The sequence below is a fragment of the Enterococcus sp. AZ109 genome (assembly GCF_051714625.1).
GTDB lineage: Bacteria > Bacillota > Bacilli > Lactobacillales > Enterococcaceae > Enterococcus_A.
Map to the genome: position 1 here is coordinate 692,059 of NZ_JBIOSF010000002.1, position 230,686 is coordinate 922,744.

Consider the following 230,686-nt stretch of genomic DNA (forward strand, 5'->3'; position numbering starts at 1 on the left):
AAAATGATCTATTAATGCAATTCCAGGCAGACATTCTGCAAACACCAGTAGAACGGGCACCATTTTTAGAAACAACTGCCTTAGGTGTGGCTTACTTGGCTGGTTTAGCAGTGGGCTACTGGAAAGACATTGATGAAATCAAGAAATTCAAAGAAGACGGCAAACGTTTCGAACCAGATATGCCGCAAGAACGGACAGATGATTTGTATAAAGGCTGGCAGGAAGCTGTTCAGGCAACTATGCAATATAAACATCAGCCGAAAAGGTAACAAAGTAGCTAGTTAAGTGATTTTCACTTAACTAGCTTTTTTAGGTATTTTTTCTCGATAAACCTCGCAGCATTCTTCCCGCCATCTCCGTGGAAGTCTTCCGCTAATTTAGCCGCCTTTTCTTGATAGCCTGCCGTTTGAATCGCTGTGATCGTCTGCATCAAAGCTTTGGCAGAAAAAGGCTTCGCTCTCAATCGAATGGCATTACCATAGGCTTCGCAGTATTTGAGATTCATGGTTTGTTCTTGCTGGAGGCCATAGCCGATAAAAGGTTTACCGGAAATACAGGCCGTTTGTACTGTCCCTTCGCCGCCGTGAATAATCGAAAAACTCAAGTAAGGCGCCAGCAAAGGAGCAGGCAGTAAATCGGTTATACGGATCAAGGAACCTTGGTAATCGGCGATTTCTTCATCTGACAAGTATTGTTTAATCGGTGCCAGCACCAGGAAATCTGTGTCCTGCAAGACCGCCAAAATGTTGCGGGCCAGTTGCGGATTACCGGAACTGCCTAAAGCAAAATAAACGATGGGCTGTTGGTTTTGCTGAGCCACTTTTAAAGTTGCCTCTAAATCAGGCGGCAACGAATCTGCCAACTGAGCGAAAACCGGTCCGATATTGTGATAATTGGCGGGATAACTCTGCCAGTTAGTGAAGTCGCGAAAGGTGGTGATCAGATTTTCGTCACCATCTAACAGTTCAATGCTGTATTTAGGCAAGGTCAGCTGATAGTTTTTTGCTACTTTACGAAAGGCTTTCGGTTTCCAGGTGATTTTGCTCATCAATGCATCGATAAGTGTTTGGGCATCGTTTTCCAGCTGCGGTCGTGACAGGGCATAAGGCTTCACGTAGACTAGCGGGATTTTGGCGATGCGGGCACTGAGAAAAATCGTGACGTTGGTTCCGGTAATCACAACTTTGGGTCTTTGCTTCTGTAAAAAGTCCAGCTCGCTTTTTACTCTTGCGGCAACTAACTCAGTAGTAAAAGGATTCGTGATACCTTTCATCTGGTCCAACGCAATGATTTGTCTTTCCTGTTCCTTAGTCAAAACCGGCGCCAGCAAAGTAAAAGGAAAGCCGTTCTTGGTAATCAAAGCTGCATGAGTAGTGGAAAAACCGAAAAACTGGCAATTGCAGGAGGTTCGCAGCTCTTTGGCCACTTCGATCATGCGAGTAGTTTCGGCTAGATTAAAGGTAGCCGGGGTAAAGACGATGGTTTGGTTGAACATGGTAGGCTCCTTTTTGACAGTATGGGAAGTATAAATTTTTCACAATTGAAAATGTTATTACGATCCTGTCGATAATGTCCGGCTTCACAAACTAACTTGCCAGTTCCACTTTTGACAGTTCAAAAAAGCTGGTTTATCAGATAATTAAAGCTTAACGAGTATCAGATTTAAACCACTTAGTGGAATGGTATGATTCACGCCCCAAAAGTCGGTTTTTGTAACCTTATCAGTTTGGGGATATATCCGACAAACGTGATAAAGAGCTGGGAAAAATTCTTCATTCTATAAGATGATTCTAAAAGAGCTGGTTTTTCCTTATCCGTTATTCCTTTTATCAAATTTTTTATGTTAATGGCACCTATCTTAAATGAAAACCAGATTTTTGTGCGCAAGAATCCCCTGACGGGTATCTGGTCTACATGATAACGACGACGCAAAATCGACGGAACACCTTCAATACCATTTCTAAAGTGAGCGAGTTTTTGAAACTCTTCGCTTTCCATAAATTTTAGATGTTGCGCTCGTGAAATCTTTTCTTTTGTTAGTCTTACTGTAGCTGCTTGTTTTTGCAATTTTGGTTTACAGGTTTCCAAGAGCGGGCAAGCTTCACAGGTCGCTTTATCAAACCAACCGCAATAAACTTTATGGTCTTTATGGAAACTTCTTTTGTAGGATAGGTGCCCAGCTGGACAACACATTGTCCCGTCTTCATTGATTTGGAATTCTCCTTTTATCGTGTCTGGGAGAAGGCCCGAGAGATTTGTTGGGACAAACCAGATGTTTTGTTTTGAAGCTTGTTGTTGATTGTGAACACTACCAAATGCTCCGTCAGAAATAAGCGTTGTGCGCTGTTGAACCTCTCCGAGTTTCTCTAGAACTTCTTTACAAAAGATCTGATCACCTTTGATATTACGCGCATAGTCATATTGGGAAATGATAGAGCCGTTATCACCAACAGTTTCCACGACATTTCCTACGTAGCCAAAATGATGCTTGCCAGCTTTTTTTCGATAGGTGGCCTCTGGATCATAAGGATTTTGGATACTTGATGCCGTAATTTCTTGACCTGGTTTTTGTTGTGTTTGACCAGCATCATCTGTGAAAGTTTGTTCTTCAAGAACCTGACACAACAGTTGGTAATCGGGTAACTGGTGATAGTTTTCGTTTAATTCTTCTTTTAACGAGACCGCGTCTTGAATCAACTGGTCTAGTTTTTCCGGGGTGTCTCGATCAGTATCATGGTAAAAGACTTGATTGGCATCGGTAGGATCAAGATAGTGCATTTGGTCTTTTGGACAATCCCTATCGCTCATAGATTCGATGGCTTTGACAAGGTTTTGTACGCATCGATACATTAATTCTAGACGAGACATTCTGCGACAATTGGCGGAAACCATCAGACTGTCCATTCGTTTCATTGTTGGTTCAATCTCAAGAAATTGAAGAAAGACTTCGGCGAGTGCTTCCATTTCTTGTTGGAGTAAATCTTCGCCGGTTTCTAATAGGTGAAGATACAGGCGATTTCGGAAACGATTGAAACTATTTTTACTAACTGGCTGTTCGTCAAAACTAGTAGTGTGCAGCGCGTATTGAAAGCGCAGGTCGCCACAAACAATGGCTTCCAGCAATTCTTCATCCGTCATTTGTAGTAATTCTTTTAACAACAATGAGCCAACTAAAATATTGACGGGTGTGTTAGGACAAGAAGCAGGATCTGAACTATACAAAACGGCAAAACGTTCTTCGCAAATGGCAGGAAAAACAATATCTCCGAATCCCTTGGCCCAAGATTTAAGGACGAACTTCTGTGTCCGCTCGGGTGCTTGTTGGAATCGATCATTTAACGAGAGTTGTTGTGAAGAATTTAGTCTAAAAGCCATGATGAAGCCCCCTGTCTACATTTCTTAGCTCTATTATACTACGTTAGGAAGCGTCGCATCTTTACTTTTGGGGTGTGAATCATGGTATGCGTACGAGAATAAAGTGAATTTTTGCAGAAAATTCACTACCGCATTAAGGAGCTATGTCAGCACTAAGCGAAACTTGAGGAGCATCAAGTAGGTACCAATCAGCATCAGCTCCTACGATCGCTTTGTTTCTTGGCAGTTTCTCCAAATTTTAGTCTTATTGCTGTGAGACACAACGATTGCGTAAGCCGCATTGAAGTGGAACACAGTACCTTCACGGTGCTCTAAAGCTGAACGAGTTTGCGAAGCCTTTCTTAGAAAAAATGCGCATCCTCTAAGAAGATGCGCACGTGGTATTTATTTGCGAAGGTCGTCTAAAAATTCGGTTTTCCCGGCCGTTTTTTCGTCCTTCATTTTGATAACACGGGCTGGTGAACCGGCCACAACTGCACCGGCAGGCACGTCTTCCGTGACGATAGCACCGGCAGCAACAACGGCATCTTTTCCGACACGAACGCCTTCTAACACGACGGCGTTGGCACCAACTAGTACGTTGTCTTCGATGATCACAGGTGTAGCACTAGGCGGCTCTAAAACGCCGGCTAACACTGCACCAGCACCAATGTGGGCATGTTTTCCAACGGTCGCCCGGGCGCCTAAAATCGCCCCCATGTCGATCATGGTACCTTCACCAACTGAAGCACCGATGTTAATGATGGCACCCATCATGATGACGGAGCTGTCGCCGATTTCTACCCGATCACGAATTAATGCGCCAGGTTCAATGCGGGCATTAACCGTCGTGATATCCAGCATCGGCACCGCTGAATTGCGGCGGTCGTTTTCAATGTAGCTTTCGGTGATTCTATCTTGCTGTTCTTCCAATAAAGCAGTTACTTCAGGGGCATTACCAATCCAGATCCAAGCGTGACCTTGACCGAAAATTTTTACTTTATCGCTTTTGACGCCGGCCAAATCACCTTGTACATAGGCTTTAATCGGGGTCATTTTTTCTGCGTTTTTAATAAATTTCGCAATTTCATATGGGTCGGTTAAGTTCTCGTGGGTCATTGTCTTCCTCTTTCTATTTTTCGTCAATTAATTGTTCCATGTCATATAAACCAGCAGATTTCTGGCTGACATATTTTGCTGCCTTCACCGCACCGTTAGCGAATATATTACGGGAAAGAGCCAAATGATTTAGTTCGATGATTTCGTCTGGTCCAGCATACAACACAGTGTGCTCGCCAGGGATAGTTCCGCCGCGAACCGCATGAATGCCTAGTTCAGACAAGGGATTGCTTAAATCGTTGCCGTGACGGCCGTAGATATAGGTTTTCTTTTCTTTTACCGCATCATTAACAGCATCTGCCAGCAATAAGGCTGTTCCGCTAGGGGAATCCTTTTTCTGGTTGTGGTGTTTTTCAATGATTTCCACATTAAAGTCGTCTTCCAATAACGGCGTGATTTCACGAATCGCTTTGGCTAGTAAATTAATGCCAATTGACATGTTAGCCGAAAAGAAGACGGCCGTTTTTTCGCTGGCTGCTAAAAGCCGTTTTTTGGTATCTTCCTCTAAACCAGTTGTGGCAACCACCACTGGCAGTTGTTTTTCGACACAATAGTCTAAAACAGCGGGTGTCGCAGTGTAATGGGAGAAGTCGATGACGACATCCGCTGCTACATCACAATCTGCCATGCTTTGAAACGTTGGAAAATCGGCGGAAAATTCCTCTCGGTCAATTCCAGCAGCAACCACCATTTCAGCGTCATTAGCGATCATCTCCTGCAACACGCGTCCCATGCGGCCATTGGCACCGTTCAAAATAACTTTTAGCATTTTAAACCTCCAACCCGTAAGCGGCCATTTCTTTTTTCAGGCGCTCAACCGTTTCTGGCTGTGCGGCACTTAATGGTAGACGGAAGTTTGGATCGATTTTGCCTAAAAGTCCCACAGCAGTTTTAACCGGAATCGGGTTAACTTCACAGAATAAGGCGTGAATCAGCGGCAATTGCGCCAACTGCATTTCGCGAGCCAAATCATAATTACCATCTAAAACCGCTTGTGTCAACTCGTGGGTTTGTTTTGGTGCGATGTTAGCAATGGTAGAAATAACACCTTTGCCGCCTAAAGCCATTAATGGTAAGACTTGGTCATCGTTGCCTGAATAAACAGTAAAGTCATCAGATGCCAAACGACAAATGTCTGCAACCTGTGAAATATCACTGCTAGCTTCTTTGATTCCCACAATATTTGGAATAGTAATCAATTTTTCCACTAATGCAGCTGTTAGATTCATATTTGTCCGTGATTGCACGGAGTACAAGATGATTGGTAATTTCACACTTTGAGCGATTTTCTCATAATGCAAGAATAATCCAGTATCTGAAGCTTTGTTGTAATAAGGAGTCACGATTAATAAAGCATCGGCTCCGACACTTTCAGCGCCTGTGGATAATTCGATCGCATGGTTGGTGTCATTAACACCAGTCCCGGCAATAATCGGCACGCGGCCGGCTGCCTTCTTGACTACTGCTTCGATGACGCTAATATGTTCATGATTGGCCAAAGTAGAAGCTTCACCAGTGGTTCCGCACGCTACGATAGCATCTGTACCTTGTTCAATTTGCCATTCAACGAGTTCGTCTAATCGCTTATAATCAACCGCCCCGTCTTCTTTCATGGGTGTAACTAACGCGACTGCTGTACCTTCAAAGATGCTCAAATAAAACACTCCTTTGTGTGTGATTTAAAAGGATTAGTAAAGCTTAAAAATTGAAAGCTAATCCTTTAATTATTCGAATTATATACCAAATCATTAGAACATGTCTATTTGTTTTCTAATCCTTTTTTCTTATTTGAATAAAAAAACAGAAATTCCCAATGAAAAGCTTTATTTATGCAGACTTTTAGGACGTCCTCCGAGAAGTCGTTGGAAGTTACTGCAGAGGTCAAATGATCTAAAGGCCGACACTGAATTCACAGCTTCAGCCTTCTTCAATGAAAAATATTTGGAAATTTCTAGAAAATTCTTTCAAATTGTAAAATTTTGCTGTATTTCCTGCACCAAAGGACAATCATTTACCTTTATCGTTGATAAATCCACCAGTTTTTGTACTTTTTTGCGGTATTGTACTGGCGATAAATGATACTTCTCTTTAAAGCATTTGCTAAAATAAGCAGAGTTATTAAAGCCGCACTGAAAAGCAATCGAAGTGGCCGGTTGATTGGTTTGAAAAAGTTTCACAGCAGCTAACGCTAACCGAGCATCTTTTACATAGTGGCTAAAGGATAAATCAGCCAAGTAAAAGGCTTTTTGCAGCGTACGGACGGAGGTTTGGCAGAAACGAGCAGTTCGTTCAATTGATAAAGTAGTGTCCCACAAATAGGACCGAATGTAGTCAGCCGCCTGATTTAACAATTGGTTATCATCTGAAGGTGGTGTTGTTTGTAAGACCCATTCGGTTAACAAGCTGATCAAATGGTGCAAGATCAATTTGTTTTCATCTTGGGAAGCAGCGTGAAACTGCTCTTCAAAGGTAAAAAAACTCTCCAGCAAAAAGCGCCCTAAACCTTGTGAAGCATCGAGCACATTACTAGCATCGGCTGGGCCAAGCAGGTTACGATTGTGGCCGTTTTTTTCAATAAACAAATTAAGGCTTTCTGTAGGTCGCAGGCGGTCATAGGTACTGATGGTATTTAGATCAAAAATGCCAATTGTGTAGTCCGACAGTACGGTGCGGTTATTTTGACTAGCATGGATTTCGTGTCCATAGCGAATAAAGCGTAAGCCCAAGTAATCATGGGAAGTATTTGGAACCCGGGTGAAAATACCTTGCGAACGATTGACGACACTGTAAGTTAAAACCGTATTGTCCAGCTGATGAATATGAGAAATGGTTAGGCTGTCGGTTTGATGACTTTGTATGGTATAGCGAAAATTTAAATGAGCCAGTCCGTCTGAGTAATCCTGCGCCCTAGAAAAGCGCTGATAATGATGGGTCATGGATCTTTGCTCCTCTCGCGTGATTCTTATATTGCCGCGGCGTGAAAGTGATAGTTTTTTCTAGCTGACTACGTATACTTTAAGTATAACGATTGATAGGGTTTTCACAAGCGTTTTTACCATGCTGGAATGAATTGTCTTAAGAACATTTTTAAGAGGAGGAAGCTGTATGGAAACAAAGTATCAAGCATTATTTTCACCGTTGAAGATCGGACCAGTAGAAGTGCCCAACCGGATTGCCATGATGCCAATGGGGGTGTTCTCACCGCGATTGCTAAGTATGGAGACGATTGCTTACACTAAAGATGGCGCAGATTATTATATTGAACGGGTCAAAGGCGGCACCGGTTTGATCATTACTGGCTTGATGCCGGTAGTAGACAATATGGGCTTTTGTATTTTGAGCAACCCGGAAGGCTATGTAAGAGACATGAAGTATTTGATGGACGGCGTACATGAAGCAGGCGGAAAAGTGTTCGTTCAGTTGACGGCGTTAACCGGACGGGCAAATCATGGACTGACTGGGATTACACCAGCACCAGCACCAATTCAAAATGTCTGGGACCCAACTAAGATCGACATTGGTATGACCAAAGAGGAAATCCACCAGTATGTGAAGAACTTTGCCGAAGGTGCCAAACTAGTACAGGATGCTGGTGGTGATGGGGTGGAGATTCACGCCGTCCACGAAGGTTATTTGCTGGATCAATTTGTCATTTCTTTCTTCAACCGTCGAACCGATGAATACGGCGGTTCTTTGGAAAATCGCCTGCGGATTATCAAAGAAATTGTGGAAGCCATCAAGGAAAAATGCGGTGCCGATTTCCCAGTTTCTATGCGCTACAGTGTGAAAAGCTATGTGAAGGACTTCAACCGCGGCGCACTTCCCGGAGAAACGTTTGAAGAAAAAGGCCGGGATTATGAAGAATCTTGGGTGGTAGCTAAGAAATTGGAAGAGTTCGGCTATGACATGCTGAATTGTGACAACGGCAGCTACGATTCTTGGTTCTGGGCACACCCGCCAATGTACATGCCAAAAGCCTGCAACTTGGACGATGTAATGAAGCTAAAAGAGGTGGTAAATATTCCGATTGTCTGTGCCGGCCGTTTTGATGATCCTGAGTTGGCAGACAAAGTGATTGCTGAAGGCAAACTGGATATGATGGGAATGGGGCGCCCCTTGTTGGCTGATCCTGAGATTGCTAATAAATTTGCGGAGGGCCGTTTGGCAGATGTTCGACCTTGTATTTATTGTCATCAAGGCTGTCTAGGCCGGATTTTCCAAGGTAAAGATATTTCCTGTGCAGTGAATCCAGCCTGCGGACGGGAAAAGAGCTACGCCTTGACACCAGCTGAAACGGCGAAAAAAGTATTGGTAGTTGGTGGTGGCATCGGCGGTATGGAAGCTGCTCGTGTGGCAGCGCTCCGTGGTCACAAGGTCGACCTGATGGAGAAAACCGACGAATTAGGTGGCGTGTTTGTGGCAGCTGCTACGCCAGATTTCAAAGAAGATGACCGAGCACTGCTAGAATGGTACAAGAAACAAATGATTGATTTAGGCATCAATATACAAATGAACACCGAAGTAACCGAAGCTATGACAAAAGGCTACGATGAAATTTTCGTAGCGACTGGTGCTAGCGAAAGAAAACTGGAAACACCAGGATTCGACAGTGAACACGTAACCTATGCTATTGATGCCTTGAAGAACAAAGAAATTACCGGCGAAAATGTCGTAGTGGTTGGTGGAGGGCTGACTGGCTGTGAAATTGCCTATGATCTAGCTCGTAAAGGTAAAAAAGTGACCATCGTGGAAGCAAGCGAAACCATCATCAACGCTTTCGGCTTGTCAGCAGCCAACTACAACATGCTGATGGAGTTATTGGATTACTACAATGTAACCGTGATTAAGAATGCAGTGGTAGATAAATTCGAAGACAGCAAGGCCTATATAACAGAAACGATTAAGAACTATCCGAACGTGGCGAATCGGGCACAACACATGTTTGCTCTAGGTGTACAGGGTATGCCGAAGGTTCATGAAATTCCTGCCGATGACATAGTGGTTTCAGTAGGCTATCTGCCAGATGACAATTTGTATCAAGCCATCAAAGGAGACAACGTGTATTTGATTGGTGATGCTAAGAAACCGACCAACGTGATGGATGCAATTTGGGCGGCTTATGAAGTGGCGATGAAGGTGTAGTAATATTATAGAAGAAAATCAGATAAATTAGCGAGTGAAGAAGGGAATACTCCGTCTTTTCACTCGCTTTTTTTATTCTCTAGATAAAGTAAAATTTTTCACAATGGAAATGGTTGTTACTGTAAAATCAGGTGAGTTTGCAGAGCCTTTCTTCGCCTTTTTCAAAAATTGTCCGCCGATGCTAGACAATCTCCTCATTTGTACTATAATATTAGAAACTATCAATATGTTTCTAATCGAAAAAACATTTCTCCATAATTTGAAAATAAAGGATGATACGATGATTGATCTTGAAATTCAGGAGCTAGAGGAACAGGTTACCAAAATTCGACGGGAGCTGCATCAGATTCCTGAGTTAGGTTTGGAAGAGTTTGAAACCGCTAAGTATATTCGCGAGAAACTGGCAACATTTGGCATCACAGAAATTATCGAAGTGATAAATACGGGAACAATCGCCGTGATTCGCAGCGACCGCCCCGGCAAAACGATTGCTTACCGCTCGGATATCGATGCTTTACCGGTGGAAGAACAAACCGGCTATGCGTTCGCTTCAAAAACACCTGGGAAAATGCACGCTTGCGGACACGATGGACATATGTCCACCTTGTTGGGCTTTGCGGCTTATTTAATGAAGCATCCAGAAAAAGTGCGGGGCACGATTGTATTAGTTTTCCAACCAGCTGAAGAAGGTCCTGGTGGCGCACAACTAATCGTGGACACCGGCATTTTACAGGATTTAGGAGTAGATGAAATTGTCGGCTTGCATGTCTTCCCTGATTTGCCGGCGGGAAAAATTTCTTGTCGCCCAGGTCCCATGATGGCCCGCAATGCGGAAGTGACGATCAAGGTGAAAGGTCTAAGCTCACACGGTGCACAACCGCAGCAAGGAGAAGATGCGATCGTAGCAACTGGCGGAATTATCTCGGGACTATCTAGTATTTTGGCGCGTAATATCAGCCCGCTAGACAATGTGGTGCTAACCTTTGGCACAATTCACGGTGGCGAAGCTATGAACATCATCGCCCAAGAAGTTGTCTTGCATGGCACGATGCGAGCGTTTGATGACGCCGTGTACGATGAAGTAGTCCGCCGGGTAGATCTGATTGCAACCGAAATTGCCCGTGGCTACGGCTGTGAAGCCGAAGTGATTTTTAATCATATGTATCGAGTAGTGGATAACGATGCCCGCATGGTGGCTGCACTGGAAAAAACAGCCGCCGATTATTATGTCGAAACCCCGCCATATTTAATTGCTGAGGATTTTTCCATGTATCAAACCGTGATGCCAGGGATGTTTTTCTTTTTAGGTATTCGCGATGAAGAAAAAGGGTACACTTATCCTTTACACAGCGGCAAAATGAAATTTGATGAAAAACATTTATTACTAGGTATTCAAACATTTGTGAACTTAATTGAAGCCCTAAATGAAGGAGAATAAAATGGACATGACAGTAGAAAACGGCCACCTTTTATGGGATGGCTGTGACACAGTAGAATTAGCGAAAACTTACGGCACTCCGTTATATGTTTTTTCTCAAAGCATTATTGAAGAACGCTGCCAGGAGCTGCGTCAAGATTTTGTCGATAAATACGAGAATGTGCGAGTGGCTTATGCTAGTAAAGCCTTCTCAACAATGGCGATGATGAAAATCATCGAAAAACAAGGCTTCTCTTTAGAAGTCCTTTCCGACGGAGAACTGTATACGGCGTTGAAGGCGGGTTTCCCTGTAGAAAAAATCGAAATTAACGGCAATAACAAATCCATGGCGGAATTAGAAATGTCGATTGAACATGGTGTGGGCCGTATTATTGTGGACAGCTTGCAGGAAGTCGACCGGATTTCGGCTATTGCCAAAGAAAAACAAAAAATGGTCAACGTCCTATTCCGCATTACCCCAGAGGTGAATGTAAATACCCATTCCTTCATCTCAACAGGGCAAAAGGATTCAAAATTTGGGATTCCAATTAACGAAGACATCTTGTTCCCAGAGGTAGAAAAAGCCATTAAGGCAGAAGGCATCAATTTCTTGGGCTTCCATTTTCATGTGGGCAGTCAGCTAGATGATAACAGCGCTCATCTTGGAGCAGTGGATATTGCCTTGGATTTAGTAAAAGTTGTGAAGGATCGTCTGGATTATGAAATCAGCGAGTTGAACTTCGGCGGTGGCTTCGGGGTGCGTTATACCGATGAAGATATTCGTCAGCCCTTTGCTTATTTCCTTGATCCGATGATGGAAAAAGTTTTAGCCTTTTGCGAAAAGGAACATTATCCGCAGCCAGCTGTCGTGATCGAACCAGGTCGCAGTATCGTAGCAGAAGCAGGAATCACTTTGCATACGATTGGCGCAATTAAAGAGTTGCCAGGCATCCGCAAATACGTCAGCATCGACGGCGGTATGACCGACAACATTCGTCCAGGTTTATATGCAGCAAAATACACCGGTGTTTTGGCGAACAAAGCCGATCAGCCAGCTGCCGAAAAAGTAACCATTTCCGGAAAAATCTGTGAAAGTACTGATATTTTGGTGAAGGACATTGAACTGCCAACCGTGGAAATCGACGACGTTTTTGCGACGTTTTCAACTGGCGCATACGGCTACTCAATGGCTAGCAACTACAACAAGCTAGCAATTCCAGCAGTGGTCTTGGCAAATAAGGGACAAGCGGACCTGATCGTCAAACGCCAAACCTTGGAGCAATTAATCGAAAATGAAGTCATTCCTGACTCACTAAAATAAAAAGGAGCAACCGATGAAGATACCTTTTAACAAAATGCAAGGCGCCGGCAATGATTTTATTGTCGTGAACAACATAGAGTTGGGCTTATCTGGCGAACAACTGAGCCAATTGGCTAAACAAACCTGTGCCCGCCGCGTGTCAGTAGGGGCAGATACGTTAATTGCCATCGAAACGGCCAAAGGTAACGGCGATTTCTACGCTCGTTATTATAATTCGGACGGTTCAGAAGCGGAAATGTGTGGCAACGGTGCTCGCTGTGTGGCCCGCTTTGCTTATGAAACGGGCTTGGCACAAGAAGAAATGGTGATCGAATCGATTGCTGGCTATGTACCTGCACAACGTTTGGATGAACGGATTTATCGCGTACAGCTGAATTCGCCTGCTGTATTTAAAGAAGATGTGGTATTGCAGGTAGAAGGCCGTGATATCACGGTAGATTATGTGGAGCTGGGCAATCCTGGCATTCCGCATTTGGTGGTACATTATCCGGATCTAGCCATGACCCAATTGGAAACAATTCTCGACTTAGGGCGGGAATTACGGAACTATCCTGCTTTTGAAAAAGGGGCCAACGTTAACTTTTATGACCTGTTGCGAGACGGTCATGTGGTGGAACGGACCTACGAACGGGGCGTGGAAGACTTTACTTTAGCCTGCGGAACTGGTACCGGCTCGACTGCTTATGTGCTGAATAAAAAAGGGTTAACCCCAAATAATCCAGTCAAAGTAGAGGTATTAGGCGGTCAACTGCAGGTCAACGTGGAAGGGGAAAACCTCTTCTTGATCGGCGACACTAACCGAATAGTTGAAGGCGCCATTATCGACGAAGATTTACATTTATAATAGAAGCAAACCGCTGTGTGGAGAGACACGGCGGTTTTTTTTGCTTAATCTCGCGTGAAAAGCAAGCGCTTAGGCATTAAATACGGGAAATGACTTCAAATGATACAAAAGACAAACAATCGCTGTTAAAAATAATGTTTTCCTAATGATTGAAACTCACGATGTCGAGAAAATACCAGAAGGTTTTCCTGAACAGCACTTTTGTTATAATAATATACTGTAAGTTTCATCCCTATGCTTAGTATATTCATTGTAAAATAACGAAAATACTAAACACTTTCTCCTAGCATGTGGGAGGAGGTGTTTATTCAAGGCTCAAAACTAGCGACTGCCTTCTGCAGTTCAATCCGGGTACGCACTTCTACCTTGGAATAAATATTGTGAATATGCGTTTTAAGGGTGCCTTGAGAAATGTACAATTTTTCGGAGATGACCGTCGTCGGTTCATTTTGGACTATTAAGTAGAGCACCTCACGCTCTCGCGGAGTCAATTTATATTTCTCGGAGAACGCGCTTAAATAAAGTGTAGTATCATTTGTCTCGGCGGATTCTTGCTGAAAAAAGTTACGAAAAGACGGCAAAGACCAGTGAAAGACAGAAAAAGCAAAGGCGAGCCACAAAACATTTTCTGACAAACTACGCCCTTTAATGGCGATGTCACTGCTGTAAAAAGCCGAAATTTGAGAAATAGTCAATGAATCTTCGATAAAAATAGTGAAAATCAATACAAGAAAAACAATTAAATAATTAAAGTAACGGCTAAGTTCTTTCTTCTCATCGACATCTTTGGTCCGGTGGTAAAATAGAAAAAAGCCACTGAGAAAAAATAAGCGATAAAATTGACGAATCGAATAGAAGATCCATAGAAACATTTGGGTTTCAGAGCGTGGCAAAGAAACCAATTCTATCAGCACAAAGGGAATCAAATAACCGAAATAAACGTAAGGCCTTTTGACATGGAAAATCTCCAGTAGCAATAACAAATCCAAGCCCAAAGTAATGGTAGAAATGACTATTCGTAAAGCTCCTTGCTGAACAAAGCCCATGAGCAATTCACTCGACTGGCTTAAGTTAATATAGTCAATAAATGAGACTTCGAAAATATTGGCGCAAATAATTAAAAAAGCATACAAGGCTTTTTTATCACGAAATTTTAAATAAAGGGCTGAGGCCGGGAATAAAACGAATGCTTGCAAGACAATTAGGACGGTAGTTAAGATATAAATGACCAAATTCAAGAGAACTCACCTCCAATTTAAGTTTAGTGCACACAATTTTTGTGGAAAAGTACGCTCAAAAGAAACCCGCAGAAACCGCATAAAACCGGGGGATTAGACGATCTATATCAAAAGGTATAGAGAAAATAATCCCTTTTTTGTAGTTTAAACCCTTTTGGAAACGATTACATTTAGAGGGAAGTAATATCTCTGTCACTTTGAAAAAGATGCTTTCTATATATTATAAAGGAAAGAGGTGGAAAATAGAATATCGCTGTGAAAGATCATTATAAGTTTAAAAAATGAAGGGAAGTGAAGCATGTGGATGCAACGGAAGAAAAGATGGAAAATCAAGAGGATCGCGAGTTAGGTACTAAAAAAATCCTGCCATTGTTTGCCAAGTATTCAATCTTAACGTTGATCGGAATGTTAGCCCAGGCGATCATGGTTATCTTAGAAGGACTGGTGATCGGTCGTGGGCTAGGAGAAGCTGGATTAGCCAGTGTGGGAATTATTATGCCGCTGGAATATTTAATGCTGGCATTAGGTGGCTTTTTCGCAATTGGGATTTCGACAATTTGTGCCATGCGATTAGGAGATGGTGATGAGGAAGGGGCTAGGAAAGCCTACGGTCAAGGTCTGTGGTTCAGCTTGATTTCTAGTGTCGTGATTGCGGTGGTGATTTTCCTATTTGCCGGAAATGTAGCTACTCTGCTAGGAGCAACACCAGAGCTGCATGGTGACATTGTCCTATTTATTCGTTTATTTATGTTCGGCTATCCGTTTTGTATTGTGGGGCATGTGGTGGTGTACATTGCGCGGGTGGATGAAAAACCGTCGATTGCTACTTGGGCTATGACGATTTCAGCGATTTGTGCCATTATCTGGCTCTATATCAGTGTGTTTATATTAAAATTAGGTATTGCAGGAGCTGCTGTATACTATGCATCTTCTATCGGAATTTGGGGACTATTTTTAGTTTACTTTGTGGTTAGTCCCAAAACAATCTTTAAATTTCATCTATCGGATCTAAAATTCGACACCAAGCTGTTGGTAGATATTTCAAAAATAGGGTTTCCTTTTATGCTAGTACAAGCCTCGAGTACGATTTTTACGATTGTATTAAATAACTTCTTGGGCAGCTACGGTGGGGAATTGGACATTGCTGCTTTCGCTGTAATTAACAGTTATATTATTTACATTTTGATGTTAATCACGCAAGCCGCTACTGGTGGCCAACAGCCGATTGCCAGCTACAATTATGGAGCAAAAAAATTAAAACGAGTGATCGAGCTGATCAAGGTCAGCTTTGCGGCCAACGTGATCGGCATTTATCTCTTGGCGGCCATCGCCTTCTTATTCTCAGAACAGTTAGTTAGTTTCTTTGTCGGTTCCGGTTCGGAATTGATTCCTTTAGCGGGAAAATATACCAAAGTGGTCGTTTCATTTGCGGCATTAGGCTTGTCAGCGAATTTAATGTCCGCATACTTCCAAGCAGTCGAGCGTATTCCCGAATCGACTATTCTGGGAATTTGCCGCTACATTGTTTTCGGCGTACCAGCGATCTTCATCATGGCTAATGTACTAGGTGTTACTGGGGTATGGTATTCACAGCCAGTCTCAGATATTTTAACCTTTGCTTTGACGCTATTTTTAACCTATCGAGAAATTAACCGATTGAAAAAAATGGATAGCGAACTTATATAATAGTAGAAAGAAGGAGAAAAGATGCGGAAAGCAGACAAAATTATTATCAGTAAGGCAATTTTTAATGGCGTTTCTGAACAACTAATTGATGGGATGGTAGCGATTAAAGGCAACGAAATTGAATATGTTGGCAATCGAGATATGCTGGAGGAATTGAAAGGACCAGACACAGAAGTAATCGATGCTGGTGAAAAATTAGTCATGCCAGCATTCCACGATGCTCATATCCATATGTACATGTCAGGTATTTATGCTTCACCGTTGGTTCACGTGAATTTCACTGATACCAGTGCCAAGGAATGTGTCGAAGGCTTGAAAGAATTAGCCGAACGTACCGACAAGGAAAAATGGCTGATCGGTGCCGGATGGTACCATACTTTATGGGATGAACCCGTGCTGCCTACCAAGGATATTTTGGATGACTATTATCCTGATCGCCCAGTGTGTATGGTTTCGGCTGATGCCCATACTTTGTGGGTGAACTCAAAAGGCTTGGAAAAACTAGGGATCACGAAAGAGTCTGTTGCTCCTCGTGGTGGAACCTATGCTAAGGATGAAAACGGCGAACTTGTCGGCTTGATTCAAGAAAGTGCAGCAATGTCATTGGTACCGAAAATTTACGATTTTGAGTTAGAGGAAGCCAAAGGTATTTACCTGAACTTCATGAAGATTTTGAATTCCTATGGGATCACTTCAACTTCAGATGTGTCTATGATGTCCGTTCCTGGCGCAGATTTTGTACGAGACGACATTTACGAAGAGTTGCTAAAAGACGATGCCATGACGGTTCGGGTGAACATGTTCCCAACCTTAATCAAAGACTTGTCACGGGCGTATGACCTGCGTGATAAATTCGATGGCGAAATCGTTCGCTGCCAAGGGGTTAAGCAATTCTTTGATGGTGTGTCCTCTACCCATACGGCTTACTTGAAGGACGATTACTCTAATGCGCAATTCGAAGGGGATCACGGGTATCCGACCATGAAGGTAGAAGAGATGGAAGAGCTGATTTTGTGGGCCCACAAAAATGATTTCAGTGCTAGAGTCCATACCATCGGTGATCAGGCGATTCATTGCTTAATCGATTGCATCGAAAAAGCCAACAAAACCTATGGTAAAAAACCATATCTGCATCATACCTTGGAACATTTAGAAAACATTCAAGAACCGGATATTCAACGTTTGGCAGACAATGACATTATTCCATCTTGTCAGCCAGCTCATTTGATGATTGACCCTGACGGCATTGAAAAAGATTTGGGTCAAGAACGGATGCAATTCATGTGGGCGTTCCGCTCCATGCTGGATGCCGGGTGCAATTTAGCCTTTGGTACCGATTCACCAGTTGTTGGTGTGAACCCATTTGAAGGACTATACAATGCGGTCACTCGTAGTTCTGCATTTACGCAAGAACCAAAAGGCGGTTGGGTACCAAAAGAAAAAATCTCCTTGTTTGAATCTGCCCGAGCTTATACCTACGGCGCAGCTTGTGCCGCTTCTCGCGAAGACCGTTTAGGCATACTGACTCAAGGAAAATTGGCTGACCTGATTATTCTCGATCGTAATATTTTCGACAAAGAACCAGAAGAGCTGTTGGAAACTAAAGTAGAAATGACCTTCATGGATGGTAAGATTGTTTATCAACAATAGAATATAAAGAGCTACTTCAGTTACATCGATTATTCGGTTTTCACTGGCTGTGACGTTTTATGTCACAGCCATTTTTATAGTGAGACACCTGTTCGAATGTTAGAGTAGTGTCGGATGGTAGGAAAAAAGTTAGAAGGCGAGATAATTGATCTTCCTATTTAGTATCCGTTGAATTCAGAGACTTAAGTGCGTGGATTATTAATATACAATAGAAGGTAAGTTCAAAAGACTTCAGCCAGCACTAATGATCAAGCTAATTGAAGTTTACCTTTTTTATAATAAGTCATTCTACAGGTACTAAGAACAAGATTAAACATCCGACAACAGGCACTAGCCAAGACTTTAAGGATATTGGCTACCCTAGCGGAACGTAACCAATTGTTTGGTAGGATTTTCTTCCAGATAAAGGGAATAGTTGAGTACCGCAAAAAACGCATGAATAGAATAAGCATATGAGTTTCTCAGAATAGCAATTCTCTAGGTCTTTTCATCCTCAAAACTCACTAAATCAATTAGTAGCTCATGATTTAGTAGTTTATGATATACTAAATAATAATCATGCAAAATGGGGTGAAGGGATGTTTGTAGGTAGAAAACAAGAGCTTGAAGAATTAGAGGAACGATGGACCAGTGATCGTTTTGAATTCATTCCGATTTACGGTCGGCGTCGGGTAGGTAAGACGCGCATGCTGGAAGAATTCATGATAGACAAGCAAGTCATTTATTTTAGCGCCGATCAGTTTGGTTCGGAGATAAACTTAGCAAACTTAAACCAGGCGATTACTCATTTGATTCCATCGGAAGAATCAGGTAAAAACTTTTCTAATTTTGAGGATGCATTTAAAGCGGTAGCTGATATCGCTAAAGCTTCAGAAGAACCGCTCGTTTTCATTATCGATGAATATCCACAACTAGCAAAATCCAGAGAAGGAATTGCCGACATTTTACAAAAAACAATTGACAGTGTCTATCAGGAAATTGATAATTTACTGCTGATCCTGACGGGTTCGCAAGTAGCTTTCATGGAGGAACACGTTCTCAGTGAAAAGAGTCCGCTACACAACAGTATCACAGGACAGATAAAAATCCTGCCGTTAAATTTCTCGGAAGCGCATGCGCTGCAGCCACGGATACCAAAAGAAGTCTTCATGACGATTTACAGTTTGACTGGCGGTATCCCAATGTACTTGACTATGCTAGATGATCGCTTGTCTTTGAAAGAAAATATCTTGACCTTTGTGTTAAAAAAGAACACTTTTTTGTATGAAGAGCCAGGCAATCTATTGATGCAGGAACTGAGAACACCGAATCGTTACAATGACATCATCGCTGCAATTGCTAGTGGTGCCGGAGAGGTAAGAGAAATTGTTGCTGAGACGGGAATCAATTCGGGGCCGTTAACCAAATATTTAGAAACCTTAATTGATCTGGAGATTGTTGAAAGAAAAATGCCGTTGACAGAAATCGGCAAAAATAAGCCTAGCTATACAGTGAGTGATGGACTGTTCCGTTTTTGGTATCGTTATGTCCCTAAGTATAAAAATTTTATCGAAAACGGACACACGGAATTAATATGGGATAAGATCGCAGCAGACTTATTAGAGTTTACTTCAATAACGTTCGAAAATTATTGCCGGGATTGGTTGTTGTCTCAAAATGGCAATCAACGGTTTGGCTTTATAATAGAAGAAGTTGGTTCGTGGTGGGGCAATAAACCTGGCAGCCGAACAAAAGGTACCGAACTGGAAAAAGTGGCCATTGTTGGTTTGGGTGCACAAAAAGGGAATCTCTTGCTAGGGGAGTGCCAGTGGCGCAATGAAAAAGTAGATGTACCAATTGCCGAGCTATTTTTAGAACGGACTCGATTTTTTTCTACTCCCAATAAGGAGCTAGTAATCTTCTCCAAAAGAGGGTTTACCAAAGAGTTAAGGGATTTTGCCACGGAGTATTCCATTCGCTTAATCTCATTAGCTGAAATGTAAACCAGCAGTATCGTAATTTAGTAGATCATAAACTACTAGATTACGATACTGTAAATCTAATTTACTTAAAATATTTTGACTCTTCAATTTGGTTCTCGCTTTTACCTTCTCCGCCATAGATGTTATAATGACAAAAAAGACAAAGAAGGTTTTTATTATGGCATTTTTTAGAGAAATTGGTGAAGCAGTCGGAGCAGTCCGCGGCGGTATCATTAGCGGTGTAACAAATATTGCTGCTGAGTTAACCGACAGTGATGATTTACGAGAAATCAGTAAAGAGACCTTTGAGCGAAACAAAGTAGTCGGCAAAGTAATCGGACAGACATTGGATGGCGTAGCCAATACAGCAGTTGGAACTTTAGGTAAACAAAGAGTTCGTCGCGATGATGGATTAGAAGATTTGACTGAAGTCATGGAACAAACCAAAACAGGTGTGGTTAATACCATTAACTTTACCACTAAGCACGTTACTGAAGTGTTGGATGGCGTCAAAGTAAATGACAGCAAAAAAGTTGCTTCAAGCGCCAAGAAGCTGGCTAAAGAATCAGTAGTTGGAATTTTAACATTCAAAAAGTTTTAGTAGAGACTGATTCTAGTCTCTTTTTTTTATTTTAAATGAGTCTATCAAAAAAATTACTTGCAGTTGCTAATTTCATAAAGGGTAACGCATTTTTATGAAGCCATACTTATTTGACGATGAGAAGTATGAAAAAGGAGTGGATCACGATGTCCGATATGTACAAACAATTTGCTTTTGACTATGATGAATTTGGTTCAATTGAAACTTATCTAGGAGACGAGGCGCATTTTTTTGACCAACTTTTTAAACAGCACGGGGTTCAAAAGGTTTTAGACTGTGCTTGCGGCACAGGCCAGCACCTTTACATGCTGGCGCAATTGGGTTACCAAGTTCAAGGGTCAGATTATTCTCAGTCTATGTTAGAGGTAGCCGCCAAAAACTTGCAGGACAAAGAGCTATCAATTTCACTGCGGCAGTGTGACTTTCGATAGTTAGAAGATCAGTTCCTAGAAACCTTCGATGCGGTGGTTTGTCTGACTAATTCGTTGCCTCATTTGCATACAGATGAGGACATACTATTAGCAATTAAATCTATGAAAAAACGACTAAATCCGGGAGGTTTGCTAGTCTTCACCTCTGGGACAACCCACTACACATTAACACTACCAGCAATTGAGGTAGTCGTTAATCGTGAGGATTTTTCTCGCATTTTTGTCCAAGAGCAAGATGAACGATTTCAGACGATCCATGTACTGGATCTGTACCATAGCCCTCAAAGGACAGAAGAAAATCAGTACGATATTATCTACCGGATATTACTAGATGAAGATTATCGCAAACTGTTCGCTAAAGCAGGCTTCACCAATAGTGAAATCTATGGTGGTTACGACTGGTACCCTTATGATTGGGAAAGTCAGCGGTTAATTGCAATCTCACGAGCATGAAAGATTTATAAAGAGCTACTTATAATATATTGTTATTTTATTGTTGGTTAATCATACTTTCGTAAAACGGCTAATAGATATTCGCCGAAAAATAAATCGTATTCATTGCTATTGCTGTAACAAGAATTACGTTATAAAATAGAAAACGGCTTTCGATGTGTATATCGCAAAGGACAAACTAAAACGGTTTATCCAAGAGTGGCACATGTGCTGTTTTACGAAGGGGGAAAAGGTATGGAACCAATTTTAATTTTAACAAAGAATTTGTTAGTAGAAAGACGTTTGCAAGAACAACTCCAGTATTTGAATTACGAAGTCTTTTGTTCGACGATAATGTTTCATAAGCTGCTAAAAAAAGGCAACCATTCATTATTGGTTCGCGATTACCGAGCAATTATTTTTAGTGAAACAATTAGCAACGATGAAGTTTGCCGACTGCTAAACAATTTAAAAGGTGAAGAAAAAATCATATTTCGTAAATTTCCCGAGTTACCTGAAGAACAAGAAGAAGAAGAGCTGACTCAGCTGGGAATTAGTCAGTGGATTTGGGAAGAACAGTCACTAAATGTCTTAAGGGAAAAACTAGCGCCCTCGGCACCAGTAAGTGCAGAGAAAGTCGCTGTCCTTTTCAATAAAATAAAAGATGCACCCAAACGCTTAACGGATTTTAAAAAGATTTTGACAGGTAAAGAGTATAGTATCTTCGAATGCTTATCAGTTAACAAAGGAGAAGTCGTTTCTAGACAGGATCTAGTTGACTACATCTGGGCAGAACCCGCTCGCCAAGCCCGATTGAGTCAAATCTCAATTGGCGTCAAAACGCTTAATCAGAAATTGTTACAAATAGGCTTTCAAGATAAATCGATTGAAACTATTTGGGGAAAAGGCTATCGTCTTTCACCGGAATTATGGGACTATTGCAAGCTAATCTCAGATGAAACTTAACGTCGGTTGTTGCTCACGCATTCTTTAACGTTTAGCAAACTTAAGTGATTCTGATCTGCTTCATTGTTTCAATAAAACGAAATGCCATTCATACTCATTAAGGAGGTGTCGCGCGCATCGCACCTCCAAACAGCATCGTTTTATGGATGACAGGATATGAGTAAGAATGGTTTATTTGTTTTCGCCAGCATAACAGATCCTCCACAACCGTTATTTAGCGTTTTTTCTTCTTGTTTCGTTTCTTCTTATTTTGTTTTTTCTTGTTTGCTTCGTGGTATTGTCTAAGCCGCTCCAATCGTTCCTTCCTCGAATCAGTTGTTTGCATTATTGTATGAGTATCAGAATCTTTTGGTTGTGCCAAATTTTCGACAATCGTATCTCTAGCATTTAAAGAGATCAGTGATGGTTTTTCTGTGTTAAGTAGTGATGAAGTTTTTTCGCTGAGTTCAACCTTTTCAACTGCTTTGGCTACTTCCATTTTAGCTGGGTCGACAGTTTCTACTTCAGCACTTGGTTCAGTTGTAATAAACTGTGGGACAAAGGCATTGTTAGGATCTGGTAGATAGGCTTCAGGTTCGTTTTTGACATCAAATAGCGGGGTTTCAATTGTTTCTACGAATTTGGCAGAAACGACTTTTTGGAATAATTTCACCCCGTCTTTTTCAAATAAATTCAAGGTAGTAATAGTTTCCAGTGCTTTTTGAATTTCTTCAGGTGATTTATTAGGATCGGGCTCATTAAAGGACCAGTGATGATTCTTGCCGGTGGCATCTTGAAATACAGCTTTTAATTTTAACATAGTGTTTCTCTCCTTAGTTTTTAGTTTTTCTGGAACTTTCCAAGAGTTTGGTCTGCTTCCAGAGGTATTTACATAAGTAACTTTTAGTTAATCAATTCTTATATAAGTGATCGATATTAGAGGTTGTGACATACCTCCATGGCGCAAGCGCCACAAAACTGAATGAAAAAAAGTGTCGACCTCATTCCTACTTCCTGTCATAATAAAAATGACAAGAGAGGAAAGAGGTCGACACTTCTCTGAGGTTTTTCTCCAAGACCTTGTGTGACAAACTGAACCCATTCTATTCATGTTTGCACAAATCATTGGCATTCAACCCGTGTATAAAAATAGAACGTTTCTATGAATAGAGTACCCTCTTTTGTGATTATTTTCAAGGAGGTTCATTGGAATGAATGATGTTGTTTTAGATTGTTGTGCTGGTTTAGATATTCATTCAAAAGAAATCGTTGCTTGTGTTCTCCAAACCGTTGATGGAAAAAAACGCCCAAAAAAACATCTAAAAGCGTTTGGAACGACGACCAAAGAACTGCTGTTCCTTTCCGACTGGTTAGATTCTTTTGGTGTCACTCATGTCAGTATGGAAAGTACTGGCGTTTATTGGCACTGTGTGTGGCGGATTCTCCAAAATAATTTTGAGTTGCGATTGGCAAATCCACAACGTGTTAAAACAATTCCTGGTAAAAAGACGGATATGAAGGATGCCGAATGGCTTGCCCGTCTTACTCGGTTAGGGGTTGTACCCCATAGTTTCGTTCCACCCGATGCGATTCAAGAACTGCGAGATGTCACCCGTTATCGGAAACGATTGATTTCGGACTTGAATCGAGAAAAAAATCGAGGCCATATGGTTCTACAAAAATCGGGAATTAAACTAGCGAGTGTAATGAAAGATATCTATGGAGAATCTGGACGAGGGCTACTCCGCTTACTGATTAACCAGACCGCCTTAACGACAGAGAATATTTTAGCTGTTGTAAAGACGACCTTACGTGGAAAAGTACCCGAGTTGAAAGAAGCAATGGATGGATTTATGTCGCCTCATTCTCGATTTATGCTGGAACTGCATCTAACCCAAATTGAGCATATCGAAGCACAAATTGCTCGTGTCGAAGAGACTATTCATACGTATATGATCCCTTTTCAGGAGATCGCAGATCGATTAGATGAGATTCCAGGCATTGATCAGACAACGGCTGCAGTCATCATTGCAGAATGTGGCATCGATATGGAGACTTTTCCTTCTTCCAAGCACCTTGCTTCTTGGGCGGGTGTCTGTCCAGGAAATCATGAAAGTGCAGGAAAAAATAAGGGTGGAAAAGTTCCGAAAGGAAACCGCTATTTGAAAAGAGTACTATCCCAGGGGGCGCTGGGAATATCGAAAGGAAAACGAAATCGAATGAAATCCTTTTTCCTGAGGATACAGAAAAATAGCGGAAAGAAGAAAGCCATTATTGCCGTGGTGCACCTAATGATTCGGCTGATTTATAAAGTCATTAAAGAGAAGTGTCATTATCGTGAACTTGGAGAAAACTATTTGAATAAGAAGACATTGTACGAGTTACAAGTGGTCTAAACCAAAGTGAGCGTTCGCCTCAAACAGAGGAGAAGAGCCTTTTTTTGCTTTTTTGCAGGTTTTATTTTCGTATAAGAAAACTATTTGAATAAGAAGACATTGTACGAGTTACAAGTGGTCTAAACCAAAGTGAGCGTTCGCCTCAAACAGAGGAGAAGAGCCTTTTTTTGCTTTTTTGCAGGTTTTATTTTCGTATAAGAAGTGTTCAGCTCCGAGAAATAAGCCGCATAATCCGAAAATAGCTTCTCATATTTTTGTGATTATGCGGCTTATTTCGTAAAAGAGCTACTTCAGTCATACCGATCATGCGGTTTTCAGTGGCTGTGACGTTTTATGTCACAGCCTCAGACATTTTTTCTTTTAGAACAGTGTTGCTTCTTTGGTGGTTACAAATTTAGCACGTTCTACAGAGACAAACTGACGAATCCCCTGTTTTTCGAACAAGTTTAGTTTTGTCAGTTGTTCCAGCAAGTTTTTGATCTCTGCTGGTGTTTTACTAGTGTTGGGCTTTTCGTAGCGCCAAGTATGTGTTTGGTCTGCTTCGTTTTTAAAACGAACGACTAGTTTAGTGGTTGTCATAAATTTCCTCCTTTATTCTGCTTTTTTTGTCACACGTGTTTGATTGGTGACAAGGATATTATTTAGGTTGCTTCCTTCCGGTGCTAAATCAGCTAATACTTCGCCTAATTTCACGAGGTCAGCTTCTGCTGGATTAGAGATAACATTGCTGAAATTCACTTTCTTTTGTTTGTCGTTACCTTCTTGTTCAATTTGTACTTGTAATTTAGTTCCTAATTGTTGAATCATGTGTGTTTCCTCCTAAAGTTTTTTGTTCCGGCCGGTGATTAAAAGATAACCCAAAAGAATAAAAGAACAAAATGCGATTTTTTCCAAAACACCCTACATTTTTTCCAGTGCCAAATTGTGAAAGGTTGATTTGATCGCACAGTAAAATGTACTTAAGGAAATTATAGGGGGGTATTTGGAAATTTTCGATTTTGGCAAAAAAAGGTGATTTAAGTCTGGTATAATAAGGATTTGCTGATTGAGGTATAAAATACTAAAAAACAAAAGACCCATAAAATAACAAGTAGTGATTATAAAAAGAGACATATGATCGAAATCAAGAGCACTCAGTCCAACCGATTTATGCTCGAATTCTAACGGATGTCAAAAAAGCTCTTACCCATAAATAGATGGAGTAAGAGCTTCTTGAATTATTTATGAATTACTTTTTTGCCGCAGAAATAGCGAAATAGGACCACTTGTAAACAACCCAAGCTTTTTAGTAAAAAATTGAAAAATAAATGTGACGGACACACATGCTGCTCCATTGTTTGCGCCTAAATTATTTAAAGGTTTACTACTGGGTGAGAACTCTTTGAGGAGTCGCTTTGGAAAACAGCACTTCTATGGATGCCGACACTTCGAAGAGGCTTCACCAGTAAATGGAATAAAGTATCAATGAACAATAATCGAGTATTCTGTTTTAAACTTTTCCTTCGTTAATAAACGATTCATCCCTAACCAATCTTCAAGTTTTCCAGTGGATGTGGTAGTATCAGTAATTCCATGCCAAGGTGCAATGCTGACAAAATTCGCTTTGTTTTGATATGGAGACCACAAAGCAACATAAGGGAAATCCTTATAGGCGACGGTAATATCATGGATCGATTTTTCGCTTTCTAGAATAAAAGCGTTGAATCCTTTCGTTTCATAAATCAACGAATTATTACAGAAAAGTTCGTGATTGAGACCGATACAAGTATTGGTCTGTCCTAATGTTTTTTTCTCGAGATTTGCATAGTGCTCTTCAAGTGGGATAGTCGTTCGGCATTTGGATGGGAAAAAGGACAAATAGTAGTCGTTAAAAGTTAAGTGATCTTCTAAAGGGATATTGAAGGCGGGATGACTCCCGAGTGCGAAAAGCATCTCTTCATCCCCGGTATTTTCCAAGGTGAAATGAACTCTAAGACCTTCTCCCCAGATCTCATATTTTACATTCAGGGTAAAAGTAAACGGATAATACTGAAGGGTTTCACTAGTGCTGGAAAAAGTCAGTATAGCCAGCTCATTGGTCATTGCCAGGATATCAAATTGACAATCACGTATGAAACCATGTTCAGGCATCGAATATGTTTTTCCTTTGTACGTATATTGATTCTCTTTCAATCGCCCGATAAAAGGGAATAGAATCGGTGCGTGCCAATTCCAACAATTCGGATCCGCTTGCCAGATAAATTCAATGCCTTCAGACTGAAGACTTATTAGTTCTGCACCATGAGTATCAATCTTTGCGGTAAGGCTTGTGTTGGAGATGGTTAGTATCATAGGATCATACCTTTCTCTATAAACAAAGTATTTACTAGTTTAAGGAACAGTCGTCGTGTCTCTTCATTTAGTCGATTTTTCAGAGGCATAAGTAAAATAGGCACGACACAATTGGCTAGTTAATAAATTAAGTGTTAGTCGTTGAAAGTGCTGGTTTGCCTGTTTGTGTAAACCCTTTCATTAGGAGGTAATCATTATATTAATTTACTAAAATTCTTGTACCTAGTTTTGAATAGTTATCGTCTAGGCTAATTTTAAGTTCACTTATATTGACTAGTCAACGGTCACCTCGTTTCTTGTAAGTTCACATAATTTTTTAATCATAACAAACAATATACCCGTTATTTGTGAATTTGTAAACTATGTTTTTGTAAAATTTATGAATCAATCCTTTTAATAGTTTTCAAATTATTTTATATGAATGAATCCAATTATCGATAAGTTGCTATTACTGATCAGTAAGAAAAAAAGTGTAGCTGTGACATAAAACGTCACAGCCACTGAAAACCACATAATCGGTGTAACTGAAGCAGCGCTTTTAAGAAATAAGCCAAATAATCACAAAAATATGAGCAGCTATTTTCGGATTATTTGGCTTATTTCTCGGAGCTGACCACTACTGTCACAACCTCGCTTTTTACCTGTTTAAACTTATGGTTGAATCCCATATTGTATGATACCTAATTGGATTTCTCCAGATGACTTCATACCTGTTGGCGTACTTCTTAAAGCTTCTTCCTCAGACATTCCTTCCACCTGTGTTTTATAGGCTACAGGAGACATGCCATACTGATTCACAAATTCTGTCAAAGTAGTGGGCTGCGTTTGTTGAGGTTCTTGCTGATGATACGTTGAAGAACGGCCTTCAGCGTATTCTACTGCATCTTGTTCGCTGGCACCATTTGCTATCGCTTCTTGATAACGAGCATCACGAATATTTGCATTATGGTCGCCATATCCTGGTGTGAAGGTCTGATCTGGTGCCTGCTGTTGACTTTGTACTGCTTGGTTTTGTTGCTTAATAGCCGCTAAATTGGCAGCTAAAGATTCCAAGCGGGTGTTTAAATCTTCGTTTTCTTCCGGAATTGCTTCAATAGCGGCTTTTGCTGCCTCGTAAGTGTAGTCGTTTGGATCATTTTCTGCTTTTCGCAACGCTTCATCGGCCTCGGCTGTGAGTTTTGCACTATGCGCTTTTTGCTCTTTTTCCGCCTGCTTGGCTTTTGCTTGTTCCTCGCTCTTTTTAGCCGAACGCTCTTTAGAAGTCGGCTGATGGGTAGAATCAGTTGTATTAGTTTCAGGATGGTTACAGGCGGTTAGAAGCAAGGTAGAAATAAGTAATATCACGGCAATAAATCTTTTCAACTAAACTCTCCTCCAAGTATGAAATATCGAATAACTGTAATTTATATCTTAGCTAAATTTCTTTTTGATCAACTAATAGAATAATTCTTAGAGATAATTTGCTTGTTTTCGGTGCTCTACTTATTAAGTATACTATTACAATTAGTTGACTAAAAGAGCAAATACGAAATATAAAAACCAGAATAAAAGTGAATTGGCGAGGACTAAACCTGCAAAAAAACTTCCACCGTGAGAGAGAATAATTTGGTATGATAGTTAAAAAAGAAGGTAGCAAATCCCTTTGTATCAAGGATGCAAGAGATACTTGATAGGCTTTTTGCCAATATTTTGCTAGGGTAAAAGCAAGGAGGAATGGAAAATGACGATTGGGAAAAAACTTCAAGAACGGCGCAAGGAACTGAACCTGACCCAAGGGGAGGTTGCCAAGCAGCTGTATGTTTCCCGACAAGCGATATCCAATTGGGAGCTGGATAAGAATTATCCGGATTTAGAAACCGTGATTGCTTTGAGCGATCTGTATCAACTTTCTTTGGATGTCTTATTGAAGGAAGATCAACATGTTGTGAAGGGAATTCAAAAAACAATGAATCGAAAACTATGGGCACCACTTTTTTATACTGTTACCGGCATAACCATCTTGATTTGTTTGCTGGTAGATTTTATCTTGAATCATCGGCTGACTTGGTCAATGATCGTGCTGCTTTCTCTAATGAGTCTTAATGTGCTGGCAACCCTTTTTGTTAAAAGAAGGCAATGGTTGCCAATCCTTTTAATTGGCAGCAGCAGTCTTTTACTGGTAGGCTATTTAGGATTATTGGATCGTGTGCTGCTTTGGTCGAATTATAGCCAAGTTTCATTTTTCTTGCCGATTGCTTTGCCAGTAAGTTTGGTTTGGCTGTCGCTAGTATGGTTAGTGACGTTAGTCCATCTGCGCATGAAATGGCGCGTGTATTATTCTTTATCGCTGCTCTTTTTACTAGGAATAGTTGGCGGTTTTTTAACCAACCTGATTGTAGGGAGTGAACCTCTTTGGTTTAGCGTGTTAACCAGCGGATTCCCTTGCCTGTTCTTGGGCATTTTTTTCTCCTTTTTGGGAAATTATTCTGCCGACAAGCTATAATCTACCGGTTTATGAGTAAAAAAAGCGCAGGAAGTCTATTCCTGTAAAGATGAAGGATATAGGCTGAGTGTTGCAAAAAATATTTCCTGTTTTTTCAAATTCACAACCTCAAAAGCACTAAAATAGCGCAATTTTTCCATCCATGCTTTACTTAAAATAAAGCGCTTTAGGAGGAATCTTGATGAAATGGATGGAGAAAATTCGAAAGCATTGGCTGTTGTTTATGTTGGCGGCATTTTTTATTCCGCTGATTGTGGTTCAACTAGTATTTAGTGATACCTTGATTGATGTCTTTGATTTTGGGATTGCTTGGGATGCATCTGATATGGTGAGTTATTGTATTTCCTTTATGTCGATGATCGGGACGCTCTTTCTAGGATTTGCGACGCATCGGCAGGGAGATTTACTGAATGAGACTGAAAAAAATATGGAGCGACATACGCACATGCGCGCGTTGAGTGAACGGCAGCCTTCCGTATTACTACTGAATGGGAAGACGGCCGCTCATACGGAGGATGTTGTCGAACACGAGGTACAAATGGCGAAAGCAGAATACGATGAAACGAAATTATCACTGATTGATTTTCTAGAAGAAGAGCCAGATGATGGGTTTGTGATTCATTTGACGATCGTAAATTCTGCTAAGACGTTCTTGGAGATGCGCTATTTAGTACTATCGACTTTTGAAGATTGGCAGTATGAAGAATCCCTCAATCATTTTGGCAATGAAGATTTTTATGTTTCCTTAGCTCCCGGCGAAAAGCGGAGCTTAGCCTTAGTGATCGACCGAAAATACCAAGAGGAGTTCTTGGAAAATTATTACCGGCTATCCTTCGAATTGTACAATAGCATTGGGGAGCGTTATGTAGAACAGGTGCAATTTGTGGATACCAATGCGGTGTCTAAGCGTAATCAGACAAGAAATCAAGATGAGTCAATCGACACGGTGGCCTTTAGCTATCTCTATTTTATTTATGACTACGAGAAAAAAGCGTATGAGGAACTATAACCATCGTTTTTTGTAGGGGAAATCAATAAACCGAGCCAACAGGGGTAGACTAAATCCTGTTGGCTCGGTATTTTTCTTTGCTTTTGGGCATAACCGACTATTTTTTGATTTTCTGGGCAATAAAAGAGGATAGAAAATCAGCGAAAACCATAAAGATGATCTCATTTTCAATATAAGTTGGATACGACTGATTTTGAGCAGACGGTAGCCAAACATAGTAATCCACGAGTTCTCGAATGGATTTTTTTTCAGTCATCGTAATGACGATGACTGTTGCGGCGGTCTCTTGTTTTATCTCTGTGATAAAGTCATGGTCAATAATTTGTGAAGCCGCCGAAAATAAAATCACGGTATCTGATTCGGTTAAATAATTCCGGACTAAAAACGCTTCATCATAACTAATCGAAATGGCGGGAATCGACAGCTTCATTAATATTTGCTGCAGCATTTTGGCAGGGAGAAAGCTTTTAGTGATCCCAGTCAAAGTAACTGTTTTAGCGTTTGCGATTGTTTCAGCCATTGAATCGACTTGTTCAAGATCAATCACCGACTCCATCGTCTCGATTAATTTAGCATACAGACCCAGCAAGCTAGGTCTGTCCGACGAATGTTGAACCAAGTCTTTCTTATTATAGTTGTACAGAGCAAAGCGCAGATCATTAAACCCGGAGTATCCATTCTTTTTAGCAAAGCGTGTGATCGATGCTTGCGAAAGTCCGTATTTTTCTGAGAGAACCGTGGTTGATGCTCTTAAAAAATCATGAATATCAGTTTTGATGAAATCATAAATCTTGTTATCCGTTTTTGTGAATTTGCTACGGTTTATCTCCATCTTTTCAATCGGGTTCATCATCTTGTTTTTCCTCCTATTCCATTTTAAGTATCCCTCTATAAAATAGCATTATTGTAGGCTTTATACAAATGAAAATGAATGGATAGTCAAAATTATTCAAAATGTGTTGAATTAAATTTCAAAAAGTGATACACTCTTTTCTGAAGAATGCGCTTTCTTTATAAATGAAATGAAAGGATGAAATAAATGGATATTATTCAGATTTTATTAATTACCATTTGGGTAGGTATTTGCTCGATTGATGATCAAGCAACCCAATGGCTTAGGAGACCCTTATTAATCGGTCCACTGATTGGCATTATATTAGGTGATGTCACTCAAGGATTGATAATTTCAGGAACCTTGGAGCTCATGTGGATGGGACTAGGGAATATGGCTGGCTATCAAACGCCAGACATGATTATCGGAACCGCTGTGGGGGTGGTTTTTGGGATAACAACAGGAAAAGGTGCGGCCACAGGTGTAGCTTTTGCAGTACCTGTCGCTTTATTAGTTCAGCAGATCTTTCCCTTTTATATGGCATTTCGACAGTTCTATACCCCGTTAGCTAGAAAGTTAACCAAAGATGGCAACTTTAAAGGGATCAATAAATTGATCGCTCTAGCAATGGTCATTCAATTTTTTTACCGAGCAATTCCGACGTTTTTAATTCTTTATTTTGGCGATGGCATTATTAATACCCTTTTAGACTCTGTTCCAGAAAATGTGATGAATGGTTTATCCGTTGCTTCGCAATTGTTGCCGGCTGTGGGACTGGCGATCTTAATGCAATTACTGATAAAAAAAGGTATTTGGCTATTTATCCTTTTAGGATTTGTTTTGACTGCTTATTTAGAACTGCCAATCATGGCAGTCACAATTATCGGCATTATTTTTGGTTTTATCTATGATTTGGCTTCAACAACGAATGCAGCGACTACTGTGGTTGTTGCTGAGGAGGACGACCTGTAATGGAAAATGAAATGAGCACGGCAACACCTAAACTGACAAAAAGAGATCTAAATCGAGTGTTTCTTCGAATTCATGCCATTCAAGTAGTCCTAAATTACGATATGCAGCAAGGAATTGGATTCTTCAATTGTATGGTTCCAATTCTCGAAAGACTGTACGGTGATGCCGATATTGAATTGAAAAAGAATGCCCGAGATCGTCATTTAACTTTATTCTTATCTCAAGTTACAGCCACTGGTATGATTTTGGGTTTGGTGGGAGCATTAGAAGAAACGGCACCAGAAGAAGGAAAAACTGAAGCTGTGGCAGCGATCAAAACCGGCATGATGGGACCTATGGCTGGTATCGGGGACAGTCTTTTCAAAATTACTGTCCAAGCAATTTCTGGAAGTATCGGTGCTGCCTTAGCTTTACAAGGGAATTTTCTCGGACCGATTATCATGTTTGTCCTTTATGTAGGAATTAATGAAACCATCAAATATCTCGGTATTCACAAAAGCTATAGTTTGGGAATGACCTGGTTATCCGGTGATAACGCCAATCAAATCATCGAACGGTTAATCAAGGCAGCTGGGGTACTGGGGCTAACAGTTATTGGTTCGCTAATCGCTTCCAGTGTCAAATTAGATATTGGTACAGTGATCAAGGTGCAGGATACAAAAATTGTCCTACAAGAATTACTAGATAGTCTAATGCCAAAAATATTGCCATTAGTATTCACTACCGGCTTGTTCTTCTTATTTAAGAAAATTGATCGAAAATACATGGTAGTGGTCATTTTTACAATTTTGGTTATTGGAACCATGTTGGCTATGTTTAATATTTTAGCTTGAGGAGGAGTATGAATGAGTGAAAAGAATAGGTCCATTTTACTGGCAAGTCATGGAACGTTTGCAAAAGGAATTCTTGAAAGTGTCAGTATGATCTTAGGAGAGCAAGCAGATGTTGAAACCTTTTGCCTTGAAAGAAATGATAGTTTAAATACAGCCCTGCAAAAAATGACAGAGTTATTTGAGAAGCTGGAGAGAAACGCTGGAACCATTATTTTTACCGATATTTATGGAGGAACCCCTTCGAATGTCGCAGCGACTTTTTTAGAAAAAGAGGACGTTCAGATTTTTTCTGGTATGAATTTGCCTGTTTTACTGGAATTGTTCACCAATCGTTCAATGGAAATGGGCGAGTTGGTAAAGCATATCGAAACTATTTTTCCGACGACATTAACCAATGTCAATCAAGTAATGCAAGGAGGCGAAGCAGATGGCGATAGTTTGGACTAGATTGGATGATCGTTTGATTCATGGTCAAGTAGCCTCTTCATGGTTAAGCCATGTAAAGGCAGAACAAGCAATTGTGGTAGATGATGATGCTGCAAACAATGAGGTGCAACGAAAAGTTTTACAGGTGGCAGCTCCAGCAATAAAGGTACACGTTTTTTCGACAGATAAATTTATTGATATTTATAAGAATAAACCAATCAAACGACGAACCATTTTAATCATTGGGAACACGGAAACAGCCTTAAAATTGGTAAAAAACGGTGTAAACATCGATTATTTAAATTTTGGTGGGATGAGAGGGAAAGCCGGACGCAAAGAATACCGTTACGATCTGTGCTTTACTGAAAAAGAAATGGTCGCTTTAGAGGAAGTGCTGGCACTAGGTACGACAGTGGATTATCAAATGGCGGCTTATGACACCCCGGAACCACTTATGAGTGTATTGGAAAAAATTAAATAGATGGTAAAGGAGCGGTTTTCTTGTTAGAGGCTGTAACTGAAGATAACAAACAACACCAATTGATAAAAAACGAGCTGTTTGAGAATCATTTGACAAAAACGTACCAAGTCTTTTGGTCATTTGAACCGACCAAAAAAATAGTAACTGAAAACTATCTGGGGCTTTTTGACAAGCCAGAGATGGTAGTACCCATAGGCGCAGGCGATCGCCGACCCTTCTTTCAATTGATCAATGTGGCTACAGATGAAATCGAAGTAATCGGTCATCGCCGACTTCCCGTGAAAGATATGTTAAATTTCCGTGATTTGGGAGGATACCCGACAAAGGACGGAAAAAAGATCAAATGGGGACTGCTTTATCGATCAGACTATTTTTGGAATTTGAATGATGAAAGCCGTCAGTATGTGATCAATTTAGGGATTCGCTCCATCATAGACTATCGGACAGATGCCGAAATTTTGGAACGACCAAATAAAGACATTCAGGCTTCACTGGTGGTCCAATGCAACCCCAAAGCAATGACCGCAGAATTATCAGGCGCAATGCAAAGTCGTGAACATTCCAAAGAGACAGAAAAATTAATGTACGATAAAGCAGTTATTGCCACTAAGCAACAGGAAAATGCGGGGGATCTGCAAATGATGGAACAACAACGAAACTTTGTTCTAGATGAAAACGCCAAAACAGCCTTCAAAAAGGCTTTGGAGGTCATTTTGAATACCAATAATTTGCCTGTAGATCAGCATTGTCGTGGGGGGAAAGATCGGACCGGCTTTGGTGTAGCTTTACTCTTAGGAATTCTAGGTGTGGATCAAGAAGTCATTATGTATGATTATATGCTGACGAAAAAATACCGCAAACAACGAAATACCTACCTGAAAAATAAATATAAGGAAACGTATCATAATCCCAAGGTGATCGAATATCTTTTCTCCTTCTTTGAACTGAAAGAAAGTTACTTAGCGGCGTCATTTTCTGAAATAGCTAAGAAGTATCCTAGTATTGAAGATTATGTAGTAAAGGAATTAGGTATTTCTAGAAGTGAGATAAACCGCTTGCGGGCGTTTTGCTTGGAGTAAAAGGAAGGTTCTGTCTTTCATTGACAGCAATTATGCCGTTTTCAGTGGCTGTGACGGTTAATGTCACAGCCACAAGTCACTAGCTAATGTTCATCTTTGCCGGTTAAAAAAGTTCCTGAACCACCAACAAATTGTGCCTACCGTTGAATTCCATCCTAAAAGTTGCTATCATAAACTTAGTTACATACTTTTTGAAACCTAGGGAGTGGAGCAAATGCTGACCAAAGAAGAACTACCTTTTTGCCCGGTGGCAACGACCGTTGATTTAATCGGCAACAAGTGGAAAATATTGATTATGCGGGAGTTGTTGAAAGGGACCCAACGCTTTAATGCCATCCATAAATCAGTTGAAGGTATTAGTCAAAAGGTCTTAACTGAAAATTTACGAAAAATGGAAAAGGATGGTATTGTGATCCGCAAAGCTTATCCGGAAGTACCGCCGCGGGTGGAGTATTCGTTAAGTGAAATCGGAGAATCGCTACGACCAATTATCGATTCAATGAGTGAGTGGGGAACTGCTTACATTAAAGAAAACATGATGTAAAAAAATCTTGCTGAAATCTTTGATAGACGAAAGATTTTAGCAAGATTTTTTAGTCAATTACAACAACAACTTTCCCGAAGCTGCGGCTGCTTTCTAAATAGGTATGTGCTTTGGGTGTATCCTCCAAAGAAAAGACTTTCTCAGGTGTTACGTCAATTTGGAATGCCGCGATATAATCCAGTAGTTGATTCATCTTGGCACTGCTAACGTCATTGGAATAAAAACCCGTCAAATAACCACCGTTGGAATCAATAATTGGATCAAATTCTTCCAAATACCATTGCCCTCCTAATTGTCCAGTGCTGCAAACAATTCCGCCAGGTAAACTATGAGTAAAGCTGTTCTTAATTGTTGCAGGACCCACTAGTTCCAAAATTTTATCGTATTTCTTGTTAGTCTGCAGCTGTCCATCACGGTCGATCACGACATTCGAAAAACCAGCAGCCAGCAGAGGAGCAACTTTCTCTAAACTACGGCTGGTCCCATCAACTTCTATCAAGGGATACTTCCCTCGCAGCAATTTCAAAAAGGCAACGCCAACACCACTGGTTCCTCCGCGCACCAAAACTTTATCGAAAGGCTCAATTCTCAAACGAAGTAAAGAACCGAAGGCGGTATAATAGGTTTCTGGTACCGCCGCTAATTTCTCCCAAGACAAATCGGTAGTTACGGGGTATATCTGTTCATTTGGCAGCAGTACGTATTCAGCATAACCACCGTCAAAATCCCGACCCATTTCCCCCATGATGGAGACGACTTTTTGTCCCAGCGAAAGCTGACTTTCATCCGAAGTTTCTACAACAACGCCTACTGCTTCAATGCCTAAAATTCGTGGGAAGGAGACAGTAGGCGATAGTCCTTGTCGGGTAAAAATTTCGGAATGATTGACCCCAAAGCCCTTCACCTGTATGAGCGACCAGCCGGGTATAACCTTTGGTGTAGGAACTTCGGTGTAGACTAATTTTTCCGGGCCACCGGCTTCATAGACCACGAGTGCGTTCATCTAATTTTCCTCCAAACCGATTTTTTTAAGTACAACTTTTTCAAGTAGTTTAAAAAGTAAACTGCTGGCAATACATAATAAGACCGTAAGCAGTGTTCCCCAAACCAGTTTTACAATACTTTGTGTACGCAGTCCATCAAACAAGACTGTTCCCAAACCACCGGCATTAATCGTCGCTGCAATCGTCGCAATCCCAATGATCGCTGTCAATGCCTGACGAATCCCGCTGAAAATCGATTTCGCTGCTAGGGGCAATTGGATTTTGCGGAAAACCTGTTGTGCGGTCATCCCCATTCCTCGAGCAGCTTCCACCACCATCGGATCGATTTGCTGAATGCCGGTGGTAAAGGTCCGCAGCAGAATATACTCGCTGTACAAGCTTAACACAATCACAGCAGTGCTCGTGCCCAGACCCGTTAAAGGAATTAACAACGCAAAAAAGGCATAGCTGGGAATCGCATACAATGCCGAAAAGAAATAGATCAAGCTAGTCAACCAATTGGATCGACTGCTGAAAACAGCAATGATCAGAATCGCCAGTACTAAAGCAATTGCCAGCGAAATGGAAACTAGCTGCAAATGCTGGAGCAACGCCGTGATAAGACGTTCGTGATAATCTTTCCAGTAAGCAATCATCGATACTTCCTCCACATTTCTTCCTCTGCATAAACCGTATCCAGCAACTGTTTTACAAAAGCGGTCTTCGGCTGTTGAATAATTTTTTCAGGCGTGTCAAATTGATCCAGATGTCCTTGCTGCATAATCATCACCTTGGTTCCTAGAGAAAAGGCTTCGTTGATGTCATGAGTGACAAAGAGGAAAGTCTTTTTTTCCAGACGCTGATGAAGGTTTTTTATTTGTGCTTGCAGTTCTTTTCGGGTAATGGCATCCACGGCGCCGAAAGGCTCATCCAGTAACATAATATCCGGATTGGCTGCCAAAGCCCGTGCTACACCGACTCGTTGCTGCTGCCCACCAGAAAGCTGACGAGGAAATCGTGCCCCATATTCTTCATAAGGCAATTGAACGAGTGCCATCAATTCCTGCACTCGCTCAGTGATCTTGGTTTTCCCCCAGCCCAACAATTCTGGAACTGCCCCGATATTTTGTTCAATGGTGTAGTGGGGAAACAGACCAATTTGCTGGACCACATAACCGATTTTGCGGCGTAACTGATTGACATCAAAGGCTTCCACCGATTGATTGTAAAGCAAGATTTTCCCGGCATCTGGTTCAATCAAGCGATTGACCATTTTTAAGGTAGTGGTTTTTCCTGAGCCGGAAGTGCCCAGTATGGTAACGAACTCACCTTCAGGAATATCGAAGCTTAAATTATTAATCGCCTGATTGGTGGCACCATTAAAACTTTTTTTGACATTTTTAAACGAAATTGCTGGGTTAGACATGATTGTTTTGCACCTTTCTAATGAGGAAATCAAAGAGAGCGATACTAAAGAGAGACAACAATGTCACCGTTGCGCCGCCAATTACCAATAAATCCATGCGATACAAGCCTAGCCCGGTAAAAATCAATGTACCTAAACCACCCGCACCGATATAGGTTGCTAAGGTAGCACTGGCAAGAATTTCAACGAGCGCCAGCTTTACCCCGTTCAAAATATAGGGCATGGCCAGAGGCACTTCAATTCGCCGAAACAGCTGCTTTTGATCCATGCCGATTCCCCGAGCGACTTCCTTAGTAATTACCGGAACTTCGTGGAAGCCTAGGGCAGTATTGATTAACACCGCTGGAATCGCTAAACAGGTCAAGGCAATCAAGGCTGGGAATTCTCCCACACCCACTAAGGGAATCAAGAGAAACAATACTGCCAAACTAGGAATAATCCGCAGCAGCTGTGAGCCAGTTTGGAATAGCTCCGCCAAACTATTCACCCGAAAGCTAAGGTAGCCTAAGGGCAGACCAATGAGGGTTGCCCAGAACAAGGCTTTAAAGCTAATCAGTAAATGAGTCAGCAGATAGCCCATATATTGATTCATACTGGTTTGAAAATAAGTAACGATGTCTTGAATCATTGATAAATTCCTCCATAAAGCGCCTTTTTTTCGAGCCACAGCTCTAACTCTTCTAAAACTGCCACATATTTTTTTCCTAAATTTGTTAGCTGATACTCAGTTGAAAAGACCGATGCACGCTTTTGAATCAAGCCTTCATTACATAACTCCCACAAATATTCGGTGGATTTGCAAGGTGCACAGGAATAGATCTGCCGAAAGTCCTGCAAAGAAACGACTCCTTTATAATAGAAGGTTTTCAAAATGGTTATCTTTAACACAGATTCTGAAAACTGCAAGAATACTTCAATCGGCTCCATTTGAACAACCTCTTTCATCTTCCATTCAATCATAGCGAAGCGACTTTCAAAAAACTAGTAGGCACTTTTTTGTCAGATAGTTACAAAAAGGTAAGTGACTAATAAAAAAGTGCCTACTTCCCAAATGAATTTTTGCTGGTTAGTATGGAATATAGAACCGAGAGGAGAAAATAAAAATGAAAAAATTTATCGTAAGTGGGTTTGCCGCATTGGCCCTAGTTACTCTAGCAGCCTGTGGAGGTTCAGGAAATACTACTGGCAACAGTGAGGAAGCGGCAAAGAGTATCAAGGTTGGCTCCAAAGACTTTACTGAGAGCTTGGTGGTTAGTGAAATTTATGCCAATGCTTTAGAAGACAACGGCTACACCGTCGAGCGAGTTCAGAATATTGCCAGCTCAGTCATCCCCCAATCGATTGAAAATGGTGAGGTAGATATTTATCCTGAATATACTGGAACTGCTTTATTGAGTATTTTTGAATTACCATTAGAAACGAACCCCGATAAAGTCTACGAAACCGTCAAAAAAGCATATGAAGAAGACGGTGTATTAACTGTTTTGGATTACGCACCGGGAAATGACGGACAAGGTATTGCCATTAAAACTAGCGTGGCCCAAGAATATGGCATCTCTACTATCAGTGACCTCCAAGCCAATGCCGAAAAGATTCGTTTTGCTTCCCAAGGCGAGTTTGACGAACGAGCAGATGGTCTGAAAGGACTAGCCGAATCTTACGGGGAATTCAATTTCGAATCTTCCACGGTCTATGACAACAGCTTGAAATATCAAGTACTGAAAAATGATGAAGCCGATGCGACACCAGCTTATACTACTGAAGGTCAGCTTTTTGACAAGGAAGAATTCACTGTGCTAGAAGACGACAAACAATTTTGGCCACCCTATAATCTAGTACCGGTTGTTCGTCAAGCTGCACTAGAAGCAAATCCAGAAATTGCTGAAATCATTAATGCTATCGATAAAAACTTAGACACTGACACCTTGATCGAGTTGAATGCTAAAGTAGATCTAGAAGGTGAAGATTATGAAAAAGTTGCGCAGGATTATTACCAATCAATCAAATAAGAAGATAAAAAGGGTGTGACATAAACGTCATAGCCACTTAAAAGTATATAATCGGTGTAACTGAAGCAGCTCTTTTGAGAAATAAGCCAAATAATCGTAAAAGTATGAGCAGCTATTTTCGGCTTATTTCTCGGAGCTGAGCACTTCTTATACACAGCCTCATCTAGTTAATAAATCGTTTCAAAGAGAAAGGTGGAACAATCATGAATTATGCCATTACAGGAGCCACAGGAAATCTAGGAAGTCGCGTAGTAAAGCACTTAGCAGCTTTAGTCGACAAGCAAGAAATAACCACCATCGTCCGTACCCCCGCTAAGGCTCGGCACCTGAAGCAGGAAAATATTGCAGTCAGAGCTGGCGACTACACGGATGTTGACAGTATGACCAAGGCCCTAAAAAATATCGATTTGCTCATCTACATTCCCAGCAAAACCTATGATGTTTTAGACCGAGTGACAGAGTTGGAAAACACGTTGAAAGCCATGGAAAAAGCCCGCGTCAAGGCGCTTATTTTCGTCAGTTTTTTTGCGGATCAAGAAAAGAATCCCTTTGTTATGTCTCCTTATTATGGCTACGCACCACGCCGGTTAGCCGGTTTAGACCTTGATTATGCTGTTGTGAAAAATGCTCTGTATGCTGATCCATTAGTTCCGTACTTACCAGAATTAATCCAGCGCCAAAATATTATTTATCCAATTGGCAAAGAGAAGTTGGCTTTCATTTCGCTAGAGGACAGTGCCGAAGCGATTGCGAAACTAGCGGTTCAACCTGCTTTAAGAAAAAGTGGCCAAACGTATTTGTTGAGTCAAGAACAAAGCTATTCGATGGAAGAGCTAGGTGCTATTATGAGTGAAGTCACCGGCGAACCGATTGGTTACCATCCGGTTACACTAGAAGAATTCGCTGAAATTTATAAAGGGGATGGCGATGGAAAGGAATTGGCATCGATGTATCATGGCGGCGCATTAGGAATGTTAAGTGAGGTTTCCGCTGATTTTGAAACAATTACGGGACATGCGCCGACGGATATCAAGACATTTTTGCAAGAGAATTATTCTGCTTAGTACAAGCACTGTAAAAAAGAGTAAGTTTGTATGAAAGATCATTTACTCATTTTAACAAGGTAAAAAACGACCAGTTGAGATATAGATAGGTTTAGCGGTTTAGAACAGAAATGAAGGTGAAAAAGCTGAAAACAGACCAGCAAAAAATCCAAATACTAAATCGTTTAGTTGCCTATTATGGCTTTCAAAAATGGTGGCAGGAGGAGAATCCCTTAGCTGATTGGCTGTCTATGATCTTAATCCAGCAGACTACCGAAAAAAATGCCAAACAAGCCTTGGCTAATTTGCAGCCTTACCTGACACTAACGGCGATCCAACAGCTGGAGTTGGAGGAGTTGCAGCAGTTGATTCGACCTGCCGGCTTTTATCAGGGAAAAAGTCGTGCTATTAAAGCGTTGGTCCGATGGTTTGCCGATCGTGGAGGAGAGCTTGCCATTTTTCTACAGTGGCCCACTGATCAGCTACGAAAGGAACTGCTGGAAATCCCCGGAATAGGACCGGAAACCGCAGATGTCATGCTTCTGTATATCTTTAAGCGGCCGATGTTTATCGCCGACCAATACGCCATTCGCCTATTTGAACGACTGGGTTATGGCCCTTATAAAAATTATGCTAGTATGCAAAAAGAGTTTGCCCCTTTAGCTCAAAAAGTTCCTTATGAGCTATGTCGGGAATGGCACGCAGCGATTGATGTCCATGGTAAGGCTTACCGTGCCAATAAGCAGTTGGCGGAAGAGTGGTTGCTAGAACCTGCGAATTTTTAAAAAAAGGACCATCGATAAATTTTCAGACCTGTTGACAGGCAAGTGAGAATTTATTGGAGGTTCCTTTTTGATTGCCAGTTTAGATTAGTTTGGTGCTTTGTTAGTTGCTCTTTGGTCAGACCGGCGTATTCTTACGATTGTAACGATCACCTTAGTTTCTTTAAGCGTGCTCAAACCACGCAGGATAGAAATACCAGCATTATGCGGTTCCTTCTTTTTCTCCCAAGTAGTAAAAACAGTAGTGAATAAAATCTTGTGGCAGTTAAGTCAATTTTTTTCAGGTCTTTCACTTGTTCAACCGTTAAGTTAGTAACCTCTGCAATGACGTCAATTACTATTAGCATATTCAGTGCAATTCCTACATACCACGGCAACAGGTTCTCTATCAAAATTTGGCTCTAACTTAAGATACGAAAAAGAGAGCGATTTACTCGAAGAAAAAATATAGTGATAGCCATCTATAAGCTACATTCAACCAAAACCAGAAATTCGCCAACTTGCTATTACTCAACCCACTTGAAATGATACAATTAGAGTGACTTTAGTAGAAGGTTTATCTTAAGACAGGTGAGGAATAAAGATGACTGAAAAAAATAAACTATTAGCAAAAATTGCTTACATGTACTACGTTGAGGGAATGAAGCAATCTGAAATTGCCAAGGAGCTTGATATCTATCGAACGTCCATTAGCAGAATGCTGAATCAGGCGAAAGAAGAAGGCATTGTTGAAATTAAAATCCATGAGTTTGATTCCGAGCTGTATGCGCTAGAAACTAAACTGAAAAAGAAGTTCAACTTGGCAAAAATAGAAATTGTTCCCACCGATGACACAGATTCTGTTAGTGAAAAAGAAGCAAAACTATCGAAAGCTGCCGCAGAACTGATTCGTAAGCAAGTAACGGATCATAGTGTGGTGGGGCTATCTTGGGGTGCAAGTATTGGAAATGCCGTCAGTAAGATTGAGAAAAAGTCTGTCGAAAACGCGATGTTTGTCCCCATCGTTGGAGGACCGAGCCATATAAACTCTAGGTATCATGTAAATACGTTGGTCTATGAAATGGCTAGGAAATTTAACGGCGACAGCATCTTTGTCAATGCCTCCGTTATTCAGGAATCGAAAGCTTTAGCCCAAGGTATTTTGAATTCAAATTATTTCACTGAACTAAGAGATTACTGGGGAAAATTAGACATCGCCATTGTAGGGGTTGGAGGCCCCTTAAGCTACAAAAAAAGTCAGTGGAGAGATTTACTGACAGAAGAAGATATCGAGGACTTGGCTTTGCGAGAAGCAATTGGCGATTGTTGCTGCTGCTTCTTTGATCGCGAAGGCAAAATTTCCAAGGGTGATTTATACAACCGAAGAATTGGCATGCCGCTAGAAGAATTGGCGAAAGTTCCTAGTTGTATTGGTATTGCTAGAGGAAAAATAAAAGCCAAGTCAATCTTAGCATTATTGAAGAAACGATATATCAATACGCTAATTACCGATCAAGAGACCGCTTTAGAGATACTGCGGATCGCTAAAGAAAAATGAAAATGCTCCGATAAATTGACTGACTAGTAGCGGTGAAATGCTATTAGTTGGTCGCTTTGTCGGAGCGTTTTTTTGTAGAGGTCTAATGGATTTGACTAAAAGTAAGTGTGTCGATTTGCCGATCAGATTGGCGTTTCTTCCAATCCTTCAGTTGAGCAAACAACTCCATTCAAAAAAACAGTTTCATTCGCATCCACCGAAATAAGGGAGTTCTCGTTCACCAGTAGTGAAACAGCGACATTCGAAGGATTGACCACAAAGCTATTGTCGGCAGCAAAATAAAGTCTTCTAAATGCCTCTAAATAGTCAACAATTTCAATGTTGGTAGCAAACCAGATATCCTTTTGACCAGAAATTTTTTTACAAAAGGCTTCAAACAGTGCCCAGTTATTTTGCTCTTCAAACTCATAGCTATGTCCCCACAGGTAAAAAAGACTTAATACCGTCGGGCGATCACGCAGGATGAAGGCATTCGTCCGTTCCATTAAGTCCTCGTTGTGGTGGCAGGTTGCGGACCATTCAAACAGATCATTGGGTAAATCAAAGCGGTTGGTGGTTCGAGTGGTTCGGGCATAGTCCAGCCCGCAAACCGCCAACGTATTTTTGACCTCCTCACTGAAAACACCCATCGGATAAGCAAATCCGCGGACAGGATAATGAACCAGATTTTCTAACACGGTGCGATTGGCGAGAATTTCTGAGATCAACTCTTGTTTTGGCAGTAATGTGGTGGTGGCATGATTGTAGGTATGGCAAGCCACTTCATGACCGTTGTAAAGCGCAGCTACTTCTTTTGCCTCAATGTAATCTAAGAACGAACCTTTTTGCGAGAATTTTTCAGCGGAGAGATTGAAGGTCCCTTTAAGACCATACGTGTTCATTAGCTGAATCATTTTTCTATCCGATTCTTTTCCATCATCATAACTTAAAGTAACTGCTTTGCGACAGCCATTAGGGAAGGTCAGTCTAATCGAATGCACGTTCATCAATCCTTTTATTATTTATTGATCGCCATCATTTTGAACAAAGTAACTAAGATCAAAGGAACCCGGAACAAAGCGGCTTTCCGTATATTCAAATAAGCGACCTAGATCATTGAAAACGAGATTTTCCAATACACCCACACAATTATAAGTGCCTAATTCTAGTTTTTCAGCGTCATTTTGTGTCGCCCCGACGACTAAAAATCTTCTTTTAGCGGCAACGATCTTCATCTGATTTTTTTTGAAATAGTCATAAACCGATTCTTCCACAATTTCTTGGCTTAGGGCAGGGACTTGATCTGCCTTGAAATAACTAAGGTCTAAAATCATCTTTTTATCATTCAGTATCCGGACCCGCTCAACCTTATACAAAAACTCGCCGGCTGAAAAGGGCATTCTTTGACTTTCCTCTTCGGTCAAAATAACCTTTTGGAAGTCCGTAACAAGTGTACGAGTCGAAACCGCATTGTCGCCTTTAATCGTCTCGATCCCATCAAATTTCTTGGCATCAAAGGACCAGCGATCTTCTTCAAAGGATTCTAAAATAACGACGCCTCTGCCTTTGATACTGTAAGTAAATCCGTTGTCGTTAAGCATGCTAATTGCCCGACGTACGGTATTTCTGCTAGTTTTAAATTCCTCGGTCAACCGGCTTTCCGTTGGCAGCATCGTGGTGTATTCTTTTTCTTTTATTCGTTTGACTAGTTCCTTGTAGATTGAATGGAATTTCGCTTCCGCCATCATTTTTACCTCTCAGACATAAGTGCTAAGTAAAATTGTAATCCAATCCACTTAAATTAACAACTTTATTTCTAGTTAGCAAGGCTCAGATTGCGAATCAAAAAATCGGTGGTTTCATCAATGACGTAGTTTTGTTGGCGATAGTCTGTTTCGTCTTCCACGTTGGTAAAAATATGAGAAGCTTTTTCTACAGTGATTACTTCCAATTCTTGGGCATTCACCGCCGCTGCCACCACGTTATCGGTGGTTGTTTTAGGGATCAAGGGATCTGCTAAGGCAACCGCCAAAAACAGATTTCCGCGGTAATCGCTAATAGCCTGCAGCGGGTTAACGGCATCATTTTCTTCAAAGAAGGCAAGACTCAGGTTTGTATAGGGTTCGCCAAACAGATCAAAATCCACGCTGCCTTGTTCTTTCGCCTGCTTGTATAATTCTTCGACACTCGTCTCACCACCCATGAAATCGTACAAACCGCTAAGCCCCGGATTGGCAGCCGGCGTCCACAGTGCTGCTGCTTTCACCGTGTCTGATAAATGCAAAGCGGTCAGTCTGCCACCCATACTATGTCCCATCAATCCAACATTTTCCTTATCGATGGGGTAATTCTCAAACATATAAGCCAGAGCAGTATCCATATCGTTTTCCATATTTTTGATGGTATATTCAGAGGAAGGTTCTTGGCTGTCGTTGCAGCCCGGAAAATCCACCATAACTGACAAAATTCCTTGTTCTGCCAACCGGGTCGCAATGGTTTCAAAGACCCAGACTTCCTCATCTTCTCCCGGGAACCCTTTTCTAGCACCATTAAAGCCGTGGGAGAATAGAACCAGCGGATAACTTTGCGCCGTCATTTTCTCTGGCGTCACGATGGTTGCCGGCAGACGACTTCCTCTTTTCGAGTCGATTGTCGTGTCGATAAGTTTCGTGGCTGTAGCTTTTTGTGCGTTGGTTGTTGAAGTGTCGCTTGTTTCATCTGTTTTTGGATGAGCAATTGAACAACCTGAAAGCGTGGCTAATACCGCCATGGACATGAGTAAACGATTGAATCTGTTTTTTTTCATAGAATACTTCCAACCCCTGATTTTTAATTTTCAACTGAAATAGAACTGCTGGTCTCGGTCGTTGGTACCGTCTTTTTTTGTTTGACAAATTTCCCGTAGGCATACGTCGATCCAAAAGAAAGAACAAACGCAAGAAACATAATCATGTAGTGACGTGTCCAAAATTGAATCGGAATAATGGTAAAGGACAAGGGTCCACTTGGGCCTAATGAAACTGCGTAAATCTTAGACAACATAATCAAGACACCGGCTATCCCAGAACTGATGATGGAGAAAATAAATGGGAATTTTGCTGGAATTGTAATACCAAACATGGAAGGTTCAGTCACTCCCAGTAAGGATGAGGTTCCAGCAGACAATGCAATTCCCCGATCCGCTTTATTTTTTGCCAGCAGTGCCATCGCAAAGTCAGCGCCCGCTTCGGCAACACAAACAATCGTGATAATGGACAACATATAGCTTTGTTGCGTCGCTGCGATTAATTGAATATTGATGGCAATAAAGGCATGGTGCATGCCAGTAACCACCAGTGGCTGCCACAACAAACCAAATAATAATCCGGCAAAAATAGGACTGAAATCAAATAAGTACAGGATGCTATCGGTAATCCAGGTTGATAATTGGTTCATCGTCGGTCCAATAACTAAAAAGGTAAGAAAGGCACTAATTAAAATAGAAACAGGCGGGATAACAATCATTTGCAAAGCACCAGGAACGAATTTCCGAAACGTCTTTTCCAGCAAGACTAAGACATAAGAGGCGACTAACGGTGGCAATACCGAATTTTGGTAACCGATTTTCATGATATCCAGTCCAAAGATTGACCAATATTCTGGCTCAATACTGCCAGAAATAACTCCAGACATCTGGGAACCCGATAATAGGTCAGCATTAATTAAGACCAATCCCAGTAAAATACCCAATATCGGACTGCCGCCAAAACGCTTCGTTGCTGACCAAGCCACCAAGACAGGAATATAGGTAAAGGCGGTATTGGCAATCATTAAAATCATCTCAGCCAGACCCTGAATCGCCGGATAGCTGACCACTAAAGAATCAGGACCAAAAATCCCCGAAGCCGTCATGATATTTCCAATCCCTAACAGCATCCCAGCGCCGATAATTGCCGGCAGAATAGGAATGAAAATGTCAGAAAAGTTTTTAAGACCTCGTTGTAGAACATTGGTTTTTCCCTCACCGGTATTAGGTTCTGCACTCACTTCTTTTTTACCAAGCATTGCTTCAACTTCAGCAAATACCTTATCCACCGTTCCTGGTCCGATAATGACTTGATATTGACCATTGGAGCGAATCACACCTTTTACTAAACCAACCTTTTTCAATTCTACTTCATTGATAAGGCTTTCATTTTCTAGAATAAATCGCAGCCTAGTCACGCAATGAGTCAATCCATTAATATTCTCTTTGCCACCGACATAGCGGATAATCTCCACAGCATCCTTCGTTAAATCCTTTTTCATCCGGCTCACCTCTTGTAATTTGTTTAAACACGTACTATAATGTGTTTAGACAAATTTACCACAGGTGCCTTCATCCTGTCAATTGTTTTTTAGAATTAAAAAGATGAGTCCTTAGTAACAAAAAAGATCCACTAGATTAAGCATTATCCAGTAGATGAAGTAAATGGTCGATCGGTTCAAACAGACTAAATCCGCTTAATGATCCGATGCGACAAAGCTGCAGGAGTTTGCGCAGCCTTTCTGATAATAATAAATGTTGAGGTGAGTAGATGAAAACAATTGCATGGCATCAAGTTTTTTCTAACTATCACAATCTCTCTTTCCAACCAAATGGGAAAACAGAAGTGATTGGAATAAAACAGAACACAGGCGGCAAAAAACTTGCTGTAGAATTATCCAATGAATACGATTCGGTTCCTTTGCAGGTGAAAAAGGTGAGAATCAGCTTAAATGAAGATCTTAGAAATCCTGTTGATTTAACGCGATCAGGAGAAAAGGAATTCGTTATTCCGCCGCATGGATATTTGTGGACAGACGAGGTGAGTATCGAAATACCTACAGGCAGTGATCTTTTTTTTGAGATTGAAGTGGGCAATCAACGAAATAGACTCGCTTCATCAGCAAATCTGTATTCCAAAGAAATTGTTACGACAAATTGTCAATCAGAAAATACGTTTATCTACGGATTAACCTCCGTAGCAATTGAAACCAAAGGAAGCACCAAAACAATCGGCTTCTTTGGCGATTCATTAACCAATCAAGCCTATTTCAGCGATCGAGTATTGAATAATTTTCGTCAATCAGAGGGGATGGTCACCGGATTTAATGCCGGAATATCCGGCAATCGATTGCTGCTGCCAGGGACCGCTGCCTCTCAATGGAAGGATAGTTTTGGTGAAGCCGGGATTGATCGTTTCCAAAAAGATGTCCTCAAGTACCAACCGGACATAGTTCTCGGTCTGATTGGGATAAATGATTTGTTTCACCCAGGAACCGGTAGTCCCATAGCTGAGCTGCCCTCTCCGGAACAAATGATCGCAGGCTATCGTTCTTTGTATGAAAAAGCGGCAGCTTGTAATATTCCCTATATCGCTATGACTTTGCCACCCTTTGCCAATTCAAGCAACCAGGAAAAGCCTGCGTGGAATCCTGAAAAAGAAGCCATTCGTGAAGCGGTGAATCATTGGCTGTTGCAACAACCAAATACGATTGATATTGCCAGCTTTGTCGCAGATCCAAGTTGTACCTATAAGTTAAATGAGACGTTTGATTGCGGCGATCATTTGCATTTTTCAGCGTCTGGCGGGCAGCAAATTGGGGATTATGTTTATCAAAAAGTTTCTCGGCTGGTTGTGTGATTGAAATGTACATGGTAAGTTCTGGATCCGATAGCAGGAGTTAAGCAGATTTTTCCTTTAAATATGTAAATTTCAAAAGGTCGCAGGTTCGTGTGAAAATGGAATACCAAATATAACCCATCCTTACTCATAACAAAGGTGCGGCGCGCACGCACCTTCCAGACAGCACCGTTTAGGACGATGGCCGTGTGAGTAAGTTTGGTTTATTTGATTTTCGGCTCCTCAAACTAGTCTTGCCTTAATGCTCCAAAGCTGAGCGAGTTTGCGCAGCCGTTACTTCTTATGATTCCGGTCGATGGTGATCATCAAGCTGGCAAAAGCAATTGCTAGAGCCAACGCTTGATACACAGTCATGGCAAGTGTTCCTTTCCTAGGATGAACATGGACATTCCTCCTTTAATTAGAGTTCAGCCAGCGCCATAAACACTGCAAGGTCAAGCATCACCACCTTTCCGGCACAAGAAGTTAGGGCAGGGAGTTAGCGTTTTTTCTTTTTCCCTTTTTTCTTCTTCTGTTTCTTCTTGTTGGCCTCGTGGTAGGCTCGTAGGCGGTCTATTTTTTCCTTACGAGCTTGGACAGGCGACAAGTTGCGTGGGATAGGTTTTACAAATTCAGTATTGGCTGGGTCAGCTTCGATTTTTTCATCTGACTCGGTACTGTCAATTTCATTCGATTGTTGGGCAGCATCAGCTACAGCGTCAGATGTTACTACTGTTTTTGAAGTATCATCCACTGTTGGTTGAGCAAGCGCTGCATTCAAAGCCGCTTTTGATTGGCTGTGAATACCAACTTTTTCCATTATAGATTTTGGTGTATTAACTGCTTCGATTGTTTCCAAAGCAGCATTTTGCTCAACATCTACAGGTTTTGCTTGAGCTTTTTCTTCCATTGCAGGTGTTACTGTTTCTACTCCGCTTTCTTTTTTGGCTGGCTCAGAAACTTGTGCTTCCTCATCCGCTACGATCAACGGCGCAAAGGCATTATCAGGATCTGCGACATAGATTTCGGCTTGCTCTCTTACATCAAAAATCGGTGTTTCAATCGTTTCGACAAACTTGGCAGAGACCACTTTTTGGAATTGACGGACGCCGTTTTTTTCAAACAGGTTCAAAGTCGTCATTGTTTCCAGTGCCTCTTTAATTTTTTCAGGTGATTTAGTAGGATCTGGTTCATTAAAGGACCAGCGGTGGGTCTTGCCAGTGGCATCTTCAAATACAGCTTTTAGTTTTAACATTCTATTTCTCTCCTTTTTTTGTTTTTCTCAGGAACTTGCCAAGATTTTTGGGCGAGTTCCTGAGATTTTTACTTAATGATTTCAAAATTAATCTAGTGTTTTAGTCACTCGTGTTTGGTTAGTTACAATAATATCGTCAAGGATGCTTCCCTCTATCGAAAGTTCAGTTAACACGTTGCCTAGTGAAACGATTTCGGCTTCGGTGGGATTAGTTACGATGTTACTGAAATTTACCTTTTTGGCAGTGTCATCTTCTTGAGCAATTCGTACTTGTAATTTAGTTCCTAATTGTTGAATCATATGAGTTTCCTCCTAAAGTTTTTTTGTTCCGGCCGGTGACTAAAAGATAACCCAAAAGAATAAAAGAACAAAATGCGATTTTTTCCAAAACACCCTACATTTTTTCCAGTGCAATTTGTGAAATGTTGATTTGATCGCACAGTAAAATGTACTTAAGGAAATTATAGGGGGGTATTTGGAAATTTTCGATTTTGGATCAAAAAGGACGTTTAAGATTGGTATGATAGGGTTTTAATCATTGAGGTATAAACGACTTAAAAAGAAATGGAGGATAAAATAACAGATCATTTAGGTTTCTAACTAGTATTCCAGTTGCATTATAGAGAAAATCCACAAAAATATTTTCTTGTTTAGGGGCCGGTCTGCAATACTAATCATTCTACAATAATAATTAGATACAAAAAGAAACATCAGTCATCTCAAACTAGTGTGAATATTTTTTGCGATTATTCGACTAATTTACGAAAAAACTGATTTAATTACAAAGATTATGCGGTTCCCAGTGGCTGTGACGTTTTATGTCACAGCCACACTTGTTATCCAAATAAAAAAATACTCGCACTGCATCAAGGAATGATCCAAAGTTATAATGCTTCCTATGATGAAAATCAGATTCGAAGCTTTTAGACAAATACGAAAAAAGACTTTACATTGTCGATGATACCGATTACAATTAACTTGTACTCGGTTGTACATGCTGGATTAGACTTGTACACTCTTGGTCACGCTTGTACATTTTGTAGGCGAACCCTAGGCCAGTACGTAAATGAAAGACGGAGGTGATCAAATGATCATTAATAGAGATGTTTCAAAGCCGGTTTATCTTCAAGTAGCAGATTACTTACGAAACAACATCTACGCAGAAGAGTGGGGAAAGGGGGACCAGATTCCATCAGAAAATCAAATCATGAAATCTTTGGAAGTAAGTAGAGGCACAGTCAAAAAGGCGGTCAATCTGCTAGTTGAAGAAGGCCTTCTGTATCAGATCCAGGGCAAAGGGACCTATGTGACTGAAGACAATATTTCATACTCTTTAGGAAAAGGCTTGCTCTCATTTGCAGAATCATTGGAAGGACAAAAATTAGCCTATGAAACGAAGGTCATCACTTCTGAATTTCGTAAAGCAACAAAAGAAATCGCTTCAAGGTTAAATCTAGCTGTTGGTGATGAGTATTTGTACATGAAACGAATTCGTTTTGTTGAAGGCGAGAAGGTCATGCTGATTGAAAACCGGATCAATAGTCAATTGTGTCCAGGCGTTGAGGAACATGACTATAACAAGGAAAGCTTGTTTACCGTGATGGAGGAAGTCAGCGGAAAAAAAATCGCCTACTCTGAAAGTAGATATGCGGCCAGAGTAGTGGGAGAAAAACGTGGCAAGGAATTAGAAGTTGCCCCGGATTCGCCGGTGCTGCATCTGGAACAACTAGTCTATTTAGAAGGAGGAATACCTATCGAGTTCGGGAATGTATGGCTGAAAGCGAACAAGTACTACCTTGGAACGGTACTTCAAAGGGAGGAACTGTAAAGCATGCCGTTAGTCAATGGTTATACATTATTAGACATTATCAAAGAGAGAAAAGTAATCGCTGGTGCATTCAATACTACCAATCTGGAAACTACAGTGGGAATTTTGAAAGCTGTAGAAGAAAGCGGGATTCCGACATTTATCCAAGTGGCACCTACCAACATCAGCTTAGCTGGCTACGATTATATTGTAGATATGGTTTCACGTTATGCGGAAGGCATGGATACACCTGTAGCATTGCATTTGGACCATGGGAAAAAGTTCGAAGACGTGAAAAAATCGATTCGTGCTGGATTCACATCAGTCATGATTGATGGTGCGGCCTTTGATTTTGAGGAAAACATTGCATTCACTAAAAAAGCCGTGGATTTCGCCAAAGGGTATGGGATTCCGGTGGAAGCTGAGTTAGGTGCTATCTTAGGAAAAGAAGACGATCATGTCAGTGAAGCAGATTGTAAGACAGATCCCGCTCAGGTAAAAGAATTTGTGGAACGGACGGGCTGCGATATGTTGGCAATTTCAGTAGGAAATGTTCACGGCCTAGAAGATGAGCCTCACATTGATTTTGATCTATTAAAAGAAATCAGTGCCATTTCTCCGGTGCCACTAGTGATCCATGGCGGCTCAGGAATTCCTGACGAACACATTCAGCGCATGGTGGAATTTAATGTAGCGAAAATTAATATTGCCAGTGATTTGCGACAAAGTTATATCAAAAGTGTTGGTGAAGCTTATGAAGAGAATAGAAATGAAGCAAACTTGATTAAGGTGCTGCAACAAGCCGAAGATGCCGTTTTTGAAACGGTTCATGCCAAAATTTTGAGTATGAACGCAGTGGGGGTTTAAGAATGAATGATGCGTTAACCAATGAAAAAAATATTTTTGTCGACGTTGCTGCCACAGATTTTGCCGATTTAATTACCCAAATCGCTCAGCCGTTAATTGAAGATCAAGATGTCGTGGAAGAATTTCCGCTGCAGGTGATCAAACGGGAAGAAAACTTTCCAACCGGTTTACCAACCGAACCTATTGGCGTAGCAATTCCCCACACGGATGCGAAATATGTCAACAATCATCGTGTAACCATCGCAACGTTAAAAGAACCGATTCAAATGGAAGTCATGGGCGGCATGGATGATGACAAGATTGAGGTATCGATTGTCTTTTTACTAGCCTTAGGTCAGTCCAATAAACAATTGAACATTTTAAAGAAATTAATGGGCATTTTGCCAGATGCGGATTTGTTGAAACGAATTAAAGCAGGCAGCAAAGAAGAGATTTATCAAATAGCAAAAGAAGAAATCGGATTATAGGAGGAAATGAACATGGCGAAAAATTTATTATTTGTATGTGCAACAGGAATTGCGACTTCAACAGCGGTAACAGAAAAGGTAATGGAATTTCTAAAAGAAAAAGAAATGCAAAATATCAACTACTCACAAACCAACGTAGCTTCCGTTCAAGCGAACTCAGATGATGCGGACTTGATCGTATCAACCACCAAAATTCCTTATGAATTAGAAACGCCAGTCATCAACGGATTACCTTTAATTACCGGTATTGGTGAAGAAAAAGTCTTGAATGCCATTTACGAACAATTAAAAGGAGAATAATATGGGGAATATTACGCAAGCATTATACGACGTTGTTCAGTATATTCTAGGATTTGGACCGACTGTTATGCTGCCGCTAGTCTTGTTCATTTTAGGGCTGGTATTCAAAATAAAGCCAGCAAAGGCATTGCGCGCTTCGCTGACTGTCGGGATCGGATTTGTGGGGATTTATGCAATCTTTGATATTTTAACCAATAGTGTGGGACCTGCAGCACAAGCCATGGTTGAGCAAACCGGGATTAATCTTCCAGTAGTTGACTTAGGTTGGCCGCCTTTATCAGCAATTACTTGGGGATCACCCATTGCGCCCTTTGTGATTCCAATGACCATGTTAATCAACATTGTGATGTTGGCAATTAACCAAACAAAGACTGTCGATGTCGACATGTGGAATTACTGGCATTTTGCGCTGGCAGGTACACTCGTTTATTATAGCACAGGAAGTTTCTGGTTGGGAATATTGGCGTCAGCTTTAATTGCCATCATCGTGTTAAAAATGGCGGATTGGGCTGCTCCGATGGGAGAAGAATACTTCGGTTTAGAAGGTATGTCCTTTCCTACTGTATCAGCGATCACCTTTTTCCCAATTGGTTTAATTGGTAATAAGATTATCGACTTGATTCCGGGAATTAGAAATATTGATATCAACCCGGCAAGTATCCAAAAACGCTTTGGTATTTTTGGTGAACCGATGATGGTTGGGACAATCTTAGGACTGCTTTTAGGGATTGTTGCTGGATATGATTTGAAAGATATTTTATCAATGGGTATCAGTATCGGTGCAGTAATGTTTATCTTGCCACGGATGGTTCGAATTTTGATGGAAGGCTTGCTGCCGATTTCTGAGGCTATCAAGAAATTCTTGAACAATCGTTACCCAGATCGTGATGATTTGTATATCGGTTTGGATATTGCGGTAGCGGTTGGGAACCCAGCGATTATTTCAACGGCTTTACTGTTAACACCAATTGCCGTTGTTTTAGCCTTTATTTTACCAGGCAACACCGTTTTACCTTTAGGGGACTTGGCTAACTTAGCAGTAATGGCTTCAATGGTGGTTCTTTCTACCAAAGGAAATGTCTTTAGAGCGGTCTTGATTGCAATTCCGATTATGATTGGTGACTTGTACATTGCTTCGGCAATCGCACCATTTATTACCGGCATGGCAAAAGATGTCAACTTCAGTTTTCCTGAAGGATCAAGTGGCATGGTTTCCAGCTTCTTAGATGGTGGGAATCCACTGCGTTACTGGATTCTTCAAATCTTTAACGGGAATATCTTAGCATTAATCTTAATTCCGGTGATCGGTATCGTTGTTTTCTGGGTGTACAAAGCCACTTACAAACAAACACATATAACCGAAGATGCTTCTGCTACAGAAGGGAAGTCCATCAATGGTTAAAAAGTTTTCCATCACAATTGATATCGGAACAACCAATTCTAAAGTATCCCTTTTTGAGATTGCGACCGGTAAACTTGTTTTGCGGGAAAGCTTTCAAACGACAAAAGAATGCGATGCCTCTGGAGAGTTATTCGACTTGCCAAAAATCTGGAATCAATTGTTGGAAATCTTGAAAAATATTATTTCTGAGTATCCTGGAAATGTTGATTCAATCAACATTTCCAGTGTGGGTGAAGCAGGAGTTTTAGTTGATTCCACCGGACAGGTAGTTACTCCATTGATCGCATGGTACGACAAACGGGCCGCCGATTACGTGAGTCACTTAAGTCAATCGCAGAAACAGCGGATTTATGAAATTACAGGACTGCCGGCTCACTCCAATTACAGCATTCCTAAGATTAAATGGCTGGTGGATCATTTGCATTTAATTCAGCCAGCCTACACCTGGTTGAATGTGCCGGATTTATTTTCCTACTATTTAACTGGTGAAATGAAGACGGAATTTTCCATGGCTAGTCGAACCATGGGCTTTGACCTGAACGAGCGTCAATGGTCCAGTGAAGTCTTAGCGATGTTTCAACTGCAGGAGTTGATCAGATTTCCTGAGGTAATGGCATCTGGTGATATCATAGGTTACACCACAACCGGGATAGTCCCTGAATTCCAAGGGGAAGAGATCTCTGTGCGGATCGCCGGGCACGATCACATGGTGGGGGCCTTAGGGATTAACCTACACCCTCGAGACTTGCTGAATTCCACCGGTACGACAGAAGGGCTGCTGCTGATCGATGAGCATCCCTTTCTGAATAGTAAAGCCTTCAACGAATCTTTGTCCAACGGGATTTTTACGGCGCCTGAATACTATACCTTGTTTTCATCGATGCCAACCGGAGGCAACGCTTTTGAGTGGTATCAGCATTTCTTCAGCGTCAGTAAAGAAGTGTTCGAAGCAGATTGTCATCATTTGTATCAGCGCTATTTGGCAAACGAAATTTCTTTGGAGGACCCGGTGATTTTGATCCCCCACTTGAATGGATCAGGCGCCCCCTTTAAAAACGGCAACTCCCGTGGCTTAATGTATGGAATCAGTCTCGATACCCGAAGAGAAGATGTACTCTTGGGAATTCTTCTGGGGCTTTGCTTAGAGATGAAGCACGTAGCCAACTGTTTTCCCATGGATCGGGTCAATCGGATGATTGCGATTGGACCGGTGGTGAAAAATCCATTGTGGGTGCAGCTGAAGGCGGATGCTTTAAATAAAGAAATTGCCCTAGTTAACATGGAGGAGTCGGTATCCTTCGGCGCTTTGAAAGCAGCCTATTCCGATTTTGATTATCCGCTGGAATACAAAACGATTCATCCAAATATTAAACAGGTCCAGTCCTTTAACCAATTATTGGACAAATATTCCTATTTATATGAGAAGAAACGTTTTTTGGTGGATGAGCAGTACAACGGTCAGGACAGCCGTTCAGCAGTACAAACGAAAAATATATTTTTTAGTTAAATGGATAGTGAAATAGGAGCTCTTTTGGGTTCCTATTTTTACGCGAATACGAAGGTTAAAAATAATTTAGATTAGCCTTATAGCACGCTAGATATTGTAAAAGTATCTTCGCATCTTTTTAGTATTGAACTTTTGAGTCTGAATGATCATTCTATGTAGTACTTCGCTTATCTGAGATATGATACTTGGCAAAGTTACTTTATTCATTAACAAAGCAGCAAGTTACAGCTGGGTTCAAGAGAAGTTCTCTTTGGCTTTATTATGGTTTTTTGAGTAGAGTTGCTTTCGGTTTATCTAATCTTTTGAACCGATATTTTAGAAAATACAACTTTTTTTTATTTTGCGTTTGACTCTCCATTAGATGTAGAGATTAACATTTTACTGATTGAACTGTAAGAATTTTGACAGTTTCTAGTCAAATCCAAATACACTTTAGGAGGAAATCAACATGAAAGTAAAACAAAAAAGTCCAAATCCCAGAAAGGATCAATTTTTCTTGAAAGATCATCAACTATTAGAAAGAATTTATCAGGTGGCGGATCTTTAAGACGATGAAGTGATTGTAGAAATCGGTGGTGGTGAAGGGGCTCTTACAGATTATCTGTCAAAAAGTGGCAGTCTTCTAACCGTTATCGAGAAAGACAGTTATTATGCATGTTTCCTGAAAAATAAATATAGCGATACTGAATATTTGGAAGTTATAGAGGGGGATGCTCTAGATTTTGATTATTCAGGCTATGACAAGCTTATAGCAAATTTACCATATACTATTACTGAGCCATTTTTAGTTAATTTAGCAAGTACAGGTGCACTAAGCTCTAACTCAAAAAGTCCAAAGTCATCAAAACTTAAGAGTCTCACGTTGGTATTATCGCAAAACTCGGTTCGAAAAATGGTAGCGCCCATCAAAGTGACGGAGGGAAACAGTAGACTGTTTAATCAAGAATTTGGAATTATGGGAGCAATTTCACATGCTTTTTTTGATATAGATATTATTACTGTGATTCCCAGTACCGCGTTTTACCCTGAACCAGCAGTAACCTCAGTTCTAGTAACGCTTAAGCCTAAGAAAAAAAGAACATCTGTGGATCGTATTATGGGAGAATTTTTGACTGACAAGAAAGGGATATCTCCTGCAATCAACAGTGTTTATCATAAATTAATGGCTCAGGCAAAGGTCTATAATACAAAAAAATATAATTTTCGTGGGGCTAGTTTTTCTAATTTCACAACACCAGCAATAGGAGCAAAGAATATATATGATTTGAATAATATGCAGCTATCTCAATTGATTCAGGACCTTATCAGGAATGATACAAAAATAAGAGGATCAAGATCAAATGGCGTGCGATTATCTATTAACAAATCGCCAGTTAACACCTGGGAACTAGAGGAGGATGAGTATAGGGAAACGACTGCTTTAATAAAAACAAAAAAACAGATGAAATCCGAGAAGAAATTTGATTATTTGTTGAATGATCAAAAATACAATGTGCTATTGCGACGGGGATTAGAATACTTGAGTGACGAAGAGTTACATGAGCTATTAAAGTAGAAAATCTGTATTTCCAGAGCGAGGTTGTGACAGAAGTGTTCAGCTCCGAGAAATAAGCCGCATAATCCGAAAACAGCTTCTCATATTTTTGCGATTATGCGGCTTATTTCCGAAAGAGCTACTTCAGTCACACCGATTATTCGGTTTTCAGTGGCTGTGACGTTTTATGTCACAGCCACGTCCTTTTAAATAATACCTAATTAATAGGGACCCAAACTTCGAAATAGCGTCTATAAGTATTGCTTTGTTGGGTTTTTGCAATAAGCCGTCCAAAAGGGCTCCCGGAGATTATATACCCTTCTTCAACTATTTTAGTATAAACCTGTTCATAGAATGAGTTGATAAAAGTGCCCTCTTCATTGGCTTCAAAAACAGTATATATGGCGTTTACAGATGGTATATACTCATTACCATTTCCGGGTTGCAGATAATATTTCGATGAGAGTTCATAAGCGATAGAAAAGCCCCACCAATAAGGAGTCTCTTGTTTTGATACATGATTTAAGCTAGGGAATGGAATGTAAAATGTTGGGATTGCTGCTGGAAGGGCTTCAATCCAAGGTGTTAACTCTTTTGATAGCGATTCTAGGTCTTGGCTCTTTTCAGAAGTTTGAAGCATGTCTTTCTCACGATACCGATGGAAAACTAAGTCAGGATTTTTGCATTTTATGACTTTTCCAAGATAGTATTTAAAATTTTGCATTTTCATCCGTGACGTAGAAACGGCGTCTAACATGGCTCTTAAAGTATCCATTTTATCGAGCAGTATTTCCTCTTTTTTATCGAATTCTTCGCATACGTTATCTAAACTCTGATTTTTGATAATAGATTCCGTTTGCTGCAGGGAAAAATCACATTTTCGCAATATTAGAGCATCCATCAAATCATTAATTGTCCAGGCATCATAATAGCGATAACCGCTTTTGTCATCCTTAGAAGGGCTGATTATCTTTTTTTCTTCATAAAAACGCAAGGTTTGAACAGGAATGTTAAGCAATTTTGAAATATCGCCAATCTTATATTTTTTGTTCATAGGAAACCTCCTTATTTTCACTTTATACCTTAACACGGTTTTTATTCAAAAACTAGGACACTACAGCTGAAAGAGTTAGTCAGATAAGTAGAGTGATTGTTAGAGAGAAAATAAGTCGCTTGTTAAAAGTTTCACTTGACTCTACATAAGCTGTAGGATTCATACTAAATGAAAAAGTAGGAGGTAGTATTTATGAAGTTAAATAAGATGTTGGAATCATTTGAAATTGGGACATGCACGATACCGAATCGATTTGCAGTAACAGCAATGGTTACGAATATGTGTACTGAAGATGGCTACGCTACGGATCAATATATCAAATATCATGAAGCAAAAGCAGCTGGTGGATATGGGCTAATTATTACTGAGGATTATGCAGTAAATGAACATGCTGGTGGATATGCCCGGGTTGCAAAAATTTGTAAAGAAGATATGATTCCAGGACATACGAAGTTAACTGAAGCTGTCCATAAACATGGCAGTAAGATTTTTTGCCAGATGTACCATGCAGGCAGACAAGCCAATAGTGCAGTAAATGGTGGAGCTCCCACAAAAAGTGCCTCTCCAAGTGCCTGCCCGTGGAATCGTCAGATGACTGAAGAAATGACCATAGAAGAAATTAACCAGTTAGTGTTAGATTTTGGTGTTACCGCAAAAAACGCAAAGACTGCCGGGTTTGATGGAGTTGAAATTCATGCTGGCAATGGCTACTGTATTGCAGGATTTTTATCTTATACTCAAAATAAGAGAACAGATGAGTATGGTGGATGTTTCAATAACCGTATTCGTATTTTGAAGGAAGTCTATAAGGAAGTACGAAAGAATGTGGGCTGTGACTTTCCGATCATGGTGCGTTTTTCTGCAGATGAACATACCTATGACGGAAGGACTTTAGAAGAAAGTAAAATGATAGCGATGGAATTAGAAGCCTGGGGAGTTGATGCGATCAACTGCTCCAACGGTATCTATGGAACGTACAACCTTGCTCAAGTATCAGTTGCCCCACAAGCCCATGGATGGACAGCCGGAAATGCCAAGGCACTTAAGGAGATTGTGGACATTCCAGTGATGGCTGTTAACAGTATTGACGATCCATTGATGGCTGAGCAAATGGTGAGGAATGGGACCGCCGACTTTATCGGTATGTCAAGATGTTCTCTGGCCGATCCAGATATGCCTAATAAGGCCAAAGAAGGAAAATTTGACCGTATTCGTCCTTGTGTTCGCTGCGTTCAAGGATGCACTGGCTATGTAGTAAAACAGATTCCTATCCGTTGCTGTATCAATCCGGAACTAGGTAATGAATACAAATACACATTTGCAGATAAAGTAAAGAGTAAAAAGGTCTTGATAATTGGTGGTGGGCCTGCTGGAATGCAAGCTGCTCTCGCAGCTGGAAGACGCGGACATCAAGTAACGCTTTGGGAAAATAAAGAAAAATTAGGTGGAGAATTGTTAACGGCAATTTGTCCTCCAGGAAAAGGTGAGTTTGCGTCTTATATTATTGCTATGCAGAAAGATATCGCATCAATGAGTAATGTTGAAGTGGTGTTGAACAAAGAAGCAACAACAGATGATGTTATGAATTTCAACGCTGACAAAGTAATTGTTGCAGTTGGAGGATTGCCAAACATGCCTAAAATACCTGGTTTTGATAGTGAAAAGGTGGTAAACGCCCGAGAGATTTTGTTGGGTAAGGTTCAAGTAGAAGGGAGAATCATTATTGCTGGCGGGGGTGAAGTTGGTATCGAAACTGCCATGTATCTGGCAGATGCAGAGCGCGGGGAGATTACTGTGGTTGAAATGGCTCATACCATGGCGGCACAGACGGATGGGACTCGTTATATCGGTATGAGACGATTCTTAGAAGATCACAAAGTCGTATTAAAAAATGATGCCAAGGTAATTGAAGCCACAGATACGGATTTGATAATAGAACATAATGGTACAATAGAAAAATTGCCTTATGATGCAATTGTTGTTTCCATGGGCTATCATGCAAATAGTCACTTGGTCGAAGCTTTGAAAACAATGGGAGATAAATTGGTCATTGTTGGGGATGCTAAAAAAGCACGAAATGCAATGGAAGCTGCTACTGAAGGTTTTGATGCTGGGTATTTTGCCTAATAGCTTACAAATTAGACATTAGTTGGACAGTTCAATAGTATCTGATTGTTTTTGAGACAATTGCTACAAGCAAAACCAACAGTTTCTTTCATTGAAATGGTTCAAAATAGGAGCTCTCAGGGGTTCCTATTTTTATTCTCAAAAGTTAAAAAAGAGGAAACAAAACATTTACTACTACAACATCAATTATTTCTTCACTTTTACGAAGGAATAATTGCACTAATATCATGCAATCAGTTGTTCGTTGGAAGTTAAGATGTCGATGGTTAGCGGAAGCCTATATAATTAAGGAAACACCTTGATGTGAAAACAACCATTACGAGTCGCAATGTGAAATAAAAGGGGTATTTTTGATTAAAATGACTCTTTTATTCGTAGTAATTGCAGGATTAATCCTGCAATTTGTTGCTCCTAAGACTTTCTTTTTCGGTATAAGATAGACGTAGAAAGAGAAGAAAGAGGGTTAAGCAATGCAACTTGTGAATGGGTTTAAGCTGATGGATTACGCGAAAGAAAAGGGCTTAGTTTTACCTGCATTCAATACAACAAATTATGAATTAACCGCCGCAATTATTAAAGGCTACGAAGCGACTGGGTTAGGTGGTTACATTGCCATTTCATCCAGCAACTTGAAGCTATCCAGTCCGAAAATTATTGCCGATATGGTGAAGTCAGTCATGCAGGATGTCTCGACGCCAATTGCGCTGCACTTGGATCATGGGAAAAGCTTTGAAGACGTAAAAGCCTGCATCGATGCTGGGTTTACTTCCATCATGGTGGACGCCTCGCATCTACCTTTTGAAGAAAATATCGAAGAAGTTAAACGAACGGTTGAGTATTGTCATTTCTACGGGATTCCAGTTGAAGCGGAATTAGGCGCAATTGGTGGCAAAGAAGATGACCATATTTCTGAAGAGGATGCCAAGACAGATCCGAACGACGTAGCAGAATTTGTAGAACGCACCAATTGCGATTTACTAGCTGTATCGATCGGCAATGTTCATGGGATGGACTTAGCGCCTAACTTAGACTTTCCACTTTTAGAAGAAATCGCCCAACTGTCGAAGGTACCTTTAGTTTTACACGGTGGATCAGGCATTCCTTTTGATCAAGTCAGAAAAGCCAAGGAGCAGAACTTAATCAAGGTAAATTACGGATCAGATCTACGTCAAGCCTTCATACGGACCTTCGGACAAGCCTATGAGAAAAACCACAACGAATTCGATATCATGGCACTGTCAAGAGACGCAATCGTGAATGTAGAGGAACGAGTAAAAGCGATTATCGCAGAAGTAAATGGGAAATAGATTGAAAGAAACGTGAGGGGGATCATCGTGTTAAACAAAAGACAACGAGAAATTGTGAAAGAGTTTGAAAAGCACAGCCCCTCTTTTTTAACTGCTGATTATTTTGTAGATAAATTTGGAATCAGCTTACGAACGGTTCAAACGGATATCAAACAGGTCCGTGAAGAACTAACAAAAAAGGACTACGCAGAGTTGGTGTCAGTAGCGTCCAAAGGAAGTAAGCTCATCATTCATGATCAGAAGAAATATAAAATGATCATGGCACAAACAGAACCTTTAAACGATCAAAACCAATCAGATCGCATTCGAAAATTGTGCGTACTGTTACTGCATCAAATGAAACCAGTTAGCCGACAATTTTTGATGAATAAACTATTCATTTCAGCATCAACACTTAATTCTGATTTAAAAGAAGCCGACAAGCTTTTGAGTAGCTACCAGTTGGAGATCGAACGCAAACGCAATTCGGGGATTTCAATAGTCGGCAGTGAAGACAACAAGCGAAAATGTCTCTTGAAGCTAGGACATATGGATAACCATCAGAATCAGAGTAACTTGAAGAAACAGGAAAATTTGCGACAAGATATTGAGAAAATCCTAGTCAGTGTACTGTTGAAGCATCATTACCATATCTCAGAGACGCTGTTCCAAAATTTGATCGTCCATATTGAAACAGCTATTAAGCGAATGAAAAATGGATTTTATATTGGTTCTCATGAATTGGACACAACCGGTGATTTTGAATCAGAAGTTGAAGTGGCGAATGAGATTTTTGCTAAATTGACTGAGCGTTACTTTTTTACGGTCTCTCATGAAGAAATACTCAATTTAGCGATCTATATAAAAGGAAAAAGTGATTATGAGAACGATGATTATATCTCTGAAGAGGTCAATACCTTTATCTTGCATACATTAAGGGAAATTAAGGAAAAATTCGACATCGATTTCACCCAAGAAATTGATCTGCGAATTTCGCTGGCGCTACATTTGATACCATTGTTAACTCGGATTGAATACAATATTCAAAATGACAATCAATTGCTGGATCATATCAAGCAATCCTTTCCTTTAGCCTTTGATATTGCTGCCTACATGTGTTTATTACTACAAGAAAGTATTGGTAAACGGATTGAAGAAGATGAAATTGCTTATCTGGCGATTTACTTCAATCAATACTTGGCAAAATACAATGATATATCTGGTAAAAAGCGGATCTTGATCATTACCAGCTTGAAGCGCAGCGAAAGTGTCCTGCTGCGGCAACGTTTTGCCACTTGGTTTGCCAATGAAATTACGGTACTGACTCTATTGAATACCCACGAGGTAAGTTCGATTGATGTAGAAGACTATGATGTGATTTTTACCACGGAACAAACGGAGCTAACAGAAAATATCGGTGCCATTTTGATCAGTTTTTTCCCAAGTGAAGCGGAGTATTCAAAAATAAAATTAGCTATTGATGGATTTAACGATAAATTCGAAATCGTGAATTTGTTCAATGAAGAATTGTTTGATTATGGCAGTTTTGCTGATAAGGAAGAAGTCTTAGATAAAATCTGTTCCAACTCTGTTTCTAAGGTGGGGAACAAGGTCTTTCAGTTAAGAGAAGCAGTAGGATTAAGAGAAGGATTAGGCAGCAGTTATTTCGGTAATGGCATCGCACTTCCTCATCCGATTAATCCGATTCTGGCAGAGACATTTGTATCTGTCATTTTATTAAAGGAACCATTGGATTGGGACATAGATGGCAACAAAGTCCGTCTAGTAATGCTAGTCGCCATCGAGAAAAACAACGCAAAAGTGTTTCAGTTGTGGAACTATCTGGCAAAAATTATTCAGGAGAAGGGCTTTGTGGATCGTTTGATTAAAGAGCCAACATTCGAGAATTTCAGAGAGAATTTATCACAGCTGTTAGAGGAATACATTTAATTTTAGGAGGATGAAGAATGAAGTATATTTTTGTATCTCACGGAGACCTGGCAAAAAGTATGCTGGGAAGTGCCCAAATGATCGTTGGTGAACAGTCGGATGTACAAGCGTTTGGGCTTTATCCCACCGATGATATTGGCGGATTGAAGGATCAAGTGAAACAAGCGATTGAGGAATTTGGCGGCGGCAAAGACATTATGTGTTTTACTGATTTGTTTAGCGGCAGCCCTTTTAACGCTGTGGTTGGTTTAATGGGAGACTATCCAATCCGACATATCACTGGAATGAACTTGCCGATGGTGTTGGAAGCTTTCATGTCTAGAATGAATGAGGAACTTACGGCTGAGGATATCAGCGCTAAGCTGTTAGACCAAGCATCAGAAACCTTTATTGATGTAAATAATTATTTAGGCGTTAATTTAGAAGAGTAAATTTGAAAATAAAAACAAAAGGAGCGAGAAAAATGAAAAACATTGTATTTGCACGAGTGGACGATCGATTGATTCACGGGGAGGTAGTCACAGCCTGGACACCAAGCTTCAGCATTAATCACATTGTCATCATTGATGATGTTGTGGCCAGCGATCCGTTCCAAAAACGGATTTTGAAAGCGTTAGCACCTACGAAAGTACGAGTGGATGCTTTCACTGTTGAAGAAGGAATCGAAGAATTGAAGAAACCTTTCAATGAAAAAGAACGGATTTTACTCTTAACGAAAACACCGATTACCTATGCAAAATTAGTTGAAGGAGGGATTGAGCTGCCGCAAGTAAATCTAGGAGGCATGGGGATTCGCGACGAACGTAAGCCGTTTATTAAAAATGTCGCTTGTGACGAGGCTGAAATTGAAGCGATTCGTCAAATGGTGGATAAAGGCATTCATGTGTTCTATCAGTTAGTACCAGAACAACGGTTAATCGAGATTACGAACTTATTGTAATTTACAAAAAAAGGGGGAAAAATGTATGTCAGTCTTTCAAGCATTTTTATGTGGGTTTGTTTATTTCCTAGCCATAGGAAATCTGCCCTTTGTGGGGTTGTGGTCATTGCAGCGACCACTAGTATGCGGACTTATTACCGGAATTATTTTAGGCGATCCACTGATGGGAGCAATGACTGGGGCGTCAATTAACTTGGTCTACTTAGGGTTCATCTCAGCAGGCGGATCAATGCCAGCCGACATGGCTTTAGCAGGTATTTTAGGAACTGCGTTTGCGATTACTGGCGGATTGGATGCCGAAACAGCATTATCAGTAGCCGTTCCGATTGGATTATTGGGGACAATTGTATGGTATGGACGGATGACATTTGGTTCAGTTTTTGTTCACGTGGCCGACAACTATATTGAAAAAGGCGAATACCACAAAATTTGGCGAGCAAATGTGTTATTCCCACAATTAATGACCGCTTTAATAACCATTATCCCTTGTGGCTTGGCCGCTTACTTTGGCGCTAGTTACATTTCTGGTTTCATCGAAGCGTTAAGTGGAACTGCTTTGACAATCTTCACGGTTATTGGTGGTATGATGCCAGCGCTTGGGGTAGCAATTACCTTGCAATACATCTTCAAAGGCGAAGCACGAGTGTTCTTATTCTTAGGCTTTATCTTGGCCACTTATTCCGGACTAGATCTATTGCCATTGGGTGTTATCGCAGGTTTGACAGCACTGATCTATGTACAAGCGACTGGAAACAATTCTGATTCAGGGGAGGACGAAATCTATGAGTAAAGAAGTCGAAGGAAGTTTGATCCGTAAAAAAGATTTGATTCGCTCTTGGCTGATTTGGGAAAATTTGCCGCAAACCTGTTACAACTACGAACGCATGATGGGACAAGCAGTAGCCCACGTTTTTGTACCAATCTCAAAACGACTGCACAATGATGATCCAGAAAAGAAAAAAGAAATGATGAAACGAGAAATCGAGTTCTTCAATGTACACATCGAGTTTGGTTCTTGTATTATTGGGATGATTATTGCCTTAGAGGAACAAAAAGCTAAAGGTGTGGCAATCCCAAATGAATTTATTACTAGTTTGAAAACCTCTTTAATGGGACCTTTATCAGGGGTCGGCGATACGATTTTCCAAGGGGTACTGATTCCGATTTTGTTGGCAATCACAATTGACTTGACGTTAAAAGGTACTATCTGGGGCTCTATTATTTATGCAGTAGCGATCATTGCGATTGCTTGGGGGATGAGTTATGCCAACTTTATGTTTGGGTATCGAGCCGGGGCCGATGCGATTATGGACTTCCTAGAAAAAGGCATCCTGAACAAGGTGTTGCGGGGTGCTGAAATCATGGGTTGTATGGTAATGGGCGGCTTGATCTCCAGCTATGTAAAAATGCATGTGGCTTTGGAAATCACCAGCTCAACTACGACCTTCAAAGTTCAAGAACAATTCTTAGATGCCGTTATGCCGAATATCTTACCGTTTGCTTTCACTATGCTGATTTTCTGGTTGATGAAACGCGGCTGGTCTTCACTAAAAGTGATCGGCTTGATTGTTGTATTTGGGATTGTGACCGGCTTCTTAGGAATTCTAGGATAGACAGGAGATTTTTAGCATGAAAGCAATTGTAGAAACGGGTGTGAAGCAGTTAGAGATTCAAGAACTGCCAACACCGGTCATTGAAAAAGATGAAGTCTTAATGAAGGTGCGGGCAAACGGCTTGTGCACCAATGATATTCGCGACTATTTGGGGGATACGGTTTATTCCTTCCCCCGGGTAGGCGGTCATGAATTTAGTGGGGAAGTCGTGGAGATCGGTTCTGAAGTCAATCCCGAACATTTCCAGGTGGGTGATCATGTGGTGAAATATATCATCCCAGCTTGCGGCGAATGCCACTACTGCAAAATTGGCCGGGAGAACTTATGTGTCGAAGTCGCTTCATCGCCAACTTTCCAAAAACCTGATGGCATTTCCGGATTCTTCGGAATGGCCCAGTATATTGCAGTGAAAAGTCGTGATCTGTACAAGTATCCTAAAGACGTTCCGTTTACCCACAGTGCCTTCACTGAACCGTTGGCTTGTGTAGTCAACAGTGTCGAACGGGCGAAGATATTGTTTGGACAAGATGTGGTGGTGATCGGCGGCGGTGTGATGGGCTTAATGCACGTGATGCTGGCGAAGCTGCAGGGGGCGCGGGTAATTGTTAGCGAACCGAATGAAGAGCGACGCGTGCTGGCTGAAAAGCTTGGGGCGGATGTGACCTTTGATCCAACGCAAGGGGATGCGGTGGCGTTTGTCAAAGAACAAACAGAAGGTCGAGGCGCCGATGTCGTCTTTAATACAACTGCTATTCCTGTGATTGCCCAACAGGCGATGGATTTTACCGCCACCGGTGGTCAGACGTTTGTATTTAGTTCCTTGCATCCAAACGATCCAGTTCCAACGAATATGGGCGCCATTCATTCTTACGAGAAAGTCATCACAGGAACGGTGAGTCCAACAATTCGCACCTTTTATCGGTCAGTTCAACTGATCGCAAAAGGTCTGGTGGATATTACAGCATTATTGGATAAGACCTTTGATTACCAAGATGCGGTGGATGCTTTTGAGTACGCGCTGCGGCCGGAAACATTAAAAACGATTATTACTTTTGATTAAAAGAGAGTAGGAGAAAAGATGACACAATCGATCTATATAGGCTTGGACATTGGGACGACCACTATCAAGATTTCTGGGGTCACCCAACAACTAGAAACCGTGTATGAAGCACAATATGCCTACGATTATCTTACTCCTCATAAAGGTTGGACGGAAATTGATCCTGATACTTGGGTGGAAATTGTGTTGGAAGGGCTGAAAGAACTCTTCCAACAAGTTCCTGCTGAAACGGTCGCAGGGATTGGGATTACCGGACAGATGCACTCGACCGTGTTTGTAAACAAGCACGGTCTTTCTGTTCGTCCAGCGATTATGTGGAACGATCATCGGACGAAAGAACTGATTCCAGCGATTAGAAAGCAGTTACTGACGAATGCTAAAGCAGCTCACATTGCTAAAATTGTTTCTACCGGCAGTCCCTTGGCAAGTCTGCTGTGGTTAAAAGAAGAGGAGCCTGAAAATTACCAGCAGTTGAATAAATTTTTGATTGCGAAGGATTACGTGAAGCTAAGACTTACTGGCACTTATTCGACTGATTATTGTGATGCTTCCACGTCTTCTTTGTATGATTTAAATCAAGATTGCTGGTCACAGGAAGTACAGGAGCTATTCGACTTAGAGGAACAACTATTTCCAGAGATTCTCCCAGCAGCGACTGTTATTGGTAAATTAACCGAGGATGTTTGTAAAGAACTGGGAATTAAAGAACCTATTCCCATGGTATCAGGAACGGGAGATAATGTCGCTTCGGCTTTGGTGTCAGGAAGTTTTGAACATGATCAACCATTAGTTTCTTTAGGAACTTCAGGAGTTGTGGTAATTCCTAACAAGCATCATCAATTAAAAAAAACTGGGAAGAATGTGATCGCTAAAATCACAAAAGACGACAATTCAATTATCACCCAAGGTACCGTTCAGGCAGGAGCCAAGGTAAACAGCTGGTGGCTTGAGAACATCCTACATACAAGCGATTATCCTGCTGAACAGCAACAGATTGACAAAAGTCTATTAGGCGAAAACGATGTCCTGTTTTTCCCACATATGAATGGGGAGAAAACTTTGTTCGCCAATCCAGAATTACGCGGTGCTTTTGTAGGACTGAGCTTAGAAACAACACGAGAAGAAATGTATCTAGCTGTGCTGGAAGGCTTGGCTTTTGGCATTCGCCAGCTGTTTGTTTCCATGAAGAACGAAGAGCAGCCGGACTATTTTACCATCGTTGGCGGCGGCGCGAAAAGTGAGCTGTGGATCGAAATTTTTGCCAACGTGCTGGGTTATCCTATCAAACGGGTGATGACCTCACAAGAAGCCGTCCATGGGGCAGCGATTTTAGCCATTATGGGAGTGGAAGGCAGCTTTAAATTTCCCGAAAGTGACTACCAGATGGTGCAGCCAGATCCGACATTAATCAAAAAATACACGACACGCTACAAAAAATATCTGAAATTGACGCAGTTGTTCCTACTAGCCGGAGGTGAAGAAGAGTGAAAGAATGTCTATTGTGCCGCACACCCTTAAAATTAGTCAAATTCAAATGCGCAGAAGGCCACGTCTGTAAGGTCTGTTACGAAAAAGTCAGCTTGAATTTTACCCAAACGATTAAAACGAAAACTAAGAGTGAACTTTTAGCCTTGGTTGAAGGTTCTGAAGAGGATACTGTCACTAATTCCTTTGAAATGACGAGGAAAATCAATCAATATGTTCTATTTGATGACAACAACCGGTTGCTTTGTTTGCCTAATCATAAGAAATACACCAAAGAAAGTTTGAAGCCTGAGCTTTATCCATTTGCATCGATTGTCAGCTGTCAAGTGGTTGAAGAACAAGTTGAACGAACAGTCAAAAAGAAACTTCAGCAGCTTGGCCGTATCAAAGTTTCGATCGTGTTCCAAATGGAAGAACAAGTAAGTAGAGAGATCTGGTTAATCCCTAATTTTATCAGCCTATCAAGTATGCCTTATAAAACGATGCGATCATTAGCAGAAAACATTGTGAGTGAAATCAATCAAACGAAAGCTGAGGTGGTTTCTTGTTAGTCGGATTAAAGGATTTACTAATTAAAGCAAGAAATGAAAAAATCGCAATCGCTACCTTCAATGTTCCAAATTTGGAAATGGTACGGGCCGCGATTCAAGCAGCAGAAGAATTGAACCAGCCTGTGATTTTGCAGCATGCAGAAGGTCATGGTTCGTTGATTCCTTTAGAAGAAATTGGTCCGATTATGATCCAGTATGCCAAACAAAGCAAGGTTCCTGTGGTGGTTCATCTGGATCATGGGAAGAGCTTTGACGCAATTGTTTATGCCATGAAGCTAGGCTTCACTTCAGTCATGATTGATGCTTCAAATTTGCCGTTTTCCGAGAATGTTGCTAAAACCAAAGAAATTGTCAAAATTGCGCATAGCTTGGGTGTCAGTGTTGAAGCGGAATTAGGCCATGTTTTTACCTCTTCCTTAGGCGGCGGTGAAGGCCGAGATCCAGACGATGATAAAATCGGTGAAGAAACCGATATTTACACCGATCCAAAACAAGCGAAAGAATTTGTTGAAGCAACCAACGTAGATTGCCTAGCTATCGCATTTGGGACGGTTCATGGGATTTATTTAAAAGAACCTAGACTAGATCTAGATAGAGTCAAGGAAGTTTATGAGGAAGTAGGGATACCTTTAGTGATGCATGGCGGATCAGGTGTGAGCAGCACGGATTATCAAATTGCCATCAACAATGGGATTGCTAAAATTAATTATTACACCTATGCGAATAAAGCCGGAGCACAAGCTCTAGAAAATTATTTAGGCGACAAAAATCAGGAATATTTTTTAGAGGATTGTATTGAGAAAATAACTACAGCTGTAAAAGATGATTATGTAAAAGCGATGACAGCATTCAGCCACAATAGAAAGTAAGTTCGATCACATATTTTTCTGTAAAAGAGAATTCGAAGTTTAACCACCGACTTCAATACAGCCGGTGGTTAAAAACAATTTATCAACGATATTCTACTCACGAATCGGAAGTTCCAAAAATTCAGAATTTCTTATCTCCTCCGTAACAACATGCACAAGCTTCTCTTCATTATATAGTTCATACTGACCATCGCCAATATTAATTAGATAAGAATTATCTGGAGTGATGCGCATAGTTGTTCTTTCCACGTCTTTCGGGACGGAATAAGGTTCAAAAATCACGCTGCTAGATAAGACAAAACAGAATAAGCCGACAAATACCATAGACAAAATCTTTGGCTTTTTTTTCGTTGTATGCAGAATATTTCTGGAACGAAGCAGCAGATAGGAGTGGCTTGTACCTGAAAAGCTGGTAACTAACCCTTCCGTATCATTCGGATTGGTATCAATAAACTTCCCCAAATTAATCAATGCTTGCAGGTATTCGAATTTTCTTTCCGTTGAGAGCTGTTCAATTACTTGATCATCAACTTTCAGTTCAATAATCAGATCCAAATGTTTTCTGAACAAATGGACTAACGGATTCCACCAGTATACGATTGAGATTATCTCGTAAAGATACTTGATAAATAAATCCAAACTTGAGATGTGGAGAAATTCGTGCCTTAAGATTAGTTCAATTTCAGATTCTGAGAGTGGTAAATTTGGCAATATAATTGTTGGTTTAAACAATCCTACTACACAAGGAGAAACAGGTTTGTTAATGAAAACAACTTGATTTGCTGTGGAAAAAAGATTTCGCCTTGAGTCAGCTAGTTTTTTAATACCTGACACTTTCTTAAGTCTAACAATGAATTTGTAGCCAAAATAAAGCGAGCCGATAATCCAGAGAATAGAAAGTAGTTCTAGCGGTCTTAGATAGAGATATCCCAATATACAGTACTTTTCTTCCAAAAAATTGCGTAATACAGGCAAAATTCGATAAGATGGCAGGGTTCGCGTAAAGAAAAACTCAAAAGGGAGTATAAGTCGAATCATGAAGACTAGACAGATGGTCATCAAATATTTTGATGAAATGATTTTGTTATAGCTGATCAGCTTTACCAGCATCATCGCAATTAGCGCAAGGATTGAACTTGTCACCAATGCAATAATTAATGAAGTCGCAGAAAGAATCATTCATCCAGCAGCTCCTTCTTTTTCTCCTCTAACAGCTTTTCAATTTTAGAAATTTCAACTGCTAACTCTTCTTTAGGCTGCTTAACGAGGAAGCCCGCCAGTAGTTTTGACATGTTGAAATCATTATATTGGTCGAGGATAAAGGTTTCTTCATCTACGATCGGAGAGTAGCTTCTAGTAAGAACGGTACCGCTATAAACGATCTCAGCCGTTTCAATCAGTTTGTTTTTGGTCAATTTTTTCAACACACTTTGGACTGTGCTCATTCCTAGTGAAGAATTCTTTTCAATTATTTGTCGTGCGGTCAATGGTTCGTCACTCCCCCACAAGATAGTCAATATTTCCAATTCCTTCTTAGTTAACTTGTACTTTGACATGGTACATTCATCTCCCTAGACATTCTAATTAATTATTATTATATCATAAAAAAGTTACGGAACTTTTCAACAGCCAGCCAAATATAAATGATGAAGGATTAACTTTTTTTGTAAAAGGTGAAGCTTATTTTATCTGTTAAAAAAGCACCAGCAACCTCTAGTCGCTGGCACTTACCCGTCATTCTTCAATTGCTTCAGGCATATACGGTTCGGGTGACCCGTTCACGAACTCTTCGGCGGGTTGGATATTCCCCAGGCTGATACCAATTGTCAGGTGTGTATTCATGGGAACATATTCGCCATAACGACTCATCTCAATAACGGTTCCTTTTGGTTTGTCAGAATCCATATAATAAATATCATAGGTAATATTCGCTCCCTTAGCCGAATAAGTTTCGAAAAACAGTTTTGGCAGGTCGCCTTCAAGTACACTGTTTCTTAGATCCTTAAGATAAGGCTGCCCTTCGGAATAGGTTACTTCAATCGTAGGTGGGTTGTCCTTTTCATCAAATTCAGTACCGGCTGCGATATTCTGACTGATAAAGTGACCATAAGGGACGGTTTCTGAGTAAACACTCTTCAACACGGCAGTGACTTTGTTGGACAGCTCGCGAGCTTGCTCTAAGGTATAATTTTGGTAATTAGGGACAATCAATGGTTTACCCTTGGAAATCTGTATTTTAAATTCATCTTGTTTCGCAACTTTTGCACCTGCCGCAGTTGTTTGAGAAACTACATTGTCTAAAGCGATCGATTGGGAAAAGACTTTTTCAGTCACCAGCTTAAGCTCGTTTTTCTTAGCCCAATCAGTGACCTCAGTCAATGTTTTGTTAGCAAAATCTGGGACTTCGATGTTCTTTTCGAAGTTTTCTTTGCCTCTGGAGTAATAAACGGTAAAACGGTCTTTACGCTTATATTCCTGCAAGTTCAACTCCTTATCGGCGGCTTCTTGTTTAATAAACTGACCTTTGCCGATCGTATCATGGTACTGCTGAACAATCGAGACGTTTTCTGCTTTATGCTCCTTGGTCCAATCTTGGGCGGCTTCAAGCGTCATGGCTTCGAATTTGGGTAAAGTCAGCTGTTCTTCTGGATCAGGACCTAAGCTAACCGTCAAGGTCAAGGTGTCGCTCTTTTTGATTTTATCGCCAGCTTTCACATTTTGCTTCGTTATGTTATTTGTGGCAATGTCGAAATCGTAGGTGTTTTCGATCTTCAAAGGGATCCCTTCTTCGGCACTCCATTCCCGTGCCTGAGCAATTTCCTGTTTCAAAAAATCTGGCACCTTCACCCGAGTGAACTGATAATAAGCGATGAAAATCCCCAGCAGCAGAACTAAGCCACCTAAAGAAAACAGCATCATCTTCTTTTGTCTGCGCTTTTTATAGGTAGGATCAAATTCCACGTGCTCATCCGTTGGTTCAGACTCAATAAGGGGAGGTGGAGCAGGAACTTCGACTGGTTCAACTTCCTGCTCTTCCTGTACTTCTTTTTCCAGCTCTTTGGCTTTCTTTTTTTCCTGATTGTCAAAATTATCGTTAGTAAAATTAGATAAAAAATCACTCATAACGACTCATCACACCTTTACGTAATTGAAGGACTTCATCGGCTTGTTGAGCAATTTCACTGGAGTGGGTAACTAGAATGACACATTTTTGATGTTTATGAGCCAGTTCTTTGAAAATATCCACAATTTCCTGCTCCAGTTCTTCATCCAGATTTCCAGTCGGCTCGTCGGCTAGAATAATATCGCCATTCATAGACAATGCGCGGGCAATCGCGACCCGTTGCTGCTCACCACCTGAAAGCTGAGTCACCAGACGATTAGCCTTGTCTTCGGTAATGCCGATGTATTTCAACAGATTATAAGCTACTTCTTTTTTCTCTTTTGGCAGGTCATTTTGGGTAATCGCCATGGGGATCAACACATTTTCCACCGCAGTCAAATAAGGAATCAAGTTGTAGCTTTGGAACACGATACTAATATCATTTTTGCGAAATTTCTCATGGCCAATTGTGGCGATATCTTTGCCGTTAAATAGAACTTGGCCCTCTTTAGGAGTATCTAAAGCACTAATCAAGGATAAAAAGGTGGTTTTACCAGAACCGGATTTTCCTAAAATACTGTAAAGCTTGCCTTTTTCAAAGCCAACGGACACGTTTTTTAAGATAAAACGTCGTTGATCGCCATCCTGGTAGTAATAATCGATATTTTTAGCTTCTAATAGTGTCATTGTCGATCCTCCCTACATCATAATTTTCTTCGGATTCAGGCGAAGAATGTACAGCAGTGGCAAAATGGCTGATAGCAGTACAGTACCCACGCCCACCAGCAGATAAGTCACAATGTAGCCAATGCTGAAGGTTACTTTGTAGGCTTGTTGGACATCCATAAAGGAGAGGCTGTTTTGCATCAAACTGCTGGTGCCATAATACATGATACCGTCTTGGTTTGAGTTGCTAATCCAATCCGATTGAATCAAGGACTGAGAAATCGCACCGCCTAGGAAGTTACCAGTAATCAATGAAAGAACTAGCGCAATACTACTGATCATCAAAAGCTCCAAGACAATCTGGGTGATTACTTTACTGCGGCTTTCGCCAAAAGAAAGGTAGATACCAAGTTCGTGTTTACGATCTCGCATAAATAACAGGACAACTAACGAAAGAATCAACAATGTCGCAATGACCGCCACAATCACAACATATTTAGAAATAGTGTTCAGCTTGGTTAGACCGCCCGCTACTTGTTCGTATTGGTCGCTGGAAGCAACAACTTGGTAAAATTCTGGCAAAAGGGCATTTGCATCTTGGCGAAAGGCCTCAATATCATCCGGTGATTTCAATACATAAGTCGCCTGATAGTAGTCTTCTGAATCCTCCTCAAAACCTTCTATACCGCTAGCAAAGGCTTCTTGGATCTTTTTGTTCAGGTTACGAGCAGCACCTTCTGTAGTATAGATAGTGTTCAACTGATCCAGTGCTTGCCATTCACTTTCATGTTGCTGTTCCGGACTTTGCTGCGTATTTAGATCTTTTTTAGCGACGGTGAAAATACCAGCAACCTTCATGGGAAAGTCAAAGGTAGTTGTTTTCGGTTCGCTGATTTCACCCTCGGCTGATGCAGTATCATCATATATCTGATTGGTGGCATCTAAAACAAAGGAATCGCCGACGCTTAAGCTGTTGGCTTCTGCGACATCCTGACTGATGATGGCGGCATTGGTACCATTTTTTATATCGTTATCAGTAAAGCCGTCCCCTTGGGCAATTTTGATCAGACCCTCAGTAACGTCCAAAAATTCTTTTTGATTGAAGCCTTTGATGGTGAACATATAAGGAGTACCAAAACCGACGCTTTCGCTGGTCATACTTTTGAGCTTGGTTGTTCCGGTACCAGTTGGTAGGTAAAGATCGTAGCGTTTGACGTAAGAAAGATTACCGATTTCCTGATAGGTTTCGGCTTTAGGCGACTTGGGGTATTCTACGGTAGTCATGTCATCTTCTGAGAGGCTGCTCATTTTCTTTTCATAAGCTTCGTAGTCCATTTCGATACTAGTGACAGCACCCATACTGCGCTTGGTTTCTTTTTCAACATTTGTGGTAGATTGTTGAATCGCCACCGCTCCAGCGATCACATTCCCTAAAATAAAAACAACGAAAAACAAAATGAGTGATTTGCCTTTTCGTCGGGTAATACTCTTGAGTGCTCGTTGTTTGAAGTCCATAGAATCGCTCCTTCTAATTATATTTTAATTTTATTATTCCATATTGTTTAGTCAGTTACAATGAGGAACTGAGTGCTTATTGCAGATAGTCGACCTCGATAAAAAATCTTGAATAAATAAAATAACAGCGCTTTCATTTTTGCTTCTTTCTTGGGTATTAGCTTGTTATTCCTTCATCAACTTGTTTCTATTCTGATAATAAGTTAAACACCTCCTAAAAATAGTATACAATACGATTTCAGCGAGTGTCTATAAAATTATTGATAATACATTTTTTTATAATCGGGATTAGGATCAGTTTTTTCTAGTAAAGTCAGATTTGAAGAATCGAAAGCGAGTGCTTTTTTTATTTCAAAGTGATAAAAATACTTTTATAGACCTTTTGTTTGTCTTACACTATATTTGTAAACCACCTGAAGAATGCTCAGAGGTGAATACAGTTATTTTCAGAGTAGCCGACTAAGAAAATTTTTTGGACAATAAGGAAGTTGGAAGTGAACGATGAATAAAACAAAGAAAAAAATTCTAAGTGAAAAGAAACAGAAAGCTCTAAAAAAATGGTGGCTCTTTGTAGTTATAGGATTCGCTGGTTATAAAGTGATTGATTCCTTTTTTTCAGTTACTTACCTACCGCTGATAGTTCTATTTTACTTCATCGGTGTGTATGTATATTTAGGAAGGGCTTATGATCGTCCGTAAGTAGTAACACCTTTTGCAGCAAAGCCACATTTATCGAAGGTGTGAAAAATAGTTAGAATACTGAAAAGAAAGCCATTTACTTATACAAAAAAAGGGGTATCTTTGCTTAAAACCTCAAACCCAATCCATCACAAAAGAGTTGCTTAATTCCGATTCAGAGGTAATAATTAAAGTAGTAGTTAAATCTGGATTAGAAGAAAGGTGGGGAATAAACATGGCATTGGTAAACCGTTGGTATCAACTATTGCAGCAGTTTATTTCTCACGATCGTTTAACCATCGAAGCACTTCAGCAGATAACCGATACCACTGCCCAAACGGTGAAAAAAACCATTCAGCTTTTGAATGAACAATTGGACCACACGGCAAAAATAGTTGAAGTTGCCGACGGTTATCAGCTGAAGGTATCCAATGTTCAACAATTTGAAGGTGTAATGAATGGCAGTTTGAGACAACAGGCGGACTTTAATTCTAGCTCCAAACGAATAGCGGTCCTGATTGATTGCTTCATGAAACAAGATGATTATGTGGTGATTGATGATCTGGCGGAATTAATCGGGGTCAGCCGTTCGACTGTAAATAAAGACTTGCGAAAGCTTAAGGAAGTGCTCGCCTCTTTTGGTATTTCTCTGACCGGTACTCCTAACAAAGGGTTGCTGCTGGGAGGAGAGGAAGAAAATCTGCGGCTGCTTTATTTGTATCACGCATATGATTACCTGACCCCGCCTGAATTAAGCGAAGAGGTTTTACCGTTGATCGATGCAATTGCCGAAACGAAGAAACTAGATTTTCGAACGGCTGGCTTACTGAAGAAGGTCATCGCCTTAACCTTGGAGCGAATTCATGCGGGCAAAAATCTTTCAGCAGTCTTGCCTTACTACATTAATTACTTTGGAAGCGATCCACAGCTAGAGGAGTTGTGGATGACTTTAGAAATCAATTATAGTATTACCATCAGTCAGTTGGACTTTGATTTCCTCTGTTTTCCATTAAACATCTTCAATAATAATGTGGTAGAGGAACGCTTGGCAGCGAACCCGCAGGTAAGCGAACTTTTTCATCTAATGATGCAAGAAATTCTAGCATCCGTTCTAATCACAGTAGAGGAACAGGAGCTGTTCAATAAACTAAGGGCGCATTTCATGTTTTTGGTCAATCGCATTATTTTCCACGTCCAGCTGCAAGATATTTTTGATCAAGAATTTCGCAACAAGCATGCCTTCTCCTGCCAGCTGGCAGATCTCGGTGTGACAGCACTGGCGGACTTTTTAGCTAAGCCAAAGCAAGAATCTGAAATCGCTTATTTGGCCATTTATTTTGAGTTGGCGCTAAAAGATGACCCCGAGGATGCAGCAAAGGAAATTGCGGTGGTCTGCAATACTGGGAAAGGGACGGCCCTAATGATTAAGCGACAGTTAGTGAGTGTTCTAGGTTCCAATATTCAGATTACTCACTATTCGGAAGAAGACTATCGCACCCAAGACCTGACCCGTTATTTTGCGATTTTTACTACGATTCCTTTGCCAGAATCTGCGACACCGACAACGGTTATCAAACTGAATGACTTGTTTAATGACAAATGGCTGCTGGGAGAGTGGAAACGAATCATTGCTTCGAAAGCCACAGCATTTGAGAACACTGCCTTCAGTTTTGCGACCTTAGATGCAACCCGAACTTATGAAGACAACTTATCCATGATGCTGGATCAGCTGATCAATCAACAACTGGCGGATACAGCCTTCAAAAGCTATATCTTGAAAAAATCACGGGAAGAGTCCGCTGTACTGGAAAACGGGATCGCCTTTCCCCACGGCATCAATCCAACTAGTAGTCAGATTGTTGTATCTATCGGCTCTTACAAAAACGGCCAATCTCCAGAAGGAATTGAACTGGTTTTTCTAGTGGCGATACCTGCCGATTTGACGATGGAGACAGAAGCTGAGCTATTGAGCTTTTACGATACGATTTTTGTTGTTTCTGCAGATCAAAACCTGCGGAAAAAAATGCAAGAGGTGAATTCGCGGGAAGATTATGCGCAATTGTTGGCGAGCAGATAAGGAGAAAAATAAAGTTAATTAGACGAAATAACTGCACAAAAATTTCTCCGATTTTGCCTATTTTAGCTCTAGAAAATCGTAGACAATTATGTTATTCTATACACATAACTCGAGTACTAAACTGTGCTTCGGCACAAGAAGAGCTTTACAAGGACCGGCCTTGTAGGGCTCTTTTTTTGTACTATTCAAATTGAAAATCTATCTTTTGACTAATCAGTAAAATAAAGTATGTAGTTGTCAAAGAGCAGGGCTCTGCAAGTGAAAAAGACGCCCTAACAAGAGGACATTCTTACTCAAATCAGAAGGTACGGCGCGCACGCACCTTCGCAAGCAGCACCGTTTAAGACGATGGCTGTGTGTGAGTAAGTTTGGTTTATTTGATTTTCGGCTCCTCAAACTAGTCTTGCCTTAATGCTCCAAAGCTGAGCTAGTTTGTGAAGCCTTTATTTCTTATGATTCCGGTCAATGGTGATCATCAAGCTGGCAAAAGCAATTGCTAGAGTCAACGCTTGATACACAGTCATGGCAAACGTTCCTTTCCTACATGGCAAACGTTCCTTTCCTAGGATGAACATGTGGCATCTCTCCTTTACTAGAAGATTAGCCAGCGCCATAAACACTGCAAAGTTAAGCATCACCACCTTTCCGGCACAAGAAGTTAGGGCAGGAAGTTAGCGTTTTTTCTTTTTCCCTTTTTTCTTCTTCTGTTTCTTCTTGTTCGCCTCGTGGTAGGCTCGCAGGCGATCCAATCGCTCTTTTCGTGATTCGGAAGCTTTCGGACGTTCTGCGGTCTGGGGCTCAGCCTGATCAACTTCAGATTGTTCAGCCGGGCTATCGGGTCCATCATCTTTCTTTTTTTCTTCGCCAGCATTATCTAGCGAATCAATCTTTACCACAGGTACTCCGGTAGTAATAGTTTTTTCAGGATTGACAAACGCCGCATCCAACGCAGCTTTTGCTTGGCTAGGTATTCCGTATTTTTCAAGTACCGTCTTCGGTGTACTTGCCGTTTCAATTGTTTCTAGAGCATTTTTATCATCAACTGCTACAGATTTTTCTTCTTCCGCTTCTTCGCTTGGCTTCATTTCTTCAACGTCTTCAAAGACTTGGTCAACTTCATCGGCAATAATCAACGGCGCAAAGGCATTATCAGGATCTGCTACATAAACTTCACCTTGCTCTCTTACATCAAAAATTGGTGTTTCAATGGTTTCGACAAATTTGGCAGAGACGACTTTTTGGAATTGACGAACGCCGTTTTTTTCAAACAGGTTCAAAGTCGTCATTGTTTCCAGTGCCTCTTTAATTTTCTCGGGGGATTTATTTGGATCAGGTTCATTAAATGACCAGCGGTGGGTCTTGCCAGTGGCATCTTCAAATACAGCTTTTAGTTTTAACATTCTATTTCTCTCCTTTTTGTTTTTCTCAGGAATTTTACAGGGTTCATAGGTAAGTTCCTGAGATTTTAGCTTAAATAACTTCTGTTTTAGTCACTCGTGTTTGGTTAGTCACGATAATGTCATCCAGGATGCTTCCTTCTGTTGAAAGTTCAGTTAACACGTCACCTAGTGAAACAATCTCAGCTTCGGTAGGATTGTTTACTATGTTACTGAAATTGACCTTTTTAGCAGTGTCATCTTCTTGAGCAATTCGTACTTGTAATTTGGTTCCTAATTGTTGGATCATGTGTTTTTCCTCCTAAAGTTTTTTGTTCCGGCCGGTGATTAAAAGATAACCCAAAAGAATAAAAGAACAAAATGCGATTTTTTCCAAAATACCCTACATTTTTTCCAGTGCCAATTTGTGAAATGTTGATTTGATCGCACAGTAAAATGTACTTAAGGAAATTATAGGGGGGTATTTGGAAATTTTCGATTTTGACCAAAAAAGGACGATTAAGGCTGATCTAATAAGGTTTTGCTAATTGAAGTATAAACGACTTAAAAAGAAACACTTGATAAAATAACAATAGAAGCAAGAAGATTTCGGAAAAATAAGCACCTAGCGGAGAGCTAGAGTGCTTATTTTTGGTTCACCTGGCATGAGCGAACTCTAACAGGTTCAAGTCTTGAGTGTGTCTGAGTAGTGGAAAGTACATAGCTAAAAACAAAGGGAACCACAGCAATTAGAAATCTGAAAAAGCAAATTGTTCGTTGAAATTTTTTAACACATATCATATTCCCCTCTACGCTTCGTTAGTAACGAATTTTTCACTGATTGTTTACTATGGGAACATAATTTTTATTAAAATATGCTGCAAATTTAAAAGTATAAATTATCTACTTAACAGTCATAGTAGAGGGTTCGCTTAGGATTCGAATAATCTCTATAACTGGCATATTCTTTCAGAAGAATCTTTGATATTACATGAACTATTCGATATTCCTTAAGGGTGTTTTGGTACTATTCTTCAATGAATAAGTCCTTTATAATAAATGGATAAGAATGAAACAATTTTTTGATTTAATAAATAATAAATGCGAAAAATTTGAATGAATGAGCATTTTTCATTCAGTAAAAACATCTTGAATTAATCATTATCAAAAAGGGCATCACAGTGAATAAGCTCTTGTAAGTTTTCTAGAAGGACCCCATGCCTTGTTAATAGTTAGCTTTTTAAATTTTTTAGTAAAACTCATTATACTTCTAGGATAAAAATCATGGTGAGAAAATAAAGGGAGGAAAGAACATGCAGTCAGTAAAACAATTTGAATACACATTAAAAATGAGAACCATTTTTCAAGGGAAGTTATCAGAACTGAAAAGCTATTACTGTCGGGAGGATTTTGTGCTTGCCTTAAATGATGTAGATAGAGCAGATAAGGATTCTAAGATGTTCCGCATGGCAGAGCTAAAAAGGTTATGTGATTCACAAGGAATCTGTGTAGAAGAACTAATTTCTAATAGGACAATCTTGGATAGTATTCCTACTCGTACGGAAATGCAGGAAAATCTTTTGTATGCTTTATAGCAATGACATGAGAAATGGATATGGGCGTGTCAGGTACACTGACGGGCAAATTGAAGAGGGAAATTTTACTGATGGAGATAGGAACGGAATGTTCAAAATAACTCAGCCGTATGGAACAGTATTCGAAGTTTAATATATCAATGGTGAAAGGATAGATCAATAGCTGTTGTCAGTCACATTAGAGTTAGAAGGTTGTTTGAATAACATCAAAATAGGAATTCAGCATACTAATAACAATTGTGAATCGGAACAGGCTGAAGACAAGAGAGAAGAATAATAGAAGTTTATACACGTTAGTATTAGTACCCCTTCATTCTGAATATAAAATTTTGTCCATAAGGCGACCAAATACTTAGTTAGAAGAGTACGGATTGTCTTATTTTCGGGCAGGAAATAATGTATTTCAGAATTGATACAGTAACGTTTTCAAATCCATCTAATCGAAACCTATCCCCGACAACAAGGGACGAAAAGCAAGAACAGATGTATCCAACATGTTTTTTATTATAGGAAATAGCCAAAAGTGAAATACTATGTTTGAAGATCTGGTATTTATCAAACATTCCTAACTCGAAATTTAGAAGATCACCAAATATTTTTGCTGGAAAAAAATCTATCTCATAACGAAATAAGTCGCATCCATTCAATTTTGGATACGGCTTTTTTTCTATGTAAATAATCATAAAAAAAACCAAGCTACTAATTTTTTGACATCTATTATGAAAAATAGTTATCGATACAGAAATGACGGTGATTCATGTAGAAAGGATGATAGTAATAAAAAACTACTCTAAACTGAATTAAGTTTCCAATTATCAGTATAAAAAGGTGTAAGAAGCGAAGTAGAAAAAGTTCACTTAAATCCGAACGAAGTATTTAGTTCGCCGGTATGAAGATGTGTAAGGAAAGCCTAGCGAAAAAATTTAACAAATCCGAACTAAGTCCCCTAGTCGCTAGTATCTAAAGGTGTAAGAAGCGAAGTAGAAAAAGTTCACTTAAATCCGAACGAAGTATTTAGTTCGCCAGTATGAAGATGAGTAAGGAAAGCCTAGCAAAAAAATTTGACAAATCCGAACTAAGTCCCCTAGTCGCTAGTATCCAAAGGTGTAAGAAGCGAAGTAGAAAAAGTTCACCTAAATCCGAACGAAGTATTTAGTTCGCCAGTATGAAGATGTGTAAGGAAAGCCTGGTAAAAAATTTTAACAAATCCGAATCAAGTCCCCTAGTCGCTAGTATCTAAAGGTGTAAGAAGAGAAGTAGATTAAATCCGAACGAAGTATTTAGTTCGTCAGTATGAAGATGTGTAAGGAAAGCCTAGCAAAAAAAATTTGACAAATCCGAACTAAGTCCCCTAGTCGCTAGTATCCAAAGGTATAAGAAGCGAAGTAGAAAAAGTTCACTTAAATCCGAACGAAGTATTTAGTTTGTCAGTATGAAGAGGTAGAAGGAAAATCTAGTAAATAATTCAGGGGGGGATCACTATGAAAACGAACAACAAGATTTTGGCACATTACTATGGGATATATCTAAGAAAAGTTGTGTCGATTCAAGTATTGGATGCTGATGGAAACCCTGCAACGGCACTGCCATTTGTCAGAGTCACTCGTTACAAAGATAAAACAGTCGTTTTGCAAACTATTTATTCTGATTCGTTATCAGGAAAAATGCTACAGATGTTTTCACCAACTGAGTTTGAAATTGCTAAAGGAGTTCAGTTACTGTGTCAAGAACTCCAACTTTATCAGGTCTACTAAGTATCCATGATGGTTGCCTTTTTGAAAATCAAAGAAAGAAGGAATTCGTATGAAAAAGAGTATGAGCAGAAAGTCAATTGAAACTTCGCTACGTTATTACATTCACAGCAATGCTTATCCTTCTCGTTTGGATATGGATAGTTTTGCTCGAGGAAATAGTTTTAGTTTGGAGGTATGAGTTGTCCTTCGATACAAACAAGAGTAATTAGAAAATTCAATAATAAATTGAGGAGTGGTGAAAATGATTGGTCTAAAAAAAGGGAACAGTCAAAATGAATTTCAAAAGCATGCACAACTGAAACGAAAATACGCAAAGCCAGTCGGACCAATCGTGAAGTGGTGGATGAAACTGAAAGGTAGAAGAGATACAAAAAAGTATATGCCCGTCTTTATAGCGAGTTCTAATGTCTATACTTCCCCCTTTTTGTCTTTACTTATAGAGGAGGACAAGCATGTCCAGAACATTCTTTGGTTATCCGCAACGTCAGATATGGCTCCCTTGAAAGTAAGAGTCAACAAAAATATTGACCAATACAATTATGGTCAGTTCTGTCTAAAGGAGATGGAACAGAAGTTAAGGGCTAAAGCTGAAGAAAGGATCAATCTAGAGCAGAAGCTTGGTGAAGAAAAAGTAGACGTGTCCATAGTAAAAAATCGTAGAGAAAAAGACAAAAGAAGTTCTTTGTCTAACTTGTCTAACCAAAAAGTTCAACTCACCCAAGAAGTAAATGTCGCAATCAGTGAACTTATTCAAATTCGTGAGGAATTAGAACAATTAGAATTAATTACTAAAGAGAAAGTTCAGATCGTGCACCATCATTTTATGGAAAAAGGGTATTGCTATTTACAAGGGGTTCTTAGTAAAACCAATGAAAAAGAGTACCCCATAGAATTTATGAGTACTACCAATTCTTTTTCCAGTGAGAATGAGAAAAATTATTTAGAGCAATCCGATAAATTAAAAAGAAGACTGAATCTATTGTTAGAAACTATTGAAGTAGAAGGGGATGGGGTAAATGTTTAAAAAGTTGTTTACAAAAAAAGAAAAGCATAAAGGCTATCCTGAAACCATCGAAACGAAACAAATTCTTTCAAACTCTGAAATTCCATTGCCTGTAGACTACACAATTTATACTCCTATTGATTACAAAGTTGATGAACAGGTTTCTAGAATCCATTCAAAATTGGTTGCGGAGATGCACGAGTACTTTAATAATACGAATATCGATAAAGGAAACGCTGACTATCTCGACGAGTGGCTCGACAAACAATACAGGAAGGTCAATGCTCAAATAAACCTAGAACGTGCTGAGCATAGGCAAACACTACACAAATTGACGAGAAACTACACTACTCAAAAATCGAGTGGTATGCAAATTGAACAATCTTTAGAAAAAGAATTCGATAGTTTTGAAGAAAAAGAGAAAGAAATAAAAAATAGATTAGATAAATTGGAGGAGATGTAAAATGGAAAAACTAGAGAATTTAGCTGATTTAGAACAGGTGCAAAAAAGAAGAGTGCAAAAATTGTCAAATGCTAAAGAGGGAGGTTTTATTAAGAAATTACGCTTTTCATTTGTTCATAGCACGGCGCTGTTTTTTGCCATGATGGTTAACTCCGTGATAGATTTTTTTCCTTTGTATAGTACCTTTTCACTTGTGACGAACGATAACTTGGTGATGCTTTTGCTCCTTACTTTTGGATTTACTATATTTTTTGCTATTGCTTCTTATGCATTCGGTGATGTTTTAGGGCAAAAACTTACGTCAAGAGCTTTTATTATTACAGCTACAATAGTTGCCTTTTTACCGCAAATTTGTATTTTAGCTTTGAGATTCACGATGAAAAATGAGCTGTTTCCATTAATAAGTGGCGGCGTTACTAATACGTTGAACCAGCAGGAAGTTTCTCAAATGATTGAGCCATCGGATATTATGGTTTGCATGCTTTGCTTAATGGCAGTAGGCAGTACGTTATTAGTTGCCTATCTGGCTTACAAGGATGAAAAAGAACAAAAGTATTTGAAGTACCAATTGCGTCAGCAGCTGAACCTTATCGAAGAATTCAAAATTGAAATTGAAAAAGAGAAGATGATGCAAAAGGAGATTATAAGGGATTTTGAAGGCGTAATCCGAGAAGCGGTGGATGTAGAAAATGAAAAGTATATTACTGCGTTAGAATGCTTGCAAGATAATCGTATGGAACATTTATGTTTTGCACGAACAAAATTAGCGCAGTACTTGGGCGAGCCTGATGAAATCAATTATTTGTCAAAACAGTTGTCAGAAAGATTGTCGAATTTTCAGGTAAATCAAAAAGAAAAATTTGAATTAAAGGATTTCTTGAGTTTGGAGGATTGTCAGGATAAGTAGAAAGGGGAAATTAAAAATGAAAAAAGTAAAATTAGTATTTATTTTGGGGTTGCTTTCGCTCTTGTCAGCTTGTGGAAACAGTGATTCAGAGCAGTTTATGGACGTTGCAATTGTTTATGGTAATCACGCAAATATGAAAGAACTCCCAATTCACCAAGTAATTTCTGATTCTACGGTTGAACAAACCGCTTCTGATGGAGGAACGATAGCCATGATTTCATCTGAGCAAACTCCTCGGTTAATCGCTAATTTAGAGGTTGAGAAAATAAAAGGTGGAAAGAATACAGAACGAATTAATCGAAATGTTAACAACCTTTTAAATGAAATTGCTGAAGCTAGCGAACAGAGTGCGGCGCAAACGCCTGAAGTTAATCTGTATGAATCTATTTTATTAGCAACGAAAAGCCTCTCTGATAGGGAGGAATCTTTCAAAAAAATCATCTTGATTGAGTCCATGTTGTCCACTGACGGAGAAATCGACTTTGTTAACGGCGGATATCTCCATGCTCCGGCTGAACGTGTTGTTGAAAGCTTAGTTGAACGTGAAGCGGTGATTGATTTATCTTCCATTGATGAGATTGAAATTGTTGGACTTGGCGAAACGGCAGTTCCTCAGACAAAGTTAAGTGCAAAAGAGTTAAAAAATCTGAAGCAAATTTGGGAGAGGTATTTCGAACAAAGTGGTGTGAAAAAGACAACTTTTACGGAAGTAGCTTTCACCACAGACATTGATGCTTCAAAGTACCCAGTTGTTAGCAACGTACCTACTTTAAATACTGAAACAGAAGAACTGGCTGTTTCAGCAGGTAACACTGAAGCACCCGTAGTTTTGGATGAAACACAAGTGAAGTTTAAACCGGATTCTGCGGAGTTCGTTGATGAAGCGCAAGCGTTACAAATAATTCAGCCAATCGCCGAGCAAATCAAGCAAAATGATCTGAAAATCTTGCTCATTGGATCTACAGCCACGCAAGGAAGCGAGGAGGGACGATTAATTTTATCGGAGAAGCGCGCAAATGCAGTTGCTAAAGTACTCATTCAATCAGGTGTTAGCCAAGAACAATTAGTTTCTGTCGGTTGTGGTTCTACAGATCCGTGGCATGTTACAGATGTCATTGATGGCAAACTTGTAGAGGAAATGGCAAAACTAAATCGCAAAATCGTAATCGCTGATTATGAATCTTCGCTGCCAGAAATTATATCTATCAAGAATAACTTATAAAATCAAGCGAATGGCTGTGACATAAAACGTCACAGCCACTGAAAACCGCACAATCGATGTAACTGAAGCAGCTCTTTCGGGAATAAGCCAAATAAATGCAAAAATATGAGCAGCTATTTTCGGCTTATTTCTTGGAGCTGAACACTTCTGTCACAACCTCAAATCGATAGTTTTGATGAACTTAAAAGGAATTTATTTACTCAAAACTGAACTAAGTGGATTTTTCATCAGTATAAATAAGTGAAGGAGAGAAATGACAGAGCTGCTACAAATGAGAAATCCACTATAAAGGAAGGGAGAAAAGGATTATGCAAAAAGCTAATGGATTTAATGAGTTTTACTCAATCTATACTAAAGGAGGTAGAATCGAATACTTCGTGGATAAGCAAGGGAACCCTACCATCAATTATCCTCATGTTCATATCATCCACCGGGGGAATGGTCAAGTTGAAGTTGTAGCTAGTCTCTCAAGAGGGAAACATCCGTATCGAACAACGTTAAACAATCCATCAGGAGGTGATGTCAACGCAGCAATTCGTAGCGCTGCTAGTTACTTGTAGTTGGCCAATGATAAACGAGAGGAGGGGTTCAAAAAAGGAGTAAGCTTTATGGTTGTCTGTCTCTGAAGGTTTGGGAAATGGAGGAATTAAAATGAGTAATTGTAAATGTTCAGTGTGTGGAAGTTCATTGTTTTTTGTTAGAGATCTGCCAAATGGAAAAGTAGTCCGTGTTTGTAAAAACAGTAAATGTTCGAATTATGGATATGAAATTTCATTTTTGAGCTAGTTGCTATGTCTTAAAAAAAGTGTTCCCGTAAGTCAAGCTAAACATAATCATACTGGAGGCGATAAAATGGAAAAGAACCGAGTAAGATCTTATCAGCGAATAAAAAAGATGATGAACCAATATTTTCATATTGATGAAGTCACGGATAGAGATAATTGTCCAATTCTATTTACATCATGGTTGCAAAATCCAAGACTAAGCAATGGGAAGTTGATGGTATCCGCACGCTTTTATCAAGATGAAATTCGTTTTACAGCTGATTACATTTCCAATGGAATAAAGCTGCCAGATGATATGCATAATTATCATTTTGATCTTTCTGATCATGTGAAAATTAATCGATTAAAAAATAGCTGCTCGGAGAAATACATTTTGGGTTACCATCAGATGTTCAGCGGGCTTATGGTTTACCGAGATTACTCTTACGATTCTATTTTCGGAGATGATTTTGGACAAGAGTATGAGACGGCAATCGAGAATTTGATACTTAAAGAACTCACGGATTTGATTGAAAATGGCATCCAAGTATTTAATGAAGCTAACAGAATTTTGGATTTGTGCAATGTCAGGTAGGATAAAAGTTAGAAACAATAAAAGACATATTTGATAGGTACAAAGTCCCCTTGTAAGCTGCAATTTAGTTCCTAAAAGGTCCCTAAGTTTAAAACAAAAACAGGAGGAAAAAAAGATGGCGATTAATGGATTGAAGCACAAAAAAAATCCGATGGATGTATCAAGACGTTGCACAGGCTACCAATGTGGAAAAGTGTTTTATGTTCCTCATTCGGTTAATGGACAAAGTGTCAAATGTCCCTACTGTGGGAAAGAGTATTAGTAAAAGTGCTAAAAACACGTTTTAATGAGTTTATAAAAAAGGAAACCAAACAGTCAATGGCTATAAATCAAGAATAATGAAGCAAAGAGTCTGAAAACAGTTTATTGAAAACGATCAAGATACCTTGAGCAATGGACTGTGAAAATTAGGTAGGGCAACACCTTTTTTAGCAGCAGGGAAGCAGATAAGGGGAGCGTCAAAAAGGTGGAGTTATCATTCTTTTTGACACTCCCCCTTTTTGTCTCTAATAAAAAAAGGGGGAGTTTTTCACAATAATAAATCTTATTACAGCACTGTTAACGCAGTCTAGCTTCCCAAACTAACTTTATCAGCAATATGCGAAATTGAGGAGCAGTTTAGCCCGTTTTAGTCCTGTTGCTATGAGATATAACGATTGTCTTAGCAGAATTGATGGGGAACAGTACCTACCTCCGGTGCTCTAAAGCTAAGCGAGTTTGCTAAGCCTTTCTTAATCCTACGAGTAAGTGCCAAGTACGGTGGTAATAAAATAGTAATCAACGCATTATTTGCTATCTATACGACAAAAACAGTCTTATGATATAATGATTTTAAAAAAAACGTTTTCTTTATTAATGTAAAATAGTTTTTTTTAAGTATTTAGCATTTTTGATTGCCATCTACTTTTAAAGAGGAGTACTAATTATTGTTAATTACTACAACTTTGTATGAAGATATAGTTAAACAGGACTGTATTGAAAAAGTTTGAGAGAGAAGGAATACTGATGGAAAATGAAATCAAGTTTGTTGGAACTGGAATTAAGCAAGTGTTTATATCAGTTATAGCACAACAAAGTCTTGCAAAAGTTAATTATAAACCAATAGGTACCGCAAAAGAACAAATTACAGTACCAAAAGACTATATATGCAGTTACCCGATTCTACCTGTAATAAGAAGTATTCGTGAACAGGATTCGGAATCGGAGATGAGAATAATCTTAGTCAAAGCTGAAAATGACAATACCGATTCTGCTGAACAAGTTTTTCGGGAGCAATTGGCAGAGCTGGATGAATCCTTGGATAATGATGAACTCATCTCAGTGGTGGAACTATCCAGCGATCAGCGTTTATCTACAGGAGTTTCTATGTTTTTAGGTTTACTTAGTAATATTGAAGAAAATACAGAAATCTATGCAGATATCACGTATGGGACTAAAGCAATGACTGTAATCATGAATTACTTACTTTCTTCTATAGAATATTTACGAAAAGGAACTGAAGTTTGTGGGATATACTATGGAAATTTAGAACGAGGTAAGGATAACAAGCCAAAAATGGATAAAGCTTATTTGTACGATTACACGGGAGTACTTGAGCTAAATAAGTTGATTGAAACTGCTAAAAAAATAAACATTCCAGATCCAGAAAAATTCATTCTTGGCCTAATCGCAGAAGAGGTGGATTAGTATGGGGCAATCGCCATGGAAATGCTTAGAGGTAGAAGAGATTATTAACAACTTAGAAATATTAAAAGTACCTGTCCAAAAAAGATCTGTTCTTTTTAATGAAAGTTTTCAATTGGAATTACTGAACTTAATGGTAGTTGGGTTAATAAAGAATGAAGAAATTGAAAAGTGGTATCTGCAAGGTAATGCGAATACTGTCCAAAAAAAGGCTGAATGTATCTTTATAAAAATGTATAAATTGTCAGATTATCACCAAGAATTGATCCAAAATATCTCCCTCTTTATTTATGACACAGCGAAAAAACATAATGCATTGAAAGTAATCATGGCACACGATTCTGAAAAGGGAAAATTGTCTAATTTTTTATATAAAAACTTCAGGTGGCTTGAATCGGAAATTAAGAATGAAGAAAAAACAATCGTTGTCAGTGAGAAAATAAGGAATGTCGCCAATAGGGCTATGAAAGTTTGTAAACTACTTGAAAAAATAGTTCTGCCAAATGACGGAATGGGGGAACTATCCTTAGAACAAATCATTGATAATTTAAAGGAGACAGAAGTATTTTCTCGCAAAAAATACAGAGAGAACTTGTTTGAAATTGCGAAAAAATCGTTATATCTTGATCCACATGAAATAAATGCAGGTTCTGAAGCAGACAATGACAACGTTCTTAAAATTATTCGTGCTGCAAAAAAAATGAAAACCGGAAGATATCAACTACGGAATATAAATGCCGAAAAAATGGTTTATTTGTTAAGAGATATGGGAGTATTTGACTATTCAAAGTCTTCAAAAATCTATACTTACGCAATCGACTATTTAGAATGGAACTACACTTTAGGCTATGATGAAAATGTTGACAATAATAAAAATGGCGTACGAACGGTCTATAGTGGGCAATCTGTAACAAAAACAGGGAACGCGGGTGATTTGAGAACACTTTTTGATCAAGAATCAGATTTTCATAGCTACTTCGCTGCGCTGCTATACTCTATTAAAAGATTTGAGGATGAATGTCAAAAATCCAGAATAAAACAGACTCTGAGAGCAAAAGCGATAGTCACATTAGATGTGCTTAGATATTTGAAATTTCCTTACTACGAAAGTCCAAAATCTTTGGGTGAACCTTACGACACAGAACCTTATGGAAACACAGTGTTGGCGGGATATATGAAAAATTTTGGGGAAAATAAATTTAAAGAATCCATTTTTCACAACAAAATGATTCCAAGTCTTATTCATGAGTCCCCTATCTCGTTGGAAGGCATCGATGGTATAACCTACAATCCCATTATAGATGCTAACTTATATACAGACGGAAAAGTTGGAGAAATTATTGGAGCAGGTAAAGGTACCATGAGTGAGACAAGAACAAAGTTAGAGGAAATTATCAAGGAAGAGAAGAAATTGGTGCTTCTAGATAAAAAGTAAATTGATAGAAAGGGTTAGGATTGAAAGTAGATAGTGGGGTTGGTAAAAACTAGTTTAAAAATGACATGGGTAAGATTGTCTTTTAGCGTATTAAAAGTTTTCTAGAAACTTTGAATTGTTTTAGATAATATAAGCTAGGTTACGATGGAGTAAAGACAAACGATTATGTGACGTGATACTGAGCGTTTTCTGCATAAAATTTTAATCTAGATGAGAGAATTCAAACATCTGCTTGTTTTATCTATAAAATTTAAATAGTTGTAGCAATTAATGCCCTTTTCCAGCTAATTTATCAAGTAATCTCTTGTTTTAAAAAAGATAGGAAGGGAAAATTTATTAACTGAGTTACTATTATTGATTGCCTAAGAATGAACAAGAATCACTAACAACTAGTTTGGCTAGTCTTTTTTTCGAAGGGCATAAAATTCCTGAAGCCTATCTTAAAAGTATTTGAAAAGACAGCTACTTTTAACTCATTTTCGAAAAAGGAGGATGGGACAAGAAAAAGGATATATTCTATGGGCTTTTTATTACCAAGAGTTGAAACATCACCTAGGAGCCTGGAACTGCTGAGTTTGAAGGTCTATATAACAATCACACTTAATTAAAATCAGGAAGTTTAAGTTGTGGAAACATTGTTCCTAAAAGTATGCAACTATAAATGAAACGAAAGAAGAGTAGGAATGGTATTGTTAGTACCGCTTGATTTAGAATAAGTCGTTGTAGCTTTGTAAATAATGCTAGTCGTCTTTATTCGAAGAACACATCAAATAATCAAGCGAAATTTTGGTCAAAAATTGACCACAAAGCTGGATATAAAGGGGATGCTTGTCCTGTTACCAGGCAAAGAATAATGTGGTTTTGCACGGGTGTATCGGTAGTTTCGAGAGCACGTATCAAAGTTTACCCCCGAATGTCAGGGGACGAAAACTGCAAGTATTAGGCTAGCGAAAACACGTAGAATCAAAGTTTACCCCCGAATGTCAGGGGACGAGACACACAAATGTGTGGATCTTTAGCTGCCGCCACTAAAAAAACATTTCAGTAATTAGCAGCAGATTTTTTAAGATAGTTAAATCGTTACAAAGTAGCAATTTAACTTAGGAAGAAGTGATGTAGCAGAAGGATACTGACTTTGTAGTTCCCCATTTTAAACACTTTCTGGTTTCTATTGGAGAGTTGGTTAATGTTAGAGTTATGAAAAGCATAGCGAGTAAGATAAACCCAAAAATCAAACAAAATTTTGACCACAGATTGACCACAAAGCTGGATAAAAAGCGGAAGCTTGTCCTGTTACCAGGCAAAGAATAATGTGGTTTTGAATGGAAGTATCGGTATTTTCGAGAGCACGTATCAAAGTTTACCCCCGAATGTTAGGGGACGAAAACTATGACGGCAACGTAGGTTCTTTATCAATCATCAAAGTTTACCCCCGAATGTCAGGGGACGAAAACTCGCCGTTCTTAATGGCTTCTTCTAATCCAGATCAAATATTCCAGGCGTATCAAAGTTTACCCCGAATATCAGGGGACGAGACACACAAACGTGTGGATCTTTAGCTGCTGCCACTAAAAAATCATTTCAATAATTAGCAGTATATTTTCTGAAATAGTTGAATCACTATAAAGTAGCAATTTGAGTTAGGGAGAAGTAATGTATGTGAAGGGATCTATCTGTGTAGAACGCTAATAATCTATTTTGATAAGAGGGGAAAGTTTGAAATTCCTAAACGTGATGGATCTTTTTGAAAGAGACACACTTATAGATGAGCGTGTATCAACGATTGGAAGACTACTGATACGTTAATCGAAGAAAGTACCAGAGACTAGTTTAAAAATTTGTATCTAAAGAAGAAATTATTTATAGCGCTGCTTTTGGTAACATATAGAGTTGTAGTATAAGAATTGAGCAGCATTAAGGAGGGCAAAATGGACGAAAAATTAGAGCTGATGTACGGGTCATTGTTGCATGACATTGGGAAAATTATTTACCGCAGCAATTCTAATGAATTCGTAATGGATACTCATTCAAAATTAGGTTGGGAGTATTTGTCGCATTATAAAGAATTCCAGCGAAAAGGTATTGAAGAGAGCGTTCGGTTTCATCATTATAAAGAGCTATGCCGTGCTCCTATAAGTAACGACAGTCTAGCTTATATCACTTATGTAGCAGATAATATTGCAAACGGTTTAGAGCGGATGGAGGATCTTGAAGAAGGGGATAAGTCTCAAGATGAAGGGAACCATCACCCATTCAACCGAACGGCTCCACTCAGTAGTATTTTTAATATCGTAAATTCTGAAAACTTAGGAATAGCTACAGGGTCGTATTCTTTTGGTATGGGTGAAATCGTTAAGTATCCTAGTGAGACAGAAAAGAGCTATAGCAGAGAAAATTATGCAAAGATCAAGGCAGCGATGGATCATGATTTGAGAACTAAGCTAAAAGTTTCAACCGATGATTTTTCTTCTCTTCTACAATGGGTAGAAAGCTTGTGGAGTTATCTTCCGAGTTCTACAAATGTGAAGCAGTTAGTTGACATTTCTTTACACGATCACAGTAAGTTGACTTGTGCTATTGCTTCGTGCATCTATGACTATTTGAAAGAAAAGAACATTCGAGATTTCAAACAGGAATTATTTTCATCTGAGGATAGAAGAAAAGCGTTTTATGACGAAGAGGCTTTTTTATTGATGAGTATGGACATGAGTGGCATTCAGGATTTCATTTACAATATTAGTGGATCACAAGCGTTAAAAAGTTTGCGAGCGCGCAGTTTCTATCTAGAAATGATGCTTGAAGTTGTGGTAGACGACCTGCTAGATAGATTGAATCTCACCCGAGCCAACCTTTTATATACTGGTGGCGGTCATGCCTATCTCCTTCTTCCGAATACTAAAACGGGGAAAGATAAAGTTGCTGCTTTTGAAAAAGAGCTACGAGGGTGGTTCCTTAAAATGTTTACTGTTGATCTTTCTATGAGTATGGCTTATCAAGTATGTAGTGGAAATGATCTAATGAATACCAATGGCAACTATAAACAGATTTGGCAAGGAGTTAGTCAAAAGCTGTCTGAAAAGAAGGTAAATAAGTATGATGCTAAAGATATTATTCAATTATGTAATAACACACATGCACAGGGTGAAAGAGAGTGCAAAGAGTGTCTACGCAGTGATTTAAAGATAAACAAGAATGATCTCTGCTCTATTTGTGAGAGCCTCATCTTTATTTCTAATGATTTAAGAGATAAAAGTTTCTTTGTTGTAGGCAGAGAAGGTAATGTGTCGTTACCATTTGGGGAAAGGCTTTCTGTGGTATCAAAAGAACAAGCAGAAAGGTTATTAACTACAGGGAATAAATTGCGAATATACAGTAAAAATCACCCGTTCACAGGAAAAAATATTTCAACAAATTTATGGATGTGTGATTATGATCTGGCAAGTACAGATTTGGAGACAAAAGATCTAGGTATCGCTAGCTATGCAGATCGGGAGATGGGTATTCAAAGACTTGGCGTTTTGCGTGCAGATATTGATAACTTAGGAAGAACATTTATGAACGGCATTCCAGAAAATTACAATTCTTTGGCGAGAACAACTAGCTTATCTAGAAACCTCTCAGTATTTTTTAAATATGAGCTGAATAATATTCTTGAGGGCTCGAAGATTACAGTGATCTATTCTGGTGGAGATGATTTGTTTTTAATTGGTGCTTGGGATGACGTAATAATAAAAGGGCTTGAAATTCGTAGAAAATTTGAGGAATTTGTTTTAGGTAAATTAACGTTTTCTGCCGGTATCGCTCTGTTCCCACCTCAATATCCTGTATCAAAAATGGCTTTTGAAGCAGGTCTTTTAGAGGATGCTGCTAAACAAGGTGAAAAAAATCAAGTCGCATTATGGACAAAAGAAAAGACCTATTCTTGGGAAATATTAGCAGAGAAAATATTAGCGGAGAAACTGACAGTGATTCGTAATGCTTTTAAAAGAAATTCAGAAAAAGGAAAATCATTTATTTACAAGATACTGGAATTATTGCGCAATGATGACCAAATTAATATTGCTCGGTTGGCCTATTTGCTAGCCAGAAGCAAAATGAGTGATCGGTTTTCTCAGCAGATTTTCCATTGGACTCAAATCCCGGAAGAAAAAGAGCAATTGATAACAGCCTTAGAATATTATATTTATGAGATTAGGGAGGGGTAATGATGGAGTTAGCAAAAACCAAAAACGGTACACCGATAGATTTAAATTACGCACGTAAGGTAGTAGAAGATAATCGAAAGAAAGATGGTAAGAACAAATATACTTTTTTTGATGGTTTAACAACAAGTAAACTACGAAACTTATTGGATTTAGTGAACCATATATATATTAAAGTTTATAATAATCCCTCTAGTGAATTATCAGAAGATATTAAAGATGAGTTAGAGTACTTGAAAGTAAAATTTGCGTATGAAGCAGGTAGAGATAAAGCAGTTCGGAAGTTTATTGAAGAAACAAGCATTAGCCTGCTTGTGGACAAGGTGCTGGAAGAGAAAACCAGGAAATTTTTTCTGGACTATTGTAAGTATTTTGAAGCGTTAGTTGCTTATGCAAAATTTTATAAAATGGGGGATTATAATGAATTCTAAAATTCGCATTAGTGGATATATCGAAGTTATAACAGGTTTGCACATTGGTAGCGGTGGGGAAATTAGCGCCATTGGGGCTCTGGACTCTCCAGTCGTTCGTGATCCCAATACATACATGCCTATTATTCCAGGAAGCTCGATTAAAGGAAAAATGAGAAGTCTTTTAGCTACAGATTTTGGCTTTCAAACAATGAAAAAAGAACATAACGATGATGCACCTGAAGTACTAAGATTATTTGGTTCCAGTAAGAAAGGGAACATGAAAAAGTCGCGTTTACAGATCTCAGATGCATTCTATTCGAAAACGAGTAAAGATGAATTCGATCAAAGAAATCTGCCGTATACGGAGACAAAATTCGAAAACACCATTGATCGTTTAACCTCAAAGGCTAAACCCAGGCAAATAGAGCGTGTGATACGTGGGTCAAAGTTCGATTTGCATATTATTTACAATGTTGAAAACGAGTTGGAAGTTTCAGAGGATTTTGAAAATATCAAAAAAGCATTGAAGTTATTAGAAAACGATTATCTTGGTGGCGGTGGTACTCGAGGAAACGGACGGGTTTCTTTTGAAATTACCGAAGTGAAGACAGTAGTCGGAGATTATGATAGTTCTAATTTAACAGTGAAGTAGGTGGAGCAAATATGACAACTCAGATTATAAGACTCGCTTTTAACTCCCCTGTCCATTTTGGAAATAAGCGTCTAAGTGATAGTGAGATGGTTATTCATTCAGACACCCTCTTTAGTGCTCTTTTCATAGAAGCACTAAATTTAGATGTAGATACTGACTGGTTGATGGATGAGTTGATTATTAGCGATACGTTCCCTTACTGTGACCAGGAATTATTTTTACCGAAACCACTGATAAGAGTAACGGCACAAAATCAAGATGATACAAACCATAAAATATTTAAAAAATTAGAATATGTGCCAGTATCACGGTATCTCGATTATGTTGACGGGAAACTATCAAGCGATAACGTCAAGCAAATAATCGAAAGTTTTCAAATAGGTTCTTATAATATGCAAGCAAAAGTTTCGTTGAAAGCAGTGGAGGAGCAAGGAACAGGGGATAGTAAACCGTATGCGGTTGGAACCTATCAATTCTATCCAAATGCAGGTCTGTACTTTATTTTCAAAGGCTCAGATGAGACCTTACAAAAGTTGTTAAAAATCATGGATGCGCTTCAATATTCTGGGTTGGGTGGGGAAAGATTTGCTGGCTATGGCAGATTTACTTACCAGGTAATTCAGGATGACACAATGGAACAGTTGATTTCACAAGAAGGTAATAGCCATATTTTATTATCTACTGCTAGAGGGACGGAAGCGGAATTAGAAAACTGCTGTGAAGAGGCGCGATTCATCTTAAAAAAACGGACGGGTTTTATTCAATCAGTGACATTTCATGAGAATCTAGTAAAGAAAAAAGACTTTTATAGCTTTTCTGCTGGTTCTGTCTTCAAATATCCGTTTAAAGGTGAAATATACGATGTTGGTGAAAATGGAAAACATCCAGTATACCGATATGCTAAAGCTATGTGGCTGGAGGTGACACAATGAGCTATAAATCGTATTTGGTAACGATCACAACTTATGGTCCAGTTCATATTGGATGCGGGAAGGTGATAAAAAAGCAAGAGTACATTTATGATCAACACAAATCACTCGTTCATATTGTTGATGGACCTAAGCTAACGAAATATCTATCGAAAATAAATAAGTTAGATGCTTTTATTGACTATCTTACTGAAAATAGTAAACATGCAGATTTAAAATATTTCTTGAATCGCCAAAAAATTAATCAAAAAGACTGGCGAAAATTTGTAATCAATACTGAGCGAGTAAATCAAGGGAAAGTTGAACGTGATAAGGATACTAAACATAAACGACCAGCAGTAAATATGCCACTAAACATCTTGCATCTGTTTGTTCGCGATGGTCAGAATACAGTTTATGTTCCTGGAAGTTCCTTAAAAGGTGCGTTAAGAACCATGATTTTACAGAGCGATAAAGAAGATAACAGTAAAAATTCTCTATTTGGAAAAATAAAAGTTAGCGACTCTCTGCCAGTTCCTGATAAATACTTGGAAATCTACCAAAAAATCGACGTCAACAAAAAAAGCAAGCCAATGCCCCTTTATCGGGAATGTATAAAACCAGGAGCGAAAATCTATTTTACGTTGACTATAGAAGATGACGCAATTAGCATCGAAGAGATTGAAAATAGGATTCGAAACTTTTATGTTAATTATTGGAATAAATGGTTTGTAGGATTTGCTTCAACTCAAGGAGGAAGAGAGTTCATTGTTAGCGGTGGAGTACCGCAATCTTTAAATGCCCATAAGCGACCGCAAGTAGTTTTCTTAGGTGGAGGAACTGGTTTTGTAAGCAAGACGCTTAAGTATCAAATGCAGCCAAAAGAAGAAGCTAAAAAAGAAGTATTTGAAGATTTGCAAAGTAGATTTAGAAACACATATGGGAAAATGAAAGAAATACCCCAAAATGTTCCCATCATCTTAAAAGCAACCGTCGATTATTCGAAAAATAAGTGGTATCAACAAGGAATCTGTTTGATAAAATTTGAGGAAAAATAATAATCGGAGGTGAGTCTATGAAGATTCTTTTTAGTCCAATTGGAAATACAGATCCGTGGCGAAACGATCGCGATGGGGCGATGTTAAACATTGTAAGACACTATAAACCAGATCTTGCTTTCCTCTTTTTTACTGAGAGCATCTGGGAAGGCTCTAATAGGATACCACCACACAAGCATTTCGACTGGGAAAAAATAATTAAAAATGTATCCGAGAATACTTTAGTAGAATATCAGATTGAAAAAGTGGATCGTGCACATGATTTTGATAGTTATAAAGAGTTATTTCATAACTATTTGGTTAATCTAGAGACAAGATATCCAACTGCGAAGTTTTTGTTAAACGTCACTAGTGGTACCCCTCAAATGGAAACAACTTTATGCTTAGAATATATTACCTACCCGAGCAAAAAAAAGTGTATCCAGGTGTCCACTCCGCTGAAAAATAGTAATGCTCATACGAAGCATGCAAAACCAATAGATCAAGATATTGATCTGGAAATAGTTAACGAAGAAGAAAGTAAGTTTGATTCGCGGTGCCAAGAAATTTCTATTATTAGCTTTAGGGAAACAATGATTCGAAATCAGGTGAAAAGTCTAATTGAAAACTATGATTACGAAGCAGTGCTATGGTTACTTGACGCTCAGAAAGCATTTTATGATGGTAGTAAGATACGATCTTGCCTAAAAAAAGTAACTAAGGATATTAAAACACATGAAGTATTTCCAGACATTGTTAAAAGTTATAAGGATTGTGATTTGCAGAAAGCACTGTTTCATTTTTTATTATTAGACATGCGATTTAAACGTAGGGATATTGCTGAAGTATTAATTAGAGTTAAATCAATTGCGGAATTTGTTATGGAGAAATACTTGAGTAGAAAGTATCGCAATCTTATTCTTTATGAAAAAGGAAAACCTTTTCTCAATGTTTCTTATAATGAAAAATTTATTAAAGACTACTGTCAGGTTTTAAAAGCGAAAAACTATCGGTTTGATGAACGAAGAGTGCTGAGCTTTCCAGCATATTATGATTTTATTAAAATTTTAGAACCTAACAGTCCAATGATGAAAGAAATGGTTTGCGTGAATAGGATCAATGATATCAGAAATAATGTTGCACATAAGCTAGAAAATTTGGACTTAGAAGAAAAGAATAATGAGAAAAAAATCATTGAGGCGGTAAGAGCAGTTAAAAAAATGATTAATATGGTTTTCCCTACAATAAAACAAGAAGATTATGAGTATTTCAATAAATTAAATGAAGAGATAAGGAAGCTTCTATGATAGTCAAAATAAGTGTCAGACTAAAATTGCCAATGAATTTGAAAAATAATAACATAGGGAGTGTACTTCATGGAGCATTGATGGAATGGCTGCCTACTTCTGTTGTAGAAAGACTCCATCAACCGGCATCGTATAGTCCATTGAAGCAACGTCTCCTTTTGGAAAATGGGGAATCCATTTGGGAGATTGTTTGTTTGTCTCAAGACTTGGGTGAGTGTATCGTAAAAATCTTGACTAGCAAAAACAACCTTTTTTTGAAGCGTCATAATATTACCGTGGACATTGAAGGTTTTACGGTCGAACACTATAACGTATCGGAAATGATGCATGAAAGTTTCTCGATTCAAAAGCCAATCCGCTATCAGAAAATCAAAATTTGTTCACCAATGTCTTTCAAATCTAATGGGCAATATGATATTTTCCCCGACATTAAAAGGTTCTTTAGAAGCATTATGCTAACGTTTGATTCCTTTTATGATGAATACCAATTATACGATAGAGACACCTTAGAATATTTAACTGAACAAGTAACAATCGTAAACTACCAACTAAAAAGTACAAAGTATCACTTAGAAGGAACTAGAATACCGTCATTTGTAGGACACATTACTTTTAGAGTTAGCGGTCCATTACCTTTTAATCAGTTAGTCCACTTTTTGCTTTCTTTTGGAGAGTTATCTGGTGTTGGGATTAAAACAAGCTTAGGCATGGGGAAATACCGAATAATTAAATGAAAATTTGCCCGCAAATCGACCATACAGGTTAAAGAAAAGGTGTGGATTGCCCGATTTGCGGGCAAGAAATAGTATGGTTATAGCTTGGTATATTCACGTTTTCGAGAGCATCTAATCGAAACCTATCCCCGACAATAGGGGACGAGAACGATAAAGAGCGGAATGCTATCAAACTCAAGTGGTAATCGAAACCTATCCCCGATAATAGGGGACGAGAACTTGGCGCCCCGTTCATCACTTTGCTAGAAGTTCTTTGAATCGAAACCTATCCCCGATAATAGGGGACGAGAACTGAAACTCGTGATAAGAATGAATCGATCCGATAAAATCGAAACCTATCCCCGACAATAGGGGACGAGAACGTAGTCAATATCTCTTGTTGCCGCCATTTTTTTAATCGAAACCTATCCCCGATAAAAGGGGACGAGAACAGTATGCTTTTCAATTCCAACAACAACATTCTTTTTAATCGAAACCTATCCCCGACAATAGGGGACGAAAGACAAGAACGAGCACAGCCTATGTATGTTTACTTCTACAACTTGTAATTTAGTTTGGAAAAAAGAAATAGTTAACAGTGGGGTGCTAGGAATATTATTAAAGCATTTTGATTCGGTGATTTGTCAATAGAATCACTCAAGATACGTGTCTCAACACTATAAGTGATGCGTTTTTTGAAAATTTAGTAGTTAGCAATTCCTTAGGCTATTCTGCGAGAAAACCGAAGGATCTATCTATGAGAAGCTCGAATAGTGAGGATACTTTTGAAGTAGAGTCGAAAATAAAAGTAATCGCTAAAGAAATAACAGAACAATTAAGTGAGGAAGATATTGCAAATTTAATATATGATCCTATGCCAGAAATTTATCATTTTCTCATGGATTATGGATTCGTAACAAGTATATTTATCCGACAGATTTAACTAAGCGGTTAAGAGATTCAGAAAAAAGTAGCCGAGATATTGCTAAAGACCAAGCAATTAGCAATGAATATTAGCTGCATGAGTGAGAGAATTCAGAAAAATTATCAAGGAAGATGTACTTGAAATTCTGAAAACCTAGTGGAGAGAGCAAAATAAACCTGCTCTCTACTAATAAAATCAAAGAACTCTTCATGACAGAATAAAAGCATTAGATAGAGAACTATAAAAAGCTGTATCATAAATGATTATAAGATGGTTAATATACGAATCTGCTTGATAGAGGTGAGGGTAGTGGGGAATGAGAGTGCTAACTTAGACTATTGGTATGTTGATAAGAAAAAGTATCTAAAATATTCAAACACTTTTCGAAAAAAGATATTCTCAATCATGGAAGATGCGATTTTTGATAATAATATCAGCGTTTTTGAAGCTACTAAAAATTCCAGCGAACGTAGTTACTACTATCTTTATTACGGGGAAGGGACTACGTACTATGCGGTTGTTAGAGTTTCTGGACATAAACCTTATTCGGGCTATTATTCTTATCGCTCTTTTTTTCCTTTTGGATTTACGGAATCAAAGTTTTTTTCAGAAAGTGTACGAGAGTATTTATACGGGCTTAGTTGGAATCGTTTGAGTTATGCAGAATACTTTTACCTACAAATGATGAGATATGGACACATGGGTATATATATAGTGGGAGGAAAGAAGAACTTTGGCGCACGCTGGCATCCTCAAGGTGCATTAGAATTTGTAGTTAAAAATGAGTATACGAATGAGAATTATCCAGCCAATAGGGTATTAACTCGGGCTTTTCGTAAGATGGTATCAAACGGATTGTTAGGCCATCAAATCAAAAATAAAAAACTCCGCTTAGTAGTAGCCCAAACTGCAAAAATAATTTGTAAGAGAACTAGAAACTTCTACCATCCACAGTGGGAAAAAGATCGCTTAATGTATGACTGGCAGGACATTAAGCCCCTATCCGAAATTGATGAGTATATCTTTACTCAAGCTTGGCAACCGCCGCAAGTTTATTTCTCGGCTCATGGTATGAACAAACACGGTGAAATAATTTCGAAAGTAATAGAGCCAAGTCAAAACATCACATCCATAATAATAGATACCCCTCAAAAGAATGCTGTGTTAGAAACATATGATATGTTGCATCGAATAAAAATATATCGTCGGAAAAATAGCATCATTCATCAAATAATCAAAAAAAACATAGGCATCATAAGCGAAATGGACTACCAGATCGAAAAAAAGAAAACAGAAAAATTTTTCAACCTTCTAATCTATGATATGAAAATAGATCAGTGGACCAGTGGTTTAGATTCTAAAAAAAGTTTATCCCAAATAAAGGTGCGTCATAGTGATCTACACATGAAAAAATTCGACGTGGATAATCAGGAACAAGCTGATTTATTAAATCTCAAAAATCACATTTTATCCTTGGTTGACTTTGAAATCATTCCGCCTATATTTTGGGAGTAATGTAGATGTAAAGAACTGTGACTAGTTATAGTAAGAAAGATCTGTATCATAAGTGATGTACTCTGCATAGAAGAGTCAGAGCAGTCTAAATATTTCGGAAACGGTTTCCTCTTATTTTTAGTCGAAAATAAAAGAGCAGCTAATCGATAAATAGTGTGAGCGATGGAAATGAAACGGATCTTTTTGTTAAGTTTGTTGATTATTTTATCAATTGGAGTACAGGGGTGTTCGAAAAACAATGGAAATCAATCTGAAACAGACAATTCGACTACCAAAGAAGAAAAAACAATTGAAAGCACCAGTAACGAAGTGAAGAGTAAAAGTGACGATGAAGAGTTAGAATTGTATACCGAACGATACAAAGAATACGCTGGAAAAGAAGAATATGATAAAGCGCTAGTAGCTGCTGAATTTGCCTCCAGAAAAGCTCCAGATGATGAACGTATTACAAAAGACTATCAGGGAATTGAATTAATTGTAAAAATACAGGAATTAAAGCTTCAAGAATCTTATCAAGAAGCGCTAGATGCTATTACTAATTCTGGAATACTTGATAATGATCAAGAGAATATCGTAGCTCAGAAGCTGAGTGATTATAGTGTGGAATTAACAAACGAATTAAATGGATTTTATGAACCTGAATCGCAAGCAAATGTTACTCAAAGTCCCACTGAGTCCCAACCTGCCGCTCCAGGAAGTCCTAATGCTAACAAAACTCCGGTAAGTAGCGAAGAATACCAGAATTTCATGATGGATGCCGAAAGCTACCTGAATGGAGTCAAATCATATTATGATCAAGGTAACTATCAAGCGTCAATTAATGCCGGTAATTCATTTATGGATATGAGAACACGTGCAAATGAAATTCTGACTGCCTATGATTTTGCTCAACTGTATAACGATAGCAACTTTGTAATGATTGAGAACTATCGCAACACAGCTTATCAAATGTTGCAAGGATCTCCGCAGGGAATATCTCCGTAATAAAATTATTTTGTAAATGTGTTAAAACGATGTATTTTGCGAAATGGAGGAACAATATGTCGGCGAGAGGGTTTGTCCAAGTGTTTTTTGAACCAAATATAGAAATTTTACAAATAACCAAACTTCTTGAAATAAAAGGTTTTAAAAAAGCTGAGTGTGCTGACAAAAGTATTTTAACCTACAAAGACAGATACAGCTTTGATGGGGAAATTTTTTGTTCTCTAGAATCAGTTGACAATGATAAACGAGTACTGAAAATTTATCCTAGTGGCCATTCATTCGTAAACCAAAGTATTTTCATTCAACAACTCTGTTTAGATATAAAATATGTACTAAATGGTGAAACATCAGGATATATCAATGATGTAAGTCAGAATTCTATTGAAAACATAAAAGGTGAATCACAAGCAGAGGTTTTCTTTCATAATAGTTATAGTAAGTTTATTAATCAATCCGTTCTAATAGATGTATTATTACGTGATGTTCACGAACAAAGAACGCCAAATTTTACCAAGGATAAACTAATAAGTTTAATAGAAGTCAATATAGTTACAAATATGGAAATATTTTTTAAGGAATTATGGAAATATATTTTGTTAGATTCAAAATTCATCCCCAAATCACTTTATAATAAAAGGCTGGACCGTTATCAAATTGAGAATTTGATTAATGGAGAAAATGATATCGAAGGTATACTTGCCAATAATTTTAGCTTTCAGAATATGGACAATGTCATCAGAAATTTATCTGAGATTTCTAATAATGAATTTCGAATAAAAGACATCCTTGGGAAACTATCAAAAAAATATGGAAAAAACTTTTACAATAATACTTCTTTTCTTTTTACCAGTAGGCACAAAATTGTCCATGAAAATGAGGACTTAAGTTACAATCCTAGCGAATTAAAAGAGAGTTTCTATGATGTGATACGATTAGTTTGCGAGATATACTTGTCGTTCTGTAGAAAAAGAGAGTACCAGCCGATCATGCTTCATGAGTCTATTATGAGTTTTCAATTTTTAGAGGAACTTGTTGAATGATGAAGTGGAAATACAAAAAAATGAGAAAACTAAGTAGGCTATTTTCAAGGTATCTTCTACCATTGAATTTGAATAGTGGAATACAAATTAAATAAAAAATTACTTTGGATATAGAGCTTAAATATAGATTCTAGTATGCTGTTTCACAAGCCGAATATGATCACTTAGGGCATTAGTTCCATGCTACAAGTGATGATATTCTTTGTTTAACTAGGAAATAAGGATTGTGCAAATAGTATTTGCTTACGGCAGGAGGCTAATCGCCTCAAAATAATTTAAAATGCAGAAGATAGATGTGTTTAAAGTATCATAAGGTAAATATTATGATGAATTAAAGATATAAGAGAATGAGCTTGTAATTAATCATATGCGAAGAAGGTAATTTCTATGGACAATAATCTATTTGAAAACTTACCAGAAGTTCAACTGAAAAAAAAACAGCGACTATGGTGAACATACTAGGGATTGAGGGAAAAGAAACGTATATAACAAACTGGTTCGCATATCTTATCGACCCAAATACGTTTAGTGATCCTAGTATATTGAAAAATATTTTAGAACTATATAACGAAAATTTGAGACAAGTAGAAAAAATAAAAATCAACAGTTTCTCAAATGTTGAAGTCAACACGGAAGTTTCACTTGCTGAGTATGGAATCATTGATATATTAATTACTATGGATGAATGTATTATTGGCATTGAGAATAAAATATATTCAGGTCTAGGAGTAAATCAATTGGAGCGATATTCTATGGCGTTAAAAAAAGGTGTATTCAGGAAAGGTAACAATTATGAAAATAAAAAAAATGAATTACCTATACTAAAAATTTTATTAACTCCGAGAAGTAATAAAGCTGAACCGAAAGCTGAGTTTGTCAAAATAACGTACGAAGAAATTGTCGATAAACTAGATAATACTGATATAAATTGGAAATTAAATGACAGAAATTCAATTCATTTAAGAGACTTCATTACTTATATAAATGAGTATATAAGGGAGGAAGAAAAAGTGACTTCAAAAGATTGGAATTCCTTTTTGGTACAGAATTATAAAGATTTGAAAACTATTTATGAGCAAGGTGAGTTAGCACTTGGAAATTTAAGAAGATTAATAGAGCAAAAAATTGGAAAAATGAATGCAACAAACGAGGAGGAAATCTGGTCAATTGGGAATAAAGGAAATGGGAAAAATGCAAATAATTTTTGGATTCAAGCATATTTTTCAGATTGGAATACTCATAGAGTTCATTACGAGTTTATATTCCCTAAAGCGACTAAAGGTTTCTTGATTCCCAAAGAATTGGTTTTAAATCTAGATGTTGAGTTGAAGGAGACTAGGGATATTCTTCAGGAGATAGGATTTGGATCACCCAAAAATGAGATAAGTAGAATACTGCTTGACCCTAATGATATATCCCGAAGTCTAGATAAACTTTTTGAAGTTTTAAAGCGTTGGCATAAAGAAAATTTTACAAAGATCGATGCTAAATTGAAGAAAATGAAATCCTGAATTACTTAAGTTTAAACAGTTGTAGCAAGGTCATTCACTTGTGTTACGTGTTGACTTATCGTAGAAGGAAGCCACAAGCATTTCCTTCACCCTAAAAAACAAGGGAAGGTGACAGTTCCTGAGCATCGCAGCAAAGACATTCCAATCGGAACGGCAAAAAATATCTTGAAACAAGCAGGGCTGCTGTAAAAGCTTGAGCGTGAAAGGAGTTATTTTATGTACATTTACTATGCTTTATTTAATTTGGCCGACGATGGTATCAATGTAGCCTTTCCGGGTTTAGATGGTGCCTTCACTTTCGGCTCTGATATGCACGATGCACTGCATATGGCTAAGGACTTATTAGCTGGCTGGTTGATTAACGCCGAAGATGATAGACAGACGATCCCTGATCCAATGGAACCTGCTGAAATAACAATTCCTAAAGGTGATTTGTTAGTTCCAATTGAGGTTAATACTAAGCTGTACCGTATGAAATTCGACAACCAAGCAATCAAGAAAACCCTGACTATTCCTCGTTATCTGGATGCGCTAGGTAAGCAGGAGAACATCAACTTCTCATTGGTGTTAACGGAAGCACTGAAGGAAAAACTTGGTGTTTAGGGGAACTAGGTATCGTGATTAGTTGGGATATTTCCATCTAGTAAATGAAACCATTTAAATCACTATACCGTTCGTCATCAAGTTCTCGGGATACTCCTGCGCTATATCCTAATCCTGACGAATAACCATCGTGCTAGATTAAGATTAAAAGATTAATTATGAAATTTGTTGTATTCTTTAAACACTTTGGCGTTTGTTTAATGGACAGCCCACATTTCCTCGAAGCATTTTTTACTATCAAAGGTGAAATAGTTCAACTTTAATGCTCAAAACAACGAAATATGACTACAGTTCTGCTCTATTTTCTTCTCCCCAATCGCATAGTTGATCTAAAATCGGCATTAAAGATTTTCCTATATCCGACAAATAATACTCTACCTTTGGCGGTATTTCTTGATATTCTTTTCTTATAATTAACCCGCAGTTTTCTAAATCCTTTAAATTAGAGGTTAATGTTTTAAAAGAAATCGGATCTAAAAATCTTTTGAGTTCATTGTATCGAAATGTGCCATAGGCGGACAAAGAATATAAAATTGGCAGTTTGTATTTTCCCGAAATTAAGGACATGCTGTAAGAGAAGCCGGTCTCATCAAAATTCATTCCTTCTACTATATTACTCATTCTACACTCTCCTTTAGGTAAGTACTTTACAAAAAGATTGTATCACTCTATAATGAATTTGTAAATGAAATTAGAAAGGGTGTTGAATATGGATAAAATTTATTTAAAGGATTATGAGGAAATTATGCAGGTTGCCCAGTTGTATTTGGATGGTTGTAAAGAAGGAAAAGGCGAGATAATGAAGCCAGCCTTTCATACGAATGCTACGATCAATGGGGACCCTATTCAAAGTTTATTTGATGGAGCAGATCAGGCGGGACCAACTAATGTAACAGGAAGAACCGATATCTTAGAGGTTGCAAATGATATTGCAGTGATAAGAATTACGATGGAAGATTATCTAGGAGAAAACTTTATCGATTTTCATATGTTGAAAAAAGATGAGGATGGCTGGAAAATAATCGCAAAAATTTTTACCGGCTATTAATTTGTTAAATCAATCGTTTTAGACAAATTGTTGACAAGTTTTCTGGATAGTAAAATGTCTACAGCTTAGGATGTATAAGTGTCCACATCTTTTTAGAAGAATTACTTGGTCTATCTTGTTGAAAAAAATTATAACTACACCGTTTTCTTGAAAATAAGAGAACGGTGTAGTTGTGCAGTTAAGACTCCATTTCTGCTTCTTCTCTTAGAAACTTCAAAATCAAACCGATCAAACTAACTACAGCAGTTTGACCACAGAGAATTTCTAATAGTTTGTAATCAGTCAAAAGATTTCTTACATAGAAAACAGCCACTTCTAAGAAAATCATTGATAGATCTCCTAGGAAGTGACCATTTAAAACGATGAAAAGTATCTTTATTGATATGAACTAAGAACATACGACACTTACGCTTCTTAAAATGAAATTTCAAATAGTTGGCGAAGCGATCGAACTTATTTTAGCCTTTTTATCAAAGTTATTTACTGATGTAAATGGAATAGCTTAGAAGTAATTTTCCACTCGCCGTCAGCTTTAAGCAGAATTAGAAAATCAGTATATTCATCATCATAAGCATCATGCTCCAAGTAAACTCGAACTGATGCGGTAGTATCTTCTGCAGCTAGAATATCTACTCTTGATTTAACATTGGGTGCTGCACCAGCCTTTTCCATAAAATCCCAAAGATTTTGAATCGGCCCACCTAAGTATCCGCTAACATTATTGAAACCGAACATAGATGCATCTTCGTGGAAGCCTTTTTTAGCTGTTTCGATGCTGCCAGTTCTCAAACCTTCTACGTAATAGTTCACCGTAGTTAAAACCTTTTCCAATTCGTCAATCGCCATTTTTGCCATCATTCAAAACCCCTTTAATTTTATTAAGATGAATGCGCATGCATCTATATCTGTATTATTGATCATTCTTAACAAGATGTCAACAAGAATTTTAAAAAAATTCAGGTTGGTAAAAAAGCTTGTCAATTGTGGGTTAAGTCATGAAAAAAATACAAAGCAGTAGATATTTCTTGCGAAACAATATAGAATATCTTCGAGGAGTAAAGAGTTGCAGGCAGCAGAATAAAAAAGAAGTGGTGAAATAGATGGATAATCAATTAATGCCAAAATGGCTTGAATTAAGAAATCGGCAAAAAATGATCGAGGATAATTTAGAAAAAGCCCTCTCGGAAAATGAGGGATTAAGCTTAAACGAGTTTTACGTATTATTCTTTTTAAATACAACTGACGATAAAAGTATGCGGCTCAATCACCTGCAAAAACATGTCGGACTGAGTCAGAGTGCAATGTCACGCATGATCGCTAGAATGGAGAACAAAAATTGCGGAGTAATTGAACGCCATTCTTGTGATAACGATAAACGGGGAATTTATATTAATTTAACAGAAAAGGGCCAAGAAAAATTAGTCAGTGGCCAACAAACAGTCGATGATGTTTTAGATGAATATTTAAAATAAATGGATCGTAGCGGTTGCACGATCTTTTTATTTAGTATACAATATGCATGTGCATGCATCTAAAACACAAGGAGGGTTCCAAATGAAAGTCTTAATTGTAGGAGCAACAGGAAGAGTCGGTCAGAAATTGATCAAAGCATTAGCTGATGAAGGGAATCAGATCTATGCTGGAGCCAGAAGAGAGAATGAAATAGCTAAGGAGGATTTGGTGATCCCGATTCATTTCGATCTCCATTGGTCAGTGGATGAAATGGTAGAGCATTTACCAGAGGTGGATGCAGTCTATTTTACTGCTGGTTCTCGTGGAAAAGACCTGCTGCAGTCTGATTTATATGGTGCAGTAAAACTAATGGAAGCGGTTGAGCAGAAGGGGATTAAGCGTTACATTCATTTGAGCTCCATTTTTGCTTTGGAACCTGCTCAATGGAATAAATCTTTCTTAGCTAAGATTCCTGACTACAAGATTGCCAAGTTTTTCTCTGATCACTGGTTAATGGACCATTCGAAATTGGATTATACAATTTTGCAGCCGGGTCATTTGGATGAAGTAGAGGCTGCTGGTACGATCGAGACGAATGTGGTCGAACCGCAGTCTAACTCGATTAACGATGTGGTCACTGTTTTAGCTCAACTGCTTGATCGGCCGAACACCATCGGTAAAGTAATTCTTATGCACCAAGGCGATACACCAATCGGAGAAGCACTGGATAAGATTTAAACACCATAAACAAAGAAATATCCGAACTAACTTGTAGAAGCTTTGTAATCTGTCCCGATTTTTATTGGGACAGATTACAAAAGAATTCTCAACTAGTTCGGATTTTTAGTGCTTTAAATAACTTTTTCGAAGGGGAATCAAACGAACAAGTATAACAACAAGGGAATATAAAAAAGATAAACTAGAATTGAAAAGCCTAAGCTGGAAGTAGAAAAGTTCTCATCTCCACGATAACTTCGAACGAGGATGGGCACACTGTTTTGTACCGGCATGGTGGATTGCACTAAAAAAACTTTGAACATCAAGTCAGGAATTTGAATAAAGCGGCACAGCACAATGACGGTTAAGGGAGAAATCAGGTATCTGCCTATTAGAACCCCAATAACATCTTTATCTAGTGATAGGTTCTTAATCCCACTGAAGTAAATCATAATTCCAATGACAAACATCGACAATGGCGTCGTAAGTGAGGCAAGATAATTAAAAAAGGTAAACAAGACAGGTGGTAAAGGCAGCTTCAGCAGCAACCAAAAAATCCCGATCAAAAAGCCTAATAAGGCAGGAGAAAAGATCTTCCTAAGGGCGACTAGTGGATGGAAAGAAGCTGTGGCCTCATCAATCCTTGGATTATCCTGAGCAATTTGGAAAACACCGATCGTCCAAAAAAAGGTCGTGTTAACGATATAATATAACAGAACGAATGCAACGGAGCTTTCCCCGAAGATTGCTAGATTAATCGGTAATCCTAAAAATATCGTATTCGAACAGGTGAACATGGTGGAAAAGGTGCCCCAGCGTTTTTGAGTGACTTTGAACATTCTGCGGTAACCAAGACTAAGAAAAAAAGTAACAGCCATAGAAAGAAGGGGAATCAGCATCCCTGAGAAAAGCTGAAGAAAAGCTGCACTGTCAAAATTTTTAATGATATTTAAAAAAGTACTCAGCGGCAAAGCAAGGTTCAGGATCAGCAGGGAAAATTCGTCAGCTGTTCGATTGGAAAACCAGCCTTTAAAAGCTAGAAAATAAGCTAGAAAAACCAATAAAAAAATAGCAAAAATATTCAGATAGGCATTCATCATAAAAACACTCCTCAGGGAATTGAATTTGATTCAAACGGCAATCAGGTACAAACTGCAATAAATGTCTTAACATGCCGAACTTTATTTGATAGATTCGATAGTCTTGAGATTGATAATAGATATTTACTTTTTACTGTTTTACTATACTATGGTAGTTGAAAGAGTTGATTACTCTATGCATCTCTGGGGAGGGATACGTGTGAAAAAACAAACGAAAGACAGTGTGTTGGTTGGTTTTGCCTTGTTTGCCATATTTTTTGGTGCTGGAAATTTGATTTTTCCAGCAGCATTAGGAAATATTACTGGTGATCGATGGCCGGTTAGTCTGCTGGCGACTTTTTTAGTGGCTATTTTGCTGCCGATTTTGTCGGTTGTTTCTGTCGCTAGTGTTGGAGATACCTTTGTCTCCATAACTAGACCAGTAGGTAATTGGTATTACTATGTGGTGAATTTGTTCGCCATGATAGGTACTGGCGTTTTAGCCAATATTCCAAGAATGTCAGCGACCGCCTATGAGCTTTCCGTGAAACAGCTAGTTCCACAAATACCCAACTATCTTTTTTCGCTGCTCTTTTTTGGTTGCGTTTATCTGTTGGGAATGGACAAATCGAGTTTTCTTGATAACATTGGCAAATATCTGTCACCGATTTTATTAGTGCTGTTGTTGTTCATTGTTTTGAAAGGGCTTACCAATCCGTTAGGTGAATTGATTCCTGCGAGAATCGATCAGCCCTTCAGTTATGCTTTTTTGGAGCTTTACAAGACTGGGGATCTGCTGGCAGGTCTGCTGATGTCCTCGTTATTCATTGAATCGGTTAAGCAAAAAGGCTACCATACGCTGTTGGAAAAAAAGTCTATCGTTATTCGAGCTTCTGTTGTCGCCGGCCTTTCACTGCTGGCGGTCTACGGCGGGCTGCTGGTGGTTGGAGCCTTTGCTTCCAGTGTATATCCTGCGACTATTCCCAGAACAGAGCTGCTTTTTAGCATCGTGTACACCTTGCTGGGAAAAAATGGGATGCTCGTTTTAGGTCTTACGGTTGTGTTGGCCTGTTTGACTACTTGTGTCGGAATGACTGCTGCGGCTGCTAACTTCATCAAGGAATTAGTCAAGGACCGCTTATCTTACCGAGCTTCTATGCTGGTAGTTTGCGGAATCGGCGTGACCATCAGCAGCATGGGCGTCGAGGGTATCATGGATTTCTCCACTCCATTGTTCTTAGCAATCTATCCCTCGGCGATTGTTATGACGCTGTTAGCTTTCTTTTTGAAACGTGCAAAGACGGTCCAGTGGTATCGCTTTGCCGTGATTAGTGCTCTAGTTGTAGGAATCCTTGATAGCTTAAATAGTTTAAATGTTCAAGCAGCTGCTGCCATCGTCGACTTGCTACCCTTTAGCGAGATGGGGCTGGGGTGGATCGTTCCAGCTGTTATTGCTGGGGGCGTTGGTCTACTTAGTGGAAGAATGAAACAACCACTAGCTGGAAAATAGATCAAGCATCAACAACAAAACAATAACCGCCTTCGCGTCAGCTGCGATTAATCAGCATCCGCGAAGGCTTTTTTTTATTAGTAAAGCTCCAAATACTGATCCTTTTCCCACTGGGAGACTGTCTGACGATAAGCTGCCCACTCCAGCGATTTCGCTTCTACGAAATTGTCGAAGATGTGTTTTCCTAAAGCTTCTGCTATTACCTCATCTTTTTTCAATTCTTTTAACGCCTCATGAAGTGTTGGCGGCAAGTCGCCAATATTCGCGTCCTTGCGCTCCTCTTCACTCATAATATAAATATTCCGATCAACCACTGATGGTGGAGTTAGTTCATTTTTGATACCATCCAATCCGGCTTTCAGCAAGACGGCCAAAGCTAAGTAGGGATTGGCTGAGGGATCAACTGATCGCAGCTCTAAGCGGGTTGAAACCCCGCGAGATTCAGGAACACGTATTAATGGCGAACGGTTTTGACCAGACCAGGCTACATAAACTGGAGCCTCATACCCGGGAACTAGTCGTTTGTAGGAATTAACCGTAGGGTTGCAGATGGCTGTGTAACCTAAAGCATGCTTTAGTAACCCGCCTAAAAAGTGATAGGCTGTTTGACTAAGCTGCAGTTCACCTTCCGCATCATAAAAAGCGTTCGAACCGCCCTTAAACAGCGACATGTTGCAATGCATGCCAGAACCGGCGATACCAAAAAGTGGTTTTGGCATAAAAGTAGCATGCAGCCCGTGCTTTCTGGCAATCGTTCGTACTACCAGCTTGAAGGTTTGGATATTGTCGCAGGCTTCAATGACGTTGGCATATTTAAAGTCAATTTCGTGTTGACCAGGCGCGACTTCATGGTGGGAGGCTTCTACTTCAAAGCCGAGACCTTCTAATTCCAGAACAATATCTCGACGGCAATTTTCTCCTAAATCAGTAGGTGCAAAATCAAAATAGCCGCCTTTGTCATTTAATTCATCGGTAGGCTCTTGGAGGGCGTCCAATTTGAATAAAAAGAATTCCGGTTCGGGTCCAAGATTGAAGGTTGAAAAGCCCAGCTGCTCCATTTCTTGCAATACTCGTTTCAAATTCCCTCTGGGATCGCCTGGGAAGGGAGTATTATTTGGCAGGTAGATATCGCAAATCAAACGAGCGACTTTCCCGTGACTACTTTCCCAAGGAAAAATCATCCAAGTAGACAGATCAGGATACAAATACATATCGCTTTCCTCAATGCGAACGAAACCCTCAATAGACGAACCATCAAACATCATTTTATTATCCAGAACTTTATCTAATTGGCTGATGGGCACCTCAACATTTTTGACAGCTCCCATAATATCAGTGAACATCAAACGTAAAAAGCGGACATTTTCTTCTTTCGCGTTTTGGCGAATCTCTTCTTTGGTTTTTAACTGTTTTGTCATTAGTCATCATCCTTTGAACATTTTTTGGGGATCTAAATTACCTCGTATCTTCCATGATCAACGAAAATGGAGCGAGTGATTTAAATTGCGATAAATATAGCAAGGCAGGTTACCAGTGTCAACGGTTCATGTAATAAAAAGTCACATAGAGCAGGGACGTGTGATTTTTTAACCTTCTGTAAACCTTATAAACTAAAGGTTTTAGGAGCATTATTCGAAAATAGAATAATACAAAGAAAGTGATTCTGGAGGAAATAAACAAAAAAATACGCAAGCCCGCTATCAGATTTGATAGGAAACTTGCGTGTTTAAGATGGTTAGGAAGAGTGATTGTTCTTTAATAGTTCGGTTGCCATTTCCAGGAAGGCTTTCATAGCCATCGAAGTATAACGCTTCTTCTTGCAGGCAATGTGAACGCTGCGGTGAGCGATTTCACAGCCTAGTTTATAAAATTGGATCTCGGCCGGTACCGGATTCAGTTTAACCATGGTGTCGGTGACAAAGGCAGCACCTAGTTGCTGGGCGACTAAATTGTAGGTGGTCATCAGCTGCTTTTGATTCATAATTACTATGGGATGGATATCATGGTTCTTAAACATCGTCATTGCCCGCTTGTGCATGTCATGCCCTTTTTCCATCATAATAAATTCCTGATTTCGAAACTCAGTCAAAGACACTGCCTGCTTGTTTGAGGAAATATGTTGATTTTGACAAATTTCCTCAACAGAAAAGGCGTTGGCATTCACTGTATCTTTACCGGGAACAGCCAAAAGCAAAGACTCATTAAAAAGAATTTTTTGGTCAAAGAGCTCTTCATCGAATTCTGAGCTGTCGATAATTAAGTCAATTTCTCCTTTTAAGGTCTGCTCTACCAAGGTCAAGGAACTGGCTTCCACTAGACGGACGGAAATATTCGGATAGCGCTTTTTAAATTCAGAAATCAGCTTGGGTGCCAACAAGCTGGAGAATAAGTAGGGGGCTCCTAATGTCAGAGTCCCGGTTTCCAACCCGCGATAGTCGTCGATGTACCTCTCCAAGTCGCTTTCAATTGCTAGTATCTGACGAAAACCCTCCATGAAAATCTTGCCTTCTTCAGTTAAACCTAGTGGTGAGGTGGAACGATCAAAGATTTGTACCCCCAAGTTTTCTTCGAAGCGTTTAATGGTCAGACTAAGGGAGGGTTGGGACAAGTACAGTTTTTGAGCAGCCTTGGAAAAACTTTTTTCCTCAAAAATGACGTTAATATAGTGCAATGTTTTGAACATAGGGCCCGTCCTTTCTATCTTATTTATCTTTGGTTATAACTATTGTTATCTATTTTATATTGGATTATATGGTGAAAATCCCTTATTGTCAATGTGTGAAGTGAAGGTCTTTAGAAGTGAGCGAAACAATTGATCGCTAAGTGTTGCCTTTACCGACAAAACAAAAAAATTTATGGGGGAATAAAGATGAGTAAAGATGTACTAGTAATGATCCCGGGACCAACGCCAGTCGTTCGTTCTATCCAAAATGAAATGGCTAGAGAAGTTCAAGCTTTCGGTGATCCACGATTTGTAAGTGATTACAAGGAACTGATTGAAGACCTTGGAACCCTGTTTAATTGTTCTGGAAAAACATTTCCTTTAGCGGGAACAGGAACTTTAGCTATGGAGATGGCCGTTGCCAATGTGACTAAAAAGGGCGATAACGTCTTAATCGTCTCAAACGGATTCTTCGGGGATCGCTTCATTGAAATTTGTGAACGCCGCGGATTGAACTGTGATGTGCTGAGTGCTGAATGGGGCACAAGTGTAACACCTGAAGAAATCGAAAAGAAATTAGCTGAGAAAAAATATGCGGCTATGACCGTCAGCCATGTAGATACATCAACTGCTGTAGTTGCTCCAATTAAAGAAATCGGTGCAATTATTAAAAATCATCCTGAAACGGTCTTTATCGTTGATGGCGTAGCAGCTACCGGCGGTGAATATGCTGATGTAGATGGTATGGGCATTGACATTATGTTCACTGGCTCGCAAAAAGCTTTTGGTGTTAGTCCAGGAATGTTAGTCCTTTGGGCAGGACAAAAAGCGCTGGATCGTCGGAAAGACTTAGGTTCGATTCCAGATTACTATATTGATTTTGAAAAATGGCTGCCTGTTATGGATGATCCGGCTAAATACTTTGCCACACCAGCGGTCAATCTAGTTTGGGCGATGAAAGAAGCAACAGCAATCATTAAAGAAGAAGGTTTGCAAGCTAGAGCTGATCGTCATGTTAAAAATGCGGCGGCAACTAGAGCAGCATTACGCAGCTTGGGTTTTGAGATTTTGGCAAAAGAAGGGCATGAAGCCAGCACCTTAAGCAATGTTATTTATCCAGAAGGAATTGACGATGCTCAATTTAGAGGAAAAATGCTTGATAAAGGCGTTATCGTGGCAGGCGCTCTAGGAGCCTATGCCGGTAAAGCCTTCCGTCTGGGTCACATGGGGAATATTTCTGAAAATACGATGGTTCAAGTACTAAGTGTTCTGGAAAAAGTGGTTGCTGAATGCGGACAAGATGTCAAATTTGGCACAGCTGTAGGGACTTATTTGTCAGAAATGGCTACAGATTAAGTCGGATTCTTAACGAACGGATTCTCGAACAAGCTTTGTTGGCATTAAGCGAAAATTCTGTGAAATTTCAGCAGCAACTGATCAAAATTTTAGTCTTAATGCTTCAAAGCTGATCGAGTTTGCCAAGCCATTCTTGACCTGACTCTCTCGCTTATTTCCAATAGCCTTCACTTCGCAAATAAAAGAATAGGTGGATGAACGATATGCAAAAACAAATATCAATGATGGTGGGCCCAACTGCTATTCCCGAGAGAGTGCTTTCGGCTATGAATAGACCTGCTATTTCTCATAGATCAAAGGAATATGATCAAGTACAAAAAAACGTAACAGACAATCTAAAAAAACTATTTGGAACTCAAAATGATGTTTTAGTGGTTACAACTTCAGGAACTGGAGCGATGGAAGCCTGCCTTACTAATTGCTTTTCACCCGGAGATAAAGTTGTCGTGCCAGTTTCAGGGAAATTTTCAGCTCAATACGCTGAAATTTGTAAACTGTTTGGCTTAGAGGTCATTGAAGTACCCTTTGAATGGGGAACAACGGTGGATGTGGAGCAAGTAATGGCCGTGGTTGATGCTGATACTAAAGGCGTATTCCTAACCCATAATGAAAGCTCAACGGGAGTCTTCAATGATGCGGAAGCTTTCGGAGCAGCACTACGGGACACTGAAACATTGCTGGTACTGGATTCAGTCAGCGGCGTGGGTGGATTAGAACTGAAATTTGATGAGTGGGGGATTGATGTGGCCTTCACAGCCAGTCAAAAATGTTTGATGGCCCCTCCAGGACTTTCCTTCATTACCTTAAGCGACAAGGCTTGGAAAAAAGTCGATGAAGCTCAGTTTACTACTTACTACTTTGATTTCAAAGAGTACCGGGACTACAACAAGCAAGACGAAACCCCTGCGACACCAGCAGTGTATACCTTGTTTGCGGTAGAAGAAGCTTTGGAGATGATTATGGAGGAAGGCGTAGAAAATGTGTACAAACGCCATCAAGAAAACACTCAGATTTTGCGACAAGGTTTGAAAGAGCTGGGCTTTGATCTGTTTGTTAAGGATGAGAAATTCGCATCGCCAACCTTAACATCCGTTTATCTGCCTAATCAAGCAAAGCGCTATGCAGCTGAATTAGCGAAGCGCAATGTGATTATCAACACCGGGATTAACAAATTAGCTAATGATATTATTCGAATCGGTGTGATGGGGTATGTTTCAAAAAACGATGTGTATGCTCTTTTGAAGACCTTAGAGGAAATCCGTTTTGATGAACTTCCATATCAACAAGCGCAAGTGGGCTAAGCAGGGAGAAGAATGAAAAAGTTGAAGAGTTACCTATTGCTATTTTTAAGAAGTAGCAGTAGATAATTCGGGAAATGTTGAAAGCGTTTTACAGAGAAGTTTTGGATCGGATTGCAGTTGGGGAAATTATCAAGTGATAGGTGCTAGAAATAACAAGAGGATAGGAGAGAAAAAATGAACATTCTTAATGCTATTGTAGAACTAATTATTCAAGTAACCACTTGGATCTGGGGTATTCCGATGTTGGTAATCTTTATCGGTGGCGGCTTATACTTTTCCTTTAGACTAGGCTTTATGCAGATATTTAAGCTGCCTTATGTCGTAAAACAGACGTTTATTCGAGCGATTAAGGAAGAGCCGCAGGAAGGAAGAGTTTCCGGGTTTTTAGCCTTCAAGACAGCTCTGATGTCAACCATCGGGATGGGAAAAATTACCGGTGTGGCGTTAGCGATTGCCTTTGGTGGCCCTGGAGCAATTTTCTGGATGTGGGTACTTAGCTTAGCTGCGGCGATCATTAAATATTCAGAAATCATTATGGCAGTTAAATACCGACAAAAAGATGATGCTGGCAACTGGGTAGGCGGTCCATCGGTTTATCTGAAACGCATTTTTAAATCTAAAATTCCCGCTGTTGTTTACAGCTGTGCTCTCTTATATACGGTGACCTTCTCAGGACCAATACAATTAAGTGCAGCGGCGGATATTTTATTAGTTTATAACGTGCCAAAAATCGCGACAGTCGGTGTGTCTCTAGTATTTATTGCTGCAGTTGTTTTTGGTGGAGCCACCCGGATATTTAAAGTAACCGATAAGCTGATTCCAATCATTTCTGTCTTTTACATTATAGGAGCAGTAGTAGCAATTGCCTTTAACATTGATCAAGTACCGGCGGCCTTTGCAGCTATCTTGGGAGATGCTTTTACTGGTACAGCGGCAACCGGAGGATTCGCAGGAGCCAGTTTCTTAATGGCAATTCGTTGGGGATCAGCCCGCGGCGCTTTTTCCAGTGACGCAGGAAATGGGCTAGCAACAATCGCCCATGCCAGCGGATATGTGACCCATCCAGTTCAACAAGGCATGTGGGGGATTTTTGAAGTAACCTTTGATACTATTTTATGTACATTGAGTGCGATCGTATTTCTAACTTCGGGTGCTTGGATGGCAGTAGATGCTGGTGCGATGCCAGTTGTGGCCTTTTCAAATGCATTAGGTCCAGTGTTAGGCGGTTTTATTATCAGTATGAGTATGGTTTTATTCACCGTAAAAACACCAGTAGCTTATGTCATGATTGCGGAACGGACGCTTAGTACTTTAGGCATGAAGGCCAACAAAGCGGTATTTGTTCGCATCTTCTATTGTGTGGTACTGCTCTTCGGCGGGATCGGCAATTTAGGCTTGTTGATTCAATTACAAGATATTGGTCCAGCTATCTTGATTACAGTAAACATGGTTGCGCTATTCTTTAGCTTTGGACAGATTACTAAGTTTACTAAAGAATATTTTGCCAATAGAGAAGTTTATGAACAAGGCGATTTACCTGAATACACTGGAGAATTTGGAGATTTGAAGAAACAAGCAGAAGAAGAACAGGCACCAGCTGGTTTAGTAGAAGAATAGAAGGGGAGATAAAAATGTTTGAATTAAAAGGCGTATATACACCAGTAGCAACTCCATTTGAAGGTGGAGAAATTGCTTATGACAAATTGGCAGGTAATTTAGATTTTCTAATCAACTCAAAAATCGAAGGACTTGTGGTGATGGGATCAAACGGTGAGTTTGTCGCTTTGCGAGAACAAGAAAAGATTGACTTGGTTAAGTTTATTTGTGAAAAAGCCCGCGGCAAGAAAAAAATTATCGTCGGTATCGGCGGCAATTGTCTAAGCGAAACCTTAGAGCTTGCTGAACTTGCTAAAGAACAAGGTGCAGATGCTGTACTGGTAGTCACACCTTACTACTATAAGAATGCCATGAAGGATGCAGCACTGGAAAAATACTTCACTTTAGTGGCTGATCAATCACCTCTTCCAGTTGTTTTGTACAATATGCCGGGTAATACAGGAGTGAATACGTCATCTAGTTTATTAGTAAAACTGTCAGCCCATCCGAACATTATCGGCGTCAAGGATACCAGCGGAAATATCAGTCAAATTGCTGAAACCATCAAAGATGCCGATGCCAGCTTTAATGTTTTTGCCGGCAACTGGTCCTTCTTGTTACCAAGTCTGTTTCTTGGTGCGAAGGGTGCGACCTTGGCTTTAGGAAATATTGCTCCTAACGAATGTGCCGAGCTGGTTGAATTGTACGAAAAAGGCGATTATGATGCTGCACGGGTGTTAGCGAACCGTTTATTGCCGGTGAATGCAGCCATCACAGCTCAATACGGCATTGGCGGAATGAAAGCAGCAATGGATCTAATGGGATTAGCAGGTGGGGAAACTCGCAGTCCGTTGAACCGACCAAATGAAGAAGTGACACTTAAGATTAAAGAAATCCTACAAACGGCCGGACTAAAAATTCAAGAGTGAGCTGCCAAACATTGGCATGAAATCCTGTAAATATTTTAAAAAAACTAAGGATCACCTCAATTGGTCGGTGTAAAAGGAAATAGCAAGAAGGATAAATCGTCAGTTTGAGCAGATAGCCGAATATCATAAAGGATCAGAGGTGATTGTCCGTGGAAAATATATTTTCTCCACTAACAATTGGAAAGCTACAGTTGTCCAATCGCTTGGTGGCCCAAGTTGAAAATCAACAACTGGCCGATAAAAACCATGAATTGACTGAAGAATTTAGTGAATACTACGCTATGCTAGGGGATGGCGACAGCTCTATGATCATTTCTGAAAGTTTTATGGTTGATCAAAATTATCCGTCGAAGATTTTAAGAAGTCCATCCTTGTGGAGCAAAAGCAATCAGTTGATGCTTAAAAGAATGATTAATGACCTACATCGTAAGGACGTTAAATTTCTATTGCAATTATGCCATCCAGGATGTCGACCTCATTTGTGCTTTCCCGATGAGGTGAAGGTTTGCAGTGATTGGACTAAGCTAGATCTTAGGTGGGTACGAGAATTATACTCTGCCGCTGCATATAGAGCAAAGCATGCAGGAGCCGATGGAGTAGATATCTTGGTTTCAGAGGAATCTATTTTAGGTCAGTTTTTGTTGATTCCATATAACACTAGGAAAGATAATTATGGACCAGGAAGTATTACTGATCGGCTAAGATTAACTGTGGAAGTAATAAAAAAGATACGGACAGTTTGCGGCAAAGACTTTTTAATCAATGTACAGTTATCTGATTGGAATTTTATGAATTGTTTGCTAACGGAACAAGAAGTAAGTGAAATGGTTCAACTATTGGAGTTAATTGGAGTTAATCTGATTACTATCAGCAATAGTCGAGCAAAAGACAGTTTCGCTGATGATGAGTTGAGAATTGTCCAAATAGATCACGAACTTGAGTTGCTTAAGTGGGTGAAGGAAACAACTGACATTCCTGTAGTATATTCCAGCCATTTAGATCTAGTGGACTATATAGAAGAAGGACTGGAATCAAACCGGTACGATCTTTTTGGGTTCAGAAGTCGTCTTTCAAAGGATCAAGATTTCGTTTATTTATTCCAACGGACGCTTAGTAGATAGGAGTGATATTATGGATTCTTTAACTGTCAAAACCTTCTGGCTGTTAGCTTACAGAAAACGAGTTAGAGAAGTTTCTTCTATTTTATCGCTGCCAGATGAAGTGATTCTCAGTTTGATCAATCAACTGGAAGAATACCTGAATTGTAGCCTGTTTATTAAGCAAAACGAAGAAGCGGTCAGTCTCACCATGAAGGGGAAAATCTTTCTTTCAGTGATTAACAGCCAGAAAGTTCTGGAAAGTGCAAATAACACTTGAATCTGATACAAAAAGCTTTAACAATAGAAGTAAGGAACTCATAGATGGGTAGAGTAAGCTTAAAAAGAAAAGGAGGATTCGGAAACAGAAATGCTTTCAGAAGATGTGAAAAAGCTCTTCTTTCTAGTGAACATTTCTACTGCTGTGGTTAGACCAGCAGGGTCCGGATAGTTATTATGAAAAAAATTATGTACGTCGGCGATGCCGAGGAAAATTCATTTCACGTTCTAAACGCTTTTGAAAAAGTGATGAGAGACATTAATGCTCAAATGGTCATTTCTCTAGACCCGAAAGATATTGCAGCAGCAGATGGAGTCTTATTTCCTGGTGATCCGGTCGATGTGGACCCGGCTCTTTACGGGGAACCAAATATCGCTTGTAATTCCTTGAATCCTGAAAGAGACGCGAAAAAGATTGTCGTGCTAAAAGAAGCCTTGAAACAAGAAAAACCTATTTTAGCAGTTTGCCACGGGCATCAGCTAGTTACAGCCCATTTCGGTGGGAAAATCATTCAAGACATCAAAGGCGACGAGATTGCCATTCATAAGGTGAAGGAAAATCCAATTGATCAGGCTGATCTGGAAAATCTGAACGTTCACGAATCGATTACTATCGATGGCTCAGTGATGAACCAGGTCTACGGAAAAAATCCAGTAATCAATTCAGCCCATCATCAGGCTGTCAGCAAAGTGCCTGAAGGATTCAAAGTCACAACACTTTGGTTTAGCAAAAATGTCAGTGAGGATGAGCGGAAGGAAATCATTAGAAAAATTGACAATGGAGAAGAAATTACAGGGTCAAGTGATGTTATGATCGAAGCCATCGAGCATGAAAGCTTGCCAATCATCAGTTTACAATGGCATCCAGAATATCTTCACTGGCAGCCAGTAGAAGAAGCGGTCGATGGGCTTGCCATCTTCAAGCACTTCCTGTCTACTTTATAAAACCAGGTTTCACTAACATTTGGTTAATACAGTTTCTATTTCATTGCAGCATCGTAGGTTTCACTCATGAGGGAATTTCCTCAACTGCAAATTGACCACACCAAATTCAGCAGAAGGTAAAACTACGATAGATCAGGACAACCACCACACCTCCACCACCAATGGAATCCAACCACTCTGGTGAATGTCTGCAGAAATAGAGACTGCTATTAATAATGTAAAAAAAGAGCCTATATATATAGAAGCTTTTTTTGCAGGGAAAAAGGGAGAAGATCCAATGGACCCTAATATACAAAAATATATGACGTTACTCAAAGTAATTGAGAAAAATAGCTTTTCGAAAGCTGGTAAAGAATTAAATTATTCTCAAGCAAGTATCAGTCGAATGCTGAAGGATCTGGAGTTGAATTACGGTTTTGCATTATTAATCAGACGAAACGATGGGGTAGAGCTGACACCTGAAAGTGTTCGATTACTTCCTTACATCACTGACTTAGTGGATGCCTTTATTAAGCTGCAGGAAGAAACGATGAATCTAATTGATTAAGCGGTATTTATGAATATAAATAAGTAATACTACTTTTTTTATATTGGATAATGAGATGAAAATCGACTATGCTAACTACATAGAATAATTATTCTATTCGTACAGTTATACTTTGCAGGAACCTAGTGAAACCAGAATGTTTTTTAGAAAGCCGTTCTGAAAAGTAGTTTTGCGTAGAGTATTGGTCTTACTAGGTTCAATTAGCTTTGAAGAATCCGTTTCACTATTGATTGCTTCCAATATTGACTCCCTCACAGAGAATTCTTCGGCTGATGCAAAGAGGAATAGACAGGAAATTGCTAGCGGAAAATAGTGATTTCCTGTTTTTGCTTCTTACTTTACCGCTTAGCAAGAAAAGTGAACCAGGTAGTCTTCCAGGGCGTATTCCTATTAATGGTCAATTGACTACTGGAGAACCTGATCAACAAAGATGAGAAATTCTACAAAGCTAAAATGAACGATATTATAAAAATACTGAAAATATATTAAAAACTGAGAAGGAGGATTCGGTGAAGGAGAAAGTTTCGGCTATGCTGAGTGTTTTCTCCGCCCCGGGCGAATATAGGGGTAGCCGAAAAAATATTATGAAAAAGAAAATATTAGTAATTACAGGAAGTCCCCGTCGACATGGGAACAGTTGGGCAATGACAGATGCTTTTATCGAAACTGCTGAAGCAAATGGCCATAGTATTACTCGATTCGATGTTGGATTAAGTAAGATCGGCGGCTGTGTTGCCTGTGAAAAATGTTTTAGTAAGGAAAATCAAGCCTGTGTTTATAATGATGATTTTAATAAGATTGCCCCTTTCATTCAAGAGGCTGATGCGGTGGTATTTTCTACGCCGCTATATTGGTATTCTTTCCCAGGGCAAATCAAGAACTTTATCGATAAAATTTATTCTTTTGTTGTTGGCCAAAAAGATATTGCCGGCAAAGCATGTGGGTTGATGGCCTGTTGTGAAGACCATGATATCTCTGCTTTGGACGGTATTCGCTTTCCTTATGAAAAAACGATAGGGCTACTAAAATGGGAATCCGTGGGGGAAGTTTTAATTCCTGGTGTATTTCATAAGGGTGAGATAAATGCTACAGACGGCCTGCAAAGAGCATCTGCTCTTGCTGATGCTTTATGAGTTTGTTAGTAGTGTTCGCTTTTATTATTGAAAATAGTCTTAGAGAAATTCTCATATCAAATTAAGTTACAAATATATATTATTTCTATGTGTGGCTGTGGCATAACACGTCACAGCCACTGAAAACCGCATAATCGGTGTAACTGAAGCAGCCAATTCTCGGAACTGATCACTTCTGGCGCAACCTACTTTTATGCATAAGAGGAAACTAATATTTGAATCAAAAGAGAAACGCTACATATTATACGATTCTTTCAACGTTGAATCTTTTCTTGGAAATCTAAGTATAATGATTTATGTAATTTTCTTGCGTATCTGAAGGACTTTATTTCAGTAATTAGGATACTTCGTTCTTCATCATAGCTGATTTTTACATCCTTTGAAGAAAGTTCAATTACCATTCCCTCGGTATAATAAATATACTTTTCGCCTTCTACTTTGGGCAATCCAATTCCTGGTTCAAACGCTAGAGTCAAGTTGGTAAGCTGAGTGTAAAGAACCATCGCATAAGCTAAAATAGTAAAGTAAAACACTAGGTTGAACAAGGAAGGAAGTAGTGACTCCTTTCCAACTAGGTTCTCTTTGAATAGTGAGTATACAATGTAATATGCCACCACTAAAAATATCTCAGACAAGACAGGGATCATAATTTTCTTCTTCTCATCCCTAGTTAGAATTTTAAATATGTCACTCGATTTTAGCCCTGAATTTCGCTTAGATGAAGGTTTGAACAGTTTGGCTTTTAATTTAAATGGTAGGACTTCCGAATTTACTTTTACTGCCCAGTTAAAGAAAGGAATTTGAAGGACATACACTTTTTTACCTTTGAAAATTAAAAATCTGGATAGGTCTTTTTCTGCTAGCTGGATCTTTCCTATTTTTAAATGAATACACAATCCATCATCTTTAGTGTACTCATTTGACTCCCATAAGTGATCACGAAAATTTTTAGCATTCATGGTTTGTCTTTTATTAAGTGCTAATAAAAGAATCATAACTGAAAGATCAACTGTAAAAATTAGCATAATGCGCCATAACCATCCACCATAGTCTGCTAATTTAAAATAATAGAAAATACTAAATACCAAGAGAAAAATACTAACTACTACAATCCTTGGATTTAAACTTCTTAATCCACGTCTCCCGTGTTCCAAAATATCACCTCAGAAGTAGTATACTAAATTTTCCGAAGGTTTACGTTGGAAATTAGCGACTTCTTACCTGCCAAATTCGGGATCACTGAAAAGATCGACTATTTATTGGTAGAAAATAGATTTTTAGTTTGATCTATGTTTTTTAGCTAAATGCTGCTAAGAAGACAAACCAGCTTTCTCATTAATACAAAATCACCCAGATCACTCACTGATCTGGGTGATTTCTGTTTAACTGTGCGATGTGCGTTCACCGATTCAACAATCTTTGTTTGAACTTGCGGATTTTTATCATATAGCGGCTGGTGACTATTACGCCAACAACTAACATGCCAAACGAAAAGCCCAGAGCAAAACTGGCAATGGTTTCTGTAAGGCCTGTATCTGCCGTCCCCATCAGATCAAGAATAATAAACAAAGCAGAGGCGATTGCTCCCAGTAAAAATAGGACATGCATTTTTTTTGTCAGTTTCTTTCTTTCCTCGTTACTGTAATCCGCCACCTTGAGAGTGGTTTCTTTTAATTCTTCATTCATTTTCTCGCTCTTCTTTACATATAAATATAAAAACGGACTTTGGTTTCACCCCGGATTATTCTGATATTGGAGTTATTATTATCTTTGATGTTCTATCCAGCTTTTCACCATTCTCATTAAAGACAAAGAATATACATAAGGACGCGGGAAACCAGTTAGAGGATTGTTTTATTGAATAAAGTTGATAAATTTCCAGCAGTAGCGATGATGTTCCGGAACTAGTGAGAGAGCTAGAAACCTCATTCTGCTAAAACTCAATCTATCTTTTCGTTAGTTTATATTCTAAAATAGAGGAAATACAACAAGTAGACTCACATAGTATTTTATGATTATGGCTGGTCTGGCAAGTATTCAGATTAGAAAGGAAATTCATATGATAATTGATGAGAAATGTAAGATGATTTTTGATTCGTTTTATGATCCCATTTTAGTAATTAACACAGAGAGCATAGTGACGTACGTCAATGCTGCATATTTAGAGATGACTGGCTTAAAGTACAAAGATATATTAAATAGAAAGCTGTCTAATGTTCGTTATAAGAGTCGACTATCCGAGACACTTAAAACGGGAAACCCGATACTGCATCTAAAGAGAAAAGAAGGAGATGTTGAGTATTTTACAAACTTACTCCCAATTATTGATCAGGGAGAAGTTTTGGGGGCGCTTTCTTTGTCCACTCGTATGGACGATGTTCGAGAGTTGATGAATAAGCTGAAAAAGTCTGAGATAAAAATAAATCAATTGAAGGATCAGATAAAAACGATATATTCGGCTAAATACACATTTGACAGTATCATCGGAGCAAAAAGTAGTCTAAGAGAGGTGGCTGAATTTTGCCAAAAAGTGTCATCTACACAAAGCCCAATTTCTATTTATGGTGAAAGTGGAACGGGAAAGGAACTATTTGCTCAAGCTATTCATAATGAAAGTGATCGTAAGAATAAAGCATTCATCCCGGTGAATAGCGCGACTCTAAACAATGATTTATTCGAAAGCGAACTCTTTGGTTATGAAGCTGGATCTTTCACAGGAGGTAATCCAAATGGAAAAAAAGGACTCATTATAGAGGCTAGCGAAGGAACACTTTTTCTCGATGAAATTGGTGAAATGGGATTAGAAGCGCAGGCAAAGCTATTGAGAGTTCTGCAGGAAAAGAAAATAAGACCCATTGGCAGCAATAGAGAGTATGAGGTCAATACAAGATTTATTTTTGCAACAAACCGAAATTTAGAAAAAATGATTGAAGAGAAAAGATTTCGTGAAGACTTATTTTATCGCATCTCTGTTTTTGGCATTTCTATTCCACCTCTAAGAAAAAGAGACGAGGACATATTAGAATTAGCTAATCATTTTCTAGCTCAGTACAATACAAAAGCTGTATTTAGTCAAAGCTTTGTAAAATTTCTTATGAACTACGAATGGCCTGGAAATGTCCGTGAATTAAAAAATGTCATCGAATACAGCTCCGCAATGTCTAATGGAGATGTTCTAGAACTAGATGACTTACCTAGATATTTGGCTAATTCCAAATTAGAACTAACAGAAAATCAGCATCTAAAGTTATCTGACTTGGTAAAAGAATATGAGAAAAAGATAATTCAAACTCGATTAAATACTGGTTTTGATACAACAGAAAGCAAGCAAAAGATTGCCAAAGAGTTAGGGATATCTCTTGCAACTCTCTACAATAAATTAAATCGGTAGACTTTCTAAAATGTTGGAAACGTTTCTAAATTTTTAGAAAACGAAGTCTGGACACGAAATATAGAGTTTTTTTAGTAAATATAAAGGGAAATGATGCGGATGAATTCTAATATTTTAGAATTCATCCGCATCATTTTCCTTTTAAATCAGTACTTAAGAGTTGGCATGATAGTTGCTTAATAGAAGGATAGAGGAGGAGTTCAAATGAAGTCAATAAGAATTGGTTCAGGGGCGGGGTACGGTGGTGACCGTATAGAACCTGCACTGGATTTAATAAAAAAAGGAAAGCTGGATTATCTGATTTTTGAATGTCTTGCGGAGCGAACGATCGCTTTAGCTCAAAAGGAAAAGCTAGAGAACAAAGAAAAAGGTTATAATCCATTACTCGAATATCGAATGGAAAAAGTAATTCCATTATTGAAGGAGCATCCGGTAAAAATAATCAGTAACATGGGTGCCGCCAATCCTGTAGCTGCTGCAAAAAAGATCAAAGAAATTGCTATTCAGAATGATTTTCCTGAATTAAAAATTATGGCTATTATAGGCGATGATGTTTCCCAAAAACTTACAGAATACAGGGATGTCAAAATACTAGAAACAAACGAGCATTTCTCAGAAATTAACGACAAGGTGATTTCCGCTAATGCATACATCGGTGCAAGCGGGATTGTCGAAGCGTTAAAACAAGGAGCGGATATCATTATTACTGGTAGAGTTTCTGATCCATCTTTGGTAGTCGGTCCTTTAGTGCACGAGTACTCTAAGAATTTTAATGATTACGATTTTCTAGGAAAAGCAACAGTTGCTGGACATTTATTGGAATGTGCAGGTCAAGTTACTGGGGGGTATTACGCTGATAATAATCGGAAGGTCGTTCCAGAACTATGGAATTTAGGATTTCCAATCGCTGAGTTTCATGAAGATGGTCAATTAACAATTGAAAAGCTTCCTGACAGTGGAGGGATTGTTTCGATCGATACAGTTAAGGAACAATTATTATATGAAATTCAAGATCCAGAGAATTATTACACACCAGATGTAATTGCTGACTTCACTCAAATAGTGGTTAAAGAAATTGACAAAAACAAGGTACTCATTAAAGGAATGACAGGTAAAGAGAAAACTGGGTCACTTAAAGTTAGCTTAGGAATATCAGATGGCTTTATAGGTGAGGGTGAGATTAGTTATGGTGGATTTCAAGCAATGGAAAGAGCTGAATTAGCTAATCAGATCATACAAAAGCGTTTATCATATCTAAATGTTGCCTTTGACGAAATTAGAACGGATTATTTAGGTGTTTCAAGTATGTATGGTGAATCTATCAGCAAAACGATAAATGAAAATTATCTAAATGCTCCGGAAGTACGCTTAAGAATAGCTATTAGAACATCTGAAAAAGGGAATGCTGAGGAATTATGCAGAGAGATGGAAGCGTTATATACCAATGGACCTTATGGCGGTGGCGGAGTTCGTGGGCGGGTTACCAAAATTATTTCAATTCTATCCATAATGATTCCTGAAGAAGAAGCTAAGCAAGAAGTTGTTGAAATTTGAGGAGGTAAAGTCAATGAAATTGTATGAAATTGCCCATTCGCGCACAGGAGATAAGGGAAATCTTTCTACGATATCACTAATTCCTTATGAGGAAGAGAACTACGAACGTTTAAAAGAAGAAATTAGTGCTGAAAAAGTAAAAGACTGGTTTTCGGAATTAGGCGTTACTAAAGTTGATCGTTATCAGGTAGACTCCCTTAAAGCGTTAAATTTTGTTTTGCATAACAGTTTGGGAGGCGGCGTAACAAAATCTTTAGCTTTGGATACGCACGGGAAATCACTAAGTTCGGCATTATTAGAGATGGAATTAGATTAAAATAGCTTATTGGTTGTTGTATGATAAAAAGGGGGAGTAATCAAATGAATAAAAAAAGAATAAATTATGCGTGGATCGTCTTTATTGGATGTTGTGTTCTATCATTTGTTGGTTTTGGTTTGGTTATCAATACACCGGGGTTATATTTCACGTCAATTTCAGAAGAACTTGGTTTTTCACGAACAGAAATAGCAATGACGCTTACTTTACAAGCTTTAGCTTGTGCAGGAACTTTGCTTTTTGCGGGTAAAATAATTGCTAAAGTGAATATCAAATTGTTGATGTCCTTATGTGTGCTAATCTTTGGAGGCGGATTTATGGTGAGTTCGCTGTTCACTAGTATTATTCCGTTTTACATTGTTTGGATACTCGTAGGTATTGCACAAGCTTTTGCTTTAGTAGTTGCAGTTCCTGTTTTAATAGGGAATTGGTTTGAAAAGAAATTAGGCCTGGCCATGGGAATTTCGATGGGAATAACAGGATTAGGCGGAGCTTTCTTCAATCCTTTTATCAGTAATATTATTGTTACGCAAGGCTGGCGGACGGCGTATTTAATTGCTGGAATTATCGTATTAGTCACCATTCTACCATTCACTTTATTCATCTTCAAATTTAAGCCAGATCCTAAAAAAGGTGAAATGCCTTATGGCAGAGAGTTAAATGAAGTTGACGAGATTACTGAGGAAGCAGCTGAACTAACAGGAATGGAAGCTAAAGAAGCTTATCGAACTCCTTCTTTTTTCCTTTATGTAATTACGATTATTCTATTAAATTTAATTGCAGGATTCGTCCAGCACGTCTCTTCACATGTAGTTAGTATGGGCTTTATTTTAACGGTAGGTGCCAGTGTTGTGTCTGGAATCATGGTGGGGGCTGCAGTTGGAAAAATCATGATGGGTATACTTCTTGATATCCTTAATGCAAAAATTGTTATTATTGTTTATGCTCTTTTGGGCATGTTCGGTTGGGCAGGACTGATATTGTCACAAGCTTCTATCGTATTAATTGCATGTGGTTTCTTATTGGGACTAGGACAAGCAATTTTGCTGGTAGCTTTGCCTTACTTTATTAGAAAGACATTTGGATCTAAAGATTATGGTCAAATCTTCTCGATCATTTCGATGTTTGGCTCCTTTTCAAGTGCAGCATCCGCTTCTCTAGGAGGCTACTTATTTGACCGGTTAGGAAGTTACAATATCTCTATCGGAGGGAATGTATTATTTTACGCCGTAGCAACAGTATGTATTTTAAGCGCTTACTTGTTGAAGATGAAAAAAAAGTCGAATGATTCCTTGAATCAGCGAGAAACGGTAGCTAATAAATAAAGTTTATCACTATGGAGGGGTAGCAGCATGCGAGATGTAGAAGTCATTTTATTCACGAAATCATTACCAGAGGATGAGTATACTTATCGAGTTGAGGTAGTATTTGAAAATGATCAGAAAGTAAGCGAAAAAGATTTGGAAAAGATGAGTTTAGCTTATTATAGCTTAGCTGGGAAAACTACTAGATTTGATCCAGATTTGGGAAAAAATGTAACTGAAATTTTGACTGGAGATGAGAAATACGAGACAGATATCCAAAAGAAAACAATTGAGGGAAATAAGCTGAATTTGGATATTTCTCATATTCCAACCAGAAATAAGTTCACTTTACAATTGGAAAATTTGCAAATTACCAATGACAATGTAGTCAAGGTAATTAATGAAGAAGCAGATCAGTTTTCTTTTGAACATTTTGATAATGGAATTGTCAGCTTTGATTATCGACTTTATTTACCAGAAAATCTTGATTCAGCAGAGAAAATTCCACTTGTTCTCTCATTACATGGTTCAGGAGAATCAGCCGACCGTTGTAATTTTGACAACCGAACCCACCTAACCACTAATCGATTAGGTTTAAGCTTTACAACTGAACAATGGCAGAAAGAGCACCCATGCGTAGTAATTATGCCACAATTCCCATCGTTGGACGCTAGCTATGAAACTTCGAATTACCACGCGGCTTATATTGAATTGATCACTAGCTTTCTTGAAAAAGGTATCGCTGATGAAAACCGAATTTACGGCGCAACCTTATCGATGGGTTCAAGAATTATGTATCATTTCTTAGCCGAATATCCGGATTTTTTCGCTGGCATCATTTTAAATTGCGGTAATCCAATGGATAGTGAACTTGGAAATCTCAAAAAGCTGCCGATTCAATTGGTTCATATTGAAAATGACAATATTGTAATGACGAATTTTGCCAAAGAAAGCTATCAAAAGTTACTAGAAGTTGGGAATACTAACGCTCGATTAACCTTGTATCCGTTTGAAATGGTAGAAAGGTTAGGTCTACCAGATGCTCACTGGAGCTGGTCAATTCAAACGGAAGAATTAGACAAGCTGGAGTGGCTGTTTTCACAGGATAAAAGCAACTCAACAGTAGTCAATCCAGAGCATGTAAAAGGCGGAAAAATTATAGTAAATCAGACCGCTTCCGAAAAACAGGTGCTTTTGCCTAATTACATGCCTTTTGTCCCACTGATGGACATTATTGAAAAGCTGGATTGCTCTTGTAAAAAGACAACGAATGGTTTTGAAGTGTCTATCAACAAACAAAAACTTTTGTTTGACACAAAAGAAAGAACATTGCAAAAAAATAACGAAGAAGCCGTTGAATTATACGGTATCAAAGATGACAAGGACTATTATGTACGTTATGACACCATATCATCATTTCTAGATTGCAAGGTTGAACTAAGTGTGGATACAGCTGGTGTCAATGTTCAAATTTACCAAGAGAATCTAGGCTCTGAAAAGTTCAAGGATAGTCAAAATAACGATCAGTCCATGTTCGTCTAAATGCTGTGAGGGAGCTTATTATGAAGAAAATTACTGAGGAAAAATTTATAAACATGGTTGATGATGGCATGACCATTATGATCGGCGGTTTTATGTCTAATGGAGCACCTAAAAGAATTATTGAGGCGCTGATCAAAAGTGGAAAAAAGAACTTTAAACTAATCAGCAATGATACAGGTCTAGTAAATGATGGGATTGGGCGCCTTGTTCGAGAAGGTCGTTTACAATCAGTAACAGCTTCTCATATTGGATTAAATCCAGAAACAGCTGAACAAATGAATCAAAATGAAATTTCCGTAACTTTAGTTCCGCAGGGTACGTTGATTGAACAAATACGTGCTGCTGGTTACGGATTAGGGGGTGTCTTAACTCCAACTGGTATAGGGACTGAGGTGGGTATTGGAAAAAGAGTAATTGACGTGGATGGTGAAAGCTATCTGCTTGAGAAACCCTTGAAAGCTGACTTAGCGCTAATCTATGCTTCTGCCGCCGACTTTAAAGGGAACCTAAGCTATAAAGGAACGACTCAGAATTTTAATCCCGTAATGGCGACAGCAGCTGATATTGTTGTAGTTGAGACACCAAATTATAAAACAACAAAATGTATTGATCCTGATAATGTCATTACGCCAGGTATTTTCGTTGATTACATTTTTGAGGAAAGTTGAGGAATCTAAATGGATGCAAAAAGAACTATTGCCCAACGTGCAGCTAAGGAGTTGCATAATGGAGATGTCGTAAATTTAGGAATAGGGTTACCTACCAAAATTGTCGAGTATATACCACAAAACACGCATGTCTGGTTGCAGTCAGAAAACGGTATGTTGGGGATGGGATCACTGGTCTCGAACACTGACAATTCATGTGATGTTGTAAATGCAGGAGGTCAACCAGTTAGTCTTGAAGCAGGAGCATGCTTCTTTGACAGCTCAATATCCTTTGGGATCATTCGTGGCGGGCATGTAGATGTTTCAATACTGGGTGCTTTAGAAGTGGACAAAGATGGTAATTTGGCCAATCATATTATTCCAGGAAAAATGGTTCCAGGAATGGGAGGGGCCATGGATTTAGTCCAAGGATCCAAACGAGTGATTGTTGTAACAACTCATACGGCCAAAAATAATAAACCGAAAATCGTTGAAAAACTTTCTCTGCCTGCAACAGCTATCGGAAAGGTAGACCTGATCATTACGGAGATGGCTGTATTAAAAGTAACAACAGAAGGCTTAGTTTTACAAGAGATTTTAGGAAATTATACGTTCGAGGAAATTCAACAATTAACCGATACTGAATTGCTAGTAAATAATGCATTGAAAGTAGGCGCTTAGGTCATGACGAAAAGAAGAGTAGCAATTATCGATGCTAGACGAACACCGATTGGGAGATTCAATGGCAGTCTTTCAACTTTATCAAGTGTAGACTTAGGTGCTGCGATTATTAGCGATTTACTGAATCGAACGCCAAGCTTAAAATCACAAATTGATTATGTTTTAATGGGATCTGTACTGCAAGCAGGAAAAGGCCAAAATGTAGCCAGACAAGCAGCCATTCAAGCAGGCCTGGCTTATGAAGTTCCAGCACTGACGATTAACAATGTCTGCGGGTCATCATTAAATGCTGTCAATTTAGGAGCGGCTATGATTTTATCTGGTCAAGCTAAAATAGTTATTAGTGGTGGGATGGAAAGCATGAGTCAAGCTGTATTTACCATTGATAAAATCCGTACGGGGATTAAATTGGGAGATGGTAAATTAAGCGACAGTCTGATCCATGATGCATTATGGGATGCCTTTAATGACTATCACATGGGAATTACTGCTGAAAATCTTGCAAAAAAATATAGCATAAGTCGGCAAGTACAAGATGAATTTGCTCTAGAAAGTCAGAAAAAGGCAGTAGCAGCACAAAAGAATGGACTGTTTGCAGAAGAGATTTGTCCAGTAACTATTCAAAATAAAAAACAGCATATAATGGTTTCTCAAGATGAATCGCCGAGAGAAGATGCAAGCCTTGAGAAGTTAAGCAAGCTGAAACCAGCTTTTCTAAATGATGGTACGGTAACCGCCGGGAATGCGTCTTCAATCAATGATGGTGCTGCAGCAATTATATTAGTTGCAGAGGAGCTTGTTGATCAGCTAGAGGTTGAGCCTTTAGGCTATTATGTTGATAGTGAAACGGCTGGTGTAGACCCAGCGATTATGGGAATAGGTCCATTTAACTCCAGTAAAAAATTACTAAAGAGAAATAGTTTAACAGCAGATATGATTGATGTGATTGAAGCAAATGAAGCTTTTGCGGCACAATATTTAGCGGTTGAACAAGAACTTGATTTACTTCGAGATAAGGTGAATGTAAATGGAGGCGCTATTGCATTAGGACATCCAGTAGGTGCTTCAGGCGCCAGAATTCTAACAACACTTCTTTACGAAATGAAGAGAAATAATAAAGAGCGAGGACTGGCGACTTTATGTGTTGGCGGCGGAATGGGAGTCTCAACCTTGGTTGAAAGAATCTAAGAGCTGGATGCAAGGAGGGGTTAGATGGAAAGTGTTGAATGGATAGGCAAAAATTTTATAGGTTTGTTTGAAGCTGGAGCGGACACTTTCATCAAGCTAGCAAAAGATTTTTTGCCCTTAATTATTATAATGCTGGTGGCTAATTCCTCTTTTATTGGATTATTAGGAATACAGAGAATTGAAAGTTTTGTTCGGAAATTAGCAAAAATTCCTGTTATCAATCTTATGATATTACCTGTATGCTCAATATTGCTGCAACAAAACCCCCTAACCTATAAAACGGGGAGTTGTTTAAAAGAGATAGAGAAACCAGCTTTTTACGATGCATCTGTCAGTTTTTTACATCCAGCAATGGCTCTGTTTCCAGCTTCAAATCCTGGAGAGATATTTGTTTTTTGGGGAATTGCCTTTGGTGTTCTTCAGGCGGGATATTCTATTAGCAGTCTTGCGGTCAGGTATTTCCTTTGCGGGATTTTAGTTGCATGGTTAAGAAGTATTAGTACGTATACATTCACAAAAATCATTTTGGTGAAACGAAAGTGAGTATCAAGAATATGTATTATGCATTCAAGCATCATAATTTTCTCTAGTCAATTCATGAGCGTTCTTACTAATTCGTTCTTACTAATTATTAAGTGTTTTAAAAGTAAGGCATCTATAGTTTCAAATAATTGGTGTACTTACATAGTTGATAAGATAGACTTTAGAGCAGTATCCTGTTTCCTCTAAATAAAAATAGTCACGGAAAAATGAGCACGACTTTCTCACTGCTCATTTTTTCAAGTTAAAGTGTTTTTATAATTACTATCCCTAATCCAAGGGCTTTATTTCGTGATAATTTATTCCGTTAGTTGAATGAGTTATGAGTTAGACCATAGCCAAACCAGCTTTCTCATTAATACAAAATCACCCAGATCACTCACTGATCTGGGTGATTTCTGTTTAACTGTGCGATGTGCGTTCACCGATTTAACAATCTTTGTTTGAACTTGCGAATTTTTATCATGTAACGACTGGTAATTATTACGCCAACAACTAACATACCAAACGAAAAGCCCAGAGCAAAACTGGCAATGATTTCTGTAAAGCCTGTATCTGCAACACCCATCAGATCAAGAATAATAAACAAAGCAGAGGCGATTGCTCCCAATAAAAATAGGATATGCATTTTTTTTGTCAGTTTCTTTCTTTCCTCGTTACTGTAATCCGCCACCTTGAGAGTGGTTTCTTTTAATTCTTCATTCATTTTCTCGCTCTTCCTTTCTCCATCAATGATTTCTGTAATTTCCACTTCGTAGTAATCGGCAATTTGAATAAGAACATCCAGATCAGGCATATTAGCCCCCGTCTCCCATCTCGAAACTGTTCGATTAGATACCGACATCATTTCAGCAAACTGCTCCTGCGTCAGCTGCTTCTCCATGCGAAGAACTTTGAAAAATTTGCCAATCTTTGCTTGATCCATTAGGTTATCCTCCTTTTAAATTCAGATTACTGGATACACAGACAGAAAAACACGACACAAAGCGAGAAATGCCGCAATTTCGATGTTAGACATCCTGTGTCTAGTAAGCAAATGTTGATTTAACACCATTTTCTTTCCCATTTGCCGATAGAGAATTTTCACCATTAGTATATCACGCTAGTATAGGTGACAGCAAAATGCGCTTTCAATGGAAGATAGGTAAACTGTTAATACGACTGTTGTCATTCCTTATAGGACTGAGAGAATCTTACTAAATAATGTCCAGTTTATAAAATTAATGACTCGAAGCAATTCAACTCTTGGTTTTTACGAGTTTAGGGCTGTTTTTAATCAAAGTGCGGTTGTGTCATATATTCCAAAATTCAAGGAGTCGGTGTAGTTCTTTAAGCAATCCGATCTAATTGAACGTGGATTTTTTGGCACTGGCAAAAATGAAGTTGCGGTGTTGGCACACGAAAGTCCTAATACAACAACTGTAAAAAAGTTAATAGTAATCAAACAACTGGCAACCAAATTAAAGAAAAATACCTCGAGTATCAGAAATCTAACATGGTGATTTCTGATACTCGAGGTATTTTGCGTTCTATTGGCGCAATCCTAACTTACAGCAACTGTTTATAGCTTACTGGATTGTTTTGGTGTTCCATCTTCTATCTCAATGACTACAGTAGATTATTTCGGATCTCTTCGACTTTTTCAACAGTAAATTTAGTACCCTCAGCGACTTGCTTTATTGAAAGACCCATTTTTAATAGATTCAAGGCAATTTCGATTTTTTCTTCTTCGCGGCCTTTTTCTAGCCCTTGTTCTAAGCCTTCTTCCAGTCCCTTCTCTTTAGCCTTCCTCTCCAAAGTAGATACTACGGCATCATTGATCATCTTTGCCTTGTTCATATCCATAATCATTTTCCTCCAGCTATTTCGTTAATAAGGAACTCATTTTTCTTAGGAAAAATGAGTCTGATTCTCACTACGCTTATCATTCTACTATGTATTCGTTGTATCTTTTTGATCTTAATTTTTTAGTAGCCCTCGAACGCTTAATCACTGCAAAAAGTAGAACTGGCATCCTCTAAAGAATAAAAGTCTGTTTTCTTCTGAGCGTCCTTTAAATAATCGGGGGGCGTCATCGGGAACTTTGCCTGTTTTAAAAAACTGCTGCCAAAGATAAGCGGGACTGTTTCGGTCGATATTCGTATTTACCAAACTGAAAAAGCAAATGATGATCAGGTCATCTCCATGAGTCGATCGCAGCAGTTCATGTGAGTCCAAATCCAAAATGCCAAACTTTCTAGTCGCAAGTCCATGTTTATCAAACAAATGAAAATCAACGATATTCATTCCGTAAGTAGGGCGCAGAGCCGAAAAATTATTGCTTTTGATGAAATCCTCAATCTCTTGATTGCCCAACGAACTTCGATAAGCCTCGCCTAAGTAAAAGATCGCCCGCTCAATAAAAAAGTCGTGAGGCTGGACCTGCATCTCGATGGTCACATGGCTGCCATCTTCTGTTTCAGCTAAAATATCAACTTCCGTGCGCATCAGTTCGGGATCGGCGTCAAATTCTTTTTTGTAACTGTCAATATGATACGTTTCTCTGGGCGTCAGTGTCTTAAACTCTTTGCCTAAAATATCTCGGACAAACGCCTTCAAAATGTGGGTAGAATCCTTGCTTGTGAGCAACTTTTTGAACAGGAGGTCCATGGTGGGCAATACGTGAATTTCTTTTTTCATTTTCTCCTCTACCTTTCGTCGATAGAGAAGATTTCACCAATAGTATACCACGGCACGATCTTCTCCATCAAAATTTCCTTTCAACTAAAGGTACGCAAAAAAAGACAAATTTCTCGAAAAAAATCATTGACTGTGGTAAATAGTGGCGGGGATTGCCTATTAAATCAGGTTCTATAACACCTCAAAAATATGTAGTTGTCAAAGAGCAGGGCTCTGCAAGTGAAAAAGACGCCCTAACAAGAGGACATTCTTACTCAAATCAGAAGGCACGGCGCGCACGCACCTTCCAGACAGCACCGTTTAAGACGATGGCCGTGTGAGTAAGTTTGGTTATTAATGTCTGACTTCCCAAACTAACCTTGCGAAGCCGTTACTTCTTATGATTCCGGTCAATGGTAATCATCAAGCTGGCAAAAGCGATTGCTAGAGCCAACGCTTGATACACAGTCATGGCAAGTGTTCCTTTCCTAGGATGAACATGTAGCATCCCTCCCTTAATAGAAGATTAGCCAGCGCCATAAACACTGCAAAGTCAAGCATCACCACCTTTCCGGCACAAGGAGTTAGGGCAGGGAGTTAGCGTTTTTTCTTTTTCCCTTTTTTCTTCTTCTGTTTCTTCTTGTTCGCCTCGTGGTAGGCTCGCAGGCGGTCTATTTTTTCCTTGCGAGCTTGGACAGGCGATAAGTTGCGTGGGATAGGTCTTACGGATTCAGTGTCGGCTGGATCAGCTTCTAGTTTTTCAACGGAATCGGCACTGTCAACTTCGCTAGATTGGTTAGCAGCATCTAGTTTTACTACTGTTTCTTTTGAAGTAGTATCCATTGCTGATTGAGCAATCGCTACATCCAAGGCAGCTTTTGATTGGCTGTGAATACCAGCTTTTTCCATTATAGATTTTGGCGTACTAGCTGCTTCGATCTTTTCTAATGTAGATTCGGCATCCACTGTTGCTTGAGCTTTTTCTTCCATTGCAGGTGTTTCTACTCCGCTTTTTTCTTTGGCTGGCTCAGAGACTTGAGTTTTTTCATCCGCTACAATAAATGGCGCAAAGGCATTATCAGGATCTGCGACATAGATTTCGCCTTGCTCTCTTACATCAAAAATTGGTGTTTCAATGGTTTCGACAAATTTGGCAGAGACGACTTTTTGGAATTGGCGGACGCCGTTTTTTTCAAACAGGTTCAAGGTAGTCATTGTTTCCAGTGCCTCTTTAATTTTTTCTGGTGATTTGTTGGGATCTGGTTCATTAAACGACCAACGATGGGTCTTGCCAGTGGCATCTTCAAATACAGCTTTTAGTTTTAACATTCTATTTCTCTCCTTTTTTTGTTTTTCTTAGGAACTTTCCAAGGTTCTTGGGTGAGTTCCGGGGGTAGTTGCTTGGATTACGTTCATTAAATTAGTTGTAACGTGTTCAGGTGGAAAACAGCGGGCCGTGACCATTTTCCACTCCTCTTCTGGGAAATACTCCTTAAAGAAAAAGAAGTAACGGCGCATTTCATGGGTAATATGTACCTTGGTAAAAAGGTACCGCACGAAATCTTGCATAAACATTTCAAAATTGCTTTCTCCTAGTTGATATCGGACTTTCGCAGCCAATAGTAACTGGATGGTAATGGCACTGTTTTGGGTTTCTTGGTAATAAGCCATAATTTGTTCTTCTAAAGTAGCAGGTTTCCAATGAAACAACTGATACTGAGTGAATGGTTGTTGGGTCATCTGTTTTCCTCCTTGCGATCCTACGGCAGACAGCCGCAGGATCATTTTTTGATTTTCATTTAGTCTAATGTTTTGGTTATGCGTGTTTGGTTAGTAACAATAATGTCGTCCAAGATACTTCCTTCTGTCGAAAGTTCAGTTAACACGTCTCCTAGTGAAACAATCTCAGCTTCTTTGGGGTTGTTTACGACATTACTGAAATTTACCTTTTTGGCATTGTCGCCTTCTTGAGCGATTCGTACTTGTAATTTGGTGCCTAGTTGTTGGATCATGTATGTTTCCTCCTAACGTTTTTTTGTTCCGGCCGGTGACTAAAAGATAACCCAAAAGAATAAAAGAACAAAATGCGATTTTTTCCAAAACACCCTACATTTTTTCCAGTGCCAATTTGTGAAATGTTGATTTGATCGCACAGTAAAATGTACTTAAGGAAATTATAGGGGGGTATTTGGAAATTTTCGATTTTGACCAAAAAAGGGCGTTTAGGACTGGTATAATAAGGTTTTGTTAATTGAGGTATAAACGACTTAAAAAGAAATGGCCGATAAAATAACAACTGAAGCAAGAAGATTGCGAAAAAACAAGCACTTAGCAGAGAGCTAAAGTGCTTACTTTTGATAAATTTAGTCGTCCAACTCAGAGAGATCGCCGGTATAAGAGCGATACCAATGGTGGTGTTCTTCTAATTTATATTGAGTTATAAATTCACCAGGTGTCAGCAGCCATTCTTGCAGCAGCTCATGCTTACTCAACAAGCAACCAAATGGTGTGGCAGGAAGTTGCACATAATCCAATGGTCGTCCATCTGTGAGCATGGTCGCAGAATAATCTTGCCGGTAGGTTGCCAAAGAATAAACGGCTTTACTAGCAATCGTAATCAATGATTTTCTGATAATCGGAACTTCTACCGTCAAACCATTCGTTAATACCACCAAACAAACACTGCCTTTATCAATGACTTGGTGAATTGCTAAAGGATTTAACCAAATGGAATCTTCCGGTTTGGTGAGAGGAAACAAAACGAAATGGGTGTTGACAATCGGTACTTTTTTCGATGGAAAAGGTTTAAGGGATTGGCAGACGCGTTTCATTAATTGATAATCCATCAAACGATGCAAAGTGAAGAACTTTTCGACTGCTTCCAACGATCTTTCTTCTGCTAAGAAAGGCATATGATCTCGCAAAATGAGGGTTCCGCGATTATCTGGGGCAGGATACACTAAGGTGAACTCCCCCATTGTCCAATAATTAATCATCGAAGCCGCCTCCAAGAGATACGCCCAGTCTTCGGTAAATTGATTTTCTTGCAATACTTTTCCTTCGAATGCTTGAATTTTACTGATAAAGATCACTCCAATTTTTGCCAATAATGTGTTAATTTCGCCAAAATAGAAATCGATTAAACAGCCATTAATCCTTGAGAGCCACTGTCCATCGTGAGAAAATTCGCCAATTCCTGTCTACAAGGGGAAAGTGGATCAGGAACGGATACCCATTGCTGCAACAACGCATGTTTGCTCAATGTTTCACTAAAGGGGGTATCAGAAAAGTGTATATAGTCAAGTGGTCGTTGCTTGATTCGTGAATCAGATGAGTGATAGTGCCGCTTGAGTGCTAACGCATAAATTGCTTTAGCTGATAGATCAACAAGTCCTGGATAATTAATGGTTCCTTGCACCCGCAGGCCATTCGTAAAAGTCACTAAACCGCCTTCATTTCCACCGACAACGTGATGTACGGCCAATGGATTAAGCCAGATGGTAAGTTCGTGGTTTATCAATGGCAACAAGACAAATTGCTTACTCACTAAGAAAACCTTCTGGTAAGGCACCAGTTCCAATGAACCACAACTAGCACGAACGAGTTGATAATCCATTAAGCGATTTACATAAACAAAACGCTCCAGCAAATCCAAGGGATCTTCCTCCTTCAAATAAGATTCCTGATCTCGAAAGACTAAACTGCCTGCCTCATAGGGTATTTCCATAACAGCTGTTATATTCCTCAAGTCACTGAAGTTATAAAATGTTGATAATTCACAGATATGCAACCAATCCTCAGAAAAGTCAGGTCCGCTTAATATTTTTTCTTTCAATAACTGCTTCTTAAATTCATTGAGCATGATATTCCTCCTTTATTGTTAATACGATAACAATAATAAAGCAATAATAAAATTTGTAAATAGCTAAAAACAGCTGATCAATATAAAAATAACGATTTGTATATTCTGGATTCGCTATTTTGATGTGAAATTATCATTCGTGTCTATTTAAGTGTTATTGTTATTTTAAAATGAAGCTATAAGAGAGGAAAATGGATGAATGGAGGATGTCATCAAAAAAACAGATTATTTAAACCAACTTTTAGAAAAAGATTAATTTTTTGACTTTTTTGAAAGGTACAGAATAATTTCTTCTATTTCTGCGTATCTTAAAATGGGAGTCTATGCTGTCTGATATGTACGGCATTGCCTATAAATTAAATCAAGACTTTTTGTTATTATATTATGAAGAGATTGTGACTAGTGAAATGGTACGGGAGAATTATGTATTGATAAATTAGGTGAAGAATCATCCTTAAACTAGCTATAAATAGAGAATTTAACTTTTTTCTGAGGGAACTACTTATTTAGCGATAGAGCCTAACGTAGGAGAAAACAAAAGAGAACTAAACTCGAAGAAGCATTTAGTTATTTATATCAAATCAATCAATTTTTCTTGTTCTACTTAGAAATAGAAAAAATGCCGACTATGCTCCCAGTCTGCTTCATCATTATCAAACAGTGAAATGGACAAGAAATCTCAACAATTCTTATTTTAAAATAACAAAAATATTATATAAAAATATTTTCAGCGAGTTTGGAGAAAGCATGGATAAACCAATTTTTTCAGACCTTAACGAAGGTACTCTAAAAATGGTTGAAAAGAAATACAGTCAAGGAGATCTTGAGCGTTTTTGGAGGTTAGAAGATAGTTTTCAGAAATGAAATCGATGCATATCTAGTTTTATTCGTTATTACTATCAGGTGTTAATATTTCTATACAAGATATTTTGAAACAAAATAGTCTACTTATGAATGTTGTTCTTCTATTGACTACTTTGATAGCTTTAGTTGGAGAGGAATTAGCAACGGCGGTAGTCACTTTCCCAATAGTCCACTATTTGACCAAAAAAGTCTCCTTAAATCAAGCATTTCTGATTAGTTCCATCTTCTCTGGAATGATTCATTTACCAACGCATCAATGTATTGTAGTTATTGAATTGACAAGGATTCCCTTTAACTATGCATGGAAAAGCGATGATAGTCTTCGGGGAGGATTCTATGCCCATATCATTTATGACTATTTTATCTTTTTGATTGTGATTATTTCGGTAATTTTAATCGCACCAGTCAGCTAAAATTCAGCCTTCGTCTTGTTCCAATTGAGGATCTAGCCAATGTATAGGTATCGTTGTTTTTTATGATTATCAAAGTATTTTCCTCGAGGTGATAAAAGTCTTTCATACGGTTAGCATCTTTGCTAAAGCAACATCGATTGTACTGTTCTAGAAAAGCAATGAAATGACCAATCACTCTTGTCGTCAGGTGACGGGATATTTATTTTTTATTCAACAGTTTGTTCACTTCGTCAATGTCTTTTGTCTTAAGCAATCGTGTAACCTCGCTGATCACATTTTCTCGTTGTAATTTCAAAAAGTGTAAGTTCTTCATTGCTAGATCGATATAAGCGGATAGTTCTTTTTCGTTCATCAAAATCACTTCCTTTTTTTACATATCTGAAGTAGAAGGCTAAATGGATGCTGAAGAAGGATTCAGCCGAGTTTGAGTGTGGGATTAGCTAAACTTCTTTTTCTGCTTTTTTAAATACCAAATAAAATAAGCGAAATAGGCTGTAAACAAGGATACAACCAAAAGGTACCATGATTAGAAAAGTAAAAATAATCGGTCCTTCGTTATTGTTTTTCGGCAATTTATCAAATATAAAAAAAGCAGTAACACTGATGCAGATAATTTCGATTATACAATTACCTATTGATTGTTTTGCCGGTCTGGGTTGGCGATGAAAGGGTCCTGGAATCATAACAAGCCTCCTAATGGTATGAATATTGTTAGCCTAGCGACAGAAAAAGTGGCTGACTAAAATTTTGCGATAAGTTTTTCTGAGCAAGCTGAGCAAAGAATCGGTACATTCTCAAATTCCAATGCCTTTCTTGATTTTAGTTGGGAAGCATTGTTTTTTGGAGGGAATTGCCATTTGGTCCAAACAACTTCACCGGTTTCGATATTCTTCCCACAGTTATTACACTGAAACTCTTTTGTGTCTTTATTAAACATCTGCTAGTCTCCTTTTTTGTAAAGTATACGCTTAATTTGTTAGAAAATAAAACAATGCTCAGAAAAACATCTAAAATAAGATGTTTTTTCTGAGCTTTATTCAGTTTAGCTATTTTAGTTTTCTAAAGGTAATTAACTTAGTACCTTCTACTTGCAAAGTAGTTGCCATATAAGAATAAGTGACTATTCCTAGCCCTTTAGAGCTCGTTGATTGATCAACTTGTCTAATGCTATAAAATCGCCCTCATCTGCTTAGTCAGATACCCATTTTTTGTTCCCAACTATCTATATAGCAAACATATCAAGGGAAATAGGAGAACAGAATGGCTTATCTTAAAGGTTCAGTATTTCGTCTTGATTGTGTTTTTTGATAAGCTAAATAGTGCAACCACTTTTGACGAAGATAGCAGAATAATTATAGCGTAAAAAAGAAAAGGTAAATGGCAAGAAGTACAAAAAAGAAAGCCGCTAAGAATAAAATTTTGCTCGTCTTTTTACCTTGGATAATAGCGAATTCAGGAGGAAATTTACTATCTTTAAATGTATTTCCAGACAGGGCTCCCAGCCACTTTCCACGGTTAAATTGAATACCAAAGATAATGCAAAGTAAAGCGAAGAATAAGAAAAATAGTAATCCAAAGTATCTCATGAGAAGCACCTCTTGCTAAAGAATGATAGAAAAATGTAGACAAGTCAGTTAACCACGAGTAGTACGGAGAAAGGAAAGTGAAGTAAGTATTCAACTTTTAGGGATCTTTGGAGTCGTCGGAGTGTGTTCCTTTTTTCTTTTTTGTATTTGATAGTTAGTTGTTTTTACTGGATACAAAAAATAAAGTGAAACTACTAAAGAAACAAAACTAATCCAAACAAATACTTCTCCTAGGCGTTGATCAATGAATGATAAAACTATTCCTAATGTACTTATCGCAGCAAAGTAATAGTAAACAAGTCTTGTGCGTTTAATCGTTGCACCAAAATCATAAGTGCTCCTTTTTCCTATCAAAATACGAAACCAAATGTTTAATTTTTTTACTTTTTCCGGGTCTAATACAGAATATATTATTGAAAGTATTGTACTGACCAATAAAAGTGTTGACAGTAATGCTAGATGATTCTTTATTGTGCGGACCTGCCTCTAATACTTATTTTGATTTTTATACGTAGAAAAACAGCAAATACTTGCAATTTGTAAATTTACTTATCAAAGGGTCAAAAGAGTTAGGATCAAGAAGATCAAAAATAGAGGAAGTCCTATTTTAATTCCAATAGAACTGACTTTATTTCCAAGTTCTCGTTCTGATCTATGTGCAGAATCATATCTGTACTTTTTTAGCTTGTAGGTTGTTCGTGCTAAAAAAAGCCCGTGATTATAACGAAGTACTAGCGAGATGAATAAAACCAACCCCAGTATAATTAACATATGCAGAGAAAATTGATGGACGTGGTTTGCTGTCATGAGTCCTCCTGAAAAGTTATTCATTTAATTATAGTATATCGTTCAAATGCTCAAATGGGTTACATGAGCCGTTCTGCTAACTCAATATTTTATGGAAAGGAATGATCGAATAAGAGTTTTTTGTTAGCTTTTCCAAGTATCATTAGTTATAGAAAACCATCAAATTATAGGAAAGTTGGAAGCAAGGGTTTTAGAATAATGAAATAAGTTGTATGAAAAATCCGATATAGTCATAGATAATATGGGTATAGATACCCCCGCGTAAACTATCTGTTTTCTTCCAGACGTAATTAAGAGGGATTCTCATTAAGCCTACAATTACAAAACATTGATAGAGGTTCCAAGAGTAGACCGGTAAGTGAATCATACCGAAAACAAGACCACTAAGCAGACTAGCCAAGGCAAAAGCCTTATTGGTAGAGAATTTTTTCTTTAGATAATGATACAAAGGAAACACAATAGCAGCGATAAATAATTCTTCACCTATAATTGAGACCCATGAAGTTAGAAAGAATAACAGGGCATTTTCCTGAAGCCCACCGTCTACTCGAGCATTTGATGCTGTTTGGATGTGAAAAAAAGAAACGCCCAGTTTAGCAAGAGCAGTGGCAAGAACCAAGAGAATGAGAATATACAGGAGAACAATTTTTTTACTCCCTTTTTTCATGGGGGTAAAGAAGGTTTTAAAAGGTTCGAAACCGAATTGAAGAATCAGGGCAATGGAAGAAAACAGCGGCAAGCAAATCCAACTAATCTGCATGCCCAAGGCTCTACGCCCCATAAAGGCTAACAGAAGAAGAAAAGGTGTAGCAATAAGACCATTTTTGTTGATTTTGTAACTTTCAATTTTCTTTAACATATAAATCCCTCCTTTGTTCTGATTATAAACGATATTATTTGTTTCGTTAACTTGAAATATGAAAAAATATAATCGATAAAAAAACTGATTTTAGGGGAATAACGGAAAGAACAGAAAAATAGGCAATAAAAAAAGTCTCAATGAAGAGACTAACGTTAAAGTAGGCGACTAATTTCTTCGAGTTGCGGTAACTCTGCCCGCAATGTGATACATAAGTACAGCGAAAGAGCCGGATGCGGCTACTAAAAAACGCCAACTACCTGTATACAAAGAAAGACCGAAAAAGAATAATAGAACAAGTGAAGTAATAAGTATTCCTCGATTTGCTTGCTTTAAAGTCAAAACCCTGCCTCCTTTTCAATGGTACAAAGTATCTTTTAAGTATATGCTTGTTGCACGCATCGTTCAACCATTTTCATTAGCTAATTATCAGAGAGGCTGTGGCAAGATTGTAGAGGAAATGCAGCAACATTGCACCCCAGATTGACCCTGTTTTTCTGTAAGTAAATGATAAAAAGAAGTGCAGCACTACGATCAAGAAAGCATGCAGTAAGGTCAAGCTGTCAAGAGAAAAACCGCTGATCGCTCAAAAGACTGGATAATGTGCCAACAGAAAAATACCTGCTGTCAAGATAGAGGTCATAACAGTATTTTTGATTAATCCATGAAGCCTAGTTTCAATATACCCACGATAAATAAGTTCTTCGGACACTGAACCAAAGGCAAACAAAATTATGGTTGATGCCGATTCTAAAAGGTTGAACTGAAAGCTTATATCGTTGAAGCCATTTATAAATTTTTCCAGCACTAGGTATATAAAAATAAGCAGCAGAGCACCTATAAAGCCTGTGATCAAGGTCTTTTTCAAATTATATGAAGTAATGCCAACAGATCGCAGATTTTCTTTGAAAAAGAAAAGAAACGGAAAGATAGCTAGTAAATCAATGATCGGCCAAAATGTATTAAAGAACTGTATGACAGAGATTGGAAAATCTTGCATTAGAACCAATCCGTGCAAATAACCTAACAAAGTAGTAATAAATACTAATATAACAGCACTTACGCCTTGTTTTATTTCAAACCTGCTAACTGTATTCTTGTATTCCATGTCCATTTAGCTAGCGCCGCCTTTCTTGATCGTGAAAAGAGTCCACCCATTTTCTACCACAAAACTTAGCAGCAACCCTAAACCGATAGAAATGGCCAGACCTAACAACCAGCTGAAGCTATGTCGGGTCATCTCTATAAAAAAGAACATAAGTAAAGTTCCCGCAACCAGGGAGCTTTTTCGATAGTTATTGAAATTGACGTTCACACGCATCTTTTTCCTCCTTTCTTTTTCTCTACCACTTATACAGCTGAAGATTACCGGTACTAAGACCTCCAAAATTACTCAATTTAACCATGATAGGGAGACCATCTTTTTTCTATTATAGGATAAAACAAAGAGTAAGAAAGAGGTTTATTCGATTTATTCTGCTTCATTTGTTGAAACTATTCGAAATATTAATGGTTCCTATAATTATTGAAGGAGTTTATCGATGGTTAGAATCTTGGTTTGTGCACGATGGAACAGGCAATTTATAATTAAAAGGGATACCAAGTGCAATTAAGTAGGGAAAATGATAATAGAAGTTCAAATCAAAGAAAGAAGGGGTTACGATGAATAAGCACTTATTAAGAGTCCTCACCGTTTACATTGTGTCTTTTCTAACGTATGTTGCAAAATGGATCATAATTGAGAGCCCTACTAGTCAATTGCTGAGGTGGGGTGGGAGTGTCATTGTTTTGATCGGCTTGGGTTACTTGATTTACGAAATTGTGACGGGTTCTCCTTATTTTTATGGGGCAAGCCAATCGGCTGGCTCGAATGCGAATGCAGCGGTTGTCACAGGTGTGGGTATAGGGATCTTATCGATTGATTTATTAGAGGCGTTCATCTTTGCTACATGTGGTGTGATCGTATACTTTTTGATTTTAGGTATTTTCTTCATGACTCGTGATTGGACATCAGGATAATCCATTTGTTTGGAATACAGCGTAAAGCTGCAGCTCACAATTTATTTGATAGGCAAGGAGTTGGTCACAAATGAAATCACTTCATACACTGGATTTTTTTCACAATTAAAATACTTGTAAAACAATGTTAAGGGTGTCCGGCTTCACAAACTAACTTTGTCGGCACTAAGAGAAAATTGGGAGAAACTTGAGGAGCAGTTTATCCCAATTTTAGTCTTAGTGCTCCAAAGCTGAGCGAGTTTGCGAAGCCTTTCTTATCGTCGCAGCAACATTTTTGATCATGACTTTTATGGCCTATTGGGATTTACGGTTTGTTGATTCTAACTTTTGGAATGCTTTGATACGGGGGCTGATTGTTGGTGGAACGAATTTGGCTATATTACTGTTTTTAAAAAAAGTGAAGCAATCAAGAAATTAGTGATACAGTGACTATGATTTTTCAGATAGTGTAAGAAATTAGGTTGTAAACAGAGTTTATTGCGGGAAAACTCTGTTTACAATCTTTTTTTGTAAAATGGGGCAATAAAACTCGGAATTCAGTAAAAATACAGGTGATCTTTCTATACCGTGAAAAAAAGGTCTTAGTTATTTAGAATCTTTTAGATCTTGAACATAAGTACGTAGCTTTCAATCGGCATTTGTTTCAAATCTTGTAAAATATAGGTATTGAAATTGCTCTACTATTTATGAGAAAATATATTTATAACAATAATGTACACTAGATTAAGTAAATTCGGTTTTATTGGTAGCAACTGAATGACAACAGGATGGCTTTTAGTAACAATCTTCTAACTAGATATAATTGTAAGTGGGAAAATAGTATTATAAAAAGAGGGTTATAGTTATTCAACCGTGTTAGAAAAAAGTAAGTATCCTTTTTTGCTTAGAGTGATAGCGTATACAGGAGGGGATAGAGATGAACTTTCGGGATATTCTCGGAATGAGTAATAAACGTCGAATGCGACTGATTGAAAAATTGTACTTTAACCAAGATGGTATGCCAAGTGATCAACTAATGAGTGAGTTAGAGTGTTCACTGCCGATCTTGTTGGAAGATGTGAGATGGGTAAACGACCAATACCATTATTTCCATATTGAAAAGTACAAAGGCTTGTATCGGATGTCAGTGCAAGACAGAGTTAGTATTGGTACCTTATATGCGGACATATTGATCCAATCACCAGAATTTCAAATTATTGAGCAGCTGCTTTACGAAGAATGCGACAACATTACAAATTTGGCTGACCGGGTATACTTAAGTGTATCCAACACGCAGCGCTATTTAAAAAAAGTGAAAGTCGCACTAGATGAGGCGGGAATGCAGCTATGCTATCGGCCTTTGCGGATTGAGGGCAAAGAAAGTGTTATTCGTCATTTTTACTATCGCTATTTTATTGAAAAGCAAAATGCCTTTGAAAATATTTTGCCGATGCTAAAAGATGATCAATTCAATTCAATTGAACAGTTTGTCATTGAATTTATTGAAAAGAATGGCTTGTATCGGAAGTATATTTTTCAAAAGCGGCTGATCTACACGATTTATATCAGCCTGTGGCGCAAAAAAAATGGTCACGATTATCCGAAAAATGAACTGCGAAAAGGCGGATTTATTCTGCCGGATACGGAATACTACGAGGGACTCAATAAGACAACTCAGGATCTATTTCATATTCAATTGTCTGATGAAGTTGTGCGAGATTGTATGTGGCCGATTTATGCCGACGCGGTGATTTTCAGTATAAAGCATCGGAATATGGCTTTGTCGGATAATCCACGCTATCAGATCATGTATCAGCGACATTTTGAATTGGTGGAGGAATTTAACAAGCTAACGGGTGGAAAACTAGACCAGCGAGCATTAATCGATGTAACCACCGTATTAGTGAACGACTTTTATTTATATAATCGCAAAGGTGCCTTCGTGTCCATCTTGCGCCGCAGTCGTGATACCTTCTTAGCTATGGCCTCAGTCATGTATAAAAAACCAATTAAACGTGTATCAGAAATTGTCCAAAGATTCGTAAATAAATACAACATGTATCAAGAAGACGATTGTGTGAAAAACTACGTGTATTTGTTGTTAACGGCTGAAGGAGGCAGCACTTTGAGAATGTTAGTGGAACATGATCAAACCGTTCGCTTGCTGCTTTTATCCGATTTGACACCAACGGAAGAGGACTTTCTAGCTGAAGATATTAGTCGGAGGGTATTGGGGAATTTTAAAATTTTCTGTTTTGAACACGTGGTAAACCGTAAAAATGGCATGTACGAAGAAATGTTAAATTACGATGGCTTGATTACGACCGGTTCAGTTGAGGGGTTACCGGAGGATTTCCCAGTGATTGTTATGGGCCCTTATGTTACTCAGCAAACGTTAATTAGTATTCAGAATTTAGTCAATGATCTTTCTTTGAGAAATTAAGTTGAATGATCGATTCACACCGGCAGTATTTGCCGGTTTTTTTGTATAGTGAAGTGAATTTATCAACCAGATGTTACTCCGAGGATTTCGGATCATTTACACGGTGTAAAATTATTGAATAAGTTTAACGGTAGGAAAAAAGATGATTTGTATACCTATGCACAAGCAATTACAATTATATATATCATTAGTTTCATCAAAAAAGGGGTGCTTTTATGGCGTACAAAAACTATTTCCCCGTTGCCCTATTTTTTTCTATTGTTCTGTTGCTTCCCTTGCCATGGTTCAAAACAACCATGTTGAATCAAACATCATTAGATTATTCTGGGTTTGAAGTCTTCTCGTTGGATTATCCAGTTGTTTATGTCTATGTGATAACCTTGATCATATTGTTCTTGTTGTCTAGTGGAAAAAATATAGATTACTTAGCTATCTGTTCAGTCGTTTTGTTTGGGTCTCAATTGTTCTGTTTCCCTACATTCGGCGGGCTGATGCCCGTTGCTCAAATTTTTTCTAAATCATTCTGTCTGACTTCTTTTTTAGTAATACTATTAGCGATACTGACCATCGTCTCAATCCAGCCGCCCAAAAGAAGAAAAGAAGGAAAGAGTTAGTTCGATTTTGCTCTAAATAGAGGATATAAAGACACTGAAAATCAAAATCAAGCGATTTTTTAGTGTTTTTTTGTTGTAGCGAGAAGGTTGTTCAATTTTTCGACAGTTACTAAGAACACAAAAAAACTAGCCGGTGGGTGGCCGACTAGCAAGGAGTTAAAAATGAAAAAGTGTTAGGGTTGTTTGTTGGTACCTTTATAGTAACGAGAAAATGTGACCAATTTATGAAGTTACTTTAGCGAATTTATTTCTTTTTTTCTACGTGTACACTCGGATGCTTTAAGGGAGAACGAATGTATCGCATAATTCCTGTACTTCGTTAAAAAAACGGCAAATATGGAACCCGTCTGTGGCGGCATGATGGATCTGCATGGACAGAGGTAGGATGAATTTGCCTGTGCCATTTTCTTCAAATTTTCCCCAAGTAATCACTGGTGCCAAGTATGTTCCTTCATCAAAAACATGAATGTCAAAGGAGCGATAATGCGTCCAAGGCAGACAAGATACATCAAAGGTGTTAGGCGGCACGCCATCGATCGAAAACCCACGAAAGGATTGATTTGCATCGATGTCATTAGCAACAGCCTGATAAAAGCGGCTGAAATCGTCCCGCCAAGGAGTAAAAATCCGTGTCAGTGTTTCGTCCTCTGGGTGAAAGATAATATAGGAAGGGCATACTTCATCCCATATGCCTACTTGTCCATTTTCGTCATAGCTTAGTCGAAATTCTTCATGAGTGTTTATGATTTTTGATACGATGTAAAGAAATGAAGGGAAAAAGCGTGTACCTTTTTTCTTTGTTTGTTCCAATAAATTTGTGATATCTACATCAACGGTCATACTGACAACATTTCTTAGATTATTTAAGTAGTGCTGCAGATACTCGCTTCGTTTCCAAGTGTTCAAGTCAATTAAAGTGAATTTCATTGTATTTTCCTCCTAAAATTTGTCTTCGTTTTAGGAGGCTGCATCACTTGTCTGTTTCATAAAAACACCTCATTTCTTATAGTACGGATCAGGTTTGTGCCAAGATGGAAGCTCGTCAGAAACCTAATTTCCTTCGTCTTCATCACCACTAGTTCTTTTGTCTTCACGGGTGAAATAGTGAAGCAGCGAGCCAAACATAAGACCCAACCCGCAAAATACAGCGCGATTATTCACTTCTGTTGGTATTGTATCGAAAGTGGTAGTTGCTAAAATCAGCACAATTACGCCTAGAAAGGTTAGGACTGTGTAGGTTCTTTCTTTTCGTTTTCGTGACATAGGAGTTCCCTTTCTTGTAAGCAGGGTGTAGCTAAATTCATCGAACCAAGATAAACGAGTTGGTAATCGTTCTACGAATTCGGTCTACTATGGCTGATAAGCTATTCTTAACTTAATCATACGAAAATTTAGCGGAATGTACAGACCGGATTCTATTTAGTTGCAAAGAAAAATGAACAATGTGTAGGCAGCAAAGATTTGCGATTAGGAAATTTAGGTTCAGGTAAGTTTCTCAAGGATTTCAACAATCAGACCTATACAAAGGATACTCATTAGCATAAAATTGATGTGGACCCACTAGGGATAAAAGACACGGAGGAAAACAATGAATTATAAAAAAATCAATCAAAAAAATATTCCCGGCCTCGTTTTTTTCGGCGACGTACTACCGGCAGCCATTGACAACTTCCAATTATCAATTGGTGACCTATTTGAATCAGTAGAAGATCGTCCGATCGAAAAATTTGAACGCCAACTGTCAGAAGATGGCAACAAGCGCACCCATCTGGTTAAAATGCCGGAGAAATACGTGAAGAAGAGTTTTAAAGGTGATTTTTATAAAGCAGCACTTCAAGAGGAAATTGACAGCGACTGCTTAGGAAAGATCCATTCCATTCGGTATTATAAGGATTTTGAAGGTGGATATTTGGTGCAGTTTATTTTTGATGTTAAGTAGAGGGTTTTCTTTATTAAATAGCTAATAGGAACAAGCGGCAGCCGTTTTGGTGCCGCTTGTTTGTGTAGCTGATGCTTCAACTGTTCTCGCAAGGCGATCTCTCACCCTTTTGAGAGTGGTGTGAGCTTAGGGTCTTTGAATCAGCCACAAAAGCTGCCGCAAATAGCTTATCATTCTCTTTTTTTGCTCAGAAAATGGTAAAAGCCTTAACAAGACTTTTTGCTATAGTAAAGAAAATGAATGGAGGAATGTAGCATGGAACACAGAATTGTCGAACTAGAAAGCTTTAAGTTGGTGGGATATAAAAGCGCATCAACCAATCATAAACGTCAGGGGACGAAGGATTGTCCGGCATTTTGGAATGAAATTGTTGCGTCGGGAAAACAAGCAGCTCTATTACCATTAATTAATCACGAGCCTTTTGGTTTAATTGGTGCCAGCTTTTATAATGTAGACGAACGTGACCCGAAAAGGTTTGATTACTATATTGGTTTTGCAACGACGAATGAAACACCAAAAGGGTTGGAAGAAGTGGTTGTGCCGGCAAACAGTTGGGCGGTCTTTCCTACCACTAGAGAAAAGTCTGGCAAAACACAATTTAACATTGTAGCGAAATGGGCGCCAAAATCTAAAGAATACAAATTATTAAATAGTGGATACCTCACTGGTAAAATGACATCTGGTGGGCCAGACATGGAAGTCTATGGTCAAGGAAAAGATGTCGAAATTTGGGTGCCGGTGAGGGGAAAGTAGAAACAGTTTTATTCTATCTAATAAAATCACTAGACAAAAATAATGGAGAATGAAAGATAGAGTATGAAAAGAATGAGGGTATAGAAAAAGCAATGTGAGGAGGGATGAGTCTGTCATTTCGTTGTTTATTTTAGGAACGAAAAAAGCAATTCTCTGCTGTTTGCGTATCTATAATATAGAAGGAAACGAATAAAACCATTGTTCGAGGAGATATTTACTCAGTTGGATTTGTTTGGCTCTACTACATTTTTGGAATTTGATATCTGATTCATTTCAGGCTTTTCTAATTAAGTTTATCGAAAATACAACTGCAAAATGGCTGCAGGTACGTTATAATCTAACGCGAGACTACTTTTACAATCAGATAGGAGCATGAATCAGTGGCAAAGTTTTACGCAATTCGAATTGGACGCAAGCCGGGAGTTTACAACACTTGGGGGGAAGCCCAAAAACAAGTTAGCGGCTTTAAAGGAGCAATTTTTAAGTCTTTTCCAACGAAGGAAGAGGCCGAAAGTTTTGTCAATATGAGTACGAAAGATACCCCGACACTTCCCAATGAATACCAAGCCTACGTGGATGGGTCATTTAATAAAGGGCGCCAGCAATATGGCTCAGGTGTTGTTATTTTGAAGGGGGACCAAATCATCGAAGAGTTGTCCTTTGGTGGGAATGACCCGAAATACGTATCTAGTTATCAAATCGCAGGTGAGGTTTTCGCTTGTATCGAAGCTGTGAAATGGGCAAAGGCTAACGACGTGAAAAAAATTAAAATATATTACGATTATCAAGGAATCGCCTCTTGGGCGGAAAAGCAATGGGCAGCCAATGCACCAATTGCTCAAGCTTATGTTGCTTTATTTGATGAGTTAGCGAAAGATGTGACTGTGCAATTTGTTAAGGTTAAGGGACACTCAGGTGACAAACTGAATGATTTAGCAGATGAGCTAGCTGATAAAGGGACACGGATAAATCTAACGAAATAAATAGGAAACCAAGAAAAGTCTGAATGTTTCAGGCTTTTTTTTGTGCAGGAAATAAGGTTTAAAGAAATATACTTGCAAACAGGCTTTTTTGGAATAGCTAAAATGTAGTGGCTTTTTTGTAGTTTACGATAAAAAATACTTCTCCTTCTATTTATAACCAGCTCCTAATCATTAGAACAATACTTAATTGTCTTCCAAAGTAACAGGATGTTTGAGAAATCCCTCCTCTTTGTTCAGTTTGGACAAAGTTCAAATTAGAGTGACAAAAAGGTCACGCTTACATTGTTATCGTGCTGAGGGCATGATAACATACAATAAAGTGAAACACGATATCACATAGTGAAACGAAAGAGGGAGATTATATGAAAGCAGCAGAAGCGATTGTTCAAATTATGGTAAAAGAAGGAATTACGGATGCCTTTGGAATTCCGGGAGCTGGAATCAATCCGGTTTACAAATATTTAGAAGATGCACCAATCGAGCATTTTTGTATGCGTCACGAGGAAGCCTGCATGCATGCGGCGGATGGTTACTATCGCGCTTCTCATAAAATCAGCGCTGCGCTTTGTACCTCTGGACCTGGGGCAACCAATTTCATAACCGGTCTATATACTGCTCACATTGATTCTATCCCAGTATTGGCCATCACTGGTCAAGCGAATACTTGGCAAATGGAGCAGGACGCTTTCCAATCGGTTGACATGGAAAGCATCGCTGCCACTGTATGTAAAAAAGTTTTCTGCATTCGCGATGCGGAAAAAACACCTGAAATTGTAAAAGAAGCTTTCTATCTAATGCGCTCAGGCAAACCAGGACCAGTCGTACTGGATCTACCACTGGATATTCAACAAACGGAAATTGATTTTGACATTGATAGCTATGAGCCAGCAACGATTGAAACCATTGAAGCAGACGAAGCAAAAATCAAAGAAGCCATCGAGATGATCGCAGCAGCTAAAGCGCCAATTATCATCATGGGCGGCGGCGTGATCCTATCCCATGCTGAAAAAGAATTGATCCAATTTGCGGAAATGCTGGAAATTCCAATTATCACCACTTATATGGCAAAAGGCGGCGTGCCGATCGAACATCCGTTAAACGCTGGACATGCCGGAATTCAAGTAGGCCAGCCGATTGGAAATAAATATTTCTTGGATTCTGATCTAGTTATCGGTATCGGCAATCGTTTCACCGATCGTCATACAGGAAACTTGGATGTTTATCGGAAAGACCGTAAATTTATCCATATTGATATTGAACAAAAACAAATCGGCAAAGTATTTGATCCAGATCTAGGGATTGTTTCAGATGCCAAAAGTGCGATTCAGGCTTTGACTACAGAAGCAAAAGCCCGCAACCTGGGGTCAATTAACCCGCAAAGAGCTGCGGATCTTCCGAAAACGCGCAAAGAATTGGCACGCAAAACGGATTTTGACGGGACACCAATGATGCCTCACCGGGTATTCCATGAAATGAATGCCGGTTTTGATGCCAACACCATGTTTACAGCAGGCTGTGGAATCACCCAAATCTGGAGTGGTCAGCTGCAGGAAATTGATCGTCCGAGAAGATATTTGCCATCAGGCGGAGCGGGAACACTAGGTTATGAAATACCAGCAGCCTTTGGAGCAAAAGTTGCTGATCCAAAAGCACAATCAGTAACGGTACTGGGAGATTTCGGTTTTACCTTTATGGGAGAAGAAATCGCAGTTGCGGCTGCTTGCAAGAAACCAATCATCGTAATTATCGTGAATAATGCTTACCTTGGCTTGATTCGTCAAAACCAAAAAGGCGCTTACGGCTTTGAATATGCGGTAGACATGCCTTACAACCAAGACGGCACGATGGATTATATCAAAGTGGCAGAAGGCTTCGGTTGTCAGGGCGAACGGGTTTTCACCCCAGATGAACTAAAAGCAGCCATCAAACGGGCGCAAGATTCTGGCAAAACGTACGTGATCGATGCCATCTGTGTGCAAGAACAGTTGTGTGACATGGGATCAGCTTTGGACAACGTGAAATCTTTTGTAAGTGCGGATTAATAAAAGAATAACTATGCAACTCCTCTTTCGAAAAGAAGGCATACAAAGCTTTCTTTTCGAAGGCTTAAAAAATTGATAAAGAAAAGAGTGATTCAGATGCAAGAGAGTATTCATAAATATTTTGATATGGGATTAATTCAATGGATGAGTTATCCGCCGCAACGCTATGAGCTGTTAGATACCGTGACGAAAGTTGCCCGCGATCCGTTTTTTAATGCAATTGAAATGACCCAAATTAATGATGACAGTCAACGAGAAGCAGCTAGAGATTTATTAGCGCAAAGTCATATGCGGGTTTGTTATGGGGCACAGCCTAGATTGCTGGGACCGGGCTTAAATCCAAATGCGATTGATGAAGAAGAGCGATTGAAAGCAGAAAAAACGTTATTGGAAGCGATTGATGAAGCGGATTATCTTGGTGCTAAAGGAATTGCCTTTTTAGCGGGCAAATGGGCAGAAGAGACGAAAGAAGAAGCCTACGAACAATTACTTAAGACAACTCGTAACCTATGTTCTTATGCAGTGAAAAAAGACATGATGGTGGAATTGGAAATTTTCGATTATGACATGGACAAATGTTCCTTGATTGGTCCAGCTCCGTTAGCGGCTCGTTTTGCTGGCGATGTTCGGTTGACTCATAATAATTTTGGGCTGATTGTCGATTTGTCTCATTTTCCGACAACCTATGAAACCAGTAAATATGTGATCCAATGTACCAAACCTTACATTACTCATTTGCATATTGGTAATAATGTCGTCAAAGAAGGCTGCGAATGCTACGGTGATTTGCACCCGCGCTTTGGTTATCCTGACAGTGCCAATGATGTGCCGGAATTATTAGATTTCTTCCAAGTGCTTAAAAACGAAGGCTTTTTGGATGAACGTGACCCGATGGTCTTGTCTTTTGAAGTTCAACCTCGTCCCCATGAAGATGGCGATATCATTGTTGCGAACACCAAGCGTGTGATCGAACGTGCTTGGTCACTTTTGGAAGATTAGAAAGGAAGATTGCGATGAAAATTGTTGTATTGGATGGCTATACCGAAAATCCTGGCGATTTGAGCTGGGACGCGTTAGAACAATTAGGAGAATTAACAGTTTACGATCGAACACCACAGGAGAATGTGCTGGAACGAATCGGCGATGCTGAAATTGTGTTGGTCAATAAAGTTCAATTGACAAAAGAGATTTTAGAAGAAGCTCCACAGGTTAAATATGTGGGTGTGTTAGCTACTGGTTATAATGTAGTCGATATTGAAGCTGCAAAAGCTTTAGGAATTGTCGTGACGAATATCCCAACTTATGGGACCAATACAGTTGCGCAATATGCGATTGCCTTGTTATTGGAACTGTGTCATCAAATTGGTGCCCATTCTGAAACAGTAAAAAACGGTGATTGGACCAATAATTTGGACTGGTGTTATTGGAATTCTCCGCAAATGGAATTGGCAGACAAAACAATGGGCATTATTGGCTTTGGCCGGATTGGACAACAAGTTGGTCATATCGCCCAAGCGTTGGGAATGAAAGTGATTGCCAATGATAAAGGGATCAAGGCCGATACTTTAGCTGGTGCTAAACTAGTAGAATTAGATGAACTATTTGCTCAATCGGATGTAATCTCTTTGCACTGCCCGCTTCTTCCAGCAACAGAAGGCTTGATTAACAAAGCCAACATTGCGAAAATGAAAGACGGTGTGCTGATCATTAATGATTCACGAGGACCATTAATCAACGAAGCTGACTTGAGTGAGGCTCTGAATGCTGGTAAGGTCGGAGGTGCAGCAGTAGACGTGGTGTCAACTGAGCCAATCCAAGCAGATAATCCGTTGCTTACAGCTAAAAATATGATTATTACTCCGCATATGGCATGGGGATCACGGGAATCTCGGGCTCGTTTAATGGAGATTGCGGTGAATAATGTAGCGAAATTCCAGCAAGGAAGTGCGGAAAATGTGGTAAATCCATAAAGAAATGAGGACAGACCATGAATATTTTGATTGCAATGGATTCTTTTAAAGGCAGTGTCAGCTCGCTTGAAGCGGGCACTGCTGTCAAACAAGGAATCGAGGATGCGGGACTTGTTGCTGAGGCAACAATCCTTCCTGTTGCCGATGGCGGCGAGGGGACAGTCGAAGCATTTATTGATCAAACCCAAGGTCAGTTGAAAAGCGCTGAGGTCACGGGTCCTTTTGGTGAAAAGGTACAGGCAGTTTATGGTATCGAAGGGAAAAAGGTCATTTTAGAGGTAGCTGCTACTTCTGGGATTACTATGGTACCCAAAAATAAGCTTGATCCGTGGCTGGCGACCAGCTATGGCTTAGGAGAATTGATCAAACAATTGGTGGAAGAAGGTTATCGAGAATTTATCATTGGTTTAGGCGGAAGCGCAACCAACGATGCGGGGTTCGGGATGCTGCAGGCGTTAGGCTATCGCTTTAAAACAAAAAATGGCAAAGTTGCCAATCGAGATATTTGTGAAATGAAACACATAGAAATAGTTGATGATACGCAGGTTTTACCAGAGTTGAAAAGCTGTCGATTTGTGATCGCCAGCGATGTAATTAATCCTCTTTGTGGAAATAAAGGAGCGACGGCTGTATTTGGTCCGCAAAAGGGGGTAAAAGAAACGGAAGTAAAAGAAATTGATCAGCTGTTGGCACATTTTGCCCAAGTAACAGCCGATTATTTGAAGGAAGATTTTGCTGGAAAAGAAGGTGCTGGAGCTGCAGGCGGTTTAGGGTTTGCTATTCTAGCATACTTAAAAGGCGTAATTGAACCAGGTTTTCAACTATTGGCGAAAGAGAAAAATCTGGCAGAAGAAGTCGCAAAGGCGGATCTGCTGATCACCGGAGAAGGGCGCTTGGACGCACAATCCGTGATGGGAAAGGTCCCCTCAGCATTAGCAAAAATGGCTCAGGATAAACCGTTAATTGTCCTTGCCGGTAGTGTTTCTGAGGATGTTGGTCAATGCAACAAGCATGGAATTGATGCTTTTTTCCCAATTATTCGTCAGATTGCCTCAGAAGAGGAAACATTGAAAAAAGAAACCACGATCGAAAGCATTCGTCAAACAGCTGAACAATTGTTTCGATTTTACCAAAAAATGAAGTAAGAGAAAGGGAGATTCGTATGACAAAATCAAAAATCGAGGAAAGACTATTTAAACTAGATGAGATTGCCTGCTTTGATCCAAATGAAGGGAAAAAGACCTTTTTTTATGAAACTGACAAAACGGCAGGGGCATTGTGGTGCTTAGAGCCAGGGCAAACGGTTTTTAAGCATTCCCATACGACATCAGATGATTTGTGGATTTGCGTACAAGGTACAGGCACTTTCTATCCTGGATTTGATGAAGAAGTTGAAATTACTAAAGGCGATTTAATTATTTCTCGACCGGGCGAACAGCATGGGATGAAAAACACTGGGGATGAACGTTTTGTCTTTGTAGGCGTTGCTGGACCGCATCCGATGGACTTGATCGTACACGACTAAATAAGACGGCACTGATTTGTTGCGTTATCAACGATCAGCTAGTTTATGCTATCGAAAATCATTAAAATAGAAAGGTAGCACCTCTTTTTGTTCAAAAGTGACAAAAGAGAGGTGCTATTTGTCGTGTATTAACAATGAATAAAAGCAATTGAACGGTTACAATCAAAAGTAATTAGAAGAAAGCGAACAACCATCGATAATCTAAACCTTCAATTAGTTTTAAGATCATTCATAGGTTGGGGGTTACTAGGTAACAACAGAAATAATGACGACAAAGCTTAAGATTATTGTCGTTAATCATAGTTATAAATTAGTAAGAAGAAGAGGAACATAAATCCGCTGGTGTTGGAAAAAAATAATGTATCTTGCTTCTCTATCTGATGGTAAAATTTAATTAACAACAAAGCGGGGATTGGTTCAGGATGGGCACCCTGAACCGCACAAATCTTTACTTTACAAATACCAAATTCTTTTCTGGAATTGCTTTTGGACTGGTCGATTGTTGCCTTTCCAGCCAATTTCTTTTACAAATAGCAACAACTCACTGCTGTACAAATCCTGCAGTTCCGAAAACACCACCCAATGCACGTTGCCAATACAAGGGGGCGTAGTGAAGGAACCATTGTATAAATAATAAGTCGGATCTTGCGGCAGATACTTTTTCAGATCTAACTCTATGATCTTCGAAGTAGCAGAGTGCAGGCCTAGAGATAGGCAAGGTGAACCATCGGTATTTTTGAAATTTGGATAAATATGTTGAAACAATAGGGCAATCACCAAAACATGCCCTGATTCAGAATAATGAACCAAATGAAATTCTATTGGATAGCTTTTTCCATTCAAGGTATGCTCACAAGGTAAATGAAAATGCAGATCTTCCAGCATGTACCACTCACCCATGAACTTCACCCGATTATTTTTATCCTGCGGCGAATAATGAAAGGTATGCGAATACCATTGCACAAGAAACTGCTGAGGAGAATACTCAAAGATCAAGGGATCAGCTTTCCACCGATCAGTCACTCTGTTTTTACTTAATGCAATCGGCGACTGCAAATATTTCTCACAGGCGTTATGATAATCCGGGCATAAATCAGGCCATTTCTCCGGGCCATTTGAAGAGTAATCCCAAAATATTTCTTCCATGTTAACATCTTCTCCTTGTACTTTTTCCTTGTATTATAATTCACAATAGGTTTAATCTATTTAGTCATTTTGATCAAAGAAGAGAATATTCTTGTTGAATCCATCTAATGAACATTTTTTAGATAGCGTTTACATTTTAAGTAGATAAACTGACTGATCAGCAGTGTGTTGAAGACAATGAAGGATTGCTATTTTGGAAAAAGAATAGGAGAAGGATTAAATATGGATACAAATGTTTCGTCACCAAAAAAAGAGAACTATTGGTTAAGAGTAGTTGTCATGCTCTGTATGGGATGGGTAACCATCTGGATTTATCGTTCTTCCTTGACGCCGTTGTTTTCTGAGATCCAACAGACAGTAGGCGTTAATAGTAATACACAAATGGGAATGATCTCTAGTTTTTATTTTACTGGATCAACCTTTATGCAGATACCAGCGGGAATGTTAGTGGATAAGTTCGGTAAGAAAACAGTTCTGATCCCTGGCTTCATTCTATTTGGTTTAGCGGCTTTTGTGATTTCCAGAACAAGTTCGCTGCAAGTAATCTATGGTGCGAGTCTTTTTGCCGGACTTGGCTGCGGTTGTTATTACGGAGCAGCCTATTCATTATCTTCAGAAAATATTCCCTCAGAACGAAAAAGTGTCGCGACGGCGGTTATCAATAATGGTTCTGCAGTAGGTATGGGTCTCGGGATGATCCTATCTAGCTTATTAGTGAAGAAAATGGGCTTGCCATGGCAGTCGATGATGTATTTGTGTGTTGCGTTAATCTTGAGTATGTTGGTCATTTTTATTTTTGGTGTAAGAAATGTGAAAGCACCTGTTGTTGAGAAGAAAAAGACGCAAGAGCAAGAACGTGTCGAAGAAGTAGAGTCAAAAGGAAAAGTCAGACTTTTTTCACCGAAAATGCTGGTATGCTACTTAGTTTATTTCGGAACTTGTTATGGCTATTATATGGTAGTGACTTGGTTACCCACTTTTTTACAAGAAGAACGCGGCTTCCAAGGATTGGCGATCGGTTTTTCTTCGGCGTTAGTGGCTTTTGCAGCTATACCAGGAGCGTTGATTTTCAGTCGCATATCGGATAAATATCGGGATAAGAAAATTTTGATTATTTTGCTTTTGGAAATCGGCGCTGCCTCGATGCTGCTATTAACAGTAACCGCACCGACATCAACGATTTTGCTAGTTGCTTTGATTTTGTATGGCTTGTTAGGGAAATTAGCAGTGGAACCGATTTTGATTTCTTATATTAGTGATCAGGCAAATAAAAAGATCTTAGGCACAACCTTAGGCGTTTCGAACTTCTTTGGATTAAGTGCTTCTATCTTTGCACCAACAATCACCGGAGTTATCTCGGATGCATCAGGGACAAAGACAATGGGTTTTTATATCTCAATCATTATCATGTTGATCAGTGCGGTGCTGTTTTATATGATCAGCTTGTACTATAGTAGAAAAGATGTCTCAGAAGTTGTTAAAAGTTCTCCAGTTAAATAAAGAAAAATCCGTTGGTACATTTTATTCCAACGGATTTTTTGTATAGAGCGAGTAATTTTAGCTATGCGCTTTTAACCAAGTGATTAAACGGTCGTACACTTGATCGCTTTGGCGGTTCGGCTTGCGATCGAAATCGTGCTCGTTGGCTTTTAGTTCAATGTAGAGGGTGTGTTGACTGTTTTCAGCCAATTGACGAGAAGCCTCAACCGGGACATCGGGGTCTTGGTCGCAATGAACAGCAAAGGTTGGCGGGAAATCTTGCAAGCGTTCTTTCCCAACGACTAACTTTTCATCAATCGGTCCTAAGTAACTTAACCAAGTACCGTATTGACGAGCAGACAAATACAGAGGAAAGCGGGCGTGTAAACTATCCTTTGCTAACGCTTGACTGCCGATAATTTTTTGTGCTTCCATCGGTGGGACCTTCGGATAACGACCATAAAAAGGACTTGGCAAGGTGAAGCTAGCGTGGTCAAAATCATGGTAACCGTAGAAACGAATTAAGCCTAACTGCTCTTTGTAGCCCTTGGCGGTTAAGATGGATGCTAAATATCCCCCCGAGGATCGGCCAAACAAGAAAAAGTTAGCGTTATTCAACTGTAGCTTGTCCGCATAATGAGTAAGGAACCAGTCAATCGCTTCTTCTAAACACGAGACGATTTCAACTAATTTCGTTTCTGGTGCTAAAGGGTAGTCAAGGGTCAGTACATTGAACCCATTTTCTACCAGCTGGTTAATATAAGGCAGGTCGTCACGCTGGCCGAATAAAAAGCCACCACCATGGAAATAAAGAATAGTTGCGTCATTTTCTTGCTTGGTCTGCTGAGGATAAAAAGTCAACTCAAGCGGCAGGGTATCAAATTGTTTATACATAAAAATTTGTGATTTCATAGGAATCCTTCTTTCTACTGCTATTATACACAAGGATTCATGGTAGTTCAGCACAAGAGGCGGTTGATATTTGTCACTTATGAACAATGAATCGTGGGCATTTACCCTTTACAATTACCTTAACAACCTAAAGGAGGATTTAGAAATGGCTTTAGAAAAACGGTTAGAAGAGAATATCAACGCTTTGTCAGAAATAGGAAGTGACCCAACAGGTGGAATGACACGTTTGCTTTATTCAGATTCTTGGTTGGAGGCTCAAAAATTTGTTGAAGAGAAAATGAAAGCGATTGGATTTGAAACCTCTTATGATGAGGTGGGTAATTTATTTGGCCGCATAGAAGGAACCAAATATCCGTCAAAAACCATTCTTTCTGGTTCTCATATTGACACAGTCGTTAACGGAGGAACATTGGATGGACAATATGGTGTGATGGCTGCGTATCTAGCAATTCAACAACTTTTAGAGACTTACGGCAAACCGTTACGTTCATTAGAAGTCATTTCAATGGCTGAAGAAGAAGGCAGCCGCTTCCCAACAGTCTTTTGGGGAAGTAAAAACTTCGTTTGCGAAGCTTCTAAAGCTCAAGTTGAAGATATCGAGGATTCCAACGGCGCAAAATTTGTTGATGAAATGCGACGTCAAGGGTTTGATTTTGCTCCTGAGGACAAGACACGCCGTGACGACATAGAAGCCTTTGTTGAAATTCACATCGAGCAAGGGAATGTACTGGAAAAAGAACAGCTTCAAGTGGGTGTGGTTAACAACATCGCTGGCCAAAAACGCTATACCTTCCAATTAAAGGGTGAAGCAAACCATGCTGGGACGACACCGATGGGCTATCGACATGACGCAGTATATGGCTTTTCGAAAATTTGTTCAGGCGTGATTGATCGTGCATTAGCTCAAGGAGATCCTTTAGTGGTTACGTTTGGTAAGGTAGAACCAAAACCAAACACAGTAAATGTAGTACCAGGTGAAGTGCTATATACGATGGACTGCCGACACACCGATGCAGCTGTTTTGAACAAATTTGCTGAAGAAGCAGAAACCTTCATGAAACAAGTGGCTAAAGATCATGGTTTGGAACTAGACATTGATTTATGGATGGATGAAAGTCCAGTACCAATGGATGATGCAATTGTAGCGAAGGTGGAGCAAGCGGCGAAAGATAAAAACATGAAATACAAAGTGATGCACAGTGGCGCAGGACATGACTCACAAGTGATCGCACCACATTATCCAAGTGCCATGATCTTTGTTCCAAGCATTAACGGCATTAGCCACAATCCGGCAGAAGCAACAAAATTAGAAGATTTAGTCGCAGGTGTAGAGGTATTAGCTCAAGCCTTGTACGAGCTGGCATATAAAGAGTAGGGAAGAAGGTAGCGAGTGTGGGTTACAAGAATAACAATATTGGGTATATTGACGGGCTTTTGGAATCAAGAGCCGTAATTAAAAAAAATAATTATGCGGTATTGCCCCATGAAGGTTTAGTGAATAATGTGATTCCAGGTTTTGAAAACTGTGAATGTTCGATTTTAGGTTCAAAAAAACTTGGAGCAAATTTCGTTGATTTTATCATGACCTTTCAAAAAGGTGGGAAAAATGCACAGGGGTTCGGCGGTGAAGGCATCGAAACCTTGGTGTATGTGATCGATGGCAAATTAACAGTAGGAGACGGTACGGAAAAACACGAAGTAAGCACCGGCGGATTTGTGTACTTGCCAGCAGGCGTCTTAATGTATTTAGAAAATGCCCAAGAAGCAAATACCGAATTCTTCCTATATAAGAAACGTTACCAACCTATCGAAGGGCACGAAGCGTACAAGGTTGTAGGCAATGTTAACGATATGGAACCGATCCAGTATGAAGGAATGGAAGATGTATTGTTGTGGGACTTTTTGCCAAAAGATCTGTGCTTTGATATGAATTTTCATATTTTGTCCTTTGAACCAGGAGCAAGTCATGGGTATATTGAAACCCATTATCAGGAACACGGTGCCTATTTGCTTTCAGGCAAGGGTATGTACAATTTAGACAATGAATGGTTGCCAGTAGAAAAAGGCGATTATATTTTTATGAGCGCATATGTGCATCAGGCTGCTTATGCAGTCGGCCGCAATGAGCCGCTAAAATATGTTTATTCAAAAGATTGCAACCGTGAACCTGAAATTTAAGAAAAGGAAGTAGTTTGTGAGATGGAAGAGACAATCAAAGTTCAGCCTGCTAGATTGCATGAGCTGATTCAAGAAAAACTAGCCAAAGCGGGTTTAAAAGAAGAACAAGCTCACACAGTGGCAGAGCATTTAGTCTTTGCAGATGCATGCGGTATTCACTCCCACGGAGCAGTCCGAGTGGATTATTACGCTGAACGTATTTCAAAAGGTGGCGTAACGATTGATCCAGAAATTACCTTTGAAAAAACTGGATCAAGCACAGGGATCGTGCATGGTGATAACGGTGTTGGTCAATATGTTGCATTAAAAGGATTAGAATACGCAATGGATATGGCAAAAGAATCTGGGGCTGCGATTGTCGGCATCAAACGTATGAGTCACTCTGGTGCACTTTCTTATTATGTTAAACGAGCAGCCGAAGAAAATCTGATCGCGATTTCCATGTGTCAATCAGATCCGATGGTGGTTCCTTTTGGCGGTTCAGAAAATTATTTTGGTACCAATCCAATCGCTTTTTCAGTACCAAGAGAAACGGGTGCACCTGTCGTTTTTGACATGGCAACGACTGTGCAGGCTTGGGGCAAGATATTAGATGCACGTTCGAAAAACCAAGACATTCCAGATACTTGGGCAGTAGATGGCGAAGGTCATCCAACAACCAATCCCCATGATGTACATGGATTGTTGCCATTAGCTGGACCCAAAGGTTTTGGTTTAATGATGATGGTAGATGTTCTATCAGGGATGTTATTAGGCTTACCATTTGGTAAAAACGTTTCCTCAATGTACAGCGACTTAACCGAAAAAAGAAATTTAGGACAGCTTTTCATTTTAATTGATCCCAAAAGATTTACTGATTTGCCTAGTTTTAAGCACAGTGTTGAAACAATGGTGGAAGAACTGCATAATATTGCACCAGCGGTTGGCTTCCAACAAGTATACTATCCAGGGGAAACCAATCAAATTAAATACGACTCCTACATGGCTGAAGGCATTCCAGTCACTAGAAAGATTATGGACTATTTAGAAAGTGATACGGTTCACTTCAATCAATATGGCGGCAAGGGAAGTTTTGCAACAAGTTAGCAGAAAGCGGGGAAAGAAATTGTTATACACAATTGTTCAGAAAAATAGTTATCAAGATTCGATCGTACTTATGCTGTTGACGAATCGTTTAAATACAATTGCCGGGGTAAAAAAAGCATCTGTAATGATGGGTACACCGGCAAACAAGGACATTTTTAAAACAGGTGGCCTGCATACTAGCGAATTGGAACAAGCTTCATCTAACGATATGGCAATTGTTCTAGACATTGCCGAAGAAGATGAACAATTGATCGAAGAAGTATTGGCTACGATTGATGAATTTCTTAAAGAAAAAAGTCAGGGTGGCAATGAAAAAGGAACCGAAACAGTGAAAACTTGGGACAAAGCATTGACTCTTGGTGAAGATGCCAATGTAGTCGTATTTTCGATCCCTGGTACGCATGCTGCTTTAGAAATCGAACATGCTTTAAAAGAGAACAAACATGTTTTTTGTTTTAGTGACAACATAGCTTTAGAAGACGAAGTCCGCTTAAAGCAACTAGCTCATGAAAAAGGTTTGCTATTAATGGGTCCAGATTGTGGAACAGGCATTATCAATGGCATCCCAGTAGCCTTTACGAATGCTATTCGCAAAGGAAGTATTGGGGTTGTTGGAGCCTCAGGAACTGGTATTCAAGAAGTAACAACCTTAATCCACAAGTTGGGTGGAGGTGTGACAAATGCGATTGGAACTGGTGGCCGAGATTTGAAAGCCGAAGTGGGTGGAATTACCTTGAAAGACAGTGTAGCAACTTTAGAAAATGATCCAGATACGAAGGTAATCGTGGTGATTTCTAAGCCACCTGCACCAAGTGTGCGGGATGAAGTTCTAGACTTATTAAGAGGTTCTACTAAACCAGTAGTGACGATTTTCTTAGGGGAAGAACCTACTGATCATGAAGAAAATCTTTACCGAGCGTACACTTTAGAAGAAGCTGCTGAAATCGCTGTTCAGTTAATGAATGACCAAGAAGTGACGATGAGCCAAGAGGATCTAGCGGCACCAGCTTACCAATTCACAGCGGAACAAACCGGAATAACTGGCTTGTATTCTGGTGGAACCTTGGCTTATGAAGCTGCTATGCTAGTCAAACGTGGATTAGGACTAAGTGATACTCATACCTCTGAAGACGGCTATATCTTAAAAGATGGTGTCCATGAGATTTTGGACTTAGGTGACGATATTTACACTCAAGGTAAACCACATCCAATGATCGATCCAACAAAACGACAAGAAATGTTAGCGGCCGCCGCTGATAAAAAAACAACTGCGATTATCTTATTGGATGACGTGTTAGGATACGGTTCCCATGAAAATATGGCCCAAGAATTGGCACCAACCATCAAAGAAATTAAAGGGAAAGCCCAAGCAGAAGGGCGAGATTTAGCAATTATTGCAACGATCGTAGGAACGGATGAAGATCCTCAAAATATGACCGAACAAGCAGCTATCTTAGAAGACGCTGGCGTAATTTTATGCACTAGCAATGCTCAAGCAGTTAAATTGGCTTTGATCCTGTTAGGCCATCCATTAACAATGCCTGAACGTCAAGTATTGGCGAAAAAAGTCAGCAGCCAAGCAACCCCCGCACCATCTAAAGCAATGATGAATTTATTGACGAATGATTCCTTTATCAATGTCGGTTTACGCAGTTTCTCTGAGGCAATCACAAGTCACAATGGCAAAGTGGTCCAATTCGACTGGCAGCCGATTGCAGGAGGAAATGTTACCTTGCAAAAAGCACTGCAGTTCTTGAATAAAGTGGAATTAGGGTAGGAGGAGAAAAAAGTGTACAAAACAATTGATGAAGCAAATAAAGCAGTAGCCGCGAAAATCGTCGCTGGTTCTCCTTTCTTGTTAGATGTAGTACCTGCGAAATCAGTGATTGAGGAATTAAATGAAGGGAAGGTTCTGCTGCATGCAGGTCCCCCAATTCGCTACGATCAGATGGTTGATCCAATTCAAGGAGCTTGTATCGGCGCAGCCTTATTTGAGGGCTGGGGAGAAACTGTTGAGGAAGTACGGGCACAATTAGAGGCTGGAGAAGTCAAATTAATTCCTTGCCATCATGTGAATGCGGTAGGACCTATGGGTGGGATTACTTCAGCTAACATGGCAGTTCTTGTGGTAGAGAACAAAACAGATGGTAACCGTGCCTATTGTACGATGAATGAAGGAATTGGTGCTGTCTTGCGCTTTGGCGCATATTCTGAGGAAGTTGTCAGTCGCCTGCATTGGATGAAAGATACATTAGCACCGGTTTTAAGTGCTGCATTAAAAACAATGGACGAGGGTTTAAACGTGAACGTCTTAGTGGCTAAAGCAATTTCAATGGGGGATGAATTCCACCAACGTAATATTGCAGCTTCACTAGCTTTCTTAAAGGAAGTCGCACCAGCGATTGTTTCTTTAGAAGGGTTTGAAAAAGAGAAACAAGAAGTTGTTCAATTTTTAGCAGATACCGATCAATTTTTCCTGAATATCATGATGGCATCAGCAAAAGCGGTTATGGATGGTGCCAGACAAATTCAAGAAGGTACGATTGTTACGGCAATGTGTCGGAATGGGCATGAGTTTGGCATTCGGATCGCTGGAATGGGGGACGAGTGGTTCACCGGTCCTGTAAACACACCAAAAGGCTTATACTTCTCAGGCTTTAGTGAAGAAGATGCGGCAACTGATATGGGTGACAGTGCCATCACTGAAACCTTTGGTGTTGGGGGGATGGCGATGATTGCAGCTCCGGCTGTGACACGGTTTGTCGGTTCTGGAGGCTTTTATGATGCGTTAAACACAAGCAATGAAATGACTGAAATCTGTATTGACAGCAATCCGAATTTTCCTGTACCTACTTGGGATTTTAAAGGAATTTGTTTGGGAATTGATGCCAGAAAAGTGGTTGAAACAGGTATTTTACCAGTTATTAATACAGGTATTGCCAATAAAAAAGCAGGGTTGGGTCAAATAGGTGCCGGCACAGTGACACCGCCTATTGACTGCTTTGAAAAAGCGGTGCTAGCTTATGCGAAAAAGCTGGGATTCGATGAGTAGCACGAGTCCAATGCTAGTCGAGGCTATTTGTTTGGATCAGGCGATTTTTGATTCTTCGCTAGCTAAACAGCGTTGGCGAATACACAGTAAATTTGCCCATAGCTTTAATATTCAAGACGAGACGAGACAGCATTTAGCTGTCATCGCCTCGGATCAAATGGGCTATGTGCCTAATGGAATTTATCTACATCCAGCTGATTTCGAGAAAATAGCAGAGGAAATCCAAATTGATGATCTGTTATTAATACAAGGGTTAAGCGTGAAGTTTCCCAAAAGCCAGTTATTGTTAATCGCCCATACCTATCAATCATTCCAAAATGAACTTACCGCTGGGTTAAGAGATTCGATTTGGGATACATATGTGACAGAGATAAAAAAGATCAAAAAAGAGACAGGGTATCAAGAACCCTTAGCAGATGTGTTTACCAAACAAAATGACTTTGTCCATTCCATCGATCAATTATGCTCAGAAGAATTCCCTTGGCAACGTAGGGGTCTACAATTTTTAATCGGACGTGGTCCCGGTCTTACACCTTCAGGTGATGATATGATCATCGGACATTTAGCGGCTCGTCTATTACTGGGAAATCGAAATCAGAAGTTGGAAAGTTATTTACGTAATAAAATGATTGCCGTAAATGATTTGACGACGGATGTCAGTAAACATTATCTACTGTGCAGTATCGAGCAGCGGTTTAATCAATCAATTTTACAATTAATTGATGCACTAAGCTGCAGCTCGAGCCAAATTAGTGAAAAAATTCAGCAGGTCCTAACAACAGGACATACCTCGGGTGCCGATTTTTTAGTAGGCTTTACTCGAACGATTGATTATTTTAAGGAGGAGAAACATGGCTAATCGAGTTGTCATTGCACTTGGCGGTAATGCCATTTTGAAACCAGGTCAAGAAGGGACGGTCGAAGCGCAATTAAAAAATATTACGACCAGTGCCGAAATGGTGGCCAAAATTGAACAATTGGATTATCAAATCGTTGTCACACATGGGAACGGGCCTCAGGTAGGTAATATTCTACGTCAAAATGAAGAAGCGAAAGATGTCGTTCCACCGTTTCCATTAGATGTCTGCAACGCCGAATCACAAGGATTTATTGGTTATTTAATGGAACAGACAATCAAGAACAAAATTGAAGAAGCAAGTTTAACAAGTGGAGTTGTGACTTTGTTGACACAAGTAGAAGTTTCTCCTGACGATGAAGCCTTCAAAAACCCTACTAAGCCAATCGGGGTTTTCTATTCAAAAGAAGAAGCCCAGAAAATGGAAAAAGAACGTGGTTGGGTGATGATGGAGGATGCTGGACGTGGCTATCGGAGAGCTGTGCCTTCACCTCAGCCCGTATCGATTCATGGCGTGAGTGCTATCGTGAGTTTATTAAACCAAAACACAATTGTCATTGCCGGTGGTGGTGGCGGTATTCCTGTTTCGAGAAAAGAAAACGGCTATTTAGGGGGGATTGAAGCGGTAATTGATAAAGATCGTACTGGGAAAAAATTATCTGAACAGGTGGATGCGGATGTATTTATGATGCTGACCGATGTAAGTAATGTGTACATCAATTATGGCAAACCTAATCAAGAAAAATTAGAAACGATCACGCCTGAAACTGCACAAAAATATTTTGATGAGGGTCATTTTGCTGACGGCAGCATGGGACCGAAAATTGAAGCAGCGATTCATTTCGCACGTCAAGGAAAAACATCAATTATTTGTGCTTTAGAAGAAGCAGATCGTGCATTATTAGGCAAAGCAGGTACAAGAATTGTTGGTTAGCTATCCACCAATTCTTGTACCTTGGGTCATTTTCTGGCGAAGGTGAAGAATGTTTTCTAAAGGAAGTAATTCTTGCCGCTCAACTAAAAGTGGCGGTGACCTAAAACGCCACAGCCACTGAAAACTGCATAATCGGTGTAACTGAAGTAGCCCTTTTGGAAGTAAGCCGAATAATCGCAAAAATATGAGCAGCTATTTTCGAATTATTCGGCTTATTTCTCGGAGCTGAACACTTCTGTCATAAATTGTCTTCTTCGGATAATTCGAGTGCCAGACGCAAATCGAGGCTAACAGCAGAATCATGGATGTTTTTCCCAATCAGATTGCTGCATTGGTCGATCCGATATTTAATCGTATTGCGGTGAACGAACAAGATTTTTGCTGTGCGAGCGATCTCACAATTGAAATCTAGATAATACTTTAAGGTCTTTCTCAACTCGATCAGTGAAGCTTCTTTTGGATAAGCAAGTTCCTTTAATGTGATTTCACAAAAATAAGTGATATCAGATGATCCAATTTTTTCAAACAAGCTGCGCATGCCCTTTTGCTGGTATTGATAAATCGAAGGAGCATTAGAAAGTGCATTCAGCTCTTCAAAAGCAGTTTTTGCTTCTACGTAAGATTTTGCAACATCGTCGATTGTATCATAGATATTTCCAACACCAAATTGCAGGTCGATCGACAGTCGCTGCGACAAATCATCAGCGACATTTTGTAAGAGATTTTCCAGATTGTCTTGCTTGTGTTGGATTAGGATTACGTAATGCTTTGTATCCTTAACTTTGAATAAACTGACATCCTTGATGTGATGTTTTAGCTTACTGCTTAACCAGTTAAAGCCTAATTCACTGATTTCTTCCTGGTATTTTATTTTAGGATTGCTTGTACTTTTTTGCTTACAGGAAGCATAGACTACACGGTAGTGTCTAGCTTTAACTAAACCGTAAGTGGTGCCTAAATCTAACCAGTCGCGGGGGTGTTGATTGGGTGCCTGCTGAATCTCGATCATGCGGGTTAAAAAATCCGTTTTCAAAAGATCGTAGGATTCTTGGATTTTCTGGTTTTTATACAGCATGAAGGATAAAACTAGACTCGCTTGCTCCAATGCAAAATTCGAGACAGGATAAGGTATTTTTTCAGGATTCAACACAACTAACGAGTGAGGGAAATAGTGATTTGACTCAACCGAAAAATAGGACACGAGAAATTTTTTCTGATCCAAATCATTAATCAAGAGTGATTCATTTTTTTGCTGACCAAAGTTCAACTGGTCAGTGTAAAATTCTGCCGGTTTCGACGCTTTTGAAAAGTGCTTCGATGCGGCACAAACCTGTTTGTAAGGATCAACTAAAATAACCGGCGTATTAATCAGACGACCAAAATCTGCGATAAAGCGCGCAATGCTGACATCGTTTACCAGTAAATTAGAAAAGCGTCGTTGAATGTCTAAGGCATAACTTAGCTGTTCCGTTTGCTTGTCCCATAAAAAGTTTAGTAATTGATGCAGCAGACGTCCTAACGGGATCGATGTTGGAATCAAGACAATGGGAAATTGGACACTATCCGCATATTCAATTACTCTCGGATCAATTTCATCAAGGAAACGTCCGATTTTGATGCCTAGACCTGCTGCTTTTTTTTCCTTCAAGGAATCAATTAAGGCAAACATTTTGGTTTGATCTTCTTGATAGATCATGGCCGTCGTCAGTAAAAAGATATGTTCAGGGATGTAAAAAGAAATATCCGGTGTTTCACTGATTTCAATGCTTTCCAGCGGCAAGTCTGCATGCTTAGGATGCGTTAAAAGCTTTAAATCAGAAAAACGAGGGATTTGTAATAAATCATTGAGTGTTTTCATAAACATCCTCCTTAAAAGAAGTATAACCAAAGAAAGAGGATAACTCAATCTGATTAGCTATAATTGACACAATAATAAAACATTTGTGCAAAGTGAACAAAAAAACAGCGATGCTGAAAAAAGAAAGAGGAGATTTATATGTTTTCAGAATTAGTAATTCCAAGCCGTACCATTATGACACCCGGACCAGTAGAGGCGCATCCTAATGCATTAAAAGCAATGACTTCTACAATCTTAGGTCAATTTGATCCTGCGTTCTTGACGATCATGGACAACGTAAAAGAAATGATCAAGGTTCCTTTCGGTACAAAAAATGAACAAGCCTTTGCAATTGACGGGACCTCACGATCTGGTTTAGAAGCGGCATTGATTGGTTTGATTGAACCTGGCGATAAAGTACTGATTCCTGCATATGGTCGTTTTGCTTATTTATTAGGTGAAATCTGTGAGCGAGCAAAAGCAGATATCAAATATCTGGAAAAAGATTGGAACGGTCCGTTTGCTCAAGATGAGATTATTCAAGCAATCGATGAGTTTAATCCTAAGATTGTGACGATGGTACACGGTGAAACTGCCAATGGACAAATGCAGCCATTGGACAAAATTGGTGCAGCGTGTCGTCAACGGGATATTTTCTTTGTTGTTGACATGGTGGCAACCTACGGCGGTGTGCCGATTTTTGTAGACGACTGGTGTGTAGATGTTGCCATTGGCGGGACACAAAAATGCATTAGTGTACCTTCAGGAATGTCTTTAGTTACCTACAATGATCGAGTAGAAGCTGTGTTAAACAGTCGTTACCAAAAAGAATTAGGCTTGAGTAAAGACGAACGCAACGATCGTCACATTAGTAGCAACTACTTAGATTTAAGCCAGTTGCAGCGTTACTGGAATTCTGAGCGGATCAATCATCACACAGAAGCTACCAGTATGATTTATGCATTACATGAAGGTCTGCGGGCGGTCATCAATGAAGGAATTGAAGAGGTATGGGCACGCCATCAATTAAACGATGATGCTCTTGTTGCTGGAATCAAGGCAATGGGGTTGGGCTTTTTTGGAGACATGGAAACGAAAATGCCGACAGTCACACCAATATTAATTCCTGAAGGCGTGGGCGATGGTGAAGCAATTCGTTCGATGCTGCTGGATGTTTTCCATGTAGAGATCGCTTCTTCTTTTGGCGATCTTAAAGGAAAAGTATGGCGAATTGGAAATATGGGCTACAGCAGTCGCAGAGAAAACGTTTTGCAAGTGTTAGGTGCTTTGGAAGCGGCGATTATTTATTTCGGCGGTTCTATCAAACCCGGTGAAGCTGTCAACGCAGCTTTGAAGGTTTATCAGGTGTAACTAATACTAAGGGTGTTTTTGTTTAAGTTGCACAAATAGAATTTCATATTTGTTCGAACTGTGAAATGTATATGTGGTAAATAAATCTTACAATAAAGTCGAACAGTGAAGCGCGTTTCACTGTTCGACAATGTAGTATAAATGACGAAACATATGGAGGAAAGAAGAATGGTAACGAATACAGAACGTAGATTTGGTATGGAGTATTGGAAAAAAATAATCGTTTTGCTTTGTTCTGGTTGGGTATCGATTTGGATTTATCGTTCCGCTTTATCACCGGTATATCCACAGATCAATGCATCACTAGGAGGCAACGTTTCTGATACAGCCTTAGGTTCGATTTCGAGTTTTTATTTCTTAGGTTATGTGATTATGCAAATTCCAGCAGGTTTCTTGGTAGATAAAATTGGGAAGAAAAAAGTTCTTATTCCAGGATTCATCTTTTTCGCTTTAGCAGCATTTATTATTTCTCAAGCCTCAGGAATTTCAATGATCTATCTAGGCAGCTTCTTGGCAGGTATCGGTTGTGGATCCTTTTATGGTTCAGCGTATTCTTTAACGTCACAAAATATTCCAGCCGAGAAAAAAAGTTTTTCGACTGCCATTGTAAATAGTGGTTCAGCAATAGGATCAGGTATCGGAATGATTTTATCTAGCTACTTAGTTGTACAATTAGGGCTACCTTGGCAAATAATGATGTACATCTCAGTTGTATTGAGCTTATGTATGGTGGTTGCTTTTGGCATTGTCATTCGCGGTAATAAAGAGGATGTTGCTTTCAATCAACCAAAAGAAGAAGAAAACGAAAAACCCAAAGAAGCAGTTTCCATGAAGACGTTGTTCTCACCAGCGATGTTGTTTACGTATGTTTTATATTTTGCAACTTGCTACGCATACTATATGACGGTTACGTGGTTACCTAACTTCTTAGGTACTGAAAGAGGATTCGAAGGAGCAGCTATCGGCTTTTCTTCTTCATTGGTGGCGTTCGCATCGATTCCAGGGGCACTATTCTTTAGTCGTTTAGCAGATAAATTTATGGATAAGAAGGTTCGCTTCATTGTAACTTTAGAGCTTTTAGCTGCAGCGATGCTAGTGATAACCGTTCAAGCTTCAACGTCAACATTTTTGATGATCGGCTTGATCATGTACGGCTTTTTAGGAAAGTTAGCAGTAGAGCCTATTATTATCTCTTGGTTAGGTGAAAATGCACCGACAGTAGGAATCGGGACAACCTTGGGCGTGTTTAACTTCTTCGGGATGATGTCTTCCGTTATTGCACCAACGTTGACCGGCTCAATTTCTGATACAACTGGTTCAAAGGTAATGGGTTTTTATATTGCCGTCGTTCTTTTAGTTGTCGGGTCTATTCTCTTCTTGATTTCCAACCTTAAAAAAGCAAAAAAACAATAGCTTCTCAGTGAACAAGAAAATGAGGGATGTCTATGCGCTCACTTCGAAAAATTAGTTTAACGAATCAAATCATGATTGCTATGGTAGTAGGGATTATCGTCGGTGCTATTTTTCAACAGAATATCGTAGGAGTCAAAGTAATTGGGGATATTTTCCTACGATTAATTCAAATGTCGGTTGTTGTTTTAATTATGGGATCAGTGATTGAAGCCGTTGGTGGCTTAGAAATTCAGGAACTGCGAAAAATTGGGTTTAGAATGTTTGTATGGTTTATGGGATCAACAGTTATTGCGGCAGTGATTGGTGTTGTGTTCGGTTTGGTCGTTAAACCGGGAGTTGGTTTGGAAGGGACAGTCGGAACGGTTGAGAATCTGGCTGTTAATGATGGCAGTTTGCAAGAGATCATTTTGGATTTTATCCCACAAAATATTATTGCAGCAATGGCAGAAGCAAACATGATTCAAGTGATTATTTTCGCTTTGTTCTTCGGACTAGCCCTTAGCCTGACTAAACAAGATGGCAAGGGAAATCAACTATTAGACTGGGTCTCGAATTTCAATAACGTGATCTTGAAGATGGTCACTTTGATTATGCAGCTGGCACCAATTGGTATATTTGCTTTAATCGCTTCTGTTGTAGGGGAGATCGGTGTTGGTGTCTTAGGGACCTTAATGAAATTTTTGTTAACACTAGGTACTGCGGCAGTATTATATTTAATTGTCTGGTTAGGTGTTGCGGCGCTTTACTGCAAAGTGAACTTTACACGATTGGTAAAAAACATTTGGCGGATTACGATGATCGCAGTGACAACGACTTCTTCGGCGGTTTCTTTACCAGTGAAGCTTGAAGATGGTCGTGAAAAATTAGGTATCGGTGATCGCATCAATAAATTGGTGATGCCTTTAGGAATGAGTCTAAATAGTAATGGTCTGGCAATGTATCTGTCCTTGTCGATTGTAACCTTTGCTCAATTTTTCCAAATTGAATTAACCATCGGGCAACTAACTCAAGCCGTACTACTTTCTACGTTAGCTTGTTTAGGGACAGTGGTGGTTCCTGGCGGTGGTCTTGTTGCACTGGCAACAGTTATGCCGATGCTAGGTTTACCAACGGCGAGTATTGCTTTATTAGCTGGAATTGATTGGTTTTCAGGTGTTTTTCGTACATTGTTGAATGTAGATATTGATGTCTTGGTTGCCCTAATCATCGCAAAGGATGAAAATGAGTTAGATCGAGATATTTTCAATGGTAAAAAGGTTTATACGAAATGATTGGTGAGAAGATCTTGTTAAAATAAAGCAATTTAGTCTAAGTAAGTATGTTGCCTTGATTTCTCCAATATCTTCAGCAATTTATGAACTGTATGTTTAGTGTTTCAAAGGGAAGCAGGAAGCGGTGAGGGGATCAAATTCCTTCACCGCTTCCTGTTATTTTTCATCGAATAATTTATGTCGCAAGTAAGAAAAAGAGTCATTCGAAAAAATTTGAGACATATTTCACCAAATATTTTCAGACTACATCTTTAAAAATCCCTGACAATCTAGTTTTTGTCAGCAACTATTTTTCTAGGGAGTATTTACCTCTCATCGGGTATAATTTCCTTCACCGGACAAAGGACTTTATCTTTGCTTGCTTCACATTGATAGGTTTGATACTGATGGTAGTAATGTGAAGGAGTTAATCCAAACTTCTTTTTGAAATTGCGACAAAAGTAGGAGGTATCACAAAATCCCCACTTATAGGCAATGTCAGTGACTGTCCATCCGCTGTTCAGTAAATCCTTAGCGGCACCAGTTAGTCGTTGATTCATCACGTATTTGCTGAAACTCATTTGTTCATCACTAAAGAGGTGTTGAATGGTTCGTTGGGAGAGCCCAAAATATTCAGCCACCTTGGTTAGATTCAAGTGGGAATCATGAAGATGGTGATGAATATAGTCTTGTACTTGGGCAAACAGTATTTCTTTTGAATAGTTTACTTTAACATTTTCAGGTTGGATCAACCAAAAGCATAACAGATCCAGATAATTTTCAATCACTTTGTTGCGATCTTTTATGGATAAATGGATTAACTGACTTTCGATGAGAAAACTGTATTCTTTCACCATTTTTCCTAGCCCGTTTTGGCAATTTAATTTTAAACAAAAGTGGCGGGTATCAGGGATTCGCATCGCAATAAGATGATAAGGCAGTAAAATATTGATTCCTTGTGTTCTAGTCAATCGTTCATAAAGTCCTTTACCACTGCTTAAGTCGAAAAAAAGACATTCATGCTGTGTCAGGAGCAATTTTTTAGAACTAAAATGATGCTGTTCGGTGCCTGAACTTAGAAAACGAAGTCCAACATATCTTTTGTCTGTTTCTTCGTTGAAAAAATGCCCCTGGGAAGGTTCATGATCACTAAACGTAAAAACTAGGTCATCAATTACATGAATTCTGGAAAAATGCATCGCTTTTTTTTCAGAAGAGACGAGGGAATAAGCAAAATTTACCTGATCGAGGTTTTGAATATATTCTTGTGGATCAGTAAACTCTAATGAAATGTTTTTCTTCATGCGCTTCCTCCTTAGAAGATTTTCGTAAAAACAACAGGAAATCTGCACAATAATTCAATCCTAAGTAACCGCTATCAATTAAACTGAAACTAAGAAAACAAGCTTGCTTTCTCTTGTGAACAGTTTATCAAATGACAGCTGGTAATTCAATGAAGTCTCTATTAGGAGGAGTGAAAATATGAAGCCAAAATACAAACCGCTTTTTGAACCGTTTAAAATCGGTAAAGTTGAGATTAAAAACAAATTTTGTATGGCTCCCATGGGAACATTGGCACAAACAGACGAAACCAACAGCTATACTCCAGATGCTGTTGAATACTTTGAAGAAAGAGCTCGAGGCGGAGTCGGATTGATCATTACCGGTGCAAACTGGGTGGAAAGTGATATTGAGAAGCATAATGATGCCTTTTTCCCAAGTCCTACTACTAACGAAAGTGTGTATGAAAAGATGGGTAAGGAGATCACCGACAAGGTTCATCCTTACGGCACGAAAATTTTCATGCAACTGACAGCTGGTCTGGGCCGCAGTGCATTGCCAACTGCTTTGAAAAATACGGACTATATTGCTCCATCAAAAACGATTAATCGTTGGATTGATGAAGAGTGTCGGGCTTTAACCACTGAAGAAGTGGAAACAATCGTGAAGAAATTTGCCGAATCCGCTCATATTGCGCAAAAGGTTGGGTTTGACGGGGTTGAAATCCATGCAATGCACGAAGGGTACTTGCTAGATTGCTTTACAATGACATTGTTTAATCAACGAACAGATAAATATGGCGGCGACTTAAGAGGTCGTTTGACTTTCCCGATTGAAATCGTTCAAGCCATCAAAGCTCGTTGTGGGCAAGATTTCCCTGTTATTTTACGATTCAGTATTAAGAGTTACATCAAAGCACTTCGCCAAGGAGCGGTACCAGGGGAAGAATTTACAGAACTAGGACGGGATGTCGAAGAATCATTAGAAGCGGCAAAGATTTTGCAAGAAGCGGGTTATGATGCCTTTGACGCAGATGCAGGAACTTACGATGCTTGGTACTGGGCACATCCGCCAATGTATTTTGAAAAAGGAATGTATCTGCCTTTAGCACAGGAATTGAAAAAAGTAACTAAAGTTCCAGTTATTGTTGCGGGGCGAATGGAAAATCCTGAGATGGCAGTGGAAGCTTTACAAAGCGGAAAGATTGACGCCGTGGGGATTGGTCGTCAGCTGCTGACAGATCCTGATTATGTAAATAAGGTGATGCTAGATGATTTAGCAGATATCCGCCCTTGTCTTGGTTGTCATGATGGTTGCTTTGGTCGATTACTAGAAGGTGGTCGCGGGTCGTGTGCAGTGAATCCACAATGTGGTCGGGAACCGTTTACTAGGATAGTTCCCGCACAAAAAAGTAAAACAATTGTCATTGTTGGTGGCGGTCCGGCTGGTCTTGAAGCGGCTCGGGTGAGTGCGCTGCGTGGGCATAAAGTCACGTTATTTGAAGCGAAGGAGAGTGTGGGTGGTTCCTTAAATATTGGCGGAATCCCGTCTTTCAAACATGACGATTTGGATTTAGTTGAGTGGTACAAACATCAAATGGAAAAACTTTCTGTTGAAGTACGTTTAAATGAACCAGCTACACGGGAAAAAATAAATGAATTGAAGCCAGATGCAGTATTTGTAGCAGAAGGATCGCATCCAATCAAATTGCAGCTGCCAGGTGAGGAGAAAAATCGCGTCCATTTAGCAGATGAAATACTAAAAAATGAAGCATCAGTCAAAGAAAAATGTGTGATTATCGGTGGTGGCTTAGTTGGTTGTGAATTGGCTTTGCATCTAGCACTACAAAGAAAACAAGTTACAATTGTTGAAGCTTTACCTGATATTTTGAAATCAGGCAGTGCGTTGGCACCGATGAACGAGTGGATGTTAAGAGATTTACTTGCTTTCCATAACGTAGAAATCATTGCGAATGCCAAAGCAGAAGAAGTCACTGAAAAAGGCTTGATTGTTAATGCCAATGATGGAAAACGGGAAGTTGCGGCAGACACGATTATTTTAGCGGTTGGATACAAATCGAAATCTGATTTGTTCGAAGAGCTTCGTTATGATTCACCATACATCTACCATCTAGGTGATGGTGTAAATGTTCGAAACATCCGTGCGGCGATTTGGGATGGCTTTGAAGTTGCTAGAAATATTTAAAAAAGATCGACCGCCTGTAAACATGTTACTTGTTTATAGGCGGTTTTTTTGGTGTGTTAGAATTTGTCCTATACTAAAAAGATAAATCCGCTTTTTTCTTTAAATAATGCAGATACTTTTTACAAATCATCTTCTTTAGTATATTGAAATTCGCTTAATAGAAAATTAAGGGCTTATTACTGCAGTTCTTCTTCGATTTTTTCCATCTGATTTGCTTAAAAACGGTGTGATTATCAATAGGTTGTATATAGTACTTTAGAGAAACTTTGATAGAGAAAACAAACGATGATCTTGGAGATCAATAAAGCCCGAGCAATTAAGAATGCGAGAATAACGACTGCTTGTGAAGATGGCAGAGATGTTGGAAATAGTACTGAATTTGATAAACCTGGGACGTTCGGCAAAGCAGGTAGCAGAAGGAGTAAGAAATACAGGAATGTAGCGAGTAAAAAATCTAACCTTTAGCTGAATTTTGCTCTCTAGAAACAATTGTTTGGAATATCTGCTGAATGTGATTGTGCAGTTGGAAAAACATCTTGGTTTTATCGAGTTGATTTAGAAATAGATCAATCGATTACTAATAACGAGAGTATCGAATGCTTAGTGATGAAAGTATTTTGTCAAAATAGCATTTCGGTGCTCTCTTTTTTAGAGAAGATATAAATTTTAAAACTGATTAAGCTGTTCTAACCAACGAATGGGTATTTAAGGATTTTTACTGTTTTGATAGGGGAACTTTTCTCATGGTATACTTAAATGAATGTATTTTGATATCATTTAAGATAGGAGTGAGGGGCGATGACACGAATCTTGCTAGTTGAAGATGATCCAGCGATTGCTAAAAACTTAAACTTGTTGCTTCGTGGAGAGGGCTATAGGGTGACTCATGCCCCAACACGAAGAGAAGCTGTGGAATTGATCACAGAAAACGGTTTTGATTTAGCATTAATTGATATTTCTTTACCAGATGGCAATGGCTTTACCGTCTGTACAGAGGTGAAGGAAAAACAAACCATTCCCGTAATTTTTTTAACAGCTTCAGATGATGAAGCGAGTGTAGTTACAGGATTGAATATGGGGGCCGACGATTATGTAACGAAACCCTTTCGCCCGCGAGAGCTGGTTGCCCGAATTAAGAATGCACTGCGGAAAAATTGCGGTGGACAAGCCCTATTTGAGATTCAAGGAGTACAGGTGGATACAGCAAGCGGAGTAGTGAAAAAAGAAGGGGATGAGGTCTTTCTTTCGGCGTTGGAGTATCGTTTGCTACTGGTGTTTATCAATAATCCCAAAAGTATCATTCCTAGAGGCCGACTACTGGATGAATTATGGGATGCTGCAGGAGAATTTGTTAATGACAACACGTTAACAGTTTATATTAAACGACTGCGTGAAAAAATTGAGGATGATCCTAGTCGACCAACAATTATTTTGACCGTGCGGGGAACGGGCTATCGATTAGGGGGGACAGAGGATGTTTCGTAATCGAGAGTTTCGCCAGTTTGCTATCTTGTTTTTAGTAATCGCAGGGGTGTTAAGTTTGGTAGGCTTTTTGCTGAGCATTGCAACAGGTTTTTTAGTTTTATTTACCGCCGCTGTTTTTGGTGCGGTTTTTTTTCTATTTACACAAAAACGTTACCAAAGCATCCGCCAGATTTCTAGTCAAATCGATCTCGTTTTGCATAATGAAGCGCGCTTATTTATTGAAGAGTTGGATGAGGGCGAACTGTCCATTTTACAATGTGAAATTGTCAAAATGACCCAGCGAATTCGTGAACAAAATGATGCATTAAAAAGAGAAAAAGAATATTTAGCTGATTCCTTGGCAGATGTTGCCCACCAGCTTCGTACCCCTTTAACTGCGGCAAATCTTACCTTATCCTTACTGGAAAACTCAGCAGATGAACAGGAGCGTAAATATTTTGTACGGGAAACTGAAGAGCAATTGGTACGTATGGATTGGCTGCTGACAGCATTGTTAAAAATTTCCCGTTTAGATGCTGGGGTGGTAACCTTTCAAAATGAACCGCTGGCGGTTGATCGACTGCTTCAGATGGCCTTGCGACCACTTGCGATCCCAATGGAATTGCGGAATTTTTCAGCACAATTGGATCTGCCAGCGGAGATCTTGATTAATGGGGATAAGAATTGGCTGGCCGAAGCGCTACAAAATATCTTTAAAAACTGCATGGAAAATGCTGGTGAACAAGGTGAGGTAATTATTCGTTGCACAGATAATCCGCTGTTTACAGAACTGATGATTCAAGATAATGGTCCAGGTTTTGCGCCGGAGGATCTCCCTCGTTTATTTGAGCGTTTTTATCGTGGTAAAAATGCCAGTGCTACAGGCTTTGGTGTTGGTTTAGCTTTGAGCAAAATGATCATTACCCGACAAGGCGGATCGATCACTGCTAAAAATGCTTCACAGGGGGGTGCCCTTTTTACTCTTCGATTTCCAAAGTGACGAATCTCTCACCTGAAAGTCACCTTGCTGCAAGCTTAAGGTTCTATGATAAAGGTGAGTCAAATAAGAAAGGAGCCTCACTCAATGGAGCTATTAAGAATTGAAAACCTCAGCAAGGTTTACGGCAAAGGAGAGAACCAAGTAGTCGCTTTGGACGATGTTTCGCTGACAATTGAAAAAGGCGAGTTTACCGCAATTATCGGATCATCTGGTTCTGGGAAATCAACACTGTTGCATGTTATTGGTGGAGTAGACGTACCTAGCAGTGGCAAAGTGTACTTGGACGGTCAGGATGTTTATGCGCAGAATAATGAAAAGTTGGCGATTTTTCGGCGGCGGCAGGTGGGGTTGATTTACCAGTTTCATAATTTAATTCCTACCCTAAATGTCGTAGAAAATATCACACTGCCGATATTGATGGACAAACGTGACGTAAATCAGGAAAGATTACGTGAGTTATTAGCCTTATTAGGGTTGGAAGAGCGGGAAAATCACTTACCTAATCAGCTCTCAGGAGGACAACAGCAGCGGGTTTCGGTGGGGCGAGCGTTGATGAATGCGCCAGCGGTGATGTTAGCAGATGAGCCGACGGGAAGTCTAGACAGTCGCAATGGACATGAAATTATTAACTTATTGAAACTGAGCAATCGCAAATATGGTCAGACCTTGATTGTGGTTACTCATGATGAAAACATCGCTTTGCAGGCGGATCGAATCATCGGTATTTCCGATGGCAAGGTGGTTCGTGATGAGAGGATGATGCAGCCATGAACATCTTCCAGAAAGTCACCTGGCAAAATATGAGACAAAATCGTACCCGTACGTTAGTTACCATTATTGGGGTAGTCTTGTCGGCGGCGATGATTACCGCTATTGCGACTTTTGCCGTTTCTTTGCAAAATTATATGGTCCAAGGCGCAATGGAAAAATACGGCAGTTGGCAGGTGGGATTTTTAGATGTGGATGAAGAATTTGCTGCTCAACGATCCCAGGATGAAGAAGTCTCCAACACCACTGAAATCCAAAACCTTGGTTATGCCTCTCTCTCAGGTGGGAAAAATCCTGACAAGCCTTATTTGTTTGTTACCGGCTTTGATCAAGAAGCCTTTAAAGAGTTGCCAATTGATGTGACTGTTGGTCGACTACCGCAAACGAGTGAGGAGATTTTAATTCCCGCACATCTAGCAGCTAACGGTGGAATTAATTATGAGGTGGGCGACAGCCTGACTTTGGCCATCGGAGACCGGGTAAAAGACAACAAAATTCTTGGACAGCACGTTCCCTACCTTTTGGAAGATTCAAAGGAAACATTGGTACCAACAATCGAAAAAAGTTATACCATAGTAGGGATTTGTCAACGGCCTAGCTTCGAGGAATTTTCGGCACCAGGGTATACCTTAATCACTACCACCACAAATCAACCAACAACTCATAGTGTCTATGTCACCCTTAAAAACCCTCGTCAAGCACAAAACTATGGAGAGGAAAATACTGGAAAACAAGGATATGTACTGAATGAAGCTGTGTTGCGCTTTATGGGCGCTTCCAATGACAAACTGTTTAATGCGTTGCTGTATGCTATTGGTGGGATCTTAGTAATTTTAGTGATGATCGGGTCGATTTTTCTCATTTATAATTCCTTTGTGATTTCCTTGAATGAACGTATTCAACAATTCGGTATACTTTCTTCTGTTGGTGCGACTCCGCAGCAACTGCGTAATTCGGTGCTGTTTGAGGGACTTTGTATCGGAGCAGTCGGTATACCGCTGGGTGTTTTGGTTGGATTGGGGAGTATTCGACTGGTGATAGCAGTAGTCGCAAAAAATTTTAGCAACATACTTTATAATAGTGTTCCCTTGACCCTGAGCATCTCGGTTCCAATTTTAATTCTTGCGGTTCTAGTGAGTCTTGTGACTATTTTACTTTCGGCTTATATTCCAGCTAGAAAAGCAGCCAATACACCGGTGATGGAGAGCATTCGTCAAACAAATGAGGTAAAGGTGGAGGCTAAAAAAGTTAGAACTTCGAAACTTATGCAACGAATTTACGGCTTGGAGGGCACGTTAGCTTTAAAAAATTTCAAGCGCAATAAAAAACGTTACCGCAGTATTGTTCTGTCCTTGGCTTTAAGTGTCATACTGTTTGTGTCCGCTCAAGCCTTTGGTAGTCATTTAAAACAAGCAGCGGAAAGTTCGGTAGTGGATACTGATTTTGATATTCTGTTTACTACGCCTGATATGCCAGAAAATGAGTTATTCCAGCTATATGAGTCATTCCAGCAGGTGGATGGGGTTACGTACAGTTCCTATCAAGCAATTTTAACCTTTTCAACGGTTGTACCCGTGAGCTCATTTTCTGAAGCTTATCGGGTTCAGGCAGGCTATAATCAACTAGCGGAACAGGAAACTTTGCCACTAGATATTCAATTTATTGAAGATAGTGACTATCGAAAGTTTCTCACGGAACTAGAATTGCCGGTAGAAGAATACCTAGACAACCCCAGCAAAATGACGGCCGTGGCCAAAGTACCGTCAGATAATAAAACAGAGAAAGCAAATCAACTAATCAATATGTTTGATGCTGGTGAGCAGAATTTTTCAATAACGCCCAAGGTAGAAAATACGCCTGAGGCAGTTGAAACCCAGGATGTTGCGGTTACCTTTGTTGACACGATTCCTTTAGATACTCTGCCAAGTCAGCCAGGTGAAGATACGCCTTTTGTCTTTATGATCGTGGCGCCTTATAAAATGAAGGAACAGTTCTTCACTCCAGGAATTGAGCAGAACTTGGGTCTGACCTTTCTGTCGGATAATGCGAGTCAGTCAGTCAAGGAAATGAAAGAAATTGTTCAGTGCAGCGGAACGGATGCTATGTATAATCTGTATAACACGCAGGAAATGTTTGATCAAAATCGCAACATACTTTTCGTAGTGGATGTATTTACTTATGTGTTTGCTGCAATGATTTCTTTAATTGCGGTGGCTAACGTCTTTAATACAATTTCTACCAACATCAAATTACGTAGAAGAGAACTAGCAATGTTGCGCTCGGTGGGGATGAGTGATCAGGACTTTAACAAGATGATGATTTTTGAATGTTTCTTTTATGGCGTGCAGTCCTTATTAGTGGGAGTGCCAACAGCAGCAGTTTCTTCTTGGCTGATCTATCAAGGAATCGTCATGGGCGGCGGCGAGATTGCCTTTCAATTCCCTTGGAGCAGTCTGGTAATGAGTGTCTTAAGTGTTTTTCTGATTGTAATCATTACTATGCTGTATGCAGTGAGTAAGCTGAAAAAAGAAAATATTATCGATGCGTTGAGAGATGAGTTAACATAATGTGCAGAGGTGGCTGTGACATTTTATGTCACAGCCACTGAAAACCGAATAATCGGTGTGACTGAAGTAGCTCTTTTACGATATAAGCCGCATAATCCGAAAATAGCTTCTCATATTTTTGCGATTATGCGGCTTATTTCTCGGAGCTGAACACTTCAGTCACAACCTCTTTTTTCCTTGACTTTGCCCTTACTGGAACGCTTACCATGAGAGTAAGTAATGGAGGGATGCAAAATGGTAAAGGATAAATTTCTAATTTTTGAAGCGAAGATTCGAAAAAGTTATGGAAACACGGCTGGGATCATCGTTAGCAAAGCAGGTGAAATAGTCTACGAAAAATATTTTAATGACTGTACTGCGGACACAGCGATTCATATATTTTCTGTAACAAAAAGTATTGTCTCGGCGCTAATAGGGATTGCTTTGGAAAAGAACTATATCAAGAATTTGGACCAAAAGGTATTGGATTTTTTCCCAGAGTATTCGTTTTCTGAGAATGAAAAGGTGCTTCAAACTATTACGTTGCGACATCTAATGACGATGACGGCTCCTTATAAGCGGATGCTTAATCCGTATCCTAAGTATTTTACTAGTCCTGATTGGGTGAAATTCTCTTTGGATGCCATAGGGGGAAAAGGACGCGTGGGTGAATTCAAGTATGCACCTTTGATTGGACCTGATATTTTGTCGGGAATATTGGTGAGAACTACTGGACAATCAGTATTGGATTTTGCGCAGGAAAATTTGTTTGATCCACTAGGTATTCAGGTGGCGCAGACGATTACGTTTCGTGACAAAGAGGATCAAATGGCATTTTATCAATCAACTGGTGTAAGCGGCTGGGTAGCTGGACCGACGGGTGTGCACACTGCTGGTTGGGGACTGACTTTGACTGCTAAAGAATTAGCTAAAATCGGACAGCTTTATTTGAACGGCGGTGTTTGGGAAGGCAAACAGCTGGTTCCTGAAAAATGGATTGCAGAAAGTACATGTGCGCACAGCATATGGAAAAAGATGAATCTGAAATATGGCTATTTGTGGTGGTTACTTAATGAAGAAGGCTCATTTGGTGCACTGGGAGATGGTGGTAATACGATCTATGTCAATCCTAAGAAACAGCTAGTGGTTTCTATGACCGGACTGTTTGTACCGAAAGCAAAAGATCGGGTGGAGTTGATTCAGCGGGAGATTGAGCCCTTGGTTTGAAAAAGCGCCTGTAATTTTCTTTTTTAAGCGAAAAAATGTTCATTCCTGCTTATTTCCTCTATAGTAAAGGTAAGAGATTTTACGAAGGGGAGGATAACCTTGGCAAAAGAATGGACAGAACAAGATGCCCAGCAATTGCTGAAACAACACCAGCAGTTTTTTGCGACCCACCAGACCAAAGACCCAAGGTTCCGGGTAGCACAATTAAAACGACTAAAACAAAGTATTATCGATTATGAATCCCAATTAATGGAAGCCTTGCACCAAGATTTAGGAAAGCATCCGCAAGAATCCTATGAAACTGAGATAGGTTTTGTACTAAAAAGCTTAAGCAGCATGATCAAAAAAGTGCCAAAATGGGCCAAAGATAAACAAGTCAATACACCTTTTTTCCTGTGGCCTTCTTCAAGTCGCATTCATTATGAACCTTATGGAACCGTTCTAGTGATTGGTCCATTTAATTACCCATTTCAGTTGTTGATTGAACCACTGGTTGGTGCTCTAGCTGCCGGAAATTGTGCAGTAATCAAACCGTCTGAGCTGACACCGAATTTTTCTCGCGTGGTGACTAGCATGATTAAAAATACCTTCGATTCACACTATGTATCTGTTGTTGAAGGTGGAGTGGATACAAATAATGCATTATTGAGTTGTCCTTTTGACTACATCTTTTTCACTGGTAGTGAAAAGGTCGGTAAGATTGTTATGCAAGCTGCCGCCGAACATTTAACACCAGTTACTTTAGAGCTAGGTGGAAAAAGTCCGGCAATTGTAACGAAAGATGCGGACATACGCTTGGCCGCCAAACGAATTATTTGGGGGAAGACGATTAATGCAGGTCAAACCTGTGTTGCTCCTGACTATGTCGTTGTACATCAGCAAGTAAAAGATGCTTTTATCCATGAAGCACGCAATGTACTGGAAGAATTTTATGGGACTCGCATTGCCAAAAGTGAAAGTTATGCCCGCATTGTTAATCAAAAACATTTTGATCGTTTAATGGACTTATTGGAAGCCTGTCAAGATGAATGGTTATTTGGTGGTGAAGTCAATCCTGATGATCGGTACATTGAGCCAACCCTACTAGAAAATTCGTGGAATTCGGCTGCCATGCAAGAAGAAATCTTTGGTCCAATCCTGCCAGTAATTGCCTATACGAATCTAGATGCAACCATCGAAAAGATCAATCAAATGGCAAAACCTTTAGCGATGTACATCTTCTCACAAGACAAAAAGGAGCAAGAGTACATCATTAATCGAACTAGCTCGGGTGGTCTATGTATTAATAATACAGTGATGCATCTTGTCTCTGACAAAATGCCTTTTGGTGGAGTAGGAATGTCGGGGATCGGCTCGTACCACGGCAAGTACAGCTTTGAAACCTTCTCTAACGCCCGCAGTATTTTGTCATCGAAGAAAATGGACACACCGTTTATCTTTCCGCCTTATTCTGAAAAGAACTTGAAGTGGATACGACGAATATTGAAATAAATAATCTGAAAAAATCGGAAAACATAGAAACCGCTCAGTCCTCACATCACAAAGGATTCAGGCGGTTTCTTTTAGTATTTTACTGTTAACGAATGGATGATGTAGGTGAAGTAAGATTATTTTTTCGTTGCTGGTTGCGAAATTTTAGCGGGCTGATGTGCACGTATTTTTTGAAGGTTTTGCAGTAATACGAAGAGTCCGTAAACCCAGAATTACTGGCAATGGCATAAACCGGCAGATCCGTTTCAATCAAGAGATCCTTTGATTTTTCTAAACGATAAAGAAGTAGAAATTCGCTGAAGCTGATGTTCATTTCTTTTTTGAACAATCGGCTGAAGTATTGCGGATTGAGATAAAGTAATCTAGCCAACTCAGCAACTTGGATATTTTCTAGATAATGATTTTCAATATAGATCAATGCCTGTTGAATTTGTTCATTTTGGGAAATCTTAGTGGTTTCCTGTATAAATGAGGTGTGGCCGGGATTCTTTTTGAAGTCTAAAAGAATACGGTCAATGGATTGGGTCAGCTTTTTGGTTCGGATGGGTTTGACTAAGTAATCGACAACGCGACAGTTAATGGCATCTTGGGCGTGCTGGAAATCTGAGTAGGCCGTTAGGATAATTGTACGGACATCTGGCAAGAATTCTAAAATCTTCCGTTGGGCAGAAAGACCATCCAACTCGGGGATGCCAATATCCATCAGAATGATATCAGGTTTAAACACTTTCGCTTTTCTGATGGCTTCTTTGCCACTGCTGGCGATACCAACAATACTGATTTCACTATATGTCTTCTTAATAATCATTTCTAAGGCCTCTTTTTCGAAATTCTCATCCTCGACAATTAGCAACTTGTACTTCATTTACGCACGCTCCTTTGTTTTAAGCTGTCGAATATCCGTAAAAGCAGGAAAAATAATCTTAACCGTCGTAGCAAACCCCTCTTTTTTCTCCAACACCAATCCATACCCATCGCCGAAATAATCTTTTAAGCGCAAATGAGAGTTGTTCACGCCTAGACCAGGATGTTTTTTACTAGCAGAATAATCCAAAATGGTTGATTTAATGAACTCCGACATACCGACGCCGGTATCGCTAACATCCACGATGATCGATTCGTCTTTTTTGGCAACAGTAATAGTGACTTCGCCACCTTTCAAAAGAGGCTCAATCCCATGAATAATGGCATTTTCAACGATTGGCTGCATGATCATATTTGGTATGCAATAGGGCAGCAGTTCTTCTGGTACGTCAATCATGTAATTTAAGCGATCTTGGTAGCGAGTTTTTTGAATATAGAGATAACGCTTGATGTTGGCCAGCTCACTTTCCAACGTTGGAAATTCTTCCGTTTGGCGTAGGTTGTAGCGTAACAGGTCGGACAAATTATAAATCATTTCTTCGGTGTCTTCGGCGTTTTCTTTCATGGCGATACGGGCAATCGTATTTAAGGTATTAAAGAGAAAGTGGGGGTTAATCTGAGCCTCAATGGTTTTCAATTCAGCACTTTTAAGTCGTTTTTCAAAGGCAAGTTTTTCTTGGTACTCTTGAACAAATTGTTTTTGAGCAATCGATTTTAAGCCCATTTCTTTTAAGTAATTAGCAATTAGCTCATACAGGTCCACACAATCCTGTAAATAACTTTCCTCAACGATTGCCAGCTGATCAATTGCTTTTTGCAGCTGGTCTTCAGAGACCTCCAACCGACTGGCTAGCTCAGGAACATTAAATTTTTTACGAGGATCTTCATCGCTGACAGGATCTTTTATCAAGACCTGCGCACCTAAAACAGCTCCTAAAAGCTCACCGTCCACGATAATCGGCACGCAGCAATCCTTTAAGCCTAAATGGCAATCATATGTAATAGATCTATTTTCTAAAAACGATTTTTTCTCTGCTTTGGCATCGCAGGCAATACATTGCTGCGCACCGACATTTGATGAGCGAACTAAATCACAAAAAGGTGTGAAGTTGTTTAAATCGCCAACCGGATTTCCCTCAGAATCAACAGTGACAACGGATACATTTACCAGTTTAGACAGCTTGTCTTGTACATTTTGCAAAAGATCGATATCGATTACGTCAGTTAAGTGTAATTTTTCCCTCGAATCCATAGTTATCCTCCCCAGAATACATTTGCACGATTTCCTTCATTATAGCAAATTTATTTAATGAAATGTATGACTTGGGAAGGTTCATGGGCAGGTCATTTTTATTATATAAAGTCAAATTAGTTATATTTTTGCTAGTCATCTGCCGCCAATAATTGGTCGTCTCCAGCAAATAAAAGGAAGCGTTTTCTCGTTAAAATTTACTTATGAATAAAAAATGTTATAGGAGGATACATTATGGGGCAGGAAGCTTTGGGAATGATCGAAACGCGAGGATTTATTGCATCGGTTGAAGCTGCAGATGCAATGGTTAAAGCAGCCAATGTGCAGCTGGTGGGGTCAGAAAAAATTGGATCAGGATTAGTCACTATGTTGGTTAGAGGAGACGTCGGGGCAGTGAAAGCAGCGGTTGATGCTGGAGCATCTGCGGCAAACGGAGTGGGTGAAGTCGTGTCTACGCATGTCATTCCTAGGCCGCATTCGGATATTGAATCAGTTATTTTACCAAAATAATATTTTTTTAGGATGTCAGTGATACGAAAAATGTCAGTCCAATTTAATACAAAATAGTAGGAGGAAATACAATGAACGAAGAATTACTAGAAAGAGTACTATCGGAAGCGCAGAAACGGGTAAACAACACTAACTCGGCACCAGCAAGAACTAGCAGAGAAGTCCATTTAACTGAATTTGTCGGAACAGCAATGGGTGATACCATCGGCATGGTGATCGCCAATATTGATCCACAGCTGCATGAACATTTAGGCTTGGATCGCAAGTATCGCTCGATTGGATTCTTAAGTGCCCGTACCGGCGGCGCACCTCATATTATGTCTGCGGATGAAGCGGTGAAGGCGACAAATACGGAAATCGTTAAAATCGAAATGGCTCGGGATACAAAGGGCGGCGCTGGACACGGTGCAACGATTATTTTTGCAGCCGAAGATGTTTCTGACGCACGTCGGGCAGTGGAAATTACGTTGTCAGCCGTTGAGAAAAATTTTGGCAATGTCTACGGCAATGACGCTGGACATATTGAATTGCATTATACGGCACGGGCAAGTCAAGCCTTGGAAATGGGCTTTACTGCACCGGTTGGAAAATCATTTGGGATTATTGTTGGCGCACCGGCTGCGATTGGTTTGTTAATGGCCGATACAGCAGTGAAGACAGCCAATGTTTCCATCGTTACCTTTGCAAGTCCTAACAGCGGAACCGCTCGCTCAAATGAAATTATTGTTACCATCACTGGTGACTCTGGTGCTGTGAAGCAAGCATTGCTTAGTGCCCAAGAAGTTGGTTTGGCTTCACTGGAAGCACTGGGCGGAGATGCACCTTCTTCATCTACACCTACTCTATATTAGACAGGGGCGAAAATAGATGAATCGCACGAAATTTTCTGATGAACAATTACTAGCAGTTGCCCAGCAGCTGTTGAGTCAGATAAACCAAAAGCAGGAACAGTCGGCAGAAAAGAAGATTCCAGTGGGGATTTCTAATCGGCATATTCATATTTGTCAGCAGGATCTTGAGACGTTGTTTGGAAAAGGCTTTGAACTAACTCGTAAAAACTATTTGTCACAGCCTGGTCAATTTGCGGCAGCGCAGACGGTTACCGTGGTCGGTCTTAAAGGGACGATTCACAACGTTCGGGTGTTGGGTCCCGCTCGCAAGGAGTCACAGCTGGAAATTTCCCGCTCGGATTCCTTCCAGTTAGGGATCAAAGCTCCGGTAAATGAATCTGGTGATTTAACCAATGCCGGTTCGGCTTTAGTTGTGGGACCTATTGGCTCGGTTCATTTAAAACGAAAGGTGATTATCGCCAAACGCCACATCCACATGACACCAGATGATGCGCAACGCTTCGAGGTTGTTCAAGGGGAAGCCGTAGCAATCAAGACAGTCGGCGAGCGCCAAGTGGTTTTTTACAACACGATCGTGCGAATCAGTGACCGCTACCGACTAGAATGTCATCTTGACACCGATGAAGCGAATGCTGCCGGGCTAGCCAATAAAAATACCTTTGTCGAAATTGTCAAAGATTGTTGAGGTGGCGCCGATGAATGCCGAAGAGTTAGAGCTTTTGCTAAAAAAAGTGCTGACTGAATTGACAGAAAGACAGTATCTCGTGTTAGTAGTGGGATTTGGCAGCAATCAAAAGGAAGAGCATATCTTTTCTTTATTGGAGAAGCACCAAAGTCACTGTCAGTACCAATTTGTCTTTTCTAAGGCCTATCAAGAATTTTTCGATTCCTCGAAATGGGAGCAGCTAGGTCGAGTGATTCGAACAGCTGATGCAACCATGCTGGCAGATTTAGCTCAAGTGGACTTGATTTTGATTCCTTACTTGACCCGCAACAGCTTAGCCAAGCTGGCTTTAGGCGTCGCTGATAACTGGCCACTCACCTTGGTAAATCAAGGATTGCTGATGGCAAAACCGGTCATGGCCGCAAACCACTGCTGGCTGACCGACAATGAATTTGCTGCTTTTCGAGAAATCAATCAAAACCCAGCGATGCAAAAGCTTTACTACGATCATGAAGCCAAGCTGAAGACGCTAGGTGTTCAAAGTCTGACTTTGCAAGACTGGAAAGTCGCTTTCGAAGGCTTTATTGCTAAAAAGAATCAAATAATCGAACAAATCAAAACACCGCAAGTACATTCTTCAACCAAGGTTTTAACCTTGAAGGATGTGAAGCAAGACCCGCTAGCTTACTTAAGTTCTTCTCAAAAAATGACGGACTTAGCACGAGAATTTCTTAACGAGCATCAAGGAGAAGGGAGACATAACTAGTGGAATACGATAAAGATTTACAATCGATCCAAGAAGCAAGATTCGTGATCGAAGCCGCTAAAAAAGCTCAAAAGAAACTAGCTGAAATGTCGCAGGAGCAAATCGATGCAATCGTCGAAGCGATGGTCAAGAAGACCAGCGAAAATGCGGCATATCTAGCCAAGCTGGCCAATGAAGAAACCGGCTTTGGCAATGTGACAGACAAAACTTTGAAAAATAAATTTGCCAGCGATGTGGTATGGTCCAGCATTAAGGATCTGAAGACCGTTGGAATTTTGAAAGACGATAAGGACAAACGGATCATGGATGTGGCGGTACCGATGGGGGTAATCGCCGGGTTGATTCCTTCAACAAATCCAACTTCAACCACGATCTACAAAGCCTTAATCGCAGTCAAAGCCGGCAACGGCATTGTCATTTCACCTCATCCTGGGGCGAAAAAGGCGATTTTAAAAACGGTCAAAATTTTGCGTCAAGCTGCTGCAGAAGCGGGGGCGCCCAATGGAATTATCGGTGCGCTAACGACTTTGACTGCCAAAGGAACCGAAGAGTTGATGAAGCATCACGACACGGCCTTGATTTTAGCAACCGGCGGCGAAGCAATGGTTCGGGCAGCTTACAGTTCCGGCAATCCAGCAATTGGTGTGGGTCCGGGAAATGGTCCAGCCTTCATCGAACGAACAGCCAATGTGGAACAAGCCGTGGCGGATATCGTTGCCAGCAAAATCTTTGATAACGGCGTGATTTGTGCGTCGGAACAATCGATTGTGGTAGAACGAGTGATCGCTGAACAAGTGATCGCTGAATTGAAGAAACACCAAGCTTACTTCCTTTCTGAATCTGAAAGCGCTAAATTAGCCGGTTTCATTTTACGTGGAAACGGGACGATGAATCCGCAGATTGTTGGGAAAACGGCAGTTCAGGTGGCGAAGATGGCCGGCATTACAGTTCCAGAGACTACGACGATATTAGTCTCACCACAAGAGACGGTATCGCCAAGCAATCCTTACTGTAAAGAAAAGCTTTGTCCGGTAATTGCCTTTTATATTGAAGAAAACTGGCTGGATGCCTGCAACCGTTCGATTGAATTGTTAAATGTGGAAGGCAGAGGCCATACCTTATGTATCCATTCCCAAGACGAAGAAGTCATAAAAGAATTCGCCTTGCATAAACCAGTTTCTAGAATGCTGATTAATACTCCAGGAGCACTAGGAGGAATCGGTGGTACCACGAATCTCGAACCAGCTTTAACTTTAGGCTGTGGCGCAGTAGGTGGCAGCTCAACCTCGGATAACATCACGCCGCTTCATTTAATCAACATTAGAAAAGCCGCTTACGGCGTGAAATCGATGGAAAGTTTGCGGGGGCCTGAGCCGATAGCGGAGTCTATTGGAAACAGCACCGTAGATATTTCCGACAACGAGGTGCGTAAATTAATTGAAGCGGCCTTGAAGAAACTGTCTGAAACTTCTTAGAAAGGAGTCAAGAATGAAAGATTTTACGATTGCCTCAAAGGTCATTTTTGATACGTCGCTCAGGGAGTATTTTAGTCAAAGTCCTTATCAAAGAGCCATGATTGTGGCGGACCCGATGATGGTGCAGCTGGGATTTGTCGATCAAATCAGTGCACAGTTCCATCAAACTGATAAAGCCTTTTTACTCTTTGATGCCATCACACCGGATCCAACAGTGGAAACGATCGGTGAAGGAGTTTGGCAGATGAATCAATTTCAACCGGATTGCCTGATTGCCATCGGCGGCGGTTCTGCGATTGATGCAGCCAAGGGCATGATTTTAGCCAATTATAAATTGTCGGCAACTTATCAGAAGCCAGCCTTCATTGCGATTCCGTCAACCAGTGGAACCGGCAGTGAGGTAACATCCTTTACGGTGATTACCAACGGCAACGATAAAAAGCCCTATGTTGATCAACGGCTAGTGCCAGAGGTAGCCATTTTGGATGTTGATTTGGTGAAAACCGTACCGGCCAAAATTACGGCGGATACCGGGATGGACGTGTTGACCCATGCACTGGAAGCCTATGTATCAACCAATGCCAGTACCTTCACCGATGCCTTAGCCGAAAAAACGGTGCAGCTGGTTTTTGAAAACCTAATCGAAGTTTTCAAGCAGCCGGATAACTTATCGGCGCGACAAAAAATGCACGAGGCCTCAGCCTTGGCGGGTATGGCCTTTACCAATAGTTCCTTAGGGATTAATCACAGCTTGGCTCACGCGATTGGCGGGATTCATCATTTGCCCCATGGTCGTATCAATGCACTGCTTTTACCAGCGGTAATTGCCTACAATGCCCAATCAGAAAATGGTCAGAAATATTGTCGACTAGCTAAGCTTTTAGGTTTGCCGGCTGCCACAACTGAAGAAGGTACAGCCAATTTGATCTTAGCGATTGAATTATTAAATGAAGCTTTAGAGATGGAAAAGAGCTTTAGCTGCTTTGGCATTTCTGAGTCGGTTTATCAGCAGGTGGGTGACACCATCGCGGCCTTTGCTTTACAGGACGACTGTACGAAAACCAATCCACGAGCAGTGACCGCAGAAGCGCTAAAGGAAATCTATTTGTCACTTTACACTAGAAACTGAAAATTGAGAGGAGTTTTAAAATGGTAGAAAAAAGTAAACGGATTGATAAGTTAATTGATGATTTGTATTCGGTGGACCCAAGAATTGAGTCTGAAAGGGTCTTATTGATTACCGAATCTTATAAAGAAACTGAAAACCAACCAGTCATTATCCGCCGGGCAAAAGCCTTGGAAAAAATTCTCGGCAACATGAGCTTAGTGATTCGTCCTGACGAGTTGATTGTAGGGAACTTAACTAAATCACCGCGGGGCACCCAAATTTTCCCTGAGTTTTCGAATCAATGGTTGGAAGAAGAATTTGACCGAATTGAAAAACGGACAGGCGACTTGTTCCGAATTTCTGAAGAGGTAAAACGCGAACTTTCCGAAGCCTTCAAATATTGGAAAGGCCGCACCACTAATGAATTAGCGACAGAGTTAATGTTCCCAGAAACCAAAGATGCCATGAATGCTGGCGTGTTCACAGTAGGGAACTACTATTTTAATGGCGTGGGGCACATCTCGGTGGACTACGGCAAAGTATTGGAAATCGGCTTGAAGGGCATCAAAGAAGAAGCCCAACAAGAATTAGATTCCTTAGATTATGGCGATCCAGAAGCCGTGACTAAATCCCATTTCTTGGAAGCCGTGATTATTTCGACAAATGCGGTAATTAATTATGCCAATCGTTTGGCAAGTTTGGCTGCTGAAGAAGCAAACCGGACTAGCGACAACAAACGTAAAAATGAGTTAGCTAAAATTTCCGAAAATCTGCGTCGGGTACCAGAATACCCAGCAGAAAGTTTCTATGAAGCCTTGCAGTCCTTCTGGATTATCCAAGCGGTGATTCAAATTGAATCCAATGGGCACTCCATTTCACCAATGCGTTTTGACCAATATGTTTATCCATTCTACAAAAAAGATGTAGAAGGCGGCCGGATTTCTGAAGATTGCGCCCAAGAATTATTGGATTGCCTATGGGTGAAATTCAATGACGTGAACAAAATTCGTGATGAAGGCTCAACTAAAGCCTTTGGTGGTTACCCAATGTTCCAAAACTTAATTGTCGGGGGACAAAACGGTCGCGGAATTGATGCCACCAATCCATTATCATTTGCATGTTTAGAAGCAACTGCTCATACCAAATTACCGCAGCCATCCCTTTCGATTCGCGTATGGAATAAAACACCAGAAGCGTTGCTGCATAAAGCCGGCGATGTTTCTCGCATGGGCTTAGGTATGCCTGCCTACTACAGCGATGAAGTAATCATTCCAGCGTTGGAAAATCGCGGCATCAGCTTACAGGATGCACGAGATTACGGCATTATCGGCTGTGTAGAACCACAAGTTGGTGGCAAAACGGAAGGCTGGCATGATGCGGCGTTCTTCAACATTCCAAAAGTATTGGAACTTACCTTAAACAATGGCTACGCTGACGGCAAAAAAGTTGGTTTGCAAACCGGCGATGCCGCTTCTTATACCAGCTATGAACAATTGGAAGCAGCCTTCAAAAAACAAATGGAATATTTCGTTAAGCTGTTAATCAATGCCGATAACTCAGTGGATGTGGCTCACGGTCAAAGAACGCCGTTGCCATTCTTATCTTCCATGGTAGATTGCTGTATTAAAAAAGGCAAATCGCTGCAAGAAGGCGGCGCTCATTACAACTTCACGGGGCCTCAAGGGGTTGGGATCGCCAACGCTGGGGATTCATTGATGGCGATCAAGAAAGTGGTCTTTGAAGAAGGCAAGTTAACTTTGCCAGAATTAAAACAAGTTTTAGACAGCAACTTTGGTAAAGGTGCGTCCATTAGTCAAGCTGCACCAGCGGATAAATTAACCAACGTTGATTTAACCAACCTGACTAGCGAAAAATTGGTGGATCTGTTGAAGGATCTGTTAGCCGAACAACAAAATCCAACACCAGTTGCAGCGGCAGCGACGAACAAAGACGGCGAATACATTCGTCAATTGTTAATCAACGGCGCACCAAAATTCGGTAATGACATTGATGAAGTCGATGATATCGTGCGGGAAGTAGCCTTGATTTATTGTGAAGAAGTGCAAAAGTATACCAATCCACGGGGCGGTACGTTTCAACCAGGCTTGTACCCAGTTTCGGCCAACGTTTCTTGCGGAATGGAAACGAAAGCTTCAGCCGACGGACGTTATGAAGGCGAACCTTTAGCTGATGGGGTATCACCAACTTCTGGTCGCGACCAAAATGGTCCGACAGCTGCTATGAATTCGGTAGCGAAATTGGATCACCACATTGCATCAAATGGTACTTTGCTGAACCAAAAATTCCATCCATCTGCTTTGCAGGGGGAAGAAGGCTTGAATAACTTGTCAGCGTTGGTTCGCGGTTACTTTGAACAAAAAGGCATGCACGTGCAATTTAACGTAATCAGTCGTGAAAAACTGATGGATGCCCAAAAGAATCCAGACAAATACAAAAACTTGGTGGTTCGGGTAGCGGGCTACAGTGCTCACTTTGTTTCACTGGATAAATCAATTCAAGAAGATATTATTGCCCGGACGGAACAAGTCTTCTAGGCAATACGACTGAGGTGGATGTATGAATGCGACAAAAGAAAAGACCGGCATGATTTTTGATATCCAGCGCTTTTCGGTTCATGACGGGCCCGGCATTCGGACGATTGTCTTTTTCAAAGGCTGTCCGCTGCGTTGCCAATGGTGCTGCAATCCCGAAAGTCAGGTCTTCAGCAAGCAGCTGATGCTGATTCAAAAAAACTGTATCAGCTGCGGTATGTGCGCACCGGTTTGTCCTCAAGGCGCGATTTCTTACACGCCGGAGGTAACGATTGATCGGTCCAAGTGTATCAATTGCGGCAAATGTACCGATGTTTGTTTCAGTGAGGCCTTGACCATGACCGGAAAAGAAATGACGGTTAACGACTTGATTGTCGAGCTGAGAAAAGACGAGGTTCATTACCGGAAATCCAACGGTGGCATTACCTTATCCGGCGGCGAAGCCTTGGCTCAGCCGGAAATGGCAACGGCACTTTTAGCAGCCGGCAAGGAACAAGGCTGGCATACCGCGATTGAAACCACTGGTTATGCGAGAAAAGAAGTATTGGAAAAAATACTGCCTTATACCGATTTAGTGCTGTTGGATATTAAACATTTAAACAGTGTGAAGCATCAAAAATATATCGGACAACCCAATGATTTGATTTTGAAAGCCGCTCAGGTGATCGCAGAATTCCCTGGAGTGGAGCTGGTGGTGAGAATCCCAGTGATTCCGGATTTTAACGATAGTCCCGAGGATATTGCGGCGATTGCGTTGATCGCTAAGCATTTGAAGGCGACTAAAATTAATCTGCTGCCGTATCATCCCTATGGTTCCAACAAGTATGGCCATTTGGATATGACGTATTTGGCAGCCGATATTGATACACCTTCCACCAATCGCATGACGATTTTGCAGGAATTAGTCGAAGGAATCGGCGTGCCATGTAAAATTGGTGGGTAAATAAATGGAAAAGGAGGAACGGGAAATGAAACAAGTCATGGACGGCAATCAAGCAGCCGCTTACAGCTCCTATGCTTTTTCAGAGGCAGTCAGCCTTTTCCCGATCACCCCTTCTTCCAAAATGAGCGAAGTGGTGGAAGCCTGGTCCCAGCAGCAGAAAGAAAATGCGCTGGGAGAAACGGTGGAAACCCTAGTGATGGATTCGGAAGCCAATGTGTCGGGGGCGATGCACGGATTGTTGAAGTCCGGGGTGTTAACCACTACCTATACCTCCTCACAAGGTCTACTGTTAATGGTTCCTACCTTATACAAAATGGTAGGGGAGCTTTTGCCGGGCGTCTTTCAGGTGGCGGCTCGCTCCGTTTCCACCAGTGCCTTAAATATTCACGGGGATCATAGCGATGTGATGGCCCTGCGTCAAACTGGCGCGGTAATGTTTTCGGCCAGCAGTGTGCAAGAAGCTGCTATGTTTTCGGCGACCGCTCACTTAACCGCCATTCGAGGCCGCTTGCCGGTCGTGCACTTTTTTGACGGCTTTGATACTAGTCATGAATTGCGGAAAATTCAACTGCCGAGTTATGAAGAGTTGGCCCAGCAGGTTGATCAGGACTCCTTGACACTTTTCAAAAGTCAGGGCGTTTCCAATTTTTCACCTAAGGTCAGCGGTACCGCCCAAGGTCCGGAGTTGTATTTCCAGCAACGGGAAGCCGCCAATCTTTTCTATCTTTCAATTGAAGGAATCATTGAGGAAACGATCCAGCACCTGAACCCGCTTTTTGGAACCGACTGTGCTTCCGTCAATTATTATGGTGATCCTCAAGCTGAGTCAGTGATGGTTCTGATGGGTTCTGCCAGAGAAATTGCGGAAGCGGCCGTGGATGACTGCTTAGCTCGGAATGAAAAGGTGGGACTGTTAACGGTTCATGTGTATCGACCGTTTCCGAAACAAAAATTTCTAGAGGCAATGCCTACTACAGTGAAACAGCTGGCGGTTTTGGATCGTACTAAGGAACCTGGTGCTTCTGGTGAACCTTTATTGCTGGATGTGCAACGAGTGGTTGCTGCCCATGATCCTGCCGTCGAAGTAATTGGCGGTCGTTATGGGTTAGGTGGTAAAAAGACCACTGTGGCTCAACTGTTGGCGGTGTTTGCTGAATTGAAGAAAGCTGGGAGAAAGTCCGAATTCACCATCGGAATTACCGATGATGTGACCAAGCTTTCGTTAACACCCGGTAAAAGAGCTCGTGAAGCAGAAGTAATTGGGATTGAAATTCTCGGCGTCGGCTCTGACGGGACAGTTTCCAGTGCTAAGGATTTTGTTCAGCTGATTAGTCAAGAAACCAATTTTGATGTGAAGGCTGATTTCGTCTATCCTGCCACAAAGTCTCGGGGTCTTACCTCGGCCCGTCTTTTCTTTGCCAAAGAGAGGATCTGCGGCGTGGACGAAGAGGTGCCAGTCGATTTTCTGATGTGCCATGAGCTGAGTTACTTAAATGAATATCAGGTCCTCGAACCGTTGAAGGATGGGGGAACCTTACTATTAAATACCAGTTATAAAACAGAAAACCTGCCGCAACATCTGACCAACCAGGTGAAGCGGGTGATGGCTGACAAAAACATTAGAGTGTTTGTAACGGATGCCAATCGAATTGCCCGAAAGCATCAGCTGGGTCCTAAGATCGGACCATTAATGATGGCTAGTTTGTTAGAGAAGACGGACTTTTTAGCGAGTGATTCAGTGCAGGAAAGTTATCGCGTACTTGTGCAGCAGCATAGTTATATGGAAGATTCAGAATATCGCCAGTCTGTGTTTGCGGCGATGGATCAAGTGCTGGCTACAAGTGAGGAGCTTACCGTCGATCTTAGCTGGTCAAGCTTGGTTGATAAACCTTTGGAAACCAAGCTAAAGCTGAATAAGTTTCAGCAGGCGATTTCCTCGCCGGTGCAAAAACGTTTAGGCAACACGATTTCTACTTGCGACCTGTTAGCCAATGGAATGGCGGATGGATCGATTCCGTTAGGGGGCAGCCAGGATATGCTGGTACCTCCAGCCGAGGAAATTCCTTGCTGGCAAAAAGATTCATGTCGTCAGTGCAACCTGTGTTCGCTGGTTTGTCCTCACGGCGCGATTCGCCCGTTTGTGACAGAGGCTAAAGAAGCGCTGGGGGATTTTAAAGGAAAGCCCAAGCTGGATTATCAAGTTTTGCTTAATCCTGAGAAATGTACCGGCTGCCAATTATGTGTCGAAGCTTGTCCGGCCAAAGCTGAGAAGGCATTAAGTTTACAACGTCTTACTCAAGCTGAACGGGAGGATAAGCAGAAACAATGGGAAGCAGCGGAATCTGCGAATCTGAACGAAAATATGGCTCTAACCAAACGAAATGTACGGGAAACTCAATTTGTAGAGCCGTTACTGAAATATTCCGGTGCCTGTGCCGGCTGTGGCGAAACGCCTTATGTAAAATTACTAACCCAACTGTTTGGGGAACGCTTAAGTATTGCTAACGCCACCGGTTGTTCCTCCATTTGGTCAGCCAGTGCACCTTTTTCCGCTTTTTATCAAACCAAGCAGCAAACCGGTCCGATTTGGTCCAGCTCCTTGTTTGAAAACAATAGTGCCTTTGGATTAGGGTTGGAGCAAGGCTTCAAGCTTCGCCATAAACAAGTGTATCAGCTGCTGGAGGAAGTGTCTGCCGACAAACAATACGGGATTGTCATTCGTAAATTTGCTGAAGACCTGGTGAAGCTGGCGGGAAAAAATCTGACTGCGATTCAACAATTTTTAACTCTGATCGCTGATTCCAAGGATCAAAAGCTGCAGCGGATTGTCGAAATGAAGGCTTATTTAGTGAAAAGAACCCACTGGATTGTTGGGGGAGATGGCTGGGCTTATGATATCGACTTTGGGGGATTGGACCACCTCATTTCCCGCAGCGAAGATTGCAACGTTCTGATTTTAGACAATGAAGGCTATGCCAATACCGGCAACCAACTGTCAAAAGGAACGCCATTAGGGGCCAAAGTAAAATTTGCATCTAAAGGCAATCGTCGAATGAAAAAGGATTTTGGGTATTATGCGATGCAGTATGAGGATATTTTCGTAGCACAGGTTTCGTTGTTTTCTCATCCGGCCCATGTTCAGAAGGTATTTCAGGAAGCTGAAGCGTATCCTGGGACTTCGATCGTGATTGCTTACAGTCCTTGTATCATGAATAATACCAATTTATCGGCGGTTGAAAGCAGCAAAGAAGCTGTGGCCTGTGGTTACTGGCCGCTGTATACCTATTGTGATGGCAAAATGAAGCTGTACAGTAAACCGCCAGATGCCCAAGCCTTCAACGCATTTTTACAAAAACAACCAAGATTTCAGCATCCTGATTTTACTCAGGAGCGAGTCAATCGACTATTTACGGTAGCCAAGCAGCGCTATCTCAACTATCAGCTGCTTAAAGAGCTAGGAGAAATTGATTTTGGAAAGGAGGAGATGAATTGAACAGAGAATCTTTAGGAATGGTGGAAGTCCGCGGCCTCGTCGTAGCGATCGAAATTGCTGACGCAATGGTAAAGGCAGCCAATGTTCGTTTAGGAGAACTAACCAAAACCAAAGGCAACGGCTGGATTGTAGTCAAGGTCTTTGGTGACGTGGGGGCAGTTAATGCGGCAGTCGATTGCGGCAAACACCTCGCTGCTCAAGAAAACAGCCTTATTTCCAGCAAAGTCATTCCACGTCCCATCGACAATATTTTTTTTGAGCCGGAAAAGCCGGAAGAAAAAGAAGAACCAAAAGTAGAAGAAGCAAAAGCTGAGGAACCGAAAACCGAGGAAGCAAAGGTAGAGGAAACGAAAGCAGAAGAAGTAAAACCTGAGGAATCAAAGCCAAGCGATTCCGAGAAAGCAGTCGATGAGAAAGTAAACGAGTCTGCAAAACCTGAACCAAAACAAACCGAAACCAAAAAAGAAGTCACGGCAGAAAAGCCGAAGACGGAAGCGAAAAAACAATCCGAGAAAAAAACAAGCGGGAAAAAAACGACCAAGAAAAAATCGAAGTAAACTCAAGGAGGAAGAACAATGAATGATGCATTAGGAATGGTAGAAACACGAGGGTTTATCGGAGCAGTTGAAGCAGCTGACGCAATGGTGAAATCAGCCAATGTTCAATTGGTAGGTTATCAACAAATCGGATCAGGACTAGTAACTGTCTTGGTTAGAGGCGATGTTGGCGCAGTAAAGTCAGCAGTTGATGCTGGTTCTGCAGCAGCTTCTAACGTGGGAGAAGTAGTCTCCGTTCACGTGATTCCACGCCCACATACCGATGTGGAAAACATTTTACCTCAGCTATAAAAAAATTGAGGACATTTCTTGTCCTCAATAATGAATAGAAACGCTTCTATTTATTATTAAGGACAAGAAGGAGAGAAAAACTGCGACGGATAAATTACGTCACGAATACTCCACCAGAATCGCAGATGGGCCAACTATTTTAGAAAGAAGATGAGTCTATGTATATTGGAAAAGTCGTAGGAAATGTGGTATCCACCAAAAAAGAAGAAGCCTTAACCGGCTATAAACTGATGATTGTGGAATTGATCCAAAGAGCTACCCAAGAAAAGCTGGAAGAAATTGTCGCCATTGATTTAGTTGGTGCTGGACGGGGCGAGTTTGTATTAGTAGTCAGAGGGAGCTCGGCTCGAATGGCCACCAAAAATCATGACGCACCAATCGACGCCGCCATTATCGGAATCATTGACACCTTCGATGAATAAAAGGAGCAAACAAGATGAACTATTTAACTTCTGAATCCGTTACAAAAGGGCATCCTGATAAATTGTGTGACCAAATTTCCGATCGTATTTTAGATGCTTTTTTGACAGGAGACCCAGAATCCAGGGTTGCCGTTGAATGCATGATTTCCAATAACCTGCTAATTATTGCCGGTGAAGTCGCCAGCCGTGCCCAAGTAGACATAGAAGCTGTCGCAAGAACTCTTCTGCAGGAGGTGGGGTATACCAGTAATGCAATCGGGATTGATGCCAAAAACTGTATTGTCCTCACCAATCTCCATCAGCAGTCACCGGACATCAGCCAAGGTGTAGATCAAGCCACAGGATCAATTGGTGCCGGTGATCAAGGCAGTGTCTATGGTTATGCTTGCAACGAAACGGTGGACTTTATGCCGCTTCCGATTCATTTAGCCCATGCTTTGACACGAAAATTGGATACAGCCAGACAAAGCGGCGAACTGCCCTTCTTATTGCCGGACGGCAAAGCGCAGGTGACGATTCTTTACGACGAAAAACAGCAGGCGATTCAGATTTCTGATGTGGTACTTTCCACCCAGCACATCGAAGAAATCACTGTCGAAGAGCTGCGAGGTCAGGTCAGAGAAAAGATCATTGCACCTGTTTTGCCAGCCAAATTGCTGAATGAAAAAACCCGCTATCTGATTAATCCCACTGGTCGTTTTGTCATCGGCGGACCTTTCGGCGATACTGGGCTTACCGGACGGAAAATTATTGTCGATACTTATGGCGGTGTCATCCCCCACGGCGGCGGAGCATTTTCTGGAAAAGACGGCACCAAAGTGGATCGCTCCGGAGCATACATGGCCCGCTACATCGCAAAAAGTATTGTCGCAACCGGCTTGGTCCAGCGCTGCCAAATCGCTCTATCTTATGCGATTGGCTATCAAGAACCGGTGGCGATTGACATCAAGACCTTCGGCACCAGCAGTCTACCAGAAGAGCTGCTGAAAATCGCCGTGCTAAAAACCTTCGACCTGTCACCGAGAGGTATGATTGATGCACTGCAGCTGAAGACGCCATTTTTCAAACAAACATCTGTCTACGGCCACTTTAACAACCATAGTGCCTTCCCTTGGGAGAAACTGGATAAGGTTGAAGCAATCAAGCGTTTCGTGAAGGAATTTAGTTAACTATCCCCGACACTGGACAGAAAAAATGATAAATCAAACTATATTTTTAGTCGATAGCCCCGAAAGACGAGTGAGGTTGTCGACTTTTTGCTCGCCCCGACGATTTCTGCAGCTTACTTCCGCTTCTTCCCGCCTCTTTTTTTAATCTGACTTAAGATCCCCCATTTATTCTGTTTATTCCGCTGAACTTTATTTGCTTGCTCCTGGGCTAGTTTCTTGCGTTCCTGTTTGGTCAAATTCTTCTTGCCTTTAGCGGGCGCAGCGGCTGCTTCCGCTTTTTCCTGGTCTCGGACCTTCTCTTTTTCCATTTCCTGCTGAATCTCCCGCATCGGTCGTTCGTCTAGGGTAGCTCGAAAGGCAATTTCAGCCTTTTCTTCCTCGGAAATAGTAGAAGGATCAAAGCCGGCGGTATAGAAATCATGTAAAGCCTGTGCTTCTTCTTCGGATAAGTATTTACTTGGAAATCCATCAATGATTTCGGCCGATTCTGCTACAATAGTGTCTTCATCCTGTGTCTCAATGATTGCTTCTTCCTCGGTTGCGTTTTCAATTTGAGTATCAAAAGCAGCTTCAGTAGATTCAACAGCATCGGATAACGATGCATCAAGTGGAAGCAGCTGTTCTGCATTTTTCATCAATTCAGCCGCCGCTTCTTCATCTCGACGATCAAAGCTTGGTTCATAAATGGTGAAGTCAGCATAAATCGGCTCCGCAAAACGCTGAACGCCGTCTTTGTGGAAGATATTCAGGGTGCTCAAAATAGACATTAGGGCATAGTGCTCCTCTTTGGTGATATCAGGATTCACGTTACTTAGACTCCAGCTGTGTCTTTTGCCATTGCCATCCTTAAAATAAGAGAGCATATTGGTTTTCTTTTCTGTGGGTCGTGCCTTAGAAATCAGGCGCGGTCGCAGTTTTTCTATGTACAGCTCCGTACGTTTCGTCAGCTGTTCAAACTCAGCTTCACTAGCAAATAAACGGTTTTTAACCTTTTTCCATTCATCATCGGTAAAGTAATCACGGAAATAGACGCAGGACAAGCGAATTTCATGGACAGCCTTACTAGTCAAAAATATCTTACGGATTAAATCTTCTGCTAAAAAAGAAAAATCTTCTGTCGAAAGGGCGTTGCGAATCATCACGGCTAAAACTGCTTGAATGGTATAGACATCGTTGCCTGATTCCGAATGGAAATCATGAACGCGTTTTTCGAGAGATGTTCTTTTCATTGTGTTGATCTGTCTGGAAGATAATACGTATTTTGCGGTTGTCATAGTTCACTGCTCCTCGTCTGTTTGCATTATTCAAATATTTATTCAAATGATTTTTGGGTTAAGGTGTTCTAAACTTGGCTTACGGCTGGAAGTACTCAATAAATTCTTGTTCGTGCTGGTTTATTTCTACTCAGTTCGGTGGATACGAATACTAAAGCGGGGAAATTCACTGATACTAAGAACTGAGCTAGGGACTTTATCACAAATTTTCTTGAGTCAGTTCTATTTAAGTTATATGTTTTCAAATATAATACAAAACCACATGACGAAAATCAAGCGTTTTCTTAAGATGTGTAAAAACATTTTTTTAGGTGAAAGTAAATATTTTTTCATAGGTCACAAGCGTTAAATATAAACGGAAAATAAATTAGAAAGAAATTGATAGGATTTGATGACATGGTTCTTTTTTTCTGTTTTTTACGGGTAAATCATCAAAGTCGGTCAATTTTCTCTGCGACACGCTTAGTTGTTTGGTTTTTTAAAAAATTATTTGTTAGTAAATATCTATAATAAATTCCTGGTTTATATGAATCAATTTTCAATAAATGGCTGTGATTTTACTGCATGTGATAAGTGCTGCTAATCTATTTCTACTTAGGACTACCATCATGTTGTTAACAAACCAAGTCAAAATGTCTTCAAAAAGCGAGTACTTTTCACCTGATCAGGTCGTAACGATTGCCGATTTATTGTAAAATAAAGAAGGTTGGAGCTGGATTGCTTTAATCTTTCTTACCTAGGAGGAGACACATTGACTACTATTATTTTTGATGTAGATGACACGTTATATGATCAATTAACGCCTTTTCAACAGGCTTTTGAAGCGGTTTTCCATGACCCGTCCATTCCGATTGAAGCGCTTTTTAAGTACAGCCGAATCTACAGTGACGAAGTGTTTCAGCAGTCAGAAGACGGCACAATCACTAAGCTGGAGATGCAGATTTATCGCATAAGAAAAGCGATGGAACACTTTGACCAGCAGATAAGTGATGAACAGGCGATCAAATTTCAAGAAGTCTATCAATACAATCAGAGCCGACTTCAGATGGATCCACGAATGATGGAAGTTTTGGACCTATGCACGGAGAAACAGGTGCAGATCGGCATCATCACCAACGGTCCAGCCGAACATCAGCGGAAAAAAATCAGATGCTTGGAGCTTGAGAAATGGGTGCCCAAGGAATATATTTTTGTCTCAGGTGAGTTGGGGATTGCTAAACCGGATGTCCGGGTGTTCCAACATGTAGAAAAAGCGATGCAGTTGGATAAGAAAGCCACCTACTATATTGGCGATGCCTATCTTAACGATATTATTGGTGCAAAAAGAGCGGGGTGGCAAGCTATTTGGGTGAATCGTCGCAATCATCCGATGGAATCAGAAGAATTTGTCCCTGACTATTTTATCGAGAACGATACCGATGTTAAGCAGCTGATTCTTTCATTGATTTAATACGTCAAAGCAGGTAATTGTTAGCGTATTTTTGCGGGTTTATACGGATATACCCAGTAGGATAGATGCTATTTTACGCGGTAAAATATAACCGAACAGGAGGCGAGGGTATGCCAAAACTAACAATTGAAGTAACCGAGGAAGAAAAAGTTTTCTTGGATGAAGTGGCGAAAATAAAAGGCGAACAGTTGGATGATCTATTAAAAGATCAAGTTTTCGAGGCTTTTGAAGATATGTATGATGCTCATGTCGGTGATTTAGCTTATAAAGAACACCAGAAAAATCCTGTTTCCAAACCAATTGTAGAACTTTTAAGTGAATTTGGCATCAATCCTGAAAAAGAATAACCGCACATAAAAAAATCCCTCTTTACAGCGACTCCCAAACTGCTTGGATAGTACGCTCAAAGAGGGATTTTTCATGTTCATCCAACCTCAATCAATCAACAACAGCTTCTGCTTATTATATTCCTTCCGCACCTTCTCTGGAATATCCTCCGAAATCAGAAAACTCAGTTCATCCACCGGACCAACGATGGCGTTGCTGATGGTGCCGAATTTGTCGTTGGTAATCATCCCCAGAACTTCCGTAGAAACACGGGTCATTTGCTGCTTTATTTCGGCTTCCTGCAGAGTTGGCACGCTGGTTCCGGCATCAATGTCGATATTGTAGATGCCCATCACGTACAAATCGGCACGGACTTTTTGCAGGCTTTTATAGGTTTCTACCCCTAAGTTAATCATAGACTGTTTGTAAAAAATCCCGCCAATGTTAATCACTTCGATGTTGGCGTGTTGCGCCAGCTCAACGGCGATCGGCGGGCTGTTAGTAATAATTGTTGCCCGGAAATCGTTGGGAATTTCCTTCACTAAAGCCAAATTAGTGGTACTGCCATCAATAATAATCACGGAATCTTCTTTTAAAAAAGGCAGTGCCTTATGGGCAAGGGCCTTTTTTCTTTCGCTGTCGACGGTCTCGCGATAAGTAAAATCAGTAACTGGTGGTCCTACCCGCAAGGCGCCGCTGTGGACCCGTTTCAACAATCCTTGACTGTCTAATTCCTTTAAATCGCGACGAATCGTGTCTTCCGAGACCTGAAATCGGTGGCTTAAATCGCTGGCAATGACTTTTTGTTCAATATTTAAAATATCGATGATTTTCTGTTGCCGTTCCTCTTTTAACATAGGCTGCTCCTTTGTTTTTCTATGCTTTAATTTTCCCATGTATGCGGTTTTGTGTCAATTCATTTTTAGTTATGCGGCATAAACGGGCATTAAACATGCAATTATTTGCATGTTTGTGTTGACTTGTGCTTTAAGAGCGTTTACAATGAAAATGTAATCAAGGGAGGCATCGCTGTTAACCAACGCGCGGGCGAAGCATTTCTGGTTAAGAACATACGACAAGAAGTTAGGAGCTGCAATTATGGAAAAGCAAGTGAAATTGGCCCCTTCGATCATGTGTGCCGATTTAGTCAATTTGGAAAATGGTATGAAGGAGTTGGAGGAATTAGGCTTAGACACGCTGCACATTGATGTCATCGATGGCACCTTTAGTCCCAGCATGCCTTTAGGTTTGGAAACCATCAAACGGATGCGGGAAGTTACCAGCATGAATTTTGATATTCATATTATGGCCAATGACAACGAGTTTTTTATCCAAGAAATGCTGAAAATCGGCGTGGAAAGCATTACCTTCCATCACGAAACCAGCTTGCATGTGGATCGTTACATTCAATTAATCAAACAAGCCGGCACCAAAGTCGGTGTGGCTTTGAACCCATCGACTTCATTAACAGTATTGGATTATGTGCTGCCGGAAATTGATTTGGTGTGCCTGATGCTGATTAATCCAGGCTTTGCTACGAATAAAAATGAAAAACAAGTGCCGTATGCGACCAAGAAAATTCGTGATTTACAGGCAAAAATTGCAGAAGTGAACCCAACCGTTCAGCTGCAGGTAGACGGTCGCGTGTCATTAGACAGTATTCCGCAATTAGTGGAAGCCGGCGCCAATAATTTAGTCTTGGGCAGTACCAGTTTGTTCATTAAAGGCAATACCTTAACGGAAAACAAGCAAAAAGTAGAAGAAGCAGTCCTGCAAGGATTGGGTGAGGTGAAGGCACATGTCCTTTAGAACATCGGAACAAAAAATGGTTAATGAAATTGAATCTACCTTGGCTGGCATTGATGAAGCGCAAGTCGATCAACTGATTGTCGCAATTCAACAAGCCGAAAAAGTCTTTTTCGTCGGCGTCGGTCGCGTGCTGCTTTCATTAGAAGCCATCGCTAAACGGCTGGCACATATCGGCATCCAAACGGTGGTTGTCGGCCAAATCACGGAACCCGCCATCACCGACAAAGATTTACTAATTGTCGGATCAGGCAGTGGCGAAAGTGCCTTTCCTTTGGCAATTGCTAGAAAAGCTAAAACTTTTGATGCAAAGGTTGCCCATATCGGCTCGAATCCCAACAGCTCCATGAAGGAGTATGCCGATATCTTCGTCAGAATTCCGGTCCAAACGAAGCTGAATCTGGCGGGCGAAATCCCATCGGTTCAACCAATGACCAGCTTATTTGAACAAAGCTTATTACTGTTAGGGGATGCAATTGCCTTAACCTTAATAGAAGAAAAAAATATCGACATGCATGGCTTGTGGCGTTACCATGCCAATTTGGAGTAGGTGATCAGATGAAAGCAGTCCATTTTGGTGCCGGGAATATCGGCCGTGGCTTTATCGGGCAGGTGCTGCATAACAATGGCTTCGAACTATGTTATGTGGACACAGCCCAATCAGTGATCGACCAGCTGAATCAGGATTACGGCTACCCGATAGAATTTTTAGATGATCAGCAATCTACCGTATTTATTGACCACGTTCGGTCACTCCATTCGTTGAATCAGACGGATCAAGTGCTAACGGAAATTCAAACGGCGGACTTACTGACAACTTCAGTGGGTGCAAGTAATCTAGTGCGAATCGCACCAACGATTGCCAAAGCCTTAACCACCCGTTTTACTGAAAAACAAACGCCTATCAATATTCTGGCCAACGAAAATATCATCAATGCCAGTTCGCTGCTAAAGGAACATGTTTATCAGGAATTAACTGAATCCCAGCGGCCGCTGTTTGACCAATATGCCTCATTTGTGGATACAGCAATCGACCGGCAGGCATTAGCTAAAGAAGTCACTGGAAAAAGTGTGGCAGTGGTAGAACCTTATTATGAGTGGGTGATCAGTCAAAGTCAGTGGAATGCAGAAACCGGCGTAAACCTGCAAGAGGTAACGTTTGTTGAGGATATGCAGCCGTTTATCGAGCGAAAGCTGTACATTGTCAATGCCGCTCATGCGGCGTTTGCTTATTTAGGCGCCTTGTTCGGTTACGAAACTGTGCAGGAAGCGATGCAAGATCAGGCGTTAGTCAAAATTGTCCACGGATTTTTAGCGGAAAACAAAGCCTATTTCCAGCAAAAGTACCAAAGCAGCGAAGCTGAATTGGATACCTTTATCGCGAAAACGTTGAAACGTCACGGTAACCCAATGCTGGCAGATAGTGTCCACCGAGTGGGTCGCTCACCGATCCGGAAATTGAACAGCCAAGATCGATTAGCAGCACCAGTTAAGGCATTAGCTGAAATGAATTTGCCTTATCAAAATGGCTTGAAGGTCATTGCAGCTGCTTATCTTTATCAAAATGCAGACGACGAGGAAGCAATAGAACTGCAACAATTAATAGAAGAAAAGGGAGCACTGGCCGTATTTTCTCGAATTTCTGACATTGAAGGAGAGTTGGGTGAGGAGCTGAACCAGCTTTATAATAAAGTAAAAGCAGACAAACACTACTTGATAGAAGGTGAAGAACATGCTTAAAGATTATCTTGAAGGCAACAGTCAGTTCCAACAAAAAGCAGCCAGCTGGCAGGCTGCGATAAAACTTGCCGCTCAGCCCTTATTAGAAAAAGGCACAATTACTGAAGAATATATCGAAGCGATGATCCAAAACGTACTGGACAACGGGAATTACATTATTATTCTGCCAAAGGTGGCGATGCCTCACGCACGACCAAAATTCGGCAGTCAAGGCGTGGGTATGAGTTTTCTGCGGCTGCAGGAACCGGTGCTGTTTCCTAAGGATGAACCAGTTGAGCTGTTTTTCGTCTTGGCCTCCAATACACCAGATGGCCATTTAGAATTAATGGCGGAGCTGGCGGAAATCTTGAGCGATGTGGAATTGTACGAAGACTTATTGAAAGTCCAAACAGAAGAAGAGTTGTTGGCTTTGTTTAACGGGTAGAAAACGAACTACTGAAAAGAATCAGGAGGAAAAAAGATGGAAATTTCGAATCAAAAGAAGCAGGTGTCTGCTAGAGCACGGGTTCAAGCTTTTGGCGGCTTTTTAACGAATATGGTTTTGCCAAATATTGGCGCCTTTATTGCTTGGGGAATTGTTACTGCGTTGTTTATCCCGACTGGGTGGTTCCCCAATGATGCGCTGAACGAACTTGTCAGTCCAACTGTTAGTTACTTATTGCCGTTATTATTAGCCTATACCGGCGGACGGATGATCGGCGGTCAGCGGGGAGCGGTTCTTGGAGCATTAGGAACAATGGGTCTAATCATTGGTGCGGATATCCCAATGTTCATGGGTGCGATGATTGTTGGACCTTTAGGCGGTTTGATTATGAAGAAAACCGACAAATTCTTAGACGGAAAAATTCCGGCCGGCTTTGAAATGGTGGTCAACAATTTCTCCATCGGAATTATCGGTTTCTTATTAATGATCTTGTCTTATTTATTAATTGGACCAACGATTCAAGGAGCCAATCAATTTGTCACCAATGCGATAGAAGCCTTAGTTTCAACTGGATTCCTGCCATTATTGTCACTAATCAATGAACCTGCAAAAGTCTTGTTCTTAAATAACGTCATTGACCAAGGTGTCTATTACCCATTAGGGATGCAGCAAACCCTTGAAGCCGGCAAATCGATTTACTTCATGGTCGCTTCAAACCCTGGACCTGGTTTAGGATTGCTATTAGCCTACTCTTTCTTTGGTAAAAAAGCCGCTAAACGGACAGCACCTGGTGCGATTATTATCCACTTCTTTGGTGGAATTCACGAACTGTATTTCCCTTATGTGTTGATGAAACCGATCACAATTCTTTCTATGATTGCCGGTGGAATGACGGGGATTATCACTTTCCAACTATTTGGTGCTGGTTTAGTAGCTGGACCTAGTCCGGGCTCGATTTTTTCTTACCTGGCCTTAACACCGCGTGGAAATTTTGTTGGCGTCATTGCTGGAGTAGCAACTGCGACATTGGTTTCCTTCTTAGTTACCTCGGTCATTTTGAAAGCGGACAAAACCTCAGACGAAGAGGACGCTTTTGCGGAAGCGGCGGAAAAATCAAAATCGATGAAATCAGAGGGCAAAAGTCTGTTGAACCCACAAGCTGCAACTAGCTTTGCTAAAATTTCTTTTGCTTGTGATGCTGGTATGGGCAGCAGTGCGATGGGAGCCACCACATTTAAAAACAAGTTGAAAAAAGCTGGTGTGGAAGATGTGGAAGTGAAGAATTATCGGATTGAGGATGTGCCGACCGATAGCGATATCGTAGTCGTCCATCAAGATTTGGAAGAACGAACCCGCAAGTCTCACCCGAATATGCAGGTAGTCACATTAAAAAATTATCTGCAAGATCCAGTGATCGATCAGCTGGTTGAGGATGTCGTGGCGAGTAAGAAATAAGTCAATGCAAATGAGGTTGTGACAGAAGTGTTCAGCTCCGAGAAATAATCCGTATAATCCGAAAATAGATTCTCATATTTTTGCGATTATGCGGATTATTTCGTAAAAGAGCTACTTCAGTCACACCGATTATTCGGTTTTCAGCGGCTGTGACGTTTTATGTCACAGCCACATATTTTTCTATATCATCTCCAACAATTCCGCCACGGCTTCTTCAGTCGTCGCCCAAGAAGTCGCAAAACGCACTACGGAATGCTGATCATCATATTTTTCCCAGAAAGAGAATTTGACTTTTTCTGACAGTTCCTCCAGCTTAGCATTATCGATAATGAAAAACTGCTGGTTGGTTGGTGAATCAATCAAAGTTTTATAGCCCTTTTCTGTGAATCCTGTCTTCAATTTCTCCGCCATGTCGATGGCATTTTGGCTAATATCAAAATACAAATTGTCGCTGAACAAAGCTAGAAACTGTATGCCCAGCAAGCGGCCTTTAGCCAACAGTCCGCCGTGTTGTTTAATCGAAGAAAGAAAATGCTTCGGCATATTGTTTTTAGTAAAGACTAGCGCTTCTCCGCATAGCGCCCCGATCTTAGTTGCCCCAATGTAAAACACATCACACAAGCGAGCAATGTCCGCCATTGTCATATCATTTTCCTTACTCATCAAGCCATATCCTAAACGTGCGCCATCCATATATAATGGAATTTCGTATTCATGGCAAATGTTAGAAAGGGCAGTCAGCTCTTCTAACGAATACAACGTGCCATATTCGGTTGGCTGGGAAATATAGACCATCCCCGGTGCTACCATGTGTTCGTAAACTGGATCAGCATAATAAGTTTCCAAGTAATCCTTCACTTGGCTTGCGTCTATTTTTCCTAAAGTATGAGGTAGGGTCAAAACTTTATGGCCACCTGCTTCGATGGCACCGGCTTCGTGGGTACTCACATGACCAGTGTCGGCAGCTAAGACACCTTCATAATTTTTCAAAAGAGTGGTAATGACGATCTGATTGGTTTGCGTACCGCCCACCAACAATTTGATCTCAGCTTCGGGGCAATCCACCTGCTCCTTGATTTTTTCGATGGCTTGCTGGGTGTATGAATCCGAACCGTAACCAGATTCCTGCACCCTATTTGTTTCCATTAAAAGCTGCAGCACCTTCTCGTGAGCGCCTTCTGAATAATCGTTTTCAAATGATAACATGATAGTTCCTCCAAGTTGCTTTATCTCCAAATTATAGTGACAAGCTTTTTTTCGTTAATGAAAGCATACGGTTCTTAAGGAATCGTGTCAACATATTCTTGAAATCTGACATTAAGTTGAGTGAGAACTAAAAAAAGTCAGCATGCCCGTATCATTCGGCATGCTGACTCATGTTTATATCATAATTTTCCCATCCACCGCTTCTTCTTTCAACGCATTGATAATCGCCATTCCTGAACTAGAGCCGATTCGTTCTGCCCCACAGGCAATCATTTTCTTGAAGGTTTCCGCATCGCGAATCCCGCCAGCAGCTTTCACCTTCACTTTATCGCCCACATGTTCCTTCATTAGTTTCACATCTTCAAAGGTGGCTCCACTTGGCGCAAAGCCGGTGGAAGTCTTAATGAAATCCGGCTCGACTTCTTTCGCAATTTTACATAATTCGATCTTTTCTTCCTCTTCTAAATAGGCATTTTCAAAAATTACCTTGGAAATGACGCCTTTTTCCCGACAGATATCGACAATTTGCTGCATCTCTTCTTTTAGATACGCCCAATTTTTTCCTTTGACTTCGGTTATGTTAATAACGTAATCAATCTCAGTCGCTCCGCACTCTATCGCGTTCTTCGTTTCAAAAACCTTCGCATCAATCGTTGTTTGGCCTAACGGAAAGCTGATGGCCGCCCCGATTCCGATATCGCTACCAGCTAGATACTCCTGACACCGCTTAGATTGTACCTGGTTAATCGCTACCATTTTGAAGTGGTAATCCTTTGCTTCGTCACAAAGCTGCTTCATATCCTCAGCTGATGCATAGGGTTTCAGGTTGGTGTGGTCAATCATTTGCGCAAGTTGGTCAATCGTGTAAGTTGTCATATTTTCTCCTCCTTTTATGTAATTACATAATTGATGATAGTTTAGTTTTAGCCAGTTGTCAAGACAAAAAATAATTACAAATTAGATATTGACATCGCTTTCTATGCGGTATATTATTTGGTTGTGGTATAAAATGTAATTACATAAAAGGGGATGAAACTAAAAAATGCACATTATGTTAGCAACTCATGGCGGATTTGCAAAAGGTATCTACAATAGTTATCAAATGATTGCTGGAACCAATGACAAAATTCAAACCGTCAGCTTAACCGATGAAGGGATCGAATTCTTTATCAAAGACTTTCAAGCCAAGCTGGTTCCACTAATTAATGAAGAAGTATTAGTAATGACAGACTTAAAAGGGGGAACTCCTTACAATGAAGCTTACAATTATTATCTCAAACATCCTGAGAAAATGCGAGTCTTAGCAGGATTGAACTTGCCAATGCTGATCGAAGCTGGTCTAGCAATGGAGAATTTATCATTGGATGAGCTGTATGAACTAGCACTAACCGCCGGAAAAGCAGGTGTTGACGGGCCAGCTGAAGACAGTGATGAGGAAGAGATCGAATTTTAAATCACAATTATATTAATAGAAGGAGTGATATGTTATGACAATTACATTAGCAAGAATTGATGATCGGGTGATTCACGGTCAGACGACTACACGTTGGACGAAGGCACGTTCAGTCCAAGGAATTTTAGTTGTAGGAGACGATATTGCCCAAGATGATTTACGCAAGCGGGTTTTAAAAGCTGCAGCTGGCAATTTAAAATTAGGTGTTTATACTACCCAGCAAGCAGTAGAAAGTATTCCTAAAGGGAAAAACTCCAATAAAGACTTTTTCCTGATCAGTAATTCTCCCCAAACTTTCGCAAAACTGGTGGAACTGGGCGTGGATTTTGGTAAGAAGCTGAACGTCGGCCCCATGAACACTAGAGCAGGTGCTAAAGTTTTAGGACGTACCGTGGCAATTGACCAAAAGGATTACGATGCTTTTGAATACATGGATCAACATGGGATCGAAATCGGGTTTCAACTGTTGCCAGATGATGAAACCAAACCTTGGAAGGTAATGAGAGACAAATACAACGCAATGGATTAACCGGAAATAGCAGGATTGACTGAAAAGTCTAAAGACTGAGGAGGAAAGAAAATGGAAGGCAGTTTATTTTTACCAGCGCTTTTGACAGGGATTTTTTGTTACTTAGGAGCGATTGAGAGTCCGTGGTTGTTTGGGATGAGTGGAGGATTTTATGTTGTCGGTCGGCCATTAGTGGCTGGACTGTTAACCGGGATTGCTTTTGGCGATGTGCAGGCTGGGGTTCTGTGCGGATTAGCAGTGCAAGCGGTGTTTATCGCCAACTTATCAACTGGGGGTGCCACCAACAGTGAGATTACCTACGCAGCTTACGGCGGCATCGGGTTGGCTTTGGCCACCACCAAGGATCCGGCAGTAGCGGTGACTTTATCGATTCTCATTGGTCAAACCTTTGGACTTATTTTCTATAACACACGGATGGCTTTGTACTCATTTTGGAATACGCGAGCTCAAAAGGCAGCAGAAACCATCGATGATCGTGGAATTGTTATGAATCACGTAGTTTACCCTCAGATCACCACCTTTCTTTTACGAGCGGTACCGATTTTTGCGGCGATTTTCTTTGGTCGTGGCTTAGTGGATTGGTTATTGTCTAATGTGCCGCAGGTTGTGACTGACACGATTTCCGTCTTGGGTGGCGTCTTGCCTGCGTTAGGGATTGCGATGCTGATGGGAATTGTTATCAAAGATAAGATTCATTTAGTCTTTTTCTTTGCTGGTTTTGTTTTGATGGCCTTTGCCAAATTAAATATGATTGCCTTAGTTTTTCTAGCAGCGATGGTGGCCTACATTGTTTACTTGAGTACCGGAAAAGGTACTGCAGGCAATAGTAATACTAGTACAGCGGCAGCTGACACAGGAATGCAGGCGGATGTTGCATACGAAGATGATGACTTATTCTAAAGGAGGACAAGTTGATGGAAACAGGACGATTAAGTAAAAAAGAATTGCGTCAAATTTGGAAACGCTGGGGCTTCACCCATTTGTCTTCCATGAGTTATGAAAAATTGCAGGCACATGCGTGGGCATTTTCCTACCTGCCTTTTGCTGAAAAATACTATAAAAATGATCCGGAAGCTAAACGCCGTCTGCTGGTTCGTCACTCAATGTTTTATAATACCGAACCTCAAACTGGTCAATTGATCAACGGGATTGTTGCTTCATTAGAAGAAGAGATTGCCTTAGGCGGCGATGTGCCAGAAGAAATGCCGATTAATATTAAGACGACATTAATGGGACCATTGGCAGGAATTGGTGATTCAATTATTCAAGGGATCATCGTGCCAATCCTATTGTCTATCGGCATGGGATTAGCAGCTGGTGGGAATGCGCTGGGCCCGGTCTTCTACCTGATCAGCTACGGCATTATAGGTCCATTGATTTCTTACCTGTGCTTCATGAATGGCTATCGTTTAGGAGTAAATGCGATCGATGTGATCATCGGAGACAATGCCAAACGAATTACTGATGCTTTCAATATTTTAGGAATCATGGTGGTGGGTGGCTTGGCCGCGTCCAACATTGCTTTGACTACGGCAATCAAGATTCCGATGGGGGATGAAGTACAAGAATTACAAAATGTCTTGGATGGTATTTTCCCAAGCATCCTGCCATTGGGAATGGTCTTGCTAGCTTGGTACTTGTTAACCTCGAAACAATTGACTGCTACCAAAGTAATCTTAGTTTTGACGGTCATTTCCGCTGCTGGTGTGGTCATTGGCGTATTCTAGGAGGCAAATATGTACATTTTAGAACCAATTTCCAAGGAACGAATTTGGGGGACACCGCGCCTTCATGACTACCAAGGAGAAGAAACAATTGAAAAGATCGGTTCGGTTTATTCGGCTAGCGGCATTGCTGAGCTTGATTGCCCGGTGGTCAACACCGATGCTTCCCTAAATGAGCTGATTCAAGCACAGCCGGAAAAATTCGGTTTACGGCCGGGAGAAGTTTATCCTTTGATTATTTCTTTTACCGCTTGTGATGAAAACTTGAGTATCCAAGTCCATCCAACCGATGACTATGCCAAACAGCATGAAAACAAGCCTTATGGCAAAAGCGAAGCGTGGTATTTTATCACCCCACCAGAGGAAGGCTGGATTTACGCCGAACAACTAACAGATAATAAAGTAGCGATACAAGAAGCAGTCAAGGAAAATCATTACCAAAAAGTACTACAGGAATATCCAACTGAACAGAATGATCTGATTTATATTCCCTCCGGCACAATTCATGCGTTGACAAAAGGCTCATTAGTCTATGAAATCCAACAATCCACCGATATCACTTATCGTTTTTACGATTACGAGCGGACGGATAAAAATGGTGATAAACGCGAGCTACATGTGAATCAGGCAATCGAAACCTTGATTCCCGAGCAAAAGGTGGAAAAGAAATCCTTTGAAATTGGCACAACTGCCCAACAGCGGGAATTTACTATTCAACATTTGGAAGTAAGCGGTCCAATTGAGAATTCAGCTAACATCGCCAGTGTGTTAACCATCCTTTCTGGAGAATTAATTTTAGCCGATTATGTCTGTACTCCTGGCCAAAGTCTGTTGCTGATGCCAGGGGAAGAAGCGATTCTACCAGGAAAAGCCGAGTGTGTCTTAGCGACGCCTATCCCTTATTGGTGGTAATAGTTGAGGGATCTAATCTATGCTATAATAGAGGTAATTTATTGAGGAGCAGATGATCAATGAGTATCCCTTTACACAAAAAAATTCGCAAAGATCTGTTACAAAAAATTAAATCCGGCGAATATGCCGAAAACGAGATCATCCCAACGGAATTAGAGTTAGCCGATATATATGGTGTCAGCAGACCGACGATTCGACAGGCGGTCCAATCCCTAGTAAATGATGGCTATTTGGAAAAACGCAAAAAACGCGGAACAGTGGTCACGAAACCAAAGTTCCAGCAGGAATTCACCCATGTAATCGAAAGCTTTGATTCTGAGATGAACCGTAAAGGTCTCGCACCAATGACGAAGATATTAGCTTTCAATGTGGTTAAAGCCAATGAAGAAGTAGCAGAAAACCTTAAACTAAAAAAGGGTGAGCAGGTCTACAAGCTGATTCGTTTGCGCTATGCCGAGGACAAGCCAGTAGTTTTGGTTACCAGCTATATCCCATATCGCCTATTTCCTAACTTTCAGGAGATTGATTTTACTACAGAAAAGTTGTATAAAGCCTTAGAAGAAGCTGGCTATCCGGTTACAGCGGTTGCCCGTAAGCTAGAGGTTATCAAATCCGATGAAACCACCAGTGATTTGCTGGATATTGAAATTGATGAGCCACTGTTCTATTTCCACACGCAAGGTTTTGCACAGGGGCGAGTTCCGGTGGAGTACTCCATTTCAAAATACCGTGGTGATTTGAATTACTTTGTGTTTGAGTTGTCGCAGTAATAACGGCTGAAAAAGACTTCTATTTAGATTTTTCTAGAATGAAGTCTTTTTATTTTCCAATTAGTTGAAGGCGCTTTAATAATTAGTTAATGAACTCTATGGAAAAGAGCATCGAATGAATTTCATAGATAAAGAAAAGTATCATGCGTATTGACCTTTCTGCCGAAAACGTTTACCATAAAAGACGGATAGTGACTAGTGCGACTAGGCTAAACCTGTTAAGAATCAGCTTCGATGGAGGCTTTTTTCTTAACGGGTTTTTTCAATGAAATAATTTGATTAGCCTGTTACAACGGGGGATTCGCCAAGTCCTTCTGATAAATTAATTGAGGTGGGAAAATGGGAAAATTAATTTTTTTAGACGTGGATGGAACATTATGTAATGACGCTGGAGTGATTCCAGAAAGTGCCAAGGAGGCAATTCAACAAGCAGCGGCAAACGGCCACCAATTCTTTTTGTGTACCGGACGCTCCAAAGCAGAGATTACGCAAGAAGCGCTGGATTTGCCATTGAAAGGAATAATTGGTGCTGGTGGTGGTTATTGTGAAGTTGATGGAGAAGTTATTTTACACAAAGTATTTGATCCCGAGGAATTGAAACGACTGATTGCTTTTCTAGAAGAAAATCAGATCGACTACTATTTGGAGTCTAATCAAGGCTTATTTGCCAGCGAAAAACTGAGAGAAACCTTGACCAACTTAACCTTAGACGGTTTGTCGGCTGACAGTGAAGAAGGGCAGGCTCGTTTAGGGAAAATTCAGTGGTTTATGGATTTGTTAATCGAAGACCAAAATCGAATCGATTATGCCGATGTCAACAAAGTATCCTTTGTGAATCACTCGATTCCTTACGAAAAAATCGACGAAAAATATAATGGCGCTTTCCAAATGATGCGCAGTACAGTTCCAGCTTTCGGACCGGACAGTGGTGAAATTGGGATCAAAGACATCCATAAGCAAAGTGCAATCGAAGCAGTATTAGCGCATTTAGATAGAGCCAAAGCAGAAACAATGGCTTTTGGAGATGGACACAATGATGTGGAAATGTTTGCGGCAGTCGAGATAGGAATTGCAATGGGAAATGCTCGCGAGGAATTATTAGCAGTGGCTGATGAAGTGACAGCAACACCTGATGAAAATGGGATTTCTTTATCGCTTAAGAAACATAATTTGTACTAAAAAGAATGATGGTTTGTAATAATAGCATGGCTAGCAGGAAGAAAACCTGCTCCATGCTATTATTTTTTGGTGTAATCAGTAAAGGGACAATGATATAATTAAAGAAATATTTCATGTTTATCAAAGAATGTGTTGAAAAGTAAAAAGAGGAGATTAGGGTATGGAGAAAAGGAAGAATTACTTGCGATGGGGAATTATGCTGGTAGTATCACTTTTTTTATTTGGTGCTTGTGACAGTAGTGAGAAGTATAACGATGCCGATGAGTATGTAAAAAGTATGCTAGATGCGCAAATCAAGGGTGATTTCGAAAAATATGTTGAAATGACCGATGCCACTCAAAAAGAAGCTGAAGTCATGTACGAGGAAGCCATTGAGGCGCAGATGCAATCTTTGGCAGGCAGAATAGTTTCAGACGAATTGACTGAAAAGTATCGTGAATTGTTTAAAAACATACTTCAGCAAACTAAATACGAAGTTGGAGAAGCAGAAGAAGTCGATGCAGATAGCGTTATTGTGCCAATAGAAGTAGAAACTTTGCAGATGTACGTGGGTGTTGATGATGCATTAGCGGTATATCATGAACAGTTGATGTCGGAGATAGATACTCAATTAAACCAGACAGGCACAGGGTTAAGTGAAGCTGAATACTCAGAAAAATTTCACCAGCGTATGTACGAGTTGCTAAAGGAGCGAGTGGAAAATCCAACTTATGGCGAAAAGATAACGTTTGAAGTCAAAGTGAGTAAAAATGATGAGGAGCTATATGAAGCGGATCATTTAGAACTCAAAAAAGTTGGCGATAATTTAATCGACAAGTTTACACCTGCCGCTTAAAAAGAAAGATAGTTACGAAACGAGTTAAAAGTTTCGTAGCTATCTTTTCTGTGTTTGTCATGCAAATTTATAGAACTAGTTGAAGAATCTTTTTCTTAGTTAGACTTTGTCGGGTTTAAATGAGTATTTTGCAAAAATGAAGCTGATAACCAGTAGCATAATCAACAACAACAAGGACAACAAATAATCAACCGGTTGTACCGACAGCGTGGCTAAATATCCATTTTGCAACCAAGCAAAGGGATTGATCAAACTGATCCCACGGACTAAGATCGGAGCTGTTTCTAAATGAAAAACTAGAGGGCTGAAAATAGCCATTGGCAACAGAACTAGATTAGAAACAATGCTGAGTTGTCCTTCATTCTTAGGGATCGCTGACAAGGCAAATCCTAGCAGTGAAAAGATAGCGGCCCCTAAGAAAAACAAAGGTAAAAACAAAACAACTTGAAATCCTGTCAAATTCAGATCAAACAAGAAGTTTTCGACTAACAATAAGATGGTGGATACCACACAAGCGACCAGCGTTTGGCTAATTGTTATCGCTCCTAGGTAGCGCCATAATGAAAAAGGTGTGATTCGCAGTAGGTCAAATATGCCACGTTTACGTTGGGCATATATATAGAAGGAATTTGTTGTGCAGCAATAGAAAAATAATGCCACACTTAAAATTCCAAATAGAATACCAATACTCAACTTTACGTCAAAGTATTTCATGCCGATTAATGCCGCCAGCGGTAAAAGAATCGACCAAAAAAGTAAATAAAAATCCTTCAAATTTTTTCTTAAGGTAATCGTTATAATATTAGACATAGTTTTGCTCCTTTGCTGTGACTAAATAAAACAATTCTTCTAAATCTTGAACCTGGTACTCAGCCAGTAATTTTTCAGGCGCGCCATCGGTCAAAATACGTCCTTGATCCATAATAATGATCCGATCCGCAATATTACGGACTTCCAGCATGTCATGTGAAGAAAATAGAATAGTTTTCCCTGCTTTTTTCAATTGCTTGATCATCTGCTGCACTTCACGTTGCCCACCGGGATCAAGACCCGCTGAAGGCTCATCCAAAATAATTAGTTCTGGATCGTGTAAGGTGGTGATTGCCAAAGCCAGCCGTTTTTGCTGTCCCAAGGATAATTTGGTAGCAACTGTTTCAGAGGCGTCAGCTAAATGATAGCTTTCCAGAATTTCCACTAATTTCTGGTTAGAAAGAGTAGCTGCATAAAAGGTTCGAAACAGCTTTAAGTTTTCTAAGACCGTATAGCCTTCAAAAAATGGAGTCGATTGCAGTTGCACCCCAATTTGTTTGTTAAATTCGCTGCTCCAGCGAGTGATTTTTCCCTCTTCAGGCTGTGTAATCCCCAAAAGCATCCGGATTGTCGTTGTTTTACCGGCGCCGTTGGTTCCTACTAAAGCAATCACTTCATTTTGATTGATAGCGAAATGAATATCCTGTACGATCTTACGTTTCTTCAGCAGCTTGGTGACATTTTCAAATTTTATTAAATTCATATCTATTCTCCTTTGTATATTCAACTTTGACTATATAGCTAAAAATGAAAGCCACTTGCATGGCTTCATTGTTTTTCGATAATGGTGATGGTTTGTTCAATCAGTCGGATTTGAGATTCAATGGTTTCAAACATGTGATCAAAGACGACTTTAGAAAGCGCCGGAATTTCTCCTTGCATAGCATTTTCCTTAGCAATCAAGCCTTGCTTCACTTCAATAATTTCTTTTTGCAGCTTGGCTTTATGATCCTTCAGTGCTTGGACTGCTTCGTCTTTTGGTAATTGATGGGCTAAGCCGATTCCTGAGTATAACGAAGTAGGGTAGTTCACCTTTGGATCACCCAAGGCTTCTAAAATCAATTGGGCTTGGTATTGCTGGCCTGCTTTGGTAATTTTATAGATGGCTTTTTGACGATGCCCTTGATTTTCAATGGTGGCAACCTCAACATAGCCCGCTGCTTCTAATTTTTTCAAGGCATTATAAATGGAACCGGGTAAAGCGCCTGCCCAACGCTGGGAGTCGCTTTGTTCCAGCATTCCTTTGATCTCGTAGCCAGACATCGGCTGCATGCTCAATAAGGCTAAGACTAAAAGTTTTGTCATTTTAAAACTCCTTTGTATATTCAACGTTGACTATATGAATAGTATACTGTCTGCATAGAGGGTTGTCAATATAGAAATGAAGAAATATAAGTACAGTATATTGTACTTGTTGTGCAAAGGTGCTATATTAAGTGCAAGAGGGTGATTTGAATGCAAGCAACTAATTATTCGGACTTCCGAAAAAACATGAAAAGTTACATGGACATTGTTAGTGAGGATTTTGAACCGGTCATTGTCACGCGTAAGGATAATAAAAATGTGGTGATTCTTTCAGAGGCTGAGTACGAAAATTTGAAGGAAAACCAATATGTTTTAGGAAATCCTGCTAATAAAGCGTGGCTGGATGAGTCCAAGCGCCAGTTGGAAGCGGGACAAGGGAAGATCAAGGAATTAATCGAGGATGACGAATGAAAAAGGAATTCTCAGAAAATGCTTGGCAAGACTATCTTTATTGGCAAACTCAGGACCGAAAAACTTTAAAAAGAATCAATCAGCTGATTCGCAGTATTGAATCCACACCATTTAAAGGACTAGGAAAACCAGAACCCTTGCGCTTTGATTATTCTGGCTATTGGTCTCGGAGAATCAATCCAACCGATCGTCTGATTTATCGAGTAGAAGAAGACACGATTTATCTATTGGCTTGCCGAACTCACTACCAAAACTAAAGGAAGTACTTTTGCTGATTTCCGGGCAAAAGTACTTCCTTTTTAATCATCTTAATTTACGCAAAAGCTCCTATCAGCGCGACAATCATTAGCACTAAATAAAATAGAAAGCCTATAACATTTCGCGGATTCAATCCCCAACCTTGCCCAATGCCCATCCGCATAAATAGTTTCTTTTCACCAGTAGGCACGATGATAAAACTGATAATCAGTACGATAGCGACTGCTGCAAAACCAAATAAACCATAGATATTGATATTAGCAGGAATGATGTGCAGTCGACTGGCTATCAAAAAGATAAAATAGGCTGTGATTAACAAAGCTAAACCCGACAAATTCAAATTCTTCGTCTGTTTACTCATAAGAATGTTTCCACCTCTTTCAATGTCGGGATCGACGTTTGCCCACCCATACGCTCCACCGAAAGTGCCGCAGTCGCCGAAGCAAAAAGGACGATATCCCTTAAGTCTTTTCCTTGGTGCAAGCCATAAGCAAAGGCCCCGTGAAAAATATCGCCAGCCCCAGTTGTATCTACTGGTTTTGTTGGAAAAGCAGGTACATGATGGATAGTACCATCTTGCTTAAACACACTGCCGCGTTCTCCCAAAGTAACAACAATTTGATTAGGATTAAGATCTTCCAACTTCGTAAAAACCGCTTCAATAGTTTGCGGTTCATTGATGTCCAACGAAATTCCGCTGTATTGAAAAGCAAAAACTTCAGAACAAACTAAATAATCTACTGTTTGAAAAAGTGTATCGAGTTCCGGCTTATATGAGCCTGCATCAACCAAAGAGGTGGCTTTGGGATATTTTTGTAGTGCTTCCAACGAAATGTTTCGTTCATGACCGTCTACTAAAATAACTTTCGGTGGATCATGTGGCCAGTCAGGTGAGAATTCTGTTTCCTGAAGGGGCGCATTCCAAATGGTCCGATCGCCATTTATTTTGTTAACAACAATACAGCTAAGGCTCGTTTTTTGGTGGGGTTCTTGTCGAACATCGTTGGTATTCACACCGACTGCTGCCAGTGTCCGCAAAATTTCTTTACCAAATAAATCATTCCCCACACGAGCAATTAATGAAGTCTCTATACCCCACAAACCACACAAATAGGCAGCATTAGCCGCTGGGGCCCCCATACATTCATAACGATCGTAAACTTGGTACTTTTGATTTTCAACGATGGCATCCTCAGTAGGAAAAGTGATATCATAAACCGCCTGGCCAATACATAAAATACTCATAGGAAACCTCCTTAAAGGTTTGTCGAAGGATTAATATTTATCTGTTTTATACTATACATTTTACCACTTTCGAGTGTGAATAAATTAATTTAGTTTACACTGACAACGAAAAAAACTGCCCATCATTGATAGGCAGCGCACAAATTATTTAATTACCGTCACTGAAATTGGTGAATGCTTGACCATGTAAGAAGCACTCGTACCAAAATAACCTTTAATCCCATGGGTGGCTCTTGAACCAATTACTAATAGATCTGCCTCAGTTTGGGGAAGAATATTCTTAATAATCAACTCTGCGGGATCACCTTCGCCACTCATCAATTCCAAGTCCTCCACACCATGTGCTACCGCATACTTACGATATTCTTCTAGGCGACGGAGCAGTTCTTTTCGCTCTTGTGCCATAAATTGTTCATCCATCACTTCGTACACACTGAACTGATCAACTTCCAGAAAGGAGCAAATAACTAATTTTGCTCCTTCACGGTAGGCAAAATTTACCGCATATTTGAACGCCTTTTGAGCATTTTCCGAAGCATCGACTCCGGTAACAATACATTGGAACTTTTCAATGACTTCTTGATTTTCCATTATTGATTTCCTTCTTTCAGTAATGCCTCAACCCGTTTGTTTCCCTTATAAAGATCCCAAATCGTCCAGGCTAATAACAATAATACCAGTACAATGACTCCATAAGCAATCGAGTCAGCTAGTATCAATTGATTTGCTGAAGCATGGTCCCCGAAGAAGCCCTCGATTTGTCCCGGTAAACCAATCAGGTTCAAATAAGTCAAACCGATTACTGAAATCCAACCTAAAATTTTAACGACTAGATTATTTTTAAAGCGATCGCCCATTTCAGCCTGACTGTTTGTCATCATCAACAGCGGAATCATCGAAAAGGGTAAAGCGAAGGCTAAAAAGACTTGCGAGTTGTTCATTAAATTGTTCAAGGCTTCATGTTCTTCTAGGGTTCCTTTTCCGCTAGTAACTACTACGCAGACCAATACTGGAACAACTGAAATCAACCGAGTTACCAATCTCCTTAACCAAATAGGCATTCGCATGTGGATGAAGCCTTCCATGATCACTTGTCCAGTCAAAGTTCCGGTGATCGTGGAGTTTTGACCGGAAGCCAACAAAGCAACTGCGAATAAGGTAGACAATAAACCAGATTTTGCCACACTGACTAAAATCCCATTACTCATAGTAGCCGGATCGGATAAAGCTTGGTACAAACCGAAGAAGGAAGGATCCTTCACTGCGCCAGTTTTAAATACGGCGACCCCCATGATCAGCAACAATGCATTAACGAAGAAAGCTAGTGTTAATTGAATATTAGAGTCCCAAGTGGTAAAACGTACAGCTTCAGCTACTCGCTCTTCATTCGTATGATCAACT

228 protein-coding genes, 1 pseudogene and 1 CRISPR repeat array (2 of these 230 running past the window's edge) are annotated in these 230,686 nt (G+C 39.9%); of the genes and pseudogenes, 154 read left to right on the plus strand and 75 right to left on the minus strand.

What is annotated here, in order from left to right:
- On the plus strand, positions 1–269 hold the 3' portion of the coding sequence (glpK, locus tag IGI42_RS19955) for a glycerol kinase GlpK (protein ID WP_438717787.1). 1,237 nt of this gene lie to the left of the window's left edge; 269 of the gene's 1,506 nt are visible here — the last part of the coding sequence; its start codon lies off the left edge, out of view; its stop codon occupies positions 267–269.
- Between the two features lie 23 nt (positions 270–292).
- Here the strand turns inward: glpK and IGI42_RS19960 are convergent, their stop codons facing one another.
- The 6 genes from IGI42_RS19960 to IGI42_RS19985 all read right to left on the minus strand — a co-directional run bounded on the left by IGI42_RS19960 (position 293) and on the right by IGI42_RS19985 (position 7,409).
- Entirely contained in the window at positions 293–1,495 is a 1,203-nt protein-coding gene (locus IGI42_RS19960; RefSeq protein ID WP_438717788.1) for a glycosyltransferase, read from the minus strand.
- Positions 1,496–1,689: 194 nt separating this feature from the next.
- Positions 1,690–3,375: a transposase gene (locus tag IGI42_RS19965; protein ID WP_438715232.1), complete on the minus strand. Its 1,686-nt coding sequence runs from the start codon at positions 3,373–3,375 to the stop codon at positions 1,690–1,692.
- 384 nt (positions 3,376–3,759) lie between these two features.
- A complete protein-coding gene (dapD, locus tag IGI42_RS19970) occupies positions 3,760–4,473 on the minus strand; it encodes a 2,3,4,5-tetrahydropyridine-2,6-dicarboxylate N-acetyltransferase (RefSeq protein WP_438717789.1) in 714 nt (237 codons plus the stop codon).
- A gap of 13 nt (positions 4,474–4,486) precedes the next feature.
- Entirely contained in the window at positions 4,487–5,242 is a 756-nt protein-coding gene (gene dapB / locus IGI42_RS19975) for a 4-hydroxy-tetrahydrodipicolinate reductase (protein WP_438717790.1), read from the minus strand.
- 1 nt (position 5,243) lies between these two features.
- Positions 5,244–6,128, minus strand: a complete 885-nt coding sequence (gene dapA, locus IGI42_RS19980) for a 4-hydroxy-tetrahydrodipicolinate synthase (RefSeq protein ID WP_438717791.1) — start codon at positions 6,126–6,128, stop codon at positions 5,244–5,246.
- Between the two features lie 309 nt (positions 6,129–6,437).
- Positions 6,438–7,409, minus strand: a complete 972-nt coding sequence (locus tag IGI42_RS19985; protein WP_438717792.1) for a helix-turn-helix transcriptional regulator — start codon at positions 7,407–7,409, stop codon at positions 6,438–6,440.
- A gap of 169 nt (positions 7,410–7,578) precedes the next feature.
- Here IGI42_RS19985 and IGI42_RS19990 point away from each other — a divergent pair, with 169 nt between their 5' ends.
- The 4 genes from IGI42_RS19990 to dapF all read left to right on the plus strand — a co-directional run bounded on the left by IGI42_RS19990 (position 7,579) and on the right by dapF (position 13,197).
- Positions 7,579–9,615 (plus strand): FAD-dependent oxidoreductase, encoded by a 2,037-nt coding sequence (locus IGI42_RS19990; RefSeq protein WP_438717793.1) that lies wholly within the window; start codon positions 7,579–7,581, stop codon positions 9,613–9,615.
- Between the two features lie 280 nt (positions 9,616–9,895).
- Positions 9,896–11,053: a M20 metallopeptidase family protein gene (locus IGI42_RS19995; RefSeq protein ID WP_438717794.1), complete on the plus strand. Its 1,158-nt coding sequence runs from the start codon at positions 9,896–9,898 to the stop codon at positions 11,051–11,053.
- Between the two features lies 1 nt (position 11,054).
- Complete coding sequence (gene lysA / locus IGI42_RS20000) at positions 11,055–12,353, plus strand: diaminopimelate decarboxylase (RefSeq protein WP_438717795.1); 1,299 nt, start codon at positions 11,055–11,057, stop codon at positions 12,351–12,353.
- Between the two features lie 13 nt (positions 12,354–12,366).
- Positions 12,367–13,197, plus strand: a complete 831-nt coding sequence (dapF, locus tag IGI42_RS20005) for a diaminopimelate epimerase (protein ID WP_438717796.1) — start codon at positions 12,367–12,369, stop codon at positions 13,195–13,197.
- Between the two features lie 308 nt (positions 13,198–13,505).
- On the opposite strand, the gene IGI42_RS20010 is transcribed toward dapF, so the two are convergent.
- Positions 13,506–14,435, minus strand: a complete 930-nt coding sequence (locus IGI42_RS20010; RefSeq protein ID WP_438717797.1) for a response regulator transcription factor — start codon at positions 14,433–14,435, stop codon at positions 13,506–13,508.
- A 300-nt stretch (positions 14,436–14,735) separates the two neighbouring features.
- Here IGI42_RS20010 and IGI42_RS20015 point away from each other — a divergent pair, with 300 nt between their 5' ends.
- The 7 genes from IGI42_RS20015 (at position 14,736) to IGI42_RS20045 (ending at position 22,162) form a co-directional block, all read left to right on the plus strand.
- Positions 14,736–16,121, plus strand: coding sequence for an MATE family efflux transporter (locus tag IGI42_RS20015; protein ID WP_438717798.1), 1,386 nt, complete (start codon positions 14,736–14,738; stop codon positions 16,119–16,121).
- 21 nt (positions 16,122–16,142) lie between these two features.
- Complete coding sequence (locus IGI42_RS20020; protein ID WP_438717799.1) at positions 16,143–17,771, plus strand: amidohydrolase; 1,629 nt, start codon at positions 16,143–16,145, stop codon at positions 17,769–17,771.
- Between the two features lie 578 nt (positions 17,772–18,349).
- Positions 18,350–19,753, plus strand: a complete 1,404-nt coding sequence (locus IGI42_RS20025) for an ATP-binding protein (protein WP_438717800.1) — start codon at positions 18,350–18,352, stop codon at positions 19,751–19,753.
- Positions 19,754–19,910: 157 nt separating this feature from the next.
- The gene (locus IGI42_RS20030; protein WP_438717801.1) at positions 19,911–20,333 is read left to right on the plus strand and encodes a hypothetical protein; all 423 of its coding nucleotides are present in this window, start codon (positions 19,911–19,913) and stop codon (positions 20,331–20,333) included.
- Between the two features lie 146 nt (positions 20,334–20,479).
- A complete protein-coding gene (locus IGI42_RS20035; RefSeq protein ID WP_438717802.1) occupies positions 20,480–20,764 on the plus strand; it encodes a class I SAM-dependent methyltransferase in 285 nt (94 codons plus the stop codon).
- A gap of 102 nt (positions 20,765–20,866) precedes the next feature.
- Positions 20,867–21,217: a hypothetical protein gene (locus IGI42_RS20040; RefSeq protein ID WP_438717803.1), complete on the plus strand. Its 351-nt coding sequence runs from the start codon at positions 20,867–20,869 to the stop codon at positions 21,215–21,217.
- Between the two features lie 234 nt (positions 21,218–21,451).
- A complete protein-coding gene (locus tag IGI42_RS20045) occupies positions 21,452–22,162 on the plus strand; it encodes a winged helix-turn-helix domain-containing protein (RefSeq protein WP_438717804.1) in 711 nt (236 codons plus the stop codon).
- A gap of 214 nt (positions 22,163–22,376) precedes the next feature.
- On the opposite strand, the gene IGI42_RS20050 is transcribed toward IGI42_RS20045, so the two are convergent.
- Positions 22,377–22,961: a DUF2922 domain-containing protein gene (locus tag IGI42_RS20050; protein WP_438717805.1), complete on the minus strand. Its 585-nt coding sequence runs from the start codon at positions 22,959–22,961 to the stop codon at positions 22,377–22,379.
- A gap of 391 nt (positions 22,962–23,352) precedes the next feature.
- On the opposite strand from IGI42_RS20050, the gene IGI42_RS20055 reads away from it, so the two are divergent.
- A complete protein-coding gene (locus tag IGI42_RS20055) occupies positions 23,353–24,537 on the plus strand; it encodes an IS110 family transposase (protein ID WP_438714819.1) in 1,185 nt (394 codons plus the stop codon).
- Between the two features lie 360 nt (positions 24,538–24,897).
- On the opposite strand, the gene IGI42_RS20060 is transcribed toward IGI42_RS20055, so the two are convergent.
- The 4 genes from IGI42_RS20060 to IGI42_RS20075 form a co-directional block, all read right to left on the minus strand.
- Positions 24,898–25,116: a DUF2922 family protein gene (locus IGI42_RS20060; protein WP_438717806.1), complete on the minus strand. Its 219-nt coding sequence runs from the start codon at positions 25,114–25,116 to the stop codon at positions 24,898–24,900.
- A 12-nt stretch (positions 25,117–25,128) separates the two neighbouring features.
- A complete protein-coding gene (locus tag IGI42_RS20065) occupies positions 25,129–25,344 on the minus strand; it encodes a hypothetical protein (protein WP_438717807.1) in 216 nt (71 codons plus the stop codon).
- 654 nt (positions 25,345–25,998) lie between these two features.
- Positions 25,999–26,868 (minus strand): aldose 1-epimerase family protein, encoded by an 870-nt coding sequence (locus IGI42_RS20070; RefSeq protein ID WP_438717808.1) that lies wholly within the window; start codon positions 26,866–26,868, stop codon positions 25,999–26,001.
- Positions 26,869–27,519: 651 nt separating this feature from the next.
- Positions 27,520–28,230, minus strand: coding sequence for a hypothetical protein (locus IGI42_RS20075; RefSeq protein ID WP_438717809.1), 711 nt, complete (start codon positions 28,228–28,230; stop codon positions 27,520–27,522).
- Positions 28,231–28,588: 358 nt separating this feature from the next.
- On the opposite strand from IGI42_RS20075, the gene IGI42_RS20080 reads away from it, so the two are divergent.
- A complete protein-coding gene (locus tag IGI42_RS20080) occupies positions 28,589–29,350 on the plus strand; it encodes a helix-turn-helix transcriptional regulator (RefSeq protein WP_438717810.1) in 762 nt (253 codons plus the stop codon).
- Positions 29,351–29,531: 181 nt separating this feature from the next.
- Positions 29,532–30,359: a hypothetical protein gene (locus IGI42_RS20085; protein WP_438717811.1), complete on the plus strand. Its 828-nt coding sequence runs from the start codon at positions 29,532–29,534 to the stop codon at positions 30,357–30,359.
- Between the two features lie 97 nt (positions 30,360–30,456).
- On the opposite strand, the gene IGI42_RS20090 is transcribed toward IGI42_RS20085, so the two are convergent.
- Positions 30,457–31,212, minus strand: coding sequence for a MurR/RpiR family transcriptional regulator (locus IGI42_RS20090; protein WP_438717812.1), 756 nt, complete (start codon positions 31,210–31,212; stop codon positions 30,457–30,459).
- Positions 31,213–31,398: 186 nt separating this feature from the next.
- On the opposite strand from IGI42_RS20090, the gene IGI42_RS20095 reads away from it, so the two are divergent.
- From IGI42_RS20095 to IGI42_RS20120, 6 genes are all read left to right on the plus strand, one after another.
- Complete coding sequence (locus IGI42_RS20095) at positions 31,399–32,163, plus strand: PTS mannose/fructose/sorbose/N-acetylgalactosamine transporter subunit IIC (protein WP_438717813.1); 765 nt, start codon at positions 31,399–31,401, stop codon at positions 32,161–32,163.
- A complete protein-coding gene (locus IGI42_RS20100) occupies positions 32,163–32,996 on the plus strand; it encodes a PTS system mannose/fructose/sorbose family transporter subunit IID (RefSeq protein ID WP_438717814.1) in 834 nt (277 codons plus the stop codon). The genes IGI42_RS20095 and IGI42_RS20100 overlap by 1 nt, the downstream gene beginning before the upstream one ends.
- Before the next feature lie 12 nt (positions 32,997–33,008).
- A complete protein-coding gene (locus IGI42_RS20105) occupies positions 33,009–33,443 on the plus strand; it encodes a PTS sugar transporter subunit IIA (protein WP_438717815.1) in 435 nt (144 codons plus the stop codon).
- Positions 33,424–33,903 (plus strand): PTS system mannose/fructose/N-acetylgalactosamine-transporter subunit IIB, encoded by a 480-nt coding sequence (locus tag IGI42_RS20110; RefSeq protein WP_438717816.1) that lies wholly within the window; start codon positions 33,424–33,426, stop codon positions 33,901–33,903. Before IGI42_RS20105 ends, IGI42_RS20110 begins: the two co-directional genes overlap by 20 nt.
- A gap of 20 nt (positions 33,904–33,923) precedes the next feature.
- Positions 33,924–34,982: a tyrosine-protein phosphatase gene (locus tag IGI42_RS20115; protein ID WP_438717817.1), complete on the plus strand. Its 1,059-nt coding sequence runs from the start codon at positions 33,924–33,926 to the stop codon at positions 34,980–34,982.
- 214 nt (positions 34,983–35,196) lie between these two features.
- Positions 35,197–35,526 carry a winged helix-turn-helix transcriptional regulator gene (locus tag IGI42_RS20120; RefSeq protein WP_438717818.1) on the plus strand — a complete coding sequence of 110 codons (330 nt, stop codon included), beginning with the start codon at positions 35,197–35,199 and terminating at the stop codon, positions 35,524–35,526.
- 49 nt (positions 35,527–35,575) lie between these two features.
- On the opposite strand, the gene IGI42_RS20125 is transcribed toward IGI42_RS20120, so the two are convergent.
- Genes IGI42_RS20125 through IGI42_RS20145 form a run of 5 tightly spaced genes read right to left on the minus strand, consistent with a single transcriptional unit; the run spans position 35,576 to position 38,862 of the window.
- Entirely contained in the window at positions 35,576–36,529 is a 954-nt protein-coding gene (locus IGI42_RS20125) for a zinc-binding dehydrogenase (protein ID WP_438717819.1), read from the minus strand.
- Positions 36,530–37,165 (minus strand): ABC transporter permease, encoded by a 636-nt coding sequence (locus IGI42_RS20130; protein ID WP_438717820.1) that lies wholly within the window; start codon positions 37,163–37,165, stop codon positions 36,530–36,532. It lies immediately after the preceding gene.
- Entirely contained in the window at positions 37,162–37,935 is a 774-nt protein-coding gene (locus IGI42_RS20135; protein ID WP_438717821.1) for an ABC transporter ATP-binding protein, read from the minus strand. Before IGI42_RS20135 ends, IGI42_RS20130 begins: the two co-directional genes overlap by 4 nt.
- Positions 37,928–38,563 carry an ABC transporter permease gene (locus tag IGI42_RS20140; RefSeq protein WP_438717823.1) on the minus strand — a complete coding sequence of 212 codons (636 nt, stop codon included), beginning with the start codon at positions 38,561–38,563 and terminating at the stop codon, positions 37,928–37,930. The genes IGI42_RS20135 and IGI42_RS20140 overlap by 8 nt, the downstream gene beginning before the upstream one ends.
- A complete protein-coding gene (locus tag IGI42_RS20145) occupies positions 38,560–38,862 on the minus strand; it encodes a hypothetical protein (RefSeq protein ID WP_438717824.1) in 303 nt (100 codons plus the stop codon). Before IGI42_RS20145 ends, IGI42_RS20140 begins: the two co-directional genes overlap by 4 nt.
- A gap of 170 nt (positions 38,863–39,032) precedes the next feature.
- On the opposite strand from IGI42_RS20145, the gene IGI42_RS20150 reads away from it, so the two are divergent.
- From IGI42_RS20150 to IGI42_RS20165, 4 genes are all read left to right on the plus strand, one after another.
- The gene (locus IGI42_RS20150) at positions 39,033–39,944 is read left to right on the plus strand and encodes a glycine betaine ABC transporter substrate-binding protein (RefSeq protein WP_438718330.1); all 912 of its coding nucleotides are present in this window, start codon (positions 39,033–39,035) and stop codon (positions 39,942–39,944) included.
- A 203-nt stretch (positions 39,945–40,147) separates the two neighbouring features.
- Positions 40,148–41,008 (plus strand): SDR family oxidoreductase, encoded by an 861-nt coding sequence (locus tag IGI42_RS20155; protein WP_438717825.1) that lies wholly within the window; start codon positions 40,148–40,150, stop codon positions 41,006–41,008.
- Positions 41,009–41,124: 116 nt separating this feature from the next.
- On the plus strand, positions 41,125–41,772 hold the full coding sequence (locus IGI42_RS20160) for an endonuclease III domain-containing protein (protein WP_438717826.1): 648 nt from the start codon (positions 41,125–41,127) through the stop codon (positions 41,770–41,772).
- Positions 41,773–42,352: 580 nt separating this feature from the next.
- Entirely contained in the window at positions 42,353–43,306 is a 954-nt protein-coding gene (locus tag IGI42_RS20165; RefSeq protein WP_438717827.1) for a sugar-binding transcriptional regulator, read from the plus strand.
- Between the two features lie 122 nt (positions 43,307–43,428).
- On the opposite strand, the gene IGI42_RS20170 is transcribed toward IGI42_RS20165, so the two are convergent.
- From IGI42_RS20170 to IGI42_RS20185, 4 genes are all read right to left on the minus strand, one after another.
- Positions 43,429–44,286: a polysaccharide deacetylase family protein gene (locus tag IGI42_RS20170; RefSeq protein WP_438717828.1), complete on the minus strand. Its 858-nt coding sequence runs from the start codon at positions 44,284–44,286 to the stop codon at positions 43,429–43,431.
- Positions 44,287–44,307: 21 nt separating this feature from the next.
- A complete protein-coding gene (locus tag IGI42_RS20175; RefSeq protein ID WP_438717829.1) occupies positions 44,308–45,030 on the minus strand; it encodes a GntR family transcriptional regulator in 723 nt (240 codons plus the stop codon).
- Positions 45,031–45,101: 71 nt separating this feature from the next.
- Entirely contained in the window at positions 45,102–46,091 is a 990-nt protein-coding gene (locus IGI42_RS20180) for an alpha/beta hydrolase family protein (protein ID WP_438717830.1), read from the minus strand.
- A gap of 23 nt (positions 46,092–46,114) precedes the next feature.
- Positions 46,115–47,572: a PTS transporter subunit EIIC gene (locus IGI42_RS20185; protein ID WP_438717831.1), complete on the minus strand. Its 1,458-nt coding sequence runs from the start codon at positions 47,570–47,572 to the stop codon at positions 46,115–46,117.
- Between the two features lie 269 nt (positions 47,573–47,841).
- On the opposite strand from IGI42_RS20185, the gene IGI42_RS20190 reads away from it, so the two are divergent.
- Positions 47,842–48,930 carry a GDSL-type esterase/lipase family protein gene (locus IGI42_RS20190; protein WP_438717832.1) on the plus strand — a complete coding sequence of 363 codons (1,089 nt, stop codon included), beginning with the start codon at positions 47,842–47,844 and terminating at the stop codon, positions 48,928–48,930.
- Positions 48,931–49,408: 478 nt separating this feature from the next.
- Here the strand turns inward: IGI42_RS20190 and IGI42_RS20195 are convergent, their stop codons facing one another.
- Positions 49,409–50,164: a DUF2922 domain-containing protein gene (locus IGI42_RS20195; RefSeq protein WP_438717833.1), complete on the minus strand. Its 756-nt coding sequence runs from the start codon at positions 50,162–50,164 to the stop codon at positions 49,409–49,411.
- Positions 50,165–50,251: 87 nt separating this feature from the next.
- Positions 50,252–50,464: a hypothetical protein gene (locus tag IGI42_RS20200; RefSeq protein WP_438717834.1), complete on the minus strand. Its 213-nt coding sequence runs from the start codon at positions 50,462–50,464 to the stop codon at positions 50,252–50,254.
- A 787-nt stretch (positions 50,465–51,251) separates the two neighbouring features.
- Between IGI42_RS20200 and IGI42_RS20205 the strand changes: the two genes are divergently transcribed.
- From IGI42_RS20205 to IGI42_RS20235, 7 genes are all read left to right on the plus strand, one after another.
- Positions 51,252–51,992, plus strand: a complete 741-nt coding sequence (locus IGI42_RS20205; RefSeq protein WP_438717835.1) for a GntR family transcriptional regulator — start codon at positions 51,252–51,254, stop codon at positions 51,990–51,992.
- A gap of 3 nt (positions 51,993–51,995) precedes the next feature.
- Positions 51,996–52,838 carry a class II aldolase gene (locus tag IGI42_RS20210; RefSeq protein WP_438717836.1) on the plus strand — a complete coding sequence of 281 codons (843 nt, stop codon included), beginning with the start codon at positions 51,996–51,998 and terminating at the stop codon, positions 52,836–52,838.
- Between the two features lie 2 nt (positions 52,839–52,840).
- Entirely contained in the window at positions 52,841–53,305 is a 465-nt protein-coding gene (locus IGI42_RS20215) for a PTS sugar transporter subunit IIA (RefSeq protein ID WP_438717837.1), read from the plus strand.
- A gap of 12 nt (positions 53,306–53,317) precedes the next feature.
- Entirely contained in the window at positions 53,318–53,605 is a 288-nt protein-coding gene (locus IGI42_RS20220) for a PTS sugar transporter subunit IIB (protein ID WP_438717838.1), read from the plus strand.
- A 1-nt stretch (position 53,606) separates the two neighbouring features.
- On the plus strand, positions 53,607–55,007 hold the full coding sequence (locus IGI42_RS20225; RefSeq protein WP_438717839.1) for a PTS galactitol transporter subunit IIC: 1,401 nt from the start codon (positions 53,607–53,609) through the stop codon (positions 55,005–55,007).
- Entirely contained in the window at positions 55,000–56,514 is a 1,515-nt protein-coding gene (locus IGI42_RS20230) for an FGGY-family carbohydrate kinase (RefSeq protein ID WP_438717840.1), read from the plus strand. Before IGI42_RS20225 ends, IGI42_RS20230 begins: the two co-directional genes overlap by 8 nt.
- A gap of 556 nt (positions 56,515–57,070) precedes the next feature.
- Positions 57,071–58,069, plus strand: a complete 999-nt coding sequence (locus IGI42_RS20235; RefSeq protein ID WP_438717841.1) for an rRNA adenine N-6-methyltransferase family protein — start codon at positions 57,071–57,073, stop codon at positions 58,067–58,069.
- Between the two features lie 196 nt (positions 58,070–58,265).
- On the opposite strand, the gene IGI42_RS20240 is transcribed toward IGI42_RS20235, so the two are convergent.
- Complete coding sequence (locus IGI42_RS20240) at positions 58,266–59,102, minus strand: MerR family transcriptional regulator (RefSeq protein ID WP_438717842.1); 837 nt, start codon at positions 59,100–59,102, stop codon at positions 58,266–58,268.
- A gap of 192 nt (positions 59,103–59,294) precedes the next feature.
- Here IGI42_RS20240 and IGI42_RS20245 point away from each other — a divergent pair, with 192 nt between their 5' ends.
- The 11 genes from IGI42_RS20245 to IGI42_RS20295 all read left to right on the plus strand — a co-directional run bounded on the left by IGI42_RS20245 (position 59,295) and on the right by IGI42_RS20295 (position 70,983).
- Positions 59,295–61,229: an FAD-dependent oxidoreductase gene (locus tag IGI42_RS20245; RefSeq protein WP_438717843.1), complete on the plus strand. Its 1,935-nt coding sequence runs from the start codon at positions 59,295–59,297 to the stop codon at positions 61,227–61,229.
- 470 nt (positions 61,230–61,699) lie between these two features.
- Positions 61,700–62,536, plus strand: a complete 837-nt coding sequence (locus tag IGI42_RS20250) for a class II aldolase (RefSeq protein ID WP_438717844.1) — start codon at positions 61,700–61,702, stop codon at positions 62,534–62,536.
- Positions 62,537–62,563: 27 nt separating this feature from the next.
- Positions 62,564–64,465, plus strand: coding sequence for a BglG family transcription antiterminator (locus IGI42_RS20255; protein ID WP_438717845.1), 1,902 nt, complete (start codon positions 62,564–62,566; stop codon positions 64,463–64,465).
- 17 nt (positions 64,466–64,482) lie between these two features.
- Positions 64,483–64,896: a PTS sugar transporter subunit IIA gene (locus IGI42_RS20260; RefSeq protein WP_438717846.1), complete on the plus strand. Its 414-nt coding sequence runs from the start codon at positions 64,483–64,485 to the stop codon at positions 64,894–64,896.
- Positions 64,897–64,928: 32 nt separating this feature from the next.
- Complete coding sequence (locus IGI42_RS20265) at positions 64,929–65,405, plus strand: PTS sugar transporter subunit IIB (RefSeq protein ID WP_438717848.1); 477 nt, start codon at positions 64,929–64,931, stop codon at positions 65,403–65,405.
- A 25-nt stretch (positions 65,406–65,430) separates the two neighbouring features.
- Positions 65,431–66,195, plus strand: coding sequence for a PTS mannose/fructose/sorbose/N-acetylgalactosamine transporter subunit IIC (locus IGI42_RS20270; protein ID WP_438717849.1), 765 nt, complete (start codon positions 65,431–65,433; stop codon positions 66,193–66,195).
- Entirely contained in the window at positions 66,188–67,018 is an 831-nt protein-coding gene (locus IGI42_RS20275) for a PTS system mannose/fructose/sorbose family transporter subunit IID (protein ID WP_438717850.1), read from the plus strand. The genes IGI42_RS20270 and IGI42_RS20275 overlap by 8 nt, the downstream gene beginning before the upstream one ends.
- 16 nt (positions 67,019–67,034) lie before the next feature.
- Entirely contained in the window at positions 67,035–68,078 is a 1,044-nt protein-coding gene (locus IGI42_RS20280) for a zinc-dependent alcohol dehydrogenase (RefSeq protein WP_438717852.1), read from the plus strand.
- An 18-nt stretch (positions 68,079–68,096) separates the two neighbouring features.
- The gene (locus tag IGI42_RS20285) at positions 68,097–69,566 is read left to right on the plus strand and encodes a xylulokinase (RefSeq protein WP_438717853.1); all 1,470 of its coding nucleotides are present in this window, start codon (positions 68,097–68,099) and stop codon (positions 69,564–69,566) included.
- Complete coding sequence (locus tag IGI42_RS20290; RefSeq protein WP_438717854.1) at positions 69,563–70,114, plus strand: hypothetical protein; 552 nt, start codon at positions 69,563–69,565, stop codon at positions 70,112–70,114. The genes IGI42_RS20285 and IGI42_RS20290 overlap by 4 nt, the downstream gene beginning before the upstream one ends.
- Positions 70,108–70,983, plus strand: a complete 876-nt coding sequence (locus IGI42_RS20295) for a class II fructose-bisphosphate aldolase (protein WP_438717855.1) — start codon at positions 70,108–70,110, stop codon at positions 70,981–70,983. Before IGI42_RS20290 ends, IGI42_RS20295 begins: the two co-directional genes overlap by 7 nt.
- 93 nt (positions 70,984–71,076) lie before the next feature.
- On the opposite strand, the gene IGI42_RS20300 is transcribed toward IGI42_RS20295, so the two are convergent.
- The 5 genes from IGI42_RS20300 to IGI42_RS20320 all read right to left on the minus strand — a co-directional run bounded on the left by IGI42_RS20300 (position 71,077) and on the right by IGI42_RS20320 (position 76,267).
- Positions 71,077–72,162 carry a M56 family metallopeptidase gene (locus IGI42_RS20300; RefSeq protein ID WP_438717856.1) on the minus strand — a complete coding sequence of 362 codons (1,086 nt, stop codon included), beginning with the start codon at positions 72,160–72,162 and terminating at the stop codon, positions 71,077–71,079.
- Positions 72,159–72,539: a BlaI/MecI/CopY family transcriptional regulator gene (locus IGI42_RS20305; protein WP_438717857.1), complete on the minus strand. Its 381-nt coding sequence runs from the start codon at positions 72,537–72,539 to the stop codon at positions 72,159–72,161. The genes IGI42_RS20300 and IGI42_RS20305 overlap by 4 nt, the downstream gene beginning before the upstream one ends.
- 178 nt (positions 72,540–72,717) lie before the next feature.
- Positions 72,718–74,106, minus strand: a complete 1,389-nt coding sequence (locus IGI42_RS20310; RefSeq protein WP_438717858.1) for a PASTA domain-containing protein — start codon at positions 74,104–74,106, stop codon at positions 72,718–72,720.
- A complete protein-coding gene (locus IGI42_RS20315; RefSeq protein ID WP_438717860.1) occupies positions 74,099–74,773 on the minus strand; it encodes an ABC transporter ATP-binding protein in 675 nt (224 codons plus the stop codon). The genes IGI42_RS20310 and IGI42_RS20315 overlap by 8 nt, the downstream gene beginning before the upstream one ends.
- 12 nt (positions 74,774–74,785) lie before the next feature.
- Complete coding sequence (locus IGI42_RS20320) at positions 74,786–76,267, minus strand: ABC transporter permease (RefSeq protein ID WP_438717862.1); 1,482 nt, start codon at positions 76,265–76,267, stop codon at positions 74,786–74,788.
- Between the two features lie 501 nt (positions 76,268–76,768).
- Here IGI42_RS20320 and IGI42_RS20325 point away from each other — a divergent pair.
- Both IGI42_RS20325 and IGI42_RS20330 read left to right on the plus strand, forming a co-directional pair.
- Positions 76,769–76,966, plus strand: coding sequence for a hypothetical protein (locus IGI42_RS20325; RefSeq protein WP_438717863.1), 198 nt, complete (start codon positions 76,769–76,771; stop codon positions 76,964–76,966).
- A gap of 214 nt (positions 76,967–77,180) precedes the next feature.
- A complete protein-coding gene (locus tag IGI42_RS20330; RefSeq protein WP_438717864.1) occupies positions 77,181–79,022 on the plus strand; it encodes a BglG family transcription antiterminator in 1,842 nt (613 codons plus the stop codon).
- Positions 79,023–79,465: 443 nt separating this feature from the next.
- Here IGI42_RS20330 and IGI42_RS20335 read toward each other — a convergent pair whose 3' ends face one another.
- The 3 genes from IGI42_RS20335 to IGI42_RS20345 all read right to left on the minus strand — a co-directional run bounded on the left by IGI42_RS20335 (position 79,466) and on the right by IGI42_RS20345 (position 80,708).
- Complete coding sequence (locus tag IGI42_RS20335) at positions 79,466–79,597, minus strand: hypothetical protein (protein WP_438717865.1); 132 nt, start codon at positions 79,595–79,597, stop codon at positions 79,466–79,468.
- A 96-nt stretch (positions 79,598–79,693) separates the two neighbouring features.
- Positions 79,694–80,422, minus strand: coding sequence for a DUF2922 domain-containing protein (locus tag IGI42_RS20340; protein WP_438717866.1), 729 nt, complete (start codon positions 80,420–80,422; stop codon positions 79,694–79,696).
- Positions 80,423–80,492: 70 nt separating this feature from the next.
- Positions 80,493–80,708 (minus strand): hypothetical protein, encoded by a 216-nt coding sequence (locus IGI42_RS20345; RefSeq protein ID WP_438717867.1) that lies wholly within the window; start codon positions 80,706–80,708, stop codon positions 80,493–80,495.
- A gap of 1,003 nt (positions 80,709–81,711) precedes the next feature.
- Here IGI42_RS20345 and IGI42_RS20350 point away from each other — a divergent pair.
- The 26 genes from IGI42_RS20350 (at position 81,712) to IGI42_RS20475 (ending at position 107,629) form a co-directional block, all read left to right on the plus strand.
- Positions 81,712–81,993 (plus strand): hypothetical protein, encoded by a 282-nt coding sequence (locus IGI42_RS20350; protein ID WP_438717868.1) that lies wholly within the window; start codon positions 81,712–81,714, stop codon positions 81,991–81,993.
- A 1,481-nt stretch (positions 81,994–83,474) separates the two neighbouring features.
- Positions 83,475–83,747 (plus strand): hypothetical protein, encoded by a 273-nt coding sequence (locus IGI42_RS20355; protein WP_438717869.1) that lies wholly within the window; start codon positions 83,475–83,477, stop codon positions 83,745–83,747.
- Positions 83,748–83,796: 49 nt separating this feature from the next.
- Entirely contained in the window at positions 83,797–83,925 is a 129-nt protein-coding gene (locus tag IGI42_RS20360; protein WP_438717870.1) for a hypothetical protein, read from the plus strand.
- 63 nt (positions 83,926–83,988) lie between these two features.
- Positions 83,989–84,771: a hypothetical protein gene (locus IGI42_RS20365; RefSeq protein WP_438717871.1), complete on the plus strand. Its 783-nt coding sequence runs from the start codon at positions 83,989–83,991 to the stop codon at positions 84,769–84,771.
- Complete coding sequence (locus IGI42_RS20370) at positions 84,764–85,213, plus strand: hypothetical protein (RefSeq protein ID WP_438717872.1); 450 nt, start codon at positions 84,764–84,766, stop codon at positions 85,211–85,213. Before IGI42_RS20365 ends, IGI42_RS20370 begins: the two co-directional genes overlap by 8 nt.
- 1 nt (position 85,214) lies before the next feature.
- Positions 85,215–86,120 carry a hypothetical protein gene (locus IGI42_RS20375; protein WP_438717873.1) on the plus strand — a complete coding sequence of 302 codons (906 nt, stop codon included), beginning with the start codon at positions 85,215–85,217 and terminating at the stop codon, positions 86,118–86,120.
- A 16-nt stretch (positions 86,121–86,136) separates the two neighbouring features.
- Positions 86,137–87,342 (plus strand): OmpA family protein, encoded by a 1,206-nt coding sequence (locus IGI42_RS20380; RefSeq protein ID WP_438717874.1) that lies wholly within the window; start codon positions 86,137–86,139, stop codon positions 87,340–87,342.
- Between the two features lie 308 nt (positions 87,343–87,650).
- Positions 87,651–87,902 carry a hypothetical protein gene (locus IGI42_RS20385; protein ID WP_438717875.1) on the plus strand — a complete coding sequence of 84 codons (252 nt, stop codon included), beginning with the start codon at positions 87,651–87,653 and terminating at the stop codon, positions 87,900–87,902.
- A gap of 292 nt (positions 87,903–88,194) precedes the next feature.
- Complete coding sequence (locus IGI42_RS20390; RefSeq protein WP_438717876.1) at positions 88,195–88,701, plus strand: hypothetical protein; 507 nt, start codon at positions 88,195–88,197, stop codon at positions 88,699–88,701.
- Positions 88,702–88,816: 115 nt separating this feature from the next.
- The gene (locus tag IGI42_RS20395) at positions 88,817–88,963 is read left to right on the plus strand and encodes a hypothetical protein (protein ID WP_438717877.1); all 147 of its coding nucleotides are present in this window, start codon (positions 88,817–88,819) and stop codon (positions 88,961–88,963) included.
- 743 nt (positions 88,964–89,706) lie between these two features.
- Positions 89,707–90,387 carry a hypothetical protein gene (locus tag IGI42_RS20400; RefSeq protein WP_438717878.1) on the plus strand — a complete coding sequence of 227 codons (681 nt, stop codon included), beginning with the start codon at positions 89,707–89,709 and terminating at the stop codon, positions 90,385–90,387.
- A 1-nt stretch (position 90,388) separates the two neighbouring features.
- The gene (locus IGI42_RS20405; RefSeq protein WP_438717879.1) at positions 90,389–91,819 is read left to right on the plus strand and encodes a hypothetical protein; all 1,431 of its coding nucleotides are present in this window, start codon (positions 90,389–90,391) and stop codon (positions 91,817–91,819) included.
- Positions 91,820–93,747: 1,928 nt separating this feature from the next.
- The gene (gene cas10, locus IGI42_RS20410) at positions 93,748–96,024 is read left to right on the plus strand and encodes a type III-A CRISPR-associated protein Cas10/Csm1 (RefSeq protein WP_438717880.1); all 2,277 of its coding nucleotides are present in this window, start codon (positions 93,748–93,750) and stop codon (positions 96,022–96,024) included.
- Positions 96,025–96,026: 2 nt separating this feature from the next.
- Entirely contained in the window at positions 96,027–96,452 is a 426-nt protein-coding gene (gene csm2 / locus IGI42_RS20415; RefSeq protein WP_438717881.1) for a type III-A CRISPR-associated protein Csm2, read from the plus strand.
- Entirely contained in the window at positions 96,442–97,086 is a 645-nt protein-coding gene (gene csm3, locus IGI42_RS20420; RefSeq protein ID WP_438717882.1) for a type III-A CRISPR-associated RAMP protein Csm3, read from the plus strand. Before csm2 ends, csm3 begins: the two co-directional genes overlap by 11 nt.
- An 11-nt stretch (positions 97,087–97,097) precedes the next feature.
- The gene (csm4, locus tag IGI42_RS20425) at positions 97,098–98,018 is read left to right on the plus strand and encodes a type III-A CRISPR-associated RAMP protein Csm4 (RefSeq protein ID WP_438717883.1); all 921 of its coding nucleotides are present in this window, start codon (positions 97,098–97,100) and stop codon (positions 98,016–98,018) included.
- The gene (csm5, locus tag IGI42_RS20430) at positions 98,015–99,052 is read left to right on the plus strand and encodes a type III-A CRISPR-associated RAMP protein Csm5 (RefSeq protein ID WP_438717884.1); all 1,038 of its coding nucleotides are present in this window, start codon (positions 98,015–98,017) and stop codon (positions 99,050–99,052) included. The genes csm4 and csm5 overlap by 4 nt, the downstream gene beginning before the upstream one ends.
- Positions 99,053–99,069: 17 nt before the next feature.
- Complete coding sequence (gene csm6 / locus IGI42_RS20435) at positions 99,070–100,338, plus strand: type III-A CRISPR-associated CARF protein Csm6 (protein ID WP_438717885.1); 1,269 nt, start codon at positions 99,070–99,072, stop codon at positions 100,336–100,338.
- Positions 100,335–101,072, plus strand: coding sequence for a CRISPR-associated endoribonuclease Cas6 (gene cas6, locus IGI42_RS20440; protein ID WP_438717886.1), 738 nt, complete (start codon positions 100,335–100,337; stop codon positions 101,070–101,072). Before csm6 ends, cas6 begins: the two co-directional genes overlap by 4 nt.
- A gap of 113 nt (positions 101,073–101,185) precedes the next feature.
- Positions 101,186–101,576: direct repeats of the CRISPR family, unit length 37 nt; unit sequence AATCGAAACCTATCCCCGATAATAGGGGACGAGAACT.
- A gap of 232 nt (positions 101,577–101,808) precedes the next feature.
- Positions 101,809–101,994: a hypothetical protein gene (locus tag IGI42_RS20445; protein ID WP_438717887.1), complete on the plus strand. Its 186-nt coding sequence runs from the start codon at positions 101,809–101,811 to the stop codon at positions 101,992–101,994.
- A 387-nt stretch (positions 101,995–102,381) separates the two neighbouring features.
- Positions 102,382–103,491: a hypothetical protein gene (locus IGI42_RS20450; protein ID WP_438717888.1), complete on the plus strand. Its 1,110-nt coding sequence runs from the start codon at positions 102,382–102,384 to the stop codon at positions 103,489–103,491.
- A gap of 168 nt (positions 103,492–103,659) precedes the next feature.
- Positions 103,660–104,475, plus strand: coding sequence for a hypothetical protein (locus IGI42_RS20455; protein WP_438717889.1), 816 nt, complete (start codon positions 103,660–103,662; stop codon positions 104,473–104,475).
- Between the two features lie 56 nt (positions 104,476–104,531).
- Positions 104,532–105,515: a hypothetical protein gene (locus tag IGI42_RS20460; RefSeq protein ID WP_438717890.1), complete on the plus strand. Its 984-nt coding sequence runs from the start codon at positions 104,532–104,534 to the stop codon at positions 105,513–105,515.
- Positions 105,516–105,961: 446 nt separating this feature from the next.
- A complete protein-coding gene (locus tag IGI42_RS20465; RefSeq protein ID WP_438717891.1) occupies positions 105,962–107,026 on the plus strand; it encodes a PD-(D/E)XK nuclease family protein in 1,065 nt (354 codons plus the stop codon).
- Between the two features lie 57 nt (positions 107,027–107,083).
- Complete coding sequence (locus tag IGI42_RS20470; protein WP_438718331.1) at positions 107,084–107,215, plus strand: type II toxin-antitoxin system HicA family toxin; 132 nt, start codon at positions 107,084–107,086, stop codon at positions 107,213–107,215.
- 27 nt (positions 107,216–107,242) lie between these two features.
- Complete coding sequence (locus IGI42_RS20475) at positions 107,243–107,629, plus strand: type II toxin-antitoxin system HicB family antitoxin (RefSeq protein WP_438717892.1); 387 nt, start codon at positions 107,243–107,245, stop codon at positions 107,627–107,629.
- Positions 107,630–107,914: 285 nt separating this feature from the next.
- On the opposite strand, the gene IGI42_RS20480 is transcribed toward IGI42_RS20475, so the two are convergent.
- Complete coding sequence (locus IGI42_RS20480; protein WP_438717893.1) at positions 107,915–108,250, minus strand: winged helix-turn-helix transcriptional regulator; 336 nt, start codon at positions 108,248–108,250, stop codon at positions 107,915–107,917.
- 88 nt (positions 108,251–108,338) lie between these two features.
- Between IGI42_RS20480 and IGI42_RS20485 the strand changes: the two genes are divergently transcribed.
- The gene (locus tag IGI42_RS20485) at positions 108,339–108,677 is read left to right on the plus strand and encodes a nuclear transport factor 2 family protein (RefSeq protein WP_438717894.1); all 339 of its coding nucleotides are present in this window, start codon (positions 108,339–108,341) and stop codon (positions 108,675–108,677) included.
- A 178-nt stretch (positions 108,678–108,855) separates the two neighbouring features.
- Here IGI42_RS20485 and IGI42_RS20490 read toward each other — a convergent pair whose 3' ends face one another.
- Together IGI42_RS20490 and IGI42_RS20495 are read right to left on the minus strand one after the other, a co-directional pair.
- The gene (locus IGI42_RS20490; protein WP_438717895.1) at positions 108,856–109,005 is read right to left on the minus strand and encodes a hypothetical protein; all 150 of its coding nucleotides are present in this window, start codon (positions 109,003–109,005) and stop codon (positions 108,856–108,858) included.
- Positions 109,006–109,157: 152 nt separating this feature from the next.
- A complete protein-coding gene (locus IGI42_RS20495; RefSeq protein ID WP_438717896.1) occupies positions 109,158–109,535 on the minus strand; it encodes a nuclear transport factor 2 family protein in 378 nt (125 codons plus the stop codon).
- 242 nt (positions 109,536–109,777) lie between these two features.
- Here IGI42_RS20495 and IGI42_RS20500 point away from each other — a divergent pair, with 242 nt between their 5' ends.
- Together IGI42_RS20500 and IGI42_RS20505 are read left to right on the plus strand one after the other, a co-directional pair.
- Positions 109,778–110,149 (plus strand): MarR family winged helix-turn-helix transcriptional regulator, encoded by a 372-nt coding sequence (locus tag IGI42_RS20500; protein WP_438717897.1) that lies wholly within the window; start codon positions 109,778–109,780, stop codon positions 110,147–110,149.
- 82 nt (positions 110,150–110,231) lie between these two features.
- The gene (locus tag IGI42_RS20505) at positions 110,232–110,867 is read left to right on the plus strand and encodes an NAD(P)H-binding protein (RefSeq protein ID WP_438717898.1); all 636 of its coding nucleotides are present in this window, start codon (positions 110,232–110,234) and stop codon (positions 110,865–110,867) included.
- A 137-nt stretch (positions 110,868–111,004) separates the two neighbouring features.
- Here IGI42_RS20505 and IGI42_RS20510 read toward each other — a convergent pair whose 3' ends face one another.
- Positions 111,005–111,946, minus strand: a complete 942-nt coding sequence (locus IGI42_RS20510) for an AEC family transporter (protein ID WP_438717899.1) — start codon at positions 111,944–111,946, stop codon at positions 111,005–111,007.
- 199 nt (positions 111,947–112,145) lie between these two features.
- Here IGI42_RS20510 and brnQ point away from each other — a divergent pair, with 199 nt between their 5' ends.
- Complete coding sequence (gene brnQ / locus IGI42_RS20515) at positions 112,146–113,435, plus strand: branched-chain amino acid transport system II carrier protein (protein ID WP_438717900.1); 1,290 nt, start codon at positions 112,146–112,148, stop codon at positions 113,433–113,435.
- A 77-nt stretch (positions 113,436–113,512) separates the two neighbouring features.
- Here the strand turns inward: brnQ and glnA are convergent, their stop codons facing one another.
- Together glnA and IGI42_RS20525 are read right to left on the minus strand one after the other, a co-directional pair.
- Positions 113,513–114,853, minus strand: coding sequence for a type I glutamate--ammonia ligase (glnA, locus tag IGI42_RS20520; RefSeq protein ID WP_438717901.1), 1,341 nt, complete (start codon positions 114,851–114,853; stop codon positions 113,513–113,515).
- Positions 114,854–115,170: 317 nt separating this feature from the next.
- Positions 115,171–116,118 carry a LysR family transcriptional regulator gene (locus IGI42_RS20525; protein ID WP_438717902.1) on the minus strand — a complete coding sequence of 316 codons (948 nt, stop codon included), beginning with the start codon at positions 116,116–116,118 and terminating at the stop codon, positions 115,171–115,173.
- A gap of 186 nt (positions 116,119–116,304) precedes the next feature.
- Here IGI42_RS20525 and IGI42_RS20530 point away from each other — a divergent pair, with 186 nt between their 5' ends.
- The 9 genes from IGI42_RS20530 (at position 116,305) to IGI42_RS20570 (ending at position 125,280) form a co-directional block, all read left to right on the plus strand.
- Positions 116,305–117,453: a pyridoxal-phosphate-dependent aminotransferase family protein gene (locus tag IGI42_RS20530; RefSeq protein WP_438717903.1), complete on the plus strand. Its 1,149-nt coding sequence runs from the start codon at positions 116,305–116,307 to the stop codon at positions 117,451–117,453.
- 203 nt (positions 117,454–117,656) lie between these two features.
- A complete protein-coding gene (locus IGI42_RS20535) occupies positions 117,657–118,754 on the plus strand; it encodes a pyridoxal-phosphate-dependent aminotransferase family protein (RefSeq protein ID WP_438717904.1) in 1,098 nt (365 codons plus the stop codon).
- A gap of 174 nt (positions 118,755–118,928) precedes the next feature.
- Positions 118,929–120,371 carry an alanine/glycine:cation symporter family protein gene (locus IGI42_RS20540; protein ID WP_438717905.1) on the plus strand — a complete coding sequence of 481 codons (1,443 nt, stop codon included), beginning with the start codon at positions 118,929–118,931 and terminating at the stop codon, positions 120,369–120,371.
- A 14-nt stretch (positions 120,372–120,385) separates the two neighbouring features.
- Positions 120,386–121,279, plus strand: a complete 894-nt coding sequence (gene dapA, locus IGI42_RS20545) for a 4-hydroxy-tetrahydrodipicolinate synthase (protein ID WP_438717907.1) — start codon at positions 120,386–120,388, stop codon at positions 121,277–121,279.
- Positions 121,280–121,428: 149 nt separating this feature from the next.
- On the plus strand, positions 121,429–122,400 hold the full coding sequence (locus IGI42_RS20550) for a hypothetical protein (protein ID WP_438717908.1): 972 nt from the start codon (positions 121,429–121,431) through the stop codon (positions 122,398–122,400).
- A 10-nt stretch (positions 122,401–122,410) separates the two neighbouring features.
- On the plus strand, positions 122,411–122,656 hold the full coding sequence (locus tag IGI42_RS20555) for a hypothetical protein (protein WP_438717909.1): 246 nt from the start codon (positions 122,411–122,413) through the stop codon (positions 122,654–122,656).
- Positions 122,657–122,832: 176 nt separating this feature from the next.
- Entirely contained in the window at positions 122,833–123,600 is a 768-nt protein-coding gene (locus IGI42_RS20560) for a gamma-glutamyl-gamma-aminobutyrate hydrolase family protein (RefSeq protein WP_438717910.1), read from the plus strand.
- A gap of 277 nt (positions 123,601–123,877) precedes the next feature.
- Entirely contained in the window at positions 123,878–124,147 is a 270-nt protein-coding gene (locus IGI42_RS20565; protein WP_438717911.1) for a LysR family transcriptional regulator, read from the plus strand.
- 509 nt (positions 124,148–124,656) lie between these two features.
- Positions 124,657–125,280, plus strand: a complete 624-nt coding sequence (locus tag IGI42_RS20570) for a flavodoxin family protein (protein WP_438717912.1) — start codon at positions 124,657–124,659, stop codon at positions 125,278–125,280.
- A 254-nt stretch (positions 125,281–125,534) separates the two neighbouring features.
- On the opposite strand, the gene IGI42_RS20575 is transcribed toward IGI42_RS20570, so the two are convergent.
- Entirely contained in the window at positions 125,535–126,434 is a 900-nt protein-coding gene (locus tag IGI42_RS20575) for a hypothetical protein (RefSeq protein WP_438717913.1), read from the minus strand.
- 247 nt (positions 126,435–126,681) lie between these two features.
- A complete protein-coding gene (locus IGI42_RS20580) occupies positions 126,682–126,966 on the minus strand; it encodes a hypothetical protein (protein ID WP_438717914.1) in 285 nt (94 codons plus the stop codon).
- Between the two features lie 373 nt (positions 126,967–127,339).
- Between IGI42_RS20580 and IGI42_RS20585 the strand changes: the two genes are divergently transcribed.
- From IGI42_RS20585 to srlA, 9 genes are all read left to right on the plus strand, one after another.
- Positions 127,340–128,671, plus strand: a complete 1,332-nt coding sequence (locus tag IGI42_RS20585) for a sigma-54 interaction domain-containing protein (RefSeq protein WP_438717915.1) — start codon at positions 127,340–127,342, stop codon at positions 128,669–128,671.
- 204 nt (positions 128,672–128,875) lie between these two features.
- Positions 128,876–130,225 (plus strand): acyclic terpene utilization AtuA family protein, encoded by a 1,350-nt coding sequence (locus IGI42_RS20590; protein WP_438717916.1) that lies wholly within the window; start codon positions 128,876–128,878, stop codon positions 130,223–130,225.
- A 13-nt stretch (positions 130,226–130,238) separates the two neighbouring features.
- Positions 130,239–130,541: an AtuA-related protein gene (locus IGI42_RS20595; RefSeq protein ID WP_438717917.1), complete on the plus strand. Its 303-nt coding sequence runs from the start codon at positions 130,239–130,241 to the stop codon at positions 130,539–130,541.
- Positions 130,542–130,585: 44 nt separating this feature from the next.
- The gene (locus tag IGI42_RS20600; RefSeq protein WP_438717918.1) at positions 130,586–131,866 is read left to right on the plus strand and encodes an MFS transporter; all 1,281 of its coding nucleotides are present in this window, start codon (positions 130,586–130,588) and stop codon (positions 131,864–131,866) included.
- Positions 131,867–131,893: 27 nt separating this feature from the next.
- Complete coding sequence (locus IGI42_RS20605) at positions 131,894–133,387, plus strand: PHB depolymerase family esterase (RefSeq protein WP_438717919.1); 1,494 nt, start codon at positions 131,894–131,896, stop codon at positions 133,385–133,387.
- A gap of 20 nt (positions 133,388–133,407) precedes the next feature.
- Positions 133,408–134,055 (plus strand): CoA transferase subunit A, encoded by a 648-nt coding sequence (locus IGI42_RS20610; protein ID WP_438717920.1) that lies wholly within the window; start codon positions 133,408–133,410, stop codon positions 134,053–134,055.
- Between the two features lie 9 nt (positions 134,056–134,064).
- A complete protein-coding gene (locus IGI42_RS20615; protein ID WP_438717921.1) occupies positions 134,065–134,715 on the plus strand; it encodes a 3-oxoacid CoA-transferase subunit B in 651 nt (216 codons plus the stop codon).
- 3 nt (positions 134,716–134,718) lie between these two features.
- Positions 134,719–135,903, plus strand: a complete 1,185-nt coding sequence (locus IGI42_RS20620; protein ID WP_438717922.1) for an acetyl-CoA C-acetyltransferase — start codon at positions 134,719–134,721, stop codon at positions 135,901–135,903.
- A 24-nt stretch (positions 135,904–135,927) separates the two neighbouring features.
- Positions 135,928–136,446, plus strand: coding sequence for a PTS glucitol/sorbitol transporter subunit IIC (srlA, locus tag IGI42_RS20625; RefSeq protein WP_438717923.1), 519 nt, complete (start codon positions 135,928–135,930; stop codon positions 136,444–136,446).
- 418 nt (positions 136,447–136,864) lie between these two features.
- Here the strand turns inward: srlA and IGI42_RS20630 are convergent, their stop codons facing one another.
- From IGI42_RS20630 to IGI42_RS20665, 8 genes are all read right to left on the minus strand, one after another.
- Entirely contained in the window at positions 136,865–137,368 is a 504-nt protein-coding gene (locus IGI42_RS20630) for a helix-turn-helix domain-containing protein (RefSeq protein WP_438717924.1), read from the minus strand.
- Between the two features lie 683 nt (positions 137,369–138,051).
- Entirely contained in the window at positions 138,052–138,288 is a 237-nt protein-coding gene (locus tag IGI42_RS20635) for a hypothetical protein (protein WP_438717925.1), read from the minus strand.
- Positions 138,289–138,432: 144 nt separating this feature from the next.
- Complete coding sequence (locus IGI42_RS20640) at positions 138,433–139,122, minus strand: Rpn family recombination-promoting nuclease/putative transposase (protein WP_438717926.1); 690 nt, start codon at positions 139,120–139,122, stop codon at positions 138,433–138,435.
- Between the two features lie 576 nt (positions 139,123–139,698).
- Positions 139,699–140,430 carry a DUF2922 domain-containing protein gene (locus IGI42_RS20645; protein WP_438717927.1) on the minus strand — a complete coding sequence of 244 codons (732 nt, stop codon included), beginning with the start codon at positions 140,428–140,430 and terminating at the stop codon, positions 139,699–139,701.
- A 27-nt stretch (positions 140,431–140,457) separates the two neighbouring features.
- Positions 140,458–140,841 (minus strand): hypothetical protein, encoded by a 384-nt coding sequence (locus IGI42_RS20650; protein ID WP_438717928.1) that lies wholly within the window; start codon positions 140,839–140,841, stop codon positions 140,458–140,460.
- Between the two features lie 59 nt (positions 140,842–140,900).
- On the minus strand, positions 140,901–141,113 hold the full coding sequence (locus tag IGI42_RS20655) for a hypothetical protein (protein WP_438717929.1): 213 nt from the start codon (positions 141,111–141,113) through the stop codon (positions 140,901–140,903).
- Positions 141,114–141,464: 351 nt separating this feature from the next.
- Positions 141,465–142,208, minus strand: coding sequence for a hypothetical protein (locus IGI42_RS20660; protein WP_438717930.1), 744 nt, complete (start codon positions 142,206–142,208; stop codon positions 141,465–141,467).
- 32 nt (positions 142,209–142,240) lie between these two features.
- On the minus strand, positions 142,241–142,963 hold the full coding sequence (locus IGI42_RS20665) for a hypothetical protein (RefSeq protein WP_438717931.1): 723 nt from the start codon (positions 142,961–142,963) through the stop codon (positions 142,241–142,243).
- 950 nt (positions 142,964–143,913) lie between these two features.
- Here IGI42_RS20665 and IGI42_RS20670 point away from each other — a divergent pair.
- Positions 143,914–144,240: a CPBP family glutamic-type intramembrane protease gene (locus IGI42_RS20670; RefSeq protein ID WP_438717932.1), complete on the plus strand. Its 327-nt coding sequence runs from the start codon at positions 143,914–143,916 to the stop codon at positions 144,238–144,240.
- 199 nt (positions 144,241–144,439) lie between these two features.
- Here IGI42_RS20670 and IGI42_RS20675 read toward each other — a convergent pair whose 3' ends face one another.
- The 7 genes and pseudogenes from IGI42_RS20675 to IGI42_RS20705 form a co-directional block, all read right to left on the minus strand.
- Positions 144,440–144,592, minus strand: coding sequence for a hypothetical protein (locus tag IGI42_RS20675; protein ID WP_438717933.1), 153 nt, complete (start codon positions 144,590–144,592; stop codon positions 144,440–144,442).
- 88 nt (positions 144,593–144,680) lie between these two features.
- The gene (locus IGI42_RS20680) at positions 144,681–144,923 is read right to left on the minus strand and encodes a hypothetical protein (RefSeq protein ID WP_438717934.1); all 243 of its coding nucleotides are present in this window, start codon (positions 144,921–144,923) and stop codon (positions 144,681–144,683) included.
- Positions 144,924–144,979: 56 nt separating this feature from the next.
- Positions 144,980–145,177, minus strand: a complete 198-nt coding sequence (locus IGI42_RS20685) for a hypothetical protein (RefSeq protein ID WP_438717935.1) — start codon at positions 145,175–145,177, stop codon at positions 144,980–144,982.
- Between the two features lie 415 nt (positions 145,178–145,592).
- Positions 145,593–145,826, minus strand: coding sequence for a hypothetical protein (locus IGI42_RS20690; RefSeq protein ID WP_438717936.1), 234 nt, complete (start codon positions 145,824–145,826; stop codon positions 145,593–145,595).
- Between the two features lie 997 nt (positions 145,827–146,823).
- Positions 146,824–147,492 (minus strand): CPBP family intramembrane glutamic endopeptidase, encoded by a 669-nt coding sequence (locus IGI42_RS20695; RefSeq protein WP_438717937.1) that lies wholly within the window; start codon positions 147,490–147,492, stop codon positions 146,824–146,826.
- 418 nt (positions 147,493–147,910) lie between these two features.
- A pseudogene (locus IGI42_RS20700) lies at positions 147,911–148,606 on the minus strand (lysostaphin resistance A-like protein).
- Complete coding sequence (locus IGI42_RS20705; protein WP_438717938.1) at positions 148,607–148,813, minus strand: hypothetical protein; 207 nt, start codon at positions 148,811–148,813, stop codon at positions 148,607–148,609. It lies immediately after the preceding pseudogene.
- Between the two features lie 341 nt (positions 148,814–149,154).
- On the opposite strand from IGI42_RS20705, the gene IGI42_RS20710 reads away from it, so the two are divergent.
- The 3 genes from IGI42_RS20710 (at position 149,155) to IGI42_RS20720 (ending at position 152,547) form a co-directional block, all read left to right on the plus strand.
- Complete coding sequence (locus IGI42_RS20710) at positions 149,155–149,511, plus strand: hypothetical protein (protein WP_438717939.1); 357 nt, start codon at positions 149,155–149,157, stop codon at positions 149,509–149,511.
- 916 nt (positions 149,512–150,427) lie between these two features.
- Complete coding sequence (locus tag IGI42_RS20715; protein ID WP_438717940.1) at positions 150,428–151,933, plus strand: helix-turn-helix domain-containing protein; 1,506 nt, start codon at positions 150,428–150,430, stop codon at positions 151,931–151,933.
- 215 nt (positions 151,934–152,148) lie between these two features.
- On the plus strand, positions 152,149–152,547 hold the full coding sequence (locus IGI42_RS20720) for a hypothetical protein (protein ID WP_438717941.1): 399 nt from the start codon (positions 152,149–152,151) through the stop codon (positions 152,545–152,547).
- 279 nt (positions 152,548–152,826) lie between these two features.
- On the opposite strand, the gene IGI42_RS20725 is transcribed toward IGI42_RS20720, so the two are convergent.
- Both IGI42_RS20725 and IGI42_RS20730 read right to left on the minus strand, forming a co-directional pair.
- A complete protein-coding gene (locus tag IGI42_RS20725) occupies positions 152,827–153,474 on the minus strand; it encodes a CatA-like O-acetyltransferase (RefSeq protein ID WP_438717942.1) in 648 nt (215 codons plus the stop codon).
- A 123-nt stretch (positions 153,475–153,597) separates the two neighbouring features.
- The gene (locus IGI42_RS20730; protein ID WP_438717943.1) at positions 153,598–153,810 is read right to left on the minus strand and encodes a hypothetical protein; all 213 of its coding nucleotides are present in this window, start codon (positions 153,808–153,810) and stop codon (positions 153,598–153,600) included.
- Between the two features lie 325 nt (positions 153,811–154,135).
- On the opposite strand from IGI42_RS20730, the gene IGI42_RS20735 reads away from it, so the two are divergent.
- The 8 genes from IGI42_RS20735 to IGI42_RS20770 all read left to right on the plus strand — a co-directional run bounded on the left by IGI42_RS20735 (position 154,136) and on the right by IGI42_RS20770 (position 161,759).
- Positions 154,136–154,486, plus strand: a complete 351-nt coding sequence (locus IGI42_RS20735; RefSeq protein ID WP_438717945.1) for a hypothetical protein — start codon at positions 154,136–154,138, stop codon at positions 154,484–154,486.
- A 255-nt stretch (positions 154,487–154,741) separates the two neighbouring features.
- The gene (locus IGI42_RS20740) at positions 154,742–155,239 is read left to right on the plus strand and encodes a GyrI-like domain-containing protein (protein WP_438717946.1); all 498 of its coding nucleotides are present in this window, start codon (positions 154,742–154,744) and stop codon (positions 155,237–155,239) included.
- Positions 155,240–155,619: 380 nt separating this feature from the next.
- On the plus strand, positions 155,620–156,222 hold the full coding sequence (locus IGI42_RS20745; RefSeq protein WP_438717947.1) for a ribonuclease H1 domain-containing protein: 603 nt from the start codon (positions 155,620–155,622) through the stop codon (positions 156,220–156,222).
- Positions 156,223–156,584: 362 nt separating this feature from the next.
- Positions 156,585–158,264 (plus strand): thiamine pyrophosphate-dependent enzyme, encoded by a 1,680-nt coding sequence (locus tag IGI42_RS20750; RefSeq protein ID WP_438717948.1) that lies wholly within the window; start codon positions 156,585–156,587, stop codon positions 158,262–158,264.
- 96 nt (positions 158,265–158,360) lie between these two features.
- The gene (locus IGI42_RS20755) at positions 158,361–159,263 is read left to right on the plus strand and encodes a sugar phosphate isomerase/epimerase family protein (RefSeq protein ID WP_438717949.1); all 903 of its coding nucleotides are present in this window, start codon (positions 158,361–158,363) and stop codon (positions 159,261–159,263) included.
- A 14-nt stretch (positions 159,264–159,277) separates the two neighbouring features.
- Positions 159,278–160,234: a D-2-hydroxyacid dehydrogenase gene (locus tag IGI42_RS20760; RefSeq protein WP_438717951.1), complete on the plus strand. Its 957-nt coding sequence runs from the start codon at positions 159,278–159,280 to the stop codon at positions 160,232–160,234.
- Between the two features lie 17 nt (positions 160,235–160,251).
- Entirely contained in the window at positions 160,252–161,379 is a 1,128-nt protein-coding gene (locus IGI42_RS20765; RefSeq protein WP_438717952.1) for a glycerate kinase family protein, read from the plus strand.
- A gap of 17 nt (positions 161,380–161,396) precedes the next feature.
- Positions 161,397–161,759, plus strand: a complete 363-nt coding sequence (locus IGI42_RS20770) for a cupin domain-containing protein (protein ID WP_438717953.1) — start codon at positions 161,397–161,399, stop codon at positions 161,757–161,759.
- Positions 161,760–162,212: 453 nt separating this feature from the next.
- On the opposite strand, the gene IGI42_RS20775 is transcribed toward IGI42_RS20770, so the two are convergent.
- Positions 162,213–162,905, minus strand: coding sequence for a carbonic anhydrase family protein (locus IGI42_RS20775; protein WP_438717954.1), 693 nt, complete (start codon positions 162,903–162,905; stop codon positions 162,213–162,215).
- A gap of 222 nt (positions 162,906–163,127) precedes the next feature.
- Here IGI42_RS20775 and IGI42_RS20780 point away from each other — a divergent pair, with 222 nt between their 5' ends.
- Positions 163,128–164,405, plus strand: coding sequence for an MFS transporter (locus IGI42_RS20780; RefSeq protein WP_438717955.1), 1,278 nt, complete (start codon positions 163,128–163,130; stop codon positions 164,403–164,405).
- Between the two features lie 57 nt (positions 164,406–164,462).
- On the opposite strand, the gene IGI42_RS20785 is transcribed toward IGI42_RS20780, so the two are convergent.
- Complete coding sequence (locus IGI42_RS20785) at positions 164,463–165,296, minus strand: alpha/beta hydrolase (protein ID WP_438717956.1); 834 nt, start codon at positions 165,294–165,296, stop codon at positions 164,463–164,465.
- A gap of 145 nt (positions 165,297–165,441) precedes the next feature.
- Here IGI42_RS20785 and allC point away from each other — a divergent pair, with 145 nt between their 5' ends.
- The 7 genes from allC to arcC are packed head-to-tail and all read left to right on the plus strand — an operon-like array spanning position 165,442 to position 173,402.
- The gene (gene allC, locus IGI42_RS20790; protein WP_438717957.1) at positions 165,442–166,671 is read left to right on the plus strand and encodes an allantoate deiminase; all 1,230 of its coding nucleotides are present in this window, start codon (positions 165,442–165,444) and stop codon (positions 166,669–166,671) included.
- A gap of 17 nt (positions 166,672–166,688) precedes the next feature.
- Positions 166,689–167,474 carry a (S)-ureidoglycine aminohydrolase gene (allE, locus tag IGI42_RS20795; protein WP_438717958.1) on the plus strand — a complete coding sequence of 262 codons (786 nt, stop codon included), beginning with the start codon at positions 166,689–166,691 and terminating at the stop codon, positions 167,472–167,474.
- A gap of 21 nt (positions 167,475–167,495) precedes the next feature.
- Entirely contained in the window at positions 167,496–168,560 is a 1,065-nt protein-coding gene (allD, locus tag IGI42_RS20800) for an ureidoglycolate dehydrogenase (protein ID WP_438717959.1), read from the plus strand.
- 19 nt (positions 168,561–168,579) lie between these two features.
- Positions 168,580–170,337, plus strand: a complete 1,758-nt coding sequence (gene fdrA / locus IGI42_RS20805; RefSeq protein WP_438717960.1) for an acyl-CoA synthetase FdrA — start codon at positions 168,580–168,582, stop codon at positions 170,335–170,337.
- A 12-nt stretch (positions 170,338–170,349) separates the two neighbouring features.
- A complete protein-coding gene (locus IGI42_RS20810; RefSeq protein WP_438717961.1) occupies positions 170,350–171,612 on the plus strand; it encodes a DUF1116 domain-containing protein in 1,263 nt (420 codons plus the stop codon).
- Positions 171,605–172,471, plus strand: a complete 867-nt coding sequence (locus tag IGI42_RS20815; protein WP_438717962.1) for a DUF2877 domain-containing protein — start codon at positions 171,605–171,607, stop codon at positions 172,469–172,471. Before IGI42_RS20810 ends, IGI42_RS20815 begins: the two co-directional genes overlap by 8 nt.
- Positions 172,464–173,402, plus strand: a complete 939-nt coding sequence (arcC, locus tag IGI42_RS20820) for a carbamate kinase (RefSeq protein ID WP_438717963.1) — start codon at positions 172,464–172,466, stop codon at positions 173,400–173,402. The genes IGI42_RS20815 and arcC overlap by 8 nt, the downstream gene beginning before the upstream one ends.
- A gap of 238 nt (positions 173,403–173,640) precedes the next feature.
- Here the strand turns inward: arcC and IGI42_RS20825 are convergent, their stop codons facing one another.
- Positions 173,641–175,260, minus strand: a complete 1,620-nt coding sequence (locus IGI42_RS20825; RefSeq protein ID WP_438717964.1) for a PucR family transcriptional regulator — start codon at positions 175,258–175,260, stop codon at positions 173,641–173,643.
- A gap of 138 nt (positions 175,261–175,398) precedes the next feature.
- Between IGI42_RS20825 and IGI42_RS20830 the strand changes: the two genes are divergently transcribed.
- The 3 genes from IGI42_RS20830 (at position 175,399) to IGI42_RS20840 (ending at position 179,294) form a co-directional block, all read left to right on the plus strand.
- A complete protein-coding gene (locus IGI42_RS20830; RefSeq protein ID WP_438717965.1) occupies positions 175,399–176,610 on the plus strand; it encodes a pyridoxal-phosphate-dependent aminotransferase family protein in 1,212 nt (403 codons plus the stop codon).
- Positions 176,611–176,778: 168 nt separating this feature from the next.
- Positions 176,779–178,023: an MFS transporter gene (locus tag IGI42_RS20835; protein ID WP_438717966.1), complete on the plus strand. Its 1,245-nt coding sequence runs from the start codon at positions 176,779–176,781 to the stop codon at positions 178,021–178,023.
- A gap of 26 nt (positions 178,024–178,049) precedes the next feature.
- Complete coding sequence (locus IGI42_RS20840; protein WP_438717967.1) at positions 178,050–179,294, plus strand: dicarboxylate/amino acid:cation symporter; 1,245 nt, start codon at positions 178,050–178,052, stop codon at positions 179,292–179,294.
- A gap of 305 nt (positions 179,295–179,599) precedes the next feature.
- Here IGI42_RS20840 and IGI42_RS20845 read toward each other — a convergent pair whose 3' ends face one another.
- Positions 179,600–180,577, minus strand: coding sequence for a helix-turn-helix transcriptional regulator (locus IGI42_RS20845; protein WP_438717968.1), 978 nt, complete (start codon positions 180,575–180,577; stop codon positions 179,600–179,602).
- Between the two features lie 178 nt (positions 180,578–180,755).
- Here IGI42_RS20845 and IGI42_RS20850 point away from each other — a divergent pair, with 178 nt between their 5' ends.
- The 7 genes from IGI42_RS20850 to IGI42_RS20880 all read left to right on the plus strand — a co-directional run bounded on the left by IGI42_RS20850 (position 180,756) and on the right by IGI42_RS20880 (position 191,255).
- Entirely contained in the window at positions 180,756–182,759 is a 2,004-nt protein-coding gene (locus tag IGI42_RS20850; protein ID WP_438717969.1) for an FAD-dependent oxidoreductase, read from the plus strand.
- Positions 182,760–183,557: 798 nt separating this feature from the next.
- Positions 183,558–184,244, plus strand: a complete 687-nt coding sequence (locus tag IGI42_RS20855; protein ID WP_438717970.1) for a response regulator transcription factor — start codon at positions 183,558–183,560, stop codon at positions 184,242–184,244.
- A complete protein-coding gene (locus IGI42_RS20860; RefSeq protein WP_438717971.1) occupies positions 184,234–185,223 on the plus strand; it encodes a sensor histidine kinase in 990 nt (329 codons plus the stop codon). Before IGI42_RS20855 ends, IGI42_RS20860 begins: the two co-directional genes overlap by 11 nt.
- Before the next feature lie 84 nt (positions 185,224–185,307).
- Positions 185,308–185,994, plus strand: coding sequence for an ABC transporter ATP-binding protein (locus IGI42_RS20865; protein WP_438717972.1), 687 nt, complete (start codon positions 185,308–185,310; stop codon positions 185,992–185,994).
- A complete protein-coding gene (locus IGI42_RS20870; RefSeq protein ID WP_438717973.1) occupies positions 185,991–188,558 on the plus strand; it encodes an FtsX-like permease family protein in 2,568 nt (855 codons plus the stop codon). Before IGI42_RS20865 ends, IGI42_RS20870 begins: the two co-directional genes overlap by 4 nt.
- Positions 188,559–188,792: 234 nt before the next feature.
- The gene (locus IGI42_RS20875; protein ID WP_438717974.1) at positions 188,793–189,764 is read left to right on the plus strand and encodes a serine hydrolase domain-containing protein; all 972 of its coding nucleotides are present in this window, start codon (positions 188,793–188,795) and stop codon (positions 189,762–189,764) included.
- Positions 189,765–189,824: 60 nt separating this feature from the next.
- Entirely contained in the window at positions 189,825–191,255 is a 1,431-nt protein-coding gene (locus IGI42_RS20880; RefSeq protein WP_438718332.1) for an aldehyde dehydrogenase, read from the plus strand.
- 85 nt (positions 191,256–191,340) lie between these two features.
- Here IGI42_RS20880 and IGI42_RS20885 read toward each other — a convergent pair whose 3' ends face one another.
- Entirely contained in the window at positions 191,341–192,120 is a 780-nt protein-coding gene (locus IGI42_RS20885) for a response regulator transcription factor (protein WP_438717975.1), read from the minus strand.
- Positions 192,121–193,371, minus strand: a complete 1,251-nt coding sequence (locus IGI42_RS20890) for a sensor histidine kinase (protein WP_438717976.1) — start codon at positions 193,369–193,371, stop codon at positions 192,121–192,123.
- 234 nt (positions 193,372–193,605) lie between these two features.
- Here IGI42_RS20890 and IGI42_RS20895 point away from each other — a divergent pair, with 234 nt between their 5' ends.
- The 13 genes from IGI42_RS20895 to metK all read left to right on the plus strand — a co-directional run bounded on the left by IGI42_RS20895 (position 193,606) and on the right by metK (position 208,172).
- On the plus strand, positions 193,606–193,881 hold the full coding sequence (locus tag IGI42_RS20895) for a BMC domain-containing protein (RefSeq protein ID WP_207672599.1): 276 nt from the start codon (positions 193,606–193,608) through the stop codon (positions 193,879–193,881).
- A 71-nt stretch (positions 193,882–193,952) separates the two neighbouring features.
- Positions 193,953–194,732: a propanediol utilization microcompartment protein PduB gene (gene pduB, locus IGI42_RS20900; RefSeq protein ID WP_207672598.1), complete on the plus strand. Its 780-nt coding sequence runs from the start codon at positions 193,953–193,955 to the stop codon at positions 194,730–194,732.
- A 16-nt stretch (positions 194,733–194,748) separates the two neighbouring features.
- Positions 194,749–195,417, plus strand: a complete 669-nt coding sequence (locus IGI42_RS20905) for a phosphate propanoyltransferase (RefSeq protein WP_438717977.1) — start codon at positions 194,749–194,751, stop codon at positions 195,415–195,417.
- Between the two features lie 10 nt (positions 195,418–195,427).
- The gene (locus tag IGI42_RS20910) at positions 195,428–196,162 is read left to right on the plus strand and encodes a hypothetical protein (protein ID WP_438717978.1); all 735 of its coding nucleotides are present in this window, start codon (positions 195,428–195,430) and stop codon (positions 196,160–196,162) included.
- Positions 196,162–197,637, plus strand: a complete 1,476-nt coding sequence (locus tag IGI42_RS20915) for an acetaldehyde dehydrogenase (acetylating) (protein WP_438717979.1) — start codon at positions 196,162–196,164, stop codon at positions 197,635–197,637. Before IGI42_RS20910 ends, IGI42_RS20915 begins: the two co-directional genes overlap by 1 nt.
- Positions 197,638–197,650: 13 nt before the next feature.
- The gene (locus tag IGI42_RS20920; protein WP_438717980.1) at positions 197,651–198,766 is read left to right on the plus strand and encodes a 1-propanol dehydrogenase PduQ; all 1,116 of its coding nucleotides are present in this window, start codon (positions 197,651–197,653) and stop codon (positions 198,764–198,766) included.
- 20 nt (positions 198,767–198,786) lie between these two features.
- Positions 198,787–201,300, plus strand: coding sequence for a glycyl radical protein (locus IGI42_RS20925; protein WP_438717981.1), 2,514 nt, complete (start codon positions 198,787–198,789; stop codon positions 201,298–201,300).
- A gap of 22 nt (positions 201,301–201,322) precedes the next feature.
- A complete protein-coding gene (locus tag IGI42_RS20930; RefSeq protein ID WP_438717982.1) occupies positions 201,323–202,240 on the plus strand; it encodes a glycyl-radical enzyme activating protein in 918 nt (305 codons plus the stop codon).
- 25 nt (positions 202,241–202,265) lie between these two features.
- The gene (gene nifJ / locus IGI42_RS20935; RefSeq protein WP_438717983.1) at positions 202,266–205,733 is read left to right on the plus strand and encodes a pyruvate:ferredoxin (flavodoxin) oxidoreductase; all 3,468 of its coding nucleotides are present in this window, start codon (positions 202,266–202,268) and stop codon (positions 205,731–205,733) included.
- Positions 205,730–206,290: a BMC domain-containing protein gene (locus tag IGI42_RS20940; protein WP_438717984.1), complete on the plus strand. Its 561-nt coding sequence runs from the start codon at positions 205,730–205,732 to the stop codon at positions 206,288–206,290. Before nifJ ends, IGI42_RS20940 begins: the two co-directional genes overlap by 4 nt.
- Positions 206,291–206,308: 18 nt before the next feature.
- On the plus strand, positions 206,309–206,581 hold the full coding sequence (locus tag IGI42_RS20945) for a BMC domain-containing protein (RefSeq protein ID WP_438717985.1): 273 nt from the start codon (positions 206,309–206,311) through the stop codon (positions 206,579–206,581).
- 158 nt (positions 206,582–206,739) lie between these two features.
- Complete coding sequence (locus tag IGI42_RS20950; RefSeq protein ID WP_438717986.1) at positions 206,740–207,003, plus strand: EutN/CcmL family microcompartment protein; 264 nt, start codon at positions 206,740–206,742, stop codon at positions 207,001–207,003.
- A gap of 14 nt (positions 207,004–207,017) precedes the next feature.
- A complete protein-coding gene (metK, locus tag IGI42_RS20955; protein WP_438717987.1) occupies positions 207,018–208,172 on the plus strand; it encodes a methionine adenosyltransferase in 1,155 nt (384 codons plus the stop codon).
- Between the two features lie 113 nt (positions 208,173–208,285).
- Here metK and IGI42_RS20960 read toward each other — a convergent pair whose 3' ends face one another.
- Complete coding sequence (locus tag IGI42_RS20960; protein ID WP_438717988.1) at positions 208,286–209,446, minus strand: DUF2922 domain-containing protein; 1,161 nt, start codon at positions 209,444–209,446, stop codon at positions 208,286–208,288.
- A 751-nt stretch (positions 209,447–210,197) separates the two neighbouring features.
- Here IGI42_RS20960 and IGI42_RS20965 point away from each other — a divergent pair.
- On the plus strand, positions 210,198–210,896 hold the full coding sequence (locus tag IGI42_RS20965; RefSeq protein ID WP_438717989.1) for an HAD family hydrolase: 699 nt from the start codon (positions 210,198–210,200) through the stop codon (positions 210,894–210,896).
- Positions 210,897–211,006: 110 nt separating this feature from the next.
- Positions 211,007–211,243, plus strand: a complete 237-nt coding sequence (gene relB, locus IGI42_RS20970; protein ID WP_438717990.1) for a type II toxin-antitoxin system RelB family antitoxin — start codon at positions 211,007–211,009, stop codon at positions 211,241–211,243.
- Between the two features lie 87 nt (positions 211,244–211,330).
- On the opposite strand, the gene IGI42_RS20975 is transcribed toward relB, so the two are convergent.
- Positions 211,331–212,080, minus strand: a complete 750-nt coding sequence (locus tag IGI42_RS20975) for a DeoR/GlpR family DNA-binding transcription regulator (protein WP_438717991.1) — start codon at positions 212,078–212,080, stop codon at positions 211,331–211,333.
- Between the two features lie 241 nt (positions 212,081–212,321).
- Between IGI42_RS20975 and IGI42_RS20980 the strand changes: the two genes are divergently transcribed.
- From IGI42_RS20980 to IGI42_RS21000, 5 genes are read left to right on the plus strand one after another with little or no spacing between them, the layout of a single operon-like run.
- On the plus strand, positions 212,322–213,032 hold the full coding sequence (locus IGI42_RS20980; protein ID WP_438717992.1) for a ribulose-phosphate 3-epimerase: 711 nt from the start codon (positions 212,322–212,324) through the stop codon (positions 213,030–213,032).
- On the plus strand, positions 213,022–213,579 hold the full coding sequence (gene hxlB, locus IGI42_RS20985) for a 6-phospho-3-hexuloisomerase (RefSeq protein WP_438717993.1): 558 nt from the start codon (positions 213,022–213,024) through the stop codon (positions 213,577–213,579). The genes IGI42_RS20980 and hxlB overlap by 11 nt, the downstream gene beginning before the upstream one ends.
- An 8-nt stretch (positions 213,580–213,587) precedes the next feature.
- Positions 213,588–214,769, plus strand: a complete 1,182-nt coding sequence (locus tag IGI42_RS20990; RefSeq protein WP_438717994.1) for a mannitol-1-phosphate 5-dehydrogenase — start codon at positions 213,588–213,590, stop codon at positions 214,767–214,769.
- Positions 214,762–215,193 carry a PTS sugar transporter subunit IIA gene (locus IGI42_RS20995; protein ID WP_438717995.1) on the plus strand — a complete coding sequence of 144 codons (432 nt, stop codon included), beginning with the start codon at positions 214,762–214,764 and terminating at the stop codon, positions 215,191–215,193. The genes IGI42_RS20990 and IGI42_RS20995 overlap by 8 nt, the downstream gene beginning before the upstream one ends.
- Before the next feature lie 36 nt (positions 215,194–215,229).
- Positions 215,230–216,648 carry a PTS mannitol transporter subunit IICB gene (locus tag IGI42_RS21000; RefSeq protein ID WP_438717996.1) on the plus strand — a complete coding sequence of 473 codons (1,419 nt, stop codon included), beginning with the start codon at positions 215,230–215,232 and terminating at the stop codon, positions 216,646–216,648.
- Positions 216,649–216,828: 180 nt separating this feature from the next.
- On the opposite strand, the gene IGI42_RS21005 is transcribed toward IGI42_RS21000, so the two are convergent.
- Entirely contained in the window at positions 216,829–217,854 is a 1,026-nt protein-coding gene (locus tag IGI42_RS21005) for a threonine aldolase family protein (protein WP_438717997.1), read from the minus strand.
- Between the two features lie 174 nt (positions 217,855–218,028).
- Positions 218,029–218,730 (minus strand): deoxyribose-phosphate aldolase, encoded by a 702-nt coding sequence (deoC, locus tag IGI42_RS21010; protein WP_438717998.1) that lies wholly within the window; start codon positions 218,728–218,730, stop codon positions 218,029–218,031.
- A gap of 166 nt (positions 218,731–218,896) precedes the next feature.
- Here deoC and IGI42_RS21015 point away from each other — a divergent pair, with 166 nt between their 5' ends.
- The 8 genes from IGI42_RS21015 (at position 218,897) to IGI42_RS21050 (ending at position 225,256) form a co-directional block, all read left to right on the plus strand.
- Positions 218,897–219,307, plus strand: a complete 411-nt coding sequence (locus IGI42_RS21015; protein WP_438717999.1) for a PTS sugar transporter subunit IIA — start codon at positions 218,897–218,899, stop codon at positions 219,305–219,307.
- A gap of 34 nt (positions 219,308–219,341) precedes the next feature.
- Positions 219,342–219,836, plus strand: a complete 495-nt coding sequence (locus IGI42_RS21020; protein WP_438718000.1) for a PTS system mannose/fructose/N-acetylgalactosamine-transporter subunit IIB — start codon at positions 219,342–219,344, stop codon at positions 219,834–219,836.
- A gap of 51 nt (positions 219,837–219,887) precedes the next feature.
- A complete protein-coding gene (locus IGI42_RS21025) occupies positions 219,888–220,736 on the plus strand; it encodes a PTS mannose/fructose/sorbose/N-acetylgalactosamine transporter subunit IIC (protein ID WP_438718001.1) in 849 nt (282 codons plus the stop codon).
- A gap of 14 nt (positions 220,737–220,750) precedes the next feature.
- Positions 220,751–221,563 (plus strand): PTS system mannose/fructose/sorbose family transporter subunit IID, encoded by an 813-nt coding sequence (locus IGI42_RS21030; RefSeq protein ID WP_438718002.1) that lies wholly within the window; start codon positions 220,751–220,753, stop codon positions 221,561–221,563.
- A gap of 9 nt (positions 221,564–221,572) precedes the next feature.
- Complete coding sequence (locus tag IGI42_RS21035; protein ID WP_438718003.1) at positions 221,573–222,472, plus strand: class I mannose-6-phosphate isomerase; 900 nt, start codon at positions 221,573–221,575, stop codon at positions 222,470–222,472.
- Between the two features lie 59 nt (positions 222,473–222,531).
- Positions 222,532–223,242, plus strand: coding sequence for a GntR family transcriptional regulator (locus IGI42_RS21040; protein WP_438718004.1), 711 nt, complete (start codon positions 222,532–222,534; stop codon positions 223,240–223,242).
- A gap of 339 nt (positions 223,243–223,581) precedes the next feature.
- Positions 223,582–224,421, plus strand: a complete 840-nt coding sequence (locus tag IGI42_RS21045; RefSeq protein ID WP_438718005.1) for a Cof-type HAD-IIB family hydrolase — start codon at positions 223,582–223,584, stop codon at positions 224,419–224,421.
- 160 nt (positions 224,422–224,581) lie between these two features.
- Positions 224,582–225,256, plus strand: coding sequence for a hypothetical protein (locus IGI42_RS21050; RefSeq protein ID WP_438718006.1), 675 nt, complete (start codon positions 224,582–224,584; stop codon positions 225,254–225,256).
- Between the two features lie 99 nt (positions 225,257–225,355).
- Here IGI42_RS21050 and IGI42_RS21055 read toward each other — a convergent pair whose 3' ends face one another.
- From IGI42_RS21055 to IGI42_RS21065, 3 genes are all read right to left on the minus strand, one after another.
- Positions 225,356–226,066, minus strand: coding sequence for an ABC transporter permease (locus IGI42_RS21055; protein ID WP_438718007.1), 711 nt, complete (start codon positions 226,064–226,066; stop codon positions 225,356–225,358).
- Complete coding sequence (locus IGI42_RS21060; RefSeq protein WP_438718008.1) at positions 226,059–226,769, minus strand: ABC transporter ATP-binding protein; 711 nt, start codon at positions 226,767–226,769, stop codon at positions 226,059–226,061. Before IGI42_RS21060 ends, IGI42_RS21055 begins: the two co-directional genes overlap by 8 nt.
- 65 nt (positions 226,770–226,834) lie before the next feature.
- On the minus strand, positions 226,835–227,371 hold the full coding sequence (locus IGI42_RS21065) for a PadR family transcriptional regulator (protein WP_438718009.1): 537 nt from the start codon (positions 227,369–227,371) through the stop codon (positions 226,835–226,837).
- A gap of 150 nt (positions 227,372–227,521) precedes the next feature.
- Here IGI42_RS21065 and IGI42_RS21070 point away from each other — a divergent pair, with 150 nt between their 5' ends.
- Positions 227,522–227,782 carry a type II toxin-antitoxin system Phd/YefM family antitoxin gene (locus IGI42_RS21070; RefSeq protein WP_438718010.1) on the plus strand — a complete coding sequence of 87 codons (261 nt, stop codon included), beginning with the start codon at positions 227,522–227,524 and terminating at the stop codon, positions 227,780–227,782.
- On the plus strand, positions 227,779–228,039 hold the full coding sequence (locus IGI42_RS21075; RefSeq protein WP_438718011.1) for a Txe/YoeB family addiction module toxin: 261 nt from the start codon (positions 227,779–227,781) through the stop codon (positions 228,037–228,039). The genes IGI42_RS21070 and IGI42_RS21075 overlap by 4 nt, the downstream gene beginning before the upstream one ends.
- 56 nt (positions 228,040–228,095) lie before the next feature.
- On the opposite strand, the gene IGI42_RS21080 is transcribed toward IGI42_RS21075, so the two are convergent.
- The 4 genes from IGI42_RS21080 to IGI42_RS21095 all read right to left on the minus strand — a co-directional run.
- Positions 228,096–228,401, minus strand: a complete 306-nt coding sequence (locus IGI42_RS21080) for a hypothetical protein (RefSeq protein WP_438718012.1) — start codon at positions 228,399–228,401, stop codon at positions 228,096–228,098.
- Positions 228,398–229,285 carry a carbohydrate kinase family protein gene (locus IGI42_RS21085; RefSeq protein ID WP_438718013.1) on the minus strand — a complete coding sequence of 296 codons (888 nt, stop codon included), beginning with the start codon at positions 229,283–229,285 and terminating at the stop codon, positions 228,398–228,400. The genes IGI42_RS21080 and IGI42_RS21085 overlap by 4 nt, the downstream gene beginning before the upstream one ends.
- Positions 229,286–229,429: 144 nt before the next feature.
- Entirely contained in the window at positions 229,430–229,876 is a 447-nt protein-coding gene (locus tag IGI42_RS21090; RefSeq protein WP_438718014.1) for a universal stress protein, read from the minus strand.
- A protein-coding gene (locus IGI42_RS21095) for an Nramp family divalent metal transporter (protein ID WP_438718015.1) crosses the window boundary here: on the minus strand, positions 229,876–230,686 show its 3' portion. It continues 758 nt past the right edge of the window; 811 of the gene's 1,569 nt are visible here — the last part of the coding sequence; its start codon lies off the right edge, out of view; the stop codon is at positions 229,876–229,878. The genes IGI42_RS21090 and IGI42_RS21095 overlap by 1 nt, the downstream gene beginning before the upstream one ends.

Coding starts and splice junctions, on each gene's coding strand:
- IGI42_RS19960 (WP_438717788.1), bottom strand. CDS start 1,495: ATGTTCAACCAAACCATCGTCTTTACCCCGGCTACCTTTAATCTAGCC.
- IGI42_RS19965 (WP_438715232.1), bottom strand. CDS start 3,375: ATGGCTTTTAGACTAAATTCTTCACAACAACTCTCGTTAAATGATCGA.
- dapD (WP_438717789.1), bottom strand. CDS start 4,473: ATGACCCACGAGAACTTAACCGACCCATATGAAATTGCGAAATTTATT.
- dapB (WP_438717790.1), bottom strand. CDS start 5,242: ATGCTAAAAGTTATTTTGAACGGTGCCAATGGCCGCATGGGACGCGTG.
- IGI42_RS19985 (WP_438717792.1), bottom strand. CDS start 7,409: ATGACCCATCATTATCAGCGCTTTTCTAGGGCGCAGGATTACTCAGAC.
- IGI42_RS19990 (WP_438717793.1), top strand. CDS start 7,579: ATGGAAACAAAGTATCAAGCATTATTTTCACCGTTGAAGATCGGACCA.
- IGI42_RS19995 (WP_438717794.1), top strand. CDS start 9,896: ATGATTGATCTTGAAATTCAGGAGCTAGAGGAACAGGTTACCAAAATT.
- lysA (WP_438717795.1), top strand. CDS start 11,055: ATGGACATGACAGTAGAAAACGGCCACCTTTTATGGGATGGCTGTGAC.
- dapF (WP_438717796.1), top strand. CDS start 12,367: ATGAAGATACCTTTTAACAAAATGCAAGGCGCCGGCAATGATTTTATT.
- IGI42_RS20020 (WP_438717799.1), top strand. CDS start 16,143: ATGCGGAAAGCAGACAAAATTATTATCAGTAAGGCAATTTTTAATGGC.
- IGI42_RS20025 (WP_438717800.1), top strand. CDS start 18,350: ATGTTTGTAGGTAGAAAACAAGAGCTTGAAGAATTAGAGGAACGATGG.
- IGI42_RS20030 (WP_438717801.1), top strand. CDS start 19,911: ATGGCATTTTTTAGAGAAATTGGTGAAGCAGTCGGAGCAGTCCGCGGC.
- IGI42_RS20035 (WP_438717802.1), top strand. CDS start 20,480: ATGTCCGATATGTACAAACAATTTGCTTTTGACTATGATGAATTTGGT.
- IGI42_RS20040 (WP_438717803.1), top strand. CDS start 20,867: ATGAAAAAACGACTAAATCCGGGAGGTTTGCTAGTCTTCACCTCTGGG.
- IGI42_RS20045 (WP_438717804.1), top strand. CDS start 21,452: ATGGAACCAATTTTAATTTTAACAAAGAATTTGTTAGTAGAAAGACGT.
- IGI42_RS20050 (WP_438717805.1), bottom strand. CDS start 22,961: ATGTTAAAATTAAAAGCTGTATTTCAAGATGCCACCGGCAAGAATCAT.
- IGI42_RS20055 (WP_438714819.1), top strand. CDS start 23,353: ATGAATGATGTTGTTTTAGATTGTTGTGCTGGTTTAGATATTCATTCA.
- IGI42_RS20060 (WP_438717806.1), bottom strand. CDS start 25,116: ATGACAACCACTAAACTAGTCGTTCGTTTTAAAAACGAAGCAGACCAA.
- IGI42_RS20065 (WP_438717807.1), bottom strand. CDS start 25,344: ATGATTCAACAATTAGGAACTAAATTACAAGTACAAATTGAACAAGAA.
- IGI42_RS20070 (WP_438717808.1), bottom strand. CDS start 26,868: ATGATACTAACCATCTCCAACACAAGCCTTACCGCAAAGATTGATACT.
- IGI42_RS20080 (WP_438717810.1), top strand. CDS start 28,589: ATGACGATTGGGAAAAAACTTCAAGAACGGCGCAAGGAACTGAACCTG.
- IGI42_RS20085 (WP_438717811.1), top strand. CDS start 29,532: ATGAAATGGATGGAGAAAATTCGAAAGCATTGGCTGTTGTTTATGTTG.
- IGI42_RS20090 (WP_438717812.1), bottom strand. CDS start 31,212: ATGATGAACCCGATTGAAAAGATGGAGATAAACCGTAGCAAATTCACA.
- IGI42_RS20095 (WP_438717813.1), top strand. CDS start 31,399: ATGGATATTATTCAGATTTTATTAATTACCATTTGGGTAGGTATTTGC.
- IGI42_RS20100 (WP_438717814.1), top strand. CDS start 32,163: ATGGAAAATGAAATGAGCACGGCAACACCTAAACTGACAAAAAGAGAT.
- IGI42_RS20105 (WP_438717815.1), top strand. CDS start 33,009: ATGAGTGAAAAGAATAGGTCCATTTTACTGGCAAGTCATGGAACGTTT.
- IGI42_RS20110 (WP_438717816.1), top strand. CDS start 33,424: ATGGCGATAGTTTGGACTAGATTGGATGATCGTTTGATTCATGGTCAA.
- IGI42_RS20120 (WP_438717818.1), top strand. CDS start 35,197: ATGCTGACCAAAGAAGAACTACCTTTTTGCCCGGTGGCAACGACCGTT.
- IGI42_RS20125 (WP_438717819.1), bottom strand. CDS start 36,529: ATGAACGCACTCGTGGTCTATGAAGCCGGTGGCCCGGAAAAATTAGTC.
- IGI42_RS20130 (WP_438717820.1), bottom strand. CDS start 37,165: ATGATTGCTTACTGGAAAGATTATCACGAACGTCTTATCACGGCGTTG.
- IGI42_RS20135 (WP_438717821.1), bottom strand. CDS start 37,935: ATGTCTAACCCAGCAATTTCGTTTAAAAATGTCAAAAAAAGTTTTAAT.
- IGI42_RS20140 (WP_438717823.1), bottom strand. CDS start 38,563: ATGATTCAAGACATCGTTACTTATTTTCAAACCAGTATGAATCAATAT.
- IGI42_RS20145 (WP_438717824.1), bottom strand. CDS start 38,862: ATGGAGCCGATTGAAGTATTCTTGCAGTTTTCAGAATCTGTGTTAAAG.
- IGI42_RS20155 (WP_438717825.1), top strand. CDS start 40,148: ATGAATTATGCCATTACAGGAGCCACAGGAAATCTAGGAAGTCGCGTA.
- IGI42_RS20165 (WP_438717827.1), top strand. CDS start 42,353: ATGACTGAAAAAAATAAACTATTAGCAAAAATTGCTTACATGTACTAC.
- IGI42_RS20175 (WP_438717829.1), bottom strand. CDS start 45,030: ATGGCGGAAGCGAAATTCCATTCAATCTACAAGGAACTAGTCAAACGA.
- IGI42_RS20180 (WP_438717830.1), bottom strand. CDS start 46,091: ATGAAAAAAAACAGATTCAATCGTTTACTCATGTCCATGGCGGTATTA.
- IGI42_RS20185 (WP_438717831.1), bottom strand. CDS start 47,572: ATGAAAAAGGATTTAACGAAGGATGCTGTGGAGATTATCCGCTATGTC.
- IGI42_RS20190 (WP_438717832.1), top strand. CDS start 47,842: ATGAAAACAATTGCATGGCATCAAGTTTTTTCTAACTATCACAATCTC.
- IGI42_RS20195 (WP_438717833.1), bottom strand. CDS start 50,164: ATGTTAAAACTAAAAGCTGTATTTGAAGATGCCACTGGCAAGACCCAC.
- IGI42_RS20200 (WP_438717834.1), bottom strand. CDS start 50,464: ATGATTCAACAATTAGGAACTAAATTACAAGTACGAATTGCTCAAGAA.
- IGI42_RS20205 (WP_438717835.1), top strand. CDS start 51,252: ATGATCATTAATAGAGATGTTTCAAAGCCGGTTTATCTTCAAGTAGCA.
- IGI42_RS20210 (WP_438717836.1), top strand. CDS start 51,996: ATGCCGTTAGTCAATGGTTATACATTATTAGACATTATCAAAGAGAGA.
- IGI42_RS20215 (WP_438717837.1), top strand. CDS start 52,841: ATGAATGATGCGTTAACCAATGAAAAAAATATTTTTGTCGACGTTGCT.
- IGI42_RS20220 (WP_438717838.1), top strand. CDS start 53,318: ATGGCGAAAAATTTATTATTTGTATGTGCAACAGGAATTGCGACTTCA.
- IGI42_RS20225 (WP_438717839.1), top strand. CDS start 53,607: ATGGGGAATATTACGCAAGCATTATACGACGTTGTTCAGTATATTCTA.
- IGI42_RS20230 (WP_438717840.1), top strand. CDS start 55,000: ATGGTTAAAAAGTTTTCCATCACAATTGATATCGGAACAACCAATTCT.
- IGI42_RS20240 (WP_438717842.1), bottom strand. CDS start 59,102: ATGAACAAAAAATATAAGATTGGCGATATTTCAAAATTGCTTAACATT.
- IGI42_RS20245 (WP_438717843.1), top strand. CDS start 59,295: ATGAAGTTAAATAAGATGTTGGAATCATTTGAAATTGGGACATGCACG.
- IGI42_RS20250 (WP_438717844.1), top strand. CDS start 61,700: ATGCAACTTGTGAATGGGTTTAAGCTGATGGATTACGCGAAAGAAAAG.
- IGI42_RS20260 (WP_438717846.1), top strand. CDS start 64,483: ATGAAGTATATTTTTGTATCTCACGGAGACCTGGCAAAAAGTATGCTG.
- IGI42_RS20265 (WP_438717848.1), top strand. CDS start 64,929: ATGAAAAACATTGTATTTGCACGAGTGGACGATCGATTGATTCACGGG.
- IGI42_RS20270 (WP_438717849.1), top strand. CDS start 65,431: ATGTCAGTCTTTCAAGCATTTTTATGTGGGTTTGTTTATTTCCTAGCC.
- IGI42_RS20275 (WP_438717850.1), top strand. CDS start 66,188: ATGAGTAAAGAAGTCGAAGGAAGTTTGATCCGTAAAAAAGATTTGATT.
- IGI42_RS20280 (WP_438717852.1), top strand. CDS start 67,035: ATGAAAGCAATTGTAGAAACGGGTGTGAAGCAGTTAGAGATTCAAGAA.
- IGI42_RS20285 (WP_438717853.1), top strand. CDS start 68,097: ATGACACAATCGATCTATATAGGCTTGGACATTGGGACGACCACTATC.
- IGI42_RS20300 (WP_438717856.1), bottom strand. CDS start 72,162: ATGATTCTTTCTGCGACTTCATTAATTATTGCATTGGTGACAAGTTCA.
- IGI42_RS20305 (WP_438717857.1), bottom strand. CDS start 72,539: ATGTCAAAGTACAAGTTAACTAAGAAGGAATTGGAAATATTGACTATC.
- IGI42_RS20310 (WP_438717858.1), bottom strand. CDS start 74,106: ATGAGTGATTTTTTATCTAATTTTACTAACGATAATTTTGACAATCAG.
- IGI42_RS20315 (WP_438717860.1), bottom strand. CDS start 74,773: ATGACACTATTAGAAGCTAAAAATATCGATTATTACTACCAGGATGGC.
- IGI42_RS20320 (WP_438717862.1), bottom strand. CDS start 76,267: ATGGACTTCAAACAACGAGCACTCAAGAGTATTACCCGACGAAAAGGC.
- IGI42_RS20325 (WP_438717863.1), top strand. CDS start 76,769: ATGAATAAAACAAAGAAAAAAATTCTAAGTGAAAAGAAACAGAAAGCT.
- IGI42_RS20330 (WP_438717864.1), top strand. CDS start 77,181: ATGGCATTGGTAAACCGTTGGTATCAACTATTGCAGCAGTTTATTTCT.
- IGI42_RS20335 (WP_438717865.1), bottom strand. CDS start 79,597: ATGTTCATCCTAGGAAAGGAACGTTTGCCATGTAGGAAAGGAACGTTT.
- IGI42_RS20340 (WP_438717866.1), bottom strand. CDS start 80,422: ATGTTAAAACTAAAAGCTGTATTTGAAGATGCCACTGGCAAGACCCAC.
- IGI42_RS20345 (WP_438717867.1), bottom strand. CDS start 80,708: ATGATCCAACAATTAGGAACCAAATTACAAGTACGAATTGCTCAAGAA.
- IGI42_RS20350 (WP_438717868.1), top strand. CDS start 81,712: ATGCAGTCAGTAAAACAATTTGAATACACATTAAAAATGAGAACCATT.
- IGI42_RS20355 (WP_438717869.1), top strand. CDS start 83,475: ATGAAAACGAACAACAAGATTTTGGCACATTACTATGGGATATATCTA.
- IGI42_RS20360 (WP_438717870.1), top strand. CDS start 83,797: ATGAAAAAGAGTATGAGCAGAAAGTCAATTGAAACTTCGCTACGTTAT.
- IGI42_RS20365 (WP_438717871.1), top strand. CDS start 83,989: ATGATTGGTCTAAAAAAAGGGAACAGTCAAAATGAATTTCAAAAGCAT.
- IGI42_RS20370 (WP_438717872.1), top strand. CDS start 84,764: ATGTTTAAAAAGTTGTTTACAAAAAAAGAAAAGCATAAAGGCTATCCT.
- IGI42_RS20375 (WP_438717873.1), top strand. CDS start 85,215: ATGGAAAAACTAGAGAATTTAGCTGATTTAGAACAGGTGCAAAAAAGA.
- IGI42_RS20380 (WP_438717874.1), top strand. CDS start 86,137: ATGAAAAAAGTAAAATTAGTATTTATTTTGGGGTTGCTTTCGCTCTTG.
- IGI42_RS20385 (WP_438717875.1), top strand. CDS start 87,651: ATGCAAAAAGCTAATGGATTTAATGAGTTTTACTCAATCTATACTAAA.
- IGI42_RS20390 (WP_438717876.1), top strand. CDS start 88,195: ATGGAAAAGAACCGAGTAAGATCTTATCAGCGAATAAAAAAGATGATG.
- IGI42_RS20395 (WP_438717877.1), top strand. CDS start 88,817: ATGGCGATTAATGGATTGAAGCACAAAAAAAATCCGATGGATGTATCA.
- IGI42_RS20400 (WP_438717878.1), top strand. CDS start 89,707: ATGGAAAATGAAATCAAGTTTGTTGGAACTGGAATTAAGCAAGTGTTT.
- IGI42_RS20405 (WP_438717879.1), top strand. CDS start 90,389: ATGGGGCAATCGCCATGGAAATGCTTAGAGGTAGAAGAGATTATTAAC.
- cas10 (WP_438717880.1), top strand. CDS start 93,748: ATGGACGAAAAATTAGAGCTGATGTACGGGTCATTGTTGCATGACATT.
- csm2 (WP_438717881.1), top strand. CDS start 96,027: ATGGAGTTAGCAAAAACCAAAAACGGTACACCGATAGATTTAAATTAC.
- csm3 (WP_438717882.1), top strand. CDS start 96,442: ATGAATTCTAAAATTCGCATTAGTGGATATATCGAAGTTATAACAGGT.
- csm4 (WP_438717883.1), top strand. CDS start 97,098: ATGACAACTCAGATTATAAGACTCGCTTTTAACTCCCCTGTCCATTTT.
- csm5 (WP_438717884.1), top strand. CDS start 98,015: ATGAGCTATAAATCGTATTTGGTAACGATCACAACTTATGGTCCAGTT.
- csm6 (WP_438717885.1), top strand. CDS start 99,070: ATGAAGATTCTTTTTAGTCCAATTGGAAATACAGATCCGTGGCGAAAC.
- cas6 (WP_438717886.1), top strand. CDS start 100,335: ATGATAGTCAAAATAAGTGTCAGACTAAAATTGCCAATGAATTTGAAA.
- IGI42_RS20445 (WP_438717887.1), top strand. CDS start 101,809: ATGAGAAGCTCGAATAGTGAGGATACTTTTGAAGTAGAGTCGAAAATA.
- IGI42_RS20450 (WP_438717888.1), top strand. CDS start 102,382: ATGGAAGATGCGATTTTTGATAATAATATCAGCGTTTTTGAAGCTACT.
- IGI42_RS20455 (WP_438717889.1), top strand. CDS start 103,660: ATGAAACGGATCTTTTTGTTAAGTTTGTTGATTATTTTATCAATTGGA.
- IGI42_RS20460 (WP_438717890.1), top strand. CDS start 104,532: ATGTCGGCGAGAGGGTTTGTCCAAGTGTTTTTTGAACCAAATATAGAA.
- IGI42_RS20465 (WP_438717891.1), top strand. CDS start 105,962: ATGGTGAACATACTAGGGATTGAGGGAAAAGAAACGTATATAACAAAC.
- IGI42_RS20475 (WP_438717892.1), top strand. CDS start 107,243: ATGTACATTTACTATGCTTTATTTAATTTGGCCGACGATGGTATCAAT.
- IGI42_RS20480 (WP_438717893.1), bottom strand. CDS start 108,250: ATGAGTAATATAGTAGAAGGAATGAATTTTGATGAGACCGGCTTCTCT.
- IGI42_RS20485 (WP_438717894.1), top strand. CDS start 108,339: ATGGATAAAATTTATTTAAAGGATTATGAGGAAATTATGCAGGTTGCC.
- IGI42_RS20490 (WP_438717895.1), bottom strand. CDS start 109,005: ATGATTTTCTTAGAAGTGGCTGTTTTCTATGTAAGAAATCTTTTGACT.
- IGI42_RS20495 (WP_438717896.1), bottom strand. CDS start 109,535: ATGATGGCAAAAATGGCGATTGACGAATTGGAAAAGGTTTTAACTACG.
- IGI42_RS20500 (WP_438717897.1), top strand. CDS start 109,778: ATGGATAATCAATTAATGCCAAAATGGCTTGAATTAAGAAATCGGCAA.
- IGI42_RS20505 (WP_438717898.1), top strand. CDS start 110,232: ATGAAAGTCTTAATTGTAGGAGCAACAGGAAGAGTCGGTCAGAAATTG.
- IGI42_RS20510 (WP_438717899.1), bottom strand. CDS start 111,946: ATGATGAATGCCTATCTGAATATTTTTGCTATTTTTTTATTGGTTTTT.
- glnA (WP_438717901.1), bottom strand. CDS start 114,853: ATGACAAAACAGTTAAAAACCAAAGAAGAGATTCGCCAAAACGCGAAA.
- IGI42_RS20525 (WP_438717902.1), bottom strand. CDS start 116,118: ATGTTCAAAACATTGCACTATATTAACGTCATTTTTGAGGAAAAAAGT.
- IGI42_RS20530 (WP_438717903.1), top strand. CDS start 116,305: ATGAGTAAAGATGTACTAGTAATGATCCCGGGACCAACGCCAGTCGTT.
- IGI42_RS20535 (WP_438717904.1), top strand. CDS start 117,657: ATGCAAAAACAAATATCAATGATGGTGGGCCCAACTGCTATTCCCGAG.
- IGI42_RS20540 (WP_438717905.1), top strand. CDS start 118,929: ATGAACATTCTTAATGCTATTGTAGAACTAATTATTCAAGTAACCACT.
- dapA (WP_438717907.1), top strand. CDS start 120,386: ATGTTTGAATTAAAAGGCGTATATACACCAGTAGCAACTCCATTTGAA.
- IGI42_RS20555 (WP_438717909.1), top strand. CDS start 122,411: ATGGATTCTTTAACTGTCAAAACCTTCTGGCTGTTAGCTTACAGAAAA.
- IGI42_RS20560 (WP_438717910.1), top strand. CDS start 122,833: ATGAAAAAAATTATGTACGTCGGCGATGCCGAGGAAAATTCATTTCAC.
- IGI42_RS20565 (WP_438717911.1), top strand. CDS start 123,878: ATGGACCCTAATATACAAAAATATATGACGTTACTCAAAGTAATTGAG.
- IGI42_RS20580 (WP_438717914.1), bottom strand. CDS start 126,966: ATGAATGAAGAATTAAAAGAAACCACTCTCAAGGTGGCGGATTACAGT.
- IGI42_RS20585 (WP_438717915.1), top strand. CDS start 127,340: ATGATAATTGATGAGAAATGTAAGATGATTTTTGATTCGTTTTATGAT.
- IGI42_RS20590 (WP_438717916.1), top strand. CDS start 128,876: ATGAAGTCAATAAGAATTGGTTCAGGGGCGGGGTACGGTGGTGACCGT.
- IGI42_RS20595 (WP_438717917.1), top strand. CDS start 130,239: ATGAAATTGTATGAAATTGCCCATTCGCGCACAGGAGATAAGGGAAAT.
- IGI42_RS20600 (WP_438717918.1), top strand. CDS start 130,586: ATGAATAAAAAAAGAATAAATTATGCGTGGATCGTCTTTATTGGATGT.
- IGI42_RS20605 (WP_438717919.1), top strand. CDS start 131,894: ATGCGAGATGTAGAAGTCATTTTATTCACGAAATCATTACCAGAGGAT.
- IGI42_RS20610 (WP_438717920.1), top strand. CDS start 133,408: ATGAAGAAAATTACTGAGGAAAAATTTATAAACATGGTTGATGATGGC.
- IGI42_RS20615 (WP_438717921.1), top strand. CDS start 134,065: ATGGATGCAAAAAGAACTATTGCCCAACGTGCAGCTAAGGAGTTGCAT.
- IGI42_RS20620 (WP_438717922.1), top strand. CDS start 134,719: ATGACGAAAAGAAGAGTAGCAATTATCGATGCTAGACGAACACCGATT.
- srlA (WP_438717923.1), top strand. CDS start 135,928: ATGGAAAGTGTTGAATGGATAGGCAAAAATTTTATAGGTTTGTTTGAA.
- IGI42_RS20630 (WP_438717924.1), bottom strand. CDS start 137,368: ATGGATCAAGCAAAGATTGGCAAATTTTTCAAAGTTCTTCGCATGGAG.
- IGI42_RS20635 (WP_438717925.1), bottom strand. CDS start 138,288: ATGGATATGAACAAGGCAAAGATGATCAATGATGCCGTAGTATCTACT.
- IGI42_RS20640 (WP_438717926.1), bottom strand. CDS start 139,122: ATGAAAAAAGAAATTCACGTATTGCCCACCATGGACCTCCTGTTCAAA.
- IGI42_RS20645 (WP_438717927.1), bottom strand. CDS start 140,430: ATGTTAAAACTAAAAGCTGTATTTGAAGATGCCACTGGCAAGACCCAT.
- IGI42_RS20650 (WP_438717928.1), bottom strand. CDS start 140,841: ATGACCCAACAACCATTCACTCAGTATCAGTTGTTTCATTGGAAACCT.
- IGI42_RS20655 (WP_438717929.1), bottom strand. CDS start 141,113: ATGATCCAACAACTAGGCACCAAATTACAAGTACGAATCGCTCAAGAA.
- IGI42_RS20665 (WP_438717931.1), bottom strand. CDS start 142,963: ATGCTCAATGAATTTAAGAAGCAGTTATTGAAAGAAAAAATATTAAGC.
- IGI42_RS20670 (WP_438717932.1), top strand. CDS start 143,914: ATGAATGTTGTTCTTCTATTGACTACTTTGATAGCTTTAGTTGGAGAG.
- IGI42_RS20675 (WP_438717933.1), bottom strand. CDS start 144,592: ATGAACGAAAAAGAACTATCCGCTTATATCGATCTAGCAATGAAGAAC.
- IGI42_RS20680 (WP_438717934.1), bottom strand. CDS start 144,923: ATGATTCCAGGACCCTTTCATCGCCAACCCAGACCGGCAAAACAATCA.
- IGI42_RS20685 (WP_438717935.1), bottom strand. CDS start 145,177: ATGTTTAATAAAGACACAAAAGAGTTTCAGTGTAATAACTGTGGGAAG.
- IGI42_RS20690 (WP_438717936.1), bottom strand. CDS start 145,826: ATGAGATACTTTGGATTACTATTTTTCTTATTCTTCGCTTTACTTTGC.
- IGI42_RS20695 (WP_438717937.1), bottom strand. CDS start 147,492: ATGTTAAAGAAAATTGAAAGTTACAAAATCAACAAAAATGGTCTTATT.
- IGI42_RS20705 (WP_438717938.1), bottom strand. CDS start 148,813: ATGCGTGTGAACGTCAATTTCAATAACTATCGAAAAAGCTCCCTGGTT.
- IGI42_RS20710 (WP_438717939.1), top strand. CDS start 149,155: ATGAATAAGCACTTATTAAGAGTCCTCACCGTTTACATTGTGTCTTTT.
- IGI42_RS20715 (WP_438717940.1), top strand. CDS start 150,428: ATGAACTTTCGGGATATTCTCGGAATGAGTAATAAACGTCGAATGCGA.
- IGI42_RS20720 (WP_438717941.1), top strand. CDS start 152,149: ATGGCGTACAAAAACTATTTCCCCGTTGCCCTATTTTTTTCTATTGTT.
- IGI42_RS20725 (WP_438717942.1), bottom strand. CDS start 153,474: ATGAAATTCACTTTAATTGACTTGAACACTTGGAAACGAAGCGAGTAT.
- IGI42_RS20730 (WP_438717943.1), bottom strand. CDS start 153,810: ATGTCACGAAAACGAAAAGAAAGAACCTACACAGTCCTAACCTTTCTA.
- IGI42_RS20735 (WP_438717945.1), top strand. CDS start 154,136: ATGAATTATAAAAAAATCAATCAAAAAAATATTCCCGGCCTCGTTTTT.
- IGI42_RS20740 (WP_438717946.1), top strand. CDS start 154,742: ATGGAACACAGAATTGTCGAACTAGAAAGCTTTAAGTTGGTGGGATAT.
- IGI42_RS20750 (WP_438717948.1), top strand. CDS start 156,585: ATGAAAGCAGCAGAAGCGATTGTTCAAATTATGGTAAAAGAAGGAATT.
- IGI42_RS20755 (WP_438717949.1), top strand. CDS start 158,361: ATGCAAGAGAGTATTCATAAATATTTTGATATGGGATTAATTCAATGG.
- IGI42_RS20760 (WP_438717951.1), top strand. CDS start 159,278: ATGAAAATTGTTGTATTGGATGGCTATACCGAAAATCCTGGCGATTTG.
- IGI42_RS20765 (WP_438717952.1), top strand. CDS start 160,252: ATGAATATTTTGATTGCAATGGATTCTTTTAAAGGCAGTGTCAGCTCG.
- IGI42_RS20770 (WP_438717953.1), top strand. CDS start 161,397: ATGACAAAATCAAAAATCGAGGAAAGACTATTTAAACTAGATGAGATT.
- IGI42_RS20775 (WP_438717954.1), bottom strand. CDS start 162,905: ATGGAAGAAATATTTTGGGATTACTCTTCAAATGGCCCGGAGAAATGG.
- IGI42_RS20780 (WP_438717955.1), top strand. CDS start 163,128: ATGGATACAAATGTTTCGTCACCAAAAAAAGAGAACTATTGGTTAAGA.
- IGI42_RS20785 (WP_438717956.1), bottom strand. CDS start 165,296: ATGAAATCACAAATTTTTATGTATAAACAATTTGATACCCTGCCGCTT.
- allC (WP_438717957.1), top strand. CDS start 165,442: ATGGCTTTAGAAAAACGGTTAGAAGAGAATATCAACGCTTTGTCAGAA.
- allD (WP_438717959.1), top strand. CDS start 167,496: ATGGAAGAGACAATCAAAGTTCAGCCTGCTAGATTGCATGAGCTGATT.
- IGI42_RS20815 (WP_438717962.1), top strand. CDS start 171,605: ATGAGTAGCACGAGTCCAATGCTAGTCGAGGCTATTTGTTTGGATCAG.
- arcC (WP_438717963.1), top strand. CDS start 172,464: ATGGCTAATCGAGTTGTCATTGCACTTGGCGGTAATGCCATTTTGAAA.
- IGI42_RS20825 (WP_438717964.1), bottom strand. CDS start 175,260: ATGAAAACACTCAATGATTTATTACAAATCCCTCGTTTTTCTGATTTA.
- IGI42_RS20830 (WP_438717965.1), top strand. CDS start 175,399: ATGTTTTCAGAATTAGTAATTCCAAGCCGTACCATTATGACACCCGGA.
- IGI42_RS20835 (WP_438717966.1), top strand. CDS start 176,779: ATGGTAACGAATACAGAACGTAGATTTGGTATGGAGTATTGGAAAAAA.
- IGI42_RS20840 (WP_438717967.1), top strand. CDS start 178,050: ATGTCTATGCGCTCACTTCGAAAAATTAGTTTAACGAATCAAATCATG.
- IGI42_RS20845 (WP_438717968.1), bottom strand. CDS start 180,577: ATGAAGAAAAACATTTCATTAGAGTTTACTGATCCACAAGAATATATT.
- IGI42_RS20850 (WP_438717969.1), top strand. CDS start 180,756: ATGAAGCCAAAATACAAACCGCTTTTTGAACCGTTTAAAATCGGTAAA.
- IGI42_RS20855 (WP_438717970.1), top strand. CDS start 183,558: ATGACACGAATCTTGCTAGTTGAAGATGATCCAGCGATTGCTAAAAAC.
- IGI42_RS20860 (WP_438717971.1), top strand. CDS start 184,234: ATGTTTCGTAATCGAGAGTTTCGCCAGTTTGCTATCTTGTTTTTAGTA.
- IGI42_RS20865 (WP_438717972.1), top strand. CDS start 185,308: ATGGAGCTATTAAGAATTGAAAACCTCAGCAAGGTTTACGGCAAAGGA.
- IGI42_RS20870 (WP_438717973.1), top strand. CDS start 185,991: ATGAACATCTTCCAGAAAGTCACCTGGCAAAATATGAGACAAAATCGT.
- IGI42_RS20875 (WP_438717974.1), top strand. CDS start 188,793: ATGGTAAAGGATAAATTTCTAATTTTTGAAGCGAAGATTCGAAAAAGT.
- IGI42_RS20885 (WP_438717975.1), bottom strand. CDS start 192,120: ATGAAGTACAAGTTGCTAATTGTCGAGGATGAGAATTTCGAAAAAGAG.
- IGI42_RS20890 (WP_438717976.1), bottom strand. CDS start 193,371: ATGGATTCGAGGGAAAAATTACACTTAACTGACGTAATCGATATCGAT.
- IGI42_RS20895 (WP_207672599.1), top strand. CDS start 193,606: ATGGGGCAGGAAGCTTTGGGAATGATCGAAACGCGAGGATTTATTGCA.
- pduB (WP_207672598.1), top strand. CDS start 193,953: ATGAACGAAGAATTACTAGAAAGAGTACTATCGGAAGCGCAGAAACGG.
- IGI42_RS20905 (WP_438717977.1), top strand. CDS start 194,749: ATGAATCGCACGAAATTTTCTGATGAACAATTACTAGCAGTTGCCCAG.
- IGI42_RS20910 (WP_438717978.1), top strand. CDS start 195,428: ATGAATGCCGAAGAGTTAGAGCTTTTGCTAAAAAAAGTGCTGACTGAA.
- IGI42_RS20920 (WP_438717980.1), top strand. CDS start 197,651: ATGAAAGATTTTACGATTGCCTCAAAGGTCATTTTTGATACGTCGCTC.
- IGI42_RS20925 (WP_438717981.1), top strand. CDS start 198,787: ATGGTAGAAAAAAGTAAACGGATTGATAAGTTAATTGATGATTTGTAT.
- IGI42_RS20930 (WP_438717982.1), top strand. CDS start 201,323: ATGAATGCGACAAAAGAAAAGACCGGCATGATTTTTGATATCCAGCGC.
- nifJ (WP_438717983.1), top strand. CDS start 202,266: ATGAAACAAGTCATGGACGGCAATCAAGCAGCCGCTTACAGCTCCTAT.
- IGI42_RS20945 (WP_438717985.1), top strand. CDS start 206,309: ATGAATGATGCATTAGGAATGGTAGAAACACGAGGGTTTATCGGAGCA.
- IGI42_RS20950 (WP_438717986.1), top strand. CDS start 206,740: ATGTATATTGGAAAAGTCGTAGGAAATGTGGTATCCACCAAAAAAGAA.
- metK (WP_438717987.1), top strand. CDS start 207,018: ATGAACTATTTAACTTCTGAATCCGTTACAAAAGGGCATCCTGATAAA.
- IGI42_RS20960 (WP_438717988.1), bottom strand. CDS start 209,446: ATGACAACCGCAAAATACGTATTATCTTCCAGACAGATCAACACAATG.
- relB (WP_438717990.1), top strand. CDS start 211,007: ATGCCAAAACTAACAATTGAAGTAACCGAGGAAGAAAAAGTTTTCTTG.
- IGI42_RS20975 (WP_438717991.1), bottom strand. CDS start 212,080: ATGTTAAAAGAGGAACGGCAACAGAAAATCATCGATATTTTAAATATT.
- IGI42_RS20980 (WP_438717992.1), top strand. CDS start 212,322: ATGGAAAAGCAAGTGAAATTGGCCCCTTCGATCATGTGTGCCGATTTA.
- hxlB (WP_438717993.1), top strand. CDS start 213,022: ATGTCCTTTAGAACATCGGAACAAAAAATGGTTAATGAAATTGAATCT.
- IGI42_RS20990 (WP_438717994.1), top strand. CDS start 213,588: ATGAAAGCAGTCCATTTTGGTGCCGGGAATATCGGCCGTGGCTTTATC.
- IGI42_RS20995 (WP_438717995.1), top strand. CDS start 214,762: ATGCTTAAAGATTATCTTGAAGGCAACAGTCAGTTCCAACAAAAAGCA.
- IGI42_RS21000 (WP_438717996.1), top strand. CDS start 215,230: ATGGAAATTTCGAATCAAAAGAAGCAGGTGTCTGCTAGAGCACGGGTT.
- IGI42_RS21005 (WP_438717997.1), bottom strand. CDS start 217,854: ATGTTATCATTTGAAAACGATTATTCAGAAGGCGCTCACGAGAAGGTG.
- deoC (WP_438717998.1), bottom strand. CDS start 218,730: ATGACAACTTACACGATTGACCAACTTGCGCAAATGATTGACCACACC.
- IGI42_RS21015 (WP_438717999.1), top strand. CDS start 218,897: ATGCACATTATGTTAGCAACTCATGGCGGATTTGCAAAAGGTATCTAC.
- IGI42_RS21020 (WP_438718000.1), top strand. CDS start 219,342: ATGACAATTACATTAGCAAGAATTGATGATCGGGTGATTCACGGTCAG.
- IGI42_RS21025 (WP_438718001.1), top strand. CDS start 219,888: ATGGAAGGCAGTTTATTTTTACCAGCGCTTTTGACAGGGATTTTTTGT.
- IGI42_RS21030 (WP_438718002.1), top strand. CDS start 220,751: ATGGAAACAGGACGATTAAGTAAAAAAGAATTGCGTCAAATTTGGAAA.
- IGI42_RS21035 (WP_438718003.1), top strand. CDS start 221,573: ATGTACATTTTAGAACCAATTTCCAAGGAACGAATTTGGGGGACACCG.
- IGI42_RS21040 (WP_438718004.1), top strand. CDS start 222,532: ATGAGTATCCCTTTACACAAAAAAATTCGCAAAGATCTGTTACAAAAA.
- IGI42_RS21045 (WP_438718005.1), top strand. CDS start 223,582: ATGGGAAAATTAATTTTTTTAGACGTGGATGGAACATTATGTAATGAC.
- IGI42_RS21050 (WP_438718006.1), top strand. CDS start 224,582: ATGGAGAAAAGGAAGAATTACTTGCGATGGGGAATTATGCTGGTAGTA.
- IGI42_RS21055 (WP_438718007.1), bottom strand. CDS start 226,066: ATGTCTAATATTATAACGATTACCTTAAGAAAAAATTTGAAGGATTTT.
- IGI42_RS21060 (WP_438718008.1), bottom strand. CDS start 226,769: ATGAATTTAATAAAATTTGAAAATGTCACCAAGCTGCTGAAGAAACGT.
- IGI42_RS21065 (WP_438718009.1), bottom strand. CDS start 227,371: ATGACAAAACTTTTAGTCTTAGCCTTATTGAGCATGCAGCCGATGTCT.
- IGI42_RS21070 (WP_438718010.1), top strand. CDS start 227,522: ATGCAAGCAACTAATTATTCGGACTTCCGAAAAAACATGAAAAGTTAC.
- IGI42_RS21075 (WP_438718011.1), top strand. CDS start 227,779: ATGAAAAAGGAATTCTCAGAAAATGCTTGGCAAGACTATCTTTATTGG.
- IGI42_RS21080 (WP_438718012.1), bottom strand. CDS start 228,401: ATGAGTAAACAGACGAAGAATTTGAATTTGTCGGGTTTAGCTTTGTTA.
- IGI42_RS21085 (WP_438718013.1), bottom strand. CDS start 229,285: ATGAGTATTTTATGTATTGGCCAGGCGGTTTATGATATCACTTTTCCT.
- IGI42_RS21090 (WP_438718014.1), bottom strand. CDS start 229,876: ATGGAAAATCAAGAAGTCATTGAAAAGTTCCAATGTATTGTTACCGGA.